200 protein-coding genes and 2 pseudogenes (2 of these 202 only partly in view) are annotated in these 229,920 nt (G+C 64.9%); 114 read left to right on the top strand and 88 right to left on the bottom strand.

Features of this window, described 5'->3' with window-relative positions:
• The 13 genes from QA639_RS14935 to QA639_RS14995 form a co-directional block, all read left to right on the top strand.
• A protein-coding gene (locus tag QA639_RS14935) for a DUF445 domain-containing protein (protein ID WP_028331815.1) crosses the window boundary here: on the top strand, positions 1-821 show its 3' portion. It extends 463 nt beyond the left edge of the window; the window shows 821 of its 1,284 coding nt (coding positions 464-1,284); the start codon falls outside the window, past its left edge; the stop codon is at positions 819-821.
• A gap of 190 nt (positions 822-1,011) precedes the next feature.
• Positions 1,012-1,782 carry an esterase/lipase family protein gene (locus tag QA639_RS14940; RefSeq protein ID WP_283090134.1) on the top strand — a complete coding sequence of 257 codons (771 nt, stop codon included), beginning with the start codon at positions 1,012-1,014 and terminating at the stop codon, positions 1,780-1,782.
• A gap of 211 nt (positions 1,783-1,993) precedes the next feature.
• On the top strand, positions 1,994-2,863 hold the full coding sequence (paaX, locus tag QA639_RS14945) for a phenylacetic acid degradation operon negative regulatory protein PaaX (RefSeq protein ID WP_283090135.1): 870 nt from the start codon (positions 1,994-1,996) through the stop codon (positions 2,861-2,863).
• Positions 2,864-2,939: 76 nt separating this feature from the next.
• Positions 2,940-3,932 (top strand): 1,2-phenylacetyl-CoA epoxidase subunit PaaA, encoded by a 993-nt coding sequence (paaA, locus tag QA639_RS14950; RefSeq protein WP_028331812.1) that lies wholly within the window; start codon positions 2,940-2,942, stop codon positions 3,930-3,932.
• Between the two features lie 12 nt (positions 3,933-3,944).
• The gene (paaB, locus tag QA639_RS14955) at positions 3,945-4,232 is read left to right on the top strand and encodes a 1,2-phenylacetyl-CoA epoxidase subunit PaaB (protein ID WP_024579339.1); all 288 of its coding nucleotides are present in this window, start codon (positions 3,945-3,947) and stop codon (positions 4,230-4,232) included.
• Between the two features lie 142 nt (positions 4,233-4,374).
• Complete coding sequence (paaC, locus tag QA639_RS14960) at positions 4,375-5,151, top strand: 1,2-phenylacetyl-CoA epoxidase subunit PaaC (protein WP_283090136.1); 777 nt, start codon at positions 4,375-4,377, stop codon at positions 5,149-5,151.
• Entirely contained in the window at positions 5,145-5,648 is a 504-nt protein-coding gene (gene paaD / locus QA639_RS14965) for a 1,2-phenylacetyl-CoA epoxidase subunit PaaD (protein ID WP_028331810.1), read from the top strand. Before paaC ends, paaD begins: the two co-directional genes overlap by 7 nt.
• A gap of 2 nt (positions 5,649-5,650) precedes the next feature.
• Positions 5,651-6,727 (top strand): 1,2-phenylacetyl-CoA epoxidase subunit PaaE, encoded by a 1,077-nt coding sequence (gene paaE, locus QA639_RS14970; protein ID WP_283090137.1) that lies wholly within the window; start codon positions 5,651-5,653, stop codon positions 6,725-6,727.
• A gap of 217 nt (positions 6,728-6,944) precedes the next feature.
• The gene (gene paaI / locus QA639_RS14975) at positions 6,945-7,415 is read left to right on the top strand and encodes a hydroxyphenylacetyl-CoA thioesterase PaaI (protein WP_028331808.1); all 471 of its coding nucleotides are present in this window, start codon (positions 6,945-6,947) and stop codon (positions 7,413-7,415) included.
• 21 nt (positions 7,416-7,436) lie between these two features.
• Positions 7,437-8,768: a phenylacetate--CoA ligase PaaK gene (gene paaK, locus QA639_RS14980; protein ID WP_028331807.1), complete on the top strand. Its 1,332-nt coding sequence runs from the start codon at positions 7,437-7,439 to the stop codon at positions 8,766-8,768.
• Positions 8,769-8,800: 32 nt separating this feature from the next.
• A complete protein-coding gene (iaaH, locus tag QA639_RS14985) occupies positions 8,801-10,231 on the top strand; it encodes an indoleacetamide hydrolase (protein ID WP_028331806.1) in 1,431 nt (476 codons plus the stop codon).
• A gap of 125 nt (positions 10,232-10,356) precedes the next feature.
• Complete coding sequence (locus QA639_RS14990) at positions 10,357-11,370, top strand: quinone oxidoreductase family protein (RefSeq protein ID WP_283090586.1); 1,014 nt, start codon at positions 10,357-10,359, stop codon at positions 11,368-11,370.
• Between the two features lie 25 nt (positions 11,371-11,395).
• Entirely contained in the window at positions 11,396-12,451 is a 1,056-nt protein-coding gene (locus tag QA639_RS14995) for a YeeE/YedE family protein (protein WP_283090138.1), read from the top strand.
• On the opposite strand, the gene QA639_RS15000 is transcribed toward QA639_RS14995, so the two are convergent.
• Positions 12,429-13,394 carry a DMT family transporter gene (locus QA639_RS15000; RefSeq protein WP_157348288.1) on the bottom strand — a complete coding sequence of 322 codons (966 nt, stop codon included), beginning with the start codon at positions 13,392-13,394 and terminating at the stop codon, positions 12,429-12,431. The genes QA639_RS14995 and QA639_RS15000 overlap by 23 nt on opposite strands.
• Before the next feature lie 26 nt (positions 13,395-13,420).
• On the opposite strand from QA639_RS15000, the gene pdxR reads away from it, so the two are divergent.
• Positions 13,421-14,899 carry a MocR-like pyridoxine biosynthesis transcription factor PdxR gene (pdxR, locus tag QA639_RS15005; protein WP_283090139.1) on the top strand — a complete coding sequence of 493 codons (1,479 nt, stop codon included), beginning with the start codon at positions 13,421-13,423 and terminating at the stop codon, positions 14,897-14,899.
• 210 nt (positions 14,900-15,109) lie between these two features.
• On the opposite strand, the gene QA639_RS15010 is transcribed toward pdxR, so the two are convergent.
• The 5 genes from QA639_RS15010 to QA639_RS15030 form a co-directional block, all read right to left on the bottom strand.
• Complete coding sequence (locus QA639_RS15010) at positions 15,110-16,330, bottom strand: bifunctional alpha/beta hydrolase/OsmC family protein (protein WP_050386028.1); 1,221 nt, start codon at positions 16,328-16,330, stop codon at positions 15,110-15,112.
• A gap of 28 nt (positions 16,331-16,358) precedes the next feature.
• Entirely contained in the window at positions 16,359-17,021 is a 663-nt protein-coding gene (locus tag QA639_RS15015; RefSeq protein WP_283090140.1) for a sulfite oxidase-like oxidoreductase, read from the bottom strand.
• A gap of 12 nt (positions 17,022-17,033) precedes the next feature.
• A complete protein-coding gene (locus QA639_RS15020) occupies positions 17,034-18,356 on the bottom strand; it encodes an MFS transporter (RefSeq protein WP_283090141.1) in 1,323 nt (440 codons plus the stop codon).
• Between the two features lie 81 nt (positions 18,357-18,437).
• Entirely contained in the window at positions 18,438-19,664 is a 1,227-nt protein-coding gene (locus QA639_RS15025) for a cytochrome P450 (RefSeq protein WP_157348290.1), read from the bottom strand.
• A gap of 74 nt (positions 19,665-19,738) precedes the next feature.
• Positions 19,739-19,945: a ferredoxin gene (locus QA639_RS15030; RefSeq protein WP_016842874.1), complete on the bottom strand. Its 207-nt coding sequence runs from the start codon at positions 19,943-19,945 to the stop codon at positions 19,739-19,741.
• A gap of 174 nt (positions 19,946-20,119) precedes the next feature.
• Here QA639_RS15030 and QA639_RS15035 point away from each other — a divergent pair, with 174 nt between their 5' ends.
• Complete coding sequence (locus tag QA639_RS15035) at positions 20,120-20,752, top strand: TetR/AcrR family transcriptional regulator (RefSeq protein ID WP_283090142.1); 633 nt, start codon at positions 20,120-20,122, stop codon at positions 20,750-20,752.
• 144 nt (positions 20,753-20,896) lie between these two features.
• Here the strand turns inward: QA639_RS15035 and QA639_RS15040 are convergent, their stop codons facing one another.
• A complete protein-coding gene (locus QA639_RS15040) occupies positions 20,897-22,318 on the bottom strand; it encodes an amidase (RefSeq protein WP_283090143.1) in 1,422 nt (473 codons plus the stop codon).
• An 88-nt stretch (positions 22,319-22,406) separates the two neighbouring features.
• Here QA639_RS15040 and QA639_RS15045 point away from each other — a divergent pair, with 88 nt between their 5' ends.
• A complete protein-coding gene (locus QA639_RS15045) occupies positions 22,407-23,258 on the top strand; it encodes an alpha/beta hydrolase (RefSeq protein WP_050386032.1) in 852 nt (283 codons plus the stop codon).
• 102 nt (positions 23,259-23,360) lie between these two features.
• On the opposite strand, the gene QA639_RS15050 is transcribed toward QA639_RS15045, so the two are convergent.
• The gene (locus tag QA639_RS15050; protein ID WP_050386033.1) at positions 23,361-24,137 is read right to left on the bottom strand and encodes an SDR family oxidoreductase; all 777 of its coding nucleotides are present in this window, start codon (positions 24,135-24,137) and stop codon (positions 23,361-23,363) included.
• A gap of 169 nt (positions 24,138-24,306) precedes the next feature.
• Between QA639_RS15050 and QA639_RS15055 the strand changes: the two genes are divergently transcribed.
• A complete protein-coding gene (locus tag QA639_RS15055; RefSeq protein WP_016842870.1) occupies positions 24,307-25,386 on the top strand; it encodes a tartrate dehydrogenase in 1,080 nt (359 codons plus the stop codon).
• A gap of 385 nt (positions 25,387-25,771) precedes the next feature.
• On the opposite strand, the gene QA639_RS15060 is transcribed toward QA639_RS15055, so the two are convergent.
• From QA639_RS15060 to QA639_RS15070, 3 genes are all read right to left on the bottom strand, one after another.
• Positions 25,772-26,683 (bottom strand): NAD(P)-dependent oxidoreductase, encoded by a 912-nt coding sequence (locus QA639_RS15060; protein WP_283090144.1) that lies wholly within the window; start codon positions 26,681-26,683, stop codon positions 25,772-25,774.
• 31 nt (positions 26,684-26,714) lie between these two features.
• Entirely contained in the window at positions 26,715-27,965 is a 1,251-nt protein-coding gene (locus tag QA639_RS15065) for a Zn-dependent hydrolase (protein ID WP_283090145.1), read from the bottom strand.
• Positions 27,966-28,090: 125 nt separating this feature from the next.
• Entirely contained in the window at positions 28,091-29,008 is a 918-nt protein-coding gene (locus QA639_RS15070) for a LysR family transcriptional regulator (RefSeq protein ID WP_028331790.1), read from the bottom strand.
• A 120-nt stretch (positions 29,009-29,128) separates the two neighbouring features.
• Here QA639_RS15070 and QA639_RS15075 point away from each other — a divergent pair, with 120 nt between their 5' ends.
• The 6 genes from QA639_RS15075 to QA639_RS15100 all read left to right on the top strand — a co-directional run bounded on the left by QA639_RS15075 (position 29,129) and on the right by QA639_RS15100 (position 34,770).
• Positions 29,129-29,947: a putative hydro-lyase gene (locus QA639_RS15075; protein ID WP_283090146.1), complete on the top strand. Its 819-nt coding sequence runs from the start codon at positions 29,129-29,131 to the stop codon at positions 29,945-29,947.
• A gap of 87 nt (positions 29,948-30,034) precedes the next feature.
• Positions 30,035-31,282 (top strand): ABC transporter substrate-binding protein, encoded by a 1,248-nt coding sequence (locus QA639_RS15080; RefSeq protein ID WP_157348294.1) that lies wholly within the window; start codon positions 30,035-30,037, stop codon positions 31,280-31,282.
• A 246-nt stretch (positions 31,283-31,528) separates the two neighbouring features.
• Positions 31,529-32,362: a branched-chain amino acid ABC transporter permease gene (locus tag QA639_RS15085; RefSeq protein WP_016842864.1), complete on the top strand. Its 834-nt coding sequence runs from the start codon at positions 31,529-31,531 to the stop codon at positions 32,360-32,362.
• Positions 32,362-33,339, top strand: a complete 978-nt coding sequence (locus QA639_RS15090) for a branched-chain amino acid ABC transporter permease (RefSeq protein WP_283090147.1) — start codon at positions 32,362-32,364, stop codon at positions 33,337-33,339. The genes QA639_RS15085 and QA639_RS15090 overlap by 1 nt, the downstream gene beginning before the upstream one ends.
• On the top strand, positions 33,336-34,082 hold the full coding sequence (locus QA639_RS15095; RefSeq protein ID WP_157348295.1) for an ABC transporter ATP-binding protein: 747 nt from the start codon (positions 33,336-33,338) through the stop codon (positions 34,080-34,082). Before QA639_RS15090 ends, QA639_RS15095 begins: the two co-directional genes overlap by 4 nt.
• The gene (locus tag QA639_RS15100) at positions 34,066-34,770 is read left to right on the top strand and encodes an ABC transporter ATP-binding protein (RefSeq protein WP_018270525.1); all 705 of its coding nucleotides are present in this window, start codon (positions 34,066-34,068) and stop codon (positions 34,768-34,770) included. The genes QA639_RS15095 and QA639_RS15100 overlap by 17 nt, the downstream gene beginning before the upstream one ends.
• 147 nt (positions 34,771-34,917) lie before the next feature.
• Here the strand turns inward: QA639_RS15100 and QA639_RS15105 are convergent, their stop codons facing one another.
• Both QA639_RS15105 and otnC read right to left on the bottom strand, forming a co-directional pair.
• Positions 34,918-35,202 carry a hypothetical protein gene (locus QA639_RS15105; protein ID WP_157348296.1) on the bottom strand — a complete coding sequence of 95 codons (285 nt, stop codon included), beginning with the start codon at positions 35,200-35,202 and terminating at the stop codon, positions 34,918-34,920.
• A 33-nt stretch (positions 35,203-35,235) separates the two neighbouring features.
• Positions 35,236-35,892, bottom strand: coding sequence for a 3-oxo-tetronate 4-phosphate decarboxylase (gene otnC / locus QA639_RS15110; RefSeq protein WP_157348297.1), 657 nt, complete (start codon positions 35,890-35,892; stop codon positions 35,236-35,238).
• A gap of 210 nt (positions 35,893-36,102) precedes the next feature.
• Here otnC and ltnD point away from each other — a divergent pair, with 210 nt between their 5' ends.
• The 6 genes from ltnD (at position 36,103) to QA639_RS15140 (ending at position 45,703) form a co-directional block, all read left to right on the top strand.
• Complete coding sequence (gene ltnD / locus QA639_RS15115) at positions 36,103-37,014, top strand: L-threonate dehydrogenase (protein ID WP_244978812.1); 912 nt, start codon at positions 36,103-36,105, stop codon at positions 37,012-37,014.
• Between the two features lie 9 nt (positions 37,015-37,023).
• Entirely contained in the window at positions 37,024-37,806 is a 783-nt protein-coding gene (gene otnI / locus QA639_RS15120; protein ID WP_157348298.1) for a 2-oxo-tetronate isomerase, read from the top strand.
• A complete protein-coding gene (otnK, locus tag QA639_RS15125; RefSeq protein WP_283090148.1) occupies positions 37,803-39,092 on the top strand; it encodes a 3-oxo-tetronate kinase in 1,290 nt (429 codons plus the stop codon). Before otnI ends, otnK begins: the two co-directional genes overlap by 4 nt.
• Before the next feature lie 169 nt (positions 39,093-39,261).
• Positions 39,262-40,953, top strand: a complete 1,692-nt coding sequence (locus QA639_RS15130) for a methyl-accepting chemotaxis protein (RefSeq protein WP_157348299.1) — start codon at positions 39,262-39,264, stop codon at positions 40,951-40,953.
• 381 nt (positions 40,954-41,334) lie between these two features.
• Entirely contained in the window at positions 41,335-44,514 is a 3,180-nt protein-coding gene (locus QA639_RS15135; RefSeq protein ID WP_028331779.1) for an efflux RND transporter permease subunit, read from the top strand.
• On the top strand, positions 44,501-45,703 hold the full coding sequence (locus tag QA639_RS15140) for an efflux RND transporter periplasmic adaptor subunit (RefSeq protein ID WP_028331778.1): 1,203 nt from the start codon (positions 44,501-44,503) through the stop codon (positions 45,701-45,703). The genes QA639_RS15135 and QA639_RS15140 overlap by 14 nt, the downstream gene beginning before the upstream one ends.
• A 162-nt stretch (positions 45,704-45,865) precedes the next feature.
• Here QA639_RS15140 and QA639_RS15145 read toward each other — a convergent pair whose 3' ends face one another.
• Together QA639_RS15145 and QA639_RS15150 are read right to left on the bottom strand one after the other, a co-directional pair.
• Entirely contained in the window at positions 45,866-47,377 is a 1,512-nt protein-coding gene (locus QA639_RS15145) for an acetyl-CoA acetyltransferase (protein WP_283090149.1), read from the bottom strand.
• Between the two features lie 140 nt (positions 47,378-47,517).
• Positions 47,518-48,651 carry a nitronate monooxygenase gene (locus QA639_RS15150; protein ID WP_283090150.1) on the bottom strand — a complete coding sequence of 378 codons (1,134 nt, stop codon included), beginning with the start codon at positions 48,649-48,651 and terminating at the stop codon, positions 47,518-47,520.
• 278 nt (positions 48,652-48,929) lie between these two features.
• Between QA639_RS15150 and yghU the strand changes: the two genes are divergently transcribed.
• Positions 48,930-49,808, top strand: a complete 879-nt coding sequence (gene yghU, locus QA639_RS15155) for a glutathione-dependent disulfide-bond oxidoreductase (RefSeq protein WP_283090151.1) — start codon at positions 48,930-48,932, stop codon at positions 49,806-49,808.
• Positions 49,809-49,959: 151 nt separating this feature from the next.
• On the opposite strand, the gene QA639_RS15160 is transcribed toward yghU, so the two are convergent.
• From QA639_RS15160 to QA639_RS15180, 5 genes are all read right to left on the bottom strand, one after another.
• On the bottom strand, positions 49,960-50,235 hold the full coding sequence (locus QA639_RS15160; RefSeq protein WP_157348302.1) for a GNAT family N-acetyltransferase: 276 nt from the start codon (positions 50,233-50,235) through the stop codon (positions 49,960-49,962).
• Positions 50,236-50,245: 10 nt separating this feature from the next.
• Positions 50,246-50,866 (bottom strand): flavin reductase family protein, encoded by a 621-nt coding sequence (locus tag QA639_RS15165; RefSeq protein ID WP_157348303.1) that lies wholly within the window; start codon positions 50,864-50,866, stop codon positions 50,246-50,248.
• Between the two features lie 288 nt (positions 50,867-51,154).
• A complete protein-coding gene (locus QA639_RS15170) occupies positions 51,155-52,429 on the bottom strand; it encodes an acyl-CoA dehydrogenase family protein (protein ID WP_018270539.1) in 1,275 nt (424 codons plus the stop codon).
• Positions 52,430-52,604: 175 nt separating this feature from the next.
• On the bottom strand, positions 52,605-52,982 hold the full coding sequence (locus QA639_RS15175) for a VOC family protein (protein ID WP_028331771.1): 378 nt from the start codon (positions 52,980-52,982) through the stop codon (positions 52,605-52,607).
• A 413-nt stretch (positions 52,983-53,395) separates the two neighbouring features.
• Positions 53,396-54,178: an SDR family NAD(P)-dependent oxidoreductase gene (locus QA639_RS15180; protein ID WP_038377103.1), complete on the bottom strand. Its 783-nt coding sequence runs from the start codon at positions 54,176-54,178 to the stop codon at positions 53,396-53,398.
• A 152-nt stretch (positions 54,179-54,330) separates the two neighbouring features.
• Here QA639_RS15180 and QA639_RS15185 point away from each other — a divergent pair, with 152 nt between their 5' ends.
• Genes QA639_RS15185 through QA639_RS15195 form a run of 3 tightly spaced genes read left to right on the top strand, consistent with a single transcriptional unit; the run spans position 54,331 to position 56,481 of the window.
• Positions 54,331-55,122, top strand: coding sequence for an enoyl-CoA hydratase/isomerase (locus QA639_RS15185; RefSeq protein WP_018270541.1), 792 nt, complete (start codon positions 54,331-54,333; stop codon positions 55,120-55,122).
• A complete protein-coding gene (locus QA639_RS15190; protein WP_028331768.1) occupies positions 55,119-56,105 on the top strand; it encodes a phosphotransferase family protein in 987 nt (328 codons plus the stop codon). The genes QA639_RS15185 and QA639_RS15190 overlap by 4 nt, the downstream gene beginning before the upstream one ends.
• 1 nt (position 56,106) lies before the next feature.
• Positions 56,107-56,481, top strand: coding sequence for a DUF6285 domain-containing protein (locus tag QA639_RS15195; protein WP_157348305.1), 375 nt, complete (start codon positions 56,107-56,109; stop codon positions 56,479-56,481).
• 216 nt (positions 56,482-56,697) lie between these two features.
• Here the strand turns inward: QA639_RS15195 and QA639_RS15200 are convergent, their stop codons facing one another.
• A complete protein-coding gene (locus tag QA639_RS15200) occupies positions 56,698-57,477 on the bottom strand; it encodes an enoyl-CoA hydratase-related protein (protein ID WP_283090152.1) in 780 nt (259 codons plus the stop codon).
• Positions 57,478-57,697: 220 nt separating this feature from the next.
• Here QA639_RS15200 and QA639_RS15205 point away from each other — a divergent pair, with 220 nt between their 5' ends.
• Positions 57,698-58,972: an acyl-CoA dehydrogenase family protein gene (locus QA639_RS15205; protein WP_050386051.1), complete on the top strand. Its 1,275-nt coding sequence runs from the start codon at positions 57,698-57,700 to the stop codon at positions 58,970-58,972.
• 15 nt (positions 58,973-58,987) lie between these two features.
• Complete coding sequence (locus QA639_RS15210) at positions 58,988-59,467, top strand: GFA family protein (RefSeq protein WP_157348307.1); 480 nt, start codon at positions 58,988-58,990, stop codon at positions 59,465-59,467.
• A gap of 48 nt (positions 59,468-59,515) precedes the next feature.
• Here the strand turns inward: QA639_RS15210 and QA639_RS15215 are convergent, their stop codons facing one another.
• The 3 genes from QA639_RS15215 to QA639_RS15225 form a co-directional block, all read right to left on the bottom strand.
• Positions 59,516-61,096: a fatty acid--CoA ligase gene (locus QA639_RS15215; RefSeq protein WP_283090153.1), complete on the bottom strand. Its 1,581-nt coding sequence runs from the start codon at positions 61,094-61,096 to the stop codon at positions 59,516-59,518.
• A 122-nt stretch (positions 61,097-61,218) separates the two neighbouring features.
• On the bottom strand, positions 61,219-62,160 hold the full coding sequence (locus tag QA639_RS15220; RefSeq protein WP_283089054.1) for an IS110 family RNA-guided transposase: 942 nt from the start codon (positions 62,158-62,160) through the stop codon (positions 61,219-61,221).
• Between the two features lie 375 nt (positions 62,161-62,535).
• Entirely contained in the window at positions 62,536-63,411 is an 876-nt protein-coding gene (locus tag QA639_RS15225; protein ID WP_157348147.1) for an SDR family oxidoreductase, read from the bottom strand.
• A 100-nt stretch (positions 63,412-63,511) separates the two neighbouring features.
• Between QA639_RS15225 and QA639_RS15230 the strand changes: the two genes are divergently transcribed.
• From QA639_RS15230 to ppc, 3 genes are all read left to right on the top strand, one after another.
• Positions 63,512-64,324, top strand: a complete 813-nt coding sequence (locus tag QA639_RS15230; RefSeq protein WP_028331761.1) for a crotonase/enoyl-CoA hydratase family protein — start codon at positions 63,512-63,514, stop codon at positions 64,322-64,324.
• A 138-nt stretch (positions 64,325-64,462) separates the two neighbouring features.
• A complete protein-coding gene (locus tag QA639_RS15235; protein ID WP_157348148.1) occupies positions 64,463-66,007 on the top strand; it encodes an acyl-CoA synthetase in 1,545 nt (514 codons plus the stop codon).
• Positions 66,008-66,161: 154 nt separating this feature from the next.
• Positions 66,162-68,969: a phosphoenolpyruvate carboxylase gene (gene ppc, locus QA639_RS15240; protein ID WP_283090587.1), complete on the top strand. Its 2,808-nt coding sequence runs from the start codon at positions 66,162-66,164 to the stop codon at positions 68,967-68,969.
• 133 nt (positions 68,970-69,102) lie between these two features.
• Here ppc and QA639_RS15245 read toward each other — a convergent pair whose 3' ends face one another.
• From QA639_RS15245 to QA639_RS15260, 4 genes are all read right to left on the bottom strand, one after another.
• The gene (locus QA639_RS15245) at positions 69,103-70,215 is read right to left on the bottom strand and encodes an SMP-30/gluconolactonase/LRE family protein (RefSeq protein ID WP_283090154.1); all 1,113 of its coding nucleotides are present in this window, start codon (positions 70,213-70,215) and stop codon (positions 69,103-69,105) included.
• Positions 70,216-70,385: 170 nt separating this feature from the next.
• Positions 70,386-71,300, bottom strand: coding sequence for an SDR family oxidoreductase (locus QA639_RS15250; RefSeq protein ID WP_018270553.1), 915 nt, complete (start codon positions 71,298-71,300; stop codon positions 70,386-70,388).
• Positions 71,301-71,408: 108 nt separating this feature from the next.
• Complete coding sequence (locus QA639_RS15255) at positions 71,409-72,548, bottom strand: thiolase C-terminal domain-containing protein (protein ID WP_157348149.1); 1,140 nt, start codon at positions 72,546-72,548, stop codon at positions 71,409-71,411.
• A 4-nt stretch (positions 72,549-72,552) separates the two neighbouring features.
• Positions 72,553-72,966 (bottom strand): Zn-ribbon domain-containing OB-fold protein, encoded by a 414-nt coding sequence (locus QA639_RS15260; protein ID WP_283090155.1) that lies wholly within the window; start codon positions 72,964-72,966, stop codon positions 72,553-72,555.
• Between the two features lie 231 nt (positions 72,967-73,197).
• On the opposite strand from QA639_RS15260, the gene QA639_RS15265 reads away from it, so the two are divergent.
• From QA639_RS15265 to QA639_RS15310, 10 genes are all read left to right on the top strand, one after another.
• Positions 73,198-74,445: an amino acid ABC transporter substrate-binding protein gene (locus tag QA639_RS15265; RefSeq protein WP_028331755.1), complete on the top strand. Its 1,248-nt coding sequence runs from the start codon at positions 73,198-73,200 to the stop codon at positions 74,443-74,445.
• A 45-nt stretch (positions 74,446-74,490) separates the two neighbouring features.
• Positions 74,491-75,414 (top strand): branched-chain amino acid ABC transporter permease, encoded by a 924-nt coding sequence (locus QA639_RS15270; RefSeq protein WP_050386056.1) that lies wholly within the window; start codon positions 74,491-74,493, stop codon positions 75,412-75,414.
• Positions 75,407-76,327 carry a branched-chain amino acid ABC transporter permease gene (locus tag QA639_RS15275; RefSeq protein ID WP_050386057.1) on the top strand — a complete coding sequence of 307 codons (921 nt, stop codon included), beginning with the start codon at positions 75,407-75,409 and terminating at the stop codon, positions 76,325-76,327. Before QA639_RS15270 ends, QA639_RS15275 begins: the two co-directional genes overlap by 8 nt.
• The gene (locus QA639_RS15280) at positions 76,317-77,045 is read left to right on the top strand and encodes an ABC transporter ATP-binding protein (RefSeq protein WP_283090156.1); all 729 of its coding nucleotides are present in this window, start codon (positions 76,317-76,319) and stop codon (positions 77,043-77,045) included. The genes QA639_RS15275 and QA639_RS15280 overlap by 11 nt, the downstream gene beginning before the upstream one ends.
• Positions 77,035-77,754 carry an ABC transporter ATP-binding protein gene (locus QA639_RS15285; RefSeq protein ID WP_283090157.1) on the top strand — a complete coding sequence of 240 codons (720 nt, stop codon included), beginning with the start codon at positions 77,035-77,037 and terminating at the stop codon, positions 77,752-77,754. The genes QA639_RS15280 and QA639_RS15285 overlap by 11 nt, the downstream gene beginning before the upstream one ends.
• Before the next feature lie 92 nt (positions 77,755-77,846).
• Positions 77,847-79,196 carry an amidase gene (locus tag QA639_RS15290; RefSeq protein WP_283090158.1) on the top strand — a complete coding sequence of 450 codons (1,350 nt, stop codon included), beginning with the start codon at positions 77,847-77,849 and terminating at the stop codon, positions 79,194-79,196.
• Positions 79,189-79,875: a DUF2848 domain-containing protein gene (locus QA639_RS15295; protein ID WP_283090159.1), complete on the top strand. Its 687-nt coding sequence runs from the start codon at positions 79,189-79,191 to the stop codon at positions 79,873-79,875. Before QA639_RS15290 ends, QA639_RS15295 begins: the two co-directional genes overlap by 8 nt.
• A 249-nt stretch (positions 79,876-80,124) precedes the next feature.
• The gene (locus QA639_RS15300; RefSeq protein ID WP_283090160.1) at positions 80,125-80,868 is read left to right on the top strand and encodes a 2OG-Fe(II) oxygenase; all 744 of its coding nucleotides are present in this window, start codon (positions 80,125-80,127) and stop codon (positions 80,866-80,868) included.
• A gap of 13 nt (positions 80,869-80,881) precedes the next feature.
• The gene (gene alkB / locus QA639_RS15305; RefSeq protein ID WP_283090161.1) at positions 80,882-81,535 is read left to right on the top strand and encodes a DNA oxidative demethylase AlkB; all 654 of its coding nucleotides are present in this window, start codon (positions 80,882-80,884) and stop codon (positions 81,533-81,535) included.
• A 26-nt stretch (positions 81,536-81,561) separates the two neighbouring features.
• Positions 81,562-82,776: an MFS transporter gene (locus QA639_RS15310; protein WP_028331746.1), complete on the top strand. Its 1,215-nt coding sequence runs from the start codon at positions 81,562-81,564 to the stop codon at positions 82,774-82,776.
• A 111-nt stretch (positions 82,777-82,887) separates the two neighbouring features.
• Here the strand turns inward: QA639_RS15310 and QA639_RS15315 are convergent, their stop codons facing one another.
• The 6 genes from QA639_RS15315 to hpaH all read right to left on the bottom strand — a co-directional run bounded on the left by QA639_RS15315 (position 82,888) and on the right by hpaH (position 89,434).
• Entirely contained in the window at positions 82,888-84,516 is a 1,629-nt protein-coding gene (locus QA639_RS15315; RefSeq protein ID WP_283090162.1) for a thiamine pyrophosphate-dependent enzyme, read from the bottom strand.
• 25 nt (positions 84,517-84,541) lie between these two features.
• Complete coding sequence (locus tag QA639_RS15320; RefSeq protein WP_283090163.1) at positions 84,542-85,411, bottom strand: fumarylacetoacetate hydrolase family protein; 870 nt, start codon at positions 85,409-85,411, stop codon at positions 84,542-84,544.
• Between the two features lie 166 nt (positions 85,412-85,577).
• On the bottom strand, positions 85,578-86,561 hold the full coding sequence (gene hpaD / locus QA639_RS15325) for a 3,4-dihydroxyphenylacetate 2,3-dioxygenase (protein WP_028331743.1): 984 nt from the start codon (positions 86,559-86,561) through the stop codon (positions 85,578-85,580).
• 109 nt (positions 86,562-86,670) lie between these two features.
• Positions 86,671-88,215: a 5-carboxymethyl-2-hydroxymuconate semialdehyde dehydrogenase gene (gene hpaE, locus QA639_RS15330; protein WP_283090164.1), complete on the bottom strand. Its 1,545-nt coding sequence runs from the start codon at positions 88,213-88,215 to the stop codon at positions 86,671-86,673.
• Positions 88,208-88,606, bottom strand: a complete 399-nt coding sequence (locus QA639_RS15335; RefSeq protein ID WP_050387151.1) for a 5-carboxymethyl-2-hydroxymuconate Delta-isomerase — start codon at positions 88,604-88,606, stop codon at positions 88,208-88,210. The genes hpaE and QA639_RS15335 overlap by 8 nt, the downstream gene beginning before the upstream one ends.
• A 21-nt stretch (positions 88,607-88,627) precedes the next feature.
• Positions 88,628-89,434 (bottom strand): 2-oxo-hept-4-ene-1,7-dioate hydratase, encoded by an 807-nt coding sequence (gene hpaH / locus QA639_RS15340; RefSeq protein ID WP_157348157.1) that lies wholly within the window; start codon positions 89,432-89,434, stop codon positions 88,628-88,630.
• Positions 89,435-89,544: 110 nt separating this feature from the next.
• Here hpaH and hpaR point away from each other — a divergent pair, with 110 nt between their 5' ends.
• A complete protein-coding gene (gene hpaR / locus QA639_RS15345) occupies positions 89,545-90,078 on the top strand; it encodes a homoprotocatechuate degradation operon regulator HpaR (RefSeq protein ID WP_157348158.1) in 534 nt (177 codons plus the stop codon).
• Positions 90,079-90,103: 25 nt separating this feature from the next.
• Here hpaR and QA639_RS15350 read toward each other — a convergent pair whose 3' ends face one another.
• A complete protein-coding gene (locus QA639_RS15350) occupies positions 90,104-90,820 on the bottom strand; it encodes a GntR family transcriptional regulator (RefSeq protein WP_283090588.1) in 717 nt (238 codons plus the stop codon).
• A 111-nt stretch (positions 90,821-90,931) separates the two neighbouring features.
• Positions 90,932-91,099: pseudogene (locus QA639_RS15355) on the bottom strand (GntR family transcriptional regulator); the annotation flags it as partial.
• Between the two features lie 289 nt (positions 91,100-91,388).
• On the opposite strand from QA639_RS15355, the gene QA639_RS15360 reads away from it, so the two are divergent.
• From QA639_RS15360 to QA639_RS15410, 11 genes are all read left to right on the top strand, one after another.
• Positions 91,389-92,534 (top strand): ABC transporter substrate-binding protein, encoded by a 1,146-nt coding sequence (locus QA639_RS15360; protein WP_028331737.1) that lies wholly within the window; start codon positions 91,389-91,391, stop codon positions 92,532-92,534.
• A 75-nt stretch (positions 92,535-92,609) separates the two neighbouring features.
• Positions 92,610-93,485, top strand: coding sequence for a branched-chain amino acid ABC transporter permease (locus QA639_RS15365; RefSeq protein ID WP_016841141.1), 876 nt, complete (start codon positions 92,610-92,612; stop codon positions 93,483-93,485).
• On the top strand, positions 93,482-95,254 hold the full coding sequence (locus tag QA639_RS15370; protein WP_050387148.1) for a branched-chain amino acid ABC transporter ATP-binding protein/permease: 1,773 nt from the start codon (positions 93,482-93,484) through the stop codon (positions 95,252-95,254). The genes QA639_RS15365 and QA639_RS15370 overlap by 4 nt, the downstream gene beginning before the upstream one ends.
• Entirely contained in the window at positions 95,254-95,982 is a 729-nt protein-coding gene (locus tag QA639_RS15375) for an ABC transporter ATP-binding protein (RefSeq protein ID WP_026192494.1), read from the top strand. The genes QA639_RS15370 and QA639_RS15375 overlap by 1 nt, the downstream gene beginning before the upstream one ends.
• Before the next feature lie 36 nt (positions 95,983-96,018).
• Positions 96,019-97,104, top strand: coding sequence for a malate/lactate/ureidoglycolate dehydrogenase (locus QA639_RS15380; RefSeq protein WP_157348161.1), 1,086 nt, complete (start codon positions 96,019-96,021; stop codon positions 97,102-97,104).
• A 40-nt stretch (positions 97,105-97,144) separates the two neighbouring features.
• Entirely contained in the window at positions 97,145-97,921 is a 777-nt protein-coding gene (locus QA639_RS15385) for an HpcH/HpaI aldolase family protein (protein ID WP_018270573.1), read from the top strand.
• Between the two features lie 230 nt (positions 97,922-98,151).
• Positions 98,152-99,675, top strand: a complete 1,524-nt coding sequence (locus QA639_RS15390) for a UxaA family hydrolase (RefSeq protein WP_157348162.1) — start codon at positions 98,152-98,154, stop codon at positions 99,673-99,675.
• A 245-nt stretch (positions 99,676-99,920) separates the two neighbouring features.
• Positions 99,921-100,424, top strand: coding sequence for a GDSL-type esterase/lipase family protein (locus tag QA639_RS15395; RefSeq protein ID WP_063779982.1), 504 nt, complete (start codon positions 99,921-99,923; stop codon positions 100,422-100,424).
• Positions 100,425-100,649: 225 nt separating this feature from the next.
• Entirely contained in the window at positions 100,650-103,907 is a 3,258-nt protein-coding gene (locus QA639_RS15400) for a transglutaminase family protein (protein WP_283090165.1), read from the top strand.
• Between the two features lie 20 nt (positions 103,908-103,927).
• Positions 103,928-106,471, top strand: a complete 2,544-nt coding sequence (locus QA639_RS15405) for a circularly permuted type 2 ATP-grasp protein (protein WP_283090166.1) — start codon at positions 103,928-103,930, stop codon at positions 106,469-106,471.
• Positions 106,468-107,346, top strand: coding sequence for a transglutaminase family protein (locus QA639_RS15410; RefSeq protein ID WP_283090167.1), 879 nt, complete (start codon positions 106,468-106,470; stop codon positions 107,344-107,346). The genes QA639_RS15405 and QA639_RS15410 overlap by 4 nt, the downstream gene beginning before the upstream one ends.
• 47 nt (positions 107,347-107,393) lie before the next feature.
• Here QA639_RS15410 and QA639_RS15415 read toward each other — a convergent pair whose 3' ends face one another.
• Together QA639_RS15415 and QA639_RS15420 are read right to left on the bottom strand one after the other, a co-directional pair.
• The gene (locus QA639_RS15415) at positions 107,394-108,896 is read right to left on the bottom strand and encodes a sensor domain-containing diguanylate cyclase (protein WP_283090168.1); all 1,503 of its coding nucleotides are present in this window, start codon (positions 108,894-108,896) and stop codon (positions 107,394-107,396) included.
• A 165-nt stretch (positions 108,897-109,061) separates the two neighbouring features.
• Complete coding sequence (locus QA639_RS15420; protein WP_028331728.1) at positions 109,062-110,768, bottom strand: methyl-accepting chemotaxis protein; 1,707 nt, start codon at positions 110,766-110,768, stop codon at positions 109,062-109,064.
• A 338-nt stretch (positions 110,769-111,106) separates the two neighbouring features.
• Here QA639_RS15420 and QA639_RS15425 point away from each other — a divergent pair, with 338 nt between their 5' ends.
• The 4 genes from QA639_RS15425 to QA639_RS15440 all read left to right on the top strand — a co-directional run bounded on the left by QA639_RS15425 (position 111,107) and on the right by QA639_RS15440 (position 117,586).
• Complete coding sequence (locus QA639_RS15425) at positions 111,107-112,489, top strand: ethanolamine ammonia-lyase subunit EutB (protein ID WP_028331727.1); 1,383 nt, start codon at positions 111,107-111,109, stop codon at positions 112,487-112,489.
• Positions 112,490-112,618: 129 nt separating this feature from the next.
• On the top strand, positions 112,619-114,205 hold the full coding sequence (locus tag QA639_RS15430; protein WP_028331726.1) for a B12-binding domain-containing radical SAM protein: 1,587 nt from the start codon (positions 112,619-112,621) through the stop codon (positions 114,203-114,205).
• Positions 114,206-114,209: 4 nt separating this feature from the next.
• Positions 114,210-115,004 carry an ethanolamine ammonia-lyase subunit EutC gene (gene eutC, locus QA639_RS15435; RefSeq protein WP_028331725.1) on the top strand — a complete coding sequence of 265 codons (795 nt, stop codon included), beginning with the start codon at positions 114,210-114,212 and terminating at the stop codon, positions 115,002-115,004.
• Positions 115,005-115,201: 197 nt separating this feature from the next.
• Positions 115,202-117,586 carry an efflux RND transporter permease subunit gene (locus QA639_RS15440; protein ID WP_283090169.1) on the top strand — a complete coding sequence of 795 codons (2,385 nt, stop codon included), beginning with the start codon at positions 115,202-115,204 and terminating at the stop codon, positions 117,584-117,586.
• Between the two features lie 96 nt (positions 117,587-117,682).
• On the opposite strand, the gene QA639_RS15445 is transcribed toward QA639_RS15440, so the two are convergent.
• The gene (locus tag QA639_RS15445; protein WP_028331723.1) at positions 117,683-118,186 is read right to left on the bottom strand and encodes a hypothetical protein; all 504 of its coding nucleotides are present in this window, start codon (positions 118,184-118,186) and stop codon (positions 117,683-117,685) included.
• A 404-nt stretch (positions 118,187-118,590) separates the two neighbouring features.
• Here QA639_RS15445 and QA639_RS15450 point away from each other — a divergent pair, with 404 nt between their 5' ends.
• From QA639_RS15450 to QA639_RS15495, 10 genes are all read left to right on the top strand, one after another.
• A complete protein-coding gene (locus QA639_RS15450) occupies positions 118,591-118,824 on the top strand; it encodes a hypothetical protein (RefSeq protein WP_028331722.1) in 234 nt (77 codons plus the stop codon).
• A 194-nt stretch (positions 118,825-119,018) separates the two neighbouring features.
• Positions 119,019-119,897 (top strand): squalene synthase HpnC, encoded by an 879-nt coding sequence (gene hpnC / locus QA639_RS15455; RefSeq protein ID WP_157348168.1) that lies wholly within the window; start codon positions 119,019-119,021, stop codon positions 119,895-119,897.
• The gene (hpnD, locus tag QA639_RS15460; protein ID WP_050387137.1) at positions 119,894-120,730 is read left to right on the top strand and encodes a presqualene diphosphate synthase HpnD; all 837 of its coding nucleotides are present in this window, start codon (positions 119,894-119,896) and stop codon (positions 120,728-120,730) included. Before hpnC ends, hpnD begins: the two co-directional genes overlap by 4 nt.
• Entirely contained in the window at positions 120,730-121,980 is a 1,251-nt protein-coding gene (gene hpnE / locus QA639_RS15465; protein ID WP_028331719.1) for a hydroxysqualene dehydroxylase HpnE, read from the top strand. The genes hpnD and hpnE overlap by 1 nt, the downstream gene beginning before the upstream one ends.
• Before the next feature lie 162 nt (positions 121,981-122,142).
• Positions 122,143-124,104, top strand: coding sequence for a squalene--hopene cyclase (gene shc, locus QA639_RS15470; protein WP_283090170.1), 1,962 nt, complete (start codon positions 122,143-122,145; stop codon positions 124,102-124,104).
• On the top strand, positions 124,101-124,859 hold the full coding sequence (locus QA639_RS15475) for a phosphorylase (protein WP_428841162.1): 759 nt from the start codon (positions 124,101-124,103) through the stop codon (positions 124,857-124,859). Before shc ends, QA639_RS15475 begins: the two co-directional genes overlap by 4 nt.
• Before the next feature lie 343 nt (positions 124,860-125,202).
• Positions 125,203-125,847: a TetR/AcrR family transcriptional regulator gene (locus tag QA639_RS15480; protein WP_283090172.1), complete on the top strand. Its 645-nt coding sequence runs from the start codon at positions 125,203-125,205 to the stop codon at positions 125,845-125,847.
• Complete coding sequence (locus QA639_RS15485) at positions 125,844-127,532, top strand: acyl-CoA dehydrogenase family protein (protein WP_283090173.1); 1,689 nt, start codon at positions 125,844-125,846, stop codon at positions 127,530-127,532. The genes QA639_RS15480 and QA639_RS15485 overlap by 4 nt, the downstream gene beginning before the upstream one ends.
• A gap of 11 nt (positions 127,533-127,543) precedes the next feature.
• Complete coding sequence (locus QA639_RS15490; RefSeq protein ID WP_050387132.1) at positions 127,544-128,386, top strand: class II aldolase/adducin family protein; 843 nt, start codon at positions 127,544-127,546, stop codon at positions 128,384-128,386.
• A complete protein-coding gene (locus tag QA639_RS15495; RefSeq protein ID WP_050387131.1) occupies positions 128,383-129,285 on the top strand; it encodes a Rossmann-like and DUF2520 domain-containing protein in 903 nt (300 codons plus the stop codon). Before QA639_RS15490 ends, QA639_RS15495 begins: the two co-directional genes overlap by 4 nt.
• Before the next feature lie 67 nt (positions 129,286-129,352).
• On the opposite strand, the gene hpnH is transcribed toward QA639_RS15495, so the two are convergent.
• Positions 129,353-130,513: an adenosyl-hopene transferase HpnH gene (gene hpnH / locus QA639_RS15500; protein ID WP_028331712.1), complete on the bottom strand. Its 1,161-nt coding sequence runs from the start codon at positions 130,511-130,513 to the stop codon at positions 129,353-129,355.
• 44 nt (positions 130,514-130,557) lie between these two features.
• Positions 130,558-131,484: a 4-hydroxy-3-methylbut-2-enyl diphosphate reductase gene (gene ispH, locus QA639_RS15505; RefSeq protein WP_028331711.1), complete on the bottom strand. Its 927-nt coding sequence runs from the start codon at positions 131,482-131,484 to the stop codon at positions 130,558-130,560.
• Between the two features lie 450 nt (positions 131,485-131,934).
• Here ispH and hpnN point away from each other — a divergent pair, with 450 nt between their 5' ends.
• On the top strand, positions 131,935-134,547 hold the full coding sequence (gene hpnN / locus QA639_RS15510; protein WP_028331710.1) for a hopanoid transporter HpnN: 2,613 nt from the start codon (positions 131,935-131,937) through the stop codon (positions 134,545-134,547).
• Between the two features lie 87 nt (positions 134,548-134,634).
• Here the strand turns inward: hpnN and QA639_RS15515 are convergent, their stop codons facing one another.
• The gene (locus QA639_RS15515) at positions 134,635-135,264 is read right to left on the bottom strand and encodes a DUF2147 domain-containing protein (protein WP_051375980.1); all 630 of its coding nucleotides are present in this window, start codon (positions 135,262-135,264) and stop codon (positions 134,635-134,637) included.
• 102 nt (positions 135,265-135,366) lie between these two features.
• On the opposite strand from QA639_RS15515, the gene hpnO reads away from it, so the two are divergent.
• Positions 135,367-136,758 carry an aminobacteriohopanetriol synthase HpnO gene (gene hpnO / locus QA639_RS15520; protein ID WP_050387129.1) on the top strand — a complete coding sequence of 464 codons (1,392 nt, stop codon included), beginning with the start codon at positions 135,367-135,369 and terminating at the stop codon, positions 136,756-136,758.
• Between the two features lie 101 nt (positions 136,759-136,859).
• On the opposite strand, the gene QA639_RS15525 is transcribed toward hpnO, so the two are convergent.
• The 4 genes from QA639_RS15525 to QA639_RS15540 all read right to left on the bottom strand — a co-directional run bounded on the left by QA639_RS15525 (position 136,860) and on the right by QA639_RS15540 (position 139,568).
• On the bottom strand, positions 136,860-137,630 hold the full coding sequence (locus QA639_RS15525; RefSeq protein WP_028331707.1) for an anti-sigma factor family protein: 771 nt from the start codon (positions 137,628-137,630) through the stop codon (positions 136,860-136,862).
• A complete protein-coding gene (locus QA639_RS15530) occupies positions 137,627-138,184 on the bottom strand; it encodes a sigma-70 family RNA polymerase sigma factor (protein ID WP_018270594.1) in 558 nt (185 codons plus the stop codon). Before QA639_RS15530 ends, QA639_RS15525 begins: the two co-directional genes overlap by 4 nt.
• A 94-nt stretch (positions 138,185-138,278) precedes the next feature.
• Positions 138,279-138,602, bottom strand: a complete 324-nt coding sequence (locus QA639_RS15535) for a cupredoxin domain-containing protein (protein ID WP_028331706.1) — start codon at positions 138,600-138,602, stop codon at positions 138,279-138,281.
• A 12-nt stretch (positions 138,603-138,614) separates the two neighbouring features.
• Positions 138,615-139,568, bottom strand: a complete 954-nt coding sequence (locus QA639_RS15540) for a metallophosphoesterase family protein (RefSeq protein WP_057015687.1) — start codon at positions 139,566-139,568, stop codon at positions 138,615-138,617.
• A 253-nt stretch (positions 139,569-139,821) separates the two neighbouring features.
• Between QA639_RS15540 and QA639_RS15545 the strand changes: the two genes are divergently transcribed.
• Complete coding sequence (locus QA639_RS15545) at positions 139,822-140,229, top strand: GFA family protein (protein ID WP_283090174.1); 408 nt, start codon at positions 139,822-139,824, stop codon at positions 140,227-140,229.
• A gap of 189 nt (positions 140,230-140,418) precedes the next feature.
• On the opposite strand, the gene QA639_RS15550 is transcribed toward QA639_RS15545, so the two are convergent.
• Entirely contained in the window at positions 140,419-140,793 is a 375-nt protein-coding gene (locus tag QA639_RS15550) for a Spy/CpxP family protein refolding chaperone (protein WP_283090175.1), read from the bottom strand.
• Positions 140,794-141,194: 401 nt separating this feature from the next.
• Between QA639_RS15550 and cax the strand changes: the two genes are divergently transcribed.
• Positions 141,195-142,298 carry a calcium/proton exchanger gene (cax, locus tag QA639_RS15555; RefSeq protein ID WP_157347923.1) on the top strand — a complete coding sequence of 368 codons (1,104 nt, stop codon included), beginning with the start codon at positions 141,195-141,197 and terminating at the stop codon, positions 142,296-142,298.
• Positions 142,299-142,376: 78 nt separating this feature from the next.
• Here the strand turns inward: cax and QA639_RS15560 are convergent, their stop codons facing one another.
• From QA639_RS15560 to QA639_RS15575, 4 genes are all read right to left on the bottom strand, one after another.
• On the bottom strand, positions 142,377-142,610 hold the full coding sequence (locus QA639_RS15560) for a hypothetical protein (protein WP_028331701.1): 234 nt from the start codon (positions 142,608-142,610) through the stop codon (positions 142,377-142,379).
• A 166-nt stretch (positions 142,611-142,776) separates the two neighbouring features.
• Positions 142,777-143,196, bottom strand: coding sequence for a hypothetical protein (locus QA639_RS15565; protein WP_080666919.1), 420 nt, complete (start codon positions 143,194-143,196; stop codon positions 142,777-142,779).
• 759 nt (positions 143,197-143,955) lie between these two features.
• On the bottom strand, positions 143,956-144,867 hold the full coding sequence (locus tag QA639_RS15570) for a hypothetical protein (RefSeq protein WP_157347924.1): 912 nt from the start codon (positions 144,865-144,867) through the stop codon (positions 143,956-143,958).
• A 13-nt stretch (positions 144,868-144,880) separates the two neighbouring features.
• Positions 144,881-145,930: a helix-turn-helix transcriptional regulator gene (locus QA639_RS15575; protein WP_283090176.1), complete on the bottom strand. Its 1,050-nt coding sequence runs from the start codon at positions 145,928-145,930 to the stop codon at positions 144,881-144,883.
• Between the two features lie 229 nt (positions 145,931-146,159).
• Between QA639_RS15575 and QA639_RS15580 the strand changes: the two genes are divergently transcribed.
• From QA639_RS15580 to QA639_RS15610, 7 genes are all read left to right on the top strand, one after another.
• Complete coding sequence (locus tag QA639_RS15580; RefSeq protein WP_283090177.1) at positions 146,160-146,531, top strand: helix-turn-helix domain-containing protein; 372 nt, start codon at positions 146,160-146,162, stop codon at positions 146,529-146,531.
• Positions 146,532-146,653: 122 nt separating this feature from the next.
• Positions 146,654-147,322: a hypothetical protein gene (locus QA639_RS15585; protein WP_198400294.1), complete on the top strand. Its 669-nt coding sequence runs from the start codon at positions 146,654-146,656 to the stop codon at positions 147,320-147,322.
• 106 nt (positions 147,323-147,428) lie between these two features.
• Positions 147,429-147,770, top strand: a complete 342-nt coding sequence (locus QA639_RS15590) for an HdeA/HdeB family chaperone (RefSeq protein ID WP_028331694.1) — start codon at positions 147,429-147,431, stop codon at positions 147,768-147,770.
• Positions 147,771-147,861: 91 nt separating this feature from the next.
• Entirely contained in the window at positions 147,862-149,295 is a 1,434-nt protein-coding gene (locus QA639_RS15595; RefSeq protein WP_283090178.1) for a DUF1254 domain-containing protein, read from the top strand.
• Between the two features lie 80 nt (positions 149,296-149,375).
• A complete protein-coding gene (locus tag QA639_RS15600) occupies positions 149,376-150,485 on the top strand; it encodes an HlyD family secretion protein (protein WP_157347928.1) in 1,110 nt (369 codons plus the stop codon).
• A gap of 142 nt (positions 150,486-150,627) precedes the next feature.
• Positions 150,628-151,701: a SphA family protein gene (locus QA639_RS15605; RefSeq protein ID WP_157347929.1), complete on the top strand. Its 1,074-nt coding sequence runs from the start codon at positions 150,628-150,630 to the stop codon at positions 151,699-151,701.
• Positions 151,702-151,838: 137 nt separating this feature from the next.
• On the top strand, positions 151,839-152,348 hold the full coding sequence (locus tag QA639_RS15610) for a DUF2721 domain-containing protein (RefSeq protein WP_283090179.1): 510 nt from the start codon (positions 151,839-151,841) through the stop codon (positions 152,346-152,348).
• A gap of 262 nt (positions 152,349-152,610) precedes the next feature.
• Here QA639_RS15610 and QA639_RS15615 read toward each other — a convergent pair whose 3' ends face one another.
• Both QA639_RS15615 and phnA read right to left on the bottom strand, forming a co-directional pair.
• Positions 152,611-153,912, bottom strand: coding sequence for an MFS transporter (locus QA639_RS15615; protein WP_080666918.1), 1,302 nt, complete (start codon positions 153,910-153,912; stop codon positions 152,611-152,613).
• A 29-nt stretch (positions 153,913-153,941) separates the two neighbouring features.
• Positions 153,942-155,174: a phosphonoacetate hydrolase gene (gene phnA, locus QA639_RS15620; RefSeq protein ID WP_157347930.1), complete on the bottom strand. Its 1,233-nt coding sequence runs from the start codon at positions 155,172-155,174 to the stop codon at positions 153,942-153,944.
• A gap of 109 nt (positions 155,175-155,283) precedes the next feature.
• On the opposite strand from phnA, the gene QA639_RS15625 reads away from it, so the two are divergent.
• Positions 155,284-156,252 (top strand): LysR substrate-binding domain-containing protein, encoded by a 969-nt coding sequence (locus QA639_RS15625; RefSeq protein WP_283090180.1) that lies wholly within the window; start codon positions 155,284-155,286, stop codon positions 156,250-156,252.
• 1 nt (position 156,253) lies between these two features.
• On the opposite strand, the gene QA639_RS15630 is transcribed toward QA639_RS15625, so the two are convergent.
• The 5 genes from QA639_RS15630 to QA639_RS15650 all read right to left on the bottom strand — a co-directional run bounded on the left by QA639_RS15630 (position 156,254) and on the right by QA639_RS15650 (position 161,476).
• A complete protein-coding gene (locus QA639_RS15630) occupies positions 156,254-157,156 on the bottom strand; it encodes an alpha/beta fold hydrolase (protein WP_028331688.1) in 903 nt (300 codons plus the stop codon).
• A 6-nt stretch (positions 157,157-157,162) separates the two neighbouring features.
• Entirely contained in the window at positions 157,163-158,782 is a 1,620-nt protein-coding gene (locus tag QA639_RS15635; RefSeq protein WP_283090181.1) for a GMC family oxidoreductase, read from the bottom strand.
• Between the two features lie 197 nt (positions 158,783-158,979).
• Positions 158,980-160,287, bottom strand: a complete 1,308-nt coding sequence (locus QA639_RS15640) for an MFS transporter (RefSeq protein WP_283090182.1) — start codon at positions 160,285-160,287, stop codon at positions 158,980-158,982.
• 233 nt (positions 160,288-160,520) lie between these two features.
• Complete coding sequence (locus QA639_RS15645) at positions 160,521-160,973, bottom strand: MaoC family dehydratase (protein ID WP_028331685.1); 453 nt, start codon at positions 160,971-160,973, stop codon at positions 160,521-160,523.
• A gap of 11 nt (positions 160,974-160,984) precedes the next feature.
• Positions 160,985-161,476: a MaoC family dehydratase gene (locus QA639_RS15650; RefSeq protein WP_028331684.1), complete on the bottom strand. Its 492-nt coding sequence runs from the start codon at positions 161,474-161,476 to the stop codon at positions 160,985-160,987.
• A gap of 170 nt (positions 161,477-161,646) precedes the next feature.
• On the opposite strand from QA639_RS15650, the gene QA639_RS15655 reads away from it, so the two are divergent.
• Both QA639_RS15655 and QA639_RS15660 read left to right on the top strand, forming a co-directional pair.
• On the top strand, positions 161,647-162,417 hold the full coding sequence (locus QA639_RS15655) for an IclR family transcriptional regulator domain-containing protein (RefSeq protein ID WP_028331683.1): 771 nt from the start codon (positions 161,647-161,649) through the stop codon (positions 162,415-162,417).
• A gap of 158 nt (positions 162,418-162,575) precedes the next feature.
• The gene (locus QA639_RS15660; RefSeq protein WP_157347933.1) at positions 162,576-163,202 is read left to right on the top strand and encodes a pyridoxamine 5'-phosphate oxidase family protein; all 627 of its coding nucleotides are present in this window, start codon (positions 162,576-162,578) and stop codon (positions 163,200-163,202) included.
• Positions 163,203-163,245: 43 nt separating this feature from the next.
• Here QA639_RS15660 and QA639_RS15665 read toward each other — a convergent pair whose 3' ends face one another.
• Positions 163,246-163,671 (bottom strand): hypothetical protein, encoded by a 426-nt coding sequence (locus QA639_RS15665; RefSeq protein WP_157347934.1) that lies wholly within the window; start codon positions 163,669-163,671, stop codon positions 163,246-163,248.
• Between the two features lie 551 nt (positions 163,672-164,222).
• On the opposite strand from QA639_RS15665, the gene QA639_RS15670 reads away from it, so the two are divergent.
• On the top strand, positions 164,223-165,395 hold the full coding sequence (locus QA639_RS15670; RefSeq protein ID WP_283090183.1) for a M20 aminoacylase family protein: 1,173 nt from the start codon (positions 164,223-164,225) through the stop codon (positions 165,393-165,395).
• Between the two features lie 3 nt (positions 165,396-165,398).
• Here the strand turns inward: QA639_RS15670 and QA639_RS15675 are convergent, their stop codons facing one another.
• On the bottom strand, positions 165,399-166,580 hold the full coding sequence (locus QA639_RS15675; protein WP_283090184.1) for a cytochrome P450: 1,182 nt from the start codon (positions 166,578-166,580) through the stop codon (positions 165,399-165,401).
• A 138-nt stretch (positions 166,581-166,718) separates the two neighbouring features.
• On the opposite strand from QA639_RS15675, the gene QA639_RS15680 reads away from it, so the two are divergent.
• On the top strand, positions 166,719-167,627 hold the full coding sequence (locus tag QA639_RS15680) for a LysR family transcriptional regulator (RefSeq protein WP_283090185.1): 909 nt from the start codon (positions 166,719-166,721) through the stop codon (positions 167,625-167,627).
• 91 nt (positions 167,628-167,718) lie between these two features.
• Here the strand turns inward: QA639_RS15680 and QA639_RS15685 are convergent, their stop codons facing one another.
• Positions 167,719-169,341 (bottom strand): inorganic phosphate transporter, encoded by a 1,623-nt coding sequence (locus QA639_RS15685; RefSeq protein WP_283090186.1) that lies wholly within the window; start codon positions 169,339-169,341, stop codon positions 167,719-167,721.
• Between the two features lie 539 nt (positions 169,342-169,880).
• Entirely contained in the window at positions 169,881-171,329 is a 1,449-nt protein-coding gene (locus QA639_RS15690; protein ID WP_283090187.1) for a UdgX family uracil-DNA binding protein, read from the bottom strand.
• 256 nt (positions 171,330-171,585) lie between these two features.
• Here QA639_RS15690 and QA639_RS15695 point away from each other — a divergent pair, with 256 nt between their 5' ends.
• The 4 genes and pseudogenes from QA639_RS15695 to QA639_RS15710 all read left to right on the top strand — a co-directional run.
• Positions 171,586-172,380, top strand: a complete 795-nt coding sequence (locus QA639_RS15695; protein WP_283090188.1) for an ImuA family protein — start codon at positions 171,586-171,588, stop codon at positions 172,378-172,380.
• Positions 172,271-173,920, top strand: a complete 1,650-nt coding sequence (locus QA639_RS15700) for a Y-family DNA polymerase (RefSeq protein WP_283090189.1) — start codon at positions 172,271-172,273, stop codon at positions 173,918-173,920. Before QA639_RS15695 ends, QA639_RS15700 begins: the two co-directional genes overlap by 110 nt.
• Complete coding sequence (locus tag QA639_RS15705; RefSeq protein WP_283090190.1) at positions 173,917-177,357, top strand: error-prone DNA polymerase; 3,441 nt, start codon at positions 173,917-173,919, stop codon at positions 177,355-177,357. Before QA639_RS15700 ends, QA639_RS15705 begins: the two co-directional genes overlap by 4 nt.
• Positions 177,358-177,552: 195 nt before the next feature.
• Positions 177,553-178,539: pseudogene (locus tag QA639_RS15710) on the top strand (IS30 family transposase); the annotation flags it as partial.
• 474 nt (positions 178,540-179,013) lie between these two features.
• Here the strand turns inward: QA639_RS15710 and QA639_RS15715 are convergent.
• Positions 179,014-179,301, bottom strand: coding sequence for a hypothetical protein (locus QA639_RS15715; protein WP_018270628.1), 288 nt, complete (start codon positions 179,299-179,301; stop codon positions 179,014-179,016).
• 122 nt (positions 179,302-179,423) lie between these two features.
• On the opposite strand from QA639_RS15715, the gene QA639_RS15720 reads away from it, so the two are divergent.
• The 3 genes from QA639_RS15720 (at position 179,424) to QA639_RS15730 (ending at position 185,479) form a co-directional block, all read left to right on the top strand.
• Complete coding sequence (locus QA639_RS15720) at positions 179,424-180,830, top strand: CoA transferase (protein WP_283090192.1); 1,407 nt, start codon at positions 179,424-179,426, stop codon at positions 180,828-180,830.
• A 151-nt stretch (positions 180,831-180,981) separates the two neighbouring features.
• Positions 180,982-182,229: an efflux RND transporter periplasmic adaptor subunit gene (locus QA639_RS15725; protein WP_028331670.1), complete on the top strand. Its 1,248-nt coding sequence runs from the start codon at positions 180,982-180,984 to the stop codon at positions 182,227-182,229.
• A 115-nt stretch (positions 182,230-182,344) separates the two neighbouring features.
• Entirely contained in the window at positions 182,345-185,479 is a 3,135-nt protein-coding gene (locus QA639_RS15730) for an efflux RND transporter permease subunit (RefSeq protein ID WP_028331669.1), read from the top strand.
• On the opposite strand, the gene QA639_RS15735 is transcribed toward QA639_RS15730, so the two are convergent.
• Positions 185,472-186,440 carry an amidohydrolase family protein gene (locus QA639_RS15735; RefSeq protein WP_157347942.1) on the bottom strand — a complete coding sequence of 323 codons (969 nt, stop codon included), beginning with the start codon at positions 186,438-186,440 and terminating at the stop codon, positions 185,472-185,474. The two genes, QA639_RS15730 and QA639_RS15735, sit on opposite strands and share 8 nt — an antisense overlap.
• A gap of 138 nt (positions 186,441-186,578) precedes the next feature.
• On the bottom strand, positions 186,579-187,997 hold the full coding sequence (locus QA639_RS15740; protein WP_283090193.1) for a TolC family outer membrane protein: 1,419 nt from the start codon (positions 187,995-187,997) through the stop codon (positions 186,579-186,581).
• Positions 187,998-188,238: 241 nt separating this feature from the next.
• Here QA639_RS15740 and QA639_RS15745 point away from each other — a divergent pair, with 241 nt between their 5' ends.
• Positions 188,239-190,101, top strand: coding sequence for an acetyl-CoA hydrolase/transferase C-terminal domain-containing protein (locus tag QA639_RS15745; RefSeq protein ID WP_028331666.1), 1,863 nt, complete (start codon positions 188,239-188,241; stop codon positions 190,099-190,101).
• Here the strand turns inward: QA639_RS15745 and QA639_RS15750 are convergent.
• Together QA639_RS15750 and QA639_RS15755 are read right to left on the bottom strand one after the other, a co-directional pair.
• Positions 190,098-190,877, bottom strand: a complete 780-nt coding sequence (locus QA639_RS15750; RefSeq protein ID WP_028331665.1) for an enoyl-CoA hydratase — start codon at positions 190,875-190,877, stop codon at positions 190,098-190,100. The genes QA639_RS15745 and QA639_RS15750 overlap by 4 nt on opposite strands.
• Positions 190,878-191,000: 123 nt before the next feature.
• Positions 191,001-191,672, bottom strand: coding sequence for a hypothetical protein (locus tag QA639_RS15755; RefSeq protein ID WP_038377096.1), 672 nt, complete (start codon positions 191,670-191,672; stop codon positions 191,001-191,003).
• Positions 191,673-191,997: 325 nt separating this feature from the next.
• Between QA639_RS15755 and QA639_RS15760 the strand changes: the two genes are divergently transcribed.
• Together QA639_RS15760 and QA639_RS15765 are read left to right on the top strand one after the other, a co-directional pair.
• The gene (locus tag QA639_RS15760; RefSeq protein WP_028331663.1) at positions 191,998-192,543 is read left to right on the top strand and encodes a sigma-70 family RNA polymerase sigma factor; all 546 of its coding nucleotides are present in this window, start codon (positions 191,998-192,000) and stop codon (positions 192,541-192,543) included.
• Between the two features lie 2 nt (positions 192,544-192,545).
• Entirely contained in the window at positions 192,546-193,184 is a 639-nt protein-coding gene (locus QA639_RS15765) for an NrsF family protein (protein WP_028331662.1), read from the top strand.
• Positions 193,185-193,496: 312 nt separating this feature from the next.
• Here QA639_RS15765 and QA639_RS15770 read toward each other — a convergent pair whose 3' ends face one another.
• The gene (locus QA639_RS15770; protein WP_028331661.1) at positions 193,497-194,603 is read right to left on the bottom strand and encodes a DUF2336 domain-containing protein; all 1,107 of its coding nucleotides are present in this window, start codon (positions 194,601-194,603) and stop codon (positions 193,497-193,499) included.
• Positions 194,604-194,662: 59 nt separating this feature from the next.
• Positions 194,663-195,811 (bottom strand): GGDEF domain-containing protein, encoded by a 1,149-nt coding sequence (locus QA639_RS15775; RefSeq protein ID WP_283090194.1) that lies wholly within the window; start codon positions 195,809-195,811, stop codon positions 194,663-194,665.
• Between the two features lie 417 nt (positions 195,812-196,228).
• Between QA639_RS15775 and QA639_RS15780 the strand changes: the two genes are divergently transcribed.
• The 4 genes from QA639_RS15780 to QA639_RS15795 all read left to right on the top strand — a co-directional run bounded on the left by QA639_RS15780 (position 196,229) and on the right by QA639_RS15795 (position 200,300).
• Positions 196,229-196,798 carry a sigma-70 family RNA polymerase sigma factor gene (locus QA639_RS15780; RefSeq protein ID WP_028331659.1) on the top strand — a complete coding sequence of 190 codons (570 nt, stop codon included), beginning with the start codon at positions 196,229-196,231 and terminating at the stop codon, positions 196,796-196,798.
• A complete protein-coding gene (locus tag QA639_RS15785) occupies positions 196,795-197,514 on the top strand; it encodes a hypothetical protein (RefSeq protein WP_028331658.1) in 720 nt (239 codons plus the stop codon). Before QA639_RS15780 ends, QA639_RS15785 begins: the two co-directional genes overlap by 4 nt.
• A gap of 37 nt (positions 197,515-197,551) precedes the next feature.
• Positions 197,552-199,240, top strand: a complete 1,689-nt coding sequence (locus QA639_RS15790; protein WP_028331657.1) for a S8 family serine peptidase — start codon at positions 197,552-197,554, stop codon at positions 199,238-199,240.
• Between the two features lie 565 nt (positions 199,241-199,805).
• Complete coding sequence (locus QA639_RS15795; protein WP_028331656.1) at positions 199,806-200,300, top strand: TIGR03809 family protein; 495 nt, start codon at positions 199,806-199,808, stop codon at positions 200,298-200,300.
• A gap of 76 nt (positions 200,301-200,376) precedes the next feature.
• Here the strand turns inward: QA639_RS15795 and QA639_RS15800 are convergent, their stop codons facing one another.
• Positions 200,377-201,750: a TIGR03808 family TAT-translocated repetitive protein gene (locus QA639_RS15800; protein ID WP_157347945.1), complete on the bottom strand. Its 1,374-nt coding sequence runs from the start codon at positions 201,748-201,750 to the stop codon at positions 200,377-200,379.
• A 440-nt stretch (positions 201,751-202,190) separates the two neighbouring features.
• On the opposite strand from QA639_RS15800, the gene QA639_RS15805 reads away from it, so the two are divergent.
• On the top strand, positions 202,191-202,481 hold the full coding sequence (locus QA639_RS15805; protein ID WP_028331654.1) for a hypothetical protein: 291 nt from the start codon (positions 202,191-202,193) through the stop codon (positions 202,479-202,481).
• A 32-nt stretch (positions 202,482-202,513) separates the two neighbouring features.
• Here QA639_RS15805 and QA639_RS15810 read toward each other — a convergent pair whose 3' ends face one another.
• The 11 genes from QA639_RS15810 to QA639_RS15860 form a co-directional block, all read right to left on the bottom strand.
• Positions 202,514-203,161 (bottom strand): pyroglutamyl-peptidase I, encoded by a 648-nt coding sequence (locus QA639_RS15810; protein WP_028331653.1) that lies wholly within the window; start codon positions 203,159-203,161, stop codon positions 202,514-202,516.
• Positions 203,158-204,150: a methylmalonyl Co-A mutase-associated GTPase MeaB gene (gene meaB, locus QA639_RS15815; protein ID WP_028331652.1), complete on the bottom strand. Its 993-nt coding sequence runs from the start codon at positions 204,148-204,150 to the stop codon at positions 203,158-203,160. Before meaB ends, QA639_RS15810 begins: the two co-directional genes overlap by 4 nt.
• A gap of 364 nt (positions 204,151-204,514) precedes the next feature.
• Positions 204,515-205,327, bottom strand: coding sequence for a DUF3298 and DUF4163 domain-containing protein (locus QA639_RS15820; protein WP_157347946.1), 813 nt, complete (start codon positions 205,325-205,327; stop codon positions 204,515-204,517).
• 35 nt (positions 205,328-205,362) lie between these two features.
• A complete protein-coding gene (gene scpA, locus QA639_RS15825; RefSeq protein ID WP_157347947.1) occupies positions 205,363-207,519 on the bottom strand; it encodes a methylmalonyl-CoA mutase in 2,157 nt (718 codons plus the stop codon).
• A 55-nt stretch (positions 207,520-207,574) separates the two neighbouring features.
• Entirely contained in the window at positions 207,575-208,045 is a 471-nt protein-coding gene (locus QA639_RS15830; protein ID WP_028331649.1) for a GFA family protein, read from the bottom strand.
• Positions 208,042-209,916, bottom strand: coding sequence for a methylmalonyl-CoA mutase family protein (locus QA639_RS15835; RefSeq protein ID WP_157347948.1), 1,875 nt, complete (start codon positions 209,914-209,916; stop codon positions 208,042-208,044). The genes QA639_RS15830 and QA639_RS15835 overlap by 4 nt, the downstream gene beginning before the upstream one ends.
• A gap of 104 nt (positions 209,917-210,020) precedes the next feature.
• Positions 210,021-210,512, bottom strand: coding sequence for a 2-amino-4-hydroxy-6-hydroxymethyldihydropteridine diphosphokinase (gene folK / locus QA639_RS15840; protein WP_028331647.1), 492 nt, complete (start codon positions 210,510-210,512; stop codon positions 210,021-210,023).
• 6 nt (positions 210,513-210,518) lie between these two features.
• The gene (gene folB, locus QA639_RS15845; RefSeq protein ID WP_016842351.1) at positions 210,519-210,899 is read right to left on the bottom strand and encodes a dihydroneopterin aldolase; all 381 of its coding nucleotides are present in this window, start codon (positions 210,897-210,899) and stop codon (positions 210,519-210,521) included.
• Positions 210,896-211,753 carry a dihydropteroate synthase gene (gene folP / locus QA639_RS15850; RefSeq protein ID WP_050387176.1) on the bottom strand — a complete coding sequence of 286 codons (858 nt, stop codon included), beginning with the start codon at positions 211,751-211,753 and terminating at the stop codon, positions 210,896-210,898. Before folP ends, folB begins: the two co-directional genes overlap by 4 nt.
• A gap of 87 nt (positions 211,754-211,840) precedes the next feature.
• Entirely contained in the window at positions 211,841-212,248 is a 408-nt protein-coding gene (locus QA639_RS15855) for a DUF4332 domain-containing protein (RefSeq protein WP_028331645.1), read from the bottom strand.
• 56 nt (positions 212,249-212,304) lie between these two features.
• Positions 212,305-212,670, bottom strand: a complete 366-nt coding sequence (locus tag QA639_RS15860; protein ID WP_016841849.1) for a hypothetical protein — start codon at positions 212,668-212,670, stop codon at positions 212,305-212,307.
• A gap of 339 nt (positions 212,671-213,009) precedes the next feature.
• Between QA639_RS15860 and QA639_RS15865 the strand changes: the two genes are divergently transcribed.
• Together QA639_RS15865 and QA639_RS15870 are read left to right on the top strand one after the other, a co-directional pair.
• Entirely contained in the window at positions 213,010-214,632 is a 1,623-nt protein-coding gene (locus QA639_RS15865) for a helicase HerA-like domain-containing protein (protein WP_028331644.1), read from the top strand.
• A gap of 95 nt (positions 214,633-214,727) precedes the next feature.
• Complete coding sequence (locus QA639_RS15870) at positions 214,728-216,128, top strand: M20/M25/M40 family metallo-hydrolase (RefSeq protein ID WP_028331643.1); 1,401 nt, start codon at positions 214,728-214,730, stop codon at positions 216,126-216,128.
• 104 nt (positions 216,129-216,232) lie between these two features.
• Here QA639_RS15870 and QA639_RS15875 read toward each other — a convergent pair whose 3' ends face one another.
• Both QA639_RS15875 and QA639_RS15880 read right to left on the bottom strand, forming a co-directional pair.
• Positions 216,233-217,012 (bottom strand): class II aldolase/adducin family protein, encoded by a 780-nt coding sequence (locus QA639_RS15875; protein WP_028331642.1) that lies wholly within the window; start codon positions 217,010-217,012, stop codon positions 216,233-216,235.
• A 146-nt stretch (positions 217,013-217,158) separates the two neighbouring features.
• On the bottom strand, positions 217,159-218,808 hold the full coding sequence (locus QA639_RS15880; RefSeq protein ID WP_283090195.1) for a glycosyltransferase family 39 protein: 1,650 nt from the start codon (positions 218,806-218,808) through the stop codon (positions 217,159-217,161).
• A gap of 339 nt (positions 218,809-219,147) precedes the next feature.
• Between QA639_RS15880 and QA639_RS15885 the strand changes: the two genes are divergently transcribed.
• Both QA639_RS15885 and QA639_RS15890 read left to right on the top strand, forming a co-directional pair.
• On the top strand, positions 219,148-220,041 hold the full coding sequence (locus QA639_RS15885; RefSeq protein ID WP_028331640.1) for a hypothetical protein: 894 nt from the start codon (positions 219,148-219,150) through the stop codon (positions 220,039-220,041).
• Positions 220,042-220,218: 177 nt separating this feature from the next.
• Positions 220,219-220,632: a Ros/MucR family transcriptional regulator gene (locus tag QA639_RS15890; protein WP_018270656.1), complete on the top strand. Its 414-nt coding sequence runs from the start codon at positions 220,219-220,221 to the stop codon at positions 220,630-220,632.
• 4 nt (positions 220,633-220,636) lie between these two features.
• On the opposite strand, the gene QA639_RS15895 is transcribed toward QA639_RS15890, so the two are convergent.
• Both QA639_RS15895 and QA639_RS15900 read right to left on the bottom strand, forming a co-directional pair.
• Positions 220,637-221,068: a SufE family protein gene (locus tag QA639_RS15895; RefSeq protein ID WP_028331639.1), complete on the bottom strand. Its 432-nt coding sequence runs from the start codon at positions 221,066-221,068 to the stop codon at positions 220,637-220,639.
• A 144-nt stretch (positions 221,069-221,212) separates the two neighbouring features.
• A complete protein-coding gene (locus tag QA639_RS15900) occupies positions 221,213-221,593 on the bottom strand; it encodes a DUF5330 domain-containing protein (RefSeq protein WP_028331638.1) in 381 nt (126 codons plus the stop codon).
• A 433-nt stretch (positions 221,594-222,026) separates the two neighbouring features.
• Between QA639_RS15900 and QA639_RS15905 the strand changes: the two genes are divergently transcribed.
• Positions 222,027-223,838 (top strand): PAS domain-containing sensor histidine kinase, encoded by a 1,812-nt coding sequence (locus QA639_RS15905; protein ID WP_038377095.1) that lies wholly within the window; start codon positions 222,027-222,029, stop codon positions 223,836-223,838.
• A complete protein-coding gene (locus QA639_RS15910) occupies positions 223,831-224,595 on the top strand; it encodes a peptidoglycan-binding domain-containing protein (RefSeq protein ID WP_028331636.1) in 765 nt (254 codons plus the stop codon). Before QA639_RS15905 ends, QA639_RS15910 begins: the two co-directional genes overlap by 8 nt.
• Before the next feature lie 114 nt (positions 224,596-224,709).
• Here QA639_RS15910 and QA639_RS15915 read toward each other — a convergent pair whose 3' ends face one another.
• Complete coding sequence (locus tag QA639_RS15915; protein ID WP_283090196.1) at positions 224,710-226,353, bottom strand: ankyrin repeat domain-containing protein; 1,644 nt, start codon at positions 226,351-226,353, stop codon at positions 224,710-224,712.
• A gap of 225 nt (positions 226,354-226,578) precedes the next feature.
• Between QA639_RS15915 and QA639_RS15920 the strand changes: the two genes are divergently transcribed.
• Positions 226,579-226,923 (top strand): DUF1491 family protein, encoded by a 345-nt coding sequence (locus tag QA639_RS15920; RefSeq protein WP_028331634.1) that lies wholly within the window; start codon positions 226,579-226,581, stop codon positions 226,921-226,923.
• Here QA639_RS15920 and QA639_RS15925 read toward each other — a convergent pair.
• Positions 226,920-227,852: a DUF2336 domain-containing protein gene (locus QA639_RS15925; RefSeq protein WP_283090197.1), complete on the bottom strand. Its 933-nt coding sequence runs from the start codon at positions 227,850-227,852 to the stop codon at positions 226,920-226,922. The two genes, QA639_RS15920 and QA639_RS15925, sit on opposite strands and share 4 nt — an antisense overlap.
• 295 nt (positions 227,853-228,147) lie before the next feature.
• On the opposite strand from QA639_RS15925, the gene QA639_RS15930 reads away from it, so the two are divergent.
• Both QA639_RS15930 and QA639_RS15935 read left to right on the top strand, forming a co-directional pair.
• Positions 228,148-228,342 (top strand): hypothetical protein, encoded by a 195-nt coding sequence (locus QA639_RS15930; RefSeq protein WP_028331632.1) that lies wholly within the window; start codon positions 228,148-228,150, stop codon positions 228,340-228,342.
• A gap of 16 nt (positions 228,343-228,358) precedes the next feature.
• Complete coding sequence (locus tag QA639_RS15935) at positions 228,359-229,126, top strand: hypothetical protein (RefSeq protein ID WP_283090198.1); 768 nt, start codon at positions 228,359-228,361, stop codon at positions 229,124-229,126.
• Positions 229,127-229,384: 258 nt separating this feature from the next.
• On the opposite strand, the gene QA639_RS15940 is transcribed toward QA639_RS15935, so the two are convergent.
• Positions 229,385-229,920 carry the 3' portion of a LysR family transcriptional regulator gene (locus QA639_RS15940; RefSeq protein ID WP_050387089.1) on the bottom strand. The gene runs 325 nt beyond the window's last position, so the window shows 536 of its 861 coding nt (coding positions 326-861); the start codon falls outside the window, past its right edge — the gene reads right to left on this strand; it ends in the stop codon at positions 229,385-229,387.

A 229,920-nucleotide genomic window follows, 5' to 3' on the forward strand; every position in this document is an offset into this window, starting at 1 on the left:
CGACCGAGAGCTCGGGGTTGATGCAGTTCATCAGCCGCCGCGTCACGACGCAGGTGCTCTCGATCGACCTCGCGCCGCTTGCGGCCGGCGCGCTGCGCGGCTTCGTGCAGGAGGGCAAGCATGGCGGCCTGCTCGACGACATCCTGCGCGTGCTGCACCAGACGCTGACGCAGCAGGAGACCATGGCCGTGATCCGCGACAAGGTCCGCGCCGAGATGCCGACGCTGCTCAGGCTCTATCGTGCCGACAAGTTCGTGGTGAACCGGATCATCGCGTCCGCCACGAAATTCTTCGAGGAAGTGCGCAACGACCCGCAGCATCCGTTCCGCGGCGAGTTCGACCGCATGCTGCTGTCCTTTGTTGACCGGCTCGGCAGCGACAAGGCGTTCGCCGATCGCATCGATGGTCTCAAGCGCGATTTGATGGCGCGGCCCGAGCTTGCCAATCTCGGGCGCACCATCTGGGCCAACGTCAAGGACTTCATCGAGCGCAGCGCCTCGGGCGAGTCGCAGGTGCTGCAGCATCAGCTGGCGCGAATGCTGGTCGAGGCCGGCGACGCGCTCGACGGCGACGCCGACCTGCGCGGCGAGATCAATCAGGGCCTGGTGGCGATCCTGCGCACCGTCGTCGCCGAGCAGAAGAGCGGCGTCTCGAGCTTCATCGCCGACCAGATGAAGAGCTGGGACATGGAGCAGCTGATCTCGCTGATCGAGGTCAATGTCGGCAAGGACCTGCAATACATCCGCTTCAACGGCGCGCTGATCGGCGGGCTCGCCGGCCTTGCGCTTTACACCCTTGAGTACACGCTGCGGCTGCTGTGACCGATTGGGCACGAACGTCACTTTAGTTGTGGCAAGTGTGACCTGGACCGCTTGCACGAAAGTGTCCGGTTCCCTAGCTTTTCAGGACAGATTGTTGCGTTGCGGAACGATTCCGCCGGGTTTGCGTCAATTCCGTTGACCCATTCCCGTTGGTCCCATTGCCGGCGGTCCTGCCGGAAGAGGAGCTGAAATGTCCGTTGCTGCGCAGACGCTACGCCCGCCGTCCAGGACGCTGATGTTTCTGGAAGGCCGCGCCATTCATGAGCTCGGCGCCTTTCTTGGTGCATTGCCGCTGCTCAGCCTCGCGCCGCGCGGCGATGGGCATCCGGTGCTGGTGCTGCCCGGACTGATCGCCTCCGACATGTCGACCCGGCCGCTGCGCGACTTTCTCAGGAGCAAGGGCTACGCCGTCAGCGGCTGGCGCCAGGGCCGCAATCTCGGGCTCCGCGCCGGCGTGCAGGACGGGATGGTCGACCTGCTGCAGGAGATGAATGAGACGACCGGCCGCAAGGTCTCGGTGGTTGGCTGGAGCCTCGGCGGCCTCTATGCGCGCCAGCTCGCCAAGATGATGCCGGAGCGCGTGCGCCAGGTGATGACGCTCGGCAGCCCGTTTGCCGCCGGCCCGAAGTCGACCAACGCCTGGCGCGTCTATGAGATGGCCAGCGGGCGCCGCGCCGATGAGGAGGATTCCCGTTTCGGCGGCTCGCTCGCCAGTGCGCCGCCGGTGCCGACCACCGCGATCTTCAGCCGCACCGACGGCGTCTGCGCCTGGCAGGGCTGTCGCGAGCAGGCCTCGTCGATGACCGACAGCATCGAGGTCGAGAGCAGCCATTGCGGCATGGGTCATCACCCGGCCGTGGTCTACGCGGTCGCCGATCGCCTCGCGCAAAAGGAAGGCGAGTGGGCGCCGTTCGATCGCAGCGGCTGGCGCAGCATCGTCTATCCGGATCCCAATCGCTAGGTCTTGCGAAGGTCTCTCTTCACCTCGCCCCGCTTGCGGGGAGAGGTCGGATTGCGAAGCAATCCGGGTGAGGGGACTCTCCACGTATCGTCTGTCACCGCATTTGCGGAAGCGGCTCCTCACCCCAACCCTCTCCCCGCAACAGCGGGGCGAGGGAGAAGCTAGAGCGGCTACATTGTCGTGAATCGACAAAACGCGCTATGCGTTGGGCATGCCACAGCCGCTTGCCCGCATCGTCGACCAGCTGAAGCGCGAGCCGTCACGCACCGGCTCGATCATCATCACCGTGTTCGGCGATTCCATCGTGCCGCGCGGCGGCTCGGTGTGGCTCGGCACGCTGCTCGAATTCTTCAAGTCGCTCGACATCGACGGCAATGTGGTGCGCACTGCGATGTCGCGGCTCGCCGCCGACGGCTGGCTCGAGCGCAACAAGGTCGGCCGCAACAGTTTTTATCGGCTGAACGCCAAGGGCCGGCAGACCTTCGACACCGCGACGCGGCACATCTACGATCCGCCGCCGTCGGACTGGACCGGCCGCTTCGAGCTGCTGCTGATCGGCAATGCCGAGGACCGCGATGTCGCGCGCGAGGCGTTGAAGAATGCCGGCTTCGGCAGCCCGCTGCCCGGCGTGTGGGTGGCGCCGTCGGGCGTGCCGATCCCCGATGAGGCGTCGCGTGCGATCCGGCTCGAAGTCTCCGCGGAAGATGACAGCGGACGCCGGCTGCTCAGCGAGAGCTGGCCGCTCGATCGCACCGCGGACGCCTATCTGAAGTTCATGAAGACGTTCGAGCCGCTGCATGGCTCAATCATCCGCGGCGAGCAGCTGAGCGATGCCGACGCCTTCACCGCGCGCATTCTCTTGATCCACCATTACCGCCGCGTCGTGCTGCGCGATCCGCTGCTGCCGTATCCGCTGCTGCCGAAGGATTGGCCGGGCAGGGCGGCGCGGAAACTCTGCGGCGAGGTCTATCGCGGGCTGCTTTCGCCGTCGGAACAATGGCTTGACGACCATGCAACCAACGAGGACGGGCCGCTGCCGAAGCCCAACGGGGCAGTGGCGCGCCGTTTCGAGGGCGTCTGAACATATTACAAAAACTTCTTGCATTTGAAAATTAGTGTTATATATTCCCTTCCAACAACACACCGGGAGGTCGGCCATGTACACGCAGGCGCTCAACTCATCCGACGGCGACGATCGCGGCGTCGAGGATGTGGCCCGTGCCAGTCAGTTCCAGGCCCGCATCGATGCCGACGAGCGCATCGAGCCGAACGACTGGATGCCCGCCGCCTATCGCAAGACGCTGACGCGGCAGATTTCCCAGCACGCGCATTCCGAAATCGTGGGCATGCTCCCCGAGGGCAACTGGATCACCCGCGCGCCGTCGCTGCGTCGCAAGGCTGCGCTGCTCGCCAAGGTGCAGGACGAATGCGGCCACGGCCTCTATCTCTACGCCGCCGCCGAGACGCTCGGCACCTCGCGCGAAGAGCTGGTCGACGCGATGCTCTCGGGCAAGGCGAAGTATTCCTCGATCTTCAACTATCCGACGCTGACCTGGGCCGACATCGGTACCATCGGCTGGCTGGTCGACGGCGCGGCGATCATGAACCAGATCCCGCTGTGCCGTTGCTCCTACGGCCCCTATGCGCGGGCGATGATCCGCGTCTGCAAGGAAGAGTCGTTTCACCAGCGCCAGGGCTTCGAGATCATGGTGACGCTGTGCCGCGGCACCGCGGAGCAGAAGGCGATGGCGCAGAACGCGCTCGATCGCTGGTGGTGGCCGGTGCTGATGATGTTCGGTCCGCCGGACCAGGCCAGCCAGCACAGCGACACCTCGACCAAATGGAAGATCAAGCGCTTCTCCAACGACGAGTTGCGCCAGAAATTCATCGACGCCACCGTGCCGCAGGCCGAATTCCTGGGCCTGACGATCCCCGATCCCGGCATGAAGCAGAACGCAAACGGCAATTGGGAGCACAGCCCGATCGACTGGGACGAATTCAAGCAGGTGCTATCAGGCAACGGCCCCTGCAACCGCGATCGTCTCGCCGCGCGCCGCAAGGCGCATGAGGAGGGCGCCTGGGTGCGCGAGGCCGCGATGGCCTATGCCGAGAAGCGCAGGAGCCGCCAGCTCGCGCAAGCCGCAGAATAAGGGAGCACCGCCATGGCCACGCCGAACGTTCCGCTCTGGGAAGTCTTCATCCGCAGCCGCAATGGCCTCGCGCACAAGCATGTCGGCTCGCTGCATGCGGCCGACTCGACGCTCGCCCTGCAGGCCGCGCGCGACATCTACACCCGCCGCGGCGAGGGGCTGTCGATCTGGGTGGTGCCCTCGAACGCGATCACCGCGTCCGATCCGTCCGAGAAGGGCATGATGTTCGAGCCGGCGGAATCCAAGATCTACCGCCACCCGACCTTCTACGACGTCCCCGACGAAGTCGGGCATATGTGAATTTCGCTCCCCCTCATGGTGAGGAGCGCGCAGCGCGTCTCGAACCATGAGGCCCGTGCAGTGACAGCGACCGATCCTTCGAGACGCGCCTTCGGCGCTCCTCAGGATGAGGCTCGAGTGTGTTGATGCAGGATATGAGAACATGGCGACCGCCAACATCGAAGTCTCCGAAACCCCGCTGGTGCTCTACGCGCTGCGCCGCGCCGACGATGCGCTGATCCTCGGCCATCGGCTGTCCGAATGGTGCGGCCATGCGCGCGCCATGGAAGAGGACATGGCGCTCGCCAATATGGGCCTCGACCTGCTCGGCCAGGCCCGTGAGCTCTACACCTACGCGGCCAAGGTCGAAGGCCGGGGCAACGACGAAGACAAGTTCGCTTACCTTCGTGACGTCAGGCAGTACCGCAATCTGCTGCTGCTCGAACAACCGAACGGCGACTTTGCGCGCACCATGGTGCGGCAGTTCTTCTACGCGGCATTCGCCGATCTCTACTGGCGCGCGATGATGGCCTCGTCCGATGCGACGCTCGCGGCGATCGCGGCGAAGTCGGAGAAGGAGAGCGCCTATCATGTCAGGCATTCGTCGGAATGGATCGTCCGGCTCGGCGACGGCACCGAGGAGAGCCACCGCCGCGCGCAGGGCGCGATCGACGACCTCTGGGCCTATACCGGCGAGATGTTCGCGGTCGACGACAGCGAGCGCGGCCTGATTGACGCCGGCATTGCGATCGATCCCGCGGCGCTGCAACCGCGCTGGCTGAAGACGGTCACCGGCATCGTCAACGAGGCGACGCTGTCGTTGCCGAAGAGCGACTGGATGCAGCAGGGCGGCCGCAGCGGCAGCCACAGCGAGCACCTCGGCCATCTCCTCAGCGAGCTGCAATCGATGCAGCGAACCTTTCCGGGGGCGACATGGTGACCGTTGCGCTCAGCGATGCCGATCTGCGCCGGCGCGCTTGGAGCGCGGCCGCGCAGGTGGTCGATCCCGAGATCCCGGTGCTGACCATCGCCGATCTCGGCGTATTGCGCGATGTCGCGGTCCACGACGGGCATGTCGAGGTCGCGATCACGCCGACCTACTCCGGCTGTCCCGCGATGAACATGATCGCGCTCGAGATCGAGCTCGCGCTGGAGCGTGAAGGCATTCATAAGCCGAAGGTCCGCACCGTGCTGTCGCCGGCCTGGACCACCGACTGGATGAGCGAGGACGGCCGCCGCAAGCTGAAGGAGTATGGTATCGCGCCGCCGCTGCCGGGCTCCTCGCGCCGCGCGCTGTTCGGCGAGCTGGCGGTCGCGTGCCCGCAATGCGGCTCCGTTGATACCGAGCTGCTCTCCGAGTTCGGCTCGACCTCCTGCAAGGCGCTGTGGCGTTGCAGGAGCTGCCGTGAACCCTTCGACTACTTCAAGTGTCATTGACCATGTCGACACCACGATTCCACCGCCTGTCCGTCAGCGACCTTCGCCGCGAGGCGTCGGACGCGATTTCGATGACCTTTGCGATCCCCGACGATCTGCAAGGCGACTACCGTTTCACGCCGGGCCAGTATCTGACGCTGCGCACCACGATGGACGGCGAGGAGGTTCGCCGTTCCTATTCGATCTGCTCCGGTCCCGACGACGGCGAATTGCGCATCGCGGTGAAGAAGGTCGACGGCGGCGCGTTCTCGAACTGGGCCGCCGACGAGCTGAAGACCGGCGACGAACTCGACGTGATGACGCCGACCGGGCGTTTCGGCGTCGCCCACGCGCCCGGCGAGGCGCGGACCTATGTCGGCTTTGCCGCCGGCAGCGGCATCACGCCGATCCTCTCGATCATCAAGGGCGTGCTGGCGCGCGAGCCGGACAGCCGCTTCTTCCTGTTCTACGGCAACCGCTCGACCGAAGGCGTCATGTTCCGCGAGGCGCTGGAGGAGCTGAAGGACCGCTTCATGCAGCGGCTCTCGGTGTTCCACGTCATCTCTGGCGAGGAGCAGGACATTCCGATCCTGCACGGCCGGCTCGACGGCGAGAAGGTGCGGGTGCTGCTGCGCTCGCTGGTGCCGGCCGAGACGGTCGATCACGTCTTCGTCTGCGGCCCGGTCGCGATGAGCGAGACCATCGAGGCGACCTGTCGCGAGATCGGCATCGCCGACGAGCGCATCCATGTCGAACGCTTCGTATCGGAATTCGGCGGCAAGCCGCGGCCGAAGGTCGTCGTTCCCGCCGGCGCGCCGCCGAAGGCGATTGCCGGGCTGATCATCGACGGCAAGCGCCGCGAGGTCCCGGTGGCCGACGGCGAGTCGATCCTCGACGCCGCGCTGCGCGCCGGCATGGACCTGCCGTTCGCCTGCAAGGGCGGCATGTGCTCGACCTGCCGCGCCAAGCTGGTCGAAGGCGAGGCGCCGATGGACTTGAACTATTCGCTGGAGCGGTGGGAGCTGAAGGCGGGGTTCATCCTCACCTGCCAGGCCAAGCCGTGCTCCGAGAAGGTCGTGGTCGACTACGACCACGTCTAGGATTGACGTCATTCCGGGGCGCGAAGCGAACCCCAATGTGCAATTGCGCATTGTGGAATCTCGAGATTCCCCGGTGCGCAATTGCGCACCTGAGGTCTGGTCCTTCGGACCATCCCGGAATGACGGAAGTAGCGTTGACGCCTCGTGCGTCGCGCCCAACACTGACGCTTGACACCAAGAGGCCCTCCGCAACGGGCCCACGCACAGGGAGTTCGATGTGAACGTGAAGGCCACGCTATCGCCCGAGGACTTGACGCCGGAAGATTTGGCCCGCGCTTGCGCCGACGCGATGTGGAAGGAGGACGACGCCAGCAAGGGCCTCGGCATGGAGCTTGTCGAGATCAAGCCGGGGCAGGCGGTGATGGCGATGACGGTGCAGCCGCACATGGTCAACGGCCAGCGCATCTGCCATGGCGGCTACATCTTCACGCTGGCCGATTCTGCCTTCGCCTTTGCCTGCAACAGCCGCAACGATCGCGCGGTGGCGGCGCAGGGCAACGTCACGTTCATCCGGCCCGGCAAGCTCGGCGACCGCCTGGTGGCGACCGCGCGCGAGATCTCGCGCAGCGGCCGCTCGGGAATCTACGACGTGAGCGTCACTGCCGGCGACAGCGTGATCGCCGAATTCCGCGGACATTCGCGCGTGATACCGGGCAGCTGGCTGCCCGACACGGACATCAAGGCATAAAGGCCTCAGGGGAAAACGTCGATGGCAACGGCAAAGCTCAAGGTCAAGGACAGTGGTTATCACGCCGAGCTCGATGCGGCCGAGCGCGCTTCGCGCGACGAGATCATGGCGCTGCAGACCAGGCGGCTGGCCTGGTCGCTCAAGCATGCCTATGACAACGTCGCGCACTACAGGAAGGCGTTCGATGCCGCGGGCGTGCATCCGTCCGATTTCAAGCAGCTGCCCGATCTCGCCAAATTTCCGTTCACGGTGAAGACCGATCTGCGCGACAATTATCCCTTCAACATGTTCGCGGTGCCGCGCGAGCAGCTGGTGCGGGTCCATGCCTCCTCAGGCACGACCGGCAAGCCGATCGTGGTCGGCTACACCAGGGCCGACATCGACACCTGGGCGGACGTGATGGCGCGCTCGATCCGCGCCGCCGGCGGCCGGACCGGCATGCTGATGCACAACGCCTATGGCTATGGCCTGTTCACCGGCGGCCTCGGCGCGCATTACGGCGCCGAGCGGCTGGGCTGCACGGTGATCCCGATCTCCGGCGGCATGACCGAGCGGCAGGTGCAGATCATCAACGACTTCCGGCCCGACATCATCACGGTGACGCCGAGCTACATGCTGGCGATCCTCGACGAATTCAAGCGGCAGGGCCTCGATCCGCGCAAATCGTCGCTGAAGTTCGGCATCTTCGGCGCCGAACCCTGGACCAACGCGATGCGCGTCGAGATCGAGCAGGCCTTCGACATGGACGCCACCGACATCTATGGCTTGTCGGAGGTAATCGGCCCCGGCGTCGCGCAGGAATGCGTGGAGACCAAAGACGGTCTGCATATCTGGGAGGACCACTTCTACCCCGAGGTGATCGATCCGCTGACCGGCGAGGTACTGCCCGACGGCGAGAAGGGCGAGCTGGTGTTCACCTCGCTCACCAAGGAAGCCTTCCCGATCATCCGCTACCGCACCCGTGACCTGACGCGGCTGTTGCCCGGCACGGCGCGGCCCGGCATGCGGCGAATGGAGAAGGTGACCGGCCGCTCCGACGACATGATTATCCTGCGCGGCGTCAACGTGTTCCCGACCCAGATCGAGGAAGCGCTGCTGGCGACCGACTGGTGCGGCGGTCACTTTGTCATTGAGCTGACCCGCGAAGGCCGCATGGACGAGATGACGGTGCTCGCCGAAGCCCGGCCCGAGAGCTGGGATGGCGAAGGGCTGGTTGTTCACGCCGAGAAGGTCTCCGCCTTCATCAAGAACACGATCGGCATCTCCACCCGCGTCCGCGTCGTTGCGCCCGAGACGCTGGAGCGTTCACTCGGCAAGGCGAAACGTGTTTACGACAAGCGGCCGAAAGAATAGCCTAATCCCTGCAATCCAACAGGGCGCAGGGTATGGCCGACACCAATGAAACGACCGCTGCGGAGATCTTGGCTGATATCCGCGCCGGCAAGGTAACGGCGGTCAGCGTCGTCGAGGCCGCACTCGATCGTGCGGAGCGGCTCAAGCACCTCAACACTTTCATCGTGCTGAACCGTGACGGCGCGCTTGCTGCGGCGCGCGAGGTCGATGCCGGGACGCGGACCGGCGCGCTGGCCGGTCTCCCCATCGTCGTGAAGGACAACATCAACACATCAGATCTGCCGACATCGGGCGGCACGCCGGCGCTGCAACACGCGCGGCCTGCGCGAAACGCGCCGTCGCTGCAAAAGCTGCTCGACGCAGGTGCTGTCGTGATCGGCAAGACCAATTTGCACGAGCTCGCCTTCGGCATCACCAGCACCAATCTCGCGCCGTTCGCGGGGCCGGTGCGGAATCCGTACGACACGGGCCGGATCCCGGGCGGGTCGTCCGGCGGAACGTCGGCCGCGATCGCCGCGCGCATCGCCACCTGCGGCCTCGGATCGGACACCGGCGGCTCGACCCGCGTGCCCGCGGCGCTGACCGGGACCGTCGGCCTTCGGCCTTCGGTCGGCAATAGCGGCGCCGAGCGGCGTTATCACGACGACAACCAGGTGGTTCCGATCAGCCATACCCGCGACACCGTCGGTCCGATGGGACGCACGGTCGCCGATGTCGCGCTGCTCGATGCCGTGATATCAGGCACGCCGCTCGCAGCGAGCATCCCGCTACGCGGCGTGCGCCTCGGCACTCCCGGCTGTTTCTGGAACGGCCTCGATCGCGATGTCGAGGCCGTCGCTCGCGCAGCCTGCGCCCGGCTCACGGCCGCCGGCGCGGTGCTGGTCGATGTCGATATGCCCGATCTGTTCGAGCAGAACGGCAAGGTGTCCTTCGTGGTCGCGCTGCATGAGCCGATCGCCGATATTCCGGCCTGGCTTGCCGCCTCCGGGATCGAGGGGATCACGCTGTCCGACATCGCGGCCGGCGTCGCCAGTCCCGACGTCGTCGGCGCTTTCGGCGCCATCACGGCGGACGCCTTCGGTGCCGCCTATGATGATGCGATCAAGGTGCAGCGGCCGGCGCTGCAGGCGATCTATGCCGCGTACATCGCGGACAACAGGTTGGACGCCATCCTGTTTCCGACCACGATCGCGCCTGCACCGGTCATCGACGAAAAGAGCGGGTCCGGAGAAATGTCGGTCAATGGCAGCGCGCCGGTGCCGACCTTCGGCACCATGATCCGCAACACCGATCCCGGCAGCAATGCCGGCCTTCCGGGGCTGTCGCTCTATGCCGGCATGACGCCCGATGGCCTGCCGGTTGGGGTCGAACTCGACGGTCCGGTCGGTAGCGATACCAGGCTGCTTGGGCTCGGCCTGTCGATTGAGGCGATCCTGGGCACGGCCCCGCCGCCGAAGCTCTGACACCGCCGGCCGCAAACAAGCCCCTTGAATTGATTGGTCAGTCGATTAGTCATGGCCCGAGGCCGCCTGGCCGCCATGATCCGCGCGCTTCTACGGCGCGCCTCTTGACCGAGACTGGAACGCTGATGCCGCCGGCCCCGCAAGCAAATCGTCTTCCTGTCGACGCCCGCTGCGTGCGCCTGCTGACGAAGGCGGAGAACGCGCCGGCGGTGGCGCCGGTGGTCGAGACCCATGCACTTTCGCGCGGCGACAACGACGTCTTGATCGAGGTGATGGCGGCGGCGGTCAATCCGTCCGACGTGAAAGCCGCGACCGGGCTGATGCCCTATGCCGTCTTCCCGCGCACCAGTGGTCGCGACTACGCCGGCGTCGTGATCGATGGTCCCGCTGAATTTATCAAGCGCGAGGTGTTCGGCTCGTCCGGCGACCTCGGCATCCGCCGCGACGGCACCCATGCCACGCATCTAGCGGTCGAGCGCGATGCCGTGGTGGAAAAGCCCGCCGGCATTTCCTGGGACGAAGCCGCCGGGATCGGCGTGCCCTTCGTTACCGCGATGGAGGGCCTGCGCCGCGCCGGCCTGCCGACAGCGGGCGAGAACGTGCTGGTGATGGGCGTCAACGGCAAGGTCGGGCAAGCCGCGGTGCAGATCGCGAGCTGGCGCGGCGCGCGCGTGATCGGCGTGGTGCGCAAGAGCGAGCCTTATGAAGGGCACAGCAATTCGCCGGTCGAGGTGATCGACGCCTCCACCACCGATGTCGCCGCTCGCGTGCGCGAGCTGACCGGCGGCAAGGGCGCCGACATCGTCTACAACACGGTCGGCGATCCCTATTTCCAGGCCGCGCACAAGTCGCTGGCGCTGCGCGGCCGCCAGATCCTGATCGCGGCGGTCGACCGCATCGTGCAGTTCAACATCCTCGAATTCTACCGCGGCCAGCACACCTATGTCGGCATCGACACGCTTGCGCTGTCGTCGGTTGCGTCCGGCGAGGTGTTGCGCGAGCTCGCGCCGGGCTTTGCCGGCGGACATCTGAAGCCATTCCCGATCAAGCCGAGCGCGATCTATCCGCTGGAACAGGCCAAGGCGGCGTTTGTTGCCGTGGCAGGCTCGTCGCGCGATCGCGTGATTTTGCGACCGTGATGACGGGATAGCCGAGAGAACCCGCATGGACCCAGGCACGATCGTTATCCTCGCCGCCCTGATCATCGGCCTGATCTATGGCTCGGTCGGGCTGCTCAGCGGCTTCTGCATGATGAGCGGCCTGCGCGGCTGGTGGGCGGAGGGCGACGGCCGCTTGGCGCGCACCTATGCGCTTGCGATGGGCGTCGCGATCGCGGCCTCGCAGCTTTTGGCGGCGGCAGGCGTTGTCGATCTCGGCAAGTCGATCTATCTGCAGCCGTCCTTCTCGGCGCCGGTGATGTTCCTCGGCGGGCTGCTGTTCGGTTACGGCATGGTGCTCTCGAACGGCTGCGGCTCGCGGGCGCTGGTGCTGCTCGGACGCGGCAATCTGCGCTCCTTCGTGGTCGTGATCGTGCTCGGCATTTTCGCCGAGATAACGCTGAAGGGCCTGATTGCGCCGGCGCGCATCGCAATGGTGCAGGCCTCGCAGGCAACAGTCGCCGCCAATTCGGTGCCGTCACTGCTGGTGGGTGCCGGTCTCGGCGCGGTGCAGGCGCGAATGCTCGCCGCCTCGGTGCTGTCAGCTGTCTTGATCATCTTCGCCTTCGCCCATGCGCCGTTCCGAAAATCATTCGGGCAGATCGCGGCCGGCCTGATCGTGGGCCTGTTGGTGGCGGGGGGCTGGTACGCGACCGGCTATCTCGGCGCCGACGATTTCAATCCGGTGCCGTTGACGTCGCTGACCTTTATCGCGCCGATCGCCGACGCCCTGCAATATGTGATGCTGTCGACCGGCTCGACGCTGAATTTCGGCATCGTCACCGTGTTCGGCGTGTTCGCCGGCAGCCTGATCACGGCCATCGTCACCGGGCGCTTCCAGCTCGAGGGCTACCGGTCGCCGCAGCATATGCTGCGCTCGGCGAGCGGCGCCGCGCTGATGGGCGCCGGCGGCGTGATGGCGTTCGGCTGCTCGGTCGGGCAGGGGCTGACGGGACTGTCGACGCTGTCACTGTCGTCCCTCGTCGCGATCGCCGGCATCATGCTCGGCACCGGCGCCGGCCTACGCGGCGCGCTGCGGGTCAGGCCGCTTGCGACGGCCTGACTGAATTGCGCGACGGTGCGTCCGCGAGCGAGCTCAGCGCGATCCCGCCGACGATCAGCGCCGCGGCGATCGCCAGCGAGAGATCGATCGGTTCGCCGAGCAAGAGTGCCGCGGTCACGATGCCGACGATCGGCGTCGCCGTGGTTCCGAGCGAGGTCGTCAGCGCCGGCAGGCTCTTGTTGACAACAGACATCGCCCAATAGGCCAGCGCGGTGCCGATGAAGCCGGAATAGAGAAACAGCAGCAGGAGGTGTGGCGACCAATTTACCTCGGGCACGCCTTCGGTGACCAGCGCCGACGTCGTCAGCACCAAAGTCGCGACCAGCACCTGCCACAGCAGGAGCTGCAGCGGCGTCGCGATCCAGCGGTGCGAGCGGATATAGATGATGTTCGCGGCCCAGCAGATCGCGGCGATGATGATCATGCCGGCGCCGGCGAGGACATGCAGATTGCTCCAGTCCAGCGACGCAGGGTTGAGGATCACGCAGAGCCCGGCGAGTCCGAGCGCGACGCCGACAAGCTTGAGCATCCCGAGCCGTTCGGTGCGCGCGGCGGCCGCGGCAAGGGCGACCCAGAGCGGCGTGGTGTAGCCGAGCACGACGCCCTTGCTGGCCGGGAGATAACGCAGGCCGGCGGCGACCAGCGTCGAGAAGAACGTCATGTGCAGCAGCGCCACGCTGAGCACGACCGGGACATCGGCGATCCGCGGAATGATCAAATTGCCGCTGGCGCGCAGGATCACCAGCAGGGCGATCAGGGCGACCCAGCTGCGGATCGAGGCGGTCCACAGCGGGGGCACCGCCTCGACCAGCGATTTCGTGACCGACCAGTTGATGCCCCAGGCCAGCACCACGACGATGAACAGGGCGGCGGCCCTGGCGGGGGAGAGTGACTGGTTCACGGCAGAATCCTTGCAGGCGATACCGCTTGTGAATAGGATCATACTGGCTCTCTCAAAAGAGCCAGATATTGGAGAACAATGGAGCCAGATTGATCCTCGCCGAATTGCTCGCGCTGAAGCGATCGGACGACGCCGGGCTGGCCGCGCAGTTGACCCAGCAGCTGCGCGTGCTGATGGCGAGCGGCCGGATCCGGAGCGGCGCCATGCTGCCGTCGAGCCGCAGCCTTGCGGCCGAGCTCGAGGTGGCGCGCAACACCGTAACGCATGCCTATGAGCAGCTCGCCGCCGAAGGGTATCTGCGGGTCGCGGCGCGGCGGCGGCCGGTTGTGACCGACGATATCGAGGCGCGCTTCGCCAAGGCTCTGCCTGCGCCACGCCGTGATGCCGCCCGCAAGCCGCTGCTGTCGCCTTGGGCCTTGCAGCTCTCCGATACGGATTGGCCGCTGTCCTACCAGGCCGATTTCCGGCCGCTGCGGCCCGGGCTTGCGGATGCGCGCGAGTTTCCGCACGAGATCTGGGCGCGCTGCCTGCGCCGCAGCGCATTGCGCCGCCGCTTCAACGAGCAGACCGTGGTCAACCGGCCGAGCCTGCGCGAAGCCCTATGCGACTACCTTGAAGTCAGCCGCGGCGTGCGCGCCGAGGCCGATCAGATCCTGGTGCTGCCGACGGCGCAGGCGGCGCTGACGCTGATCGCCGCGACCACCATCGCCGCCGGCGATGCGGTGTGGACCGAGGATCCCGGCTACCCCGGCGCCGCGGCGGCGTTTCGTGCGGCCGGTGCAAACGTCGTCGGTGTCAGGCTCGATCAATGGGGCATGATGCGGACGCGCTCGGCGGGCGCGCCGAAGCTGATCTTCACCACGCCGTCACATCAGCACCCGACAGGGCGCGTGATGCCGGTCGCGCGCCGCACCGAGCTGTTGGCCTCAGCCGAGCCCGGCAAGACCTGGATCGTCGAGGACGATTACGACGGCGAGTTTCACTATGACAGCCGCCCGATGCCGGCGCTGCAGGGGCTCGATCGCGAGGGACGCGTGCTCTATCTCGGCACCTTCGCCAAGGCGATGACAGCCGATATCCGCATCGGCTATCTGGTGGTGCCGCCACAGCTGGCACGGACGATGGAGATCGCGCAGCGCCATCTCGGGCTGATCGCCTCCGTGCATGTCCAGGAGGCGCTGGCCGGCTTCATGGCCGACGGGCATTTCCTGGCCCATGTCAGGCGGATGCGGCGCATCTACCGGTCACGCCGGGACCATCTTGCGACAGCGCTGACGCGGCATCTCGATGCGGTACTCACGGCCGAGGTGCCGCCGGGCGGCATGCAGCTGATTGCCCGCTTCAAGGATGGCCCTGCGGACCGGGATGCCGTGACGCGCCTGGTCGCCGCCGGCGTCGAGGTGCGCGCACTGTCGAGCCTCGCGCTGGAACGGCCGCGCGACCATGGCCTGTTGCTCGGCTTCGCCGCTTGGCGCGAGAACGAGATCGGCGCCGCGGTGCGGATCATGGCGAGTTGCCTGGACGGCAAGCGCGCGGCGCGCGGGTAGGGTGGCGCTCGCACGATTTCGGAATAGTAGAAGAATATCCCTGAGTTGCCCGACGTGTCAAGTTGCCTTGGCGAACGCCGGCGGCCGCCGGCACCTTTGCATGGGGTTGTTTTCGATATTTTTCAGCGCGCCCCTGCGACGGCCCGCGGGCGCGAGGGCCGATGCCGCTGACATGCTGTTACGGCTCGGACCGTCTCGCTGCGTTGCGGCTTATTCCGCGGCCTTGGTGACGATCCGCACCTCCGACGTCAGCGTCTTGTGCACCGGGCACTTGTCGGCGATCTCCATCAGCCGCTTGCGCTGGTCGGCATCGAGTTCGCCCTCGATCCTGATGACGCGGTCGATCTGGTCGAGCATGCCCTCGCGGGTCTCGCACTCCTCGCAATCCTTGGCGTAGATCTTGCTGTGCGTCAGCGTCACGGTGACGCGATCGAGCGGCAGCGACTTGCGGTCGGCATACATCCGCATCGTCATCGAGGTGCAGGCACCTAACCCGGCCAGTACGAAGTCGTACGGCCCGGGGCCGGAATCCTGGCCGCCGACGGCGATCGGTTCGTCGGCCAGCATGCGATGCGGACCTGCCGTGACGATCTGCTGAAACTTGCCGGCGCGGGTCTCCTGCACGACGACGTTGCGTGGCGCAGTGCCGGTATCTGCCGCCGGCTGCGGCGCGATATCGATGTAGCGTTCGGCCCAGGCGCCGATCACGTCGGCGACGTAGGCGGCATCCTGCTTGCCGCTCAAGAGATGATCGGCGCCGGCCAGCGAGACGAAGCTCTTGGGGTGCCTGGCGGCGCTGAAGATATGCGTGGCGTTGTCGATGCCGACGGTGTCGTCGGTCGGCGAATGCATGATCAGCAGCGCCTTGTGCAACTGCTTCACCTGCGCCATCAAGTTCTGCTCGGCGACGTCGTCGAGGAATTCCCGCTTGATGCGGAAGGGGCGGCCGGCGAGCGAGACTTCGCCTTCGCCCAGGGTGCGGATGTCCTCGATCCGGTCCCTGAAGAAATGCGTGACATGGACGGGATCGGACGGCGCGGCGATGGTCACGACCGCCTTGGCCTCGGGGATTTGACCCGCGGCGGCGAGGATCGCGGCGCCGCCCAGGCTGTGGCCGATCAGGATCGCGGGCGCCTTGTGCGTCTCGCGCAGATGGTCGGCGGCGCGAACGAGATCGGCGACGTTCGACGAGAAGGTCGAGTTGGCGAACTCGCCCTCGCTGGAGCCGAGGCCGGTGAAGTCGAAGCGCAGCGTGGCGATGCCCTTGGCCGCGAGCGCGACCGCGATGCGCTTTGCGGCCAGCACGTCCTTGCCGCAGGTGAAGCAGTGCGCGAACAGCGCATAGGCCTTGATCGGCCCCTCGGGCGTGTCAAGTGCGGCAGCAAGCTGATGGCCGCCAACACCGGTGAATTGAAAGCGTTCGTGCGGCACGGGAAGGCTCCATCATCTTGTTGGTGTGTCAGTCGCCAGAATAGCGCTGTTCGGCCCAGGGATCACCGTGATTGTGATAGCCGCGGACCTCCCAGAAGCCGGGCGCATCCTCGGTGAGGAATTCGATGCGCTGCAGCCACTTCGCGCTCTTCCAGAAATAGAGATGCGGCACCACGAGCCGCACCGGGCCGCCATGCTCCTGCTCCAGCGGCTTGCCCGACCAGCTATGGGCGAGCAGCGCGTCCTCGGCGGCGAAGTCCTCGAGCGGCAGGTTCGTCGTATAGCCGTCATAAGAATGCAGCGCGACGAAGCGCGCGTCCTCGCGCGGCTGGCAGGCGGTGAGCAGGTCGCTCGTGGCGAGCCCCTCCCACTGGTTGTCGTAGCGCGACCAGGTCGTGACGCAGTGGATGTCGGAAACGAATTGCGTCTGCGGCTGCGCCATGAACTGCTGCCAGGTCCAGTAGATGGTCTGCTCGACCGCGCCGTAGACGTCGAGCCGCCAGCGCTCCTGGGAGATGTTCGGCATCAGCCCGAGATCGAGCACCGGCCAGTCCGCCGTCAGATGCTGGCCCGGCGGCAAACGCTGCTCCTCCGGGCGCGTGACCTTGCCGGTGAGAAATTTGCCCTCGCGCGCCCAGCGCTGCTTGCTGCGCGTCAGCTTGCTGTCGGGCGGTCCGTTATCGTCGGTCATCGGGTTGCGCCGTCATTCGTGGCGATGCATCGCGGAGTCGCGCTTGGTATCGCGCATCGTGGAGTAGATCAGCAGCGACAGGAAAATCATGCCGCTGAGATAGTAGTAGAACCAATCCTCATGCCCGATGCTCTTGAAATACAGCGCGACCGCCGGCGCGGTGCCGCCGAAGATCGACACCGTGATGGCATAGGGCAGGCCGACGCCGAGCGCGCGGACATTGGTCGGAAACAGCTCGGCTTTCACGATCGCGTTGATCGAGGTGTAGCCGGCGACGAAGATCCAGGCGCCGCAGATCAGAAGGAAGGCCATGAACGGCGACTTGGTGTCCTTCAGCGCGGTCAGGATCGGGATCGTGCCGAGCGTGCCGGCGATGCCGAAGAAGATCAGCAGCGGCTTGCGGCCGATTTTATCGGAGAGCCCGCCATAGATCGGTTGCAGGATGGTCGCGAAGATCAGCGAGCCGAAGATCACGAAGGTGGTCTGGTCCTCGGTGAGGCCGACCGACAGCTTCACGAAAGTCTGCATGTAGGTGGTGAAGGTGTAGAACGCCGCGGTGCCGCCGGCGGTGAGGCCGACCACCAGCAGCAATTCGCGCGGATAGTTCAACAGGCCGACGATCGAGCCGGTTGGCTTGGAAACCTTCTTGGCCTCCTCGAAGGCCTCGGTCTCATGCAGGCCGCGCCGCATCACCGCTGCGACGATCGCGAGCATGGCGCCGATCACGAACGGAATCCGCCAGCCCCAGGCCTTCAACTCGTCCGGCGTCAGGAACACCTTTTGCAGCAACAGCAGCACGATGATCGCGGTGAGCTGGCCGCCGATCAGCGTGACGTACTGAAAGCTGGAGTAGAAGCCGCGGTGCTTGGGATCGGCGACCTCGCTGAGATAGGTGGCGCTGGCGCCATATTCGCCGCCGAGGCTCAGGCCCTCGATCACGCGGGCCAGCGCCAGGATCGCCGGGGCCGCGATGCCGATCGAGGCATAGGTCGGCGTCACCGCGATGATCAGCGAGCCGAAGCACATGCAGACCACCGAGAGCGTCAACGACAGCCGCCGGCCATAGCGGTCGGCGATGAAGCCGAACAGCCAGCCGCCGAGCGGACGCATCAGGAAGGTCGCGGCAAACAGCACGGCGGCATTGAGCTGCTGCACCACCGGGTCGCTGTGCGGGAAGAACGCCGGCGCGAAATACAGCGCAAACGCCGTGTAGGCGTAGAAATCGTACCACTCGACGAGATTGCCGACCGAGCCGATGAAAATCGCTTTCACCCGCCGCTCGACGTCGTCGATGTCGAGATGATCGCTCGCGGGCTGAGCGGTTTGTTCGGACATGGCATTGCTCCCGGACTCGTCGGTTCGATTCCGGGGCAAGCTACCTCATTGGGTGACGTGATGTAACCGCTGTCCGGTTCCTCAGGCGTTGTTGCCGAACAGGACAGGGAGTTGACGCGGACCGCGCACCGTGCCTTCCGACCAGGTGACCTTGCCGGCCGGATCGAGCTGGAAATCCGGGATTCGCTTCAGCCATTCCTCGATCGCGACCTGCATCTCCATGCGCGCGAGGTTGGAACCGACGCAGCGGTGGATGCCGAGGCCGAATGCGGCGTGGCGGTTCTCCTTGCGGTCGATCACCACCTTGTCCGCATCGGGGAACATGGCGGGATCGCGATTGGCGGCGGGGAAGGACAACAGCACCATGTTGCCCGCCTTCACCGGGCAGCCGGAGATCGTGGTCTCCTTCATCACCTCGCGCGCCATCGTCACCGGCGAATAGGCGCGCAGGAATTCCTCGATCGCGGTCGGGATCAGTGCCGGCTCCGCGATCAGGCGCTCGCGATCGGCCGGCGTCTTGGCGAGGTGCCAGAGCGAGGAGCCGATCGCGCTCCAGGTGGTGTCGATGCCGGCGATCAGAAGCAGCCGCAGCGAGCCGAGCACGTGCTCGTCGGTGAGCGGCTGGCCGCCGGGGCCCTTGGCCCGCAGCAGCTGCGAGATCAGATCGTCGCCCGGCTCAAGCTTGCGCTGCTCGAGATGGGCCACGAAGTAGCCGGTCATCTCGCGTACGCCGTTCATGAGCTCGTCTTCGTTCTTGATGCCGAGCTCGAGGATCTGGTGGATCCATTTGATGAAGAGATCGCCGTCCTTCTCGGGAATCCCCAGCATGTGGGCGATGGCGCGCACCGGGATATGCTTGGTGTAGCGCGCGGCGGCGTCGCAATGGCCATCGGCGATGAATTCGTCGATCAGCTCGTTGCAGATCGCGCGCACCCGCGGCTCCAGCCGCTTCATCGCGTCCGGCGTGAACGGCGGCAGCAGCACCTGCTTGGCGGGCTTGTGCTCCGGCGGATCGGAGGTGATCGGCGGTGCGCGGGCGGTGATCTCGGGGCGGATGTCGCGCACGATGACGCGGCGCGAGGAGAAGTGCTCGGTGTCGTAGGCGATCTCCTTCACCGCCTGATAGGTGGTCGGCATGTAGCAGCCGAGGAAGCGCTCGGTGTGCACGACGGGCGAAGCCGCGCGCAGCGTCTCCCAGATCGGGAACGGGTCGTCGGTCCAGACCGGATCGGTATGGTCGAAATCATGGACCCAGTCGGAGACCGGGGGATGTTCGGGCAGATAACTTGCGGACGGGGAATCGGACATCAGCTCGTTTCCTTCTCGTTCGATCAAACGCTGGTCGGCTCAACGGGCGGCGCGCAGCCATCCCTTGGCCGGAGCTATTCCTCGGTGACTTCGATCGCGATTTCCGGGCAATTGGTCTGCGCGAGCCAGGCCTTGTCCTCGAGCCCGGCCGGGACGGTGCCATCGCCGACCTCATGGGCGTTGCCGTATTCGTCGAGCTCGAACAGTTCGGGGGCCAGTGATTTGCAGCGGGCGTGACCCTGGCACTTGTCCTGGTCGACGCGGATTCTGAGCTTGGACATGCAAGCACCTCCCTCGGCTCTGGCGCATTGTGGGTTGCGCCGGGTTCCTCATTCCAGTTTATGCAGGTTCTAGCCTGCTTGGGCGCCGGCCTCTTAACCGGATCACCAAGTTATAGTATATTACATTATCGTCGTGCTTGCGCGTCAAGCGAAAATTCAGCGATCATTGCCGCAATGGGACAAATCGTTCGTAAGCCGTTCAAAACCTACCACCACGGCGACCTCCGCGAAGCCCTGATCCAGGCCGCGTTACGCGAGGTCGAGCTCGGTGGTCCCGAGGCGATCAGCATCAAGGCGCTGGCCAAGCAGCTCGGCGTCTCGCAGCCGGCGCCGTACCGGCATTTCGCCGACCGCGAGGCGCTGCTGGAGGCGGTGACCGCGGAAGCATTCCGGCAGTTCAACGTGATCATGCGCGAGGCGATCGAGCAGTCGAGCAAGGGCTCGAAGCTGTCGCGCTTTGCCCAGGCCGCGCTCGCCTTCGGGCTCGAGCGCCACGGCATCTACCGGTTGATGTTCGCGTCGCGCACCATGGCCTGCGCGCCGAAGGGCAGCGAGCTGCACACCGCGGCGATGGAAACGCTGGCACTGCTGATCGAGTCATTCGAGGCGCCGGCGGTCGGGCTATTGCGCGAGCGGCAGGCGCTGAAGATCTGGGCCGGACTGCACGGCATCGTGATGCTCGCCGAGCAGGGCCTGCTGACCGGCGAGTCCGCGCAGATCAGCCGCGAGGAGTTGCTGGACGAAATCGTCGAGCAGACCAAGGCGGCACTCACCGTGGCGCTCAAGGCGACGGAGGAGAAGGCGTAGGCTTCGCGTCTTAGGGCCGCATCAACAGCTTCATCACCTCATCCTGAGGAGCTTGCGGAGCAAGCGTCTCGAAGGCTGAGGCCACAGACCGGGCCTCATGGTTCGAGACGGCGCTGCGCGCCTCCTCACCATGAGGAAAAAGCCTTACTTCGGCGGCCGCGGATCGATCGGCGTGGTGCCGCGCACGCCCAGAATGTCCTCCAGCACTTTCGCGCCGGCCAGAAGCTGCGCCTCGGCACGCGGCTTTGCGACCATCTGCAGACCGACCGGCAGGCCCGAGGCGGTGAAGCCGCAGGGCAGCGACAGCGCCGGGCAGCAGGCCAGCGTGATCGCGTAGACGATGCCGAGCCATTCGACGTAATTGTCGAACTTCTTGCCGTCGCACTCGGCGACATAGCGGTTCTCGACCGGGAATGGCGCCACGATGGTCGCGGGCGCCAGCAGCAGGTCGTACTTGTCGAAGAATTCGAGCGCACGCGCCGTCATCGCGACGCGGTGCGCCTCGGCGCGCTCGAGCTTTTCGACCGTGAGCTTCAACCCCTCCTCGATGTTCCAGATCACCTCGGGCTTCAGCAGATCGCGCTTGGTGCGCAGCAATTCGGCCTTGCTGATCGCGAAATCGAACGCGCGCAACACGTGGAAGCATTCATGGGCTTCGCGCAAATCGGGATGCGCTTCCTCGACGATCGCACCGGCCTCCGCAAACCGTTCCGCCGCCTTGCGCGTCACAGCCCTGACCTCGGGATCGACCGGCGTGATGCCAAGATCGGGCGAATAGGCGATGCGCTTCGGCTTGCTGCCTGACCGCGCCGCCGACAGGAACGACGTCGATAGCGCGGGCAGCGACAGCGGATCGGCGGCATGCTCGCCGCTCATCGCGTCGAGCAGCAGCGCGAGGTCCTCGACATTGCGCGCCATCGGTCCCTGCACGCCGAGGGTACGGTCGACGCCGAACTTCGGCGTGTGCGCGACGCGGCCGATCGACGGCCGGAGGCCGACGATGCCGCAGAAGCTCGCCGGGTTGCGCAGGCTGCCGCCCATGTCGGAGCCGTGCGCGAGCCACGCGGTGCCGCTCGCCAGTGCCGCCGCGGCGCCGCCGGAGGAGCCGGCGGCCGAGCGCGATGTGTCCCAGGGATTGCGGGTCGGGCCGAACACCTCGTTGAAGGTGTTGGCGCCGGCACCGAATTCCGGCGTGTTCGACTTGGCATAGATCACGCCGCCATTCTCTTCGAGGCGCTCGACCAGGATGTCCGACTTCGCCGGGACATTGTCCTTGAAGATCGGCGAGCCCTGCGTGGTCAGCACGCCGGCGACGGCGGTGAGGTCCTTGATCGGAACGGGAAGGCCTGCGAGCAGGCCGCGCTCGCTGACCGGTTTCTGCATCAGGGCCTTGGCGTGGGTGCGGGCGCGGTCGAAGCAGAGCGTCGGCAGCGCGTTGACCTTGCCGTCCACCTCGGCGATGCGCGTCTCCAGCACGTCGAGCAGATCGAGCGGCGTGACGTCGCCGGCCTTCAGCTTCTCGACGACGGCACACGCCGTTTCCTTCACCAAGCCCTGATCAGCCATGCGCCGTTGCTCCTATGCCTTCTGTTTGCTTGTGCTGTAGAACATTTCCTGCCGTCGTGGCAATGCGACGAGAACCGAAGGGGCAGGGATGGCAGCGTTGTTTTCCGCGCTGGACTGGCGCGCGATGAGCCAGCAGGAGCGTGACCTCGGCTTGAACAATGGCGTTGCCGTCAAGGGCAGCGCCGAGATCGCTGCGGGCTGGGAGCAACGCTCGGCGGCGCTGCGGCAAAAGCACGCCGGCCATCTCGACCTCAGATACGGCCCGCGCGAGCGCAACCGGATCGACTTCCTGAAAGTCCGCGACGGCGCGCCGACGCTGCTGTTCATCCACGGCGGCTATTGGCAGACCCGTGCCAAGGAAGTGTTCACGATCTTCGCCGAGGGGCCGATGGCCCACGGCATCAATGTCGCGCTGATCGGCTATACGCTGGCGCCGGATGCGACGCTCGATGACATCGTCGCCGAGATCCATGCCGGCATCGACTTTCTGGCCGGGCGGTTGCCCGCGCTCGGGGCCGCTGCCGAGAGCATCGTGGTGTCGGGCTGGTCGGCCGGCGGACATTTGACATCGATGGCGCTGTCGAACGGCCATGTCCGGGCCGGCATGGCGATCTCGGGAATCTACGACCTCGAGCCGATCAGGCATTCCTATCTCAACGAAAAGCTCAAGCTCGACGAAGCGGCGTCGCGGCGCAACTCGCCGATGATGGCGGAAGGCGGCACGGCAAAGCCGCTGTCGCTGGTGGTCGGCAGCGCCGAATTGCCGCTGCTGCGCAAGCAGACCGCCGATTTCGCCGGCCATCGCGCCCGTTATGGCTTGCCGGTGACCTATGAGGAGATCGCCGGCGCCGATCATTTCTCCATCATGAACCAGATGCTGGCGCCACAGGGCCGCATCACGACGCTGATCCGGCAGCTGTTCGAGCGGACGGCGAGTTGACGTCATTGCGAGCGAAGCGAAGTAATCCATCGGTCCGCATATATGCAGAGCAATGGATTGCTTCGTCGCTGTCGCTCTTCGCAATGACGTGGAGAGCTGCCGTCAGCCCCACCCCGACGTGAGCCCGCCGTCGACCGTGTAGATCACGCCCGACGTATAGCCGGCGCGATCGGACGCCAGGAACGCCATCAGGTCGCCGATCTCGCGTGCATGCGCGGGCCGGCCGAGCGGCAGACCCTTCTGGAATTCCTTGTAACGGCTCTCGTCGCCGAACTGGTTCTTGGCGCGGGTCTTGAGCAGCGTGACGTGGCGGTCGGTGCCGACCGGGCCGGGATTGATGCCGACGACGCGGATATTGTCGGCGAGGCTCTTGCCGCCGAGCGCGCGGGTGAACGCCATCAGCGCGGCATTGCCGGCGCTGCCGCAGATGTAATTGGCGTCGAACTTCTCGCCGGCCGCGCCGATGTCGTTGACGATCACGCCGCCGCCGCGCGCCTTCATCTGCGCGTAGACCGCGCGCGTCAGGTTGACATAGCCGAACACCTTGAGCTCCCAGGCATGCCGCCAGGTCGCCTCGTCGATCTTGTCGATCGAGCCGCCCGGGATATCGCCGGCATTGTTGACGAGGATGTCGATGTCGGCGGCCTCTTTTGCCAATCGCGCCAGATCTTCCGATTTGCGCAAGTCGACGACGCTGACCGCCGCATCAATCTGATGCGCCGAACGGAGCCGTTCGGCCAGCGCCTTCAATTGCTCGCCGTTGCGGGCGGCGAGCAGGAGGTTGGCGCCTTCCTCGGCAAAGGCTTCGGCGGCGGCCGCGCCAATGCCCTTGGAGGCGCCGGTGATCAGGACACGCTTGCCGCGCAGATGCAGATCCATGGGATGTCTCGCTTGGTATGAGGAGTGGGGTGTCGGCGAATTTGGTGGGGCAGGGTCGCGCCGCGGTCAACACTGCACTGCAGCGTTGCGCTCGCGCGAAGTTTGGTCCATTGCAGGGCCATCAGAATAGGCGGCATTGCCGGCCGGGCAAATCACAAGGGTGTTCTCGATGAGCAGCGCAAAGAAGCAGTATCGGATCGCGGTCATTCCCGGCGACGGCATCGGCAAGGAAGTGATGCCGGAGGGCCTGCGCGTCATCGAGGCGGCGGCCAAGAAGCATGGCGTCGACGTGAAATTCGACCATTTCGACTTCGCCTCCTACGACTATTACGAGAAGCACGGCGAGATGATGCCGGCGGACTGGAAGAACCAGATCGGCAAGCATGATGCGATCTATTTCGGCGCGGTCGGCTGGCCGGCGAAAATACCCGACCATATCTCGTTGTGGGGATCGCTCATAAAATTCCGCCGCGAGTTCGACCAGTACGTCAATCTGCGCCCGGTGCGGCTGATGCCCGGCGTGCCGTCGCCGCTGGCGAACCGCAAGCCCGGCGACATCGATTTCTGGGTGGTGCGCGAGAACACCGAGGGCGAATACTCTTCCGTCGGCGGCCGCATGTTCCCGGACACCGACCGCGAATTCGTCACCCAGCAGACCGTGATGACCCGCACCGGCGTCGACCGCATCCTGAAATTCGCGTTCGATCTGGCGCAGTCGCGGCCGAAGAAGCATCTGACCTCGGCGACCAAGTCGAACGGCATCTCCATCACCATGCCCTACTGGGACGAGCGCGTGGAGGCGATGGCCAAGAAATATCCCGGCGTGAAGTGGGACAAGTACCACATCGACATCCTGACCGCGAACTTCGTGCTGCATCCGGACTGGTTCGACGTCGTGGTCGGCTCCAACCTGTTCGGGGATATCCTCTCCGACCTCGGCCCGGCCTGCACCGGCACCATCGGCATCGCGCCGTCGGGCAACATCAATCCGGAAGGCGATTTCCCCTCGGTGTTCGAGCCGGTGCACGGCTCGGCGCCCGACATTGCGGGCCAGGGCATCGCCAACCCGATCGGCATGATCTGGTCAGGTGCGATGATGCTGGAGCATCTGGGCGAGAAGCAGGCAGCCAGCGCCATCGTCGGCGCGATCGAGCGTACGCTCGGCGAACGCACGCTGCGCACGCGCGATCTCGGCGGCAATGCCGACACCACGGCGTGCGGCAAGGCGGTCGCAGAGATGGTGGATTAGGCTGCGCAGTCAATCACGGGGTCGTCCTGGCGAAAGCCAGGACCCATTACCCCGAGTGCTTGTTGTGTTGCTGGTTCTGACCACCGCCCTGCGCGATGACGCAGGCCGGTGGCAATGGGTCCTGGATCGCGCTCGCTACGCTCGCTTGTCCAGGACGACGTCGTCATTGATTGCTTCGCAATCTGCGTAGGGCGAGTTAGCCACCCTACGGCCACTGTCGTCCCTAAGCAGGGACCCATAACCACAGGGACTTGTGTTAGGGCTCGCTGTGGACCCAGCGTTTGCGACAATGTGGAGCAGTAGTTATGGGTCTCGGCTCGCGCGGAGCCTGTCATCGGGCGGCGCTTCGCGCCGACCCGTTGGCTTGGCCGGGACGACGGTGAAATTACTCCTTCACGATCCTGCGGCAATGCTCCCACGCCGCGTGGATCAAATTCTCGCTCGCCTCGGGCGTGCGGAAGGCGGAGTGCGCCGACAGCGTCACGTTCGGGATCTTCGTCAACGGGTGATCCTTCGGCAGCGGCTCGATGTTGTAGACATCGAGGCCGGCGTGGCGGATGTGGCCCGAATTGAGCGCATCGATCATCGCCTGCTCGTCGACGATCGCGCCGCGCGCGGTGTTGATCAGCACCACGCCCTTTTTCATCTTCGCGATCTTGTCGCGCGTGATCAGGCCGCGGGTCTCGTCGTTCAGCAGCAGATGGATCGAGACCACGTCGCTGCTCGCCAGCACGGTGTCGAGATCGACGAACTCGACGCCCGGATGGCTCTTGGGCGACCGGTTCCAGGCGATCACCTTCATGCCGCTGCCGAGCGCGATGCGGGCGACCTCGGCGGCGATGCCGCCGAAGCCGACCAGGCCGAGCGTCTTGCCGGTGAGTTGCATGCCGTCCTCGCGCAGCCAGTTGCCGGCGCGCATCTCGCGGTCCATCTGCGCGATCACGCGCGCCGACGACCACATCAGCGCGATCGCCGATTCCGCGACCGCGGTGTCGCCATAGCCCTTGATCAGGTGCACGGAGATGCCGAGCTCGGCAAGCTCTTCCGGGTTCATGTAGCTGCGCGCGCCGGTGCCGAGGAACACGACGTGCTTCAGGCCGGCGCACTTCCTCGCAACATCGGTCGGCAGCGCGGTGTGGTCGACCACCGCGATCTCGGCGCCGTCGAGCACCGCCGGATAGTCCTCGGACTTGATGTCCGGGTTGCGGTTGATCCGCATCCGGGGATCGCCGGGCTTTTCCAGGCGCTCCGTGATGACAGCAAGCGATTCATTGGCGTCGACAAACACTGCGCGCACGAAAGCCTCCATCGATGAGGAGAAACGAAGATCAGGACGCGACGCCGGCGAGCGCCAGCACCGTATGCATCAGGACGTTGGCGCCGGCGGCGCAATCGGTCTGCGTCGCGTCTTCCAGCTCGTTATGGCTGATGCCATCCTTGCAGGGCACGAACACCATTGCTGCCGGCATCACCGTGTTGAGGTTGCAGGCGTCGTGGCCGGCGCCCGAGGTGATGCGGCGGTGCGAATAGCCGAGCTGCTTGGCCGCGTTCTCGACGGCGTCGACCAGCTTGGGATCGAAATGCGTCGGTGCCTTGCGCCAAACGAGATCGAGTTGAACCTCGACCTTGCGCCGCGTTGCGATCTCGGCAACGGCCGCACGCAGGTCGCGGTCCAGCGCATCCATGATCCCAGCGTCGGCGCTGCGGCAATCCACGGTGAAGGCGATCTCGCCGGGGATGACGTTGCGCGAGGGCGTGGCGATCACCGCCTCGCCGATGGTACCGACTGCCTTCGGGCCGTGCTTCTTCGCGATGCTTTCCATCGCCAGCACGATCTCGGACAGCGTCGCCAGCGCATCGCGGCGCAGCGGCATCGGGGTCGAGCCGGCGTGGCTCTCGAAGCCGGTGATCTTGCCGTCGTACCACAACACGCCCTGGCCGGAATCGACCACGCCGATGGTCTTGCTCTCGGCCTCCAGGATCGGGCCCTGCTCGATATGCAGCTCGACGAAGCTGGTGAACTTCTGGCGGCCGACCGGGGCGTCGCCGCGATAACCAATCGTGTCCAGCGCCTGCGCCACCGTGACGCCCTCGGCGTCCTTGCGCGACAGGATGTCGTCGGTGGTGAAGTCGCCGACATAGGCGGCCGAGGCCATCATCGCCGGCGCAAAGCGCGAGCCTTCCTCATTGGTCCAGTTGCAGATGCAGATCGGCAGCTCGGTCTCGATCCCGGCATCGTTGAGCGTGCGCACCATTTCGAGCGCCGCCAGCGTGCCGAGCACGCCGTCATATTTGCCGCCGGTCGGCTGGGTGTCGAGATGCGAGCCGACGCCGATCGGCGGCTTCGACATGTCCCGTCCTTTCCTCAACCCGAACATCGAGCCGAGTGCGTCGACCTGCACCTCGAGGCCGGCCTCCTCGCACGCCTTGCGGAACCAGTCGCGCACCTGCTTGTCTTCGGCGCTCAGCGTCAGCCGCCGCACACCGCCCTTGGGCGTTGCACCGAACTGCGCGGTTTCGTGGATGGTGCCCCAGAGGCGGGCGGAATCGATCTGCAGGTTGGTGGCGGCTCGGCTCATGTCGTCAGTCCATTTTTATTTTCGTCATTCCGGGGCGATGCGTCAGCATCGAACCCGGAATCTCGAGATTCCGGGTCTGGTCCTTCGGACCATCCCGGAATGACGTTCGATTATCCGGCAATCGTTCAATGACGCGCCACTCCCGCGCCGTCAACCGCCACGCTCGCCTGTGCGATCTGCCGGGCGAGATTGGCGACACGCTCGATGGCGACCGCATCGGGCGAGGCGAGCCAGCTCGCGGTGAAGGTGAGGGGCGGCAGCTTGAGGTCGGTGTCGAGCAGCAGCAAGCGCCCGTCGGCAAGCTCGTTCTCGACGATCGCTGCCGGGATCACCGCGATGCCAAGCCCTTCATTGGCCATGTGGATCACGGTCGCGAGCGAGGTCGAGGCGTGCAGCCGGATCGGGGGCAGGTCGGGGGCGTTGAACAGCGCGCGCACGGTCTCGTAGGGCTGGGTCTTGCGCGGAAAGGTGATGATCGGAAACCGCGCCAGGTCCTGCCGCGCCACCGGGCCGTCGCCGAGGCCGAGGGCCGGGCTCGCCAGGAAACCGATCGGGTAGTCGCACAGCACATGGTTGTGCGCGCCGGACGCCGAGACCGGTCCGAGCACGAAGGCAAGCTCGATCTCCTGCGCCAGCAGCCGCGCGGTCAAATTGGGTGTGATGTCGACCTCGATCTCCAGCGACAGGTTCGGGTAGACCTCATTGACGCTCTTGACGAGGCGCGGCAGCCAGGTGTGCACGATGGTCTCCGCGACACCGAGCCGCAGCGCGCCGCGCATCGCCGAGCGGTCGCCGACCTCGGCCATCATCTCCGATCGCAGGCCGATCAGCTTCTCGGCATAGATCATCATCAGCCGTCCACTCGGAGTCGGTGAGGCCACCCGGTGGTCGCGGTTGAGCAGCTTGACGCCCATTTCGCGCTCGAGTTGGGCAATGCGCTGCGAGATCGCCGGCTGGGTGGTGTTGAGCCGCTGGGCGGCGCCGCGGAAGCTGCCGAGCTTGACGACCCAAAGGAATGTCTCGATCGAGCGGAAGTCCGTCATTGGAAGCATTTTCCCGATCGATAAATCTGATTTATCGATTTTGATTAGAAAGGACGATTAGACATTATATCACGCTTGGTGTTGGTTTGTCCTTGTCGAGATTATGGGCAGGAGAATCCCATGACTGTTTTTGCGGCAGTGCAGCGATCTCAGGGGGAGCCAGTGGTGGCGAGCGTCGAAGCGCGCCGCGCTTGCCGTGACGGCGTGGCCTCGGCCACCACAGCCGGTCTCGCCAACGGTTTCGTCCAGGGCAATCTCGCGATCCTGCCGGAAAAACTCGCCGGCGCCTTCCACCGCTTCTGCCAGCTCAATCCGAAGCCATGCCCGATCATCGGCATGTCCGACGTCGGCGATCCTCGCATTCCCTCGCTTGGCCTCGACCTCGACATCCGCACCGACGTGCCGCGCTACCGGGTCTGGCGCGACGGCGAGGTGGCGGACGAGCCGACCGACATCACCAAATACTGGCGCGACGATCTCGTCACCTTCGTGCTCGGCTGCTCCTACTCGTTCGAGGAGGCGTTGCTGGATGAGGGCCTGCCGATCCGTCACATCGAACGCAATCTGCGTGTGCCAATGTACCGCACCAGTATCGCGTGCAGCCCGTCGGGGCCGTTCGCGGGACCCATGGTGGTGTCGATGCGCCCGTTCAAGCCGGCGGATGCGATCCGCGCGGTGCAGATCACCTCGCGCTTCCCGTCCGTGCATGGCGCGCCGGTCCACCTCGGCCATCCGCATGCAATCGGCATCAAGGATATCGCCAAGCCGGATTACGGCGATGCGGTACCGGTGGCCGATGACGAGATCCCGGTGTTCTGGGCCTGTGGCGTGACGCCGCAATCGGTGATCGCAAGTGCGAAGCTGCCGTTCGCGATCACGCATTCGCCGGGCCTGATGCTGGTGACCGATCTCAGGAACAAGCAGCTCGCTGTGCTCTGAATAGGCAATTCGTGCAATTCATTGAGGCTTTACTGCGCGCTACAAGCGTCACATCGATAATAACAAGCTGACCAAGGGGAAATTTCGATGACGATCTCTCGGCGTAACGTGTTGCTGGGTGCCACTGCCGCCGCGGCGCTCGGTCCGATGGCCGCGCGCGCACAGACCAGTGAAGTGGCAATCGGCGTGATCTATCCGCTGTCGGGCGCCAGCGCGCAGATCGGCGTCGACGCGCAGCGCGCGTTCGAAACCGCGGCCGACATCATCAACAAGAACTATGACTTCGCGCTGCCGCTCGCCAAGGGCGAGGGCCTGTCCGGCCTCGGCGGCTCCAAGGTCAAGCTCGTGTTCGCCGACCACCAGGCCGATCCGCAGAAGGGCCGCGCCGAAGCCGAGCGCCTGATCACGCAGGAGAAGGTCTGCGCCGTGATCGGCACCTATCAGAGCGCGGTCGCCGTCACCGTCAGCCAGATCTGCGAGCGTTACGGCGTTCCGTTCCTCTCGGCCGACAATTCCTCGCCGAGCCTGCATCGCCGCGGCCTGAAATACTATTTCCGCGCCTCGCCGCATGACGAGATGTTCTCGACCGCGATGTTCGACTTCTTCGATGCGATGAAGAAGAAGGGCCAGAAGATCGAAACGCTGGCGCTGTTCCACGAGGACACCATCTTCGGCACCGATTCGGCGAACGCGCAGACCAAGCTCGCCGGCGAGCGCGGCTACAAGATCGTGGCCGACATCAAGTACCGCGCCAACTCGCCGTCGCTGACCGCCGAGGTGCAGCAGCTCAAGGCGGCGAATGCCGACGTGCTGATGCCGTCGAGCTACACCACCGACGCGATCCTCCTCGTCAAGACCATGGCCGAACTCGGCTACAAGCCGAAGAACATCATGGCGCAGGACGCCGGCTTCTCCGAGAAGGCGACCTATGACGCGGTCGGCGACAAGCTCGAGGGCGTGATCTCGCGCGGCAGCTTCTCGCTCGACCTGGCGCAGAAGCGTCCGATGGTCGGTCTGATCAACGAGATGTACCGCGCCAAGTCCGGCAAGGACTTCAACGACTATTCGTCGCGCCAGTTCATGGGCCTGATCGTGATGGCGGACGCCATCAACCGCGCCAAGTCGACCGACGGCGAGAAGATCCGCGAGGCGCTGGTCGCCACCGACATGCCGGGCGATCAGACCATCATGCCGTGGCGGCGCGTCAAGTTCGACGAGATGGGTCAGAACAATTTCGCCGACCCGGTGCTGTTGCAGTACTCCGCGAAGAACTTCGTGACGATCTTCCCGGAACAGGCCGCCGTCTCCGAGGCGATCTGGCCGATGAACAGCTGATCGGTCTCTCAGTTTCCCTACGTCGTCCCGGGCAGCGAAGCGCGACCCGGGACCCCCGCGCGAGTGCTTGCACTCGTCGCGTAACCCAGGCAGGCGTTTTGCGATGATTGGTTGTTATCTCTCCTTCCGATGCATTTGTGGTTATGGGTCCTGGCCTTCGCCAGGACGACGCTTGAATGATGCGTTGACCGGGGCGCAGCGGTGACAGCCGAGACCATTATCCAGAGTTTGGCGAGCGGCCTGTTGATGGGGCTGCTCTACGGACTGATCGCCGCAGGCCTCGCATTGATCTTCGGATTGATGGACGTCGTGAATTTCGCGCACGGCGAGTTCCTGATGATCGCGATGTACGCGACCTTCTTCCTGTTCGCGTTCTTCGCGATCGATCCCTTGCTGTCGGCGCCGCTGGTCGCCGCGGCGCTGTTCGTGTTCGGCGCGGTGGTCTATCTGTTGATCGTTCGCTTCGCGATGCGCGCCAAAGCCAATGCCGGCATGGTGCAGATCTTCTCGACCTTCGGCCTGGCGATCGTGATGCGGGGGCTTGCCCAGTTCTTCTTCACGCCCGACTACCGCAGCGTCACCAACTCCTGGGTCGGCGGCAAGACGGTGTCGATCGCCGGCATCTATCTGCCGGAGCCGCAGCTGATCGGCGCGATGCTGTCGATCGCGGCCTTCGTCGCGCTCTACTTCTTCATCAATCGCACCGATTTCGGCCGCGCGCTCGAGGCGACGCGCGAGGACGCCGGCGCGGTGGCGCTGGTCGGCATCGACAAGAACCGGGTGTTCGCGCTCGGCTGGGGCCTTGGTGCTGCGCTGGTTGGCCTCGCCGGCGCCATCATGGCGATCTTTTTCTACGTCTATCCCGACGTCGGCGCGTCGTTCGCCCTGATCGCCTACGTCACCGTGGCGCTCGGCGGCTTCGGCAGCGTGTTCGGCGCCTTTGCCGGCGGCATCATCGTCGGCCTGGTGGAGGCGACCACCGCGCTGATCCTGCCGCCGTCCCTGAAATCGGTCGGCATCTATGCCGTCTACCTGCTGGTCGTCTTCATCCGCCCGCGTGGCCTGTTCGGATCGATGTGATGGACACCCAGTTCGCCCAACGCCGCAGGCGTGACCTGATCGTGGCGGCCTGCCTCGCGGTGATCGCCGCGCTGGTGCCGCTGTTCGTCAAGGACGTCTACGTCCAGAACATCATGGTGCTGACGCTGATGTATGCGGCGCTGTCGCAGAGCTGGAACATCCTGTCCGGCTATTGCGGACAGATCTCGCTCGGCCATGCGCTGTACTTCGGGCTCGGCGCCTATACCACCGCGCTCTTGTTCACCAAGTTCGGCGTGCTGCCGTGGTTCGGCATGCTGGCGGGCGGGGCGATCTCCGCACTGATCGCGATGGCGCTCGGCTATCCCTGCTTCCGCCTGCGCGGGCATTACTTCGTGATCGCGACCATCGTGATCGCCGAGATCGCGCTGCTGTTGATCCAGAACTGGGATTGGGCCGGCGCCGCGCTCGGCATCGACATCCCGGTGCGCGGCGACAGCTGGCTGAAATTCCAGTTCACCCGCTCGAAGCTGCCTTACTTCTATTTCGCGCTGGCGCTGGCCTGTATCGCCTGGTTCGTCACCTGGTGGCTGGAGGATTCCAAATGGGGCTATTGGTGGCGCGCGGTGAAGGACAATCCCGATGCGGCCGAAAGCCTCGGCGTGGTCGTGTTCAATTCCAAGATGGGCGCGGCGGCGGTCTCGGCCTTCCTCGTTGCGGTCGGCGGCAGCTTCTACGCCCAGTTCGTCTCCTATATCGATCCTGAGAGCGTGATGGGCTTCCAGTTCTCGCTGCTGATGGCGCTGCCTGCGGTGCTTGGCGGCATCGGCACCTTGTGGGGCCCGGTACTGGGCGCTGTCATCCTGATCCCGCTCACCGAGCTGACGCGCTCGTTCATCGGCGGCTCCGGGCGCGGCGTCGACCTCATCGTCTACGGCGCGCTGATCGTCGTGATCTCGCTGGCGCTGCCGCGCGGCCTGGTCAGCGTGTTCTCCCTGCGCAAGGGAGCTGCACGATGACGGCGCTTCCGGAAACCCCGCTCTTGGAAACTCGCGGTGTCTGGCAGCGCTTCGGCGGCCTGGTCGCCAACAGCGACGTCTCGATTTCGGTCGGGCGCGGCGAGATCGTCGGCCTGATCGGTCCCAACGGCGCCGGCAAGTCGACGCTGTTCAACCTGATCGCGGGCGTGCTGCCGCCGACCCAGGGCTCGATCATCTTCGACGGCGAGGACGTGACAAGGCTGCCGGCCGCGGAACGCTGCCAGCGCGGCGTCGGGCGCACCTTCCAGGTCGTCAAGAGTTTTGAGACCATGACCGTGATCGACAACGTCATCGTCGGCGCACTGATCCGCAACACCAAGATGCGCATTGCGCGGCAGAAGGCCTATGAGGTGCTGGAGTTCTGCGGCCTTGCCGCGCGCGCCGACAAGCTTGCAGCCGACCTCGTCCCGTCAGAGAAGCGCCGGCTCGAGGTGGCCCGCGCGCTCGCCACCGAGCCGAAGCTGCTGCTGCTTGACGAAGTCCTTACCGGACTGACGCCGGTCGAGGCGCAGACCGGCGTCGAACTGGTGCGCAAGGTCCGCGCCGCCGGCATCACCGTGCTGATGGTCGAGCACGTGATGGAGATCGTGATGCCGCTGGTCGACCGCGCCATCGTGCTCAATCTCGGCAAGGTGCTGGTCGAGGGCAAGCCGACCGAGGTCGTCCGCAATCCGGAAGTCATTTCTGCCTATCTCGGGGATCGTCATGCTGTCGGTGCGTGAAGTCACCACCGCCTATCAGGGCCTGGTCGCGATCTCCTCGGTGTCGATCGACGTCACCAAGGGCGAGATCGTCTGCGTCGCCGGCGCCAACGGTGCGGGCAAGTCGACGCTGTTGAAATCGATCGCCGGCGCCGAGCGGCCGCGCGCTGGGACCGTCACCTTCGACGGCAAGCGGATCGACGGCCAGCCGCAGCACGTCATCACGTCAAGCGGCATCGCTTACGTGCCGGAGAACCGCCGGCTGTTTCCGCGGCTCTCGGTGCGCGACAATCTGCGGCTCGGTAGCTATCTCTACCGCAGCCAGTCCGACCGCGACGCGCCGCTCGATCTGGTGTTCAAGTTGTTCCCGCGACTTGGCGAACGGCTCGACCAGCGTGCCGAGACCTTGTCCGGCGGCGAGCAGCAGATGCTCGCGATCGGCCGCGCGCTGATGACGCGGCCGCGGCTTCTGATGCTCGACGAACCGTCGCAGGGCATCATGCCGAAACTGGTCGACGAGATCTTCCAGGCCGTGAAGCGCATCCGCGACGCCGGCATGACGGTCCTGATCGTCGAGCAGCGCATGGCCGAATGCCTTGAGATCGCCGACCGCGCCTACATCCTGCAGACCGGCCGCGTGCTGATGCAGGGCACCGCCGCCGAGATCAGCGGCAATCCGGATGTGCGCAAGGCGTATCTGGGGCTTTAGTTTCTGCGACGCTTCCGCGCACGCAGACGTCATCCTGAGGTGCGCGCCTCGAAGGATGGGCCGCGGGTGCTTGTGGCCCATCCTTCGAGGCTCGCTCCGCTCGCACCTCAGGATGACGCTGAGTTAGTGGCGAAATGCCGATGCGGTTTACTTGTTCTCTTTGCCCTCTTCGACCTTTTCGACTTTCGCGGCGAGGTCGGGTACGCGGCTGACGCGGTAGGTCGCGTTGCTGCATGTCAGCGTCCAGGCCTCGTTGTCGGGCTTCGAGAGCTTGTCGTCCCGCTCGGCCTTGAGCGGCTTGTCGCAGGCATAGCCTTGCGCGCGCAGCTGGGTTGCCAGCATGCCTTGCAAGGTCTCTTCGGTCCGTCCGTCCGATGCCGCAAGGCCGACGGCGAACGGTGCCGCTAACGCCAAGCCCGTGAACCTCATCATGACTGTCCTTCGCATATCGATCCTCCGCTTGATCTAGTGAGGGTGATCCGGCAGCACGAGCCCGAACGTCCTGGTCAAATCAGCCACCTGGTCGGGCGACAAATAGCGCGGGTTCAGCCCGCGCAGCAGCAGATAGAGCTTTGCGGTTTCTTCCAGCTCCTCGGTCGCGAACACCGCCGCTTCCAGCGTATCGCCCGACACGACGGGCCCATGATTGGCGAGCAGCACCGATGAATATTTCCCGGCCAGCCCCCGGATCGCGTCGGCAACGGCCGGATCGCCGGGACGATAATAGGGCACCAGCGCGGTCTGGCCGCACTTCATGACGTAATAGGCGGTCATCGGCGGCAGCGCGGCGCGCGGGTCGATCTCGGGCAGCATCGACAGCGCGACCGAATGGGTCGAGTGCAGGTGCACCACGGCGCCGGCGGAGGCGCGCGTCTGGTAGAGCGCTGTGTGCAGCGGCACTTCCTTGGTCGGGGCATCGCCGGAGACCAGCCGGCCGTTGCCGTCGAGCCGTGACATTTTCGCCGGATCGAGGAAGCCGAGCGAGGCGTTGGTCGGCGTCACCAGCCAGCCGCCGTCCGCGAGCCGGACGCTGATATTGCCCGAGGAGCCCGGCGTCAGGCCGCGCTCGAACAGCGAGCGGCCGAAGCGGCAGATGTCCTCACGAAGCTTTGTTTCGCTCATCCGGTTTCGCTCTTCCGGTTTAGCTCTTGGCGCCATCTTTGGCGCTATCCATTTTCCGCTTTGTCTCATGCTTTGGCAGCGCGGCCAAGCCGTGATAGGCAAGCAGCAACGAGCATGAACGGGGCCCGGAAGGCCGCGCTGGCGCAAAGTGACAGCCGGTTTTCCGAAAAGGTCATGCTCAAACAACTAAAAATGTTCAGGGATCGCCAAATGTCCAGTTCCGCAACATCACGTGTCGCCGTCATCGGGCTGGGCTCGATGGGATACGGCATGGCGACCTCGCTCAGGCGGGCCGGTTTCGAGGTGACCGGCTGCGACGTCACGGCCGATGCGGTGGCGCGCTTCGTCGCCGACGGCGGCAAGGGCGCCAAGTCGCCGGCCGAGGCGGCCCGGGATGCCGACATCGTCGTCAGCGTCGTCGTCAATGCGGCGCAGACTGAAGCGATCCTGTTCGGCAAGGACGGCGTCGCCGAGACCCTGGCCAAGGACGCGGTCTTCATCTCCTCGGCGACCATGGACCCCGATATCGCGCGGCGCCTCGCAAAACAGCTCGAGGCGACCGGCCGGCATTATCTCGACGCCCCGATCTCCGGCGGGGCGCAGCGCGCGGCGCAGGGCGAATTGACCATTCTCGCCTCCGGCGGCGCGGCGGCGTTTGCGAAGGCGCGGCCGGCGCTGGATGCGATGGCGGCAAAACTCTACGAGCTTGGCGATGCCGCGGGGCAGGGCGCCGCGTTCAAGATGATCAACCAGCTGCTGGCCGGCGTGCATATCGCGGCCGCCTCCGAGGCGATCGCCTTTGCCGCCAAGCAGGGCCTCGACATCCGCAAGGTCTATGAGGTGATCACCGCCTCCGCCGGCAATTCCTGGATGTTCGAGAACCGCATGCCGCATGTCCTCGACGGTGACTATGCGCCGCGCAGCGCGGTGGAGATCTTCGTCAAGGACCTCGGCATCATCCAGGACATGGCGCGCAATGCGCGCTTCCCGGTGCCGGTCTCGGCCGCGGCCTTGCAGATGTTCCTGATGACCGCGGCCGCCGGCATGGGCCGCGACGACGATGCGTCGGTGGCGCGGATGTATGCGCAGGTTACCGGCACCAAGCTCCCCGGCGATAAATAAGAGGATCACATGCCCCGTTTTGCCGCCAACCTCACCATGATGTTCAACGAGGTCCCCTTCCTCGACCGCTTCGAGGCGGCGGCGAAGTCGGGCTTCACCTCGGTCGAGTTCCTGTTTCCCTACGACCATCCGGCCGAGGAGGTGGGCAAGCGGCTGAAAGGCAATGGGCTGACGCAGGCGCTGTTCAACCTGCCGCCGGGCGACTGGAACGCCGGCGAGAAGGGGTTTGCCGCGCTGCCGGACCGTTTCGCCGACCTGCAGCAGAGCCTGAAGACCGCGCTGCCCTATACGCAGGCGACCGGCGTCAAGCGGGTGCATCTGATGGCGGGCATCGGCGAGCGCAGCGATGCCGGGGCCGTCGCCGCGTTTCGCAAATCGGTCGCCCATGCCGCGGAGTTCTTCGCGCCGCACGGCCTCGACGTCGTGATCGAGCCGATCAATCCGCGCAACGTGCCCGGCTACTTCCTCAACGACTTCATCTTCGCGCGCGATCTGATCAACGAGCTTGGTATCGCGAACCTGAAGCTGCAGTTCGACATCTACCACTGCCAGATCATCCATGGCGACGTCACCATGCGGCTGCGTGAAATGATGCCGATCATCGGCCACGTCCAGATCGCGTCGATCCCCTCGCGCAACGAGCCCGACGGCGAGGAGCTGAACTATCCGTTCCTGTTCGGCGAGCTCGACCGGCTCGGCTATGGCGGCTTCGTCGGCTGCGAATACAATCCGCGCGGCAAGACCACCGACGGTCTCGCCTGGTTCAAGCCCTATGCCGGAGTGAAGCCGTGACGCTCGCGGGACATCTGTCTCTTGGTTGCATCGCCGACGACTATACCGGCGCCTCCGATCTCGCCAACACGCTGACCCGCGCCGGCCTGCGCACGGTGCAGACCATCGGCGTGCCCGCGGACGATCTCGCGCTGCCCGAGGTCGACGCCGTCGTGGTGTCGCTGAAGAGCCGTTCGATCGAGGCCGGCCTCGCCGTGACGCGTTCGCGCGCAGCAGAGGCCTGGCTGCGCGGCCGCGGCGCCAAACATATCCTGTTCAAGATCTGCTCGACCTTCGATTCAACCGATGCCGGCAATATCGGCCCCGTGATGGACGCGCTGCGCGCCGATTCCAGGGATGCCATCGTGCTGGTGACGCCGGCATTCCCGGAGACCGGCCGCACCGTCTACCAGGGCAATCTGTTCGTCGGCTCGGTGCCGCTGAATGAGAGTCCGCTGAAGGACCACCCGCTCAACCCGATGCATGATTCCAATCTGGTTCGCGTGCTGGCGCGGCAAAGCACGACCAAGGTCGGCCTGGTCGATCTTGCAACGCTGAGCCGTGGCGCGGACGCCGTCCGGGCAAAGCTCGCCGAGCTCACGCAAGGCGGGATCGGCGCCGCCATCGTCGATGCGGTGTTCGACCGCGACCTCGAGACCATCGGGCAGGTCGCGCTGGATCACCGTCTTTCGGTCGGCGCTTCCGGGATCGGGCTTGGCCTGGCGCGGGCGCTGGTCGCCGCGAGCAAAGCCAAACCGGACACCGCGGATGCGATGCTGGCGACGCCGGTCGGCGGCCCGGCGGCGTGCCTTGCCGGCAGTTGCTCGCAGGCGACCCTGCGCCAGATCGCCAACGCCGAGAAGGTGATGCCGGTCCTGCACCTCGATCCCGAGCGGGTGGTCGCCGGCAAGGACGAAACGCAGCGTGCGCTCGCCTGGGCCAGAGACCGGCTCGGGGCGGGGCCAATCCTGATTGCGAGTAGCTCGACCCCGGATCAGGTGGCAGCTGTGCAATCCCGTCATGGTCGTGACGCAGCCGGGCATGCCATCGAGCAGGCGATGGCCGACATCGCGGATGGTCTGGTGCAGTCGGGCGTGCACAGGCTGGTGGTCGCCGGTGGTGAAACTTCGGGCGCCGTGGTCGACCGCCTGCGCATTCCCGGATTCCTGGTCGGTGCGGAAATCGCCGCCGGCGTGCCGGTTCTGCGAGCGGTCGGCGCCGGGAGAGGCGAGATGGTGCTTGCACTGAAATCAGGCAATTTCGGCGGGCCGGAGTTTTTCTCGGATGCGCTGGCATTGATGCCTTGATGCGGCTGGCGCGCATCATGCCACGCCGTAGATGAGCGCCTCCGTAGTTCAACGGGGAACCAAATTAACCCTACTTAAGGAGGGGGGCTGGCTTTGATGTCTGCGGCGTCCCGCCACGCCCCCAGCCATTCGATCGGGCTTCGCGAGCCCGATATCAAGAGACCCCACGATGTTCGCCAAATTCTCGATCCGCGCCAAGATTATTGCCGTGGTTGCGTTCCTGCTTGTCGCGATGACAGGCATGGGCATGCTGGCGGTCGTGAATTTACGGTCGATCAACGCCAACACCGTCGACATCACGACGAGCTGGCTGCCGAGCGTGCGTGCGCTCGGCGATCTGCGCGCCGGCGTCATCACCTATCGCAACGTGGTCCGCGAGCACATGCTGTCCGAGACGCTGGAGGACAAGCTCGCGCAGGAAAAGACCCTGACCTCGGTGGTCGACGCTAACCTCAAGGTCCGCGCGATCTACGAGCCGCTGATCGCGACCCCCGCGGAGCGCGCGCTCTACGGTCAATGGGTCGATGCCTGGACCCGTTACAAGAAGGGCACCGAGGAGGTGATGGCGCTGTCGCGTCGGGATGTCGGCAAGACCCCGCATGATGCGCATGAGCTGAACGCCAAGACCGTCAACAAGATCGGCCTCGAGGCCGACGAGATCCTGCGCAAGGACATCGAGCTCAACAATGCCGGCGCCGACAAGGCGGCGCAGGAGGCGGCAAACAGCTACGCGTCGGCCGTCATGCTGCTTGCGATGATCCTTGGCGCCGCCATCATCGTCGGCGTCGGCGTCAGCTTCCTGATGATCCGCGACGTCTCGGCCGGCATCGCCTCGATCGTGAGCCCGATGCAGGCGCTGGGCCGCGGCGACCTGACCGCAAACGTCCCGCATCAGGGCGAGAAGACCGAGATCGGCGCGATGGCCGATACGCTGCAGGTGTTCAAGGAAGCCCTGGTCGCCAAGAAGGCGGCCGATGAAGCCGCCGCTGCGGACGCCGAAGCCAAGATCGAGCGCGGCCGCCGGGTCGACGCCATCACCCGCAATTTCGAACAGATGATCGGCGAGATCGTGCAGACCGTGTCATCCGCCTCGACCCAGCTCGAAGCCTCCGCCGGCACGCTGTCGTCGACCGCCCGGCGTTCGCAGGAACTGACCACGTCGGTTGCCGCGGCGTCCGAGGAAGCCTCGACCAATGTCCAGTCGGTGGCGTCGGCGACCGAGGAGCTGTCGTCGTCGGTGACCGAGATCAGCCGCCAAGTGCAGGAGTCGGCACGGATGGCCGGCGATGCCGTCGGCCAGGCGCGCACCACCAACGATCGCGTCAGCGAGCTGTCGAAGGCCGCCGCGCGGATCGGCGATGTCGTCGAGCTGATCAACACCATTGCCGGCCAGACCAATCTGCTGGCGCTGAACGCCACCATCGAGGCGGCGCGCGCCGGCGAGGCCGGCCGCGGCTTCGCCGTCGTGGCGTCCGAGGTGAAGGCGCTGGCCGAGCAGACCGCCAAGGCGACCGGCGAGATCGGCCAGCAGATCGCCGGCATCCAGACCGCGACCCAGGAGTCGGTCGGCGCGATCAAGGAAATCTCCTCGACCATCGAACGGCTGTCGGAAATCTCGTCCACCATTGCCGCCGCGGTCGAAGAGCAGGGCGCGGCGACGCAGGAAATCTCGCGCAACGTGCAGCAGGCGGCGCAGGGCACCCAGCAGGTCTCGGCCAACATCACCGACGTCCAGCATGGCGCCAACGAGACCGGCTCAGCGTCGAGCCAGGTGCTGTCGGCGGCCCAATCGCTCTCGGGCGACAGCAGCCGCCTCAAGCTCGAGGTGAGCAAGTTCCTCGACGCCGTCCGCGCCGCCTGATCCGGCGCCGCCGCTCGGGCGGCCGCCATCCTTCGCCTAATCGATGCCGACGTGGTGGGCTGACCCGGCCCACCACGTTTTACATTTTCGCAGGGCAGCGATGCGTTAACCTCGCGTCGGCCGAAATAGCATCCTCGGCCGGCTCGCATTCGCAGCAGAGCCGTCTCTTTTTGACGACGATCCGCGCGCGATCGGCGGCCCTGCGCCCGGCATGGTGGCTCGGAGCGCGCAGCGTCACGCACTATGCCGAGGAAGTGAAAGCCGCCGCGGCTCCGCGGGTTGGCGTTTTGCCCGGCATCGGGTAAATCGGCCGCTGCGGAACGGCTTTTGCAATGTCGATTCCTCTGCCTGGGCGGGCTTCATTTCGGGAACGCTTCTTTTATGATCGCACTGGTCCGTATCGCGCTGAGCCGGCCATATACTTTCGTCGTGCTCGCGATCCTGCTGTTGATTATCGGACCGCTGGCGGCGTTGCGCACGCCGACCGACATCTTCCCGGACATCCGCATCCCCGTGATCGGCGTGGTCTGGCAGTACACCGGCCTGCCGCCGGACCAGATGTCCGGCCGCATCACCACGCCGTTCCAGCGTGCGCTGACCACGACCGTCAACGACATCGAGCATATCGTCGCCAATTCCTATAATGGCGTCGGCATCATCAAGATCTTCTTCCAGCCCAACGTCGACATCCGCACCGCCAATGCGCAGGTCACCGCGATCTCGCAGACCCTGCTCAAGCAGATGCCGCCGGGCGCGACGCCGCCGCTGATCCTGAACTACAGCGCCTCGACGGTTCCGATCATCCAGGTCGCGCTGTCGGGCGAGGGACTGACCGAGCAGAACCTCGCCGATATCGGCATCAACCAGCTGCGCACGCCGCTGGTCACGGTGCCTGGCGCAGCGATCCCGTATCCGTTCGGCGGCAAGCAGCGTCAGGTCCAGATCGATCTCAATTCGACCGCGTTGCAGGCGCGCGGCCTGTCGGGCCAGGACGTCGCCAATGCGCTCGCCGCACAGAACCTGATTACGCCGGTCGGCACGCAGAAGATCGGCAATTTCGAATACACCATCAACCTCAACAACTCGCCGCTGCGGCTCGAGGAGCTCGGCGACCTGCCGATCAAGCAGGTCAACGGCGCGATGGTCTATGTGCGTGACGTCGCTTCGGTCCGCGACGGCAACCCGCCGCAGACCAACATCGTCCATGTCGACGGCAACCGCTCGGTCTTGATGATGGTGCTGAAAGCCGGCGCCACCTCGACGCTCGATATCATCTCCGGCATCAAGCAGAAGGTGATCGAGGTCAAGGACCAGATGCCGGACGCGCTGAAGATCGGCTTCATCGGCGACCAGTCGGTGTTCGTCCGCGGCGCGATCACCGGCGTCGCCTTCGAGGGCGTGATCGCCGCGCTGCTCACCAGCATCATGATCCTCTTGTTCCTCGGCAGCTGGCGCTCGACCGTCATCATCGCGGTGTCGATCCCGCTGTCGGTGCTGGGCGCGATCATCATGCTGTCCCTGATCGGCGAGACGCTGAACATCATGACGCTCGGCGGCCTCGCGCTCGCGGTCGGCATCCTCGTCGACGACGCCACGGTGACGATCGAGAATATCAATTATCACCTCGAGCAGGGCAAGCCGGTCGAGCAGTCGATCCTCGACGGCGCCAACCAGATCGTGACGCCGGCCTTCGTCTCGCTGCTCTGTATCTGCATCGTGTTCGTGCCGATGTTCTTCCTCACCGGCGTGGCGCGCTTCCTGTTCGTGCCGATGGCCGAAGCGGTGATGTTCGCGATGATCTGGTCGTTCATCCTGTCGCGCACCCTGGTGCCGACCATGGCAAACTATTTGCTGCAGGCGCATGTGCATCATGAGGGCGCGCCGCCGAAGTCGCGCAATCCCCTGGTCTGGTTCCAGCGCGGCTTCGAGGCGCGGTTCGAGCGCATCCGCGGCGGCTATCGTGGCCTGCTCGCGATGGCGCTCGGTCATCGCACGGTGTTCGTGAGCTGCTTCCTCGCGGTCGTCGCCGCGTCGTTCCTGCTGGTGCCGTTTCTGGGCCGTAACTTCTTCCCGTCGGTCGATGCCGGCAACATCCTGATGCATGTCCGCACCCAGGTCGGCACCCGCGTCGAGGAGACCGCCAACCAGCTCGCCGACATCCAGAAGGCGATCCGCAAGCTGGTGCCCGGCGAGATCGAAACCATGACCGACAACATCGGCATGCCGATCTCCGGTATCAACATGACCTACAACAACACCGGCGTGATCGGTCCGCAGGACGGCGACATCCAGATCCGCCTGAAGGAAGGCCACAAGCCGACCGAGCAGCATGTCCGCACGTTGCGTGAGCAATTGCCGCGGCTGTTCCCGGGCACCAGCTTCGCGTTCCTGCCGGCCGACATCGTCAGCCAGATCCTGAATTTCGGCGCGCCGGCGCCGATCGACCTGCAGATCCGCGGCGCCAATCTCGAGGCCAACTTCGCCTATGCCAACAAGCTGCTGGCCGGGATCAAGCGCATCCCCGGCATTGCCGATGCACGGATCCAGCAGTCGCCCAACAACCCGACCTTCAACATCGATGTCGACCGCACCCGCGCGCAATATGTCGGCCTGACCGAGCGCGACGTCACCAACTCGCTGGTGGTCAACCTCGCCGGCTCCTCGCAGGTGGCGCCGACCTATTATCTCAATCCCGATAACGGCGTGTCGTATTCGATCGTGATGCAGACGCCGCAGTATCAGATCGACTCGCTGAGCGCGCTGCAGACCCTGCCGATCACCGCGACCGGCAACACCCAGGCGCCGATCCTCGGCGGCATCGCCGACATTAAGCGTGCGACCTCGAGCGCGGTGGTGTCGCAATATGACATCCAGTCGCTGGTGCAGATCTACGCCACGACGCAAGGCCGCGATCTCGGCGGCGTCGCGACCGACGTGCGCAAGCTGATCGCCGACACCGCCAAGGAGGTGCCGAAGGGCTCGTCCGTGGTGCTGCTCGGCCAGGTGCAGACCATGAACTCGGCCTTCACCGGCCTCTTGTTCGGCCTGCTCGGCGCGGTCGTGCTGATCTACTTCCTGATCGTCGTGAACTTCCAGTCCTGGTCGGACCCGTTCGTGATCATCACGGCGCTGCCCGCCGCGCTCGCCGGCATCGTCTGGATGTTGTTCACGACGGAGACCACGCTGTCGGTTCCGGCGCTCACCGGCGCCATCATGTGCATGGGTGTGGCGACCGCCAACAGCGTGCTCGTGATCAGCTTCGCCCGTGAGCGCTATGAGGAACTCGGCGATCCCGTCGCGGCGGCCCTGGAAGCCGGCTTCGTCCGGTTCCGCCCGGTGCTGATGACCGCGCTCGCCATGATCATCGGCATGGCGCCGATGGCGCTGGGGCTCGGCGAGGGCGGCGAGCAGAACGCGCCCTTGGGCCGGGCCGTGATCGGCGGCCTGATCTTCGCCACCTTCGCGACCCTGATGTTTGTTCCCGTGGTATTCAGTATGGTACACAAGAAGCAAGGCGCCAAAGCCGCCGCCTCATCGGAGATTCCGCATGCCGCCCACTGAACAGCGCCACCCGGTTTCTCGCCGGAGATTGGGCATCTTCGGCGTGGTGGCCCTGGTCGGGGCGGGCCTGATCGTCGGCACCGGGATCCGCGCCCGTGAGGAACAGGACACACGGCTGAAGGAATGGACCGACGACCAGGCCATTCCGACCGTCGCGGTGGCGCTGCCCAATGCCAAGGCGCTGAGCCCCACGATCGACCTGCCGGGCCGGCTCGAGGCCTATTCCCGCGCGCCGATCTATGCCCGGGTGTCCGGCTACCTGAAGAACTGGGACGCCGACATCGGCGCCCGCGTCAAGGCCGGCCAGGTGATCGCCGAGATCGAGGCGCCCGACCTCGACCAGCAATTGCTGCAGGCGCGCGCCGATCTCGCCAGCGCCCAGGCCTCGGCCAAGCTTTCCGAAGCCACGCTGAACCGGCGCAAGACGCTGGTGGCCTCGAACTTCGTCTCAGCCCAGGAGATCGATGAGCGTACCGCAGACCTTTCCAACAAGAACGGTGCGGTCAAGGCCGGCCAGGCCAATGTCGAGCGGCTGGAAGCGCTCGCCGGATACAAGAAGATCACGGCGCCGTTCGACGGCGTGGTGACCTCGCGCGACACCGACGTCGGCGCGCTGATCAACGCCGGCGGCAACTCGGGCCCGGCGATGTTCACGATCTCGGACATCACCAAGCTGCGCGTCTATGTCAACGTGCCGCAGAACTACGTCCCGGCGATCAAGATCGGCGCCAAGGCCACGCTGGCACTGCCGGATTACCCGAACCGCACCTTCCAGGCGACGGTCGAAGCCTCCTCGCAGGCGGTCGATGTCGCCTCCGGCACGACGCGGATGCAACTCGGGCTCGACAATTCCTCCGGCGAATTGATGCCGGGCAGCTATGCCAGCGTGAAGCTCAATCTGCAGCGTGAATCCACGCCGCTCAGCATTCCCGCCAGCGCGCTGATCTTCAACAGCAACGGCCTGCGGGTCGCAACCGTCGGTCCTGACGACAAGGTGCTGTTCAAGACCGTGAAGATCGGCCGCGACCTCGGTAAGGAGATCGAGATCGCCACCGGCCTCGCACCCGACGACCGCATCATCACAGCCCCGCCGGACGGACTCGCCGACGGCGATCATGTCCGCGTCACCGGTGCCGGCGCCAAGGGCAAGCCGACCACGGCGTCCGAAAAGCAGGACGTGAAGGGGTAAATCCCTGCGGTCTTTCGTAGCCCGGAGGAAGTCAACGGGTCGCGCGAACGCGCGCCCGATGACAGGCTCCGCGCAATCCGGGGCAGGTCTATCCGCGGACAGAGCCACCCCGGATTGCGCTGCGCTCCATCCGGGCTACGCGCTAAGAGCGAGCTTTGAGACCTACCCGACCCGCCATTCCAGCATGCCATCGCCGGCGGTGACGATGTTGCCCGTGGTGCCGACCGGCGTGCGGTCCATGTCCTGCAGATAGGCCAGCGTCGCCGTGTCGCTTGCCGGGATGCGGCCGAGCGTGCGGCGGCCGTCCTCGGTGCGCAGCATGGTGACGCCGTGCTCGACCTCGCCATTGCCGCGATAGATCACGGTGAAAGCCTCGACCTTGCCTTTGCCCGCTGCCTCTGCGGTGAAGTCGGGCACGTTGCGCCTGTTGCGGTCGGCCTCCGCCTGAACGCTGGTGTCCTGCTTGAGCGCGACGTTCGGCGCCGCGCGCGACAGCACGAGGCCATGATGCTTGGTGACGAAGCCGCCCTGGCCGTAGAGCAGGCCGAGCGTGCCGCCGCTTCTCAATTTGCGCACCATCGCGCAGGCCGAGTGCGTCATGTAGGTGTTGAGCGGCGCGCCGAAGAACGTCAGACCACCCGTCACGGTCGGCTGCACGTCGGGCCCGAGGCCGAGCGTCCGGCGCGCCATCTTCGGCACGCAGGGGAAGCAGCTATAGAGCTCGATCGCGTCGAACTTCTTGCCGTCGCCGCCGACGAGATCCATCACCGCCTTCAGCACCGCGGTCTGCGCGTGGCTTTCGACGAACTGGTCGCGGATCAGGTAGTCGCGCGGCTCTTCCGCCGAGGCGCCGCCGAGCGGATAGATCAGCTTGTCCTCCGGCACGCCGGCCGCGCGCGCTTTTGCGAGGCTGGTCAGGATCAGCGCGCCGCCCATGTTCACCATCGGGTTCGCCACCATCAGCTTTGTATACGGCCAGGCAATCATCCGGTTGTCGGGCGTGGCCGTGGTGATCTCGTCGCCGGTGAACGTCTTCTTCAGCCACGAGTTCGGATTTTCGGCGGCGACGCGGGCGTAGGTCGACCACAGCTCGCCGGACTCCTTCAGCGCGTCGCGCGGCGTCTGGCCCCAATGCGCCGATGTTGCGGACTCATAGAGCGGATAGACCGTGATCGGCCTGAACACGCCGAGGCTCACGGCCATAGGCTTCTGGAACGCGGCGCCGCGCTTCGGCTCCTCGACGTCGTGCGCGAACGGCGTCCACGGCAACTCGACGCCGGCGCGCTGCGCCTTGGTCGCGGTCGACTGCGCCTCCGCGCCGCAGACCGCGGCAACGCTGCATTCGCCGCGCGCGATGCGTTGCGCGGCCTCATGCAGATAGCGGATCGGGCTCTCGCCGCCGACCGGACCGTAATAGAGATGCGCCGGCGCAATGCCGAGCCGCTGCGCCAGCTGCTTCTCGGGATCGCGATAGCGCCAGCTCAGGAAGTTGACGACGTCGAGCGACTGCACGTCGGACAGTAGCCTGGCGCCGCTGTCGGCTTCGGCGCGCTTCAGCGCCTCTTCCAGCAGCGTGAGCGGCTCGAGGCCGGCGGTGATGTCCTTCCGACGATCGACGATTTCGCCGACGCCGACGATGACGGGAATGCAGTCTTCGGGGATGCTGTTCGACATTCTTGTTGTTTCACTCTGCGGTCTTGGACTCGATGGTTGTTATTGGCGTCATTGCGAGGAGCAAAGCGACAAAGCAATCCATACTTCCGCTGGGGTGAGACGGATTGCTTCGCTTCGCTCGCAATGACGGGGAGGGATCGTCACTCCGCCACCAGCGCATTCATGTGCTCGACGGCCTCGACGAATTCTTCCTTGAACTCCTGCACCACGGCGCCGGCCGACTTGACGCTGTCGACCAGGCCGACGCCCTGGCCGACGAAATAACTGACGAGATCGCGGGCCTTCTCGTTACCGCCGGCCGCGGCGCGGTCGATGGCGTTGAAGGCGTCGCGGCTGATGATGCTTTGCAGCGGCATCGGCAGCGCGCCGGGGCTTTCCGGCGAGCGGTCCCAGGCGTCGGTCCATACCGAGCGGAGCTGCCGCGCCGGCTTGCCGGTGCGGCCCTTGGAGCGGATCGCGTCGCGCGAGGAGGCCGCGATCATCTTCTCGCGGAAGATCTCCGAGGTCTCCGATTCCACCGTGGCCAGCCACACCGAACCGGTCCAGGCGCCGGCCGCACCCATCGCCATGCAGGCCGCCATCTGGCTGCCGGTCATGATGCCGCCGGCGGCGAGCACCGGGACGTCGCGGATTCTTTTGACCGCCTTGATCACCTCCGGCACCAGCACCATGGTCGAGACCTCGCCGCAATGGCCGCCGGCCTCGGTGCCCTGCGCGACGAGGATATCGACGCCCGCTGCGACCTGGCGCAGCGCGTGCTCCTTGGAGCCGACCAATGCCGCCACCGGCACACCATGCTTGCGGCCCATCTCGATCATCGCCTTCGGCGGCACGCCGAGCGCATTCGCGATCAGCCGGATCGGATGCCGGAACGAGACCTCGAGCAGTTGCAGCGCGGTCTCGGCATCGAACGGCTGCGGCTGGTTGTCGGCGACGTTGCGGCTGGTCAGCTCGATGTCGTATTTCTTCAAGAGATTGCGGGTGAAGTCGCGATGCTCCTGCGAGACGCGCGCCTCGAGGCTCTTCCAGGTGACGTTCTTCTCGCCCGCGGTCGAGATGTTTTCCGGGATCAGCACGTCGATGCCATAGGGCTTGCCGTCGACATGCGCGTCGATCCACTTCAACTCCTGCTCCAGCGTCTCCGGCGAATGCGCGGTCGCGCCGAGCACGCCGAAGCCGCCGGCGCGGCTAACCGCCGCCACCACGTCGCGGCAATGGCTAAAGGCGAGCAGGGGGAAGTCTATCCCCAGCATGTCGCAGATCGGTGATTTCATGGACTGGTTCTCTCCCGGCGGCTGCTTCTTGTGCTTGTTGGCGTCAGCCCCTGCAACGCTAGCGCATCACGGTCGGCGAAGCCAAGCGGGTTTCGGCACCGGCGATCTTGCGTGCACGCGCGGCTTGGCTGCATCGCTCGCAGCGCATTCCGCAAGGTAGAAAATGCGATGGCGTGGGCTGGGCAAAGCCGAGCGAGCCCACCATCTAGTGCGGACATGGGGATGGGCACGGCGGCCGCCGCGCCACCTGGCAAGAACATGAATCGGGAGCCAACGACGTGAATGACATTCCTGCCTACGAGCCGCCCAAAGTCTGGACCTGGAACAAGGAGAGCGGCGGGCGCTTTGCCAGCATCAACCGGCCGGTCGCCGGTCCCACCCACGACAAGGAACTGCCGGTCGGCCGCCATCCGCTGCAACTCTACTCGCTGGCGACGCCGAACGGCGTGAAGGTCACCGTAATGCTGGAAGAGCTGCTGGCGGCGGGGCACACGGGCGCGGAATACGACGCCTGGTTGATCAAGATCGACGGCAATCAGTTCGGCAGCGGCTTCGTCGCGGTCAATCCGAACTCGAAGATCCCGGCGCTGATGGACCGCAGCGGAAAGGAGCCGATCAGGGTATTCGAGTCGGGCTCGATCCTGGTTTATCTGGCTGAAAAATTCGGCGCGTTCCTGCCGACCGACGTCAAGTCCCGTGCCGAAACCTTCTCCTGGCTGTTCTGGCAGATGGGCGCGGCGCCCTATCTCGGCGGCGGCTTCGGGCATTTCTACGCCTATGCGCCGACCAAGATCGAATACGCCATCGACCGCTTTGCGATGGAGGTGAAGCGCCAGCTCGACGTGCTCGACCGCCGGCTCGCCGACAACGAATATCTCGCGGGCGATGTCTACACCATCGCCGACATGGCGGTGTGGCCGTGGTACGGCAGCCTCGCCAAGGGCCTACTTTATGGCGGCGGCGAATTCCTCTCGGTGCAGGACTACAAGAACGTGCAGCGCTGGACCGACGCGATTGCAGCACGGCCGGCGGTGAAGCGCGGCCGCATGGTCAACCGCACCTGGGGCGAGCCGTCAAGCCAGCTCCATGAGCGCCACGACGCCAGCGATTTCGAAACGAAGACGCAGGACAAGATCGGCGAGCCGGTGGCGTCTTAGCATCGCCGACTACCGTCGGCCCGCCCGTGAAACTCGTCATGCCCGGCCTTGTGCCGGGCATCCACGTCTTGCCCACTGGGTCGAAGACGTCGATGGCCGGGACAAGCCCGGCCATGACGAGATGACACGCTTTGCTAACCTGCCCTACGCCTTAGCCCAGCAAATCGTCATACTCCGGATGCTTCTTCATGAAGCCCTGGATGAATTCGCATTTCACGACGAGCTTGATGCCCTGCGCACGCACGGCGTCGAGTGTCGCGCGGGCGAGCTTGGAGCCGATGCCGCGGCCGCCGAGCTCCGGCGGGACCTCGGTATGAACCAGCGTGATCGTGTCCGGCGTCTTGCGGTACGCCACGAAGGCGGTTGAGCCGTCGACGGCGAGCTCGAACCGGCTCTGCGCCGCGTTGTCGCTGAAGATTTCGCTCATTGTCTTGTCCTCATGATTTCTTCTGCGCGCCCTCGGCCGCGGGAAACACCACGCGGTCGTCGGTGCGGCAGTAGCGGTCGGCGAACATGCGGCCGATCGGGTGGTAGCGATCCATGTGGACGCGCATCGCCTCGCGGTCCCACAATTCGTCGCGGATGTGGAAGTGAATGCCTTCGCCCATGATCAGCTCGCGGTCGCCATTGACGTCGATCAGCTTCCAGGTCTTGCATTCCATCGCGAACGGTGCGTCGGCGAGCCGCGGCACCGCAATCTTGGTCGATGGCGCGAGCTTGAGGCCGAGATAGTCGGGCTCGCCGATCTCGGGCGGGAAGTCGCCCGAGGTCTCATGCATCGCGCGCGCCAGCGGCTCGTCGGTCAGGTTGACCACGAATTCGCCGAGACGCTGGATGTTGACCAGGGTGTCCTTCTCGCGGCCGTCGGGCCTGCGGTTGACCGCGAACATGCAGAGCGGCGGATCCTCGCAGAACACGTTGAAGAACGAGAACGGTGCGGCATTGACCACGCCGTCCGCGCTCGTGCTCGTCACCCAGGCGATGGGCCGCGGCAGCACGAAGGAGGTCAGCACCTTGTAGCGTTCGCGCTGGGTGAGGTCGCTTGGGGCGTATTCCATGGGATGTCCGAAAACGGAGGGCGGGTTAGGGGAGCGTAACCCGCCGCGACCGGACAGCAAAGTAAAAGGCGGGACACGCTCGCGCGAACCCGCCTTGCAGACTTGCTTGTTTATTCCTTGGAGCGCTCTTCCCTTACCTCGCCGCGCCTGCGGGGAGAGGTCGGATCGCATCGTTAGATGCGATTCGGGTGAAGGGTTCTCCGCGAGTTCAGCATTCACCGCCCCGTGCAGGGGAGCCCCTCATCCCGACCTTCTCCCCGCAAGAGCGGGGAGAAGGAGAAGAAGCGACTACGGCATGCTTAGCTCGTGGCGGCCGACCACCATCCAGTGCACCTCGTCCGGACCGTCGGCGAAGCGGAGATGGCGGACGTCCTGGTACATTTCGCCGAGCGGCGACCACTGCGAGATGCCGGTGGCGCCATGCATCTGGATCGCCTGGTCGATCACCTTGCAGGCGCGTTCGGGCACCATGGCCTTGACCATCGAGACCCAGACGCGAGCTTCCTTGTTGCCGAGCACGTCCATCGCCTTGGCCGCCTTCAGCACCATCAGCCGCATCGCCTCGATCTCGCAACGCGCCTGGGCGATGATCTGCATGTTGCCGCCGAGATGGGCGATCTTCTTGCCGAACGCTTCGCGGGTGAGGCCACGCTGCACCATCATGTCGAGCGCCTTCTCGGCCTTGCCGATGGTGCGCATGCAGTGATGGATGCGGCCCGGTCCGAGGCGGACCTGCGAGATCTCGAAGCCGCGGCCTTCGCCGAGCAGCATGTTCTCCTTCGGCACCTTGCAATTGTTGAAGCGCAGATGCATGTGGCCGCGCGGCGCATGGTCATGGCCGAACACGTGCATGGGCCCGAGGATCTCGACGCCGGGGGTGTCGATCGGTACCAGGATCTGCGATTGCTGCTTGCTCGGCGCTGCGTCGGGATTGGTCTTCACCATCACGATCATGATCTTGCAACGCGGATCGCCGGCGCCGGAAATGTAATACTTCTCGCCGTTGATCACCCACTCGTCGCCGACGAGCTTCGCGGTGGTCGAGATGTTCTTGGCGTCGGAGGAGGCGACGTTCGGCTCGGTCATCGCATAGGCCGAGCGGATCTCGCCGTTGAGCAGCGGCTTCAGCCACTTCTCCTTCTGCGCCTTGGTGCCGACGCGCTCCAGCACCTCCATGTTGCCGGTGTCGGGGGCCGAGCAGTTCATCGTCTCGGAGGCCAGCGGGCTCTTGCCGAGCTCGGCGGCGATATAGGCGTAGTCGAGGTTGTTGAGGCCTTCGCCGGTTTCGGCGTCGGGCAGGAAGAAGTTCCAGAGGCCGACTTCCTTGGCCTTGTCCTTGGCCTTCTGCAGGATCGCGAGCTGCTCGTCCGTGAAGCTCCAGCGGTTGGTCTTCTTCTCGCCGGCGCGATAGAACTCGACCGACATCGGGTCGACCGTGTCGCGGATGAACTGCTTCACATGGTCATAGAGCGGGCGGACCTTGTCCGACATGCGCAGGTCATTGAGCTCGTCGCCCGGATTGAGCGTGTAGTTCGTGGTGCGCGGCACATAGGCATGCTTCATTGTCTTTTCTCCCTCGCGAAGGCGCGTTTCGCGGCGGACAATAGACGCGTGCGACGCGAAGCGCGAGTACCGATTTTCCGATCACCTCTACCGCATCATGGAATTTCGCGACGGCGTTTCAAACGTTGTTTGAACGCCGCCGCGTACAGCGTGAAAAGATTCCGGCGGGCGCCGGTCAGCTCATCCGGTGCATCGCGCAGATCTTGTTGCCGTCGAGGTCGCGCAGATAGGCGAGATAGAGCTTCACGCCAGACCCTTCCCGTACGCCCGGCGGGTCCTCGCAAGGCTTGCCGCCATTGGCGATGCCGGCGGCGTGCCAGGCATGGACCTGCTCCGGCGAAGAGCAGGCAAAGCCGATCGTGCCGCCGTTGGCGTGCGTCGCCGGTTCGCCGTTGATCGGCTTGGACACCATGAAAATGCCGGCCTTGGTGAGGTACATGATGCGGTGACCGTCAACCCGGGCCGGCCGGACATCGAGCGTGCCGAGCAGCGCATCATAGAACGCCTTGGCCTTGTCCAGATCGTTGGTGCCAACCATCACGTGTGAAAACATCTGAAATATCCTCCCTGCTTGTGAGAAGCCGCCTCATTGCGTCCCTTGCGGCTCAAACGCTAGCAGCAGTTTTGCCACGACGGAAGCGACGCCGCGTCGCGCGGTTACACTCTCCACTCGTCGTTCCGGGCTCGCGCCAAGATGCGCGCCCCCAGGTGCGCTTTCCTGCGCCCTGTGTGAGAGGAGGGCAAGTAAACGCAAGACTCGGACTCAGCGGCGCCGCGAGGATACGGATGTATGATTCAGAACTGGCGCAAAAAACTCGATGTCGTCCCGGCGCAAGCTGGGACCCATAACCACCGACGTCATTTGTGGTGCGATGCTGGTACGACGAATCCCGTTCACAACACCCGCCGCGGCGTATGGGTCCCGGCCTTCGCCGGGACGACACCGGTGATGCGGAAACGGTTGGGCTAGAACGCCGTGTACCCGCCGTCGATCACAAAACAATCCGCCGTATGATAGGACGACGCCTTGCTCATGATGTAGACGGCGATGCCGCCGAAATCGCTCGGCTCGCCGAAGCGGCGCAGGGGGATGCGCGGCATCACATTGGCGACGAACTTGTCGTTGGCCATGATGCCGGCGGTCATGTCGCTCTTGATCCAGCCGGGCAGGATCGCGTTCGCGGTGACGCCGTGGCGCGCGAGCTCGACGCCGAGCGCGCGGCACAGCGCGTTCAGCGCCGCTTTGGTGCCGGCATAGTGCTCGTTGCGCGCGGTGCCGAACAGCGAGGCGAGGCTCGAGGTCGCGACCAGCCGGCCGAACTTGTCACCGGCCTCGGCGCGGTCGGTCATGTGGCGTGCCGCAGCCTGGAATACGTGAAACACGCCGTCGAGATTGGTCGCGAACATCTTGCGCCATTCCTCCTCGGTGCGGTCGATGAAGGCTCTACGTCCGCCGCCGCCGATGCCGGCGTTGGCGAAGCAGCCATCGACGCGGCCGAAGGTGTCCAGCGTTGCCTTCATCGCGGTCTTGACCGAGCCGGAATCGCTGACGTCGCAGAATTGCGTCGCGACCTTGCCGGGGCCGGCCTTCATCGAGGCCGCGGCGTTGGCGTTTTTTTCCGCGTTGCGGCCCCAGATCGAGACGTTGCAACCAGCGGCGTTCAGCGCCTGCGCGATGCCGAGGCCGATGCCGCCATTGCCGCCGGTGATGACAGCGACGCGGCCGGTGAGATCGAAGATGCCACTCATTGGGGTTTCCATTTGGTTTGGTGCGCGCTAATCACGCGTTCACGGATGGGCTTGCCGCCGACCATGGACAAGCCCGGCACAAAAATCAAATATGGGTCGAAGGATCGACCTACCGCGGTACCAAACCGGCGAAACAACGTGAAGAGGAAACCATGCAGTTCAAACACGTCACGCTCGACTTCGATGGATCGGTCGCGATCCTCAGGCTCGACCACCAGGAAGTCATGAACGCGGTCTCGATCGACATGCTGGGCGGGCTTGCCGAGGCGCTCGATGCGATCGACGACAAGCGCGACGAGGTGCGCTGCCTGGTGATCACGGGCGCAGGTCGCGCCTTCTGCACCGGTGCCAATTTGCAGGGCCGCAACCAGCAGAAGCCCGGCAAGAGCAATGCCGGCGCGGCGCTGGAGACCGCGTTCCATCCGTTCCTGCGCCGATTGCGTAAGCTGCACTGTCCGATCGTGACGGCGGTGAACGGGCCGGCCGCCGGCGCCGGCATGAGCTTCGCCCTGATGGGCGACCTCATCCTGTGCGCACGCTCGTCCTATTTCCTGCAGGCGTTCCGCCGCATCGGCCTGGTGCCGGATTGCGGCTCAACCTGGCTGTTGCCGCGGCTGATCGGCAAGGCGCGCTCGGTCGAGCTGTCACTGCTCGGCGAGCGGCTGCCGGCCGAGAAGGCGCTGGAGTGGGGTCTCGTCAACCGCGTCTATGACGACGCCGCGCTGATGGAAGAAACCATGAAGCTCGCGCACGATCTCGCCAACGGCCCGACGGTGGCGTTGTCGCTGATCCGAAAGCTCTATTGGGACAGCCCGGAAAATACCCTCGAGGATCAGCTCAATCTGGAATTCGAGTCGCAGCGCCTTGCCGGTAGCGCCGAGGATTTCAAGGAAGGTGTCACCGCATTCCTCGAGAAGCGGCCGGCGAAGTTCAAGGGCAAATGATCGAGACCGAACTCACCCGCTGCGTCGCCTCGTTTCATCCGGGCGCAACCGGCGTCACCGGTGCCGCAAAGCTCTCCGGCGGCGCCAGCCAGGAGACCTGGACGTTCGATATCGTGCACCCGAACGGCACTATCGGCGCGATCCTGCGCCGTGCGCCGCCGGGCTACGGTGCCGCGCCGGGCCGCGCCGCCGGCCTCGATGCCGAGGCGACGCTGATGCAGCTCGCGCATGACGCGGGCCTGCCATCGCCGAAGGTGATGCATGTCTTGAGGCCGGAGGACGGCCTTGGCCGCGGCTTCATCATGGCGCGGGTCGAGGGCGAGACCATCGCGCGGAAAATTTTGCGCGACGAGGAATTTGCCGGTGCACGGCCGATCCTCGCCCGCCAGCTCGGCCGCGTCATCGCCGGCATCCATGGCCTGCCGCAGGCCAAACTGCCGAAGCTGCGCAGCTTGACCGCAACCAGGGAGATCGAGGATCTCGCCCGCGAGTATCACAGCTTCAACTGGCCGCGGCCGGTGTTCGAGTTGGCGCTGCGCTGGCTGCGCGATCACGATCCCGGTCCGTCGTCCGAGACGACGCTGGTGCATGGCGATTTCCGCCACGGCAATCTGATCATCGGTCCCGACGGGGTGCGCGCGGTGCTCGACTGGGAACTCGCGCATACCGGCGACCCGATGGAGGACCTGGGGTGGATCTGCGTCAACTCGTGGCGCTTCGGCGAGATCGACAAGCCGGTCGGCGGTTTCGGCACACGCGAAGATTTGTTCGCAGGCTATGAGGAAGCCGGCCGCAAGGCCGACCCCGACCGCGTGATGTTCTGGGAAGTGATGGGCACGCTGCGCTGGGGTGTGATGTGCTGCGGCATGATGCAGCGCTTCCGAAGCGGCCCCGATCACTCGATGGAGCGCGCGATGATCGGGCGGCGCGCGTCGGAAACCGAGATCGATCTGCTTAGGCTACTCGCACCGAGAGGTCGTTGAGATGCAGGACGAACCGACACCCACCGAACTGATCAAGGCCGTCGCCGATTTCCTGCGCAGCGAGATCGCGCCCGCGATCAAGGGGCACAACGGCTTCAAGCTTCGCGTCGGGATCAACGCGCTCGATTTGGTGACGCGGCAGCTCGCGCTCGCCGAGGCCGGCGATGCGACCGAGGCCGCGCGGCTGAAGCAATTGCTGGGCACGGGCGGCACGCTGATGGAGCTGAACCGCGTGCTGTCGGAGAAGATCGCAGGTGGCGAGGTCGATCTGAAAACGCCGGGGCTATCGGAGCATCTCTGGCAGACCACGCTGGATAAGCTCGCCGTCGACCAGCCGAACTACGCGTCCTACAAGCGGGAACTGGAGACCAAGTAGGATGGGTAGAGCGCAGCGAAACCCATCAGAAGCGCGGATGACGCTGATGGGTATCGCGGCGCTCAACAGGTCGCGATACATCCGACGTCGTCCCGGCGAAGGCCGGGACTCACAAATATCGGGTGTTGCGCACGGCCGGAACGACGATCCCGTTCACAACACTGGCCGCGGAGTATGGGTCCCGGCCTGCGCCGGGACGACGACTGGACAGAGCGATTACCGCCCGAGCCACTTCGGCGGCCGCTTCTCCGAAAACGCCTTCGGGCCCTCGATGTAATCCTGTGAGGCGGCCATTGCCTTCACCGCCGGATAGTCGCGCTGCTCGGCCAGTGCCTGCTCCAGCGAGACTTCGAGGCCCTTCTGGATCGCCTGCTTGGAGGCGCGGATCGACATCGGCGAGTTCTTGGTGATGGTCTCGGCCCAGCGCTCGGCGGCTGCCAGCGCCTCGCCCTGCGGCACCACCTCGTTGACGAAGCCGAGCTCGAGGCCTTCCTTGGCGCTGACGTGGCGCGCGGTCAGGATCATGCCCATGGCGCGCTTCAGCCCGATCTGGCGCGGCAGCCGGTGCAGGCCGCCGGCCAGCGCAGCGAGGCCGACGCGCGGCTCGGGCAGGGCGAAGGTCGCATTCTGGGAAGCTATGATCAGGTCGCAGGCCAATGCGATCTCGAACCCGCCGCCCATCGCGACGCCGTTGACGGCGGCGATGATCGGCTTGTCGCAGTCGAAGCGGGTGGTGAGGCGGGCGAAGCCGCCCTTGTCCCAGCCGCGCTTGCCGCCGGCGGCCTGCCATTTCAGGTCGTTGCCGGCGCAGAACGCCTTGTCGCCGGCGCCGGTGACGATCGCGACCCACTGCTCGGGATCGGCGGAGAAGTCGTCGAACACCTTGTTGAGCTCGAAATGCGCGTCGATATGCAGCGCGTTGTAGACCTCGGGCCGCGACAGCGTCACGATGGTGATGGGACCCTTGCGCGTCACCTTGGAGAATTTCAGATCCATGTTTGCTCCCGTCGATTTTCTGCGGCGAAGAATATTGCTGATATCCTAGCGCCTGCGCGTCGTTCCGTGCCATCCAATTACGCAAGGCGACCGCGCGTGCAAGCCTCGCTCGCCTGCTTGACTTGGCGACAGGCTTCTCACCTTAATCGACCCGAACGCGGATGCGCGACAGCGTCTAGACGCAAAATCAGATTCAACAATATTTCCGGGAGAGACCGCCTTGGATTTCAATCTGCCGGCTGACCTGACAGCCTATCTCGCCGAGCTCGATCGCTTCATCGAACGCGAGATCAAGCCGCTGGAAGAGGCTGACGACAACATCCGCTTCTTCGACCATCGCCGTGAATGGGCGCGCACCGATTTCGACAAGGGCGGCCTGCCGCGCCATGAATGGGAGCTGTTGCTGCGCAAGGCCAAGAACCTGGCTGACGCCGCCGGCCATCTGCGTTTCGCGATCCCGAAGCGTTATGGCGGCAAGGACGGCTCCAACCTCTGGATGGCCGTCATCCGTGAACATTTTGCCTCAAAGGGTCTCGGCTTGCACAACGATTTGCAGAACGAGCACTCGATCGTCGGCAATCTGCCGATCGTGACCATGCTCGACCGCTACGGAACCGACGAGCAGAAGGCGATGATCGACGGCTCGATCACCGGCAAGTACCGCATCACGTTCGGTCTGACGGAGCCCGAGCACGGCTCGGACGCCACCCATATGGAAACCAAAGCGGTTCAGGCCACGCGCGACAACGTCAAGGGCTGGATCATCAACGGCGAAAAGATGTGGACGACAGGCATGCATGTCGCCACCCATTGCGCGCTGTTTGCCCGCACCTCGGGCAATGACGGCGACGCGCGCGGCATCACCTGCTTCCTGGTGCCGGCGAAATCGGCAGGCGTGAAGGTCGAGGAGTATATGTGGACCTTCAACATGCCGACCGACCATCCGCGGGTCAGCTTCACCGATGTGTTCGTGCCTGAGGATGCGCAGTTCGGCGAGGTCGGCCGCGGCCTGTCGCTGGCGCAATGCTTCGTGCATGAGAACCGCATCCGCCAGGCGGCGAGCTCGCTCGGCGCTGCGGTCTACTGCATCAATGAGAGCGTGAAATATGCCCGCGAGCGCAAGCCGTTCGGCAAGGCGCTGGCCGAGAACCAGGCGATCCAGTGGCCGCTGGTCGAGCTTGCGACCCAGGCCGAGATGTTGCGGCTATTAATCCGCAAGACCGCCTGGGAGATGGATCAACTGACCCAGGCACAGGTCGAGCACACGCTGTCCGACCGGGTCTCGATGTGCAATTTCTGGGCAAACCGTCTGTGTTGCGAAGCCGCCGACCGCGCGATGCAGGTGCATGGCGGCATGGGCTATTCGCGCCACAAGCCGTTCGAGCACATCTACCGCCATCACCGTCGCTATCGCATCACGGAAGGCAGCGAGGAAATCCAGAAGCGCAAGGTAGCGGGCTTCCTGTTCGGCTACATGGGAGCCGGCAAGCACTAACGCAGAGGAGGCGGCATGAGCATCGAAGGTGGATGCACCTGCAGAAACGTCCGCTACCGCCTGACCGGCAGGCCGCTGATCGTGCACGCCTGCCACTGCACCTGGTGCCAGCGCGATACCGGCACGGTGCACGCGCTGAATGCGATGTACGAGGCCGAGCGGGTCGAGCACATCGCGGCCGAGCCCGAGATCGTTGACACGCCGTCGGCGAGCGGCAAGGGGCAGAAGATCGCGCGCTGCCCCATCTGCAAGGTCGCGGTGTGGAGCAATTATCCGGGCGCGGGACCGGCGGTGCGCTTCGTCCGCGTCGGCACACTGGACGATCCGAGCCAGTGCCCGCCGGATGCGCACATCTTCACATCTTCGAAGCAGCCTTGGGTGACCTTCCCGCCGGGCGTGAAAGTGTTCCCCGAGTATTACGATCGGAAAGAGGTCTGGCCAAAAGAGGCGCAGGAGCGGTGGCGCACGATGCGGGAGAAGATGAAGAAGACGTGATGACTCTCTCCATCGTCGTCCCGGCGAAGGCCGGGACGACAGAGGAGGCTAATTCACCTGCCGGTCCTTGCCCGCCCAATACGGTTCACGCAGGCTCCGCCGCAGGATCTTGCCCGACGGGTTGCGCGGCAGCGCCGGGATGAAGTCGACCGATTTCGGCGTCTTGTAGCCGGCGATCCGCTCGCGCGTGAAGTTGATGATGTCGGCCGCGGTCGCGGCTTTTCCCGGCTTCATCACCACCACCGCCTTCACCGCCTCGCCCCATTTGTCGTCGGGAATGCCGATCACAGCGGCCTCCGCCACGTCGGGGTGGTCGCACAGCGCGCTCTCGACCTCGGCTGGATAGATGTTTTCGCCGCCGGAGATGATCATGTCCTTGATGCGGTCATGGATGTAGAGGTAGCCGTCCTTGTCCATGTAGCCGGCATCCCCGGTGCGCAGCCAGCCGTCGCTGTCGATGGTGCGCGCGGTGGCTTCGGGCAGATTCCAGTAGCCGGCCATGTTGGAGCCGGAGCGGGTGGCGATCTCGCCGACTTCGCCCGGCGGCAGCGGCTTGCCGTCAGGATCGAGGATCGCAAGCTCGATGCCGGGCAACGCCTTGCCGGCCGAGCGCATGCGGTCGAGCCCCTCGATGTGATCCTCCGGCGGCAGCGCGACGATGGTGCCGGTGGTCTCGGTCATGCCGTACATCTGCACGAAGCCGCATTTGAAGACCTCGATGCATTCCTTCAGCAACGCCGCCGGAATCGGGGAGGCGCCATAGAGCATGTATTTCAGGCGGGAGAAGTCGACCTGCCGCGCGCGCGGCTGCCGCACCACGAACTGCATCGCCGCCGGCACCATGAACAGCTTTGTGATGCCGGACTGCTCGAAGAAGTCGAGCACCTTGGTCGGGTCGAACTCGCGCGCGATCACGCCGCGGGCGCCGTGATAGAGCCCCATCACGCCCCAGCCGGAGCCGCCGATGTGGAAGATCGGCATCGCGACCAGCGAGACGTCGTCGGTGGTCCAGCGGTTCCATTCCGGCTTCTCGGCCTCGTTGCCGCTCTGCACCAGATTGAGAAAATTGGCGTGCGACAGCATCGCGCCTTTCGGCTTGCCGGTCGTGCCGGAGGTGTAGAGCTGGATCGCGATGTCCTTCGGCTCGATCGCAACCTGCGGGTCGTCGCCGCCCTGCGCATCGCGCCACGCGACGAAGTCGGGCCATTCCGGCGCGCCGCCCTCGGTCGTGATGATGGTGCGGACGCTCGGCAGCTTGTCGCGGATGGTGCGCGCCTGCGTGATGAATTCGGGGCCGACGAACAGCACGGGGGCCCTGCAGTCATCGACGATGAAGGCGACCTCGGGGCCCGCGAGGCGCCAGTTCACCGGCGCCATCACCACACCGGCCTTCATCGCGCCCATCAACAGCTCGAAATAGAAGTCGCTGTTCTTGCCGAGATAGGCGATGCGCTCGCCCTTCTTGACGCCCATCGCGATCAGCGCGTTGGCGACGCGGTTGGTCTTGATGTCGAACCCGGCGAAGGAGGTTTGCCGTCCCTCGAATTCATAGGCCAGCGCAGCGCCGCGGCTTTTGGCGCGCTCGCGCACCATGTCGGCAAGGTTGGTCAGTTTCGGCGCGTCGGACATGTTTTCCCCCGTGACGTCTTGTTTTGGTTGCGCCGAGTGTGGCGGCATCGCGCGGGAAAAACAATATGGGGTGTATGGGCGCGATCTTTCAACACGGTCGTCCCGGCGCAGGCCGGCAACTGTTATGTCGGCTTGGTCTGCAGGTAGGGCTTTCTGTCGCGCATCATGGCGTTGAGGACCGTTAGGAGCTTCCTGGCAACGGCAATGAGAGCGAGCTTGGCTGGTTTGCCGACCTGTCGCAGCCGCGCGTAGAAGGCCTTGAATGGATCGGCCCGACGAACCGCGTTCAGAGCCGCCATATAGAGGGCGTCACGAACGCGCTTTCGGCCGCCGGCGATCTTGCGTTTTCCACGGAAGGCGCCGCTGTCGACGTTGAAGGGGGCAAGGCCCGCGAGCGCGGCGATCTGCTTCGCTCCAACATGTCCAAGTTCCGGCATCTTCGCGATCAGCTGCATGCAAGCCACGGGACCCACGCCCGGCAGTGAGCGCATCAACCGCGCATCGTCCGCGATCTCCGGCTCGGCCTTGGTCAATGCGTTGATATCGGCCTCGATCTCGGCGATCTCGCCGTCGAGAACCTCAACGAGCCGACTGATCCGTTCGGCCATGGCGCAGTCGTCGGCCTCGCTGCGCCGGTTCTTCTCCTGCGCGCGCATGAGAACCAGTTGGTCCCGCCGTTTTGCAAGCCCTGCCAAAGCGTTGCGGGCGGGATTGGCGGCCCGCTCGGTTGCCGGCTGCATGACCCGGCCAAAGGCCGCCAGCATCCGTGCATCGATCGGATCGGTTTTGGCAAGTTGGCCGCTGGCCCGCGCAAAATCGCGAGCTCGAGCCGGATTGATCCGAGCGAAGCGGACACCGGCCTGGCTTAGGGCCTCGCGAAGCGCGAGATCATAGGCGCCCGTGGCCTCGAAGACGACCAGCGCATCGCATCGCCAACGCGCCACCTGCTGTGTGATGGCCTGTGCCGCGTTGGCGATGCGCCTGGACACGCCGTCAGCTTCATCAAAGATATCGAGATGCTTCTTGGAGACGTCGATTCCGACATAACGAGGGGGTATGATCACGGTGCCTGTCCCTGTGATGCGAGGTCTGTTGGCGCAGCCTCGTGCAACTGTTCAGGTTGGTAATGGAACGGGCGGGAGGCCGAGCCGGCTCACGGCGTCAAGCGCCAAGGACCCAACGGCTTCCCGCCCAACCCATCCTGACAGACTTCCAAGACACAGGGACCCATAACCACGAATGCTCATGTGGCACGACGCTGAGGCCACAGCGTACGCAAATGCGCACATCTGTGGTTATGGATCCCTGCTTTCGCAGGGACGACAGTTGAGGTTGGGGCACGACGTTGGGGCCGCAGCGTGCGCAATCGCGCACAGCGGTGGTTATGGGTCCTCGCTTTCGCCAGGAGGACGACAGTGGTTGAAGCGCGAGCTGTTGCTTCAGCCCCGCGCCGCGCGATCCTTCTCGTTCTGCGCCTTGATCGACTCGCGCGCCTTGGTCCAGTCGTCGTCGCTCCAGTCGCGGAGCTGATAGAAGTTGCCGCCCATCGCGAGCGCCTGCGCGCCGTCCATGGCGATGGTCTCGCCGTTGATCCAGTCGCAGCCGCCGGAGATCAGGAACACCGCGAGGTTCTGCAACTCCTCCATGGTGCCGACGCGGCCCATCGGGTTCATCGCCTTGGTCCGTGCACCGGCCTCGTCGCCTGGCTTGATGCGCTTGCTCATGCCTTCCGTCGGAATCTCGCCGGGCGCGATGGTGTTGAGGCGGATGCCGTGACGGCCCCATTCGATCGCAAGCGACATGGTCATGGCGTGGATTGCCGACTTGCTCATCGCCGATGGCACCACGTAGGGCGAGCCATTGCGCACCCAGGTCACGGTGATCGACACCACGTTGCCACGGTGGCTGCCGGCGATCCAGCGCCGGCCCACCGCGTGCGTCACGTAGAAGGTGCCGTGCATCACGATGTTGGCGACCGCATCGAAGCCGCGCGGCGACAATTCTTCCGAACGCGAGATGAAATTGCCGGCGGCGTTGTTGATGAGATCGGTGAGCGGACCGCTGGTGGTCCAGATCGCCTCGATCATCTCGTCGACTGCCATCGCGTTGCGGATATCGACGCCGTGGCTGACCACGCGCCCGCCATGCTCGGCCATCAGCTCGGTGGCGGTTTCGTCGCAGACGCTCTTGCGGCGGCCGCAGATATGCACCTCCGCCCCGAGCTGCAGGAACCGTGAGGCCATGGCCTTGCCCAGACCGGTGCCACCACCGGTTACCAGTATGCGCCGCCCGGCAAGAAGCTGATCAGAGAACATCGTTTCCTCCACGGGGGTTGTCAGTTAATTGGTCGATTGACTAAAAGCGGACAACGGCCTTTCTGTAAAGCGCCAACAAGGAACAGCGGAGGAGATTTCAATGGAAGATCGCGTTTCGATATCGATTTCGGACGGTATCGCCGATGTCCGCCTAGTGCGGGCGGACAAGATGAACGCGCTCGACGCTGCGATGTTCGAGGCATTGGTGGCCGCAACCGACCGACTTTCCAGGGAAAAAGCCGTTCGGGTGGTGGTGCTGTCCGGCGAGGGCCGGGCATTCTGCGCCGGGCTCGACATGGGCCGGTTCGCCGCCATGAAGGACGGCGGTAACGGGGTGCCGGGCGGCGAGAAGCGCGATCTCACCATTCGCACCCACGGCAAGGCCAATTTCCCGCAGCAGGCGGTCTGGGGCTGGCGCCAGCTTCCGGTGCCGGTGATTGCCGCGGTTCACGGCGTCGCGTTCGGCGGTGGCTTGCAGCTCGCGCTCGGCGCCGACATGCGCTTCCTCTCGACCGATGCGCGGATGTCGATCATGGAAATCAAATGGGGCCTTGTGCCCGACATGGCGGGCACGCCGATCCTCGCGAGCCTCGTGCGCGACGACATCCTGCGCGAGCTCACCTATACCGGCCGTATCTTCTCGGCGCAGGAGGCTCAAGGTTACGGCCTTGCCACCCGCGTCTGCGACGACCCGCGTGCTGCGGCGCTCGAGGTCGCGCGCGAGATCGCCGGCAAGAGCCCCGATGCGATCCGTGCCGCCAAGCGCATGCTGAACAATCTGTCGGTCGACCCGGCGGCCGCACTGCTCGCGGAATCGGTCGAGCAGCAGAAATTGCTCGGCAGCCCGAACCAGACCGAATCCGTGCGCGCCAATCTGGAGAAGCGCGCGCCAAGGTTTGCGGATGCGGGGTAACGACCGCAGTCATTCCGGCGCGATGCGCAGCATCGAACTATGGTGCGCAATTGCGGACCGGAGAATCTCGAGATTCCGGGTTCGCGCTCTGCGCGCCCCGGAATGACATTTAACCCGACGAAAGATCGGACAACGACAATGGAAACGTCCCAGCCCTTCCTCGGCATCGTCAGCGGCGGTCGCCGGCGCGATCACGCTGCGGTGGCCGAGCGCGCCGAGCGTATTGCCAGCGGCCTCAACGAGCTCGGCGTCAAGCCGGGCGACAGCGTCTGCATGCTGATGCGCAACGACATCGCCTTCATCGAGGCTGCCTATGCCGCGATGCGGCTCGGCGCCTATGGCGTGCCGATCAACTGGCACTTCAAGCCGGAGGAGATCAACTACGTGCTGACGGATTCCGGCACGCGCGTCCTGATCGGTCATGCCGACATGCTGCATCCGCTGCGCGGCGCGATCCCGCCCGGCGTCATCGTGCTCAGCGTGCCGACGCCGCCGGAAATCCTCGCCAACTACAAGATCAATCCCGACCATCTGGCGACACCGGATTTCGCGATCGATTTCGAAGCCTGGCTCGCGCAATTCCCGCGCTATGACGGCCCGGTGGTGCCGCAGCCGCAGAACATGATCTACACCTCGGGCACGACGGGCCATCCGAAGGGCGTGCGCCGCTTCGCGCCGACGCCGGAGCAGACCGCCAATGCGGAAGCAATGCGCGCGATGATCTACGGCCTGAAGCCCGGTGCACGTGCGATCCTGCCGGGACCGCTCTACCATTCCGCGCCGAATTCGTTCGGGCTGCGTTCGGGCAAGCTCGGCGGCGCGCTGGTGCTGATGTCGCGCTTCGATGCGGAGGAGTTTCTGCAGCTGATCGCGCGCGAGCGGATCGACACCATCTTCATGGTGCCGACGATGTTCATCCGCCTGATGAAGCTGCCCGAGGAGGTGCGCCGGAAGTACGACATGTCGTCGTTGCGCCACATCATCCATGCCGCCGCGCCGTGTCCGCCCGACGTCAAGCGCGCCATGATCGAATGGTGGGGGCCGGTGATCTACGAGTTCTACGGCTCGACCGAGTCAGGTGCGGTGACTTTCGCCAATTCCGAGGACGCGCTGAGGAAGCCCGGCACGGTCGGAAAGATCTCGCCCGGCGCCGAGCTGCGCTTCATCGGCGACGACGGCAAGGAGGTGCCGCAGGGACAGATCGGCGAGATCTATTCTCGGATCAAGGGCAATCCCGATTTCACCTATCACAACAAGTCGGAGAAGCGCGCCGAGATCGACCGGCAGGGATTCATCACCTCGGGTGATGTCGGCTATATCGATGCCGACGGCTACGTCTTCATCTGCGATCGCAAGCGCGACATGGTGATCTCGGGTGGCGTCAACATCTATCCGGCCGAAATCGAAGCGGTGCTGCATGCCGTCCCCGGCGTGCACGACTGCGCGGTGTTCGGCATTCCCGATGCCGAGTTCGGCGAGGCGCTGATGGCGGTGGTCGAGCCGCAGCCAGGCGTCGTGCTCGACATCGCTTCCGTCCGCGCCCAGCTCAAGACCGCGCTCGCCGATTACAAGGTGCCCAAGCACATCGAGATCCAGACCAACCTGCCGCGCGAGGATTCCGGAAAGATCTTCAAGCGCCGGCTGCGCGATCCCTATTGGGAGCGGGCGGGGCGGAGAATCTAGGCCGCAAAACTCGACGTCGTCCCGGCCTACGCCGGGACGACGTCGGTGGATGTGTGCACCGCCACCAAGTTCATCTTGCGCTGCGGCAAAAAAAGCGCACACTCGGGAGGAGCCGGGCAGCCTCTGGAGTAGCCAAGCCATGTCTCCCCAGGTAATGCCTCCCCAGACCATGCCGTCCGAGGCGGAAATCCGCGCAAAGCGTGCCGCAGAGGCCAGCCTTCTGGAAGCGACCGCGCAGGAGGAGGATGCGCGGCTCCGGAACGACATCCGCCTCCTGGGGCGCGTTCTCGGCGACACCGTGCGCGACCAGGAAGGGGCCGATGTGTTCGATCTGGTCGAGCGCATCCGCCAGACCTCGGTTCGGTTCCATCGCGACGAGGACAAGCTGGCGCGGCGGGAGCTGGAGGGCATCCTCGACGGCATGTCGATTGCCGAGACGCTGCAGATCGTCCGCGCCTTCAGCTATTTCTCCCACCTCGCCAACATCGCCGAGGACCAGAACAACATCCGCCAGATGCGCAGCCACGGGCCGAGCGGGGCACCGCGGCCGAGCACGCTGGAACAGACGCTGGTGCATGCCCGTCAGGCCGGCATCAGCCCGGCCGATCTGCGCAGCTTCTTCAAGAGTGCACTGGTCAGCCCGGTATTGACCGCGCATCCGACCGAGGTCCGCCGCAAGAGCACGATGGACCGCGAGATGGAGATCGCCGATCTGCTCGACCGCCGCGAGCGGTTGCAGATGACGCCGGACGAGAGCGAGGCCAGCGACGAGCAGCTTCGCCGTGCCGTGGTGACGCTGTGGCAGACCAATCTGCTGCGCCGGACCAAATTGACCGTCCTCGACGAGGTCGCCAACGGCCTGTCGTTCTACGACTACACCTTTCTGCAGGAGGTGCCGCGGCTGCATTGCGCGCTGGAGGACCGCTTGAACAAGGAGGGCGGCGAGGCCGGAGAACTCGCATCCTTCCTCAGGATGGGAAGCTGGATCGGCGGCGATCGCGACGGCAATCCCTTCGTCACCGCGGAGGTGATGCGCGGCACGCTGCGCCTGCAGTCGAGCCAGGCGCTCAACTTCTACCTCGAGGAGCTGCATGCGCTTGGCGCCGAATTGTCGCTGGCGGCGCATCTCGCTGACGTCTCGGACGAGTTGCGGAGCCTCGCCGAGCGTTCGCCCGACACCTCACCGCATCGCAGCGGCGAACCGTATCGTCTAGCCGTTTCGGGCATCTATGCGAGGCTTGCGGCGACGGCCTCTCGGCTCGAGGTCGAGACCACGCGGCCGCCGGTCGGCAAGGCCGAGCCGTACGCGACCGTGAAGGAGTTCCAGGCCGATCTCGACGTGCTCAACCGCTCGCTGATCGCGAACAATTCCAGCGTGATCGCGCGCGGCCGGCTGCGGCTGTTGCGGCGGGCGGTGGATTGCTTCGGCTTCCATCTGGCGCGGCTCGACATCCGCCAGAACTCGGCGGTGCACGAGCGCACCATCGCCGAACTGTTCGACACCGTCAATCCGGGGATGTCCTATCTGGCGCTCGGCGAGGACGCCCGCGTCAGCCTGCTGCTCGGCGAGCTGCGCAATGCGCGGCCGCTGGCCTCGCCCTTCGTGAAATATTCCGAGGAGACCCAGAGCGAGCTCGCCGTGTTCCGGGCCGCGGCCGAGGCGCATGCCAAATTCGGCCCCGAGGTGATCTCCCAGTACATCATCTCGATGTGCCAGGGCATGTCCGACATGCTCGAGGTCGCGGTGCTGCTGAAAGAGGTCGGGCTCGTCAATCCGTCCGGCCGCAGCGCCATCAACATCGTGCCGCTGTTCGAAACCATCGAGGATCTGCAGGCCTCCAGCGGCATCATGGATCGCATGCTGGTGCTGCACGACTATCGTAAGTTGGTCGACAGTCTCGGCAGCGCGCAGGAGGTGATGCTCGGCTATTCCGACAGTAACAAGGATGGCGGCTTCGTCACCTCGGGTTGGGAACTCTACAAGGCAGAGATCGGCCTGGTCGAGGTGTTCGAGCGTCACGGCGTGCGCTTGCGCTTGTTCCACGGCCGCGGCGGTTCGGTCGGCCGCGGCGGCGGCCCTAGCTATGACGCGATCATCGCGCAGCCCGGCGGCGCCGTGAACGGCCAGATCCGCATCACCGAGCAGGGCGAGATCATCTCGTCGAAATATTCCAATGCCGAGGTCGGCCGCAGCAATCTGGAGATACTCGCGGCTGCAACGCTGGAAACCAGCCTGCTGCAGCCGCGGCAGAGCGCGCCGCGCCCCGAATATCTCAAGGCGATGGAGGAGATTTCCGCGCTCGCCTTCAAGGCCTATCGCGGCCTCGTCTATGAGACCGAAGGCTTCGCCGATTATTTCTGGGGCTCGACCGTCATCAACGAGATCGCGACGCTGAACATCGGCAGCCGCCCGGCCTCGCGCAAGAAGACCCGCGAGATCGAGGACCTGCGCGCCATTCCGTGGGTGTTCTCCTGGGCGCAATGCCGGCTGATGCTGCCGGGATGGTATGGTTTCGGCAGCGCGGTCGAGAGCTGGATATCAGAGCATCCGGAGCAGGGCATGGCGTTCCTGCAGGAACTCTATCGGGAATGGCCGTTCTTCCGCACGCTGCTCTCCAACATGGATATGGTGCTGGCGAAGAGCTCGATCGCGATCGCCTCGCGCTATGCTGAACTGGTGCCTGACGTCGCGTTGCGCGAGAAGATTTTCGGCCAGATCCGCCGCGAATGGCACCTGTCGATCGAGACGCTGCTCGACATCATGGGGCATGACCGGCTGCTGCAGGGCAACCCGCTGCTGGAGCGCGGCATCCGCAACCGCTTCCCTTACATGGATCCGCTCAATCACGTGCAGGTCGAGCTGTTGAAGGAGTATCGCGCGCAGAATCCGGACGAGCAGGTGCTGCGCGGGATTCAGATTACGATCAACGGGATTTCGGCGGGGCTGAGGAATAGCGGCTAGCTACGCTGTCGTCCCGGCGAAGGCCGGGACCCATAACCACGACCGGGAGTGTCGTGAACGATGTGGGCCCCAGCTTTCTTACAACCAACTGTAGTGGTAATGGGTCCCGGCCTTCGCCGGGACGACGGTTAGATCAGCAGTTATGTGCGCCCTTCGTCTCCACATAAACCGCGTAGAGCGACTGGCTTGCCGTCATGAACAGGCGGTTGCGCTTCTTGCCGCCGAAGGTGAGGTTGGCGCAAGTCTCCGGCAGCAGGATCTGGCCGATCCGCTGGCCGTCGGGCGCGAACACCTGCACGCCGTCATAGCCCGGTCCGACCCAGCCGGCGCCGACCCAGATATTGCCGTCGACGTCGACACGCAGGCCGTCCGGGAAGCCTGACTTGCCGTCCAGCGTCATGTCGATCAGCGTGCGCGGGTTGGAGAGCTTGTCGCCGTTGAGGTCGTACTGCCAGACGATGTTCTTAGCATTCGGATAGTGCGTAGTGCCGGTGTCGCAGACATAAACCTTCTTGTAGTCGTGGCTGAAGGCGATGCCGTTCGGCTTGAACGGCTCGTCGGCGACCTTGGTGATCTGGCCGGTCGCAGCGTCGATGCGATAGACGGCTTCCTTCTGGTAAGGCTGCTTCGATCCGGTGTTGGCCAGCTGGCCCTCATAGATCGAGATCGCGCCATAGCCGGGATCGGTGAACCAGATCGACTTGTCGTTGGGATGCACGACCATGTCGTTCGGCCCGTTGAGCTGCTTGCCATTGGCCTGCTCCGCCAAGGGCGTGACGGTTCCGTCGTGCTCGTAGCGCACCAGGCGTGTGCGCTCGGCGGTGATCTGGCGGCCCTCGAAATCGAAGGTCGAGCCGTTGGCCTCGTTCGACGGCTTGTGGAATTGCTCGGAGATGTGGCCGTCATCATCGAGATAGCGCAACTGCCGGTTGGCCGGGATATCGCTCCAGACCAGATACTGGCCCTGCGCGTTCCAGGCCGGACCCTCCGCCCACAGGCAGCCGGTGTAGAGCCGCTTGATCGCGGTGTTGCCGACCTTGGCCTTGAAGCGCTTGTCGTCGATCACGACGATGTCCGGATCGGGATAGCGCTGCGGCTCAGCGTTGGAACCGAAGTCGCGCGCTGCGGCATCGGATGTCGCCATCGCGGTGGCAGCAAGCACGGTTGCGCCGCGCAAGATTGTCCGACGGTCGAATGCCTTCGCACCGTCGCCCTCATGTTTCTGAATGTTGCTTGGATTTGTCACGAAAGTCCTCCCAGGCTTTTTTGTTATCGGGAGGACGATCATACCCCCGCAATTCTGGCACAATGCGGGCACGCCATGATGAAACAACCAAAGAGTGTGTCGCCCCCGCTGTTTCGCGGAGGCGACGATTTCATAAAACTGTCAGATCGGATCGGAAGATCAGATCAAATTCAGATCGGATCCCAGGTGAAGACGTCGGCCGAGCGGTCGAGCTTGGCGAACGATCCCTTCAGCGCCGGCATGCCGTGTTCGGCAATGGTCTCGGGCGTCCAGCCTTCGCCACGATGAACCGAGCGCACCGGACGATGCTGGCCGAACAGGAAGATCTCGTTCATGCGCACGCCGAAGATCTGTCCGGTGACGTCCTTGGCCGCGTCCGAGAGCAGATAGGCGCAGACCGGAGCGATCTTCTCCGGCCCCATCTGCTTGATCTTCTCGACGCGCGCCTTCTCGGCATCGGTCTCGGTCGGGATGGTGCCGATCATGCGGGTCCAGGCGAACGGCGACACGCAGTTCGAGCGCACGTTGAAGCGGCCCATGTCGAGCGCAATCGATTTCGACAGGCCGACAATGCCGAGCTTGGCGGCGGCGTAGTTGGCCTGGCCGTAATTGCCGATCAGGCCGGAGGTCGAGGTGAAGTGCACGAACGAACCGGATTCCTGCTCGCGGTAGATGCGCGCCGCGGCGTGGCTGACATAGAACGAGCCCATCAGGTGCACCTTGATGACGGCCTCGAACGCCTCCACGCTCATCTTGTGGAAGATCATGTCGCGCAGGATGCCGGCATTGTTGACGACGCCGTCGAGCCGGCCGAAATGGTCGGTCGCGGTCTTCACGATCTTGCTGGCGGGGATGGCTTCCGCGACCGACTCGAAATTTGCAACCGCAGTGCCGCCGCGCTTCTTGATCTCCTCGACCACCTCCTCGGCGGGCGCGGCACTCGTGCCGGCGCCATCGGCGGCGCCGCCGGGATCGTTGACCACGACCTTGGCGCCTTCCGCCGCGCAGAGCAGTGCGATCTCGCGGCCGATGCCGCGGCCCGCGCCGGTGACGATGATGACTTTGTCCTGCAGTGATTTTGCCATGTCGGTTCTCCTGGTTGGGACCGTCATTCCGGGGCGCACGAAGTGCGAACCCGGAATCTCGAGATTCCGGGTCTGGTCCTTCGGACCATCCCGGAATGACGGAGGTTGTTACTTCTCGTTCGTAAAGATGATCGTGCCACTTGCGGCGAACATGCCGCCGACGCCGTGGCAGACCGAGATCTTCGCGTTCGGCACCTGCGCCGGCGCGATGCCGCGCATCTGCCGTACGCTCTCCTGCAGCGCGTACATGCCGTACATGCCGGAGTGCATGTAGCTGAGGCCGCCGCCATTGGTGTTGAGCGGCAGCTTGCCGCCGGGGCGGGTGTTGCCGTCGGCGATGAACTTGCCGGTCTCCTCGTACGGCATGAAGCCGAGGTCGCCGAGGCCGTAGAGCGGCAAATGCGCGAAGGCGTCGTAGATCATCAGATGATCGACGTCCTTGTGTGTGATGCCGGCCTCCTTGAAGGCCAGGGGACCCGCCACCTTGAAGGCGCGCGACGAGTCGAACGTCTTCATCTGGCTGACCATCGGCGTCTCCACGCTCTCGCCGGTGCCTGATATGTAGACCGGCTTGTTCGGGAAATCCTTGGCGCGGTCGGCCGAGGTGAGGATCAGCGCGCCGCCGCCGTCGGTGACGAGGCAGCATTGCAGCAGCCGGAACGGATAGGCGATCATCCGCGAGTTCAGGACGTCGGCGACGGTGATCGGATCCTTCATGGTCGCGCGCGGATTCTTCGCCGCCCATTCGCGCTGCACGACGGCGACCATTGCAAGCTGCTCATGCGTGATGCCGTGCGTCTTCATGAAGCGCAGCACGGGAATCGGGAACATGCTCGGTGGCCCGTAGACGCCGAACGGTGCCTCGAACTGCCCGTTGAGGCTGTCGGCCGGCGTGAAGCGCGGCTGCTTGCCGATCATCGACTTGCCGCTCTCGGCATGGGTGATCAGCACGGTCTTGCAGAGGCCGGCCTCGATCGCGGCGGCGGCGTGGCGGACATGCAGCATGAAGGAGCAGCCGCCGACCGAGGTGCCGTCGACCCAGGTCGGCGTGATGCCGAGATAGTGCGCCATCTGCTGCGGGGTCTCGACCGCGGTGGCGAACCCGTCGATGTCCGACAGCTTCAGGCCGGCGTCCGCGATCGCATTCAGCGCCGCGTCCGCGTGCAGCTGGATCTGCGACATGTTCGGGATGACGCCGAGTTCGGTTGTTTCGGCCGCGCCGACGACGGCAACCTGGTTCCTGCGCATCACATTACCCCTTTGCCGGACGGAACAAAGGAAGGGTGATCTTGTCGTCGAGCGCCTCGAAGGCGACCTCGAGCGGCATGTCGAGTTCGAGCGCTTCCGGCGTCTGCGGACAATCGATGACGTTGCTCATCATGCGCGGGCCCTCGTCGAGCTCGACCACGGCGATCGCGTAAGGCGGCGTGAAGCCGGGCGCGGCCGGACGGTGGTTGATGACGTAGCTGTAGAGCTTGCCCTTGCCGCTGGCCTTGAAGATCGAGACCTTGCGCGAGGCGCAGGAGGGGCAGAACGGACGCGGCGGAAAGTAGACATTGGCGCAGGCATCGCAGCGCTGCAGGCGCAGCTCGCCGGCCTTGGTGCCATCCCAGAAATGCTGGGTCTCCGGTGTCGGCTTTGGTTTCGCGCGCGCGGGCTCGGCCATGTCTGATGTCTCCTCCCGAAATCGTTACAGTCTTGATGCGACATTGAACCAAGGCCCGTCAACGGTCCATCCATGCTCCGCGCAGCGGCCTGTGTCCCGCGCATGCCGCATATTCCGCCCCTCGCACAATTGCTAAGGCCGCGATGCTTGTGTCGCTCCGATCCGGCGCGTAGAAGGGCCGCGTCCAAGATGCGTCCAAGACACGTTCAAGATAGCCGGGAGGAACATATCATGCTGAGGATCATCGGCGCGGCACTCGCTGCCAGCCTCGCATTTGCCACGCAGGCGATGGCCGCCGACGCACCGTCGGAGATCAAGATCGGCACGCTCTATGCGTCGTCGGGGCGCTACGCCTCGATTTCGATGCCGGTCTACAGCTCGCTAAAATTGTGGGTCGAACAGAAGAACGCCGAGGGCGGCGTGTTCGTGAAGGCGTTCGACAAGAAGATCCCGATCAAGCTCGTCTCCTATGACGACCAGAGCAACACCGCGACCGCCTCGACGCTTTATAATCAGCTCGTCACCCAGGATAAGGTCGATCTCCTGGTCGCCGATTCCGGATCGGTGCTGACGGCGCCCGCGGTTGCGATCGCGCGCGATCACAAGATGTTCCTGTTCGACCAGACCGGCACCGGCGCGAGCTTCTTCTCCAAGGACAATCCCTACATCGCGCTGATGGCCGATCCGGTGTCGACGGTGTGGCCGAAGCCGGTCGCCGACTTCATCAGCCATGACGGCCCTGGCCTCGGCATCAAGAAGGTCGCGATCCTCTATTCGACCAACGAGTTCACCGGCACCCAGGCCAACGCGTTCCGCAAGTTCGTCAAGGAGTCCGGCGCGCCGATCGAGATCGTCTATGACCAGGGCGTTCCGACCGAGACCACCAACTACAACGTCATCATCAACAACATCAGCAACGCCAATCCGGACGCGGTGATCCATTTTGGCTATGCGCCGAACGACATCGCCTTCCTGCGTAACGTCCAGGACGTCGGCACCAAGTTCAAGATGCTGTTCGCGATCTATGCCGGCCTCGAGACCGAGTTGCTCGAGAAGAATGTCGGCGCCAAGGGCCTCGAACACATCTGGACCTATGTGCCGCCGTCCGAATTGGACTATCCCGTCAATTTCGGGATGAACATGAAGGATTTCCGCGCCGCCTGGACCAAGAAGTACAACGACGGCAAGATGGAGTTCGGCTTCAACGCGGTGGCCGGCTACACCACGGCGCTGGTGATCGAGAAGACGCTGTCGGTTGCGACCAGCCTCGACCAGATGGAGCTGCGCCGCGCGGTGTTCTCGCTCAGCGGCCAGCTCAAGACGCTGGACGGCACCTTCGCGCTGGATGAGACCGGTGGTCAGATCGGCGAACTGACGCCGCTCGGCCAGCTCACGGTCGACGAGCACGACCACATCAAGTTCGTCTCGATCTATCCGCACGAGACCGCCACCGGCAAGCCGATCTATCCGGCGCCGTGATGCAGGTGAGTGCGGCAGGCGTAACCTTCGGCGGCGAGCGGTAGCATGACCTATGCGCTCGTTGCCGGCGTGCTGTTCGGGCTGTACTTCAGCCTGGTCGGTATCGGTCTCAATCTCGTGTTCGGCGTCATGCGCATCGTCAACCTTGCGCATGGCGACATCCTGATGCTCGGCGCTTTCATTGCGCTCGGCGTGGTCGGCCTCGCCGGCATCGACCCGCTGTTCGCGGTGCCGCTCGCCTTCGTGGTGTTCGTGCTGGTGGGCGTGCTGCTGTACTGGGTGCTGGTGCCGCGGCTGCAGGGCTCGGCCAATCCGGAAATGCTGTCGATCATCCTGTTCTTCGGCCTGTCGCAGGTGATCGAAGCCGTCACCACGATCTTCGCCGGCACCAGCGAGCGTTCGATCCAGAGCCGGCTGCTCGGCACCGTGTTCACGACCATCAAGGTGAAGTGGTTCGGCGGCAAGGCGGGCGGCGCAGGGCCGATCCAGATCTTCGGCCAGGGCTTTCCCGCACCCTGGGTGATCGCGGCCATCACCAGCCTGATCGCGATCGCGCTGGTCTACCTCTACCTCTACCACACCCGGCTCGGCACCCTGACCCGCGCGGTGATGTCACGGCGCGACGAGGCATTGGCGACCGGCATCGATGTCGATCGCGTCTCGGCGGCGGCGTTCGGTATCGGGCTCGGCATCGCGGCGGTCGCCGGCGTGTTCGCGCCCTTCATGTTCGGCTCGGTGACGCCGGCGTTCGGCGCCGACGCGACCGTGACGTCGTTTGCGATCGTCGTGCTGGGTTCGCTCGGCAATCCACTCGGCACCGCGCTCGGCGGTGTCGTCTACGGCCTGTGCTACATGCTGGTGCAGACCTATCTCAGTTCCTGGGCCGACTTGCTGCCCTATGTGTTGTTGATCGTGATCCTGTTGTTGCGTCCGAGCGGTCTGCTCGGAAGGCGGGTGCGCGTTGCATAACGCCTCGAAACACCTGCTGTTCATCCTTGCGCCGCTGGTGGTGGTGTTCGCACTGCTGCCCGGCGTCTATCAAAACCATCTGCTGCTGTTCAACTTCGTGATCTTCCTGATCCTCGCGCAAGGCGTGAACATCATCTATGGCTTCACCGGCTATCTGCCGTTCGGCTATGTCGGCTTCTTCGGCGCCGGCGCCTATGGCTTCGCCATCATGGTGATGCATCTGCATACACCGGCGCCGCTCGCCGTGCTGGTCGGCGGCGTCGTGGCGGTTGCGCTCGGCCTGCTATTGACGCCGCTGCTGCGGCTGTCGGGTGCGTATTTCGCGATCGCCAATCTCGCGGCCTCGCTCGCGGTGCTGCACTTCGTCGCCAATCCGGCGCTGGAGGGCATCACCAAGGGGCCCTACGGCGTGTCGCTCACCGGCACGTTCAACCCGAGCCATGCGTATTATGCCGCGGTCGTCGTGATGGCGCTGACCGTCGGCGCAGTGGTCTATCTGAAGAACTCGCCGTTCGGGCTGGCGCTGCAGGCTGTGCGCGAGGACGCGGTGTCGGCCTCGATGGCCGGCGTCAATATCGTGAAGATGCGGGTGATTGCCTGGCTCGCCTCGGCGCTGGTGGCCGGCCTCGCCGGCGGCATCTACGCCTGGTACGTCTCGGTGTTCTATCCGGACAACGTGTTCTCCGGCGAATTCTCGATCTTCGCGATCGTGTTCGCGCTGTTCGGCGGCGTCGCCACCATCACCGGACCGATCGTCGGCGTGCTGATCCTCTACGGCATCTACAATCTGATCGGCTTCACCACGCCGCAATATTTCCAACTGATCTATGGCCTTCTGATCATGGGCCTGGTGCTGTTCCTGCCCGCAGGACTGGTGTCGCTGGCAACCCGCAGGGGGTGGCATGTCCCCTGAGAAAACCCCGATCCTTGAGGTCTCGAAGCTGGTCAAGCGCTTCGGCGGCTTCCACGCACTCGATGGCCTCAGCTTTCACGTCGTGCCGGGCGAGATCCTGGGCCTCGTCGGCCCGAACGGCTCCGGCAAGACCACGGCGATCAATGTGATCTCCGGTCTCTATGCGCCTGATGGCGGCGAGGTCGTGTTCGACGGCGCGTCCGCCGGCGGCGTCGCCTCGCACAAGCTCGTTCATCGCGGCATCAACCGCACCTTCCAGGTGCCGAAGCCGTTCCTGTCGCTCACGGTGCGCGAGAACATCCAGGTGGCGCTGGCCTATGGCGGCGCGACCGGTGCGCCGTCGATCGCCGAACTGCTCGAGGATTTCAGGCTGAAGGAGGTCGCCGACCGTCCGGCCGCCGATCTCAACAGCGCACAGCAGAAGATGCTCGATCTGACCCGTGCGCTCGCCACGCGGCCGCGGCTGCTGCTGCTCGACGAACTCGCGGCCGGCCTCAACCCGGCAGAGCTCGACTGGATCGCTGGCCGCATCAAGGCCTTGGCCGCGACCGGCATGGCGATCATCGTGGTCGAGCATCTGATGGGCTTCATCGAGCAGATCACCGACCGCGTCATCGTGCTCAATGCGGGCAGGGAGCTCTTCGAGGGCACGCTGGCGACCGCGGTACGCGAGCCGCAGGTGATCGAGGTATTTTTGGGAGGCGAGCATGCCCACTGATGCGGTGCCGCTTCTGGACACGAGGGGCGTCGATGCCGGCTACGGCACCATGCAGGTGCTGTGGGGCGTCGATCTCGACGTCCGCCCCGGCGAGACCGTGCTGCTGCTCGGCGCCAACGGCGCGGGCAAGACCACGTTCCTGAAGTCGCTGGTCGGCCTGATCGAAGCCCGCAGCGGCCACATCAAGCTCGGCAGTGAGGACATCACCAGGATGCGCTCGTCGGACCGCATGAAGCGCGGCATGACCTACATGTCGGAGCTTGCGGTGTTTCCCGACCTGTCGATCGAGGAGAACATCCGCGTCGGCGCGCAGGCGCTGGGCCATGCCGATCCGGGGGCGCGGGTCGACGAACTGTACGGCCTGTTCCCGGTGCTGCGCGACAAGCGCCGCGACCCCGCATCCAGCCTGTCCGGCGGCCAGCGCAAGATGCTCGGCATCGCCAAGGCGCTGTCGGCCGAGCCGAAGCTGCTGGTGATGGACGAGCCTTCGGCCGGGCTGTCGCCGCTGTTCGTCAAGGAGGTGCTGCGCGCCTTGTCGAGCCTGCAGGGCCGCGGACTGGCACTCTTGATCGCTGAGCAAAATATCGGTTTTCTTGAGATTGCCACCCGCGTATTCGTGCTGGAAGGCGGGCGGATCCGCTTCTCCGGCACGGTTGCCGAGATGAGCGGCAATGAAGAGCTGCACCGCGCCTATTTCGGGCTGAAGTGATGCGAGGTGAGGGGCCGGCGGGCTGGAAATCGGCCCCGGTTCGCGCGACAATTAACTGCAAGCCATGAAGTGCAAGCCGTGAAGTGAAAGCCATGCCCAAGAATCCGACACTCGCCTCCCTTGCCGCCGATCTCGCCAGCGGCGCGACCTCTGCCCGCAAGCTCGTCGAGCAGTGCATCGCCAGGATCGCTGATCCCTCAGGCGAGGGCCAGCGCACCTTCATCCATGTCGACCGCGACGCTGCGCTGGAGGCCGCCGACGCCATGGACCGGCTGCGCAAGGCCAATGCGGCGCCGTCGCCGTTTGCCGGCATTCCGGTCTCGATCAAGGACCTGTTCGACATCAAGGGGCAGGTGACCCGCGCCGGCTCGCGGGCGCTGGACGATTCGGCGCCGGCGGATGCCGATGCGCCGGTGGTAGCGCGGCTCAAGCGCGCCGGCTTCGTCGCGATCGGCCGCACCAACATGACCGAGTTCGCCTATTCCGGCATCGGCATCAATCCGCATTACGGCACGCCGAAGAGCGCCTGGACCCGGAGCGTCGGTCACGTGCCGGGCGGCTCGTCCTCGGGGGCGGCGGTCTCGATCGCCGACGGCATGGCGTTCGGCGCGCTCGGCACCGACACCGGCGGCTCCTGCCGGATTCCCGCGGCCTTCAACGGCATCGTCGGCTACAAGCCGACGCAACGCCGGATTCCGCTCGATGGCGGCGTGCCGCTATCGTTCACGCTGGACAGCTACGGCCCGCTGGCCAATTCGGTGGCCTGCTGCGCCGCGCTCGACGCGGTGCTGGCGGATCAGCCGGTGACGCCGGTCACGCCGCGCCCGGTCAAGGGCATGCGGCTCGCGGTGCCGACCACGGTTGCGCTCGACGACCTCGACGATGCCGTCGCAAAAACCTTCGAGCGCGCGCTCGCTTCGCTGTCGCGCGCCGGCGCCTTGATCGAGCGGATCGAGGTGCCCGAATTGCTCGATGTCGGCGTCATGAACGCCAAGGGCGGCTTTGCCGCCGCCGAAAGCTATGCCTGGCATCGCTTCCTGCTGGCCAGCAAGGGCGACGTCTACGATCCGCGCGTCGCCGTGCGCATCCAGCGCGGCGAGGGCTTTCCTGCCGCCGACTATATCGATCTGCTCAACGCGCGCCGCTCCTTCATCGCCCGCACCGAGAAGCGGATCGCGCCCTATGATGCGATGGTGCTGCCGACCACGGCGAACCTGCCGCCGACGATCGCCAGCCTCTCCGACGACAAGGCGTTCGCCACCGAGAATTTGCGCGCGCTGCGCAATTGCACGCTGATCAATGTGCTCGACGGCTGCGCGATCTCGCTGCCCGCGCATCGCGAGGGCGAGGCGCCGGTCGGCCTGATGCTCGCCGCGTCGGGCGGTTCGGATCGGCGCATTTTCGAGCTCGCTGCCGGAATGGAGACCGTGATCCGTGTTTGATCTCACCTTCAATGTCGACGACAAGGGCGTCGCCACTCCGCTGACGCTGGAAATCAGGCAGGCCGTGATCGCCGGCTGGACAGGCCGCGATCCGGTGGCGCGCGACAAGCATATCGCCGAGCTCGAGGCGCTCGGCATCGCGCGGCCCGCGACCACGCCGATCTACTACCGCTGCTCGGCGCGCCGGCTTACCTTCGCCGATGCCATCGAGGTCTGCGGCGAGGATTCCAGTGGCGAGGTCGAGTTCGTGCTGATCGGCTGGCAGGGCCGCATCTTCGTCGGCTGCGGTTCCGACCATACCGACCGCAAGGTCGAGAGCTACAGCGTCACGGTGTCGAAGCAGATGTGCGACAAGCCGATGGCATCGGAGCTCTGGGAGCTCGAGGACGTGATCGGCCACTGGGACCAGCTGGTTCTGCGCTCCTGGGCGGTGATCGGCGGCCAGCGCGTGCTCTACCAGGAAGGCACGCTCGATCACATGCTGCCGGTGAAGGACTTGGTCGCGCGCGGCTTCGATCAGGGCGCGCTGCCGGACGGCTGCGCCATGTTCGGCGGCACCTTCGCCGCCAAGGGCGGCATCCGCCCGGCCAGCCGGTTCGAGTTCGAGTTGGAAGACCCGGTGCTGAAGCGGAAGATCAGCCACGGCTACGATGTGGTGACGCTGCCGGTGAGGGGTTGATTTCGTCGCAAGTCGCGCCCGAAAAAGTCAGCTAACACTCGCTCCACGCGTCGTCCCGGCGAAAGCCGGGACCCATAGCCACGGGGCGTTGTGGTTGGCACGCTGTGGCCCCAGCGATTTCAACAACTAGCGACGGTGGTTATGGGTCCCGGCTTTCGCCGGGACGACACCGTAATTGCGGTGACGTTCTCCAACTTTCGATCAGAAATCGGGTGGCGACTCCCGCAATCAGGGGCCAGATTCCGTCCCATGACAGCAACAGCCAAAACCATCACCCGCCTACCCACCGGCATCCCGGCCCGCGTCGACGGGCTCGATTGGGACCGGATCACGACCGACCTCGACGGGCAGGGATGCGCCGTCCTCAACAGTCTGCTGACGCCTGAGGAATGTGATGCCATCGCCGCGCTGTATCCCGACGACAGCCAGTTCCGTGGCCGGATCGTGATGAGCCGTCACGGCTTCGGCCGCGGCGAGTACAAGTATTTCTCCTATCCGCTGCCGGATTTAATCGCGGAGCTGCGGCCGGCGCTCTATGCGCGGCTGACCGCGACAGCCAATTGCTGGAACGAGACGATGGGGATCGATATCCGATATCCTCCGTCGCATGCGGCGTTCCTGAAGCGCTGCCATGACGCCGGACAGACGCGGCCGACGCCGCTGCTGCTGCAATATGGCGAGGGCGACTACAACTGCCTGCACCAGGATCTCTATGGCGAGCACGTGTTCCCGATCCAGGTTGCGATCCTGCTGTCGCAGCCCGGGCGCGATTTCACCGGCGGCGAGTTCGTGCTGACCGAGCAGCGGCCGCGGATGCAGTCTCGGCCCGAGGTGGTGCCGCTCACCAAGGGCGATGCGGTGGCCTTTGCCGTCCATTATCGACCGGTGCAGGGGACGCGCGGACCGTATCGTGTCAATCTGCGCCACGGCGTCAGCCGGATTCGCTCCGGCCATCGCCACACCGTTGGTGTGATCTTCCACGACGCGAAGTGAGCGCGAGAGAGGCGTGGCCGCTGATCTGTTCGAGACAATTGGCGATGCAAGGCCGTCGCGCGAGACGATCGCGGATGGCGCGGTGCTGTTGCGCGGCTTTGTCCGGCCGTTCGAGGCCGAGCTGATCCCGGCCTTGCGCGCCATTGTCAAGCAGGCGCCGTTCCGGCATCTGATCACGCCGGGCGGCCACCGCATGTCGGTCGCGATGACGAATTGCGGCAGCGTCGGCTGGGTCTCCGATCCCAGCGGCTATCGCTATGATGCGATCGATCCCGACTCGGGACAACCCTGGCCTGAAATGCCGGAGGTGTTGCGCAGGCTCGCCGCCGGCGCCGCTGACGAAGCCGGCTTCAACGGCTTCGCGCCTGAGGCCTGCCTGATCAATCGCTACGTCCCCGGCGCAAAACTGTCGCTGCACCAGGACAAGGACGAGCTCGACTACCGCCCACCGATCGTGTCGATCTCGCTCGGGCTGCCGGCGATCTTCCTGTTCGGCGGCCTGCAGCGCAGCGACACGCCGCGCCGCTATCGACTCGAACATGGCGACGTTGCGGTGTGGGGCGGCCCGTCACGGCTATTTTATCACGGCGTCGCACCGCTCGCCGATGGCGAGCACAGCGTGCTCGGCCGCCAGCGCATCAATTTGACCTTCCGCAAGGTGCGCTGAAGCGCCGGGTGGTCTAGACTTGGCGGATGACCACCAAGGCCGACCGCGCCGTCAACCGCACCGGCGTCTATCTCGCCGTGCTGCAGCTCGTGTTCACGCTGGGCTGGACCACCTATCTGATCTATCTGCCGAAGCTGTGCGCCGATGTCGGCATCGCACCGTCGACCGTGATCCTGATCCTGATGATGGATCAGGGCATCTTTACCGTCACCGACACGGCGATGGGCATGGCTGCCGACAGGATCTCGAGCCTGGTCGGCCGCCTCGGCTTGTTTGTCGGTATCCTTGCCGCAATCTCCTGCGCCGCCTTCATCGCGTTGCCTTACGTCGCCGGCACCGGGCCGGGTGCAAAGGTCTGGCTGATCGTGCTGATCGTGATCTGGGCCGTGACGTCGTCGGCCTTGCGGGCGCCGCCGCTGACGCTGCTCGGCAAGTATCGCGCGCAACCCTCGGTCCCGTTCCTCGCGGCGCTGGCGATGCTGGGTTATGGCATCGCGGGCGCGGTCTCGCCCTATCTTGGCGTCGTGCTGCGCAACCAGGATGCACGGCTGCCGTTCGTGCTGTCAGGCGCCGTGCTGCTGCTGACGGCGCTCGCCTTCTCCGGCGTCGAGCGCCGCATCGCGGCGGAGGCGCAGCCGGCGCGGCTGGCGCCCCCGGCGAAGCGGCTCGGCGCGGTGCCGATGTTCCTGATCGGATCGATGGTGCTGCTGTCGCTCGGCTACCAGCTGCACTTCAACATCAACAGCGCGCCGTTCTATTTGCGCTTTGCCAAGGCGGACGAGCTGCAATGGCTGATGCCGGTATTCTGGATCGGTTTCAACATCGCGATGTTTCCGGCAAGCATCGTCGTCAAGCATCGCGGCGGCCTGATCGCGATGGGCATGGCGGGGCTGCTTGGCGCCTTTGCGCTCATCGCCGCCGAGATCGCCGGCAGTCTCAACGTCCTGATCGTGGCGCAATTCATGGCGGGGGCCGCCTGGGGCTGCATGCTGATGAGCGCGGTGTCCGCGGCGCTTGCGATCGGGGAGACCGGCGCGGAAGGCAAGGTCACCGGCCTCGTCTTCTCGGCGCTCGCGCTTGCGACCTTTGCGCGGATGGCGGCGGTCGCGGGCGGCCTGCAGAAGATGCCGGACTATGCGCCGTTGGTGCACTGGGCGCCGGTCGCCTGCTGGTCGGTCGCCGGCGCCGGCCTGCTCGTGATCGCCGCGTCACGGCTGCAACGCGGCATGAAGAGCGCTTAGCGTCGTCATTCCGGGGCGCGAAGCGAACCCGGAATCTCGAGATTCCCCGATGCGCAATTGCGCATCTGAGGTTCGATGCTGCGCATCGCCCCGGAATGACGAGCGTTTGGCTTAGTTATTCCGCGCCGGATGGATGAACGCCCAGGGGCTAACTTCCGAATCCGTCGGCACTTCCACCGAGATCACGTAAGGGCCGCCGTCGGCCAGCGCCTTCTCCAGCACGGGGCGGAAGTGATCGGGCGAGGTGACGCGCGCGGCGCCGACGCCGAAGGATTCTGCAAGCTTCACGAAATCCGGATTTACCAGGTCGGAGGCGACGACGCGGCCGTCGAAGCGTTCGCGTTGGTCGCGGCGGACATTGCCATATGCGTTGTTGTTGAACACCAGCGTCACCACGCCGATCTTGAACTGCACGGCGGTGGCAAGCTCCTGCACGCCGAACATGAAGCCGCCGTCGCCAGTGATCGCGACCACCGGCTTGTCCGGATTGGCGACCTTGGCGCCGAGCGCGGTCGGGAAACCCGAGCCGAGCGCGCCCTGATAGCCCGAGGTGACGAAGGTCCGCGGCTCGTAGATTGGAAAACCGTACCAGGAGGCGAAACCGACCTGCGACAGCTCGTCGGTGACGATGGCGCTCGCCGGCAGCACCTCGCGCAGGATCTTCAGATAGGCCATCTGCGGCTGGATGCGCTGGATCTCCTGCTCGGTCGCGGCCGTCGCCTCGCGGATCGCGGCGCGGCGGCCGGAGGCCTTGCGGTAGCCCACCTTGCGCACAGCGGCGGCGAGATCGGCGGTGCCGGCCTTGGCGTCCGCGATCACGCCAGCATCGGCCGGCCAGCGCCGCAGCTCGACCGGATCGATATCGATGCGCACGCATTTCAGTCCGGCGGGCTGGTAGGGCCAGCGCGACATCGTCGGCAGCTCGAGGCGCGTGCCGATGCCGATCATCAGATCGGTCTTCGGCCAGAGCTTGTAGGCCGAAGCCATGGTGAGCCCGAGCTCATGCGCGTTGGAGACGATGCCGCGGCCGCTGCGGAATGCGACGACCGGTGCGTCGATCATCTCGGCCAATTCGAGGATCTCCTCGCGCGCCTCGATGGCGCCGCTGCCGACGAAGATCATCGGCGCCTTGCTGCCGGCGATCAGGTCGGCAGCGGCCTTGATACGGTCCGGATCGGGATGCGGCGCCGGCAACGGATCGAACGGCTTGACGGGGGCGACCTGGGTGCGCTGGGTGAACACGTCCCACGGCATCTCCAGCGAAGCCGGGCCGCGCCGGCCCGACAGCATCTCCTGGAATGCGCGTGACACCAGTGCGGGCGCGTTGTCGGGATATTCGATCCGGTCGGCCCATTTCACGAAGGTGCGCAGCGTCGCGAGCTGGTCCGGCATCTCGTGCAGATGGCCGCGGCCCTTGCCCAGAAACTGCGTCGGCACCTGACCGGTCAGGCACAGCACCGGCTCGTTGCAGCCGAATGCGGTGAGCAGCGCCGCCGAGGCGTTGAGCACGCCAGGGCCGGGCACCACGCTGAACACGCCGGGCTTGCCGCTGGAGCGTGCATAGCCGAACGCCATGTAGCCGCAGGCCTGCTCATGTCGGGCGCCGATCACCTTGAGCTGGGCCTGGTGGAAGGCATCGAACAGGCCATAGATCTGCGCGCCGGGCAGGCCGAACACGGTGTCGACGCCGTGGGCGACGAGGCCGTTGACGATCGCTTCGCCGCCGGATGTTGAGGTCATGGCACTGTCCACTTTGCTTGTGAGGTTAGGTGGCTTCGTCGACGACGCCATTGCGCAGGATGCCGACGCCTTCGGCCTCGATCTCGACGACATCGCCGGGCTTCAGATAGCGCGGTGGATCGAACCGCGCACCTGCGCCGGTCGGCGTCCCCGTGACGATGATGTCGCCGGGAACCAGCGTCGTGAAGGTCGAGATATAGTTGATGAGGTAGCGGAAGCCGAAGATCAAGCGCGAGGTGCGGTCGTCCTGGCGGGTCTCACCGTTCACCCGCGTGGTCAGACGGATATCGGCGATCTGCGCTTCACCGCTGTAGGGCACGATCCACGGGCCGAGGCTGCCGGTGGAATCGAAGTTCTTGCCCTGGGTGACGTTGAACTTGGCGTGGCGCACCCAGTCGCGGATGGTGCCTTCGTTGCAGAGCGTGATCGCGGCGATGTGATCGAGCGCGACGCTCTCCGCAATGTGCCGGCCAGCCTTGCCGATCACCAGCACGAGCTCCCCCTCATAGTCGAGCTGCGGCGAGACGCGCGGCCGCACCACCGGCGTGTTGTGGCCGACGAAGGAACGTGGCACCCGCAGGAACATGCTCGGGTATTTCGGCGCGTCCGAGCCGTCTCTGTATTCGGCATTGCGGTCCGGGTAGTTGACGCCGATGCAGATGATTTTTTCCGGCGTGGGAATCGGCGGCTTCCACGCGACTGCGTCGAGCGCGTGGTCGGGCGCGCGCCTGGCGGCGTCCTCCACGAGCCTGCTCAGCGCGCCGGCGGCGATCGCATCGCGCAAGGTCGGATAGTCCTTGAAGCGCGACGAGAGGTCGACGATGCCGGTGTCGGTGACCGCGCCATAGCTGGTGGCGCCGTTGACGGAATAGGTGGCGAGGCGAGGGGCAGTCATCGGCAATCCAATCATTGGTGTCGTCCCGGCCAAGCGAAGCGCGAGCCGGGACCCATAACCACAGGCTTCACATTATGGCACGCGGGGCGACGATCTTCGCAACAACGTGGGTCGGTGGTTATGGGTCCCTGCTTTCGCAGGGACGACGGGTGAGCAGTATCTCGTATCAGTCCGCGACCAGCACGTCGGCGACGAAGCGCGGCTCGCGCACCGCCTGGCCGGCGAAGGTCGAGCCTTCCTCGAACCAGGAGCGCGGCGCCGGCGCGCCCCACAGCGTCTGGCGGCGCGGATCGCGCAGCGACCAGCGCAGCGGCTCATGGTCGTGATCGCCCGTGAAATAGTCGCTGGTGTAGAGCTCGATGCGGTGGCCGTCGGGATCGCGGATGTACAGGAAGAAGGCGTTGGAGATGCCGTGCCGGCCAGGGCCCCGCTCGATGTTCTTGAGGTAGCCGGAGGAGGCCATCACGTCGCAGAGATGCACGATGTTCATCGCGGTCGGTACCCAATAGGCGATGTGGTGCAGGCGCGGGCCGCGGCCGTTGGTGATCGCGAAGTCGTGGACGTTGCCCTTGCGGTGCATCCAGGCGGCTGCGATGCGGCCGTTGTCGCCGTCCTCCTCGGCATATTCGGTGAGGCGGAAGCCGAGCCGGGCGTAGAAATCGACGGTGTCCTGCACCTCGGCGGCGAACACGTTGAAATGGTCGAGTCGCTGCGGATGGCAGCCCTTGTAGAGATCGTAGCGCCGCAGCAGATGCGGGCGCTTCTCCATCGTAGCGTAAAGCTCGATCTGGAAGCCGAACGGATCGGTGAATTGCAGGGTGCGGCCCTGAAACGGCTGGTCGACGAAAGCGTAGGCGATGCCGTTCTCGGAGAAGAAGGCAGCGGCCTTGTCGAGGTCGCCGTCATTGCCGACCTTGAAGCCAAGCCGGTTGCAGGCCGCCTTCGCTGCCTTGCGCAGCACCACCGAGTGATGCTGGTGCTCCTCGCTGGCGCGCAGATACACCGACTTGTCGTCGCGGTCCTCGATGTGGAGGCCGACTGTCTTTTCGTAGAAGGCGGCGCTCTTGTCGAGATCCGTGACGTCGAGCACGGCATGGCTGCTGCGGATGATGTTGAACGGCGGATCGAAAACGTGTGTCGGAACGGGCATCGGTGTTTCCTCAATTTGTGTCCGTCATTCCGGGATGGTCCGAAGGACCAGACCTGGAATCTCGAGGTTCCGGGTTCGCCGCTACGCGCCACCCCGGAACGACGTGCAATCAAATTCCCAGTTTCTGAATCTTGTGCGTCCCGCGCGCGAGCGAGACGTGCTTGGTTTCCATGTAGAAGTCGAACGAGTAGTCGCCGCCGTCGCGGCCGATGCCTGACGACTTCATGCCGCCGAACGGAGCCGGCAGATGGCGGACGTTTTCCGAGTTGAGCCAGATCATGCCGGCTTCCAGCGCATCCGCCACGCGCAGCGCGCGGCCCATGTCGCCGGTCCAGACATAGCCGGTCAGGCCGTATTGCACGCCATTGGCGATCTCGATCGCCTCTCGCTCGTCCTTGAACGGGATCACGGTCAGGAACGGGCCGAACACCTCCTCCTGCGCGACGCGCATTGCCGAGTTCGCGCCGGTGACCAGCGTCGGCTGCACATAGTGGCCGCCGCCGGGGCCGTCATGCGGCTGGCCGCCGACCGCGATCGTCGCGCCGTCCTTCTTTGCGACGTCGAAATAGCTGCACACCTTGGCGAGATGCCGCTCATGGATCAGCGGCCCGATCTCGGTGACGGGATCGAGGGGGTGGCCGACCTTGAGCGCCTTGACGCGCGCGGTCAGCTTCTCGATGAACTTGCCGGCGACGCTCTCCTGAACCAGCAGCCGACTCGACGACGTGCAGCGCTCGCCATTGAGCGAGTAGATCATGAACACGACGGCATCGAGCGCGCGGTCGAGGTCGGCATCGTCGAATACGATCACCGGGTTCTTGCCGCCGAGCTCGAAATGCACCCGCTTCAGGGTCGGCGCGCCCTGCGCCATGATCGCCGAGCCCGTCGCGCTTTCGCCGACGAAGCCGATCGCCTTGATGGCGGGGTGCTCGGTCAGCGCCTTGCCGGCCTCCTCGCCGAAACCATGCACGGTGTTGAGCACGCCGTCGGGGATGCCGGCCTGTTTTGCGAGTTTGACCAGCAGATCGGCGGTGACCGGCGACCATTCCGCCGGTTTATGCACCACGGTGCAGCCGGCGGCGAGCGCCGGCGCGATCTTCCAGGTCGAGAGCATGAACGGCGTATTCCACGGCGTGATCACGCCGACCGGGCCGATCGGCACGCGGGTCGAGATGTTCCAGTGCTCGTCCGAAGGCGTGTTGAGGCCGTCGCGGGCCTCGCCGCATTTGTCGGCGAAGAAGCGGAAATTCTCCGCGGCGCGGATCGCGGCCTTGGCCATGAAGCGGTGCGCCTGGCCGGTGTCGATGCATTCGAGCACGGCGATGTCGTCGGCGCGCGCCTCGATCGCATTGGCGACGCGATGCAGCAGCTTGCGGCGCTGCGCCGCCGGCATGTCGCGCCAGGCCTTGAAGGCCTTGGACGCGGCAGTCGCGGCACGGTCGATATCCTCGGCATTGCCGCGCGCGACGGTCGCCAGCACCGTGCCGTCGATCGGCGATTTCGTCTCGAAGGTCTGCCCGGAGGCCGCCGGCACGATCTTGCCGTCGATCATATGGCCGATGCCTTCGGCTTTCAAGCTTGCAAGCAGCGGGCCGGCGCGATCGCGGTTGGCTTGGAATACGTCGGCTGACGATTTCGCGGCGGCTTTATCCATTGACCGTCTCCACCTTCAGTGCATCGTGGATGTTGTTGCGCTTCCAGCTGGTGTCCTTGTCGTTGATCTGCATGTCGAACGACAACGCGAATTTGCTGTTGGCGAAGACCGGATCGAGATGGGCCGACAGCGCCTTGAAGATGTGCTCGCCGGCCTTCTTGCGGGTGGCGAGATCGCGGCCTTCGCCGAGCCGGAGCACCATGTCGAGGAAGCCGTAATTCTTGCGGCCGTCGGCGATCGCATAGTGCTCGCATCTGACGGCACGGACGCGGATGCCGCCGAGCGGGAAGATGCCGGTCTCGACCGCGGCCTTGCGGACCAGTTCGACCGTCGCGCCCATGTCGACGACATCGTCGAGATTGGCGGAGTATTCAAGCGTGAAATGCGGCATGCAGCGCTCCTGCTGAAGGCGTCAGGCGAAGTAGCAGCTCACGGAACCGTACGGTCCGTAGTCGGCTTGGATGGTGTCGCCCTTGCGGGTCTCGATCGGACGGATGAAGGAGCCCGCCAGCACGACCTGGCCGGCTTCCAGCGCCAGCCCGTTCGGCGCGATCTTGTTGGCGAGCCACGCCACCGCGGTCGCCGGATGATTCAACACGCCGGCGGCCAGACCGGTTTCCTCGAGCTGGCCATTTCGGAAGCACAACGCGCCGATCCAGCGCAGGTCGGCGTCCAGCGGGCGGATCGGCCGGCCGCCGAGCACGATACCGGCATTGGCGGCGTTGTCGGCGATGGTGTCGAAGATCTTGCGCGTCGCCTTGGTCTCGGGATCGACGCGCTCGACCCTGGTATCCAGGATCTCCAGCGCCGGTACCACGAAATCGGTGGCGTTGAGCACATCGAACAGCGTGCAGTTCGGCCCAGCCAGACGATGCTTCATCACGAAGGCGAGCTCGGCCTCGACGCGGGTGGCGATGAAGCGGTCGGTCGGCACCAGGCCGCCATCGGCGAAGAACATGTCGTCGAGCAGGATTCCGGAATCGGGCTCGTCGATATTGAGCGCGCTCTGCATCGCCTTTGAGGTCAGGCCGATCTTGTGGCCCTTGACGACGCGGCCCTGCGCCACCTTCATCTCGACCCAGGCCTTCTGAATCGCGTAGGCGTCTTCGAGGGTGATGCGGGGGTATTCCAGCGAGAGCTGGCGGATTTGCTTGCGGGTCTTTTCCGCGCCGTCGAGCCGTTCGGCGGCACCGCGGATATCGTCCTTGGAGAGGGCCATGCGTGCTACACAAAAGTGGATGTCGGGAGATGATTAACATGTTAAATGAATTTCCGCAAACTGAATCAGGGCATGCTGCGACGCAAAAATTTGTTGCGCAGGATTAGGTAATGGCGCGCAAAAATTCGAACGACATTCAGCCCGGGCAGGGCGACGACGCGGCGGCGCGACGGACCCCGATGCGCGAGTTTTCGCGCTCGCTGCCGATGTCGCTGCTTCGCGCCCGCGAGGCGGTGATGCGGCAATTCCGTCCGTCGCTGCGCAATCACGGGCTGACCGAGCAGCAATGGCGGATCCTGCGCGCGCTCACCGCGGTCGACGAGATCGAGGTCACCGAACTGGCGCGCATGGCGTTTCTGCTCGGCCCGAGCCTATCGCGAATCCTTCGCGATCTCGAGGGCCGCGCGTTGATCGAGCGCAAGGCGGCGGAGAACGACGCGCGGCGCGCGGTGGTCTCGATCTCCGCCAAAGGGTTGAAGCTGATCGAGGCGGTGGCGCCGACGTCGGAGGTGATCTATGCCGAGATCACCCGGCGCTTCGGGGCGCGCAAGCTTGCCGAATTGCAGGAGATGCTGGGCGCGCTCGAAGCGAGCCTGGCCGGAATGGGCTCGTCCGATGACGCCGAAGTCGAGGCTGACGAGTAGCTGCGATCATGCGCGGCATTCGCCCTCAGGCCATGTAGGGCACGCGCGAAATCACGTTGATGGCGCGGAATTCGGCAATCCAGCCCGCAACCTTCGAGTGGGACCATTCGATATGGCGGCGCAAGATGGCTGCCGCCGCGTCGCCGTCCCGCGCGCGCAAAGCCTCGATGATCACCAGATGCTCGTCCATGAAGGAATCGATCTGCGGCGCGGTCAGGGCGACCTGGATGTGCTTGCCGATCACGAACGCACAATGGGTGCGCTTGAGCGCTTCGATCATCTCGCGATTGGCGCCGTAGCCCAGGCAGCGGATATGGAGGTCGCCTTCGATCTCATCGAGTTCGCCGACGCCGACGCGGTCGCGATGCTGGATCCCCTCGCGCAGCCGCTCCGCCATCCGGTCGAGCAGGGCGGCAGGAATCGTCGCCGTCGCGGATTTGAGGAGCAGCGGCTCGAGCGTTGCGCGCACCTCGAAGATGTCGCGGAGGCGGTCCTCGTCCAACGGCACCACGTACCAGTGCGCCTTGGCGCCCTTCTCGAGGATGCCGATCGCCTGCGCACGCAGCAGCAGGTTGCGCGCCACCGTGCGCCCCACCCGGAAATGCCGCGCCAATGCGAGCTCGCTGACGCGGAAGCGTCCGAACAGCGACCGGTAAATGATCTCACGTTCGAGCTTGTAGTAGAGGGTATCCCAGGCGTCGCTGCGCACGGCGTCGACGGGGCCGTCGGTCAGCCCGAACATCTCCGGTGTGATCGGGACGCGCCGAGGGTCGGCCTTGCGCTTGCCGGCGATGACGCCGCGACCATCGAACCGGCGCACCAGGCCGATATGCTCGAGCTGTTCGAAAGCCTGCCGCACCGGAGAGCGGCTGGAGCCGAACAAGGTCGCGATCGCCGATTCGGAGAGAACCGTTCCGGGTGGAACGTCGCCGGCCCGGATGTGCTTTGCCAATGCGCTCTTGATCAGCGCGTAAGCCGGCTGTTTTCGTCTGGTTTGCGATTTCGCTCGTGGAATCGACATGGAATGGCTGCCCGCTGGCCACACTATCACGTGATCGCGTCATGGTCGCTCGTAGCAGGCATTTACGCACCTCTGCCAGCGAACTTTTGACTATTGCGTGCAATGTGCAATCATGTTTAGCTGGATCAAACGCCAGATTGATGGTCGCCGTTGTACGTCTTGTGCACTGCAGCGGCGCTCACGTTTGCTCGTCGCGCCGTTTGATGGCTGCGGATGGGCCGACAGATCGACGCGTCCGCTCGTCTCAACGCAGCCGACAGCAAGCTCGGCGCATCACAGGGAGGATGGAATGAAACTGACGAGACGTGAGTTTTCCGCCGGTTTGGCGGCAGGTCTCGCTGCACCGGCGCTGATGCGCAGCGCTTGGGCGCAGGGTGCGACGATCAAGATCGGCATGTGCGTGCCGGTAACCGGACCCGCCGCGGAGCAGGGGCTGTGGGCCCAGAACGGCGCCAAGCTGGCGCTGGCCGCGGTCAACAAGGCCGGCGGCGTGCTCGGCAAGCAGGTCGAGCTCGTCATCGAGGACGATCAGACCACCAATCCCGGCATCGTGCTGGCATTCTCCAAGCTCGCCGCGCAATCCGACATCGTTGCATTCCTCGGCTCGATCCGTTCGACCCAGGTGCAGGCGATGGCGCCCGACGTGATCAAGGTCGGCAAGCCCGTGATGATCGGCGGCACCAATCCCGATCTCACCCATTCCGGCAATCCCTGGCTGTTCCGCTTCCGTCCGAACGACAATTATTCCGGCCGCGTGATCGCCGACTTCGGCGTCAACACGCTCGGCAAGAAGAAATGGGCGATCGTGCATTCCACCGACGCCTTCGGCACCGCGGGCGGCAAGGCACTCTCGGAAGCGCTGACCAAGCTCGGCGCGCCGCCGGTGCTCGACCAGGGCTATGCCAACCAGAGTCAGGACTTCACCCCGGTCGTGCTGGCCGTGAAGCAGTCCGGCGCTGACGTGCTCGGCACCTACTTCACCTTCGAGAACGATCTCGGCATCTTCGCCCGCCAGCTGCGCCAGCTCGGCGTCAATATCCCCTGGGTCGGCTCGCCCTCGGTGGTGGCGGTCTCCTCGACCAAGCTCGCCGGCCCCGCGCTGTTCAACACCTACGGTGTCGCCGACTTCGCCGAGGATTCGAGCGATGCCGCGAAGGCGTTCGGCAAGGCCTATCGCGATGCCTACAAGACCGCGCCCGACAACCAGAGCGCCTGGCCGTACGATGCGATCACCATCCTGTCGGCGGCGATCAACAAGGCCGGCTCGACCGATCCGAACAAGATCCGCGACGCCATCCTTGCGACGCAGAAGTTCGCCGGCGCCGAGGGCGAGTACAATTTCGACAAGAACGGCGACGGTCTGCACGGCTACAATGTCGTGAAGAACGACAAGGGCAAGATCGTCTACGACAAGCATATCGACTTCAACGATTGATAGCGGTTCGGCCTCTCCGGGTCGCCTCGGAGAGGCCGTTCGTTCGCGACACAATTCTCAGATCGAGCGCTCGTCATGGATCTCGTCCTCCAACTGCTCTTTACCGGAATCGGCATTGGCGCGGTCTACGCGCTGGTCGCGCTCGGTTTCGTGCTGATCTTCCGTGCCACCAACGTAGTGAACTTCGCGCAAGGCGAGTTCTCGATGGTGGCCGCCTATCTGATGGTGGTGTTCTCGGTCGATCTCGGCTGGCCTTACTGGCTGTCGTTCCTGATCGCGCTCGCCGGCATGGCGTTGTTCGGCGTCATCTTCAATCTCGGCGTCTACTATCCACTGCGCAATCGCACCTATCTGCCCGTGATCATCGCCACCATTGGTGCCTCGATCCTGCTGTCGAATTCGGTGCTTGCGATCTATGGCCCGCAGCCGCAGGTGCTGCAGGGCTGGTTCGATACGCCCGGCATTCAGCTCGGCCCGGTCTATCTCGACAGCCAGTATCTTCTGATCATCGGCGTCACGATCCTCTTGGTGCTGTTCAATTTCTGGTTCTTCGAGAAGACGCTGCTCGGCAAGAAGCTGCAGGCGACCTCGCAGGACAAGGAAATGGCCTCGCTGCTCGGCATTTCCGTTTCCACCATGATCATGATCACCTTCATCTATTCGGCCGTGCTCGGCGGTCTCGCCGGCATCCTGGTCGCGCCGGTGCTGTTCGTCTCGATCCAGATGGGCTCGACGATTGCGCTGAAGGCGTTTGCCGCGACCATCATCGGCGGCTTCGGTGACGTCGCCGGCGCCATCGTCGGCGGCCTCGCGCTCGGCGTCATCGAGACGTTCGGTGCAGCCTACATTTCGGTGCCATACAAGGACGGCTTTGCCTTCCTGGTGCTGATCGCTTTCCTGGTGTTCCGGCCGCAGGGCATCTTCGGCGAACGTGTCGCGGAGAAAGCATGAGCGCCACCGACAACATGATCCCCGCGCCGGCCGTGCGCTCGAAGCCGTTGATCATCCGCCATCTGCCGTACTTCATCGGCGCCGCGGTGCTGGTGGCGCTCGCCGCCGGCATGCAGTTCGACGGTTACATCCTCAACATCCTGCTGCAGGCCACGACCTTCTCGATCGCGGTGTTCGGGCTGTCGGTCGTGCTCGGCCTGTGCGGCCAGATCAACCTCGCGCAGGCCGCGTTCTTCGGCTTCGGCGCCTATGCGGTCGGGCTCGGGACCGCGGATCTGCATCTGAACTTCTGGCTCTGCCTGGTTGGCGCCTGCGCGATCACGCTGATCGCCGGCGCGTTCCTCGGCATGTCGACGCTCAGATTGGGCGGGCACTACCTTGCGATGGTGACGATCTCGTTCCAGCAGATCGTGACGCTGGTGATGATCAACGCCATCGGCGTGACCCACGGGCCGGACGGCGTTGCCAATATTCGCCGGCCGGAGCTGTTCCAGTCCTCGCAGAGCTATCTGGCCTTCTGCGTCGCGATGCTCGCGATCGTCGGCTATCTGGTCTGGCATCTGCCGGACACCAAGCTCGGCCGCGCCATGCGCGCGGTGCGCGACAACGAGCTTGCGGCGGGCGTCAACGGCATCGACGTGTTCCGCACCAAGATCTACGCCTTCGGGCTCTGCGCGTTGCTCGGCGGTCTGGCCGGCGGTCTGTTCGCCGGCGGCTTCGCCTATGTCAGCCCGGATCAGTTCTCGTTCGCGGAATCGATCGTGTTCCTGACCATGTCGCTGCTCGGCGGCGTGGCCTCGCCGATCGGCTCGGTGATCGGTACGGGCCTCTTGATCCTGATCCCGGAATGGCTGCGCTTCCTCAAGAGCGTGCCCGGACTTTATCTGGCGATCTATGGCCTGTTCGTGATCCTGATCATCCGCTTCATGCCCGACGGTATCTGGGGTTTTGTGTCGGACGCATTCACGCGCTGGCGTGCGCACACCAAGGCGCCGCCGGCCGCGGCGGCCTTGCAGCTCAAGCCGGCGACGTCAGGCGGCGACATCGTGCTCGAAGTGACCGGGCTCTCGAAGCATTTCGGCGGCCTCAAGGCGGTGGACGGCGTCGATATCGCGGTGAAGCGCGGCGGCGTGCACGCGCTGATCGGGCCCAACGGCTCCGGCAAGACCACGACGCTGAACGTGCTGTCCGGTCTCTACAAGGCGACCGCGGGCAGGATCGTGCTCGACGGCACCGACATCACCAATATGGCGCCGCATCAGCGCACGGCGGCGGGCCTCGGACGCACCTTCCAGAACATCCGCCTGTTCCGTTCGATGACCGCGCTGGAGAATGTCGAGATCGGCGCCGAACGGCCCGGCAACACCATGATCGGGAAGGGCGAGGACGCGCTGACCGAGCGCGCGATGGAGGCGCTGACCTTCGTCGGGCTCGGCAACCGCGCCAACGAATTGATCTCGAGCTTCTCTTACGGCCACCAGCGCCTGATCGAGATCGCGCGGGCGCTGGCGTCGAACCCGACGCTGCTGCTGCTCGACGAGCCGGCGGCCGGCCTCAACTCGACCGAGAAGCTCGAGCTGCATGAGCTGCTCAAGCGCATCGCAGCCCAGGGCCTCACGATCCTGATCATCGATCACGACATGACGCTGGTCTCGGAAGCCGCCCAGCACATCACGGTGCTGAACTTCGGACGCCGCATCGCGGATGGCGAGTCCATGGCGGTGCTGCGCCATCCCGACGTCGTCTCCGCCTATCTCGGGAGCGAATGATGCCGCTGCTCGAAATCCGCAATCTCGTGGTCCGCTACGGCGAGATCGAGGCGCTGCGCGGCGTCACCATCGCCGTGGAGCAGGGCCAGGTGGTCACGCTGCTCGGCGCCAACGGCGCCGGCAAGTCGACCACGTTGCGCGCGATCTCAGGCCTCGCCAAGCCCGCCTCCGGCGACATTATGTTCGACGGCCACTCGATCGCGGGCCTCGGGCCGGAAGCGATCGTCCGGCTCGGCATTTCGCATGTGCCGGAAGGCCGCCGCGTGTTTCCGGGCCTCACCGTGAAAGAGAACATCATGCTCGGCGCGTCGAACCGGAAGGTGTCGGCGTCGCAGATCTCGCGCGAGGCCGACGCGATGTTCGACCTGTTTCCGGACATCCGCGCCTTTTCCAACGCGCTCGGTTGGACGCTGTCGGGCGGCCAGCTGCAGATGGTCGCGGTGGCGCGCGGCCTGATGGCCAAGCCGCGGCTGTTGCTGCTCGACGAACCGTCGCTCGGGCTGGCGCCTGTCATCGTGCAGGCGGTGTTCCGCATCATTTCGCAGATCAGGAAGGACACCACGGTCTTGCTCGTCGAGCAAAATGCGCGCATGGGACTGTCGGTCGCCGATCACGGCTTCGTCCTGGAAACGGGGCGGATCGTGTTGGGCGGCAAGCCCGACGAATTGTGGGGCAATGAAGCCATCGCCGCGGCCTATCTCGGCGGCCACGCCAAGACCCACGCCTGACAACGTCCTGTGCTTTACTGAGCGAGCTGGTTTTTCATGGTCACCATCAAGGTCGATAACCTCATCAACTTCGTGTCCGAGGTGTTTTCCCATTCGGAGTCCTCTCCGGAAGAGGCGAAGCGCATCGCGACCTATCTGACGACAGCGAACCTCACCGGGCATGACAGCCACGGCGTGATCCGCGTGCCCGTCTATGTCAGGTGGAAGAAGATGGGCTCGATCGTGCCGAACCAGACTGCGGAGGTGGTGGTCGACACGCCGTCGCTCGCGGTGGTCGACGGCAAGTTCGGCTATGGCCAGACCGTCACGCCGGTTGCGGTCAAGCTCGGCATCGAGAAGTGCAAGAAGGCGGGGCTCGCCGCGGTCGCGCTGCGCAACTCCGGTCATCTCGGCCGCGTCGGCGACTGGGCCGAGATGGCCGCCGCCGAAGGCCTTGTTTCAATTCATTTCGTGACCGCGGCCGGCTCGCTGCTGGTTGCGCCTTACGGCGGCGTCGAGAAGCGCCTGTCCACTGCGCCGTATTGCGTCGGCATTCCACGTCAGGGCCAGGATCCGATTGTGCTCGATTTTGCGACCTCGGTTGTCGCCGAGGGCAAGTGCCTGGTCGCAAGCCGCGGCGGCAAGAAGCTGCCGACCGGCGCGCTCGTCGATGCCGACGGCACGCTGAGCGAGGATCCGCACGTGCTGTATGGTCCGTACACGCCGGACGGACCGCGCGACCACACCAAGGGAACCGGCGCGATCCGCGCCTTCGGCGATCACAAGGGCTCGGGTCTCGCGTTCATCTGCGAACTGCTCGGTGGCGCGTTGACCGGCACCGGCGCGACGTCGTCGGACCGGCGCTTCGCCAACGGCATGATGGCGTTCTACATCGACCCGAAGGTGATCGACACCAGCAATTTCTTCGACGACGAAATCACCCGCTATACCGATTTCATCCGCGCCACCAAGCCGATCGCAGGCACGGATTCCGTATTGGTTCCGGGCGATCCGGAGCGGAAAACCCGTGCCGATCGCACCAGGAACGGCATCCCCTTGCCTGACGACACCTGGGCGGCGATAGTGAATACCGCGCGCGAAGTCGGCGTCAGCGAAGTTTCTATCCAGCGGGCGACCAGCTGAAAGCTCGTCCCCCAATAAACCGCAAAGGGAAACGCGATCAATGGCAAACAAGGTCAAGCAAGTCTGGGCATCGGGCAAGGCGGTGGTGAACGCGTGGCTCGCGATCCCCTCGGGATTCTCCGCCGAAGTGATCGCGCAATGCGGCTTCGACAGCGTCACCGTCGACATGCAGCACGGTGTGCAGGATTATCAATCGATGGTGCAGTGCTTCCAGTCGATGCACGCCCATCCGGTGACGCCGATGGTCCGCGTGCCCTGGAACGAGCCCGGCATCATCGGCAAGGTGCTCGACGGCGGCGCCTATGGAGTGATCTGCCCGATGGTCAACACGCCGCAGGAAGCCAAGAACCTCGTCTCCTACGCAAAATATCCGCCGAAGGGCGTGCGCTCCAACGGCCCGATCCGCGCCGGTATGTACGGCTCGGCCGGCACCTATCAGCAGACCGCCAACGACGAGATCGTGCTGCTGCCGATGATGGAGACCAAGACCGCGGTCGAGAACATGGAAGCGATCCTCGATGTCGAAGGCATCGACGGCGTGTATATCGGCCCGTCCGATCTCGGCTTCTCCTACGGCCTGGTGCCGAAGCTCGATCGCGACGAGCCGGAGATCCTCAAGATCTACGAGAAGATCATCAAGGAGTGCGGCAAGCGCGGCCTCAATCCAGGCATCCACTGCTCGGGCGCCGAGGGCGCGGTGCGCGCAATCAACATGGGCTTCAAGCTCGTGACGCTGTCGAACGAAGTCGGCCTGATGCAGGTCTACGCCAAGATGCAGGTCAACGCGACCCGCGAGAAGTCCGGCGGCAAGGCGTAAGCTCCGTCCGCGATGTTAGCTCTGTTCCCTCGCCCCGCTCTCTTGTCGCCGAAGCCCGCCTTCGGGCGAAGGCGGATGCGGGGAGAGGGTTGGGGTGAGGGGCCTCTATCCGGCGAGCACCATCGTTGTAAGTGACATCGTGCCTCGCCCCTCACCCGGATCGCTGACGTGATCCGACCTCTCCCCGTAAAGGACGGGGAGGAGTGAAGAAGACACCAAGGAGAACTCCCATGGCCACGGCACAAGTGATCCGCCTGCACGCCGACGACAGCGTCCTGATCGCGCGCGCGAGCCTGCCGCCGGGGCTGGAGGTCGCCGATGGCGTCACCACCGTCGATCGGATCCCCGCGGGCCACAAGGTCGCGATCAAGCCGATCGCGCAAGGCGAGCCGATCCGGCGCTACGGCCAGATCATCGGCTTCGCGACCCAGGCGATCGCGCCCGGCCAGCACGTGCATACCCAGAACTGCGGCATGGGCGATTTCGCCAAGGATTATGCCTACGGCGTCGACGTCAAGCCGGTGCCGAACTTCGATCTGCCGGCGACCTTCGAAGGCATCCGCCGCGCCGACGGCCGCGTCGCGACCCGCAACTATATCGGCATCCTCACCTCGGTGAATTGCAGCGCCCATGTCGCCGGCATCGTGGCCGACATGTTCAAGAAGAATCCGTTCACCGGCGACAATCCGCTCGCCGATTACCCGAATGTCGACGGCGTCGTCGCGCTGACCCACAAGACCGGCTGCGGCATGACCCAGGACGAGCCCTTGGCGCTGCTCCGCCGCACGCTCGGCGGCTATGCGCGGCACGTCAATTTCTCCAACGTCATCGTGCTCGGCCTCGGCTGCGAGGTGAACCAGATCGGCGGCCTGATGCAGGAGCAGAAGCTCGCCGGCCGCCTGCGCGCGATGGACATCCAGGAGGTCGGCGGCACCCGCAAGACGGTGGAAGCCGGCGTTGCCTTCGTGAAGGAGGCGCTCGCCGATGCCAACAAGGTCAAGCGCGAGGCGGTGCCGGCGAGCGAGCTCACCGTGGCGCTGCAATGCGGCGGCTCGGATGGTTACTCCGGCGTATCTGCCAATCCGGCGCTCGGCGCGGCGAGCGATTTGCTGGTCCGTCACGGCGGCACCGTGATCCTCTCGGAGACGCCCGAGACCTATGGCGCCGAGCATCTGTTGACTCGCCGCGCCGTCAGCCGCGAGGTCGGTGAGAAGCTGGTCGGCCTGATGCGCTGGTGGGAGGAGTACACCCAGCGTGAGGGCGCTGAGATGAACGCCAATCCGAGTCCCGGCAACAAGGCCGGCGGTCTCACCACCATCCTGGAGAAGTCGCTCGGCGCGATGGCCAAGGCCGGCAGCACCAACCTCGTCGACGTCCTCAACTATGCCGAACCCGTCACCAAGAAGGGCTTTGTGTTCATGGACACGCCCGGCTACGACCCGGTCGCGGCGACCGGGCAGGTCGCGGGCGGCGCCAACCTCGTCTGCTTCACCACCGGCCGCGGCAGCGTGTTCGGCTGCAAGCCCGCGCCGTCGATCAAGCTCGCCACCAACACGCCGATGTACAAGCGGATGGAAGACGACATGGACGTCAATTGCGGCACCATCCTCGACGGCGAAGAGAGCGTGCAGGAATGCGGCCAGCGCATCTTCGACCTCATCCTCAAGACCGCCTCGGGCCAGCCGACCAAGAGCGAGAGCTTTGACTTCGGCGGCGCCGAATTCGCGCCGTGGGTGCTCGGCGCGACGATGTAGTTTAGAGCCACGATCTAGCCCTTCACTCCGCCGTCGTCCCTGCCGAGTGCGCTATTGCGCACGGAGCAGGGACCCATAACCACCGGCCGTAGTGTGTGCAAGGCATCCGCCACCTTCTTTCATCAATAGGATCACGCGGTATGGGTCCCTGCTTTCGCAGGGACGACGAGGAAGTACGTTGGCGAATGCAGCTTCCCGGACTACGCTGCCCCTCCATCCGGAGCTACGGATGGGGCGGAGGAAGCATGCGTGCGCGTCGGTTGGGAATTGTCGGATGCATCGCATTTCTCGCCGCTTTGAGCCTCGGCGTCGGTTCGGCTGACGCCGCAACCATAGTCGCGCTTGGCGCGAGCAATACCTACGGCAAGGGCGTGGCGCGCAATCAGGCCTATCCCGCGCAGCTCGAAGCGATCTTGCGGGCGAAGGGATTGAACGTCCGTGTCGTGAACGCCGGCATCAACGGCGATACCACGGAAGGGATGCTGCAACGCCTGGACCGCGCCGTCCCGAACGGGACCCGTGCGGTTATTTTGCAGCCAGGCGGCAATGATCGACGCAAGGGCAGCCCAGACCGGACAGCGGATATTCAAAGTCGCCTCAGCGCCCGCGGCATCGCGGTGATCATGCTCCCTAACGGGATGCTGGGTGGACTCCCCCATCAGCCCGATGGTGTGCATTTGACCCCCGAGGGCTATCACATGCTCGCCGAGCAACTCGCGTCGCAGGTATCCGGCGCGATCGGCCGCTAGCTATCGCGTAGCCCGGATGAAGCCAACGGGTCGCGCGAATGCGCGCCCGATGACGAGCTCCGCGCAATCCGGGACTCTTCCTGCGGATGAAGACCCCGGATTTCGCTTCGCTCCATCCGGGCTACGGATCACGCCCTTACCTTGGGCACCCCATGCCCGTTGTTAGTGCTTGATGTCGACCGGCAGCAGTGTTCTGCTCAAAAAAGCTGCTGGAGCCCTCGGTCCGTGTCGATATCAGTCGCACTGCATCACGTCACGCACTACAAATACGACCGGCCGATCGATCTCGGGCCTCAGACCATTCGGCTTCGGCCCGCGCCGCATACGCGCACGCCGATCACAAGCTACTCGCTCAAGGTCTTGCCCGCCAATCACTTCGTGAACTGGCAGCAGGACCCGCAGGGCAACTGGCTGGCGCGCTACGTCTTTCCGGAGAAGACCACCGAGCTCAAGGTCGAGGTCGATTTCACCGCTGACATGACGGTGGTCAATCCGTTCGACTTCTTCGTCGAGCCCTTTGCCAACAGCTTTCCGTTCGAGTATCCCGGCGATCTCAAGACCGAACTCGCGCCCTATCTCGAGACCGATGAGCCCGAGCCGTTGCTCGCGGCTTACCTGAAGGAGATTCCGCGCCAGGCTGACAGCACCGTCAACTTCCTGGTCGAGCTGAACGCGCAGCTGCAAAAGAAGATCAGCTACGTGATCCGCATGGAGGCCGGCATCCAGACGCCGGAGGAGACGCTTGCCGCGGGCTCCGGCTCCTGCCGCGACTCGGCGTGGCTCTTGATCCAGACGCTGCGCCACCTCGGGCTCGCCGCGCGTTTCGTCTCCGGATATCTCATTCAGCTGCGGCCGGACATCGATCCGCTCGAGGGGCCGCGCGAGGTCGAGAGCGATTTCACCGACCTGCACGCCTGGGCCGAGGTCTATCTGCCGGGCGCGGGCTGGATCGGTTTCGACGTCACCTCCGGCATGCTGACGGGCGAGGGCCACATCCCGGTCTGTGCCACGCCGCACTATCGCTCGGCCGCGCCGGTGACCGGCACCGCGGGCGTTGCCAATGTCGAGTTCGGCTTCGAGATGAGCGTCAAGCGCATCGGCGAGGCGCCGCGCATCACCAAACCATTCTCCGATGAATCCTGGGCGCGGCTCGACCGGCTCGGCGAGCAGGTCGATGCCGACCTGGGGAAAGACGATGTGCGCCTGACCATGGGCGGCGAGCCGACCTTCGTTTCGGTCGACGATCTGGAATCGCCGGAGTGGAATGTCGCCGCGGTCGGCCCGACCAAGCGCGCGCTCGCCGACGAATTGATCCGCAAGCTGCGCACGCGGTTCGCGCCGGGCGGCCTGCTGCATTACGGCCAGGGCAAATGGTATCCCGGCGAGAGCCTGCCGCGCTGGGCGTTCGGTCTCTACTGGCGCAAGGACGGCAAGCCGATCTGGAAGAATGCCGAGCTGATCGCCGGCATCGAGAACTCGCGGAAGGCCGAGATCGCGGAGGCCCAGCGTTTCGTCGAAGTAACAGCAACCAAGCTTGGTCTCGGCGCCGACTATGCCATGCCGGCTTATGAAGACCCCGCCTTCTGGCTGCAGCGTGAGGCCGGCCTGCCGGCCAATGTCAGCCCGGCGAATTCCAAGCTGACCGATCCGGAAGAGCGCGCCCGGATGGCGCGGGTGTTCGATGAGGGGCTGACCACGCCGAAAGGTTACGTGCTGCCGATCCAGCGCTGGAGCCCGCTCGGCGATCGTGTGCCGGCACGCTGGCGCAGCGAGCGCTGGAAGATCCGGCGTAGCCATCTATTCCTGTCGCCCGGCGACTCGCCGCTGGGCTTGCGGCTTCCGATCGCCTCGCTCGAATATGTGCCACCGGACGATTATCCCTACGTCGTCGAACGCGATCCGATGGCGCCGCGCGATGCGCTTTCTGACGAGCTGCAGCAGGCCTTGAAGGAGATTCCCGAACCGCTGCCGGTGCGCACCGCGATGTCGATCGAGGTTCGCGACGGCGTGCTGTGCGCCTTCATGCCGCCGGTCGAGAAGGTCGAGGATTATCTCGATCTGATCGCAGCGATCGAAGCCGCCGCCGAGGAGCTGCAGCTGCAGGTGCACGTCGAGGGTTACGGACCGCCTTTCGATCCGCGCATCGAGGTGATCAAGGTGACGCCGGATCCCGGCGTGATCGAGATCAATGTGCAGCCCGCGCAAAGCTGGCGCGAGGCCGTCGACATCACGCTCGGCCTCTATGAGGACTCCGCCAAGACGCGGTTAGGGGCCAACCGTTTCCTGATCGACGGCCGCCACACCGGCACCGGCGGCGGCAACCACATCGTGGTCGGCGGCAGCAGGCCGGAGGATTCACCGTTCCTGCGCCGGCCCGATCTGTTGAAGAGCCTCGTGCTGTACTGGCAGCGTCATCCGTCGCTGTCCTATCTGTTTTCCGGCATGTTCATCGGCCCGACCAGCCAGGCGCCGCGCATCGACGAGGCGCGGCATGACGGGCTCTATGAGCTGGAGATTGCGCTCTCGCACGTGCCGCCGCCGGGCATGGATGCGCCGCTGTGGCTGGTCGATCGCCTGTTCCGGCATATCCTGGTCGACATCACCGGCAACACCCACCGCGCCGAGATCTGCATCGACAAGCTCTATTCGCCCGACGGCCCGACCGGCCGGCTCGGCCTGGTCGAATTCCGCGCGCTCGAAATGCCGCCCGACCCGCGGATGTCGCTGGCGCAGCAATTGTTGATCCGCGCGCTGATCGCAAAGCTGTGGCGTGAGCCGCAGCAGGGCCGGTTCGTGCGCTGGGGCACCGCGCTGCATGACCGCTTCATGCTGCCGCATTTCCTCTGGGAGGATTTCTTGGGCGTGCTCGCCGAGCTGAAGCAATCCGGCTACGATGTCGAGCCGGAATGGTACCAGGCACAGCTCGAATTCCGCTTCCCCGCCTTCGGCCGCGTTCATCACGGCGGCGTCGGTCTCGAACTGCGGCAGGCGCTCGAGCCCTGGCATGTGCTGGGCGAGGAGGGCACCTCGGGCGGCACCGTGCGCTACGTCGATTCGTCGGTCGAGCGTCTGCAGGTGAAGGCGACCGGATTCGTCGAGGGGCGCCATGTCATCACCTGCAACGGCAGACGGATGCCGATGACCGAGACCGGCCGTGCCGGCGAGGCGGTCGCCGGTGTTCGTTTCAAGGCCTGGCAGCCGGCCTCCGGCCTGCATCCGACCATTCCCGTGCATGCGCCGCTGACGTTTGACCTGATCGATACCTGGAACGGCCGCTCGCTCGGCGGCTGCGTCTATCATGTCGCCCATCCCGGCGGCCGCAACTACGAGACCAAGCCGGTCAATTCCTACGAGGCCGAGGCGCGGCGGCTGGCGCGCTTCCAGGAGCACGGCCATACCCCCGGCAAGATCGAGACGCCGCCGGAGGAACGCACAATTGAGTTTCCCTTGACCCTCGACTTGCGGACGCCGCTCCTGCACTAATTGTGTCAAGGGGAAGTGGAATGACCGCATCGGGTGGCCAAGGCAATAGTCAAGGCAGCAGTCAGGAGAGCAGGGCCCGTCCCGGTCAGCGCCGGATGGCGCAGTGGACCCGCGACTATGTCCGGCTGCCCGGCATTCCCGACGAGTATATTGCAGACAACGGCGCGCCGCGGCCGGTCTGGGCCCGCTTCTTCGACGCCTTTGCCGCGCTGTCGCCGGCCGATATCGAGCGCCGCTTCGCCTCCGCCGATCGCCATCTGCATGAGGCTGGCGTCACCTATCGCGCGCCGGGCGACACTTCCGACCGGATCTGGCCGCTCAGCCATCTGCCGCTGATCATCGACGCGGCGGACTGGCGCCAGCTCGCCGCCGGTGTCGCGCAGCGCGCGCAGCTTCTGGAGATGGTGCTGGCCGATCTCTACGGCGAAGGCCGCCTCGTTGCCGACGGAGCCATCCCTGCCGCTGCGATCGCCGGCAGCAGCGAGTATCTGCGCGCGGTCAGCGGCATCAAGCCGCCGGGGGGCCGCTATCTGCATCTCTATGCCGCCGACATCGGCCGCGGGCCCGACGGCCGCTGGTGGGTGCTCGGCGATCGCACGCAGGCACCGTCGGGCGCGGGCTATGCGCTGGAAAACCGCCTGGTGCTGTCACGCGCCTTTTCCAATCTCTACAAGTCGATGAATGTCGAGCGCGTCGCGCCGTTCTTCGAGGGGTTCCGCGATTCGCTGCGCGCCAGCGCCGATCGCGACGAGCCGCGGATCGGCCTGCTGACGCCCGGCGCGTTCAGCGAGACCTACTTCGAGCACGCCACGCTGGCGCGCTATCTCGGTTTCCTGCTGGTCGAGGGCGACGATCTTGCGGTCTCCGGCGACCGCGTCCACATCCGCACCGTCGCCGGGCTGAAGCGGCTCGACGTGCTGCTGCGCCGGGTCGATTCCAACATGCTCGATCCGCTCGAGCTTGACGCGTCCTCCTATCTCGGCGTGCCCGGGCTTGTCGAGGTTCTGCGCAAGGGCGGCGTCGTGGTCGCCAACATGCCTGGCTCCGGCGTGATGGAGGCGAGGGCGCTGCTCGGCTTCCTGCCCAATCTGTGTCGGCGCCTGCTCTCTGAAGACCTGATGATGCCGCACATCGCGACCTGGTGGTGCGGCCAGAAATCCGCCCGCGAAGAAGTGCTATCGCGGCTCGACGAGTTCGCGATCGAAGGCGCCTATGGCCGCGGCGTTGCGGATTTTCCCGGCAACGGACCGGTGCTCCCGGGCGAATTGTCGGCCGCGGACCGCGACCGCCTGAAGGATGCCATCAGTCATCGCGGCATCGATTATGTCGGTCAGGAGCTCGTGCGGCTGTCGACCACGCCGGTATGGGAGAACGGCCGCATCGCGCCGCGTCCGTTCGTGTTGCGGGTGTTCGCGGCGGCGACGCCGAGCGGCTGGACTGTGCTGCCCGGCGGCTTCTGCCGGATTGCCGATCGGGCCGATGCGCGCGCGGTGTCGATGGGCGATGGCGCGGTGTCCGCCGACGTCTGGGTGGTCTCCGACAAGGCGGTTGAGACCTCGACCCTGCTGCCGGCGGTCGACACCGTCCGCATCCGCCGCATCGCCGGCGTGCTGCCGAGCCGCGCCGCCGACAATCTGTTCTGGCTCGGCCGCTATCTGGAGCGCGCCGAGGCTACCATCCGGCTGATCCGCGCGCTGTGCACGCCGCTGCGCGATCCTGCGCGCGCGAATTCGAACGGCTCGGCGCCGGCGATGCATTCGGCCGAGCGCATCCAGCGCATGCTGGTCGCCTGGGGCGCGGCCTCGCAGACCGCGCGCGCCAATCTCGCCAAGGTCGCGCTCGAAGCGCTGCAGAGCGAGGAGAAATTCGGCTCGGCGCTGTCGCTGGTGCGATCCGCGCAGCGCACCGCGATCTCGCTCCGCGAGCGGCTGTCGCCGGACGCCTGGCAGGTCATCACCGAGATGGCTGATCGGCTCGCCATCGAGGTTCATGACGATGACGGCGTTGTCAGCGCCGCCGAACTGACCTTGCAGGAGCTCGCAAGCTTCGCCGGCCTCGCGCAGGAAAACATGAACCGCGCCGCCGGCTGGCGTTTCCTCGAGATGGGCCGCCGCGCCGAGCGCGCCGTCAACACCACGCGCTTTGCCCGTCAATTCGCCTACGACGAAGCCGGTGATGAGGATCTCGACGTTCTGCTCACGCTGGTGGACTGCCAGATCACTTATCGCTCGCGCTATCTGGTGCAGCCGCTGCTCGCACCGGTGCGCGATCTGGCGGTGCTCGACCCCTACAATCCGCGCTCGGTCGCATTCCAGGTCGCGGCGCTGAACGAGCATATTGCCGCGCTGCCGAGCCTGAAGGAGCACGGCCTGATCGAGCGGCCGCAGCGTCTTGCCGTCGCGGTGGAGGCAATGCTCACAACGGCTGAAGCCTCGAGCCTCGACGTCAAGACGCTGTTCGCGCTGGAGCAGGATCTGCTTAACCTCGCCGACGCGATCGGGCTGCATTATTTCCCGCACGGACCGAATGCCAGCCGGCCGGAGAAGCTCACGGGGCTGGCGTGATCTACGACATCCGTCACGTCACGACCTACAGCTACGAGACCCAGGTCAGCTTCGCGCGCTGCTCGCTGCGGCTGGAGCCGGTCAATGGGGACGGGCAGCAGCTGATCTCGCATTCGGTCGATATCCGTCCGAGGCCCGCGGAACGCACCGCAAGGCGCGACTTCTTCGGCACGCTCACTGAAAGCGTCCTGATCGAGACCGCGCATCGCAGTCTGCGCATCGATGCCCGCTCGCGGGTCTCTGTGGCGCGGCAGCCGCCGGCGCGCGCCGCCGCCAGTCCGCCCTGGGAAGACGTGCGTGACAATGCGTTCGAAGCGTTGAGCCTTGATGCGGCCTCGCCGGTCGGCTACGTCTTTGCCAGCGCACTGGTGCCGTTGCTACGGCCCGTGACAGCCTACGCTTCCGCGAGCTTTTTGCCCGGTGGCCGCCTCCTCACCGGGGCGGCCGACCTGATGCGCCGCATCCGCAACGACTTCAAATACGATCCCAAGGCGACCGTGATCTCGACGCCGCTTCGCGACGTGTTCGAGAAGCGCCATGGCGTGTGCCAGGACTTTGCCCATGTGATGATCGCAGGGCTGCGCGGCCTCGGCCTGCCCGCGGCCTATGTCAGCGGCTATTTGCGCACCATTCCGCCGCCGGGCCAGCCGCGGCTGCAGGGCGCGGACGCCACCCATGCCTGGGTCTCGGTCTGGTGCGGGAGCGCGCTCGGCTGGGTCGGGTTCGACCCGACCAACGATCTGATGGTCGGAAGCGACCACATCATTCTCGCCATCGGCCGCGACTTTGCCGACGTCTCGCCGGTCGATGGCGTCATCGTCGGCGCGCGCAAGCAAAAGCTCGCCGTTGCGGTCGACGTGTTGCCGGTGGAGTGAGACGGGATGGGCGCGCGGCGCGCTCGACCGCGCCAATGCAATCGCGATCAGGCGACGTGCCGCTTGCCCGATTTGTCCCACCCGATCGGGCTGACGATGACGCGGTCGCGGCCTTCACGCTTGGCTTGATAGAGTGCAAGGTCCGCGGCCTTGAGCAGATCGCGCGATGTGCGCTCGTGGTCCGGGACGAGGCAGGACAATCCGATGCTGACGGTCGGCAACTCAGGCTCGGATTCCCGCGCAGCCGTCAGCTTGGCGCGAATCCGTTCGGCAATTTCCAGGGCGCCCGCCTTGCCGATGCCCGGCAGCAACACCGAAAACTCCTCGCCGCCATAGCGGGCGCCGAGATCAGTTGCACGCTTGGCGCTGCCTGCGATGCACCGTCCCACGGTGGTGAGCACGGCGTCGCCGGCCTGATGCCCGTACGTGTCGTTGTAGATCTTGAAATGATCGACGTCGATCATCAAAAGCGAGACCGGCGCCTTTGCGCGCATGCCACGGCGCCATTCGACGTCAAGGGTATCGTCGAGGCGGCGACGGTTGGCGAGGCCAGTCAGTGCATCCGTGCTCGCGAGGTGCGCGAGCCGATCTTCCGCGGCGGCCCGCCGTTTGAGAGCGGCCACCAGGTAGAACATCAGGACGATCGAGAAGCCGCAGAGCGCTGCCACCACGCTGCCGATCAGCCAGAGCTGCTGCCACCAGTCGGCATAGATGCCGTCGAGCGCAAGACCCTCGGCGATGAGCAGGCGATTATGTCCGACCGCCTGGAAAACATAGAGCCGGCTGACATGATCGACGATCGATTTCGTGATGTAGGAGCCGGATTGCCGTGCCGGAAACTGCTTGAAGACCAGAGAGTCCTTGATGCTTTGGCCGATCTTGCTGATGTCGAACGGGGCGCGCATCAGTATGACGCCATCGCTGTTGAACAGCGCCATGCTGTCGCCGAAGCCGAAGTTCAGCTTGCGAAACAGATTGTGGAAATAGCTGAGCCGCATGCTGCCCGCGACCACGCCGGCAAAGGAGCGGTCGTCATTGTTGATGCGGCGGCTGAGGCTGATCAGATATTCGCCATCAGGAGTAATCCACGGAGCACTGATGAACAGGCCGCTGTCCGCTCGCGTCTGATGTGCCCGGAAGAAGTCTCGATCGGCGAAATTTGCGACCCGTGGCGTCAACGTCCTGGAATCGAGCGTGACGTCCCCCGCCGCATTCAGCACGAGGATCGAGCCGAGATCCTTGGCTGTGGCGGCGCGGTCGAACAGCACGACCTGGCGAAGCTCCGGGCTGATCTTGCCGAGCTCCTGCAGCTTGACGCCGTCGGCGACCGCCTGGAGCGAGAGGTCGTAGAGGTCGATGTTGCGGTCGATCTCGCTGGCGATTGAGGCGACGAGGTTGGTCGCGCCTTCCTTCGCATGCCGATAGTCCTTGCCCGCCATCTCCCAGAGAATGGATGCGCAGATCGCCGAAAAGCAGAGAACGAGGCCGATCCCGAGTGTAAGGAGCCGTTTGGTCGGCACTGCCTTCGGCTTTGGCAAAAGCCCGTTCATTGCTCGCTTCCACTTCCCCGCGCCCTCGCGCAGCGACGCTTTTCTATGGAGGCATCAAATTGAGAAATGCGACCCGAAGCGGAGGCAATTTGTGTCCGTGCGTTGAGAGAGTCTTAACCATCCGGATTGCCGGGGCCCTGTCGCAGGGTCCCGCCACATCGCCGCTCAGGTTCCGGTCCGCTGCAGGCCGTCGGCCGCGTCGCTGCGCAGGTTGCGGAAGAACTGCTCGACCTCGCGCGACAGCGTCTCGGCGGTTGTGGTCAGATCGTTCGAGGCCGCGAGCACCGATTCCGCCGCCTTGCTGGTCTGGTCCATGTCATCGCGGAGCGAGCCGACATTGGTGACCAGGGTCTCGTTGCCCTGGGCGGCCATCTGGGCATTGGCGGAGATTTCGCGCGTCGCCGCATCCTGCTGGCCGATCGCGCTCGCGATGTTCGCGGTGACGTTGCTGATCTCGCGCACCGCCTGACCGATCTCGCGCACAGCGGCTACCGAGTTGCGGGTCGAGGCCTGGATCAGGCCCACATTCTCGCTGATCTCGGCGGTTGCCTTCGCGGTCTGGCCGGCCAGCGCCTTGACCTCGTGCGCGACGACGGCGAAGCCACGGCCGGCATCGCCGGCGCGGGCGGCTTCGATGGTGGCGTTGAGGGCGAGCAGGTTGGTCTGCTCGGCGATCGCCTGGATCAGGCTCAGCACCCCGTCGATGCGCTGGGTGGTGGCGGCAAGGCCCTCGATCTCGTTGATCGAGCGATCGGTGCGCGCACCGGCCTGATCGACTGCGCCGGACGACTGCTTGACCTGGCGGCCGATCTCCTCGACCGAGGCGGAGAGTTCTTCGGCCGCGCCCGCCACCGCGGAGACGTTGCTCGAGGCCTGTTCGGTGGCGCCTGCCGCCGCCACCGCGCGGCCGCTGGCGTCCGACGCGACGGTTGCGATGGTCTGCGCGGTTTGACGCATCGTCGCGGCGTTGTCGTGCACCGCGCGGAGCACCTCGCCGATCGTGCCACGGAACGCTTCGACGAAGGTCTCGATATGCCGGCCGCGCGCGTCGCGCGCCGCGGACTCCTGTACGACCTGCGCGTTGAGGCTGCGATTGCGGTCCATCGCCTCCTGGAAGACCTTTATGGCGCGTGCCAGTGCACCGATCTCGTCGCCGCGCCCGACATGCGGTACTTCGACATGGTCGGTGCCCTCGGCGACGCGCTTGATCGTCGTGGTGATCTGCGACAGTGGCCGGGCCACCGAGCGGGCGATGATCAGCACGCCGAGTACCACCACAATCAAGGCCGCGGCGCCGAGGCCGGTCAGCACCAGCGCCATCGTGCGGTTGGTGTCGGTCTCCCGCGCCAGTTTCTTGCTGCGCTCGGCATAGACCTTGGAGAGCGCCTCGAGATCCTTGTTCAGCGCGGTGCGCACGTCGCGATTGGCGTCGTTGTCGCCCCACTCCCGCCCGGCTGCGGCGCCGATCTCGATGCCGCGGCGTACCAGCTCCTTGCGGAAATCGATGAACTGCTCGATGCGCTTCTTGAACACCGCGAACTGGGCGGCGTCGTCGGCCTGCACCAGGGTTTCCCAGTTTTTTACCACGCCGAGAATGCGTTCGTTGAACGCCAGCAGGCCGTCGCCGTATTTCTTAACGGCCGCCGGATCGGTCGACATGTAGATGCCGCGGGATTCCATCACCACGGCATAGACCAGTGAATTGACCCGCTCGACATTGAGCGCGGCACGGCTTGCGAGGTCGACGGCCTCGGTCAGCTCGGCATTGCGCCGCGCATTGTATTCGGACAGGAAGGTGATGGCCGCGGTCAGCGCCGCAATCAGCGCAAACGTCGAGTACAGCCTGGCAGCAAGCGAGAATCGGGATGCCATTGGAGGCCGGGACATGGAGATGGGGTATGTGACGGGGGCGGGCATTGCGGGGCACTCCAAGAGGCCGGGGAGTACCTTCGGCCGATTAAAGCTTATGCAAAATTTTCATGGACAATTTCTTAACGCGCGAGTTTTGTGCAGCCGCAACCGTTAAAATCTGTAAATAATCCCAATGCCTTATCGGCAGCTTTGAGTCTGCCGGGTGCCCGCGGCTTGCGGCGGCGCCGATGATGCGCCGCCGTCATCGCCAACGGCGCCGGCACGCGGGGCGAAACCGCTGGCACGCCTTTCGCAAAGAGGTGCTACGTTGTGCTGCCCCAGCCCGCGACGAACCTCCCATGCTCTATCGTCACACCATCGACGCCACCAATTATGCATTCGACGATCTGCGCATCCTGCTTGCCAAGGCCTCGCCGCCGCGTTCAGGCGACCGCCTGGCCGGCATCGCGGCCGACAGCGCGGAGGAGATGATCGCCGCACGGCTTGCGCTGGCCAACGTTCCGCTCAAGCAATTCCTCGATGAGCCTGTCATCCCCTATGAGGATGACGAAGTCACCCGCCTGATCCTCGACAGCCACGACGTTGCCGGCTTTCTGCCGGTGTCGTCGCTCACCGTCGGCGGATTCCGCGACTGGCTGCTGTCGGATGCCGCTAGCGGGGAAGCGATCAAGAAGATCTCGCGCGGCATCACGCCAGAGATGGTTGCGGCGGTGTCGAAGCTGATGCGCAACCAGGATCTGATCCTGGTCGCGAAGAAATGCGAGGTGACGACCCGCTTCCGCAACACCATCGGTTTGCGCGGGCGAATGAGTACGCGGCTGCAGCCGAACCATCCTTTCGACGATCCCAAGGGCATCACCGCCTCGATTCTCGACGGGCTGCTGCTGGGAGCGGGCGATGCCTGCATCGGCATCAATCCGGCGAGCGACGATCCGAAGGTCATCGGCACCCTGCTGCGGCTGTTGGACGACATCATCACGCGGCTCGAGCTTCCGACGCAGGGATGCGTGCTGACCCATGTCACGACCACGCTCGGACTGATCGGGCAGGGGCTGCCGGTCGATCTCGTGTTCCAGTCGATCGCCGGCACCGAGGCGGCCAATCGCAGTTTCGGCGTCGACCTCTCGCTGCTGCGGGAGGCCCGGGAAGCGGGGCTGTCGCTGCGCCGCGGCACGGTCGGTGACAGTGTGATGTATTTCGAGACCGGGCAGGGTTCGGCGCTGTCGGCCAATGCCCATCACCAGGTCGATCAGCAGACGTGCGAGGCGCGGGCCTATGCGGTGGCGCGCGCGTTCGATCCGCTGCTCGTCAACAGCGTGGTCGGCTTCATCGGTCCTGAGTACCTCTATGACGGCAAGGAAATCATCCGCGCCGGGCTCGAGGACCACTTCTGCGGCAAGCTGCTCGGCCTGCCGCTCGGGATCGACGTCTGCTATACCAACCACGCCGAGGCGGACCAGGACGATATGGACAATCTCCTGACGCTGCTTGCGGCGGCCGGCGTGAACTTCATCATGGGCGTGCCGGGCGCGGATGACGTCATGCTGAACTATCAGTCGACATCGTTTCACGATGCGCTCTATGTCCGCGACCTGTTCGGCCTGAAGCGGGCCCCCGAATTCGACGACTGGCTCGCGCGCGTCGGCCTTGCCGGGCAGGACTTCCGCCTCCTTGCCGATGCGGGGCGGTTGCCCGATCTCGCTGTCAGGCTGCTGACCTGAGGGGGATAGCGAAATTCTGCAGAGCAACTATCTCGCCGATGTGACGTTAGTAAGTGCCACAATGTTGAAGAATTTCTGGCCCAGCGTTCCACGCCATGGTTAGATTTGCGGGTGCTTCGGGGTCGATTGATGAGAGCTGAGGGCATAAAGACAATTCGGCGTATCCTCTGCGTCTTTCCGCGCTATACGTCGTCCTTTGGGACCTTCGAGCACGCCTACCCCCTCACTGACGGCGTCAAGGCGTTCATGCCGCCGCAGGGCCTGCTGCTGATCGCCGCATACCTTCCCGAGAACTGGCTGGTGCGTTTCATCGACGAGAACCTGCGTCCGGCGACGGCGGAGGATTTCGAGTGGGCGGATGCCGTGTTCGTCAGCGGTATGCATATCCAGCGCCAGCAGATGAACGACATCTGCCATCGCGCGCATGACCATGACCTGGTGGTCGCGATCGGCGGCCCGTCGGTCAGTGCTTGCCCGGACTACTATCCCTCATTCGACTACCTCCACGTCGGCGAGCTCGGCGATGCGACCAATGAGCTGATCAAGCGTCTGGCTGATGATACCAGCCGTCCCGACAAGCAGGTGGTGCTGACGACCGTCGACCGGCTGCCGATGACGGATTTCCCGCTGCCGGCCTATGAGCTCGCCGAAACCAAGAAGTACTTTCTCGGCAGCATCCAGTTCTCCTCGGGCTGCCCCTATCAGTGCGAGTTCTGCGACATCCCCGGGCTCTATGGCCGCAATCCGCGGCTGAAGTCGCCGCAGCAGATCATCGCCGAGCTCGACAAGCTGCGCGCGTGCGGTGCCACCGACACCGTGTATTTCGTCGACGACAATTTCATCGGTAACCGCAAGGCGGCGAGCGAGCTGTTGCCGCACCTGATCGAGTGGCAGAAGCGGACCGGATATGTCACGCGCCTCGCTTGCGAGGCGACGCTCAACATCGCCAAGCGCCCCGAGATCCTGGAGAAGATGCGCGAGGCCTTCTTCGTGACGATCTTCGTCGGCATCGAGACGCCCGATCCCGACGCGCTGAAGGCCATGCACAAGGATCAGAACATGATGGTTCCGATCCTCGAGGGCGTGCGCACCATCAATTCGTTCGGCATGGAGGTCGTCTCCGGCATCATCATGGGGCTCGATACCGACAAGCCCCAGACCGGCGACGCGTTGCTCTCCTTCGTCGAGGAGTCGCGGATTCCGCTGCTCACCATCAACCTGCTGCAGGCGCTGCCGAAGACGCCATTGTGGGATCGGCTCGAAAAAGCCGGGCGGCTGATCGATGACGAGGGCCGCGACTCCAATGTCGAGTTCCTGCTGCCCTATGAGGACGTGGTCAGTTCGTGGCGCAAATGCATGGAAGTTGCCTACGAGCCGAAGAGGCTGTTCGCGCGCTATTTGCATCAATGCAACTACACCTATGCCAATCGCATCAAGGTGCCGGTCAGCCCGGAGATGAAGAGCTGGGCCAACATCCGGCGCGGACTGATCATGCTCCGCAACATCTTTTGGAAGGTCGGCGTGCTCGGCGACTACAAGCGCGTGTTCTGGAAGTTTGCGCTCGGCCGGCTCAAGCGCGGCGACATCGAGGGGTTGATCTCGGCGACGCTGGTTGCGCATCATTTGATCACCTTTGCGCGTGCAGCCTCCAGCGGCCGGCAGAACGCCTCGAACTACTCGATCCGGCTGCGCGAGGCTTCTGTCCCCGCCGAATAGCAGCATGACGACACCGCCGGCGCCCTTGTCCCCTTCGCTTGCCGATCTGCGCGAGCTCACGCCGGCGCGCGTCGGCCTTGGCCGGTCCGGGGCCAGCCTGCCGACCGATGCGCTGCTGTCGTTCACGCTCGACCATGCCCGCGCCCGCGACGCTGTCCACGCCGCCTTCGATGTCAGAGGGATCGCGGCCGGTCTTGCCGGCCTCGGCATCACGCCGCTTGAGGTGTCGAGCCAGGCGCACAGCCGGCGCGACTATCTGCGGCGGCCCGATCTCGGGCGCATGCTGGATTCTGCGTCGCGGCGGTCGCTCGAGACCTGCGCCATCACCGCATGCCCCTGCGCCATCGTGATCGGAGACGGCCTGTCGCCGACGGCGGTCAATGTGCATGCCGTCGAATTGATCCGGCATCTCGTGCCGCGCTTGGCGGCCGACAAGATCGACGCCGGCGCGGTGATCGCAGCGTCCGGGGCGCGGGTAGCGCTCGGTGACGAGATCGGCGCCATCATCGGCGCGCGCATGCTGGTGATGCTGATCGGCGAACGGCCGGGCCTGTCCGCACCCGACAGCCTCGGCGCCTATCTCACCTTCGCCCCGCGGATCGGCCTCACCGATGCCGACCGCAACTGCATCTCCAACATCCACCGTGCCGGGCTGAGCTATGCGGAGGCCGCATTCAGGATTTCGTGGCTTGTGCGCGAGGGCCTGGCACGCCAGATCACAGGGGTCGCGTTGAAAGATGAAAGCGGCGGTGGATCGTCGAGGAATGCGCTACCAGGGTGTGACAAATCAGATACTTAATGGCGGGGATCGGCGGTTCCCTGTCGATTTGCCTCGCCCCTCGCGCTTGCGAGCAAAGGGTCGGGCAGGTAAAACCGGCGCCGGTCAATATTCGCGTGTTTTCAAGGACTAGCGCCGATCAGTTGCGCTCACCCGCCTCATTCGCGCCCCTAGACCCAAGCTAGACAGATTGAGCCGTTTTCAGAACTGGACAGGGCATGCTCGAAAAGAATTCCGAAAGTCAGGTCCACGTCGAGAAGATCGAAGAGCCGCGGTCGGGCCTCAGCATCGCGTTCGGGATCGAGCGTCTCGGCCTGATCCCGATGCGGGCGCCGATCCTGTCCTGCATTGTCCTCGTTCTGTTGCTGATCGGCGCGGTGTTCGGGGTGCACCGGATCAAGATCGACGACTCGCTTTCGCAGCTGTTCCGCTCCGACTCCAAGGACTACAAGCAATATGAGGCGGTGACCAAGCGCTTCCCGGCGACCGAGTTCGACGTCCTCGTCGTGGTCGAAGGCAAGACGCTGCTCGCCCGCGACAATCTCGAAAAGCTGCGCGACATGGTCACCGACCTGCAACTCGTCGAGGGCGTGCGCGGCCTGGTGTCGCTGTTCTCGGCGCGGCAGGCGCCGGAGCCCGGCAAGCTGCCGGCGGCGCTGTTCCCGAATGAACTTCCCGAGGGCGCGGCCTACGACAAGTTCGTCGAGACCGTGAAAAGCAACGAGATCATCCGCGGCAAGCTGCTGTCGGAGGACGGCACGCTCGCGCTGATCGTGCTGTCGCTCGAGCCCGAAGTGGTCGGCAGCAACAAGCTCAGCAAGGTGGTCGGCGACATCAGGAAGATCATGGCCGACGATCTCGGCGGCAGCGGGCTCAATGCGCAATTGTCCGGCGTGCCGGTCATGCAGCTCGAGATCCGCAATGCGGTCGAGCGCGACGGCCTGACCTACAACATCCTTGGCATCCTCGCCGGCTGCATCATCGCCATCATCTTCTTCCGCAAGATATCCTTCATGGTGGCGGCGGCGTTCCCGCCGATGATCGCGATCCTGCTCGCGCTCGGCGGCCTCGGCTGGGCCAATTTCAATCTCAACATGTTCCTCAACGTGATGACGCCGCTCATCATGGTGATCAGCTTCTCCGACTCGATGCAGCTGACATTCGCAGCGCGCGACCGGCTGATCGCCGGGCAGGACAAGTTCACCGCGTTCAAGAATGCGGTGCTGGTGGTCGGTCCCGCCTGCGTGCTGACGCACGGCACGGCCGGAATTTCCTTCATCGCGCTGCAGTTTTCGGATTCCGATCTGATCCGCAAGTTCGGCGAGGCCGGGCTAGCCGCGACCATCATCGCGCTGATCGCGGTGCTGTCGCTGGTGCCGGTGTTCGGCGTGCTGTTCGTGCGCAACGAAAAGATCTTTGCGGTCAAGTTCCAGAGCGCGGATGCCGGCGTGCAGGCGCTGCGCAATTTCTGCTACTGGATCGCGGTGCGCATGGTCGGCCGTCCCGGGCTGTTCAGCCTGCTGGCGCTGATCGTGGTCGGCGGCCTCGGCATCATCTACGCCAATCTCGAGCCGCGCTACCGGCTCGCCGATCAGGTGCCGGACAAGCGGCAGGCGGTCGCGGCGTCGAGCCGGCTCGACGCCAAGCTGACCGGCGCCAATCCGATCGACGTGCTGATCGAATTCCCCAAGGGCGCCTCGCTCTACGCACCCGATACGCTGAAGACGATCGCCGACGTCCACGCGATGGTCGAGAAGACCGCGGGCGTCGGCAACGTCTGGTCGCTGGAAACCCTGCGGCGCTGGCTTGCGGAGAAGGCCGGCTCGTCCGACGTCGCGACGTTGAAGGAATATGTCGACCTGATCCCCGAGCATCTGGTGCGGCGTTTCATCTCCAAGGATCAGGATGCGGTGGTGGTCTCGGGCCGCGTGCCGGACCTCGATTCCAGCCAGATCCTGCCGGTGGTCGACAAGCTCGACAAGGAGCTCGACAAGGTGCGGGCCGAGCATCCCGGCTATGAGATCGCGGTCACCGGTCTGTCGGCGATCGCGGCGCGCAACAGTGCCAGCATGATCGAGAAGCTGAACCGCGGCCTCACCGTCGAGTTCGCGCTGGTCGCGATCTTCATCGGCCTCGCGTTCCGCTCGATCGTGGTGATGTTCTCCTGCATCCTGCCGGGCATCTTCCCGGTGGTGCTGTCGGGCACCGTGCTGTGGCTGCTCGGGGAGGGGCTGCAATTCGCCAGCGTGGTGGCTTTGACGGTATCGTTCGGCCTCGGCCTCAGCGCCACCATCCACTTCCTCAATCGCCTGCGGCTCGAGACCAAGCCGGGTGTCACGCCGGAACTTGCGGTGGAGCGCGCCACCGTCCTGGTCGGCCCTGCGCTGATCCTGACCACGGTGGTGCTGGCCTGCGGCCTCGTCGTCACCGTGTTCTCCGACCTGCCGTCGCTGCGCCTGTTCGGCTGGCTCAGCGCGTTCTCGATGGTGGCGGCCCTGGTCGCGGACCTTTTCATCCTGCGGCCGACCTCGATGTTCCTGATCAACCTGTCGCAAAAGCTCCGCGGCAGGGGCGGCCAGCCCGCGCCGATCGAAAAGGCCTGATCGGCGAACAAGCAAAAAGCTGCAGCAAAAAGGGCCCGGTTCCGAAGCGTTCGGAACCGGGCCCTTGTGTCTTGCGGGCGCAAACGGCCGGGAGCGTCAGCTCTTCGTCATCGTGATCGAGACGCCGCGGATCTCACCCTTGGAGTCGATCTGAACGACCTGCTTGGAGCCGTTGGTCTGCAGGTTCAGGTTCGCGGCAAAGCCGGACGCCTCGACGAACACGTCGATCCGCCCGCCGCCCGCGGTGCCCTGCAGATTGCCGAAGATGTTGCGGCTCGCCTCGCTCCAGTTGCCGGAGATCCGGTCGCCTTGGCTGGTGACGTCGCTGGAGAGGTCGAACTTGTAGCTGTCGCTGGCGCAATGCAGGGACTGCTTCAGGCTCATGCCCGACGGTGCGACCTTGTAATCCGCCTTGCAACGAATCCGTTCAGTCGTGCCGTTGGACAGCGCCACCGTGCCCGTTCCGGTCCACGAGCCGGCAAAACCGGCAAACGGCCCGCTGGCCTGGGCGTGGACGGCGGAGGCAGAGAGCATCAGTGCGGCGCCGACGCCCACAGCCCTGAGAGCCTGACCATAAAGGCTGGAACCAAACCGTTTCATTGTGAATTTTCCCATCAAAATCAACGCTTCCTACGCAAGAAAGCGTCTCGCCGCATCGAAGGTTTAGTGTCACCGAAGAATGTTAGGTTCAAACGACAGAAACGGCGCGCGGCGCCCGTTTTGTCATCGAACAGAATCAGAAACCGTCGCTTCGTGACGGCATGTAGCTTTGCGCAAGTACTATCCGCAATAGCCGAACGCGACAAAGTGATGGCACGAATCGCCATTGCGAATCAATTACTTATGTAGGGGTTTACAGCGCCGCAAATTTAGCCGCATTTAGCGGTGCTTGTCGTCAATCCATTGCCGCGTTACGTGGCGTCTGCAATCCCCAAAATCCGTCCCGGCCGTGCCGAAGCGCTTTTCGGGAACAGATTTTCTGCTGTCGGAAATGAAGGAATACGATGCGTAAATTTCTCTTGGCTCTTGCCCTGTTGTCGATCCCGCTCTCGTCCAGCGCCTTCGCCCAGCAGACGCGCGGGACACCCGATGAGCAGAAGGCCTGCACGCGCGACGTGCAGCGTCACTGCCGCGCCGTGATCGATCAGGGCGATTTCACCATTCTCGCCTGCCTGCAGCAGAACCGCAGCAAGATCAGCGCCGCCTGCGACCAGGTGCTGAAGACCCACGGCCAGTAAGGCCGGTTCGGGCCCCATGGATCGCCGCAAGGCCCGTGCTCGGCAGGTGTGCCGGCCACGGGCTTCGTATGCTGGCGGTCACGGACAGCATTGGTTTTGGTGGCGTATTCCCCTATATGGGGCTCGCAAATCCCCCGCATGCGCTGACCTTTCGCGCCTGCGTCGTGCCATGACCAGTGTAGCCCAAATTTCCCATGACCACCGCGAGCGACCTGCGATCCGGAAAGACCCACCGCGACGAGAATTTCCCGGTCGCGTCGTGGATCATTCATCCGCGGCATCGTGCCCTGATCCTGGCCTTCTATAATTTCGTCCGCACCGCCGACGATATCGCCGATCACGCCACGCTGCAGCCTGCGGAGAAGCTGCGCTACCTCGACCTCATGGAGGCCGAACTGCTTGGCAATGGCGACACCCAGAAGGAAGCGGTCAATCTGCGCCGCGCCTTCGCCGAGCGCGGCATGCCGCCGCGGCACGCGCTCGACGTGCTGGTGGCGTTCCGCCTCGACGTCACCAAGCTGCGTTACGAGAACTGGGACGACGTGATCGATTATTGCCGGTACTCGGCGATGCCGGTCGGGCGGTTCATGCTCGACGTGCACGGCGAGGATACCTCTACCTGGGCGGCATCGGACGCGCTCTGCGCCGGGCTGCAGATCAACAACCATCTGCAGGACTGCGGCAAGGACTACCGCAACCTGAATCGTGTCTATTTGCCGCGCGATGCCCTGGCCGCCGCGGGCGCGACCGTCGAGATGCTCGGCGAGACGAAGTCGCAGCCGGCCCTGCTCAAATGCCTGCAGGCGCTCGCCGTGCGCACCGAGGCGCTGCTCGACCAGAGCAAGTCGCTCGCCGCCGAGGTGAAGGATTTCAGGCTGGGGCTCGAAATCTCCGTGATCCAGGCATTCGCCGACAAGATCGTCAACATGCTGAAGGTGCGCGATCCGCTCAGCGAGCGCGTGCATCTGAGCCCGCTCGAACTGCTGCTGCAGAGCCTTGGCGGCGTCGCCGGCGAGACGGCGCGGCGTGCGACCGGACGGCGTGCGGTCTCCAAATCGGCGGCTGGCGCATGAGCGTTGAGGCGGCGGCCAACGCAAATTACGGAAGCACCGCGTCGGGCAGCTCGTTCTACGCCGCGATGCGCATTCTGCCGCGCGCGCAGCGCGAGGCGATGTTCCAGATCTACAGCTTCTGCCGGCAGGTCGACGACATTGCCGATTCCGACGGCCCGCGGCCGCAGCGGCTGGCCGCGCTGCAGCAGTGGCGCGACGATATCGACGCGCTCTATGCGGGGCATCCGCCGGAGCGGCTGAAGGACTATGTCGCCTCGGTGAAGACCTTCGGCCTGAAGCGCGAGGATTTTGTCGCGATCGTCGACGGCATGGAGATGGACGTGCCGCAGGACATCCGCGCGCCGGATCTCGCGACGCTCGATTTGTATTGCGATCGCGTCGCGAGCGCGGTCGGTCGGCTGTCGGTGCGCGTGTTCGGCCTGCCCGAGGACGACGGCATCCAGCTCGCCTATCACCTCGGCCGCGCGCTGCAGCTCACCAACATCCTGCGCGACATCGACGAGGATGCCGGCCTCGGCCGGCTCTATCTGCCGCGCGAATGGCTCTGGCACGCCGGCATCACCAATAACGATCCGGCCCGCGTCACCGCCGACCGCGCGCTGCCGAAAGTGTGCGCGCCGCTGGCCGAGCGAGCCAAGATGCATTTCCAGAAATCCGACGAGATCATGAAGCGCAATTCGCGCCGCGCCGTGCGCGCGCCGCGGATCATGTCGAAATACTACCGCGCGATTCTTGATCTCCTGATCGCGCGCGGCTTCACCGCCCCGCGCGCGCCGGTACGTGTGTCCAAGGCCGCCAAGATCGGCATCCTTCTTCGTTACGCGATCATCTGATGCAAAAGACCGTTCATATCATCGGTGCCGGCATTTCCGGCCTCTCCGCGGCCGTGCGCCTCGCCAATGGCGGCTATAGGGTGTTTGTCCATGAGGCGACGCAGCAGGCCGGAGGCCGCTGCCGCTCCTATTTCGACGCGGCCACCAATCTCACCATCGACAATGGCAACCATCTGTTGCTGTCGGGCAACCGCCATGCGCTGAGCTATGCGCGCGCGATCGGCACCGAGGCCGGCCTCGTCGGGCCCGCGCGCGCGCAGTTTCCGTTCGTCGATCTTGCCAGCGGCCGGCGCTGGCAGCTCGACCTCGGCGATTCCCGCCTGCCGCTGTGGGTGTTCGACGAGACGCGCCGCGTCCCGGACACCAGCCTGCGCGACTATCTTGCCTTAGCGCCGCTGGCCTGGGCCGGCACCGGCGCGCTGGTCGGCAACACCATTCCCTGCAAGGGCACGCTGTATGACCGCCTGGTGCAGCCGCTGCTGCTCGCTGCGCTGAATGTCGATCCCCCGGAGGGCTCGGCCGGGCTCGCCGGCGCCATCGTGCGCGAGACGCTGCTTGCGGGCGGGCAGGCCTGCCGTCCGTTGATCGCGCGCGACGGCTTGAGCTCGGTTCTGATCGAGCCGGCCGTGAAGCTGCTGCAGGAGGGCGGCCACAGCGTCCGGTTCAGTCACGAATTGCGTGCGCTCGGCATGTCGGGTGGCCGCATCACTGAGCTTGATTTTGGTAATGGCGACAAGGTCGCGCTGGGAGCCGACGACGCCGTCGTGCTTGCGGTGCCGCCGCGCGCTGCGGCCGCGCTGCTGCCCGGCCTGAAAACTCCGACCAAATTCCGCGCCATCGTGAACGCGCATTTCCGCGTTGATCCGCCGCGCGACGCCGCGCCCATTCTCGGCGTGGTCGGCGGCCTCGTGGAGTGGCTGTTCGCGTTCCCGCAACGGCTGTCGGTGACGATCAGCAACGGCGACCGCCTGGTCGACATGCCGCGCGAGGAGCTCGCGCTGGCGATCTGGCAGGACATCTGCGAGGCCTTGGGGGTTTCCGGCGACCTGCCGCCCTGGCAGATCGTGCGCGAGCGCCGTGCCACATTTGAGGCGACGCCGGAACAGAATGCCCTGCGTCCGGGGCCCGCGACGGCGCAAAAAAACCTGTTCCTTGCCGGAGACTGGACTGCTACCGGGTTGCCGGCAACCATCGAGGGATCGGTGCGATCCGGTGATCGCGCCGCAGATCTGGTTCTGGCCAGACGTTAGATTCGACCTGTTGGCGCGTTTTCGAGCGAAGTGGCTACCGGTTCGCGTGAAGCAAACGCGACTGAACAAAAGGACAAGAGCTGATCCGGTGCAATCGGATCAGCTCTGGAGCGGCCGCGGCTTTCGATCAGCCTGCCCGCGATGAAGAGGATATCGAGCGAAATGCTTGCGAGAGATCACAGCGTTGCAGTCGACCCGGTCGCGCTGGAGATGAGCATCTCCAAGGCAACCGAAGCGCTGCTCGGCTATCGCCAGTCCGACGGACATTGGGTGTTCGAGCTCGAGGCCGACAGCACCATTCCGGCCGAGTACATCCTGCTGCGCCACTATCTGGCCGAGCCGATCGATGCCGGGCTGGAGGCCAAGCTCGGTAACTATCTGCGTCGCGTCCAGGGCGCGCATGGCGGCTGGCCGCTGGTGCATGACGGCCCGTTCGATATGAGCGCCAGCGTGAAGTCCTACTTCGCGCTGAAGATGATCGGCGATTCCGTCGACGCGCCGCACATGGTGCGGGCGCGCGAGGCGATCCGTTCGCGCGGCGGTGCTTCGGGCAGCAACGTGTTCACGCGCTTCCTGCTTGCGCTCTATGGCGTCGTGACCTGGCGCGCGACGCCGGTGCTGCCGATCGAGATCATGCTGCTGCCGATGTGGTCGCCGTTCCACATCAACAAGATCTCCTACTGGGCACGCACCACCATGGTGCCGCTGATGGTGCTTGCCGCGCTGAAGCCGCGTGCGAAGAATCCGAAGGGCGTCGGCATCGACGAGCTGTTCCTGGAGGATCCGAAATCAGTCCGCATGGCGCCGAAGGCGCCGCATCAGAGCGCGAGCTGGTTCTATCTGTTCCGCTCGCTCGACGCCGTGCTGCGGGTGATCGAGCCGATGTTTCCGAAGAGCCTGCGCCAACGCGCGATCGATGCCGCGCTCGCCTTCACCGAAGAGCGGCTGAACGGCGAAGACGGCATGGGCGCGATTTATCCGCCGATGGCCAACATCGTCATGATGTACGAGGCGCTCGGCAAGGACGAGAATTTCCCGCCGCGCGCCATCACCCGCCGCGGCATCGACAAGCTGCTCGTGATCGGTGAACACGAGGCTTATTGCCAGCCCTGCGTCTCGCCGGTGTGGGACACCGCGCTGGCCTGTCATGCGCTGCAGGAAGCGGGCGGCGACGCTACCCTTGCCAAGGCCAGGCAGGGCCTCGACTGGCTGAAGCCGCGCCAGGTGCTGGAGCTCAAGGGGGATTGGGCGGTCAAGGCGCCGAACGTCCGCCCGGGCGGCTGGGCGTTCCAGTACAACAACGACCACTATCCCGATCTCGACGACACCGCGGTGGTCGTGATGGCGATGGATCGCGTGCGGCGTCATACCGGAACCAGGGAATATGACGAGGCCATCGCGCGCGGCCGCGAGTGGATCGAGGGGTTGCAGAGCCGCGACGGTGGCTGGGCCGCGTTCGACGTCAACAACCTCGAATATTACCTCAACAACATCCCGTTCTCCGATCACGGCGCATTGCTGGATCCGCCGACCGAGGATGTCACCGCGCGCTGCATCTCGATGCTGGGCCAGCTCGGTGAGACCGTCGAAAGCAGCAAGACGATGGCCGACGGCGTCGCCTATCTGCGCCGTACCCAGCTTGCCGAGGGCCCCTGGTACGGCCGCTGGGGTCTGAACTACATCTACGGCACCTGGTCGGTGCTCTCGGCGCTAAATGTCGCAGGGGTCGATCGCAACGACCCGATGATTCGGAAGGCGGTCGACTGGCTGGCGTCAGTCCAGAATCAGGACGGCGGCTGGGGCGAGGACGCCGTCAGTTACCGGCTGGATTACAAGGGTTATGAAGTTGCGCCGTCGACCTCTTCGCAAACGGCATGGGCTTTGCTTGGATTGATGGCGGCCGGAGAGGTCGAAAATCCCGCTGTTGCGCGGGGGGTGGAGTACCTAAAGGCAACACAGACGGAAAAAGGGCTGTGGGACGAGCAGCGATACACAGCTACGGGGTTTCCGCGGGTATTTTACTTGCGATATCATGGCTACTCGAAGTTCTTTCCGCTCTGGGCGCTGGCGCGGTATCGAAATTTGAGAAGCACCAATAGCAGGGTGGTAGGGGTCGGGATGTGATTGTTGAGGCGGGGGCCGCCGAGACCGTGGGCAGTAGAATTGATCCTCGGCCGGTATTGATTGTGACTGGATTGATGCAGGAGGCCCGCATCGCGGCAGGCCCCGGCATGATCGTAATCTGCAGTTCGAGCGATCCGCAGCAGCTGCGTGAATTGCTGGCGACGCTGGATCCGACCACCTTCCGTGGCGTGATTTCGTTCGGCGTGGCCGGTGGACTCGATCCGTCGCTCAAGTCGGGCGACGTCGTGGTCGCGACTGAGGTGATGTCGGGCGATACCCGCTTCCTGGCCGCATCCGCGCTGAACGAAGAGATGATCGCCAGCGCCGCGCTGAAGCGCCGCAGGATCGTCCGCGGCAGTCTAGCCGGCGTGGAAGAGGTGATCGCGGCGAAGGCCTGCAAGGCCGCTCTGCGCTCGATGACGGGCGCAGCCGCAGTCGACATGGAGAGCCATATCGCGGCGGCCTATGCTGCCAAGGCCGGCATTCCGTTTGCCGCGCTACGCGTAATCAGCGATCCCGCGCACCGGGCGCTACCGGAACTTGCGAAATCCGCGGTGAAGCCGAACGGCGACATCGACCTGCGCAAGGTGCTGCGCGGCATCGCGCGCAATCCACGGACGCTGCGCGCGCTGGTGTCGACCGGAATCGACTTCAACCGCGCGCTGCGCTCGCTGCGCAGCTGCCGCGGCTTCCTGCTCGGCAACGACGTGCTGATGCCGGTGGAAGACGTTCTGATCACGGCGAAGGCGGCCTGATCCTCCGCCGGCCCGGGAATGGGTTTCTCGGCGTATCAAGCTCAAAACAAAGGCCCGGTCGCATCGCGATCGGGCCTTTTGCTTTGGTGCCTGAAGGTTTCGTCTGATGCCACGCTGTTCCGGTTCCGCGCGGTCAGCGGGGACTTGCGCGTCGGCTGTGCGGTGAGACCCCCGTATCGCTGTTCCTCGCGTCCGTGGGTCGCGCCTCCAGCCTCTACGCCAGCAGCGCGCCGGCGCCCCGGGAACGGCCCTACGGCCGCAGGGCGCCTGGTCGATACTTGACAGCTACGCCTATTCGTCCGAAGATGAATCATGATCCTATATTCATGAATTAAGGTTCACTATGGCAATCGCGACGGTTCGCCTTAATCAGCTCGTCGAGACCAAGGCGCGCATTCTCGATGCCGCCAGGGAGGCCGTGGCGCTGAGTGGCTGGAAGGACGCCCAGATCGCCCTGATCGCCTCACGGGCCGGTGTGGCCACCGGCAGCGTGTATCGCTACTTCGACTCCAAGGCGGACCTGTATGCGGAGGTGCTCGCCCTGGTGTCCGAGCGCGAGGTGGCCGTGGTCGCCGCGATCGTCGAGGCGGAAGGCTCGGCGTCCCAATGTCTGGTGGATGCGATCTACACCTTCTCGGTCCGGGCGATGCGCGGCCGCCGCCTGGCCTACGCGTTGATCGCCGAGCCCTGTGAACCCGAGATCGACGCGGCGCGCCTGAAATACCGGGCGGCCCTTGCCGATCAGATCGCAAGGCTGGTCCGGCGCGGCATCGCCGGCGGCGAGTTCGTCGAGATCGACGCGAACGTCGCGGCATCCTGCGTGACCGGCGCCTTCATGGAGGCGCTGGTTGGTCCCCTTGCGCCCGAAGCGGCTCCTGATTCCGACGCGGCGAAGGCGATCGCACAATCGATCGCGGGCCTTTCCGCGCGCATGCTGTTTCGCCACGCGACGCCTGAACTCACCCCTGTATCGCGAGTCTCCGCATGAACGCGCGCGTCCAGCCGGTTGCCGTCGCCGAAGCGAAAGCCGCTCGGTTTGCGACCCATGACGTGCGCAATCAGGCGCGGCCGGCGCTCGGCTTCAATGCGTTCGATGACGACCGCGCGTTGAGTGGCCTGATCGCAACGATCGCGCCGTGGGCAAAAGACAAGCTCTCAGCGCTCGGCGCCCATGCCGGCAGCGAATCCGTGCAGGAGGCGGCACGGCTGGCCAACGAGCACGAACCGAAGCTCCTGACCCATGACCGGTATGGCAACCGCAATGATTGGGTCGAATTTCATCCGGCCTGGCATCAATTGATGGCGCTGGCGTTCCGGAGCGAGGTGCACAGCCTCGCCTGGTCGACGCGCGAACCACACGGCCATCTGGCGCGTGCGGCTCTGAGCTATCTCTGGAATCAGATCGAGAACGGCGTCGGCTGCCCCACCGGGATGGCGTACGCCGCGATCGCCGGGTTCTCAGGCAAGCCGCAATTCAACCTGTGGCGGGAGCGAACGCTGGCGGCGGACTACGATCCGCGGCGGCTTCCGATCGAGGCCAAGCGCGCCGCGGTCATCGGTTACGCCATGACCGAAAAGCAGGGCGGCTCCGATCTGCGTGAGACCCAGACCACCGCACGCTTCGTCGAGCGCGGCGCGCATGGCGAGATCTATGCGATCACCGGCCACAAATGGTTCTTCTCGGTGCCGGTGGCCGACGGATTCTACACGCTGGCGCGCACCCAGTCCGGCGTCAGTTGCCTGTTCGTGCCGCGCCTGCTGCCGGACGGCAGCGCCAACCGTATCTACATACAGCGCCTGAAGGACAAGTGCGGCAACCGCTCAAACGCATCGAGCGAGATCGAGTACCACGATACGTGGTCGATCCTGGTTGGCGAAGAGGGCCGTGGCATCTCGGAAATCCTTTCGCATGCCCATCTGACGCGGCTCGATTTCGCGGTCGGCTCCGCCGGGTTGATGCGCCAGGCGCTGAGCCTCGCCCTCAACCACGCGCAAACCCGAACCGCGTTCGGCAAGCCGATGTCCGAGCTTCCGATGCAGCGCAACGTGCTCGCCGAGCTCGCGCTCGAGAGCGAGGCGGCGATGCTCGGCGCGTTTCGGGTCGCGCGTGCAACCGACGGCCTGCAGACAAGCGAACACGAGCGATTGCTGGCGCGGGTCGCGACACCTGTGATGAAGTTCTGGAACTGCCAGCGCGCGCCGGCCTTCACCTATGAATGCCTGCAGGTGCATGGCGGCAACGGCTTCATCATGGAGAATCCGATGGCCCGGCTCTATCGCGAGGCGCCATTGAACTCGATCTGGGAAGGCACCTCGAACATGATGTGCATGGACGTTTTGCGCGCCATGCAACGCGATGCGAATTGCCGGGACGCATTCGTTGACGAGTTGCGTGCGAGCAGGGGCCTCAATCCGGTCTATGACCGAAGCACGGACGATCTCGCCGATCGCTTGCGTGCACGATATCCGGACGACGGGCACGCGAGAGCGCTCGTCACCCGCATGGCACATGCGCTGCAGGCCGCCGAGATGCTGAGGCATGGCGACGCCGCTGCCGCCGATCTGTTCGTGAGATCCAGGCTTGGCGCGGACGGGATACAGGTATTCGGCGGGCTTCCATCGTCGGAAGACCTCAGCCGTATCGTCGAGCGCGCCTCCGTCATCCGTCACTGAGGGGCCAAGTTATGCGTCAGATCGAAGTTTGTGCCGTCAACGATATCCGGGCCGTCGTGGGAGAACAGGAGTGGGCAACCCGCGTCGATCTTGCGGCGTGCTACCGCTTGGTGGCGCTCTACGGAATGACCGACCTGATCTACAACCACATCAGTGCACAGGTCCCGGGCCATCACGATCAGTATCTGATCAATCCCTATGGCATGCTGTACGAGGAAATCACCGCGTCGAGCCTTGTCAAGATCGACATCGAGGGCCGCGCCCTGCTGCAGCCCGACCATGGCTACAACGTCAACGTGGCCGGCTTCTATCTGCACGCCCCGATCCATCGCGCGCGACCTGACGTGAAGTGCGTCCTGCATACCCACACCAGGGCAGGCACCGCCGTCAGCACGCTTGCCGAGGGGCTGCTGCCGCTGTCGCAGACGGCGATGCGGTTTCACGGTCGGATCGGCTATCACGATTTCGAGGGGCCGGCGATCGATCGGGACGAATGCGACCGGGTCGTCGCGGATCTCGGCCGCAACAACGTGCTGGTGTTGCGCAATCATGGCCTGCTGGTTTGCGGCAACACAATTCCGCAGGCGTTCAATGCGATCTACTGGCTGGAGCAGGCCTGCCGGATCCAGGTCGACGCGCTCGGCTGCGGCCAGCCGCTGCATGTGCCGACCGAGATGGCGATCGGCAACACGGTGACCTGCTTTGCCGGCACCGAGATCACACTGGACAATGAGCGCGACACCAATCCGGTGCTGAATGAAGCGGCGCAAAATCTGCAGGCCGGGTACGGTCTGCTGGAATGGCCGGCGCTGCGGCGCAGGCTCGACCGCATCGACGGAAGCTACGCGCAATGAGCACGGCGTTCGCGGCGTTGCGGATCGGCTTCATCGGCGCCGGCCGCGTGGCGCAAACGCTCGCGCCGGCGTTCGCCCGCGCGGGGCTGAATGTCGCGGCGTTCTACAACCGCGGTGCCGATGCCGCGCAGCGGCTCGGATCCCGCATCCCGTCGGCAAGGCCGATGACGGACGCGCAGCAGGTCGTCGACAGCTGCGACATGGTTTTCCTCACCGTGAGCGATGACGCGATCCTGCCGGTCTGCCACGACTTGTGCTGGGAGCCGCGTCACCGCGTGGTTCATTGCAGCGGCGCGACTGAACTGGCCGCGCTCGCTCAGGCCAAATCCGCAGGCGCCGCGACCGGCGGATTTCATCCAATGCAGATGTTCGCCAATCCCGACGTCGCGCTCGAGGGGTTGCGCGGATGCACCGTCGGCATCGAGGCAGAGGGCGACTTCAGGCGCGACCTGGAATTGCTTGCGACCCGCATCGGGTGTGAACCGCTGGCGCTGCCGGCCGGTGCGCGGGCGCTCTATCATGCGTCGGCATATTACGTCGGTCCGTTCCTGATCGCGCTGCTCAAGGAAGGCGTCGAGCTCTGGAAGAGCTTCGGCGCCAGCGAGGCCGACGCGTTGCGCGCGATGATGCCGCTGCTGCGCGGGACTGTCGCGGCTGTTCTCGACGGTGGCCTCGCCAACGGCATGGGCGGCTGCGTGGCGCGCGGCGACGTCGGAACGATCCTCAAGCACCTCCGGGCGCTGGATGAGCGCTTTCCTCCCTCCGGCGCGCTGTATCGCGAGCTCGCCCTGCGCAATGTCCCGCTCGGGATCGAGCGTGGCACACTCAGCGCACCGCGCGCCGCCGAGATCGAGAAATTGCTTCTGCGCACGAGATTGGAAAAGCAGGCGGCATCCTGATCCAGGAAAAAAGCCCCGGTTCGCTGAACCGGGGCTTTCATGTTTCTGCTTTCGCTCACATCGAGCTTCAGGCGGCGGTCGAGGCCTTCGCTTGCTGCTTGGCGGCGGCGGCCGCTGCCTCGTCGCGGCGGATCTCCGAGAGCTTCTTCTGCACCTGCTCGGCGAAGATGTACTGCGCCGGACGCTGCTTCGACATGTCGATCTCGGGCGCCATCGGGCCTGATGTCCTGATGCCACGCAGCGCGACCCACATCGCCTTGAGCGGATTGTTGATCGCAGCGGTCGCCGCGGTCGGCTCGTAGCCGCAATGGGCCATACAGTCGGCGCACTTCTCGTACTTGCCGGTGCCGTAGGTGTCCCAGTCGGTGGTGTCCATCAGCTCCTTGAAGGTCTTGGCGTAGCCTTCACCGAGCAGATAGCAGGGCTTCTGCCAGCCGAAGATGTTGCGCGCCGGCATGCCCCAGGGCGTGCACTCGTATTCCTGGTTGCCGGCGAGGAAGTCGAGGAATAGGCCGGAATGCATGAAATTCCACTTCTTGCCCTTGCCGAGCGCAAAGACGTCGCGGAACAGCTTCTTGGTCTTGGTGCGGTTGAGGAAGTGCTCCTGGTCGGGCGCACGCTCATAGGCGTAGCCCGGCGACATCGAGACGCCGACGCCGAGCTCGGTGGTGAAATCGAGGAACTTGGCGATCTCCTCGGCCGGGTGACCGTCGAAGATGGTGGCATTGACGTTGACCGTGAAGCCGCGCGCCTTCGCCGCCTTGATCGCCGAGACGGCGCGATCGAACACGCCCTTCTGCGACACCGCCTTGTCGTGATGATCCTTCAGGCCGTCGAGATGCACCGAGAAGAACAAATAGGGCGACGGCTCGAACAGGTCGAGCTTCTTCTCGAGCAGCAGCGCATTGGTGCACAGCGAGACGAACTTCTTACGCGCCACGAGGCCGCGCACGATCTCGCCGATCTCCTTGTGGATCAGCGGCTCGCCGCCGGGGATCGCCACCATCGGCGCGCCGCACTCATCGGCGGCATCCCAGCATTCCTGCGCCGTCATGCGGCGATTGAGGATCGCATCGGGATAGTCGATCTTGCCGCAGCCGACGCAGGCGAGGTTGCAACGAAACAAGGGTTCCAGCATCAGCACGAGCGGATAGCGTTTGCGGCCAAGCAGTTTCTGCTTGATCAGATAACCGCCGATACGCATTTCCTTGAAGAACGGTATAGCCATTAGACGATTTCTTTCTGCACTTATCAAAGGGATGTGGGTTCAGATCAGCCCGCGGTCAGTTCGGCTGGCAGCCGGAATTCGATATTCTCTTCTCGGCCCGGAACGACCGAGACCGATACCGGTCCGATCCGCCGCAGAGCCTCGATCACATCGTCGACCAAAACTTCGGGCGCAGAAGCGCCCGCGGTAATGCCGACGGCCTTCGCATCCTTGAGCCAATCCGGATTGAGTTCGCTCCCATCGGCAATGAGGTAACTCGCGACGCCGACCTCGGTGCCGATTTCACGAAGTCTGTTCGAGTTGGAACTGTTGGCGGCCCCCACCACCAAAATGACGTCAACCAGTTTGCTCAGGTCCCTTACCGCAGATTGGCGGTTCTGTGTCGCATAGCAGATATCCCTGATATCCGGGCCTTGAATATCTGTAAATTTTGACTGAAGAGCCGCGATAATGTCCCTGGTGTCGTCCACGGACAGGGTGGTCTGGGTGATGTAGGCGACCGGCGCATCGCTCGGCAGCCTCAGTTCCGCCACATCCTGGACGCTCTGGACCAGCAGAACCGGCCCCGGAACCTGGCCCATGGTTCCCTCGACCTCGGGATGGCCGGCGTGCCCGATCAGGATCAGGGTGCGGCCCTTCGAGATATAGCGCTTGCCTTGGTTGTGGACCTTGGTGACGAGCGGGCAGGTGGCATTGAGCACCGGCAGGTCGCGGGCTTCCGCCTCCTCCTCGACGCTCCTGGCAACGCCATGGGCACTGAAGACGGTCACCGCCTTGGCCGGCACTTCCGAGAGGTCTTCGACGAAGATCGCGCCCTTCTTCTTCAGGCTCTCGACGACGTGTTTGTTATGCACGATCTCGTGGCGGACATAGACCGGGGGCCCATACTTCTCGAGCGCGCGTTCGACGATCTCGATCGCGCGCACAACGCCCGCGCAAAAGCCGCGCGGCTGAGCAAGAAACACTTCCATCGGACGTCCGTTACGCAAATTACACCAATCTCGTTCAATGCCCTGCGGCCTTTTCGGCAACGCACTCCACAGGTCGGACGTCGCAACGTCAGTTGCAATGTCCGAGCCATCACAGTTCCTGGACGGGATCTGCGCCCCAAGCGCATGGAAATACAGCGATTTGTGGCAAAAAGGTAGCGGTTCGATGGGGGCGTGGTCACGGACGAGGGGCAGTAGAGGTAATATGGTGTGGGTTTCGACGCCTGCGACCGTCCGTCTCCCTCACTTGTTCGTCACTTTATCGCCCACTGATGCGGTTTATACCGGCCATTCGTGGCCGTTCCTGTGGTTTGGAACCTCCTCGCCGTCCCGTCGAGGAAGACAACCAAAACAACATTAGATCGGTCCCGGGAACTCCGCTACAGAGCGGGCGTTTTCGGCCATGCTTCCCCGAGATTAGAAAGAAACGAAGTGCTGACAAATATTGTCGTCTCCGTTGTTAGAACCTGTACGCGTTTTGCCCTTCCGGTCGTGATCATCTCTGTCCTGTTGTCGATCGGCGCCGGCTTCTACACGGCCCGCAACTTCTCGATCAACACCGACATCAACAAGCTGATCTCGCCGGATCTCGATTGGCGCAAGCGCGACAACCAGTTCGAGGAAGCGTTTGATCGCGAGCGGTTGATCCTGGCGGTGGTCGAGGCTGCGACGCCGGAGCTGACCAGCTCGGCCGCGAAGGCACTCACCGCGAAGCTGCAGGCCGACAAGAAGAACTTCGAGGCGATCACCGCGCTCGGCTCCGGCGAATTCTTCGAGAAGAACGGCCTCTTGTTCCTGCCGACCGAAGAAGTCGGCAAGGTCGCGGGCCAGCTCGAATCGGCCGCACCGTTGATCGAGATCATGGCCGGCGATCCCTCGATACGCGGCCTGACCGGCGCGCTCGAGACAGGCCTTGCCGGCGTCAAGCGCGGGCAGGTCAAGCTCGACAATGCCGCGCCGCCCTTCAACCTGATCTCCGAGACGGTCGAGACCGTCCTCGCCAAGGGCAACGCGACCTTCTCGTGGCGCGAGCTCACCAGCGACAAGCCGCTGACCGATTCGGACAAGCGTGCCTTCATCGAGATCAAGCCGATCATCGACTATTCGGCGCTGGAGCCGGGCAAGGCCGCGACCGATGCGATCCGCCAGGCCGCGGCCGATCTGAAATTCCCGACCGAATATCACGCGCGCGTTCGCCTGACCGGACCGGTGCCGATCGCCAACGAGGAATACGCCACCGTGCAGGACGGCGCGATCACCAACGGCATCGGCACCGTTGTGATCGTGCTGGTCATCCTCTGGATGGCGCTGCATTCCGGCAAGATCATCTTCGCCGTGTTCGTGAACCTGTTCATCGGGCTTGCCATCACCACGGCGGTCGGCCTGATGATGGTCGGCTCGCTGAACCTGCTCTCGATCGCCTTCGCCGTGCTGTTCATCGGCCTCGGGGTCGACTTCGGTATCCAGTTCAGCGTTCGCTACCGCTCCGAGCGGTTCAAGAACGACAATCTGACGCTGGCGCTGGAAAACGCGGCGCGCCGCTCCGCGGTGCCGCTGTCGCTCGCCGCGATGGCGACCGCCGCCGGGTTCCTCTGCTTCCTGCCGACCGACTACAAGGGCATCTCGGAGCTCGGCAAAATCGCCGGCGCCGGCATGCTGGTGGCGTTCGTCACCAGCATCACGGTGCTGCCGGCGCTGCTCGATCTGCTCAACCCGCCCGGCGAGAAGGAGCCGGTCGGCTACGCCTTCCTGGCGCCGCTCGATCTGTTCCTGGAGAAGCATCGCGTTCCGATCATCGTCGGCACGCTGCTGGTCACGGTCGCGGGCCTGCCGCTGCTCCATTACATGAAGTTCGACTTCAACCCGATCAATCTGCGCAATTCCAAAGTGGAATCGATCGCGACCTTCCTCGACCTGAGGAAGGATCCGAACACCGGCGCCAACGCCATCAACGTGATGACGCGCTCGGAAGCCGACGCCAAGAAGATCGAGGCCAAGCTCGAGAAGCTGCCGGAAGTGTCGCGCGTGATGTCGCTCGACAGCTTCGTGCCCGACGACCAGCCGGCCAAGCTGAAGCTGATCGCGCAGGCGGCCAAGACGCTCGGCCCCGCGCTCAACCCGGATTCGGTCGATCCGGCCCCGTCGGATCAGGAGAATGTCGAGTCGCTGAAGAGTTCGGTCGACAGCCTGCGCAAAACCGCGGGCGACGGCAAGGGGCCGGGCGCGGTGGCCGCGCGCCGGCTCGCCGACGCCCTGCAGAAGCTTGCCGATTCGAACCAGGCGACCCGCGACAAGGCGCAGGACGTCTTCGTCGCGCCGATGAAGATCGTGTTCGATCAGCTCCGCAATACGCTGCAGGCCCAGACCGTCACGCTGCAGAATCTGCCGCCGGAACTCGTCAACAGCTGGAAGACCAAGGACGGCCTGATGCGTGTCGAGGTGGAGCCGAAGGGCGATCCGAACGACAACGACAATCTGCGCCGCTTTGCCGACGCCGTGCTCGCCGCCGAGCCGACCGCGATCGGCGGGCCGGTCTCGATCCTGAAGTCGGGCGACGTCATCGTGAAGGCGTTCATCCACGCCGGCATCCTGGCGCTGGTCACGATCGGCCTGCTGCTGTGGCTCACGCTGCGCCGCGTCGTCGACGTGCTGATGACGCTGGTGCCGCTGCTGGTCGCTGGCATCGTCACGCTGGAGATCTGCGTCTTGATCGGGCTGCCGCTCAACTTCGCCAATATCGTCGCGCTGCCGCTGCTGCTCGGCGTCGGCGTGGCGTTTAAGATCTACTATGTCACGGCGTGGCGGCAGGGCAGGACGAATCTGTTGCAGTCGAGCCTGACACGCGCGATCTTTTTCAGCGCGCTGACCACGGCGACCGCGTTCGGCAGCCTGTGGCTGTCGAGCCATCCCGGCACCGCCAGCATGGGCAAGCTGCTGGCGCTCTCGCTCGTCACCACGCTCGCGGCGGTGTTGCTGTTCCAGCCGGCGCTGATGGGCAAGCCGCGCGAGGTCAAGGAGGAGGATATCGCCAACGACGTCACCTGACGCGCTGGCGATTCGCTTTCGAACCGGCTTGGCGGCATGCGCCGCCGAGCCGCGATGTCAGCGGACGGTGTTCCCCGCCGACTTCCGCTAATGCGTCGGTCGCGCGATGTCCGGGAGCAGGCAGATATCGCCCACGGCGTCGGCCTGCGCATTGGCGTTGCCCGGAACCTGCTTTTGAGCCGGCTTGGTGGCCGGCGCCACGGCACCGGTGGTTTTCTGCGGTGCTGTCGACTTGGGCTGGGTGCCCTTCGTCGCCGGATTGCCGGCGGCGCTCACCGGGATCGGCGGACCGACGCGGGTCCAGGTCTCGCCGCCGCACAGGAAGCCGAGCACGCAGCCCTGGATCTCGAGCTGATCGGTGCCGACGGGCTTGATGGTCGAGCTGTAGAGCTGGCCGTCCTTGGCGTTGTAGACCTGACCTTCCCACGCATCGGCGCCGGCCTTCTTCTTCATGTCGATCAGGATCGGCATGCCGAGCGTCGGCCTGCTCTGCTTCGCAGGATCAGGATTGTTCTTATCCTTGCCGCCCGGGGTTTTTTCCCAAGACACCGCACCCCACATGTTGCCATTACACTGGGCGACGCGGATGGTGGCGACACCGTCAGCGACCTTCCAGTCGCCGGTCGGGTCCGCTGCAAGTGCCGGTGATAATACGGTGGCCAAAAATAAACCTGAAAAGGCTATTGTACGCGCGAAAGTTCTTGGGCAGTGCAACATGGTCCAAACCTGTGCTTAACTGGACGATCCGAGCGGGGGGCAAAACGCCGCTAGCGAGCGTTTTAAGTTGACGAGATGGCCATCAACCGACGTATGTGACGAATGGTAAGTTCCAATTTAGACGTTTCCGAGATTTTTGTGGAGCGCGAGGGGCAGCGCGGTGCCATGCACACGCGTCACCTCAACGAGCAGCTCGTTCGCGTTCTCAAGACCATCGGCTACGACGTCGGCTTCCAGAAGGGGCAAGGCCAATACCTCTTCGATCGTCAGGGGGCTCGTTACCTTGATCTATTGAGCGGATTTGGCGTTTTTGCGATTGGCCGCAATCATCCGGCCCTGCGCCAGGCGCTGAAGAGCGTGCTCGACGCCGATCTGCCCAATCTCGTGCAGCTCGATGTCTCGACGCTCGCCGGCGTGCTCGCGGAACGGCTTCTGGAACATGTTCCATATCTGGACAAGGTGTTTTTCGCCAATTCCGGCGCCGAAACCGTCGAAGCCGCGATCAAGTTCGCGCGCGGCGCGACCGGCCGCCCCGGTATCGTCTATTGCGGGCATTCGTTCCACGGCCTGTCCTACGGTGCGCTGTCGCTGACGGACGATTCGAATTTCCGCGGCGGATTCGAGCCGCTGCTGCCGGGCTGCACCCCGATTCCGTTCAACGATCTCGAGGCGCTGGAGAAGGCGCTGTCGTCGCGCCAGGTCGGCGCGTTCATCGTCGAGCCGATCCAGGGCAAGGGCGTCAACATGCCCACCGACGAGTTCCTGCCCGGCGCGCTGGCGCTGTGCCGTAAATACGGCACGCTGTTCATCGCCGACGAGATCCAGACCGGCATCGGCCGCACCGGGAAATTCCTCGCGATCGAGCATTGGGGCATCGAGCCCGACATGGTGCTGCTGGCGAAGGCGCTGTCCGGCGGTCACGTGCCGATCGGCGCGCTGCTGACGCGCAAGAACATCTTCGACAAGATCTTCAACCAGATGGACCGCGCGGTCGTGCACGGCTCGACCTTCGCCAAGAATGATCTGGCGATGGCCGCCGGTATCGCCACGCTCGACGTCATCAAGGCCGAGAAGCTCGTCGAGAACGCCGCCAAGCGCGGCGCCGAGCTCCGTCTCGCACTGACGCGGATGGTGCCCGGCTATGAACTGATGAAGGAAGTGCGCGGCAAGGGCCTGATGATCGGCGTCGAGTTCGGTCCGCCGAAATCGCTGCGGCTCAAGGCGTCGTGGAATCTGCTGGAGACCGCCAACAAGGGCCTGTTCTGCCAGCTGATCACGGTGCCGCTGTTCAAGGATCACAAGATCCTGACCCAGGTCGCCGGCCACGGCCTCCACACCATCAAGCTACTGCCGCCGCTCATGATCACCGAAGCGGACTGCACCTGGATCGAGAAGTCGTTCGACGACGTGATCGCCGGCAGCCACAAGGTGCCCGGCGCGATCTGGTCGCTCGGCAAGACGCTGGTCGACAACGCGGTGCGCAAGTCGGCGTAGGCCTCACGATGTAGCCCGGATGGAGCGCAGCGAAATCCGGGGTTCTCAAAGCGGGTAAGACCGTCCCCGGATTACGCTGCGCTCCATCCGGGCTACAAGACTCACCCCTCCTTGTTCGCGCGCATCGCGCCCTCGAACTTGTCGCCGAACTCGCTCAGTTCGTCGGCGCCGAGATCGCTGACTGCCCAGTAATTCAGGCCGCGGTCGCTCCAGCGGCGGATATTGAAGCCCTGCAGTGTCGAGATCTTCGCCGTCTTGCGTTCGGTGTTCGCGGTCTGCGCCACGAACAGGTTGATGACGTGCTGGCGCCGCTTGTAGACCACGGCGCCGATCTCGCGGGCGTTGACGTAGTCGAGCCGGCCACCGATCAGCGTGAAGCCCTGCGCGGTGAGATCGATCACCGGCGGCGAGACGTCGAGCTTGCCGTTGAACCAGGGCTTGACCGTGTGCTGATCCGTCGAGATCACGTCGGTGAGGTGGCCGGCCTGCAGCGAACGGAGATGCGCCGACACCACCTCGTTCTCGATGCGCTGCTCGTCATCGTTGCGCAGCACGATCGCGACAAGGCCGGTCGCTGCCATCGCCGACACCGCGGAGCCCAGCGCAAAGCCGCGCAGCACCGAGCGCCGGGTCGGCGCCGCCTGCGCTTGTGGTTGCGGCAGTGACTTCTCGATCTTGCGGCGCAGCTCGAGCGGCGCCTTGTAGCGCAAATCGCTCTCGGCGATCGCCTGGCGGATCTCCTGATACTCCTTCATGAGCGCGGCGCAATGTGCGCACCCCTCGACATGGGCCTCAACTTCGCGCGCATGGCCGGCGTCGAGTTCGCCGTCGATCAGCGCGTGGATCAGCACTTCGGCTTCCTCGCAGGTCATTTCGCTTGCTCCTGTTCCGCAAGCCAGGCCGATCGCAGCATGGCGCGGGCGCGCGCGAGGCGGGACATTACGGTGCCGACTGGCACGGCGGCGACATCGGCGATCTCGCGGTATGAAAGATTCTGGATTTCCCTGAGCACGAAGGTCTCGCGGAACGGCTCGGCAAGCGCCGCGACCAGCTTGCGCACGGTCTCGCCGTCGAAGCGGCGCAGCAGCTGCTTTTCCGGGGTCTCCGGGGCTTCATTCCACAGCGGGGTCTGCTCGCCGCCTTCGGGCAACTCCTCGACCGCGGTCGGGGCGGTCTTGCGCCTTGCATATTCGGCCCGGCAGACATTGCGCAGGATCGCGAACAGCCACGGCTTCATCGCAGGTCCGCGGTAGCTGTCGAAATGCTTGTAGGCGCGCAGATAGCATTCCTGCACCGCATCCTCGGCGTCGGCGGCATCGCGCAGCAGATAGCGGGCCAGCGTATAGGCATCGTCAAGATACGGCAGCGCGGCCTCGCGGAAGCGTCGCGCCTTTTCGGGATCGTCTTGCGACGCGTTGACAACCATCGTGTCCTGCCCGGCATGTCGAGAGACGGCTCGTGCCCGGCCGGGAGCGGAGGGCCACCGGCCGGGCATGGTTGTGATTGTATGGGTTGTCACGTTACCCAACCTTGACACTGCCTGTCATGTGCGGATGCAGCGAGCAGAAATACTTGTACTCGCCGGGCTCCGTGAAGGTGAACGAGAAGGTGCCGTCGGTATCCATGGTCTTGGAGCGGAATTTGCCCGCACACACCACGGTGTGCGGGATGTCGTCGCGGTTGGTCCAGGTCACTGTGGTGCCGACCTTCACCTCAAGCTGGGGCGGGGTGAACGAGAAGTTGTCGATGTGAACCGCGGTATCCTCGGCGCGGGCCGCCGTGACCGGCAGCAGCATGGTCGCGACCACGGCGATCCCGAAGTCGCGTCGATTGATCGAACTCATCGGTCTTGTCCCTCAGCCTTGCAGCGGCGTGTCGATGATCGCCAGCGGCTGGCTGTTCTGCTTGAAGTTGATGCTGGCGACGCCGAGCATGCTGCGCAGCTTGGCATCCTCCACCTTCATCGGGCCGGGCGAGGGGGCGGAGCCCGGCGCCGGCTGCGGGAAGGCGGTCGAACGCGCGGTGTGGAAGGTGACGTTGCCCTCGACCTTCTGCATCACCTGGTGGATGTGGCCGTTGAGCACGGTGACCGAGCCGAAGCCCTTGACGTATTCCAGCGCACGGGCGCCGTCCTCGGTGCCCCAGCCCCATTGCGGATAGACTGTCCACAGCGGGATGTGGGCGAACAGCACGATCGGCGTCGACTTCGAGCGGCCCTTGAGGTCGTTCTCCAGCCATTCGAGCTGCTCGTTGCCGAGATTGCCGAGGCCGCCGCCCTTGAGGTCGACGACGTTGACGAGGCCGATGAAATGCACGCCGCCGGCATCGAAGGAATAGTAGCCCGGACCCTTGGTGCCGCGGCCGTAGCGCTCCTTGTAGAGCTTGACCTCCTCGTCTATGAAATCGTGCTCGCCCGGCACGTAGTGCACGTCGAGCTTGGCCTGCGAGATGATGCGATCGGCGTCATCGAATTCGGACGCCTTCGACAGATGGGTGATGTCGCCGGTGTGGATCATGAAGGATGGCTTGACCTGCATCGCCCGGACCTTGTTGATGGCCTCTTCCAGCGTGCCGATGGCGTTCGGGTTCGCCGGCTTGTCGAAGCCGACATGGCTGTCGCTGATCTGCATGAAGGTCATGCCGGGTGCAGCTTCCGCAGCCGCGGCCGAGCCGACGATGCCGAGCGAATGCGGCACGCCGCCGGTGACGGTCCACAGCACGCCGGTGCCGGCCCAGGTCATGCATTCGAGCACCTTGCGTCGGCTGACGCCTTTTTCCTCATCGCGATGGTCGTGATCGTGTCCGCTCATGGCAGTCTCCCGTGGGCCCAGGGATTGGGTTTCCGGGGAGGTGATCGGCGGGGGTGGGGCTTTATTCCCGAGGCCTGGGCGGGGCCGATGGCAGGGATGACGATTTCGTGAGGTGCGACGCCGGCCCGCCATGATCGGCGGGCGCAGGGGACCGCGCGACAGCTCGACGCAAGGGCAAGATGCGCAATTGAAGCGTTGGTGCTTGCGACGTTATCGACCCGCCCGACAACCCACTGATCGAGCGGAGGAAAACATGGCTGACATCACCGGCGGCTGTCACTGCGGCGAGATCCGTTACGAGGTGACCGGCGAACCGGTCGTGCATGCCTTGTGTCACTGCACCGATTGCCGGCGCCACGCCGGCGCGCCGATGGTCGGCTGGGTCATGGTTGCCGAGGACATGGTCAAGGTGACCAAGGGGCAGCCCAGGATCTACCGATCCTCGGAGCACGGCCGGCGGCACTTCTGCGCGAAATGCGGCAGCGGACTTTTCTATACCAATAGCAACATGCTGCCCGGGTTCATCGACATCCAGAGCGGCACCTATGACGATCCCGATGCGGTGCCGGCCACGATGCATATCCAGGTCGCGGAGCGGCTGCGCTGGATGGTGGATGCGCATGAGCTGCCGACCTTCGACCGCTTTCCGCCGCCGGAATGACCGGGTTGATGAACGCGGTGCTTTCCGGCGAAGCGACTATGCGCGCCACGACATGGAATCGCCCGCAACATAGATGGACGGTTGCAATACGGCGTTTTCTTTTTGGCAGGTGCGCGTGACGCTCGCGTTGGTCGGGCGTCCATTTCACGCACAAACCAGCGCGGGCTGTTCGCTTGCGTCGGGTTGGCCTTATTCGTCCTCGTCGTCCGGACCGCCACGCTGCTCGATCGCGTTTCGTACGCCGCGCATGATGGCGAACGACACGAATGCCATCCTTCGCTTCTGATCATCGCTCAATGTCTTGTAGAGCGGCTCCCAGGCATCGGAGAGCTTCTTGAGATCGGTCCCGCGCTGAATCAGCCGGTCGGCTCTGCGTTGCATCATCTCGATCGGATTGCTTCCGCCAAGGGCCTCCATCGGTCCGTTGTCCTGGAGTTCGGCAATTCGCTCCAACCGAGCCTGCCGGTTTTTCGCTCGCGCACGGATGGCATCCTCGATGGCCGGCCAGTATTTCTCCTGATCGGGTGTCAGCTGCAGGGCAGCCTTGACGATGCCGACACGCATGTCCGTCAGGCTCTTCAGATCGGCTGCACTGGGTTGCGCGGCTCCGACTGTCGTGGATGTCTCTGCTGCAAAAGCGAGAGACGAGGTCGTCACCAAGAATGCAATCGCTGCGACAGCTGCGTTCCTCGTCATTGTGAGCTCCTGAGCTGGTCATCAAGGATGTCCGCGAGAGCAACCACAATCATGTCGGCCACGGGTTGATCTAGGTCAAACGGGAGAGGGAGCCGGAAAATATGGACGCGCTTCTGACCGTTCGGGAAATTCCGTGAGGCTCCGGATCGGCTTGTCGGCTCAACCCGTGACCGGCGCGACGGTGGCGCCGGATTGAGCTAGATCAAGGTTCAGCGGACCGCGGTGTTCAGAAACTGCCGTCGACCTCGTTTCGACCGGGCGGTAGTACCATGCACCATCTGCTCAAGGAAATTCGACATAACCCACTGCTCTGGATGCTGGTCTTCGTGCCGATCGTGCTGGCGGTCGAGGCGGCAGCTCCGTCCGCCCACACCGCCCTGTTTGTGCTCGCTGTCCTTGCCATCGTGCCGTTGGCCGCCCTTCTCAGCCACGCGACGGAAAGCGTCGCAGAGAAGACCGGCGACGCAGTCGGAGGCCTGCTCAACGCAACCCTGGGCAATCTGACCGAGCTGATCATCGCGATCGCCGCGCTGCATGCCGGAGAGTACATGCTGGTCAAGGCATCGATCGCCGGTGCCATCGTCACCAATTCACTCTTTATGCTCGGCGCATCATTCCTGCTCGGCGGGCTCCGCCATCACGTTCAGGAGTATAATCGGGCCGGCGGGAGGATGTACGCAGCGCTGCTGCTGATGGCCACGATTGCGCTGCTTGCGCCCTCGGCTGTTGCCGACCTCGATCCGGCGCGCGGCGAGGCCATGGCGCTGGCTCTCAGTACGGGCCTCGCTGTGCTGCTGATATGCGCCTATGGGCTCGGCTTGCTGTTCTCGCTCAAGACACACAAGGAGCTGTTCGCAAGCGAGGAGCATGGCGAAACCGGCGGCGCCGGCTGGCCGATCGGACTTGCGTTAGGTACCCTTCTCGTCGTCACGGTGCTGGTTGCACTGGTCAGCGAAATATTCGTGAGCTCGGTGCAGAAAGCGGGCGAGACGCTCGGATTGAGCCCGGCGTTCGTCGGTTTCATCATCGTCGCGCTGGTCGGCGCCGCGGCAGAAATGGCGGTCGCGTTTTCTGCGGCGCGCAAGAACCGTCTCGATATGAGCGTCAGCATCGCGCTCGGCAGCGCGTCTCAAATCGCCTTGTTCGTCGCGCCGGCGCTGGTGCTTCTGAGCTACGTCGTCGGTCCGAAGCCGATGGATTTGCAGTTTTGGCCGGGGGCCGTGACGATGGTCATGATCGCCTCCGTGACTTCCTGCTTCATCACCAACAGCGGACGGTCGGCATGGTTTATCGGTGCCTTGCTCGTGCTCATCTATGCGATTTTCGCCATGACCCTGTACATGGTGCCACCGGGATCGCACGGCCCGGTTTGACCAGCGGCGAGCGTTGCCGGCACCGATCCGGACGAGGGCGCGTGTTCCTCGTCGCGTTCACGCGGACCCCTGATGGCTTTACAGCGGTAGCTCGCTCTGACCGCGCGTCCAGTCGATAATGTCGATCTGGAGCCCCCGTTTCAGAATCTCGGCCTCAAGATTGCTGGCATGCCGCTTCCATTCGGCCGTCGACCGGACCCGGAATTTTGGATCTTCACCGTTTGCCTCGAACTCATCGTCGGCTTCGAGCGCGCCGCGAACAGCCTCGTACATCATCTTAAGGCTCGCGTCGGTGAAGGCGTCGTACTCCATCGAGCCATCTCCCTGGAAAAGCGAAATTCAAGGGACCGCCACGATGGCGATCGTGGCGTCCCTTTGCGGTCGATCCATTCAACATGGACATGCCGATGCCTGACCGGAACTCGACAGCGAGCCGGTGCGGTGCAACCGCATGTCCATCCATTGCGGCTCAGCCGGATCAATACTGCGGGCAGACCATTTGCCCGTATTCATTGTAGTAGCAGCCTTGGTTGCCGTAGTAGCCATAGGCGCCATACGCGCCGGCTGCGGCTGCAGCGCCGACGGCAGCAGCACCATAACCCCAGCCCGGCCGATAGTAGCCTCTGCCGTAGCCGGGATAGCCGGCGACCGGGCGGCCAGGGCGCCCTGCAATCGGTCGACCGGGATAGCCCGGACGCCCTGCAACGCGATATCCTCCACCGTGAACTCGTCCGCCGCCTACATGCATGCCACCGCCACGCATCCCGCCGCCGTGAAAGCCGCCTCCGCCGCCGCGGAAGCCGCCGCCTCCTCCGCGACGGGCATAGGCGTCATCAGGAATCAGGCAGACAGCGACGAGAACCAGAGCCGCCAGAGCGGCGAGGATACAACGAAGCATGGCGTGTCCTCCCTATCGGACAATATTGCGAACGGCGACACTGCGACAATTTCGTCTCGCGAGATTGACGTAGATCAACGGAATGCAGCAGGGCGCGCGTTCGAAAAGGGTCAGGCAGCTGTCATCAACCCCAGGCACAATCTGTACTGCTGCCGAAGCATCTTGCCTGGAATGCGAACGTGAGTTCCATGGCATTTGCTTTCGCCTCAGTCAGGCGACAGCCATCGTTTCCTTGCCGAGTTCACCTGGTGTTTTTACGTCCTGCAGAACGCAGCCAAGAGGATCAACGTGCGGAAAGCGGATGTAACGTGCGCGTGCTGTGGCGCAGGTTTCCGGCGGTTGGAGCTATGGTCAGAACCTGGCGCCAAAGGTGAGTATCACTGTCCCGTTTGCGACTACTTGCTCGAGGCATTCGATGGCACCAACCTGATCGCCTATCGGCTGACGATCCAGCCGGAACGCGCGCCGGTCTCCTCGGCGAAGCTGTTCGACGATCAATGATAGCCTGACGATCGGTTGCCATCGGCGCGCTTCGGCTTTCGAGGTGACGGCTGACGCCATGACCGTTTGGCCGTGTCACTGCACCGATTGGTGCCGCATCCCGACGGGCCGATGGCCGACCCGGTGATGGCCGCAGAGGACACAGCCAAGGCGACACGGGGCAGATATACCCGTCGTCGGAGCGCGGCCGGGGGGCGGGTCGTTTGCACCCTCGTCGGATGGTCTCGGTGCTTGCTTGCTCGTGCGCCGGGACGCCGGCTAGTTCTTGACGGCATACAGAGGCGTTCTGAACGTCAGTTGATAGGCGGGTTTCGGCACCCACATGATTTCGGCTGTGAGGCCAAACAATCGGTTGTCATTATCGTCCATGCGGTCGAGATCGAACCGCACGATCGGTTGCGCGAAAGGCTGAATCGAGGCGACGTTCATAAGTTGCGCGCCCTCGAAGGATTGCACGCCCACGCGGCCGGTAAATTTCCAATCGTTCGGCCATTGATAGTAGCCGCCGACATAAGCAATCGTGTTCGGATTGATCCTCCCCAGCGCACTGCCGGCGTCGGTTCGGGTGTATTGGACACCGCCGAGGAAGCCTCGGGTTTCATCGGAATCGAGCGCATAGTCGAATTCGAGAATGTTGTTGAAGGAGGTTGTGCCCAGCGGGCCATTGGGAATCGACTGTGTGATGGTTGATTGCAGCGTCACGGTAGGAAAGGTCCCGCCGTTCTGCTGATAAAGGTCCGCCTGGAAGCCGATATTCCAGCTTGTGACCTGAAAGGACGAAAAGCCGGTACTCCCGAAGTTCGTCGAACTGCCGGAGACGCCGGCATAGAGCGACACGCTATCGGTGACATCGACCGTTAGCGGAAAATCCATGTTGAGAGATTTCGCGGCTGGCAGGCCGGCCGGAAAGACCGCGCTCCCCGATGCCGCAAGCGTTTGAGTATTGAACAGCGTCGGATGTCCAAAGCCGAACGCGAGCGACCCCGCCGGTACCTGTGCGTAGATCGTTCTGAGGTCGAGGTAGATGTTCGGCACCGAAGCATTGGCAACGCCGTCATCATTTGCGGCAAGGGCCTTGGCAACCGGGACGATAAGGACCGCGCATGACGCCGCCCTCAGGATCAATCTGAAGGCCGAGCGCCCTGCGCTGTTACGTAGCGGCGCGTTCAAGGCGAAAACCTTCCTAGGCGCGATTGTCATTGGGCAGGGAGGCGCGCTGATCGATCGCAGCTTGTCCGTTCCTCGATCTCACCCGAAACTCCCGCGGGGTGCAGCCGGAGATCCGGCGGAAGGCACGCGTAAAATGAGCCGGGTCGGCATAGCCCGATGAGAGTGCCACGTCGATGATCTTGATTTCAGTGGCGCCCAAAAGCTTGGCCGCATTGTTGAAGCGAGCCTGCTCAACCAGACCCGAATATGTCAGCCCGGCGAGCGAAAGCCTCCGTTGCAAACTCCTGGTGCTCACTCCCATCATCTCGGCCGCCTGCGTTATCGTGAGACCTCCTTGGTCAAGGTAGGAGGGCAAGCTCAGCCTCAATGCGCTGACGACGTCCTTGCCGAATGACTGCGGCTCGTGATCGGACGGCGCCGGCCGAAAGTCATTTGAGGGATTTGCAAGACTGAGGAGTTTTACCGGCACCTCGATCCATGAGGCCTTCTGACCCGACAGGAACCGCGTGTTCGGCCAATGCGACTGGACCTCAGGGCTCGGCGTATAGGACGCTTCAAATGCAATCACTCTCGGAGACCAGCTTGCCCCGGCGAACTGACGGACGATGTGCAGCACGAATATGTTCTGAAGCCACTGGGATATCTCAAGATGGGAAATTCCCTCCGTTCCAATGAGCTTACTGCAAATCTTCAAGTTCTCGCCGCTTGGCTCGAGCCATAGTTGGAGGATCGTATCCTCGCACGGTGCCCACCGGCAGGTTTGCTGCAAGGCAACCAACAGGGTCGGCGCATGGCGCACGCGCGCGCGCATGGCTTCGCTCAAATGTTCAAACGAGGTTCGCTGGGCTGCGCGAAAGGCGATTTCCGACAGGCCCTGCTTTTGCTGAGCGGCCGTCGCGAACCGAACAGCAGGCAGCAAAGGTACATAATGGTCCGCTTTCTCTTCAAAAGACGTCGGAAGTTGAAATTTGGCGAGGAGTGCCGCCGTAGGCCCGCCAGTTTCGGAATGAAGCTCAGCGAATGGGATCAAGAATTGACAACGGATCAATGGAATGACGGTCATTACTACCTGCCCAAGAAGTTTTGCCGCGATTGCAGCTTAGCAGACCGGAACTCCTCTTGCGTTGTCTTTATCGAGCAGCCGACGCGACACGCATTCGCGAATTTCGCTTGACGATAATTTTGGCGGCTGATGGCCAGATTGATCCCCGAAGCTGCTCTATCCTGATGCGTCGTTTCTCTTGCAGGAGCACGGGCCTCACGCCTCAAACCAACCGATGAGAGCTGTCCGATTGCCTTCAGCCCAGGCGGTCCGCGCGGCCATTGTCGCGTCGCTGCGACACGGTGACGCAACTCTGGATAGCACCGCTCAGGCCCTCAAGATCAGCTCGCGCACGTTGCAGCGGCACCTTGGTCGCCTGGGCACCAGCCACAGCGAAATGCTCGCCGAAGTTCGCCTGGACATCGCCTGCCGCCTGCTCGGGGACTCAAGCAAGCGCCTGTCGGAAATCGCAAAATTCGTGGGATACAGTAATGCCAGCAGCTTCAGCCGCACTTTCGTGCGTTTGATGAAAATCCAACCCATCACCTACAGGCAGCAGCAACTTGCCGATCGGCCGAGCGGGGCGAACCATCGCAAGAGATCTCACGCCGCCGGGCGATGAGAAGTTGTATCATTGGCGCGAAATGGCAAGACGCGCGATCTGAATTGGCGCGAAATGCGTAGCGAAGCTGATTGCCGAAATAGTTGCGGCGCTCCCCAAGGGCGCCAAAGGAGATAACAACCATGACCCTTCGCTCAGCTCTGCTGGTATTCTGCGTCGCCGGATTGATTGCCGCTCCCCATAAGGTGCTTTCCCAATCTGCACCCGAGACCAAACCACATGTACCGCTTGAGAAGTCGATAGGTCAGGCAAAGCCGGAGGTCGTGCCATCGCTGTTCGTCCTCAATTCGCGCGGTGCGAGCTTGAAGGACGGCAAGCTCGTGCTGACGGGGGTTTCACCGAATGCGATCGTGTTCGCCGATCGGCCCGTGAGGGCAGCCGGTCACGATCTCACATCGCGAATTGTCGAGGATTGGGGTAATGGCACCGACAATTTCGCGAAAGATCCTCCAAACGCCACCGTGTCCGGGTTCAGGAAAGACGGATCGTCGGTAGCCGACGCCGTCGTCGTCCTGAAATCGCCCAAGCTCGACGGCGACAAGCTGACTTTCGATGTCGATCTGCTCGAAGGTGACCTTGCGGGAGCTGATGGACCGGCGTCGATCTTCATCGACATCATCGGTCGCCCATTCACGCCGCTGTCCTTTGCCGGCGTTGCCCGTCGAACCGCGTGGCGAGGGGCTTATTATCGCGGCGCTGCAGTCGCAGGTGCAGCCGCCCTTGGCGCCGCGGCTGCTTATCCCTATTACGCCCCGCGGTGCGGGTTCTATCCGTATCCGCCTTGCTACTGAGCAACGCGACCGGCCACGTCGCAGCCTCCGGGCCGACCATGCAAGGTCGGCCCGATTTAAAGCCGAACATACGAGCTCACAGGAGAGGATCGTGGGACGAACCGCTATGATTGCAGCATCGCTGATCATCGCCGGCATTCAATCAGCACATGCGCAGACCGACCTCAGCGCTTACGCCAATGCCGAAGGCTATCTGGATGTTCAGAAGCTGACATGCGCACAGCTCGCCGGAACGTGGCAAGGAGACGCCGATCTTCTCACTGCCTGGTACAGCGGCTGGTACAACGGCCTCGCGCGCAAGCATTACCTCGATATCAAAAAGTCCCGTGAGGCCGAGCACGAGGTGATCCAGCACTGCAAGGCTCATCCCGACCAGCTCATCATCGAGGCGATCGCAGTAGTCTTCAAGGATATGAGAGCGGCGCTAGGGATCAGGATGCAGCCGTAATTGTGAGCTCGGACACCTTTACGGCAGGCCGACCTCGGGGCGGCCCGACGATCGTTTGAAGACCATTCGATTTTGACACAAGGAGAGAACCATGGACATCACTCGTCGCAATCTTGCGCTTGGCGGAATGGGTCTGCTCACCGGAGCGGCGATCGGTCGACCGGCCGTTGCCGAGGAGGGGGCTTTCCTGGGTGTCGGCCAGGGCCTTGAAGACTTCTGGCTCGCGAGCGACGCCTACATATTCGGCTATCCGTTGGTGACGATGGAGATGACGCGGAGGATCATCACCAACGTCGCGGAGCCCGTGGGCACGCGAGGGCCGATGGGCCATATCATCAAGCTGCGCCAGTATCCGGACGCGTCGTTCCGCGATGTCACCGCACCCAATGCGGACACGCTCTACACGACGTCGTTCTTCGACGTCGGGAAGGAACCGTGGGTCCTCAGCATCCCGGACATGAAAGGGCGCTATTTCCTGATGCCCATGCTGGATGGCTGGACGACGGTGTTCCAGGTGCCGGGCAAGCGCACCACCGGCACCGGCGCACAAACCTATGCCATCACCGGGCCCGGCTGGAAGGGCACGCTGCCGGACGGCGTGAAGGAGTACAAATCGCCCACCAACATCGTGTGGCTGCTCGGCCGCATCTATTGCACCGGAACGCCGGAGGACTACGCCGCCGTCCACAAGCTGCAGGACGAGTGCAAGCTCGTTCCGCTCAGTGCTTACGGCAAGCCGTACACGCCGCCTCCGGGAAAGGTCGATCCGTCGATCGACATGAAGACGGCCGTCCGCGAACAGGTCAATCGCATGGACGCGGCGTCGTATTTCAAGCTGCTGTGCGAGCTGATGAAAACCAACCCGCCATCCGCGGCGGACGCGCCCCAGCTCGCCAAATTTGCCCGCATCGGCATCGTTCCCGGACAGGACTTCGACGAGAGCAAGCTGAAGGCGGATTTCCTGAAGCGCGTCCCGGAGGTGTCGTTCGACAGGATCATGCTTCAGTTCAAGGTCAACAAGGCCGTCAGGGACGAGAACGGCTTTGCGTTCACGACGAAAACCGGCATCTACGGCACCGACTACCTGATGCGGGCCCTGGTGACCGCGATCGGGCTTGGCGCCAATCGTCCGCAGGATGCGGTCTACCCGACCTCGCAAAAGGATGCGGACGACCGCAAGTACAATGGCGCGAACAAGTACGTCATGCGGTTTCCCAAAGGCCACCTGCCTCCGGCCGAGGGATTCTGGTCGCTCACGATGTACGACAGCAGCTACTTCTTCGTGAACAATCCGCTCAACCGATATTCGATCAGTGCGCGGGAAAACCTGAAGGAGAATCCGGACGGCTCGACCGATCTCTACATTCAGAAGGACTCGCCCGGCAAAGACAAGGAATCCAACTGGCTCCCTGCGCCGGAGGGGGATTTCATCCTCATGCTGCGCATGTACTGGCCGCAGGAAACCGACCCGTCGATCATCAACGGCACCTGGACGGTTCCTGCCGTCAAGAAGGTCGGGGCTTGAGAATATCGGCCCGGGCCGGCGGTCTGTTCCCGGATCGGGCAGACCGCCGGCAAGAACTTTAGGGTTCTGACGGTTCTTTCATGCTTATCATCCTGACCCTTTACCTCGTCCTGGTGTGGCTCATCTTCTCCAGGCTGAAGCTGGTCAAATGGGGCTGGGCTTCCGGCACCGCCGCCGTGCTCGTCGGCGCATTCATCCTCGCGACATTCCTGGCCATGTTCAACTATTTGACCCCGTCGGGAAGCTTCGTCGTGATCTCGCGGGTCGTCGAAGTCGCGCCCAACGTCTCCGGTCAGGTCATTGCGATCCCGGTTAAGCCCAACGTACCAGTGAAGGTCGGGACCACGTTGTTCCGCATCGATCCGGCGCCGTTCCGGTTCAAGGTCGACCAACTCGAGGCGTCGCTGGCCGGGGCCAGGCAGCAGGTGCTGGAGCTCAAGGCCGGTTACGAGCAGGCGAGCGCCAACGTCGACGGGCTGACCAAGCAACTCGCCTATCACAACAAGCGGCTCACCGATTACACGCAGATGACCGGAGAAGGCGCGCAAAGCGAGTTTCGGCTGCAGGACACCCAGGTCCAGCAGGAAACCGTGAGCGCGCAACTTTTAGCGGCAAAGGCGGCGCAGCAAAGCGCTAGGCTCGCCATGGATGCCGAGATCGGCGGCGTCAACACCACCGTCGCACAAATCCAGGCTCAACTCGACCATGCCAAATGGGAGCTCGAGCAGACGACCATCCGCGCGCCCGGCGATGGCTACGTCACGGTCATGGCGCTGTCGGTCGGCGACCGAGCAGGTCAACACAAGGCGGTGATGTCGTTCATCATCAGCGATGACATCACCATCGTCGGCATGTTCTCCCCGAACGGATTCCAGACCATCAAGCCCGGCGCGACGGTCAAGCTTGTGTTCGACAACGATCCCGGCCGCATCCACCAGGCGACGATCTTGGGCATCCCGCAGGGCGTCGGACAAGGCGAGATAGCAGTTTCCGGAACGCTGGCGAAGGTCGGCTCGATCAGCGGCGCCAAGGCCTATCCGGCCGTCATTTCCGTGCCGAAAGACATCGACCTAAGTCAGCTCAGGCTCGGAATGCCCGGAACGGCAACCGTATTTGCAGAGAACGCCGGCGTCATCGGCCTGATCATGTCGATCCTGGTTTGGGTCAGCTCGTACACGGCATATCTATGAGACGGTACGATAGATGTATAGCGGCTCGCATATTGCGGAGCGTGGTCCCAAAGCCACACAATGGGACGATCTGGCCGGTTGCCCATAGAGCGAGATATCCAGTCAGGGCTGTTGCTGTGGGTGTGAAATGGAGGGCGAACAGATGAAGGACCGCATATGCGAAGCGAAGTTAGATCGTCGCCGCATCGGCCCGGCCATCGGCGTGGCTTTGGCGGTTTCCGGATTCCTGTCCGGCGCCGCGCGTGCCGACGAGGCCGGCGTCTCATATTGGCTTCCCGGCCGCTTCGGCAGCCTCGCTGCGACCCCGCAGGTCCCCGGCTGGTCGATGGCGGAGGTCTACTATCACACCAGCGTAAGTGCATTCGGCAATGCCGCGGCCGCCAGGGAAATCCAGGTCGGCAGAATCCCCGCCGCGGCAAACGTCGATCTAAATCTGCATCTCAACGCGCAGGCGGATCTCATCCTTCTCAATCCCACTTATACGTTCGCAACGCCGGTGCTGGGTGGCCAACTTGCCATCGGCGTGACCGGGCTGTTCGGACGGTCGAGCGCGGATCTTGCGGGGACGCTGACGGCGGCCGTCGGTCCGCTGGCGACAACCCGCACCGGCAGCTTCGGCGATTCGATCACATCAGTTGGCGACCTCTACCCGCAGGCGACGCTGAAGTGGAACGCCGGGGTGCACAATTTCATGAGCTATGTAACAGGAGACATCCCGGTCGGAGCATACAGCCCGAGCAGCCTTGCCAATCTCGGCATCGGTCACGCGGCCATCGATGCCGGCGGCGGCTACACCTACTTCAACCAGCAGGCGGGCCACGAATTTTCCGCGGTCGCGGGCTTCACCTACAATTTCAAGAATCCGGATACCCAGTACCAGAACGGGGTCGACTTCCATCTGGATTGGGGCGCCTCCCAGTTCCTGTCGAAGCAGGTTTTCGTTGGCCTGGTTGGATATGCCTATCAGCAGATCACCGACGATTTCGGCCAGCACCCTGTCCTGGGAGGCTTCCGGTCCCGAGTGCTTGGCGTTGGTCCGCAGATCGGCTTCCTGTTTCCCGTAGGTGACATGCAGGGTTATCTGAATCTCAAAGGGTATGGAGAATTTGCAGCAGAGAATCGCCCGGCCGGCTGGAACACCTGGTTGACGTTCTCGATCTCTCCGATGGCGCCGACCAGCACCGTGACGCCGACCCGACGGGTCGCGACAAAATAGCAGCGCTGCTGGCGCCTTCGATTGTGCCGAGATCACGCCACTATGGGCCGCAACCGTGCCGGTGGCTGCCGATGCCCGCCGTTCGGACGCCGCCCGGCAATTTTCGCCGACGCCGGTTCGATACGCGGGCGTCGTGATTGTCAGGCCGCAGGGCCCAGGTTGCCAATGCTCGGCCGATTGATTTCAGCCGCGCTAACCCGAAAGTGGAGTCGATGTTACCGGATACGCCGTCGGTCGGTCAGCTCTCTCAGGTGATTTCTCAAGCGGCGGCGCCCGCATTTCTGCTCGGCGCATTGGCGGCCTTTATCGCGGTGCTGATTTCCCGCCTGAACCGGATCATCGACAGATCGATTTACCTGAACCAAATTTCGGATCAGGATCAGGAGAGATGCCGGCTCAAGGCAGACCTGCCGCGTCTTGCTCGGCGTGCCACCATGATCAATCGTGCGATCTTCTGGTCTATCATGGGAAGCATCTCGATCAGCATTGTCATCGTCGTCGGCTTTGTGAGTGCGTTCCTTCACATCCAACACGAGCGGGGCGTCGCCATCCTCTTCATTGTCTCCGTTGTGGCTTTCATCGTGTCGTTGGTCGATTTCGCGCGAGAGGTCCGAATTGCCCTGAGCGAGCTCGATCACTACGGCTAGATGCAATTGATACATTCACGCCTTAACGCGCGCGCGGAAGCCGATGAGGGCGTTGCCGCTTCCGACGGATGCGACTATGCGTGCCGCAACATGGAATCGACCCGCGACATAGATGAACGGCCCCATGCCCAGTACCACCACACCGAGGCGAGCCGGCATCACGCCGAGAACTACGGCAGCACTAGCCGTTTTGGCACTGCGTGAGCAGCCTGCGCCGTCCCCGCAATGGGACGGCGATTTTCTTTTGGCGGGCGTTCAGCCCCTATCGCCTGATGAGCAGCGCCGAGACGGCGCTCGCTGCGCACAGGCATGCGACGGTCGGAAAGATGATCGCCGTATTGCCGGTGTGATCCATGAATCGCCCGATCAACGGCTCGCCAATCCCGGCGCAGGCGTACGAAATGAAATTGAGGACGCCGGTTGCGGTTCCGGCCAGGCGACGGCCGAAGATGTCGGGACATAGCGCCCAGAACGACGACGCCGGGCCGAACACGAAGAAGCCGCACAGGAACAGGCCCGCGATCCCGACCAGGCTGCCGTGTGGCACGAGCTCCATCGCGAGCGCGATGATCGCGGCCATCACCATGTAGGAGATGATCGCGAGATAACGCCGTGATCTAAACAGAACATCCGAAATCCAGCTGTTGGTCGACGCGCCAAGCGCCATCCCGACCGGCAGTGCGACGGTAATCCAGACCGGATCGATGACCGTCGCAGCCGATTTCCAGTTTGGCCCGAGGAAGTGGACGGGGACCCAGACCAGCAGGGCGTATCGCGCGGCGTTCTGAAATCCGATCGACAGGCCCGTTGCATAGAGCCGCCAGTTCGAGAGCACCGCGCGATAGCGCGCGCCGCTGGTCTTGGTGTCGACCTCGCTGTCGCCGTCCGCCTCATCGGGCGACTTCTCGTCGGCGGGCCCTTTGAGGCCGAGATCCTCGGGCCGCTCGCGCACCACGAGGAACATGACGACGGCGCCGAACAACATCAGGAACACCGACAGCCGGAAGATCCACCGCCAGTCGAGCCCGAGCGTGCCGAGAATGATGATCGGCACGAAATAGGCGAGGACCGACGAAAATCCGGACATGCCGACATAGAATGAATAGACGAAGCCGCGATGCCGGTGTCCCCACCAGTTCGAGAGCAGCCGGCTGCCCGGCGCGAATCCCATCGCCTGGAAATATCCGTTGAGGCCCCACGCCAGCAGCAGGGCGACGAAGCCGCCTGACAGGCTCGTCGCCCAATTCGCCGCGAACGAGAGGACCGCGCCGGCGAGCATCATGACGCGGCCACCCCATTTGTCGCCGAGATTGCCGTTGATCGACTGGCCGAGCGCGTAGGCCCACAGCATCGATGCGCTGACCCACCCGAGCATCTCCTTGGATAGTCCGAGCTCCCTCTGAATGCCAGGGATGGCAAAGCCAAAGGTTTGGCGTCCGAGGTAGTAGAAGAGGTAGCAAAAGGAGACGCCGAGCAGCGCCGTCCATTTGTAGCGCCGATACATCTGCGCCGCAGCCGTTTCGGTTGCGAGCGCCCGTGCAAAGGCCTGCCCAGTATCGAGCATGGCGTGTCCTCCTGTGCTTTTGTTTTGATTTATTGCGCGCCGTTCAGCGCAAACTCGAAGATGTCGAAGTTGCGCATGCGCCTGGTCTTCGCGAGCTTGCGATAGGCATCGTTCAGCTGGTGCGACAGGATGAACGGCACGATCTGCTCGCTCAGTCCGCCATGCGACCGGAGGCGGTGGCCGTCGAGTCCGCTGAGATCGTGCTCCGCCCGCGTCGAGCCGATTGTCGTGTGGGTGTCGCCGATCGTGACGAAATCCCCTTCGCGGTCGAGCGGCATTTGGTAGCGGCTCGCGGCGCTCGGCCCGTCGAGCACGAGCGCAATTCCCGGAATGGCCGCCGACGCCTCCATGACCTCGGCGAGGTCGAGCCCCTTACGCAGGTAGACGCGAACGAAGGAGCCAAGCGCGCCATGATGCTTCACGAACGGATCGGTGATCGGACAGATCACCCGCGCCGCACGTGGGCCGAAGCGCCGGTTCAGCTCGTCCTCGAGGAAGATCACGCGCGGGGTTCCGTCCGTGTTCGCCTTGTCGTTCATCCCGTGATCGGCAATCAGCCCGACCACGGCGCCAAGCTCGGCGATGCGGCCCACCTTCTGGTCGACGGCGCGGTGAAAGAAATCCGCTGCCGCCTCGCCCGGACCGTGCGCGTGCTGAACCAGATCGGACAGCGAGAGATAGAGCAGCTCGGCGCGATCTTGCTCAAGAAGCTTGATGCCGGCGTCAAGGACGAACAGCGACAGGTCGGGGCTGTACATGTCGGGCGTCGGCCGCCCGACCAGGGCTTCGACATCCGCAATGCCGTTCTCCGCCATGGTCGCGCTTCCGGCTTTCTCCGACGAGAAGCAAATTCCGCCTTCCATCCGGTGGCCGAGCATCTTGCGCAGCTTGTCCTTGGCGGTCACCGCAGCGACGCGAACGCCGGCGCGCGACATCTCGGCGAGGATGGTCGTCGCCCGCATCGGCGTTGCATCGACGATCATGATTTCCTTGCCGGTCTCGCGATCGAGATAATAGTTTCCGGAGATGCCATGAACCGCCGGCGGCGCGCCGGTCACGATCGAGACGTTGTTCGGATTGGTGAAGGTCGGCATCGCGGCGTCGGCGAGGGCCGCGAACCCGCTTCGCATCATCCGCGAAATATTGGGGAACACCTCCCTCGCGTTGGGGAAATTGAGATAGCGCGGGTCGCATCCGTCGAGGCAGATAACGACGGTGGGGCGTGTGGGCTTGCTGTAGGTCCGCCCGTTGACTTCGATCATGATGGCTCCTTGTCCGGCCAGGGCCGATAAGCGGCTTCGGAGCGATCCTAGGAAGCGGCGGTCGGAATAAAAATTGAATAATTTACCGGTTCGTGTAACTTCCATTCCCATGAAGCTGCGCGATCTTCCACTGGTGTCGCTCCGGACGTTCGCCGTCGTCGCGGAGACCGGCGGGGTCGGCGCCGCTGCGGACGCGCTCGGCGTCACCCACAGCGCGGTCAGCAAGCAGGTCAAGTTGCTCGAACGCTGGCTGGGACAGGCACTGTTCACGCTGGAGGGCCGACGGCTGGTTCTCACACCCTTCGGCCTTGTGCTGTCGCGCGAGGTGGGGCGTGCGCTGGAGGATATTGCCGGTGCCTGCGCCTATGTGCAGCGCCAGCGCGAGCGCCGCACGGTCACGATCGAGGCGCCGGCGACCTTTGCGATGTACTGGCTACTGCCGCGCGTCAATCGCTATCGCGCCCAAAACCCCCGCACAGATGTGTGGGTATCAACCAGGATGACGGGGCAGCCGCCGAATTTCTCGGCCCATGACCTTGTCGTGACGCGCGGGGAGGCGGCGGTGACTTCCTCGCGTCTCAGCGAGCGCGCCCTGCTGTTTCGCGAGGACCTGGCGGTATTGACGTCGCCGAAACTGCTGGCGCGGAAGCCGCTCGCAAAGGCCGCCGACGTCAAAAGCCATCATCTGATCGAGTCGATGACCCGGCCCCAGGAATGGGCGGCATGGTTGAAGCACGTGGGCATCACCGATGCGTTCGTGGCCGGCGGTCACCGCTTCGATCACCTGTTTGTGGCAATACAGGCAGTCAAGGATGGACTTGGATCGGTGGTAGCGCCGCAGAACGTCCTGCGAGAGGCGATCGCGAGCCATGATCTGGCAAGTCCGTTCCCGGAGCTGAACTTTCCGGGTGAATGCTATTTCTGCTATGGCGCGGCCACCAGCGTCGATCCCGCGACACAGAAGTTCAGGGACTGGCTGGTTCAGGAAGCGCGATCGCAAGCCAAGGCGCCGCGCGCAACACAGCGGACCGGAGAATGTCCACGTCCGGTGAAATCGAGCTCCAGGCGCAGCCGTTGATCTAGCCGGTTCGTGTTGCAAAAGCCCTGAGCGCTGCCACCATCAGCTCCGGCGCTTCCTGCGCGACGCAATGTCCGACGCCGTCGAACGTCCAGCGGCTCGCATGCGGGATCAGCGCCGCGGCGCGGCCTGCCATCTCCTTGTAGATCGGCCATGACTGTTCGGCGGTCGCGATGCAGACCGGGCAGGCGATGTCGGAGAACCACGGGAACGGATTGCCGCGGCCATCGCCGGTATAGATCTGCTCCATGGCCTGGAAGATCGGCAGCAGCATCGCGGATTCGATTTCGGGCGTGCAGTGCAAGCGCACGCGGCCGTCGTCGAGCTTTGCGAAGCCATGATGGACATAGGCCCGCAACGATGGTTCGGTCCATGTTGCGAAGGTCGGCGCGGCGCGCAGCCGCCGGAACAGGTCGTCGGCGTTGTCGAACTCGGCCCGGCGGCGCAGCGCGCCCTGCACCGAGCCGTTCGCGATCTCGCTGAGACCGCCGGCGCGCGGCGCGCGCGGATCCATCGCGGTCGGCTCCGTGACATGCAGGCGCGCGAAGCGACCGGGCATCAGTCTGGCTGCGAGCAGCAGGTCGGTTGCGCCGGCACTGTGACCGATACCGTAGATGTCATGGAGGTCGAGGCGCTCCACCACCATGCGGACGTCTTCGGCAAAATCCCGGAAGTGATAGCGATCGGCCGGCGGCTTGTGGCTCAGGCCGTGGCCGCGGCGGTCGAGCGCATAGACGGTGTAATCGGCCGCTAGCGCCTCTGCGACCTCGGTCCACACCTCCGCGACAAAGCCTGTGCCGTGCTGCAGCAGTGCCGGCGGCTTGTCCGACGCAGGCTCGCCCCATCGCGACACTGCGATGTTCGCGCCGTCATCGCCAACAAAGAGACGCTGCGGCTCGGTCATGTTCTGCTATCGCGCATCCTGCAGGATCATCGCCGCGGCCTTTTCGGCGATCATCGCCGTCGGCGTGTTAGTATTGCCCGATGTGATGGTCGGCATCACGGAGGCATCCGCGATGCGCAGGCCGTGCAGGCCGTAGAAGCGGAGCCGCTCATCGACCACGGCCATCGGATCGTTGGCCGTTCCCATCTTCGCGGTGCCGACGGGATGGAAGATCGTGGTGCCGATGTCGCCGGCAGCCTTGGCGAGCGAGGCATCGTCGTCGCCGACCGAGGGGCCGGGCAGGAATTCCTCGGGATGATATTTCTCCAGCGCCTTCTGCTTCATCAGTCTGCGCGTGGTGCGGATGGCGTCGGCCGCGACCTGGCGGTCGTCGTCGGTCGACAGATAATTCGGCGCGATCGACGGCTTGTCGTCGGGTGCGGACGATTTGATGCGCACGGTGCCGCGCGAGCTCGGCTGCAGATTGCAGGCGCTCACCGTGATCGCGGGGAAGCGGTGCAGCGGATCACCGAACTTGTCGAGTGACAGCGGCTGCACGTGGAACTGGATGTTGGCGCGCGAGCGCGTCGCGTCCGAGCGCGTGAAGATGCCGAGCTGCGACGGCGCCATGGTCAGCGGCCCGCGGCGGCGAAATGCGTAGTCGAGGCCCATCAGGCCGCGGCGAACCAGATTGTAATAGGTTTCGTTCAGCGTACGCACGCCGGAGACCTTGTAGATCGCGCGCTGCTGCAGATGATCCTGCAGGTTATGGCCGATGCCCTGCACGTCGAGCACGATGTCGATGCCGAGCGGCGACAGCCATTCGGACGGACCGATGCCGGAGCGCTGCAGCACCTGCGTGGTTCCGATCGAACCGGCGCAGAGGATCACCTCACCCCTGGCGTGCGCCTCCACGGTCTCATTGCCCTGGCGGAACAGCACGCCGGCGGCGCGGCCGCTCTCGATGACCAGGCGGTCGACCAGCACGTCGGTTTCGAGCCTGAGATTGCTGCGGTTCAGCACCGGTTTGAGGAAGCCGCGCGCCGACGACCAGCGCCGGCCGCGCTTCTGGTTGACGTGGAAGTAGCTGGTGCCCTCGTTGTCGCCGGTGTTGAAATCCGGGATGCGCTTGATGCCCATCTCCTCGGCGGCATCGCCGACCGCATCGAGGATCTGCCACGACAGCCGCGGCGCCTCGATGCGCCAGCCGCCGCCGACACCATGATGCTCGCTTTCACCGAGGAAATGATCCTCCAGCCGCTTGAACGCCGGCAGCACGTCGCTGTAGCTCCAGCCGGTGAGGCCGAGCTGCCGCCAGTGGTCGTAATCAGCGGCCTGGCCGCGCATCGAGATCATGGCGTTGATGGCGGAGGAGCCGCCGATCACCTTGCCGCGCGGGTAGGCGAGCGCGCGGCCGTTGAGGCCGGGCTCGGCCTCGGTCTTGAACATCCAGTCCGAGCGCGGATTGCCGATCGCGAAGAGATAGCCGACCGGGATATGAAACCAGATCCAGTTGTCCTTGCCGCCGGCTTCCAGCAGCAGCACGCGCTTCTTCGGATCGGCCGACAGGCGGTTGGCCATGATGCAGCCCGCCGTGCCTGCGCCGACGATAATGTAGTCGAAATCACCCTCGAGCCTTCGCGGCATGTCCTCGTTCCCGGCAAGCGTCTTTTGTTGGGCCCCTTCTATAGCGTTTTCGAGCGAAGTGGAGCCCGGTTCGCGTGAAGAAAACGCGTCAATACAAGAAAATAGACCTCGGTTCTGACAGGGTCAGGACCGGGTTCTTTCCAGACGCAGCGGGCCGACACAAGCCCGGCGGAGCGCGCCGGGCGTGCGCTGGATGCTCAGGGGCGGCTCGGTTCGGCCAGTGTGACCTCATGTCTCGCGCGGGGAACGCAGACGATCAGCGTCAGCATGCCGATGCCGAGCAGGGCGCCGCCGAGGGCGAGCGGTGCGTAGATGCTCCCGGTCGCGACATTCATCCAGCCGATCAGGGCAGGGCAGACCGCGCCGCCGAACGAGCCGATCGCTGAGATCAGCGCGATGCCGCCGGCCGCGGCGCTGCCCTCCAGCATCGCGTTCGGAATCGTCCAGAACAGCGACAGGATCGCGAAGATGCCGATCGAGGCGACGGCAAGCAGCGTCACGGTCAGGAGCACGCTGTCTTGCGCGGCCTGCAAGGCGATGAAGCAGGTCGCCGCAACGAGGCCGCAGCAGACCACGTGCCAGCGCCGTTCCTGTGTGCGGTCGGAACTGTAGCCGATCGCCACCATGCCGATCGCGGACGCAACCGAGATCGCGCCGCTCAGCCAGCCGATCTCGGTGGTGGTCGCCACGCCGACGCGTTTCAGCAGCGTCGGGGTCCACAACAGGATGGTGTTGAGCGAGCAGAAGAACGCGAAGTAGATGAAGGAGAGCAGATAGACGCGCGGCTCGCGCAGCGCCGCCGCGAAGCTCCGCGTGGTGCCGGGAACGGCGGCGCGGTCGCGGGCGAGGTCGCTTGCGACCTGCCGTCGCTCGTCGGCGTTCAGCCAGCTCGCGACCTGCGGTCCGTCGGCGAGGTAGAAATAGGCGGCGATGCCGAGCAGCACGGCCGGCCCGCCTTCGAGGATGAACAGCCACTGCCAGCCATGCAGGCCATGGACGCCCTGCATGTGGTCCATGATCAGGCCCGACAACGGTCCTGCAATGACGCCGCCGAGCGGCACCGCCATCACGAACAGGCTCGTCATGCGGCCGCGCACGCGATCCGGGAACCACAGCGTCAGATAATACAGGATGCCGGGGAAGAACCCGCCCTCGGCGGCGCCGAGCAGGAAGCGCAGCAGATAGAGGTGATACTGGTTCTGCACCAGCGCGAGCAGCACGGTGACTGCGCCCCACAGCACCATGATCCGCAGCAGCGTCTTGCGGACGCCGACCTTGACCAGCAGGAGATTGCTCGGCACTTCGAGCGCGACATAGCCGACCGAGAAGATGCCGGCGGCAAGCCCGAACACGGCGTCGTCGATCTGCAGGTCGTGCAGGAATTGCAGCTTGGCAAAGCCGATGTTGAAGCGATCGATGATCGCAACCGTGTAGCACGCCAGCAGGAACGGGATCAGGCGCCAGGCGATCCGTCCATAGAGCCGCGAATGGGCCGCATCCTGCATCGAAACCTCCGAATAATTCTTTTGATTGTTGAGTGGGGTCGCGCCGCGACGGCGCTACGCTCCCTCGCCCCGTCCTTACGGGGAGAGGGCTGGGGTGAGGGGCTGCCTCCGCATAATGCGGCGATAGCTGTGTCCGCGGAGGCTCCCCCTCACCCGGAGCGCATCTGACGGTGCGTTCCGGCCTCTCCCCGCACGGAGGAGAGGCGAAGTGGGAGCCCCCGAGTTGCGTCCCGCTAGCCCGCCTTCGCGTTCGGCGGAAACTCCAGCATCGCTTCGCCGGCTGCGACCGTCTCGCCGCGCTGGTTCTGTACGGCGACGTCGACCAATACCCAGCGCGATTTGGCCGATATCTGCTTGGCTTTGACGGTGCCGGCCGGGCGGATGGTGTCGCCGGGCTTCACCGGCTTCAGCCAGCGCGTCTCGAGCCTGCGATGGATCGCGCCGGCCGGAAGCGCCCAGTCGGTCAGCATGCGCGAGATCAGGCCGAAATTGTTCATGCCGTGCATGATGATGCCGCCGAAATTGGTCTTGCCGAAATCGCCCTTCATGTAGTTGTCGTCGAGATGCAGCGGGTTGTAGTCGAGCGATGCATCGCAGAACAGGCGGATCGATTCGCGCGAAACCGCGAATGCCGGGCCGTCGATGGTGTCGCCGGCCTTGAGAGATTCGAAATTCGCCGTGGTCATGGTGATCCTCCTTACATCGGACGGATGGTCTGGCCGCGACCCGAGCAGATCACGTCGCCATGCTGGTTGAAGAAGACGTTGTCGTGCACCACGAACAGCCGCTCGCGCTTAATGAACTTGTCGAGCGCGCGAGCCTGCAGGGTGATGGTGTCGCCGGGGCGGGCCGGGATGTTGTAGCTCCACGACTGTCCGGCATTGACGGTGCCCGGCGAGCGCATCCAGTCGTCGGCCGGCGTGCAGGCGAACATCAAGAGGATATGGATCGCGGGCGGCGCGATCAGCCCGCCATAGGGCCCGGCCTTCGCGGCTGCTTCGTCCAGATAGAGCGGATTGGTCTCGCCGACCGCGCGGCAGTACAGCGCGATCGCTTCCTGCGTGAGCTTGTAGGGCAGCGTCTTGCGCGGCTCGCCAGGCACGATGTCGTCCCACACCTTGCGCAGCTTCGCGTCTTTCCAGAAATCGGTTTCGAACGGGGTGGCCGCAGAACTTTCCGCTTGCGCCATCGTGCATCCTCCTGCTATTTGGTTCGCCAGGCGAACAATTCATTCGCTGTATGAATTAACGCTAGCGCGGTCGGGAGCCCCTGACAAGCGCGCAGGGTCGCGTCATGTGCAGGCAGCCATGCGGGCTGCGATGTCGTGAGCGCGATGACGGAACCAGCTAGGCGCCCGCCATGAGCAAAGAGAGTGACGGCTTCGTGCGCGCGATTGCGCGCGGCTTCTCGATCATCGAGGCACTCGGCAAGCCGCCGGGGCGGCACACGCTGGCGGAGGCTGCCGATACTGCCGGCCTCAACCGCGCCACCGCGCGGCGTATCCTCGCGACCCTGATCGCGCTGAAATATTGCGCCTCCGACGGACGCTATTTCAGCCTGCGGCCGCGCGCGCTCGGGCTCGGGCTGTCTTATCTCAACGCGCTGCCATACTGGGGTCATGCGCAGCGTGCGCTGGAAAACCTGCGCAACGAGATCGGCGAGTCCTGTGCGATGGCGGTGCTCGACGAGGATGAGATCGTCTATGCGCTGCGCCTGCCGGCGCGGCGGATTCTTTCCGCCAATCTCGGCGTCGGCAGCCGGCTGCCCGCGCATCTGGTTTCGCTCGGCCGCGTCATGCTCGCGGCGCTGCCGCCTGGCACCCGCGAGGCTTATCTCGCGACCGGGGGCTTCAGGCAGGTCACGCCGCGCACGGTCACCGATCCGGAGCGTCTTGGCGAGTTGCTCGCGCGGGTGGAGAGCGACGGCTATGCCTGGATCGATGGTGAGCTCGATCCGGCGATCTGCGGCATCGCGGTGCCTTTGCGCGATCCCGCGGGCGCGGTGGTCGCCGCGCTCAGCGTCAACACGATCTCGGGGACGGTGAGCGAAGCCGGCGCGCGCAAGAAATTCCTGCTGCCGCTGCGCCGCACCGCGCAGGAGATCCGCAGCCAGATGCTGACATCAGGGTAGGGAACGGCCGTCATCGACGCCTTTTCACCCGCTCCGGACCTGGATGGCTTTCCACGCCCATGCCGAATGAATAGTCTTTCGCCTTGCTGGCCGGGTGAACTGCCAAGGAAAATCCCGGCTACGTCAACGTCGATTGCTCAACTTGCCGGAGGATTCCTGTGGCCGACCCAGTCCGCGCCCCTTTCTATCACGACGGAATGCGTGAGTTGCAGGACCGCTTCGACGGTCGTCGTGTCGCCGACGGCCTCGAGAAGCATCGCCTGCATTTCGAATTCTGGGAACAGGACCGCAAGCTCATCGAGGAGACACGATTCTTTTTCATCGCGACCAGCTATCAGGACAACGTCGATTGCTCGATGCGGTCCGGCGATCCCGGCTTCGTGAAGATCACCGGGCCCGATACGCTTGAATTCCCTGAATACGACGGCAACAACATGTATCGCACGCTCGGCAATATTCACCGCAACCCGAACATCGGGTTGCTGTTTGTACGGCTCGACGGCAAGACGTTTCGCACGCGCATCCGAGGCAAGGCAACGATCCACGATAGCGCGGAGGCGCTTGCCGGGCATCATGGCGCGAAGGTCGTCGTGCGCGTCAAATGCGAGATCTTTCCAAATTGCCCGCGCTACGTTCCGGACCTGATGGGCGCCTCAGCGGACGTACCGGCGAATCTGTATGTGCCTCGGCCCGGGTACGAGCCGCCCGCACCGGAATGGAAAAGCCGGGACTACCTCAAGGACGTCCTGTCGAAGTACGATCCGCATCGGAAACGTGACGCATAGCGGACAGCCGGGAACCGCAGCCGGACGAGCGAGCAAACCGCGATCAGGGCAGCGGCGCCATGTAGGGGATGCTGCCGACCAGAGCGAACACCTGCACCGCGTTGCACAGCATGCCGCCCCAATGCAGCTGGCGCAGCCGCCGCACCGCGGTCGGATCGCCGGCGTCTCGCGCGTCTGCCTCGGCATCGAGCCGCCGCAGAAACCATTGCCGCGCCAGCACCGCGAACCCCGCGATCAAGGCGATGCCGAGCGCAACGGCGTACCGGCCGGCCGTGGCAAAGGCCAGTATCCCGATCACGCCCGAGACAGTGAGCACCAGGAAATAGGCGTTGAACATGCCGCGCAGCAGCCGGGTGACGGGTGGGACGTCGAGCTTTACAAGCAGGAACGCCGGCGCCGCCAGCAGGAAGTATCCCATCGGCACCAGCAGGATGATGGTGGAAAACAACACCGCCTGATCCGGCGTCATGCAGCCGCTCCCTTTTGGAAGGCGAGAGGATTTCGGTGCGGAAAACCTGGGGTAGTATCCGCGCCGGATATTTCTCGCACTATTAGGCTTTGGTCGGATGCGTTCGTTTGCGTCGGGTCAGTCGGTGACAACGATTCTGACGGTAGACCCGTCCGGCAAGTCTTTGGTCTCCGAGTAGATCTTTGCTGCAAGGGCGAGCGAGTCTCGACAGGAGCACATCCATATATTGTCGACCGTGTATTCGCCGCCGAACAGGGGGAGTGTCGTGAAGGCGTAGCACTGGGAAGGGTCAAGAATCAGTCCTGCCGAGCGGCTGTGCGGTCCTGTTCCATCGCAAGATCATGAATGCCCGGCTGCGCCGCGGCAAGCCGGAAGCTTTATGCGGGCAAGCCCAGGCACACGGCTCGGCGCGCCTTCGACGATTTCCGGTCGGCCGGCTCTGCATTTGCCGTGCCGCCGGACCCAATCCGGAGCATGCCACATCCGTTTGGGTGGACCGGCTCTTGCATGCTAGAGATGACTTACGTCCAACCTCTGAGGCCAGAATTCTCATGCCCATCGTGAACCGCGTCGCCGATCTGCAACCCGATATCCAGGCCTGGCGCCGCGACATCCATGAAAACCCCGAGTTGCTCTACGATGTGCACCGCACTGCATCATTCGTCGCCGACCGGTTGCGCGAGTTCGGTTGCGACGAGGTCGCGACCGGGCTCGGCAAGACCGGCGTGGTCGGGGTCATCAAGGGCAAGAAGGGGCCGGCCAAGGGCGACGTCAAGGTGATCGGCCTGCGTGCCGACATGGATGCGTTGCCGATTCACGAACAGACCAATTTGCCCTACGCCTCGAAGACGCCGGGCAAGATGCACGCCTGCGGCCATGACGGCCACACCGCGATGCTGCTGGGGGCGGCGCGCTATCTCGCCGAGACGCGCAATTTCGCCGGCGACGCGGTCGTGATCTTCCAGCCGGCCGAGGAGGGCGGGGCCGGCGCGGCCGCGATGATCAAGGACGGCCTGATGGATCGCTTCGGCATCGAGCAGGTCTACGGCATGCACAACGGTCCGGGGATTCCGATCGGCTCGTTTGCGATCCGCACCGGCCCGATCATGGCCGCGACCGATGCGATCGATATCAAGATCGAAGGGCTCGGCGGTCACGCGGCGCGGCCGCACAAATGCATCGATTCCGTGCTGGTTGGCGCGCAGCTCGTCACCGCCTTGCAGCAGATCGTCGCGCGTACCGTCGATCCGCTCGACTCCGCCGTGATCTCGATGTGCGAATTCCACGCCGGCAACGCCCGCAACGTGATCCCGCAGACCGCGGAGCTGCGCGGCACTGTGCGCACGCTGACCCGCGAGGTGCGCGACCTCATCGAGAAGCGCGTGCGCGAGGTGGTCGACGGCGTTGCGAAGATGACCGGCGCCAAGATCGATCTGACCTATGAACGCGGCTACCCCGTCACCGTCAACCATGAGGCGCAGACCGAATTTGCGAGCCGCATCGCGCGTGAGGTCGCGGGCGCGTCCAACGTGCACGAGATGCCGCCGCTGATGGGCGCCGAGGATTTTTCCTACATGCTGGAAGCGCGACCCGGCGCCTTCATCTTCTGCGGCAATGGCGACAGCGCCGGCCTGCATCACCCCGCCTACAATTTCAACGACGAGGCGATCGTCTACGGCACCTCGTATTTCGTGAAGATCGTGGAGAACGCGCTGGCGGCGTGAGGTTCACGCATCCCATCTGACCGGCAGCGTCACCGGACCGCGGAACACCCAGCCGCGCACGACCGGTGGCGCCTCCGCGCGGAGGCGCAGATTGCGCAGGCGCGCGAACAGCATCGGCGCCACGATCCTGCCGACGGTGAGCCGCGACACCCAGGTGCCGGCGCAGAAATGCGGTCCGGCGCCGAATGCCAGATGCGATTGCTTGGGCCGCGTCACGTCGAAGCGATCGGGTTCGGCGAAGCGGCTGCCGTCGCGGTTCGCGGCGCCTACGCAGAGGCCGATCTGAAGGTCTTGCGGCAGCGTGGTGCCGGAGAGATCGACGTCGCGGGTGACGCGGCGCGGATACATGCCGATCGGCGAGATCCAGCGCACCGCTTCCTCGAGCGCGGCCGGCCACAGCTCGGGCTGCGCCAGCACGCCGTCCTTCTGCGCCGGGTTTTCCAGGAGGCCGAGCACAAGCGTCAGGATCGCGTCGCGCGGCTCGTTCAGGCCGCCGCCGATGATCACCTTGATGTTGGCGCGGATGCCCTCGATCGGCATCGGCGGATCGGCATTGACCATCGAGGACAGGATCGAAGGATTCGGCTGGCTGCGGTGATCGTCGAGCACCGCGTCGATCGCGGCATCGACCTCGGCGCTCGCCTGCATCGCCTTACGCTCGATCTCGGCATCGGCGGTATAGTTTCCGGCGCCGTCGATCAGCGCCTGCGACCACTCGGCGAGGGTCTGCCACGGCATCTTGCGAAAGCCGATCATCGCCATCAGGCTGAACGAGGCCATCGGCGCGGCAAGGGCAGAGAACAGATCGGCCTCATCGTTCGCCGAGAGGTCGTCGATCAGCGTCGCCGCGATCGTGGTGAACTGCGGCGCCCAGTGCTCCTTGATCGTGGCAGGGCGGAACGAGGGCTCGATCGCCCTGCGGCCGATCGCATGCTCGGCGCCGTCCTTGCGCATGAAGGTCGGCCCCATCACCTTGTTGACCAGCGAGGCCGGATTGTCGGCCGAGTAGGTCACAGGATCGCGCTCGATCCGCATGATATCGTCGAAGCGCGTCACCAGTGTCAGCTTCGCAGGCGCGACGAAGACCGCCGGCGCGATCTCGCGCAGGCGGCGGAAGATCGGATACGGGTCGTCGAGCAGATCCTGATACGCGATATCGGTGACGACAGGCACGGCGCTGGTCATTGGTCCTCCCGGGAGCGCTTTTTCGCCAAGGCTAGTCCCGGGTGCACGATCGCTCAATTCGATGGAATTGATTTACTCCATCGAAATATTCCATGACCTTGTGCTAGGCTGGGCCGCCAGCAATGCGGGAGGTACAGCGTGGCGGCCAATTCCTCGATCGATCCGATCGACATCGGGACTCTGCGGACCCTTGTGCTGGTCTATGACCTGCAGTCGTTCTCCGCCGCGGCCAAGCGGCTCGACGTCAACCAGTCCACCATCAGCTATGCGGTCGAGCGGCTGCGCGGCGCGCTGCATGACCCGCTGTTCGTTCGCAGCGGCAATGGCGTGACGGCGACCGAGCGCTGCGCGGCGCTGGTTGCCTGGGCGCGGGACATGATCGGCGAGATCGACGGGCTTGCCTCACCGGCGGAGTTCGATCCGGCGACGGCGCAGGGCAGCGTGACGATCTCCTGCAACTATCACGAACGCCAGACCCTGATCCCGCAGTTCGGCACGCGGCTGCGCGCCGGCGCGCCGCAGGTCCGTCTCGTCCTGCTCGATGCCGCGGGCCATGGCGACGTCCATCTCAAGCAGAACCAGTGCGACATCGTGCTCGGTCCGGTCGGGATCGTCGGCGAAGGCTTCTTCCGGCGCCATATCCTCACCGACCACTATGTCTGCGTGATGGATCCGGCCAATCCGCTCGCGCGGGGCAGGATCGCGCTATCGGCCTATGCCAGGGCCGAGCATGTCTTCATCACCCACAGCGGTGAGTGGCAGCCGCTTTATCTCGCGGCGCTGAGGGCGAGGAAGATCGAGATCGAGGCGGTGGTCAGCCTTCCCAACCACGACAGTCTGGAGCGCATCATCACAGGCACCAGGCTCGTTGCGACCATCCCGCATCATCTGGCGCGGGCGATGCGCGGCGGCCTCCATGTCGCTGCGCTGCCGTTCCGCGTGCCGATCTCGATCGACATGTACTGGGGCGCCAAGACGGCCAAATCCGGCTTGCACAAATGGGCGCGCGGCCTGCTGGCCGAGGTTGCGAAGGCTTGCGCCGCCTGAGCGACGAGCCGGGCTGCAGGTCCAAAGCAAAAGGCCCGCACCGGAGTGCGGACCTTTGTCCGGCGCGTTGCTACGCCGAAAGCGTGGGGCGTCAGAACAGGTGGTAGAACACGTAGTAGAGAACGCCCGAGATGATCATCGCGGCCGGCAGCGTCAGCACCCAGGCCATCGCGATGTTGCGGATCGTGGCCCATTGCAGGCCGGAGCCGTTGGCGGCCATGGTGCCGGCGATGCCTGACGACAGCACATGCGTGGTCGAGACCGGCAGGCCGTAGCCGTCGGCCGCCGCGATCGTCGCGGCCGCCGTGATCTCGGCGCAGGCGCCCTGCGCGTAGGTCAGGTGGGTCTTGCCGATCTTCTCGCCGACGGTGACGACGATACGCTTCCAGCCGACCATGGTGCCGAGGCCGAGCGCGATGGCGACGGCGAACTTCACCCAACTCGGGATGAACTTCGTCGCGGCATCGAGCGAGCCCTTGTACTGGTTCAGTGTGGCGATGTCGGCAGCGGTCAGCTCGGCTTCCTTGTCCTTCATCAGGAAGCGGATCGCCTCGGACGCCAGGTACATGTCGTTGCGGGTATTGCCGACCGCGTCAGCCGGGAACTTGGCCAGCGATCCATACTGGGCAACCTGCTGGCCGATGTCGCGCACCAGCACCGCAAGCGACGGAAAGGTGCCTTCGTTGATCTGGTGCTGCGCGACATAGTTGGTCACAGCCGGGCGCGGGTTGCCGATCACGTTGTAACCGGCGGCCTTGCCTTCGATGACCTTGCTGGCCGCGGTCGAGTGCGCCGTGAACAGCTCGATCTGGCTCGAGGGCATTGCGCGGTTCAGCGCATAGGCGGTCGGCACGGTGCCGATCAGGATCAGCATGATCAGGCCCATGCCCTTCTGACCGTCGTTGGAGCCGTGGAAGAAGCTGACCAGCGTGCAGGTCAGGATCAGGATGCCGCGGATCCACCACGGCGGCGGCTGGTCGCCGACCGGTTCGCCGAACAGCGCCGGCGTCGCGCGCTGCAGCGCGATCTTGAGGAGATAGAGCAGGCCGGCGGCGAGCGCGAAGCCGAACAGCGGCGACAGCAGCAATGCCTTCGCGATGTTGGTCGCCTGCGACCAGTCGACGCCCGAGGTGCCGTCACGGCCGCGCAGCAGCGCGTTGGTGATGCCGACGCCCATGATCGAACCGATCAGGGTGTGCGAGCTCGAGGCCGGCAGGCCGAGCCACCAGGTGCCGAGATTCCAGATGATGGCGGCGATCAAGAGCGCGAACACCATGGCAAAGCCGGCACTGCTGCCGACCTGCAAGATCAGCTCGACCGGAAGCAGCGAGACGATGCCGAACGCGACGGCGCCGCTGGAGAGCAGCACGCCGATCAGGTTGAACATGCCCGACCACACCACGGCGACATGCGCCGGCAGCGAGCGGGTGTAGATCACGGTGGCGACCGCGTTCGCGGTGTCATGGAAGCCGTTGACGAATTCGAAGCCGAGCGCGATCAGCAGCGCGACGAACAGCAGGATATACGGCAGGAACGAGGTGATGCGCGTGCCGGTGGCGTCGACATCGGCATAGATGCTGTAGGCAACGAACAGCAGCGCGGCCGCAACCACGCCCAAATAGATAATCCCGGTGAGAGGATGAAAGCCCTTGTCGAGGTCCGGACCCTTCTTCAGGGCGGGCTCGATCGAGCCGGGTAACGCCATATCGCTCATGGTAAACTCCTGTCCCAATGCCCCCGATTTTGATCGATGCATATGACAAGCAATTGAAATCCGCCCCGCGAGACGCGCCGGTCTCCCGTGGCGGTGGACATCGAGCCGAAGTTTTGTGCAACGCATTGAGCGCGCACGTGGCTTGGCGGCCTCGTGGCAATCTTCAGCAACAAGGGACCGCCGATCGCGACGGAAAGCTGTGGCCTGCGTTTCGCAGGACGAGACATTGTGCGGACGACAATCACACCGGCATCCGATCGGGCCGGCGTGGCCGCCGGAGAATTCGGCAGGCGCCTGCGAGCGGGAAGGTTGCGAATGAGGGAGGGGGATTGAGAGATGAGGTGGCGCGCCGCACGATCGGGGCTAGCAAACCGTGCAGCGCGCCCGCCTCAGGGTACGTCATGGCGTGAACATGACGCCCGATACCTGCGGAACACGCTACCTTACCACGGATCAATTCAAGGTTGTAGGTATTTGTCCGCGTTTAGAACAATTTCTCGTTGCGATGTGGTTCCTCGGTTCCGTTGGTTTTGCGGAACTCAGGCCGCATCGGCCGATCTGCGCAACTGGTGTGCGGCGATTTTCAGATCGTCGACAAAGCGCTGATATTCCAGCGCCTTGGCTTTTTCATCCGGCAGCCGCAACAGATAGGACGGGTGCACGGTGATGAGCACCTTGGTTCCGTCGTGGTCGATCAGATGGCCGCGGTTCTTGTTGATCGGCGTGATCTTGCCGAGCACGCTCTGCGCCGCGGTGGCACCGAGCGCCATCACGAGGTCCGGCTTGATGGTGGCGAGCTCGCGCTCGTACCACTGGCGGCAGGCGCGGATCTCCGGTGTGCTCGGCTTCTGGTGCAGCCGGATCTTGCCGCGCGGCACGAATTTGAAGTGCTTCACCGCGTTGGTGACATAGACCTTGCGGCGATCGATGCCGGCCTCCTGCAGCGCGTGATCGAGCATCTGGCCGGCCGGTCCCACGAAGGGGTGGCCTGCGAGATCTTCCTTGTCGCCCGGCTGCTCGCCGACCAGCATCAGCGTTGCGCTCTGCGGTCCCTCGCCGAACACGGTCTGGGTTGCGTCTTTCCACAGCGGGCAGGCGCGGCAATCGGCGGCCTCCTCGCGCAAGGCCGCGATCGTGTCGTGAGCTTGCCTGTCTTGAACTTGCTTGCCTTGAACTTGCTTGCGGGGCATCGGCGTATCCTGCCGCTTCTGCGGCTCGGCCGCCTTGCGTGCGATGAAGGGGCCGCTGGTCATGCGCATTGCGTCTTCGATCAGAGGCTTAATGATCGAGTCCTCGGGCAGGTTCCTCCAATAGGCCTGCGGCATCTCCATCACTTTCAGCCGTGCGGGATTGAAGCGGCCGTTGTCGTGACGCCGCCACGCCTCCTCGAGCCGGTCCTCGGTCGGCACTTCGGATTTGGCGACGCCCGGCGTGATCGAGATCGCGTGGCCGTCCCAATGTGCGCAGACGTCGGGGGTCAGGATCGACCACGGCATGTCGGCGAAGCGGCCGGCGAAGAACGGCGCGGCAAGCTCGACGATGCGATGCTCCGGCTCGAACCAGGCGACGTAATGCGCCGTCCGCTCGCGGCCGATCTCGCGGAAGCGCAGATGCGCATGCATCCTGTCGATATCGACATAGACCGCGCGCGCCATCGCGTGGACCTCGGCGACATCGGGATCATCGGTCGCACTGAGCAGATCGTGATGGCTGCGCAGCCGCCACAGCAGGCGATAGAGCAGGGCAAAGCGTTCGTCACTGCGATGCAGGATCGCGGCCTTTGCGAGCTCGACGAATTTGGCCGACACATTGAACCGCGCCTGCGGCGTATCCGGCAATTCATTCATGCAGGATGCCGACGACAATTCGTCGTCGCTACGTACGGTCCATGTGATCTCCGCGGGCTTCACATCGTTCAGCGCCAATCGCCGCGCGGCCTTGCGCCAGCCCTCGAAATCGGTGTCGTTGTCGAGCACGATGATGCGCATGCGATTGCTCCGTTTCCGTCACGCCGCCATTTTCGGGGCCTGCGTGCCTGACACTTCGGAAGATCAGGGCCCGTCCGGTTCGGCGGCTGCTGAATCCCATTGATTCCACTCATGAATCGATGAGCTCACCAATCCGATTGACTCCGCGGGCCCTGTTAGCTTTATATTAGAACATACCATGAACAATTGAGCCAGTCCCTGGTTCTCTGTTCAGGCAGTGACGACCTCAAATTTTCAAGTTGAAGGAGCGGCGCATATGAACGGCGCACGCATGGGTACGCTTGCGTCTCTGCGCGGCAGCATCGCGCGCATCGAGGCGCCATCGGATGCGGCGATGCCGAACCGCGTCGCGCTCGGCCATACGAGCGCGGATGCGATGCTGCGCGGCGGGCTTGCGCCGGCCGCATTGCACGAGGTGTTCGCGGCCGGCCATCAAGGCGGCGCGGCGACCGGCTTCATCGCGGGGCTCGCCGGACGGCTGTCGGCACGCAAGCCGCTGGTCTGGGTGCGGCAGGATTTTTCCGATCGCGAAAACGGCGCGCTGTCGATGCGCGGGCTTGCCGAGCTCGGCCTCGATCCGCGCCTCTTGGTCACGGTGCGCGCCGCCGATGTCGACAGCGGTTTGCGCACCGCGGCTGACGCGCTCGCCTGCGATGCGCTCGGCGCGGTCGTGCTCGAGGTCTGGGGCCAGGCGCGCCAGCTCGATCTCGTCGCCAGCCGCAAATTGACCCTGGCCGCGCAAGCCTCCGGCGTCACCGCGCTGGTGTTGCGGATCGCGGCAACCCCGATCCCCTCGACCGCGGAGACGCGCTGGATCGTGCGCGCGGCGCATTCGCCGCCGGGCAATGCCGCGAGCGTGTGGGGCACACCGCGCTTCGAGGCCGAACTCGTGCGCAATCGTCATGGCCCGGTCGGGCGATGGATCATGGAATGGAAATGTGATGAGTGCCAATTCAGTGAACCGTCGGCGTATCCTCAGCCTGTGGCTGCCACGCCTCCCCATCGACCGCATCAAGCGCAAGCTCGCGCAGGACATCGCCTCGCAAGCTGATGCACAGGAGGTGGCAGGGCTCCCTCTCCCGCAAGCGGGAGAGGCGAAGAAAGCAGAACTCCCCAGCGTCGTCGTCGCAAAAGACCACAATGCGATCCTGCTGCATGCCGTCGACGAGGCCGCGGTGCGCGCCGGGCTGTCGATCGGGCTGCCGCTCGCCAATGCGCGGGCGATCTGTCCGGAGCTCACGGTCTATGATGCCGATCCCGCCGCCGATCTGAAGACGCTGAACGACATCGCCGACTGGTGCGACCGCTTCACGCCGCTGGTGGCGCTCGACGCGCCCTACGGTCTGTTTCTCGACATCACCGGCTGCGCGCATCTGTTCGGCGGTGAGCGCGCGCTGCTGCAGATCGTGACGGGGGCGCTGAGTCGGCGCGGCTTTGCCGTCAGCGCGGCGATTGCCGGCACCTCGATCGCGGCGCGTACGCTGACGCGCACCGCCTCGGGCAAGATCGTCGCCGATCGCGAGGAAGCAGCGGCGGTCGGTCCGCTGCCGGTGTCGGCGCTCGGTGCCGATGCCGCTGTCACCACCGGCCTGCGCCGCGCCGGCTTGAAGACCATCGGCGATGTCGCCTCGCGCGCGCCGCATGAAATCTCGGCGCGGTTCGGTGCGGCTTTCACCACCCTGCTTGGCCACGCGCTCGGGCAGGGCGATGCTCCGATCAGCCCGCGCAAGCCGCTGCCCGATTACATCGTCGAGAAGCGTTTCCCCGAGCCGGTCGCGACCGACACCGTGATTGCGCTGACGCTCTCAAGCCTCGCCAAGATGCTGGTTGCGGCGATGGACAAGCAGGGCAAGGGTGCGCGGCAGCTGGAAGCGAGCTTCTTCCGCACCGACGGCGCGGTGCGCGCGATCATGGTCGAGACCGGGCGTCCGGTGACGCGGCCCGAGATGATCGATCGCCTGTTCCGCGAGCGGCTCGATGCGCTGAACGATCCGCTCGATCCCGGCTTCGGCTTCGATCTCATTCGCCTCGCCGCAGGACGTACCGAGATCGTGGTACAGCAGCAGCGCGATCTCGACGCCACCATACACGACAATGACGAGCTCTCGGCGCTGATCGACCGCATCGCCGCCCGCATCGGGGGAAAACGCGTCGTCGTGCATCTGCCGCTCGAAAGCCACGTCCCCGAGCGATCGGCGCTGGCGCTGCCGGCGCAGCATCATCTGGCCGCGGCGGGCGCCGCCGCCTGGCCGGAGCGCGTCGCCGGCGAACCGCCGCTGCGTCCGCTCAGGCTGTTCGAGCGGCCCGAACCGATCAAGGTGCCGTTCGCGACCGTGCCCGACGGTCCGCCGCATCAATTCACCTGGCGGCGCGCGCAGCATGACGTGGTGCGGGTCGAGGGCCCCGAGCGCATCGCGATGGAATGGTGGAAGCAGGACGGCGCGTCGCTGACGCGCGATTATTTCCGCGTCGAGGACGCCGAAGGCCAGCGCTTCTGGATCTTTCGCGACGGCCTCTACGAGAGCGAGCTGCGGGACGAGGATGGCAAGCCCGTTCCGGCCAACTGGTATGTGCACGGGCTGTTCGCATGAGCACACCTCCACCCGAGTATGCCGAGATCGGCATCACCAGCAATTTCTCCTTCCTGCGCGGCGGTTCCGATCCGCGCGCCTATGTGCATCAGGCGAGCGAACTCGGGATTCCCGTGATCGGGCTCGCCGATCACAACACGCTGGCCGGCGTGGTGCGCGCCTGGAAGGAACTCGACAGCGAGAAGGTCGCCCATCCGCCAAAGCTCTTGATCGGCGCCCGCATCGTCTTCATCGACGGCACGCCCGACATCCTGGTCTATCCGCACGATCGCGCCGCCTATGGCCGGCTGTGTCAATTGCTGACCCGTGGCAAGCGCGGCGACGACATCAAGCGCATCGAGAAGGGCGACTGCCGGCTGATCCTGTCCGATCTCATCGACTTCGCCGAAGGTCAGCTTTTGGTGCTGGCGCTGCCGCATCGGTTCGAGGCTGCCGATGCGCTCGATATCCTTGCGCAACTGAAGGCAAGCGCCGCCGACGGCGTCTGGCTTGCCGCAAGTCTGCTCTATCGCGGTGACGACAGGCGCCGCCTCGCGCGGCTGCATGGCCTCTCCACTGACGCCGGCGTGCCGCTGCTCGCCACCAATGAGGTGCTCTATCACCATCCGGCGCGCCGCCCGCTGCAGGACGTGCTGACCTGCATCCGCGAAAAGACCACGATCGAGGCGGTCGGCCGCAGGCTCGAGGCCAATGCCGAGCGGCATCTCAAGCCGGCGCATGAAATGATCAGGCTGTTCCGCGATCTGCCGGACGCGATCGCGGAAACCATGCGTTTTGCTGCGCGCATCTCTTTCTCGCTCGACCAGCTCAAATATCAGTATCCCGACGAGCCGGTACCGCCGGGCAAGACCGCGCAGCAGCATCTGGAAGATCTGACCTGGGCCGGTGTCGACAAATATTTCGGCGGCGAGATCGACGAAAAGCTTCGTACCACCCTGAACAAGGAGCTCGCGCTGATCGCCGAGCTGAAATACGCGCATTACTTCCTCACCGTGCACGACATCGTGCACTATGCACGCAGCCAGAACATCCTGTGCCAGGGACGCGGCTCGGCAGCCAATTCCGCGGTCTGCTTCGTGCTCGGCGTCACCTCGGTCGATCCGACCAAGGTCGATCTGTTGTTCGAGCGCTTCATCTCCAAGGAGCGGCTGGAGCCGCCCGACATCGACGTCGATTTCGAGCATTCGCGGCGCGAGGAGGTGATGCAATATGTCTACCGCCGCTACGGCCGCCACCGCGCCGCGATCATCGCCACCGTGATCCATTATCGCCCGCGCAGCGCGATCCGCGATGTCGGCAAGGCGCTCGGGCTGACCGAGGACGTCACCGCGGCGCTCGCCGACACCGTGTGGGGCAGCTGGGGCAAGGGCCTCAACGACATGCAGGTGCGCCAGGCCGGGCTCGATCCCAAAAATGCGATGATCAACCTCGCGGTCGAGCTCGCCACCGAGCTGATCGAGTTTCCGCGCCATCTCTCGCAGCATGTCGGCGGCTATGTGCTGACCCAGGACCGGCTCGACACCTATGTGCCGATCGGCAACGCCGCGATGGACGACCGCACCTTCATCGAATGGGACAAGGACGACGTCGACGCGCTCCATATGATGAAGGTCGATGTGCTGGCGCTCGGCATGCTGACCTGCATCCGCAAATGCTTCGACCTGATCGCCGACCACAAGGACGAGCACTGGGAGCTCGCCTCGGTCCCGCAGGACGAAGAAGAAGTCTACGACATGCTGTGCCGCGGCGAATCGCTCGGCGTGTTCCAGGTCGAGAGCCGGGCGCAAATGAACATGCTGCCGCGCCTAAAGCCGCGCACCTTCTACGATCTCGTCATCGAGGTCGCGATCGTGCGCCCGGGGCCGATCCAGGGCGACATGGTGCATCCTTATCTGCGCCGGCGGAACGGCCAGGAAAAGGTCAGCTATCCATCGCCGGCGCCCGACCAGGGCGACAAGGACGAGCTCTACAACGTGCTGCACAAGACGCTCGGCGTGCCGCTGTTCCAGGAGCAGGCGATGCGGATCGCGATCGAGGCGGCCCATTTCACGTCGGAGGAAGCCAACGGCCTGCGCCGCTCGATGGCGACCTTCCGCAACCTCGGCACCATCGGCAGCTACGAGGAGAAGCTGGTCGGCAACATGGTGACGCGCGGCTATTCGCCCGACTTCGCCCGCAGCTGCTTCGACCAGATCAAGGGTTTCGGCTCCTACGGCTTCCCGGAAAGCCACGCCGCGAGTTTTGCGCAGCTCGTCTACATTTCCTCATGGCTGAAGCACCATCATCCCGATGCATTCTGCTGCGGCCTGCTCAACTCGCAGCCGATGGGCTTCTATGCCCCGGCGCAGATCGTCGGCGACGCCCGCAAGAACGGCGTCACGGTGCGCGAGGTCGATGTCTCCCATAGCTTTGCGCAGAACACACTGGAGGAGCGCGATGGGAAATACTGCGCGGTGCGGCTCGGCTTCCGCCAGATCGATGGATTTCACTGGCTGGATGAGGACGAGGAGCGGTTGAGGAAGCTTCAACTGTCATTCCGGGGCACGCGAAGCGTGAACCCGGAATCTCGAGATTCCGGGTTCGATGCTATCGCATCGCCCCGGAATGGCAGCGTTGGAAAAGAAGACTGGGCCGACCGCATCGTTGCCGCGCGCAACCGCCGGCCGTTCACCTCGCTGGAAGACTTCGCCCGCGATACCGGCCTGCCCAAGCGCGCGTTGATCCTGCTCGCCGACGCCGATGCGTTCCGCTCGCTCGGGCTCGACCGCCGCGAGGCGCTGTGGGTGGTGCGGCGGCTGCCCGACGACGTGCCGCTGCCGCTGTTCGAGGCCGCCACCGCGCGCGAGCAGCCGGATGAGGGCGCCAAGCCACTGCCGGAGATGCCGCGTCCGGAGCAGGTGGTTGCGGACTATCAGACCATCCGCCTGTCGCTGAAGGGCCATCCGATGGAGTTTTTGCGCGACATCTTCACGAAGGAGCGCGTCGTCGCCTGCCATACCATCAACCAGAGCAACGACCGCCGCCGCGTCCGCTGTGCCGGCGTCGTGCTGGTGCGGCAGCGGCCGGGCAGCGCCAAGGGCGTCGTGTTCATGACGCTGGAGGACGAAACCGGCATCGCCAACATCGTGGTGTGGCCGAAGGTGATGGAGCAGTACCGGAAAGAGGTGATGGGCGCGCGCCTGATCCTGGTCGAGGGCTATATCCAGAGCAGCCCGGAGGGCGTGACGCATCTGGTGGCGCAGCGCATGACCGATCGCTCCCACGATCTGATCGGCCTCGCCAACGAATCCTTGAGCCGCAAGCATCCGGTACCGGCGGGCCCCGCGCTGATCGAGCCGCTCAACGACGACCGCCGCGATCACGGCGACAACTCGCCGCAAAAGATCCGCCACCCGCGCAACGTCCGCATCCTGCCACCGTCCCGGGATTTTCATTAGCTGTCGTGCAATGACGGCAGCTGTTGAACCAGCTCCATCCCCAACGTCGTCCTGGCGAAAGCCAGGACCCATAGCCACCGCTGCAAATGGTTACGCGGTGCTGCAAGGACGAGTGCCATCCACAACATCCTCCGCGGCGTATGGGTCCCCTGAGTTCACAAACGAAGTGCAACACTTCCTTGAGGAGGTGTTGCCATGGGGCGGAGTTACAAGCAGCTCTCTCTGGACGACCGATGCGAGATTGCCTGCCTATCGGCCAATGGCAGCTCGGTCCGGCAAATCGCGGCAGCTCTGGATCGCTCGCCATCAACGGTCTCTCGGGAATTAAGGCGCAATCGGGGGAGCCAGGTCGGCTACAAGCCAAACTATGCCCAGCACCAGATGCGAGCGCGGCGCTGGACGGGCGGACGCCTCGAACGGGAGCCCGGCCTGCGCCGCGCGGTGTTGCAACGCCTTCGCCGGGGCTGGTCGCCCGAGCAGGTCGCCGGCCGGCTGGCCCGCGAGTCCGGGCGCAAGGTGATCTCGCACGAGACCATCTACCGCTTCATCTATGCCCAACTCAGGCGCACCACGGATTTCAACTGGCGGCGCTATCTGCCGCGCGCCAAGAGCAAGCGCGGCCGCCGCGGCAAGAGGGGCGGCAGCCCCGCAAGCTTCATCGAAGGCCGTGTTTCCTTGGCAAATCGGCCGATCGAAGTGGCCGACCGCAGCGTGCCCGGACACTGGGAGGCCGACCTGATGATGTTCTCGAAATACGGTCAGGCCGTGCTGACCGTGCACGAGCGCACCTCGCGTCTGCTGCTCGGCATCCGCCTTGCCAGCAAGGTCGCGCGCGGTGTCGCCCGCCATCTCGTGGGCTTCTTCGCGACCCTGCCACAAGAGCTGCGCCAGACCGTGACCTTCGACAACGGCACCGAGTTCGCCGGTCACCTGGCGCTGCACCGCCTCTCGATCGAGACCTTCTTCTGCGATCCCCACGCCCCCTGGCAGAAGGGCGGCATCGAGAACGCCATCGGCAGGATGCGCCGCTTTATTCCCCGCAAGACCGATCTCGTAACCCTCTCGACCGCCAGATTCCGCCAGTTCATCGCCGCCTACAACAACACCCCGCGCAAATGCCTTGACTACCGCACGCCTGCCGAGGCTTTTGCTCAAGTGTTGCACTTCGAATGTGAATCCACCTCCCGGCTTTCACCGGGACGACGCTGGGGAAGCAACCGTGGACTCTCATTCTCCCCGGGGGGGCGCATGCGAGCGATCCAGTACGCCGCGGCCTCTTGGCTCAATAACGGCCGTCTCTGGAATACTGGTTCACCCGCATGCGCGGGTGATGACGCCGCGTGGTGTGGCAACTTGAATCGCGAACCATCCTCATCGTCGTCCCTGCGAAAGCAGGGACCCATAACCACCGAAGCAAATTGTTATGCACTCTTGCGACGGCGAGTCCCGCCTACAACATTCGCTGCGGCGTATGGGCCACCCTGAGTCCCTGCGGCGCGAACGCGCCAGTGTCCATCCAATCGGTTCATCGACTTATGTCGCGCGAATGCGAGCGTGTAAGCCTACACGCCAATGCTGACACGTAGCTTACAACCGGTCCCTGTCGGACAGGCCCATGTCGCATCGACGACGGATGACTTCCTCAGCCGCTGCATGCTACTCCACCGCGGCGCCGACCGGCGGTCCGCCCGGCGGGCGGTGCAGGAAGGTGATCGATGCGTAGGCGCCGACCCACGAGCCGAGGGCGGCGAAGGCGACGTAGAGCCAGTTTTCGGTGTAGCTGATCACCGCATAGGAGGACAGCACATACCAGACGCTGCTCCAGGTCGCCGCCGGCACGCGCTTACGCGCCACGACCGCCGAGGTGAACATGACATAGACTGCGTCAGTCGCTGCGGTCGCGAGGAAGACAGCGCCGGCGGTGAGAGGATCGATGGCAGCCATTGCAACTCCTGTGTGGGTCAGGCAGAGCTGGATAGAAGCAGGACCGGAAATGACGGTTGGGATCGGGCACCGCCTTTTTGTCATCATGCTCGGGCATAGAATAATCGCAAACGGATATGCGCATGCAGGACATTCGTGAAATCCTTTCCGATGTCTGGACCGGCGCCGGCGGCGCGCCGGCCGCGCTCGATGCGGTCACATTGACCGGCAGCGAGCCGCAGCTGCCGTCGTCGTTTCGGGTCGCGGCGGCAGCGCAGGCACCGATCGCAGCAGCCGGCCTTGCCGCGGCCGAGATCTGGAAGGCCCGCAGCGGCGAGCAGCAGGACGTCGCGGTCGACATCCGCCATGCCGTCGTTGAATGCCGCAGCGAGCGCTATCTGCGCGTCGACGACAAGCCGCCGCCGCCGGCCTGGGACAAGATCGCCGGCGTCTATCGTGTCAGAGACAACCGCTTCGTCCGCCTGCACACCAATTTCCCGCATCACCGCGACGCCGTCTGCAAGGTGCTCGGCTGCAACGCCGAGCGTGACGAGGTCCAGGCCGCGCTGCTGCAATGGGACGGCGAGGCGTTCGAGACCGCGGCCTACGCCGCCGGCGGCGTCGTCGCCTTGATGCGCTCGCACGACGAGTGGTCGGCGACGCCGCATGCCAAAGAACTGGCAAAGCTGCCGCTGATCTCGATCGAGAAGATCGGCGAGGCCGCGCCGAAGCCGTGGCCCGCGGGCAACCGGCCGCTGGCCGGAGTCCGTGTGCTCGACCTGTCGCGCGTGATCGCCGGTCCCGTCGCCGGCCGCACGCTCGCGGCGCATGGCGCCGACGTACTCCTGATCTCCGGTCCCGATCTGCCGACGATCCCCTGGCTCACCATCGACACCGGCCGCGGCAAGCTCACGAGCTTCCTCGAGCTGCGGAGCGAAGAGGGGCGGGGCGTGATGCAGGGTCTGGTGGCGCAGGCCGATATTCTCTCGCAGGGTTATCGTCCGCAGGCGATCGCGCGGCTCGGCTTCTCGCCGGAGGAAGCGGCGCGGATCAATCCCGGGATCGTCTATGTGACGCTGTCGGCCTATGGCCATGCCGGACCGTGGGCCGGGGGCCGCGGCTTCGACTCGCTGGTGCAGACCACGACCGGCTTCAATCACGCCGAAGGACAGGCGGTCGGCACGGATGGGCCGAAGGAATTGCCGGCCCAGATGCTCGACCACGCCACCGGATATTTCATGGCGTTCGGTGCCATGATGGCGAAGGCCCGCCAGGCCCGCGAAGGCGGCAGCTGGCACGTCCGGGTATCGCTGGCACAGACCGGGCGCTGGCTGTGGAATCTCGGCCGCCTCGAAGGAGGCCTTGCGACCGAGGACCTGGAGGCGGATGCGGTGCAGCCCTTCATCGAACGGCTGCCGTCCGGCTTTGGCACGCTCAGCTCGGTCCGGCATGCCGCCGTGCTGTCCAGGACCCCGGCCCATTGGTCCCGTCCGGCCATGCCGCTCGGCAGCCACCCTCCGGAGTTTCCTGCCCCGGAGTTTCCCGGATGAGACATTCAGCTGCCGTTCAGGCTATGCAAACTTTAACGACAGGCGTCGCCGAAGGGCGATTTTTAGGTTGTTTGAGACGCCAATTCAGCACTATTAGCGCACCGCTGGGGCCGTCCCGCCGGATGCTGCAACGATCGACCCCGCGGACCGCATGGTGAAAGAGTTTACCAAGAGAATGCAGAGCTTTAGCCGCCCGCGCCTGGTCGTGGCCGCGGCGCTGCTGGCGGTTGCCTGCGCGGGTGCCTATGGCTACACGCGTTTCGGCTCGGAAAAGCAGACATCTTCGGAAGTCTCCAGCCAGTCCCGCAAGGGCGGCGCGCGCTATGCGCCGTCGGCGGCCGAGTGGGCCAGCCTGACCTTCCAGACCGTGAGCGAGCACACCTTCCGCTCCGAGCTGGTGACCGAGGGCAAGATCGGCATCGATGAGGACCGCTCCACCCCGGTCTACTCGCCCTATACCGGACGCGTCACGCGCCTCATGGTGCGGCCGGGCGATGCCGTGGTGAAGGGCCAGCCGCTGTTCGTGATCGAGGCGGCCGACACCGTGCAGGCGCAGAACGATTACATCGCGGCGATGACCGGCCTCAACAAGGCGCAGTCGGCGCTCGACCTGGCGCAGATCCAGGAGAAGCGCGCCAAGGATCTGTCCGAGGGCAAGGCGATCCCGCTGAAGGATTATCAGCAGGCGCAGGCGGCGCTGGTGCAAGCGCAGAACGATGCGCGCTCGGCGCAGACGCTTTTGGAAGCGGCGCAGAACAAGCTGCACATTCTCGGCTTCGGCGACGACGACATCACGACGCTGCGGCAGAAGGGCCGCCTCAATCCGGAGACGACGGTGTTCGCGCCGATCGGCGGCACCGTGGTGCAGCGCAAGGCCGGTCCCGGCCAGTATGTCTCGACCGGCGCCAGCGACCCGGTCTACGTGATCGGCGATCTGTCGACGGTCTGGCTGATCGCCTTCGTCCGCGAATCCGACGCAGACAATGTCGCGGTCGGCCAGGACCTCACCTTCAGCGTGATGGCGCTGCCGGGGAAGACGCTGAACGCCCGGGTCAACTATGTCGCCGCGGCGATCGACGCGACCTCGCGCCGGCTCCTGGTTCGCGCCACCATCGACAACGCCGACAAGCGGCTGAAGCCCGAGATGTTCGCCAATGTGACGCTGTATTCGAAGGGCGATCACCCGGCGGTCGGCGTGCCGAAGCAGGCGCTGATCTACGAGGGCGACCAGGTTCGGCTCTGGGTCGCGAGGGCCGACGACAAGACCATCGAGCTGCGTCAGATCAAGCCCGGCCTCATCAATGGCGACCTCGTCGAGGTGGCCGGCAACCTCAAGCCGGGCGAGCAGATCGTGACGAAGGGAAGCCTCTTCATCGACCGCGCCGCATCAGGCACCTAAGCGCATGATCCGGAAAAGCGGGAAGCGGTTTTCCCTCGCGACAAACGCGCAACGCGTTTGCGCGGAGATCACGCTCAATAAGAAAACTCCCTTCCAGTTGAAAGCGCCGATCTGAATGGATCGCCTCGTCGCCCTTGCCGTCAATCGCCGCTACTTGATGGTGGCCATGTTCGTGGCCGTCTTGATCGGCGGCCTGCTCGCGTTCAGGCAGCTCAACATCGAGGCCTATCCCGATCCGACCCCGCCGATGGTCGATATCGTGACGCAGAGCCCGGGCCTCTCGGCCGAGGAGATCGAACGCTACATCACGATCCCGATCGAGACCCAGGTCGCCGGCATCAAGAACCTCAAGACCATCCGTACCATCTCGCTGTACGGCCTTTCCGACGTCAAGCTGCAGTTCTCCTTCGACTACACCTATGACGAGGCGCTGCAACAGGTGCTCAACCGCCTGTCGCAGCTCGCGCCGCTGCCGGGCAACGTGCTGCCCGGCATCTCGCCGCTGAGTCCGATCGGCGAAATCTTCCGCTACCGCCTGAAGGGACCGCCGAACTACAGCGTGCTCGACCTCAAGACGCTGCAGGACTGGGTGCTGCAGCGCCGCTTTCGCGCCGTGCCCGGCGTGATCGACGTTACCGGCTGGGGCGGCAAGACCAAGACCTATGAGATTCAGGTCGACTTCAACAAGCTGGTCGCCAACGGCCTGACGCTGCCGCAGGTGCTGCAGGCGGTTTCCAACGCCAACATCAATGTCGGCGGCAACACCGTGAACATCGGCTCGCAATCGGCGGTGGTGCGCGGCGTCGGCCTGATCCGCTCGATCGACGACCTCGCCAACACCATGGTCTCGCAGTCCGGCGGCAATCCGGTGCTGGTGCGCGACATCGCCCATGTCACGATCGGCGAGAAGCCGCGGCTCGGCATCGCCGGCCTCGACAATGACGACGACATCGTGCAGGGCATCGTCCTGATGCGCCGCGGCGAGCAGAGCTCGCCGACGATTTCCCGCGTCGAGCAGCTGGTCCACGACATCAACCATTCCTCGATCCTGCCGCCCGGCGTGAAGATCGAGCGGATCTACGACCGCAAGGACCTGATCGAGCTCACCACCCACACCGTGCTGCACAACATGGTGGTCGGCATCCTCCTGATCGTGCTGTTGCAGTGGATCTTCCTCGGCGACCTCCGCAGCGCGCTGATCGTCGGCGCGACGATCCCGTTCGCGCTGTTCTTTGCCGTGATCATTCTGGTGCTGCGCGGCGAATCCGCCAATCTGCTGTCGGTCGGTGCGATCGATTTCGGCCTGATCGTCGATGCCACCGTGATCATGGTGGAGGCGATCTTCCGCCGGCTGTCGCAAACCACCGCGCTGTCGGAAGACGAGCGAAGCCACATCTCCGAGGACACGGTGATGGGGATGAAGAGCCACGCGATCCTGTCGGCAGCCGCCGACGTGTCGCGCTCGATCTTCTTTGCCGCGGCGATCATCATCGCGGCGTTCCTGCCGCTGTTCACGCTGTCCGGCGTCGAGGGCAACATCTTCGGTCCGATGGCGCGCACCTATGCTTACGCGCTGGCCGGCGGGCTGCTGGCGACGTTCACGGTCACTCCGGCGTTCAGCGCGATCATCCTGCCGGCGCATATCCACGAGACCGAGACCTGGATCGTCAAGAAGCTCGACGCGATCTATCTGCCGGTGCTGAACTGGGCGATCGCCAACCGCAAGCTGGTGATGGCCGGCGCGGCCGGCCTCGTGGTCATGACCATCATCTTCGCGCGCTTCCTCGGCCTCGAATTCCTGCCCAAGCTGGAAGAGGGCAATCTGTGGATCCGCGCCACGCTGCCGCCGACGATCTCGCTGCAGGAGGGCAATGCCTATGTCAACGAGATGCGGAAGCTGATCCGCAGCCGCCCCGAGGTGGTGTCGGTGGTGTCGCAGCACGGCCGTCCCGACGACGGCACCGATGCGGCCGGCCTGTTCAACGCCGAATTCTTCGCGCCGCTGAAGCCGGCCAGCGAATGGCCAAATACTCACGACAAGGACGTGCTGACCGCGCAATTGCTGGCGCAGTTGCAGGAGAAATTCCCGGGCGTCGAATTCAATTTCTCGCAATATCTGCAGGACAACGTGTCGGAAGCGGTGTCCGGCGTGAAGGGCGAGAACTCGATCAAGCTCTACGGCAATGATCTGCAGGCGCTGACCGACACCGCCAACAAGATCAAGTCGGTGCTGTCGACGGTGCAGGGCGTCACCGACCTTGCGGTGTTCACCTCGCTCGGCCAGCCGACCATCCAGATCGACGTCGATCGCGCGCGTGCCGCGCGCTATGGCCTGTCACCGGGCGATATCAACGCCACGATCCGCGTTGCCGTCGGCGGCGACAGCGCCGGCGACCTCTATGAGCCGGGCAGCGACCGGCACTTCCCGATTATCGTCCGCCTTGCGCCGGAATATCGCAAGAGCGCGGAAGCGATCCAGAACTTGCGGATCGGGGTGGCGAACGCCAACGGCGGTATCACGCAGATCCCGCTCTCCGAAGTGGCCTCGATCAACCTGATCTCCGGCGCGGCCTATATCTACCGCGAGCAGCAGGAGCGCTATTTGCCGATCAAGTTCTCGGTGCGCGAGCGCGACCTCGGCAGCGCGATCCGGGAGGCGCAGCAGAAGATCGACGAGCAGGTGCAGCTACCGCCTGGATCGCGTGTCGAGTGGGTCGGCGAGTTCGGCAATCTGCAGGATGCGATCAGGCGGCTCTCGATCGTGGTGCCGATCAGCCTCGCGCTGATCGCGGTGCTGCTGTTCTTCAATTTCGGCTCGATGGTCGACACCATGCTCGCGATGAGTGTGATCCCGATGGCGATCTTCGGCGGCGTGCTCGGGCTTCTGATCTCGGGGATTCCGTTCAGCGTGTCGGCGGCTATCGGTTTCATCGCGCTGTTCGGCATCGCGGTGATGGACGGCATCATCATCCTGTCGCAGTTCAACCAGCTGATCGATGAAGGCTACGACCGGATGCGCGCGGTGATCCGCACCGGCGAGTTGCAGCTGCGTCCGGTGCTGATGACCTGCGTGGTGGCGGGCGTCGGCCTGTTGCCGGCGGCGGTGTCGGAGGGCATCGGCTCGCAGGTGCAGAAGCCGCTCGCCATCGTCGTCGTCACCGGCATGATGCTGGCGCCGCTGGTGATCCTGATCACGCTGCCGGTCTTGATCTCCTACTTCTCGCGCCGGCCGAAGGACAGCCTCAGGTGAAGCCGTAGAGCCGCGCCGGGTTGTCGACCAGGATCGCCTTGCGGACCGCGGCGTCCGGCGCCCAGACCGGAAGCTGGTTGAGGAGGCGGCCGTCGTCGATCTGAAACAGCGGCGTCACGTCGGTGACCTTCCTGCCTTGCGGCGTCACCGAATCCGGATGCGGCCAGTCGGTGCCCCAGACAATGCGCTCGGCATTGGCTGCGATCAGCGCCTGCGCCAGCGGCGTGGCGTCGGCATAATCGGGCGCAAGCTTGGAGGCGCGGTAGGCGCCGGAAATCTTGACATAGGCCTTGCCGGACTTGACGAGCGCGAGCAGGTCGGCAAATCCCGGCTGGCCGGTGCCGAGCGCGGCTTCGGCGCCGCCGAAATGGTCGAACACGACCGGCACCGGCGCTGTGGCGACGAGGTCCTTGATCGCGGAGATCATCGCGAGGCTGGTGAACAGCTGCACATGCCAGCCGCGCGCCTTCATCCGCTCGATCGCGGCCGAGAAGCGCTGCCGGCCGACATTGGGATCGTTGACACCGCCGGTCGCGAGGTTGAGGCGGATACCGCGGAAGCCGGCCTTGTTCATGGCATCGAGATCGCTCTCGCTGGTCTTGTCGTCGATCACGGCGACGCCGCGCGCGGTCGGCCCGCGGGCCGTGATGCCGAACAGGGTCGACGAATTGTCGGTGCCATAGACGCTCGGCGTCACGATCACCACGCGCTCGACATGGAGCGCCTTGTGCAGCGCGCTCATCTCCTCCGGCGAGGCCGGTTCGGGCGTGTAGACGCGGCCGGCGAAGAACGGGAATTTCTCGGGGTCGCCATGGATGTGGGTGTGGCAGTCGCACGCCCCTGCAGGCACGTCGAAATTCACCGCGGTTGATGGTTGCGCTGCCTTGGAAAATGCGTTGCCGCTGGTCATGGTCACTCCCGCTGCGATGGAAGCCAGCATCATATCGCGTCGCGTCAGCATTGGACGTCTCCCTGTGTGCTCGGCTGTTATGCGCGTCATACGCGCGTCGGCATTATGGGTTGCCGGCGGGGGCGGAGGTTATCGGCGGAGAGAGCGGGCGGGAAGGGCCCGTTCGCGGTGCGAACGGTTCCGCAATGCCTATTGTCCCGACGGCGTGCGCAGGCCGTGCCAGGCGTCGCGCACCTGATGGTAGTGCACCTCGGGCAGGTAGTCCGGCGTCTTCAGGTTCAGCGTCTTGACGTCGAGGCGCCCGGTCGCGCTGAGCAGCGTGTAGGAGGCGATCACGCGGTCGCGCTGCGCACCGATCAGCCGTGCTCGTGCGGTGATCAGATCCTGCTGCGCGTTGAGCACGTCTACCGTGGTGCGCTGGCCGCCCGCGGCTTCTTTCTGCACGCCGGCCAGCGCAACCTCCGCAGCCTTCATCTCGGACTCGGAGGCCGACACCGCGATCTTGGCGCCCTCATTGGCGACCCACGCGCTGACCACGGCGGTCTTGGCCTGATTGCGGACCTGATCCAGCACCAGCCGGCTCTGCGCCGCGACCTCCTTGGCCTGCCGGGTCTGCGATGCGGCGGTGCCGCCGTCATAGATCGGCTGCGTCACCTGACCGATCACCGAGGCCTGATCGGTGCCGAAGCTGCCGAGCGTGGTGTCGGTGTCGCGGCTGCGGCTGACGCTGCCCTGCACGGAGACGTTCGGCATCAGGCTGCTCTCGGCGACGCGAATCGAGGTCGAGGCGACGTCGACGTCGAAGCCTGCCGCGGTGACGGCGGGATGCTCGCGGAGCGAGAGCGCGATCGCATCCTCGCGGCTGCGCGGCAACAGTCGGTCGATGGTCTCGGCCGGGCGCAACTGGGATGGCGCGTTGCCGACCACCTGCGCATAGGTGGCCTGGCTGATCGCGTAATTGACCTCGGCGGCGTTGAGGTCGGCAAGGCCGCGGTTGAGCCGCGCCTCGGCCTGGGCGGTATCGGTCGGCGTCACGTCGCCGGCATTGAGGCGCCGTTCGGTGATTGCCCGGGTCTCCTTCAGGAAGGCGACGTTGGCGCGCTGCGCCTCGACCAGGGTCTGGTTGGCCAGCACATTGGTGTAGGCGGTGACGGCGTCGAGCAGCACACCCTGGCCGACATTGCGCAACGCCTCGCGGCCGGACTGCACCTGCAACTCGGCGACGCGGACGCTGTTGGCGGTCTTGAAGCCGTTGAACAGGGTCTGCGTCACCGTGACGCCGATCTGCCACGGCTTCAGCGTTGCGGTCTGGATCACATTGCCGGGCAGCAGATCGCGCACCGCCTGCAGGCCGACCGACAGGCCGGCAATGATCTGGGGACGGTAGCCGGCCAGCGCCTGCGGCACGTTCTCGTCGGTCGCACGCTGGCGCGCCCGCTCGGCGTTGAGTTGCGGATTGGTCTGATACGCCTTGACCAAGGCTTCCGGCAGGCTCTCGGCGCGGGCCGCGGTCTCCGTCAGCAGCGCACATGCCAGCACGCCAAGGCCGATGCCCGACAAAAGCACGCGCCTCGCTACGTCGCCGACCCTCGCGGCACGCTCAACCATGTGATCCCGCAAACCAAAACTCCGGCAGTGCGCCCCCGCCGACGCCGCCGACACATCTACCTGTTTACGGGGCGGTGCCGCCACAGACAAACCGCCGCGCGACATCTGCACATCATTTCAGTTCTGTCTGTTGCCGGTTCGTCACAGGCGCACGTATCGGTCATATGAAGTATAAGTTTGAACCGCCGGCCGTCGATTCAACGATGCCGGTTATCCACCGTCTCGTCCGGGTCCATTGCTGATGCCGATATTCTTCTCCGACCCCGAGGCGATCGCGGAGCACATCATTCGTGACGTCGGAACCGAACTGGTGGTCGGGCTGCCGCTCGGCCTCGGCAAGGCCAACCACATCGTCAACGCGCTGTATGCGCGGGCGGTGGCCGACCGCTCCATCAACCTGACGCTGTTCTCCGCGTTGACGCTGGAAAAGCCGAAGCCGAAGAGCCTGCTCGAACGGCGTTTCATCGGACCTGTGATCGACCGCCTGTTCGGCGGCTATCCGGATCTAGCCTACGCGGATGCGCTGCATCATGGCGCACTTCCGCCCAACATCAAGGTGATCGAGTTCTTCTTCCTCGCGGGGCAGTGGTTGCACCAGCCATTCGCGCAACAGCACTACATTTCCGCCAACTACACCCATGCGGCGTCATATTTGTTGGCGCGCGGACTGAATGTCGTGCCTCAGCTCGTTGCCAAGCGCATGGTTGACGGCGTGCCGCGCTACAGCCTGAGCTGCAACACCGACACCACGCTCGACGTGCTGCGCGCCCGTGCGCAGGGGCGGGCGTCGTTCAAGCTGATCGGCCAGGTCAATTCCGAGCTGCCGTTCATGCCTGGCGCCGGCGACCTGCCGGCGGATCAATTCGCCGCGGTGCTCGACAGTCCCGAGACCGATTTCTCGCTGTTCGCGCCGCCGTCCGAGCCGATCAGCGACACCAAATATGCGATCGGCTTGCACGCCGCTGGTCTGGTCCGCGACGGCGGCACGTTGCAGATCGGCATCGGGCAGGTCGGCGACGCGCTGGCGCAGGGGCTCGTGGTCCGCCATCGCGACAACGCCCAATTCCACGGCATCATGCGGCGCCTTGCGCCCGGTACCGGGCAACTCGCCGCGGCCGAGACCGGGTCGTTCGAAAAGGGTCTCTACGGCGTCAGCGAGATGCTGTTCGAGGCGTTCCTCGGGTTGATCGACGCCGGCATCCTCAAGCGCGAGGTCGGCGGCGTGATCCTGCACGGCGCATTCTTCCTGGGCCCGCCATCATTCTACCGGGCGCTGCGTGAGATGGCACCGGAGCGGCTGGTGCGAATCCAGATGATGCCGGTTTCCTTCACCAACGAGATCTTCGGCGACGAGGACGGCAAGCGTCGCGCCCGGGTCGATGCGCGCTTCGTCAACAATGCGATGATGGCGACGCTGCTCGGCGCTGCGATCTCGGACGGTCTCGAGAACGGCCAGGTCGTGAGCGGGGTCGGCGGCCAGTATAATTTTGTGGCGCAGGCATTCGCGCTCGAGGGCGCACGTTCTGTGCTGGCGCTGGAGGCGACCCGTCAGTCCGGCAAGCAAGCGCAGTCGAACATCCGCTGGTCCTATGGACATGAGACCATCCCGCGGCATTTGCGCGATGTCTTTGTCACTGAATATGGCGTCGCCGACGTCAGGGGGAAATCCGATGCCGACGTGATCGCCGCGATGCTGCAGGTCTCGGACTCCCGCTTCCAGGGTGAATTGATGCGGCAGGCCAAGGATGCCGGCAAGCTGCCGCGCAGCTACGAGATTCCTGCGGCGCATCGCGAAAATTATCCCGAGCGCATCAGTGCTGCGCTGAGGCCCGCGCGCGACGCCGGGCTGCTGCCGTCATTCCCGTTCGGCAGCGACTTCACCGATGTCGAGCAGCGGCTGATTCCGGCTTTGCAGATCTTGCGGCAGGCGCAGCACACGCCGCTGCAACTCGCCGGCCTGCTGTGGCAGGGCATGCGGCATCCGCCCGATGCCGCCGACCGCGAATGCCTGGCGCGGCTCGGTCTCGACAAGCCGGCGCATTTCGCCGAGCGCGCCTATCGCGCGCTCGTCACCGCGGCCTTGCAACGGAGCCGAAAGGGTTAGCGATTCTTGTTGACCGGCTTGCGCTTCTCGATGAACGCCGCCATGCCCTCGGAGCGATCCTCGAGCGCGAAGGTCGAGTGGAACAGGTTGCGCTCGACATTCATGCCTTCCGCGAGCGGCGTCTCGAATGCGCGGTTGATGGCTTCCTTGGCCATCGCGGCGGCCGGGCGCGACATCGAGGCGATCTTCTCGGCTGCCGCGAGCGCCTCCTCGAGCAGCTTGTCGGCCGGCACGATCCGCGACACGAGGCCCGAGCGCTCGGCTTCCGCCGCATCCATCATCCGCCCGGTCAGGCAGAGGTCCATCGCCTTCGACTTGCCGATCGCGCGGGTCAGGCGCTGCGTGCCACCGATGCCGGGAATGGTGCCGAGGGTGATTTCCGGCTGGCCGAACTTGGCGGTGTCGGCGGCGATGATGATGTCGCACATCATCGCGAGCTCGCAGCCGCCGCCGAGCGCATAGCCCGCGACCGCGGCAATGGTCGGCTTGCGGCAACGGGCGACGCGGTCGCCGCCGATGGCGGTGAAGTCGCTGTTGAACATGTCGATGAAGCCCTTCGGCTGCATCTCCTTGATGTCGGCGCCGGCCGCGAACGCCTTCTCGCTGCCGGTGATCAGGATACAGCCGATCTTGTCGTCGGCCTCGAGATCGTCGACCGCCGCTGCGATCTCGCGGAATACGCCGAACGAGAGCGCATTCAGCATTTTCGGCCGGTTCAGCGTGATGACGCCGACCGGTCCCTTGCTTTCAACAATGATGAATTCGAACATAGCCATGGACGCAAACCCCGTGCCTGATTTGCCGGGCAATGTGCCCGCTGACGGGATGCGCTTCAAGTGGCTGAAGCGAGGCTTTGGGCTGCGGTGCGGCGCCCCCGCGCCGCACCGCAGGCGCCTCCGCTAGGCCATGAACATGCGCGCGGCGGAGGCCACCGTGAGCAGGGCACCGAAGCCGATGAAGATCTTCCCGATCAGCGAGGTCTGGTCCCAGCTCGCGCTGTCGCTGCTCGCCAGAACCGGGGCCGGCTTGGGTGCAGCCACGGCAACCGTCGGCGGCGGCCCGGGCGGTGTCTCCTGTTGAGCGGTCTGCGGCTGGGCCGGCTGCGGCTGTTCCGCCGGCTGCTCCTGCTGCAGGGCGCGGTCGACCTCGTTGAGCTGGTCGGATGCGACCACATTACCGTCGGACTGGTCTGCCGGCTTGTCGGCCGCGGCAATCAACACATTGGCTTTCACCGGCGTCGCCGCCGCATTGTCGTCGCCGGAGGTCAGCTCCGCATTGGCGTTGGCGACGGTGGCGGGAATGCCTGCCGAGGTGACCCTGCCGGCGTCGTTATTGGTGGCCTTCTTGCTCTCGGACTTGTCGGCCGTCTTGGAGGACTGGCGACGCGCATGGCGCCGGCCATGCCGGGAGCTCTGTTGCGCGGACTTCTCGGTCGTTGCGCTGTCGGATTTCGATGCCGATGCGTCCGAACCGGCCGCATGCGCCGCCAGCGGACCGGCGAGACCTACGAAAAGGCCTGTCAGTCCTGTCGCAACCATCAATGCCAAGCGCCCGCCGGCTTTGATCTTCATTTTGATGATCTCCCCATGTCGCCCGCCCAAGGGCGAAAAGAGACCCCGCTGCGTGTCCACACCGGGGCAGAAAAAGGGAATCTTCGGGCATCCGGGGGCAAAAGCTGGGCAATTTCTTCCCAGCGGCCCATCGACGGCAGCAGCACCGATGCTTGTCGGACCGATCGGTGTTATGAGCCGTGACGTCTGGAAACCCGCCGGAGCGATTCTTTGAGGCCGATCCTCGGCGCGGTCTTGCCGGAGGATAGAGATCACGAATTCGTGATCGTTTGGCGTGCCGCGTAACGAACTGAAAGATCGGCCGAATTGCAATTCAGGAGCCTGCGTGCGCGAACGTGAGGATGAATGGACCGGCCTGATGCGGTCGGCCATTTCAGGCGATGATGCTGCGTATCATCGCCTGCTCAAGGCCATCACGCCGGTACTCCGTGCCGCAGCGCGCCGCGGCCTGGCGCGCGCGGGACAACCGGTCGATCAGTCCGAGGACATCGTGCAGGACATCTTGTTGGCGGTACATTTGAAGCGACAGACCTGGGACACCAGCGCGGCGTTCGCGCCCTGGCTGTTCGCGATCGCGCGCAACAAGCTGATCGACGCGCTGCGCCGCCGCGGCAAGCGGATCTTCGTCAACATCGATGATTTCGCCGAGACGCTGCCCGGGGAAACGCCGGAACCGACGGCCTCGCCGAGCGAGGTGAGCGCCCAATTGCAGGCTTTGCCCGCGCGGCAGCGCGAGGTGCTGCAATCGATCGCGGTCGACAGCGCCTCGATCAAGGACACCGCGGCGAAATTCTCGATGACCGAGGGCGCGGTGCGGGTCGCGCTGCATCGCGGGCTTGCGAGCCTCACTGCGAAATTACGGGATCGATGAGCATGGATACCGATCAACTCATTCGAACCCTTGCCGCCGACAATGCCTATCGCGCGCGTCCGATCGGTCTTGCGCTGATGCTGGCACTGCTGGCGGCGGCGCCGGTCTCGCTCCTGATCTTCTTCGCCGAACTCGGCGTGCGGCCCGACGTGATGAGCGCGATGCACAATCCGTTCTTCGACCTGAAATTCGCCGTGACGCTGGCGCTCGCCGCCTCGGCGATCGCGGTCAGCCTGCATCTGTCGCGCCCGGAGGCCTCGCTGCGCGGCTTCGGCTGGTGGCTGCTGATTCCTGCCGGCATCCTCGTCGCCGCCATCAGCGGCGAGATGATGATGCCGCAGCGTACGCCGATGATGACGCGGCTGATCGGCAAAAATTCGATGGCCTGCATGACCGCGATCCCCGCGATGTCGCTGCCGCTGCTGGTCGGCGCGCTGTACGGGCTGCGGCAGGGCGCGCCGGCGCGGCCGGCTGTCGCCGGCGCGATAGCCGGCCTGCTCTCGGCGGGGCTGGCGGCGACCGTCTACGCGTCGCACTGCACGGATGACTCGCCGCTGTTCGTCGCCACCTGGTACACGCTGGCGACCGCGATCGTCGCGAGCGTCGGCGCGCTGATGGGAAACCGGGCGCTACGATATTGAGCAATCGTAGTCGGGCTGGAGCCAACGGGTCGCGCGAACGCGCGCCCGATAACAGCTCCGCGAAATCCGGCTGCGACCCAACCTCCCCTTGAAAAGGGGCGGTTGCTTTGCTCATCAGAGCAAAGCGGGGTGGGGATCGGCTCTCTCCAAGAGTAGCGTCGCCTGCGGCTGACCCCCATCCCGACCTTCCCCCTTTCAGGGGGAAGGGGAAGAGAGCTTCGTAGCCCGGATGCTGCGGAGCGAAATCCGGACAGCTCCATCCGCGGATACAGGTCCCCGGATTGCGCTTCGTTGCATCCGGGCTGCGGGAAATCAGGCCGCGGGCGCGGACTGCTGCATGCGATGGAAGCGCAGCACCTGCTGCGCGGTGGACGGCCGCAGCCGCTCATAGGTGTCCTTGCAGGCCTGCAAATCGGTCGGCTCGCCGCCCGAGATGTCGTCGCGCAGGTTGATAATCGCCCGCACTGTCGACCATGACAGTCCCGAGACCTTGGCCAGGATCATGACGCCTTCGGCGCGGGTTTCGATCATCATGTTCTCGGCGACGCTGACCGAGACGTTGGCGAGCGCGGCGAGCGAGGCGTTGGTCTCGTCGAACTTGCCGGCCTCGGCGAAGGCTGCGAGCTGGAATTCGTCGAGCCGGCCGTCCTGGTAGAGCGACTTGACCAAGGCATGTGCGATCGTGGTGTCCGGCGTCACGGCGGCTGGCGCCGAGCGCGCGCGTCGCGTCGCTTCCTTCACCGCGATCGGAATCTCCTTGGCCTGCTGCGGATTGGCAGCCTCGAGCCGCTGCCTGACCGCGTCCGAGGCCTTGGCGACCAGCTTGAGATAGAGATGCCGCGGAATGTTCGGGCGCAGGCCGACGCAGGTCGACAGGTTGTCATCGCCCTCGGCGCGGCTGACCAGGCGGGTGAAGCCGCGCTCGGTGAACTCCGCGCCGGGATTGTTGACCGCGCTCTGGATCACCTCGTCATTGCCGCGCAGCACCAGCACGTCGGTGACGGCGCCGCTCAGCGTCTTGCGGTTCGAGATCGCGAGCAGATGCGCCTGGCTCTTGCTGCGCGCCGTTTCGATCAGGGTGTCGTCGTCGAGCCGCGGCGACAGAGTCAGCACGGGGCCCGCGACCTCGATCAGGTCGTCGAAGGCAAGGGTGCGGATGGTCTGCGGCGGTGCAGTGTCGATCGGAGCGAGGCGGTCGGCGAGCAACGCCTTGGCCGAGTTTTCGATGTGCTCGAGCAGGCATTGGAAAACGTCGTCGAACAGCACGATCTGCTCGTTGGAATAGTTCACCGAGCCGTTGATGAAGAGGTCGGTCACGCGGCGCAGCGTCTCGACGCGGCGTGCGACGGTGCCGTGCGCGAGCGTCGTCTGCAGCTCGTCGAGCAGACTTTCGGGGGCGGTCTCGGGCTTCAAGCTCATGACTCTGTCCTGGAGCAGTGGCGACGGCTTCTCCGGCGCCGAAGAGGAAATGGAGGATCTCAGGCGCTGGCGATGCGGTTGCGTCCCCTGGCCTTGGCTGCGTAAAGCGCGCCATCGGCGCGGGCGAGCAACGTATCGGAGTTTTCGCGCGGCTTGAGCGTCGTGACGCCTGCGGAGATCGTCACCCGCATGCCGGGCGAGAATGCGCTCCAGTCGAGATCGGCGATGATCGCGCGCAACCGCTCGAGCGCGCGCATCGCCTGATCCTGCGACAGGTCGGGCAGCACCAGCAAGAATTCCTCGCCGCCGTAGCGGCCGAAGCGATCGACGCTGCGGAGGTTGGCGAACATGCCGATGGCGAAGGTGCGCAGCGCCTCGTCGCCGATCGGATGGCCGTAGACGTCGTTGATGCGCTTGAAATGGTCGAGGTCGATCAGCGCAACCGCGCAGGAGCTGCCGTTGCGCGCGCAGCGCGCGATCTCCTCTTCGAGCGTGCGCATGATGCTGCGGCGATTGGAGGTGCCGGTCAGTTCATCGAGCTCCGCGAGCTCCTCGATGCGCCGATAGGCCTCCTTCAGCTTCAGTCCGCTCTGATACAGCGATTGCTGCATCGAACTGGAGAAGATGCCGAGGCACATGCAGCGCCCGATCGTCAGCGCGAACACCAGCATGGTGGCGAGGCGATCGATCCGGGTCGCGGTCGGCATCCCGATCGCCTTGTCGGTGGCGAGGAACAGCGCGGCGAGGCCCAGCACCATGACGGTCCAGACGATCGCGGTTTGCCGCGCCGAGGTGCGCAGCGCGCCGAAGCCGAACACCACGAACAGGTTGCAGAGGAACAGCACGCCGACTTCCGGCGCGATGTAGGTGAACACCAGCAGGTTCACCATGTTGATCGCCGATTGCGGCGCGACCAGATAGTGGTCGCGGAAGCGCTCGTGAAAGCCGCGCTCGGAGAGCACCACATAGACGGCGACCAAAGACAGGCCCGTCAGCGCGTAGCCCGCCGCCACCCAAACGGACGTGGTGCCGCCATGCGCGTAGATCAGCAGCACGACGGCGTCGAGCACGAAGCAGGCCGCAATCATCGACTGGATCTGGCGGCGCTGCTTGGCCCGGCGCGCCAGGCGCTCGGCCGTCAGCCTGGGACGGCCGCTTTCCGATGCGCCCGCGATCGGGCTGGGAAGTGACGACGCAGCGCTGCCCATGGTCCCGCCATTGGTGAAATCCGGCGAAAATCTACGTGGGAAAGCCTTTAGGTTTGGTATCTTTTGGAACCGAATCTACCCCGGTGTAACCCGGTCATCGCCCTTGTTTCGTAAGGGGAATCCGTTCGCGGAGGCGAGGCGGGAGCGATGTGCGGCAAGCGTGCGCTGTGGCGGACTTCGTGACGGTGCTGGCTTGCCGATAAAGCCTTGGTATGGTCGCGCCGGATGGTACCTGTCCGCGAGAGTTCTCACTATTATGATACCGTTTATCGAGTCTCGGTTGATTTTTCCTCATTGGAAGCGCCGACTGTGGCATAGATCACACATGCAGTACGGACATTGCCGTAATGTAAAGAATCTTGGCTCTCGCGTCGAACCACGCACCGCCCCCTTCAGACCAACTTTGCGAGACGGCCATTGAGCGCGACACAGGCGGCTTCAGACGACGTTCTGATCGCTCGGATCGCTCAAGGCGACCGGATTGCCATGCAGGTGCTGTACGGGCGGCACCATGTCAGGGTGTACCGCTTCGGGCTTCGGCTCGTGCGGGACGAACAGGTGGCGGAAGACCTCATCAGCGAGGTCTTCCTGGACGTGTGGCGTCAGGCGGGCAAGTTTGAGGGACGATCCGCCGTTTCGACCTGGCTTCTGGCAATTACCCGGTTCAAGGCGTTGTCTTCGCTGCGGCGAAGGAAGGACGCCGAACTGGACGATGAGGCCGCGAACGCGATCGAGGACACGTCCGACGATCCGGAAACGGTAGTGCAGAAGAAGGACACCGGTGACACGCTGCGTAGGTGCTTGACGGGACTATCGGCGGAACATCGGGAAATTGTCGATCTTGTCTACTATCACGAGAAATCCGTGGAAGATGTCGCTGAGATCGTGGGGATTCCGGAGAATACCGTGAAGACGCGCCTGTTCTATGCGCGCAAGAAACTTGCCGAGTTGCTGAAGGCAGCCGGTGTCGAGCGAGGTTGGCCATGATGGCTGCGAGAACAAAGGTGCAAGAGCCTGACGATATCGAGATGCTGCTGCCCTGGCACGCGGCCGGCACGCTGAACGCGCGTGACACGCGCCGCGTCGAGGACGCGCTCGCGAGCGATCCGGAGCTCGCCCGGCAATATGCCGTCATTCGCGAGGAATATACCGAGACCATCGGCCTCAACGAGAGCCTCGGTGCGCCCTCGGCGCGCGCGATGCAGAAGCTGTTCGCCGCGATCGATGCCGAGCCGGAGCACAAGCCGTCGATGGGCTCGCGCATGTCGGCCTCCGTCTCGGAGTTCTTTTCGAAATTGTCGCCGCGGACGCTGGCGTGGTCGTCCGGCCTCGGTGCGGTCGTGGTGTTGTTGCAGGCGGGCGTGATCGGCGCGGTGCTGATGCGCAGCCAGCCGGCCTTGTTCCAGACGGCGTCGCTCGATGTCGCCGAGCGCAGTGCGCCGGTCGCGCCCAGTGCGCCGATCACCCGCGACCTCGGCGCCAGCGTGGCGGCGACGCCGACCCGGCTGCTGGTGCGCTTCACACCCGATGCCAGGGTCGCCGACATCACGTCGCTGCTCGAGAATTACCAGGCCTCGATCCTCGACGGGAAGGGCGGGATGTTCCGGCTGCAGTTCCGCGCAATGGACAAGAGCAGCGTCGCTGCGCTGATTGCGCGTTTGCAGAAGGAGAAGATCGTCAGCCTCGCGGTGGAAACGCCGTAATCGGTGGCTGACGATTCTACGCCGAGTTGAGGTCACCATGGCCGCCAATGGCCGGACCAGATCGACGAACCACGCGATCGCCGCAGCCGCAGCATTGTTGCTGGTCTGTGTTGCCGGCTCCGCCTCCGCCCAGAATTTCATGCGATCGCCGACCGGTGGCGCGCCACAGGTCTCGCCCGGGTTGCGGGCCAATCCCGGCATCGGAAGGCTTGGTGGCAATCCCGCCGGCGGGTTCGGCAACCCAGTTGGCCGCATGCCGCCGCTATCGGTGGACCGCGGCCCGGCCACGTCGTGGACCGACGATGGGCCGCGACCGCGCATGCCGCCCCCAGTGCGCCCCGCGCCCCGTCTCTCCGCCAATTGCGATGACGGCGATCGCGGCCAATGTACCGACCGGCCGGTTGCCGGCAACGGCGGCGGGAAGGCCGCAGCGCGGAAGGGCAGGGCCGGCGGCGGCGGCAGTTTGCGTGCGCAGGACGCGTCGAGCTTGCGAACCGTGCCGAATGAGCTCGTGGCCGAAATCGACGGTGCATTGACGGCGGCGGAGGCAGATGCACTCGCGCGCCGTCATGGGTTGAGGCGGATCGCCTCGCAGAATGTCGCGCTGCTGGGTGCGACGATCGGCCGGTTCCGCATCCCGGGCAATCGTTCGGCCGAAATGGCGAGCCGCGAACTCGCAAGCGATGCCGGCGTCCGCTCCGTACAGCCCAACTACCGTTACGCGTTGCAGGACCAGGAGGCGGCGTCGGGCGGCAGCGATCCGGCGCAATATGCCCCGACACAGCTGCATCTGCCCGCGGCCCACAAGCTGGCGCGCGGGATGAATGTCACCATTGCCGTGATCGATTCCGGCGTCGATGTCGCTCATCCGGAGCTGGCGAACACGGTCGCCGATGCCTTCGATGCGCTCGGCAGCAAGGATGCTCCAAACGCCCACGGCACCGCCATTGCCGGCGCGATTGCGGCGCGTGTCAGGCTCACGGGGAGCGCGCCGGAAGTGCGGATCCTGGCGATCCGCGCCTTCGGTGCGGTCGCGGGCGGCGCCGGGAGCACGTCCTATGTGATCCTCAGGAGTCTCGACTACGCGGTGGCGCATGGCGCGCAGATCGTGAACATGAGCTTCGCCGGACCGAAGGACGCACTTGTCGAGCGTGCGGTGGCCGCCGCTGTGGCACGGGACGTCGTGCTGGTCGCCGCGGCCGGTAATGCCGGCGCGACATCGCCGCCGTTGTATCCGGCCGCCCATCCCGACGTGATCGCGGTCAGTGGCACCGATGCCGGCGAACGGCTGATGGCGGCCTCGAACCGCGGCAGCCATATCGCGTTGGCGGCCCCGGGCGCCGACCTTCTCGTGCCGGTGCCTGGCGGCAAGTACCAGCTGATGTCGGGCACCTCGTTTTCGGCTGCGTTCGTCAGCGGCATCGCGGCCTTGGTGCTGGAACGCAATCCGGCATTGAAGCCCGCCGAGGTGCGACGAGTCCTGACCAGCACGGCGCGCGATCTCGGGACACCTGGACGTGACGATCTGTTCGGTGCAGGGGAAGCGGATGCGCTTGCCGCGGTGATGGCGGCGACCAGTGCTCCCGTTGGCTCTGCCGCGGACAAACCGTCGCAGCCTGCACGGCAGGCCGACGGCAATAACACTTCCGTGAGCCGCACGTCGACTGAACCCGCGCCATCGATCGCATCGGAGGATTCCACTGCAAATCGCCGTGCTGCGCAGTGATTTTCGACGCCGAACGCCTGCAACGGTGCGATGGAACCGCGACGCGAGAAGGTTAAAAAAATCGCCGGCGATTTGAACGTCCGCCTTCCTCTCACGACTTATGTGTGTGGGAGCGGTTTAACCCTCCCCGGCTATATCAGGCGCGAGCGCCCATCCACCCCAAGCGCCCATATGGCTTTGACCCGTCCGGTTGTCCCCCCGGACGGGTCTTTCATTTTGGGGGCACCCTTGCATGACGGACTCGACGGTGCGCGGCACGATGGCGCCGACCGATCGCGGAGGGATGGGATGGGCATGCGCGCAACGGCGGCGGCGGTTTGCTGTGGATCATTCCGCCCCAGGAGCGGTGCGCATCGCCACCACGGCAAGTCGATGACTTGAGGCAGTTCGAGCGAGAAACTCCGTAGTAGAGCGGACTTCTTCGATCGCCCGTTCGCGATTAAGAATTTAGTTAGACTTTATTTACCTTTTCCACAGAATATCGGCGTCACGTCCAGTTGATTCGGTTCGGTTCGGTTCGGTTCGGTTGCGTCTGCGTCCGTTTCTTTTCCTGCGGGCAACTTGAATGACACATCGGACCGACGTGGCCAGAGGCCAGGAGATCGTTGCACGCTGGTGCAACCTCGCCGAGCAAAGGCTGGAGCACCTTACCGAACTGTTCGATACCGGGCGCTGGCGGCGCTATCACAGCGAGCAGGCCTTTCTCGAGAACATCAGGGAAGCCCGCGCCGCGGTCGACATCTGGCGCGAATTGCTGACCCGCGAAGCCTCGCTCGACAATTCGCCGATCGACCTGTCCTGGCTCGGCCGCGGCAGTTCGAAACTGCCGCCGCCTGACATCTCGCCGATGTCGGAGCGCCGGTCTGAGGCGGCAGTCCTGGCGGAGGCTGCGATGACCGCGGTCGCTGCCGCGCTGGAGACCGTCGCCGAGGTCCTCGAGGAGCCGCCCACCGTTGCCGACGCGCCGCCGCTGGAGATGCCCCCTCCGGCGATGCCCCCGCCGGTGCTCGATCTCGACACCATCCAGCGACGCTACCCGCTGCTGCGCAACGCGCTGTAGGCGGTCGCTTTAGCGCTTTTTTTGAGCATGATCTCCGCGCTTGTCGCGAGGAAAAGCCGCTTCGCATTTTCCGGATCTAGCGCCGCACCGCGTTCGCGCCGACCACGAGCTGCGCATATTGCTGGGCGCCGCCTGCCGACAGATCCGGCGTGATCGGGCGGGCATGGTCGAGCCCAACCACCGCGCCGCGCGGGGTTTCCGAGATCATGTTGTTGTTGATCAGCGCGGAGCCTGCGCCCGGCACCACCGAGACGCCGATGCCGATGGGGGCGTTGCGGACGACGTTGCCCGTGATGGCGACGTCGCGCAGATATTTGCCCCAGCCGGCGACGATGCCGAAGGTCGGCGCATTCTCAATCACATTGCCGGTCACGGAGCTGTCGGCCTCGACATAGATGCCGATGCCGGCGCCGTCGTTCGGGTCGGTGCCTGCAGGGCGCTTCGGCAGCAGGTTGCGGATGATGTTGCCCTGGACCACCGCGATGCGGCCGCCCTCGTTGAAATTGCACACGGAGACGCCGATCGCGGCGCCGTCGACGGTGTTGTTGGCGATGACCGCGGCCTCGAAGGAGAACTCCGAATATAGCGCGACCTCGCGGACATTGCTGACGCTGTTGTCGGTGATGTGGATGTTGGAAGCCGAATTGCCGCGCACCGCCGAGAAGTCGCAGTTCTTGATGCGGTTGCCGCGCACGATCACGTTGCCGGCGCGGAAGGCGTTGATGGCGTTGCCGTACTGCCCGGAGCCGCCGGGGCCGGCCTTGATGTCCTCGATGCGGTTGTCGGCGACGATCGAGCCGTCGTCGCCGATCGCGGTGCGCAGGATCTCGATGCCGTTGTCGTTGGTGCCCTGGATGGTGTTGCGCGACACCATCAGGCCGAGCGCGTCGAACGACACCAGCGCCGTGGTCGCGATCTCGGTGAAGACGTTGTTGCTGACGTCGCCCGACATCTGCTCGAACCAGATGCCGTTGCCGCCGCTGCCGGTGAACCGGCAATCGGTGATGCGGATGTCGCGGCCGGACAGGCAGTGCACGAGGCCGCGCCGGTTCGGCAGCGGCACGTTGCCGCCGTCGAAGGTCAGGCCCATCAGGACGATGCCGCCGGCGCCTTCGCCTTCCAGCAGCGAGGCGCCGCCGTCGAACACCAGCCGGCTGGCGCCGCGCACGCCGATCAGCTGGCTGCCGGGCGCAAGCCGCAACAGGCCGGTGCGGTAGACGCCGGGCGGGAACGCGAGCGGCACCTGCGCCCGCGCGGCGTCGTCGATCGCACGCTGCAGATTGCGGGTCTGGTCGTCGGGGCTGCCGGGGCGCACGCCATATTGCGTGACGTCGCGGCCGAGCGAGCCGGTCGATGGCGCGGCGGCGCGCGCAGCGTCAGGCGACATCGCAAGCGCGCCGGCCGCGCCGGCGGCGGTTGCTCCGATCAGATGGCGGCGGTTGACGTCCATGGGCAAGGCCCTCGCAACATTCGCGAGCGGTGACGTTCGCGGGTCGAGTGGTAGCGCGAAAGGCGGCGCGGCATGGTGAACACGCCGACGCAGCGGGCCGATTGTTGGCGGTAGGGTTAATCGCGGGTGCAACCGATTCACGCCGTCAAACAGGCGTTCCCCGGTGTCATCACGCGCGCATGCGGGTGATCCAGCATTCCAGAGACGCCGGTGTTTGGGCCGAGAAGCCGCGGCGTACTGGATGCCCCGCATTCGCTGGCCTGAAACCGGGGAGAATGCGGGCCCACGGTTCCTTCCCAGGCGTCGTCCGGGCGATGGCCGGGACGACACTGAATGGCCGCTGCAGACCTCGTCATTCGATCCAATTTTAGTATTTGCTGGGGGTCTACGGTTGACGCGTCTGGACTATTGCTCGCCCGCTGGCTTGAGAGGAGAGACCGGTGTTTGACGTGGGAGACCTGGTTGTCTGCATCGACAATGGCCCGAAGAAAGGAGCCATTGGGCCGGTAGTGGCGATCCATCATTTGCTGCACAAGGGGCGCATCTACCGCGTCAATTTCATCGGGACGACCTGGACGGGGAGTCTGACTGTCGGGCTGGCAGGCGTCGCGCTACCTCCTCCGATGATTGGGTTCGAACCCTACAGATTCCGCAAGATCGATCCTGCGGAGCCTGAATTCATTGAAATGATGCGCAGCTTGCGTACGCGTGAGTTGGAGGATGCCAACTAGGGGCGTGCACTTGCACCGCCCGATCCGCACGCTCACGCGCGCGAGGCCTGCCGGGTCAGTTTCACCAGCTCCATCAGCATGGCCTCGCCGGCATCGACGAGCGCTTCCAGCGTGATCGATGATTTGCCGGGTGCAGCCGTGCCGTCATGGGCGAGCGGCGGAACGTGGACGAATTGCGCGAGGCACAAGTCATTGTCGCCGTTCACGGCCTCGATCGCGCGCCAGCTCAGATAGTTGCAGAGATAGCTGCCGGCATCGCGCGAGGCTCGCGCGTCGATCCCGGTCGCCAGCGCGGCGCGCAGTAATTTGTCAGTATGCGGCCCGAACATGCGTGCATCGGCGTCGCCCTCGATCGATCCCTTGCGTGCATGCTGGCGGCCGGCGTCGGGGAAGCGCGTGGTCACCGCGTTGCGGGCGCGGCTTTCGATCCGCAGATAGCCGGTGCGGCCGGCGAGCCCGAACATCAAGAGCGCCTGCGGGCGGTGTTTTGCGATCAGCTCCGGCAATTCGCGGTCGACGGCCGCGTAGGTGACGTCGAAGATGTGGCTCGACAGCGCGACGTCGTCGAAGGCCGGGCGGCGCAGGGCGGTCAGCCGCTTCACCAACGGCATGGTCGGGTTGAACGGCGCACCCGGAAACGGCCCGAAGCCGGTGACGAGGATGCGCAGCCTGCCGCTCAACGCAGCATCTCCGCGATCTGTTCGGCCGCGACCGCGGGCGAGATGCGGCCGCCGGCGACCTCGGCCTCCATCTTCTTCACCTTGGCGCGGATCGCGGCATCAGAGCGCAGTCGCGCCATCATCCGGCTCTCCAGCATCGACCACATCCACTTCACCTGCTGCTCCCGGCGGCGGCCGGCGAACTCGCCCGAGGCGTTCATCGCGGTACGGTGGTCGAGGATCTTCTGCCAGAGCCGGTCGAGTCCGGCGCCGGTCAGGGCGGAATAGGTCTCCACCGGCGGATGCCAGTGCTCGGAGCGCGGCGCGAGGATGTGCAGCGCGCTGCGATAGTCGGCGGCGGCGAGGTTGGCGCGCTTGAGGTTGTCGCCGTCGGCCTTGTTGATCGCGATCATGTCGGCGAGTTCGACAAGGCCTTTCTTGATGCCCTGCAGCTCGTCACCGGCGCCCGGCAGCATCAAGGCCAGGAAGAAGTCGGTCATGTCGCAGACCGCGGTCTCGGACTGGCCGATGCCGACGGTCTCGACCAGCACGACGTCGAAGCCGGCGGCCTCGCACAACAGCATCGCCTCGCGGGTCTTCGCCGCGACGCCGCCGAGCGTGCCCGAGGAGGGCGAGGGACGGATGAAGGCCTGGTCGGAGACGGCGAGCCGCGCCATCCGGGTCTTGTCGCCGAGGATCGAGCCGCCGGTGCGCGCCGAGGACGGATCGACCGCCAGCACCGCGACCTTGTGGCCGCGCTCGATCAGGAACATGCCGAGCGCATCGATGGTGGTCGACTTGCCGACGCCGGGCGAACCGGTGATGCCGACCCGTACCGCCTTCCCGGTGTCGGGCAAGAGCGCCTGCACCAACTCGCGCGCCGCCGCCTGGTGATCGCTGCGCCGGCTCTCGACCAGCGTGATCGCCCGTGCCAGCGCGGCGCGGTGGCCGTCACGGAGGTCCTTGGCGAGGGCGCTGATGTCGGGAGCGGCAGGCTTCGGTGAGGTCATGGTGTTGGTTTACAACGGCTGGCCATGGCAGGCGAGGGGAACGCGGATCGGCACCGGCGCGGCTTGTTGATGACGCCTCGGACATGAGGTGATGAGGTTGAATGGCCGCAAAGGCGGTGGTGCACTCTCTCTCGCGCTTGCGGGTCACTTGCGGGAGGGGGGAGGCGCGTTGCCAAAATATCGAAAACAACCCCATGCAAAGTAGCCGGCGGTGGCCGGCGTTCGACCCGGCTACTTGACACGTCGGGCAACTCACGGATATTTTTCCAATATTCCGAAATCGCGCAGACGCACGCTCGCCCTGGGGCATATGGCAGGTGCCGCGCCTTGCCTCGAGACCGGTTCAACCTGACTTCATCATGTTCTAGTCTCGATCGTCTGCGTCGCCCTCCGGCCGCGCGCCGGCGAAGATTTTCGTGCCTTCCGCCGTCAGATACGGCTTCAGCGTCTCCCACGGCACGAAGATGACGTATTGGCCTTCGGCATAGGGGCCGACGGTGTAGGGCGGGTAGTGGAAGGTGAGGCCGGAGCTCTTGCCTGATACGGTCGACGGCGCCAGCGTCACGGCGCCGATCTTGAGCAGGGTGGGCTTCAGCTCCTTGTACCACTCGGCGGTCGCGGTCTCGCCGGCGCCGCGCCGCTTCTTCTCGGCGTTCAGCGCGCTGACGACGGCCTTGCGCATCGCCGTCAGGGTCGGGCCGTTGTCTGCGGTCTCGGTGAAGAAGGGGCGGATGCTGATGCGCTTCTTCGCCGTCGTATTCCACAGGATGGTGTTGACGTCGGAGTTCGGATGCGCGCCGTGGGTGTCCATGTAGTCATCGCGCAGCACGCTCACATAGCGGCCGTCGACGACGGAGCGCTCGGAGTATTTGCGTTCGAACGAGTAGCCGCCGCGATCCTTGAAGAGCTTGGGCTCATCCTTCCGCGCGGAAGCCGCCTCCGCCGCATTCTTCTCGATCCACTTCCGGCCTTCGGCGAGACAATCGGCCGCCAGCGCACTATCTCCCTTGATCTTGTCGTCGAGATAGACGCTGGCCTCGATGCTTGCGTTCTTGATCGCGGCGTCGGGCTTCGGATCGGCCTTGGGATCGGCGGCGCGCGCGGGAAGGCAGAGGCAAGCGAGCACGCCGGCAAGACCCACGATGCGGACAGGCGTCATCGAGCGAGCGGCGCGCATGGAAAGCTCCTGAAAGGAGAGGGGATACGGCAGCGCTACTCCGCTGCAGCGCTATGGCCGAGCCGGGCGTTGAGCTTGTGGATCAGCTCCTCGGCGGCATCCGAGATCACAGTGCCCGGCGGGAAGATCGCCTCGGCGCCGGCCGCATACAGCGCGTCGTAATCCTGCGGCGGCACCACGCCGCCGATGATGATCATGATGTCGTCGCGGCCGTGCTTCTTCAGCGCGGCCTTCAATTCCGGCACCGCGGTGAGATGCGCCGCGGCAAGCGAGGAGACGCCGAGAATGTGGACGTCGTTCTCGACTGCCTGACGGGCGGCTTCGTCGGCGGTCGCGAACAACGGCCCGATATCGACGTCGAAGCCGACATCGGCGAACGCCGATGCGATCACCTTCTGGCCGCGGTCATGGCCGTCCTGGCCGATTTTCGCCACCAGGATGCGCGGGCGGCGGCCTTCGGCCTCCTCGAACGCATCGATCAGGGCCTGCACTTTTTCGACCTTGTTGGACATCGCCGCTGCCTCTCGCTTGTAGACGCCGGTGATGGACTTGATCTCGGCGCGGTGGCGGCCGAACACCTTTTCCATGGCGTCCGAAATCTCGCCGACGGTGGCTTTGGCGCGAGCGGCGTCGATCGCCAGCGCCAGCAAATTGCCGTTGCCTTCGCCCGCCGAGCGGGTGAGCGCGGCGAGCGCCGCATCGACGTCCTTCTGGTTGCGCTCCTTCTTGAGCCGCGCCAGCTTGTCGATCTGCAGCCGCCGCACGGTGGAGTTCTCCACCTTGAGCACGTCGATCGGCTTCTCGCTCTCGGGCTTGAACTTGTTGACGCCGATCACCGCCTGCCGGCCGGCATCGATCCGCGCCTGCGTCTTGGCGGAAGCTTCCTCGATCCTGAGCTTCGGCACGCCGGCCTCGATCGCCTTGGCCATGCCGCCGAGCGCCTCGACCTCCTGGATGTGCCCCCAGGCCTTCTGTGCGAGATCGCGGGTCAGCCGCTCGACATAATAGGAGCCGCCCCAGGGATCGATGATGCGGTTGGTGCCGCTCTCCTGCTGCAGGAACAGCTGGGTGTTGCGGGCGATGCGCGCGGAGAAGTCGGTCGGCAGCGCCAGGGCCTCGTCGAGCGCGTTGGTGTGCAGCGACTGGGTGTGGCCTTGGGTTGCCGCCATCGCCTCGATCGTGGTGCGCATCACGTTGTTGAAGACGTCCTGCGCGGTCAGCGACCAGCCCGAGGTCTGGCAATGGGTGCGCAGCGACAGCGAGCGCGGATCCTTCGGATTGAACTGCTTGAGCAGCTTGGCCCACAACAGCCGCGCGGCGCGCATCTTGGCGACTTCCATGAAGAAGTTCATGCCGATTGCCCAGAAGAACGACAGCCGCGGCGCAAAGCGGTCGACGTCGAGGCCCGCGGCCAGCCCGGCGCGCAGATATTCGACGCCGTCGGCCAAGGTATAGGCGAGCTCGAGGTCCTGCGTCGCGCCGGCTTCCTGCATGTGGTAGCCGGAAATGGAAATGGAATTGTATTTCGGCATCCGCTGCGAGGTGTAGGCGAAGATGTCCGAGATGATCCGCATCGAGGGGCCAGGCGGATAGATGTAGGTGTTGCGCACCATGAACTCTTTCAGAATGTCGTTCTGAATGGTGCCCGACAGTTTCTCCGGCGGCACGCCCTGTTCCTCGGCAGCCGCGACGAACAGCGCGAGGATCGGCAGCACCGCGCCGTTCATGGTCATCGACACGCTCATCTGGTCGAGCGGGATGCCGGCGAACAGCGTGCGCATGTCGTAGATGGAATCGATCGCGACGCCGGCCATGCCGACGTCGCCGGAGACGCGCGGATGATCCGAGTCATAGCCGCGGTGGGTGGCGAGGTCGAAGGCGACCGACAGGCCCTTCTGTCCGGCCGCGAGGTTGCGGCGATAGAACGCGTTGGAATCCTCCGCCGTGGAGAAGCCAGCATATTGCCGGATGGTCCAGGGCTGGTTGACATACATGGTCGGGTAGGGGCCGCGCAGATAGGGCGCGATCCCCGGCCAGGTCTCGAGGAAGTCGATGCCTTCGAGATCGGCTTCACCGTAGACGGATTTCACCGGGATGCCCTCGGGCGTCAGCCACGGCTCGGCGCTCGCAACCGGGGCCGTACTGGCCACGGGCTGGAAGGCGACATCGGCGAAATTGGGAATGCGGGTCATTCCTGGGCTTCCTCAAACTGGCGATTGCGTTCGATCAATCGCTGTAGCTTCTAACTCAATCATGGTCCGGATGCTGATGGCTGACGATCGTCGCCATCTTGTCCGGTCCGTAATTCTGCATCGTGGTCTGGCTCGGCAGGTTGGCAATGCCGACCACCCAGCCGTGGCGGGACTCGGTTCCGAATTGTTGCGTCGGTATCACCCGGTCGGGCCGGTCGAAGGCGCCGGTCATGATCTCGATCCGCGGCCCGTCGATGCGGCGGAAGCTCAGGGGCGTTCCGCAGGCGGCGCAGAAGTCGCGCTCGGCGATCGAGGAGGACCTGAACGCGGCGGGCTTGCCGCGGGTCCATTTGAAGTCGTTGCGATCGATGTCGGCGAAAGAGGCAAATGGCGCCCCGGACGCTTTCTGGCACATCCGGCAGTGGCAGATGCTGATCCGGGTCGGTGCCGCCGAGACGGCAAATCGGACGGCGCCGCACTGGCAGCCGCCGGTCAGAACGGGTGTCGATGGTGCCTCTGCGCTCATGTCTGCTCCATCTGCCGATAGGCGTCGCGCAATGTCGCCAGCGCATCACCGCCGGCGAAGACGGACTCGCCGATGCCGGCCGCCCGCAGCGCCGCTTCCTGGTCGGCGGGCCGCCCTGCCAGATAGATATGCCTTGCACCGGCGCCTTGAAGGGCCCTGGCGGCCTCAACGGCGCTGGCGGCATAGACCTTATCCGAGGAACAAATGCATGCCATCGTTGCGCCCGAGGCCTTGTAGGCCGCGGCCAGCGCCGCGGCGTCGGCAAAACCCTCGCTGTCGATAGCCTCGATCCCGCCGGTTTCGAAGAAACTCTTGGCGAAGGTCGCGCGGGCCGTGAAGTCCGCGGGGGTGCCGAGATTGGCCAGGAATATCTTCGGCCGTGCGCCATGCGCCTTCAGCGCGGCATCCGACTTGTCGCGCAGCGCCTCGAACGGTTCGGCAAGCCGCATCGGCGCGAGGGCGTCGAACTTCACCTTGGTGCCGGCGAGGGACGCCGGCGCTGATGGTTTCACATCCAGCACCGCGGGGGCGGCCTCGCGCAGATCCGGAAATTCGCTGGCGCCGGTCAGCACGTCGCGGCGCTTCGCCACATTGGTCTCGCGCAGCAATCGCGTCGCGGCGACCTTGTTTTGCAGCAGCCCCTGCTCGAGCGCGGCGAAGATGCCGCCGGCCTTCTCGATCTCCTGGAACAGCGTCCACGCCGCCTCGCAGAGTTGCGAGGTCAGAGTCTCGATGCCGCCGGCGCCGGCCGCGGGATCGGACACCTTTGCCAGGTTGGATTCATCGAGCAGCACGAGTTGCGTGTTGCGCGCCACGCGCCGGGCGAAGTCGTCGGGCAGGCCGAGCGCCAGCGTGTGCGGCAGCACCGTGATCGCATTGGCGCCGCCGAGCCCGGCCGCAAAGGTCGCGATCGTCGCGCGCAGCATGTTCACATTGGGATCGCGCTGGGTCAGCATCCGCCAGGCGGTTTGCGCGTTGACGAAGATCGGCTTCGGCGCAAGCCCACAGGCCTGCTCGACCCGTGCCCAGAGCAGCCGCAGCGCGCGGAATTTCGCCATGGTCAGGAACTGGTCGGCATCGGCGCTGAGGCGGAACGAGATGCCCGCGCGCGCCGCATCGAGATCGATGCCGGCGCCTTCCAGCATGCGCAGATAGGCGAGGCCCAGCGCGAGCGTGAACGCGAGTTCCTGCACCTCGGAACCGCCGGCGTCATGGACCGGCCGGCCGTCGGCCAGCACGAACGGCCCCTTGAAGCCGCGCCTGATCAGGCCATTGACGACCTGGCCGAACGACTTTTCGTAGTTGGGCCAGGCGATGGCCGCGGCGCCGCGCACGGCCATGGTGCTGAGCGCCTGGTAATTGAAATGCAGATCGAGCTTGGCCGGGTCGAGCTTGCGGGCCTCGACCATGTCGGCAAAGGTCTCGCCGGCGTTCTCGCGGCCGATCACCGGATTGAGCGCGATCATGATGCCGGCATCGAGATGGATGCCGCCGCAGGCGCGCGCCAGCGTCTTCTTGCTGGCGTCGGCAAGACCGAAGCCGCGCGCACCGGGACCGCCGGCGAACTCGAATTCGAGGCCGGTCGCGCCGTTCTCGAGATCCTGCAGCGCTTGCGCATTAGCCTGTGCGGCATCGGGATGATCGACCCGCTGCAGGATCTGCCAGGGCGCAGCGGCGGCGCGGCCGGCAAGCGGGTTTGTGTTGGTGGCGCGGCGGTAGATCGGATCGATCTTCAGGCCGTCATAGGTCTTGCCGACCAGCTTCTCGAACGGGGCGCCCTTCAGCACGCCGTCGACCAGCTTGCGCCAGTCGTCATAGGTCGCAGGTCGAAAATCCGAAGCCAGAGCCAAATCGTCAGTCGAGGTCGTCATCCGCCCAAATCGTCCTTCACCGGCCCGCGCGGGGCCCCTTGATTTGGCCGGAAATTGCCACGGGCGGGCGGCCAAGCCAAACGGTTGTTTGCGATGGTTTGGCTTTAATCGAGGTCCGCTAGACGGAAAATACCGTCGGTAGAGACCTTGGCGAGCGCATCGGCGACGCGGCGCCCGGCGATGACGCGGTCGGGAACGATCTCGGCGAGCGGCACCAGCACGAAAGCGCGTTCGAACAGGCGCGGATGCGGCAGCGTCAGTTCCGGCTTGTTCAGTGTGACGTCGTCATAGGCGATCAGGTCGAGATCGAGGGTGCGCGGCCCCCAGCGCTGCTCATTGGCGCGGTCGCGGCCGAATTTGGCTTCGATCTTGTGCAGCGTGAACAGCAGCGCGTGCGGATCGAGACTGGTCTCGATCTCGATGCAGGCGTTGATGAAGCTGTCCTGCTGCTGCTCGCCCCAGGGCGGCGTCGAATAATCCGACGAGCGCGCGATAAGCGCGGCCTGGGTCATGCCGCAGATATTGGCGATCGCCTTGCGAAACGTCGTGCGGACGTCGCCGACATTGCCGCCGAGGGCGATCAGGACGTCAGCCATCTGCGTTCAACCCTGGGGCGGTTGATGGCGCGAGCGGGTCAGCACCACGCCGACATCGTCGAAGATCGCGGCGATCGGCGCGTGCGGCTTGTGCACCGTGACCTTGACCGCCCGGATCCGCGGGAAGCTCGCCAGGATGTCCTCGGCCACCGCGCCGGCGGCGCGCTCCAGCAGCTTGTAGTTGGTGTTCTTGAATGCCGATGTGGCGGTCGCCACCACGTTGGAATAGGAGACCGTATCGGAGAGGCGGTCGGTGCGCGAGGATTCCGAGAGGTCGGTATAGAGCTCGAGATCGATGACGAAACGCTGCCCGACTTCGGTCTCATGTTCCATCACGCCATGACGGGCATGGATGACGATCCCGGTGATGAAGATCGTATCGGTCATTGCTGTCCCTCGATTGTTGCGGCCACGCGCAGCGCCTGAACGGTTTCGGCGACGTCATGCGCGCGGATGATGCGGGCGCCATTCTGCGCGGCGATCAGATGCGCCGCGATCGAGCCGCCGATCCGCTGTTGCGGCTCCGACGGCACGACCGTGCTGATGAAGCGCTTGCGCGAGGCGCCGACCAGCAGCGGCAGTCGGAACGCGTCGAGCTCGGAGAGCCGCGCCAGCGCGGTCATGCTCTGCTCCGGGGTCTTGCCGAAGCCGATGCCGGGATCGAGCACGATCCGGTCGGGCGAAATGCCGACGCTCGCGGCGATCGCGAGCGAGCGGGTGAAGAACGCGGCGATGTCCTGCATGATGTCGATCGCCGGATCGGCCTGCTCGCGATTGTGCATGATGATCACGGGCACGCCGCGTGCGGCGACGAGCGGCGCCATGCCGGCATCGCGCTGCAGGCCCCAGACGTCATTGGCGATCGCCGCGCCGTGGTCGAGCGCCCAGGCCACGACCTCCGATTTCATGCTGTCGATCGAGACCGGCACGCCAAGCGCGATCACGTCGGCCAGCACCGGCTTCAGCCGCGCCATCTCGGCCTCGGCGGTGACCGGCTGCGAGCCGTAGGGACGGGTGGATTCCGCGCCGATGTCGATGATATCGGCGCCTTCGGCGACCAGCTTGCGGGCCTGCGCCAGCGCCTCTTCGGGTGCGGCGAACTGGCCGCCGTCGGAGAACGAGTCCGGCGTCACGTTCAGGATGCCCATCACGGCCGGATAAGGCCGCGACAACAGCGCCGGCAGCACCGCCGATACGGCCGGGCCGGTCACCGTCGATGCTATCGGCTTGCTCGCCATCATGCGGTGGCTTTGCGCTGACCGCAGCGGCAAGTCAAGGTGTGGCGATGACGTGTGACGCGGCCGGCGGCCGAATGCCGTTAAGACAGGCTAATAGGTGATCTTGGGAGGCAGCTTGCGTGCCTCTTCGATCAGCAGCTCGACCGACTTCTCCGACGGCATCACGCGGACGAGCTTACGACGCACATTGGCGTCCTTCATGCTCTGCGCGAGCCGCGACGGGTTGCGGTGCGCGAGCTCGCGCACGGTGGTGACGCCGGCGGCGCGGACCAGGCCGACCTTCGCCTTGCCCATGCCGGGAATCCGCATGTAGTCGGAGATGTTGGCCCATTCGAGCAATTGTTGTTCGCTGATCCCGGTCTTGGTGGCGAGCGCCTTGCGTCCCTTGACGGTGCGGGCGGCTTCAAGCAGTGCGTCGGTCGTGCGGATACCCTGCGATTTCAGTTTGGTGGCGCAATAGGCGGACAGGCCTTCGATCTCGGAGAGGGGGTATGTCATGATACTCGTATGCAGGTAGAAGGGAGCGCACGTGCAATGGCGTTTGGGAGAATGCTTCAGGCAAACTGGCTGAGGCCCGGCGTCCCCGAGATGATCTCGCCCATTTGATCCGCTCCGATTTTGTCGCGGCCGAACCTGAAAAGTTCACGCGCGACGTTCTGAATCTCACTCATGCTCAATCCAAGCGCCATCAGCCGGGTGCCGACAGCCATCAGACCGCCACCCATCAACCGCGATAGACCACCGCTGTTGTTGGAGGCGGCGATTGCCGCTTCGGCGCCGGGGATTTGGTCGATCAGAGCCTGAACTTTGTCGGAAGGTCCCTCGTTACGGAGGAAACCCAGAACGATGCCGATGGTTTTTTCAGCGACAGCACCGTCGATGCCGGCCTTCGCGGCCAGCTGCCCAACCAATTCGTCCATATTGCCCCGCCTCAACCGGTTTTTGCCGGATCATTCTTGAAGATTTATCTTGAGCGCCTGTGTCACGAAATACAAGCGATCCGCGCATTTCAGTTCGTTTTCTTTTTCAATCGCGTCGGGAGTGTTGCACCTCTGCAAGAGTGAGCGGCGGATTCACACCATCTTGTCGCAATGCGCAATGCCTTTCGTCACTTGGCCGGGAATAAAGTATGAGGAACTGGTGCAGCGACAATATACATCAGTGCGCGCCGATGGTTTCAATCGACCTGCAAGATGCAATATGATGTCATCGGTTCGAATGGATCGAGCTGATTTAAAATCGCGTTAAGAGGCGAAGCGATGGCGACGTCCGACAACAAGTTGGCCGACACCGATGAGAAAATCTTTATCGGCAAGGGCGAGGAAACGGCCTGGCTGACGCTTGCGCTGGCCAACCGCCACGGCCTTGTGACCGGTGCGACCGGAACCGGCAAGACCGTCACGCTACAGGTCATGGCTGAAGGATTTGCGCGCGCCGGCGTTCCGGTTTTCGCAGCCGACATCAAGGGCGATCTTTCCGGTATCTCCGAAGTCGGCGAGGCCAAGGACTTTATCCTGAAGCGTGCCAAGGAGATGGGTCTGACCTTTCAGCCGGATCAGTTCTCGACCGTATTCTGGGACGTGTTCGGCGAGCAGGGCCAGCCGGTGCGCGCCACCGTCACCGAGATGGGACCGCTGCTGCTCTCGCGGATGCTCGATCTGAACGACGTGCAGGAAGGCGTGCTCAATGTTGCCTTCCGCGTCGCCGACGAGAACGGTCTCACGCTGATCGACATGAAGGACCTGCGGGCGCTGCTGGATGCGATCGCCCCGGACGGCAGCAAGAAGGCCGCCGACGACGAGGAGGATCCGCTGGCGCCGATCCGTAAGGCCGCGCAAGGCTACGGCAATGTGTCCAAGGCGACCGTCGGAACGATCCAGCGTCAGCTCCTGGTGCTCGAGAATCAGGGCGGCGCCAAGTTCTTCGGCGAGCCGGCGCTGACGCTGAAGGATTTCATGCGCACCGACCGCGACGGCCGCGGCATGGTCAATATCCTGGTCGCCGACAAGCTGATGCAGAGCCCGCGGCTTTACGCCACCTTCCTGCTCTGGATGCTTTCGGAATTGTTCGAGGAATTGCCGGAGGCCGGCGACCTGCCGAAGCCGAAGCTGGTGTTCTTCTTCGACGAGGCGCATCTCTTGTTCACCGACGCGCCGAAGGCGCTGATGGACAAGATCGAGCAGGTGGTGCGGCTGATCCGCTCCAAGGGCGTCGGCGTCTATTTCGTCACGCAGAATCCGATCGACGTGCCGGACAAGGTGCTGGCGCAGCTCGGCAACCGCGTGCAGCACGCGCTGCGCGCCTTCACGCCGCGCGACCAGAAGGCGGTTGCCGCGGCCGCACAGACCTTCCGGCCCAATCCGAAGCTCGACACCGCGCGGGTGATCATGGAGCTCGGCAAGGGCGAGGCGCTGGTGTCGTTCCTCGAGGGCGGCGGCACGCCGTCGATGGTCGAGCGCGTCATGGTGCGCCCGCCGTCGGCGCGGATCGGGCCGATCACGCCGGAGGAGCGCAAGGCGATCATGGATGCGAGCCCGGTGAAGGGCAAATACGACACCGCGGTCGATGCCGAATCCGCCTACGAGATCATCCAGAAGCGGCTCGCCGGAACGGCGGCGCCGGCCGGCGGCAGCGCTGGCGGCGAGGGGGGCGGCATCTTCGGCCAGATCGGTTCGATCGCGTCCACGATCTTCGGCACCAACGTCAAGCGCGGCCGCATGTCGACCGGGCAGGTGATCGCGCGCAGTGTCACGCGCTCGGTGACCGACAAGGTGATCGGCGGCGTGGCCGCCGATCTCGGCAAATCGCTCGGTGGTTCGGTTGGCGGTTCGATCGGCCGGGCGCTGGTGCGCGGCGCACTCGGTGGATTGCTGCGCCGATAGCATCGCGCCGGTCGACCGAAACCGGAGACCGGCTTTGCCTCCCGCGGCCGGCGCGCTACAACCTGGCGCAACGTCCAACAAAAAGGATATCCGCGATGTCCAACGCCAAGCTGCAGCCCGTCCTCGATCGCATCGACGCCGATTTCGACAACAGCCTCGAGCGGCTGTTCACGCTGCTGCGGATCAAATCGATCTCGGCCGATCCGGCCTTCGCTGATGACTGCAAGGCGGCTGCCGATCATATCGCCAAGGACATCGCAACCCTCGGCTTCAAGACCGAAGTGCGGCCGACTGCCGGCCATCCGGCCGTGGTCGGCAAGCTGAACGGCTCGAGCGACGGACGCCCGCACGTGCTGTTCTACGGCCACTACGACGTGCAGCCGGTCGATCCCTTGAATCTCTGGCACCGTCCGCCGTTCGAACCTGTCGTGACCGACCATGCCGACGGGCGCAAGATCATCGTCGCGCGCGGCGCCGAGGACGACAAGGGACAGTTGATGACCTTCGTCGAGGCGTGCCGTGCCTGGAAGACGGTGACGGGATCGCTGCCGGTCGACATCACCATCGTCATCGAGGGTGAAGAGGAGATCGGTTCGAAGAATTTCGTGCCGTTCCTCGAGGCGAACAAGGACGATCTCAAGGCCGACTTCGCGCTGGTCTGCGACACCGGCATGTGGGACCCGAATACGCCGGCGATCACCACCTCCTTGCGCGGCCTGGTCTATGACGAGGTCAAGATCAAGGCCGCCAATCGCGACCTGCATTCCGGCGTGTTCGGCGGCGGCGCGCAGAACCCGATCCGTGTGCTGACGCGGATTCTCGGCGGCCTGCATGACGAGAACGGTCACATCACCATCCCGGGTTTCTATGACGGCGTGATGGATTTGCCGCCGGACATTCTGGCCCAGTGGAAGCAGCTCAATCTGACGCCGGAGAGCTTCCTCAAGCCGATCGGCCTCTCGGTGCCCGCCGGCGAAAAGGACCGGCTCCTGATCGAGCAGGTCTCCTCGCGCCCGACCTGCGACATCAACGGCATCGTCGGCGGCTATACCGGCGAGGGCTCCAAGACGGTGATCGCGGCCGAGGCGTCGGCGAAGGTCTCGTTCCGCCTGGTCGAGGGACAGGATCCCGAGAAGATCCGAAAGGCGTTCCGCGACTATGTGAAGGCGCGCCTGCCGGCCGACTGCAAGGCCGAGTTCACCGACCATTCCAGCGCCCCGGCGATCGCGCTCGACTGGAACATGAAGCCGCTGGCAGCCGCGCGCCGCGCGCTGACCGACGAATGGGGCAAGGAGGCGCTGCTGATCGGCTCCGGCGCCTCGATCCCGATTGTCGCCGATTTCAAGCACACGCTCGGCCTCGACAGCGTGCTGATCGGCTTCGGGCTCGACGACGACAACATCCATTCGCCGAACGAGAAGTACGACCTCAAGAGTTACCACAAGGGCATCCGCTCCTGGGCACGGATCCTGGCGGCGTTCGCCGACGCCAAATAGCGCAAGGGCAATTCACGTAAAAACGCCGCCCGGAATTGGGCGGCGTTTTGATTCCGATCGTGCAGAGGGTGTTGGCCGTTAGCCTACCCGAAGATTATGAAATTTCAATCACGGTAGCCGGGATTGACCCGGTCGAGCTTGCGCAGCAGCGGCGGCCAGACCAGCTGGGTCGAGCGCAGCTCGGCGCGATCCGGGTTGGAGAGCAGCTCGGTGTTCTTGTCGATCGCATGCTGGTCGACCGGATAGGCGATCGGTCCGAGCGCGCGGGTTGCCACCTGCATCGAGCAGGCGCGCTCCAGATGGTACATCCGCTCGAACGCGGAGGCGACCGAGCGGCCGACCGTCAGGGTGCCGTGATTGCGCAGCAGCATGTGGTTCTTGCTGCCGAGATCGCGCTGCAGGCGCGGGCGCTCGTCATGATCGAGCGCGATGCCTTCATAGTCGTGGTAGGCGAGGTCGTGGGTGACGAGCTGTGCGGTCTGGTTCAGCGGCAGCAGCCCGTCGGGGCCGCTCGACACCGCGGTGCCGTCGACGGTGTGCAGATGGAGCACGCAGCCGGCGTCCTCGCGCACCTCGTGGATCGCCGAATGGATGGTGAAGCCGGCCGGGTTGATGCTGTAGTCGCTCTTCGAGAGCTGGTTGCCGTCGAGGTCGACCTTGACGAGGCTCGACGCGGTGATCTCGTCGAACATCAGCCCGTAGGGGTTGATCAGGAAGTGATGCTCGGGCCCGGGCACGCGGGCGGAGATGTGGGTATCGACCAGATCGTCCCAGCCATAGAGCGCGACCAGCCGGTAGCAGGCAGCAAGATTGATCCGCTGCTCCCATTCCGCCGCACTCATATCCGACGGCACTTCCTTCAGGCGCGCTTCCGCTGGCGACATGGCCGATTGCTCCATTGATGGCGTTATTGCTTGGTCCAAGCGTAGCGCCGCCGCCGGACCGCAGCAAGACAGGGTAACGGCGTGACAGTCATGTCGGCATGCGGCCCACGATCGGAACGGCAATCGTCAGTGGGCAGCGTGATGCGTTACGGCGCCGGGATCGCCAGCAGGCTCGAGATGCTGCGGCCGCGGATGTCGTAGACGCGGGCGAACACGACGTCGTCGCGCTTGATCTCGACCATGACCGGCGCGGCCAGGCCCTTGCAGTAGAATTCGCCGAGCGTCATCGCGAAGTCGGCGGCATTGCTGTCCCAGCCGATCGTGAAATCGGGGCCGAGCGCGACCTGCGCGGGGCGCTGCGGTCCGCACACCGCGACCTTCCACTTGCGGTTCTGCGGCGGCACTTCCTGCCGCTCCGCCAGCTGCTCGCGCAGCCCGTCGGATGCCTGCTTCAGTGCCAGCCCCCAATAGTCCAGCATGAAGAAGTTGTCCGCGGTGCGCACCGTGCCGGCGATGTGGTTGAAGTGCGTGTACTGATACGGATGCAGGCGGATCATTTCGCTGAGCGGCAGCAAGAGGCCGAACGCGAACATGGCGAGCGCCGCGGGCTGCCAGGCGCGGCGGTTCTCGCCGAGCCAGTCCATGCCGCGCGCGAATGCGACGCCAGCCAGCACCGTCATCGGCGGAATCACGAAGATGAAGTGACGGATGCCGTTATAGAGCGCCGGCCGCTTCACCATCGCGATCACCAGCGGCAGCGTCGCCGCCAGCGTCAGCATCAGCATGATCGACTTGCGCTTTGCGGTGACGTCGTAGCGCGACAGCGACATCAAGGTGATGACGACGGCGGCGGCCAGCAGCACCAGCAGCACTTCGGGAAGCTGCAGCGCGAACAAGGTGGGCAGATAGGACCACGGCATGTCCGGCACCGACACCAGCGCGCCGTCGAACATCTCCTTCCACGGTTTCTCGAAGAAGTGCGAGAAATAGGTCACCGCTTCGAGCGGGTGTCCGGGCTCCATGATCGACCACGGCCAGATCAGGCCCATCACGAGATAGCCCAGCACAAGTCCCGGCAGCAGCACATAGACGACATGGGCAAAGCGATGGGTCGCCTCGCGCGGGCCCTGCTTGCGGAATTCCTCGATCAGGAGCGGGACGAAGCCGACCACGGCGTAGATCAATGCGAGCCCGCCAAGCACGCGGCAGCCGATCGACAGGCCGGCCCCCAGGCCGACGATCAGGATGGTGCGCGGCGAGGGCGCCGGATATTCCTCGATCAGGCGGACCAGGCCCATGATCAGGACCACCATCGCCACGGCGAACGGCGCATCCTTCGGATTCATGAACATGTGGCCGTAGAAGGTCGGGCACAGCGCCAGCAGCAGCAGCGTCGCCAATCCCGCCAGCGGGCCGCCGACACGGCGCGCCAGGCGCCAGGTTACGGCAAGGCCGATAACGCCGACGATCGCGCCGAGCAGGCGGCGCGTCTCGAACAGTTCGAGCGGAATGATCTTGTGCAGCAGGGCCGCGGCCATGTCGAAGCCGCCGCCGTACATATACAGATTGGCAAACGACAGCGCGCCGGTGTCCTTGAACCCGGACTCGTACATGCGCAGCAGGAGGTCGGCATATTCAGCGTGGGTGTAATCGTCCCAGCCCAGACCGTAGTCGCGGAACGTCAAGCCGGCGACCACGGCGACCACGCCGAGGACGAGGACAGCGAGATCGTCGCAGGTCTTCTCCACCGAGCGCCGCGCAGGCGCCTCGAGGGCAGACGTCGTAATCGATGACATAGCTAGTGATACCGGCGTGCCTGTGGCCCAGATTGGCGCTTTAGGGCCTCATTCCCCGGCATCCATAGCGCAGTTCCGTTTCCGAGTAATTGGTAATTGTGGCGTAATTTCCCAGATGCGTTGCAATAAATTGGCAGCAATTCGTAGCCAGTAAATCTACGGGAGCTGGCTGGCTGACGGCCGCTGCGACCGCGGTGAAGCAACGCATCGCGGCTTGGCTAAGCCGGATTTTAGGGAACTCTGTCTACAATTGGCGGTTGGCGGTGTGGGCAATATGACGGTATCGTGGCGTTGGTGGCCCGCGCCGATTTTCGGTCGGGTCTCCCGGGGGTTAGTTCGATGAAGGTTGGTCTGTTGGTCGTCGGCGCGGGCCTGGTCGTGGCGGGCTTGGCGGCGGTCGGCCTCGGAATTCCCTACAAGGAATTCAGCGTCGGCGGCACGTTGATCGCAACAGGCGTGACCGGCGCATGTACCGGCGTGATTGTTCTGGCCCTTGCCGCCATCCTTCGCGAACTCCAGGCCATGGGCGACCGGCTTGATGCCGTCGTTGCCGTGGGTCTGCGGTCCGGCTCGCCATCTGCAACTTCCCCGCGCGGCACTCCCGACGATCCGGTGTTCCCGCCGCCTGAGCCGAAGGTCTCGGCGCCTCCGCCGCTGGCTCCAGCGTTCCCGCCATCCGCTCCCGCGGCGCCGCCGCCCTGGCACGACGAGATCGCCTCGCGCGGCGCATCAGGCGAGGTGCCGCCGCCTGCACCGGCCGCCGCGCCCGCAGATAGTGCTGCGCCGCCCAAGCGGCGCAATCTGCTGTTCTCCTCCTCGCGCAAGGAGCGTGAGCGGAACCAGGGGCGTGCCGCCGAGCCGCTCACGCCGGATCTGTTGTCGCCGGAACTACGCCCGAATCCGGGCGGTTCGGGCGAACCGGCGCCGGCAACCTTCGACGATGCCTGGCCGAAGGCCGACCGGCCGCGGTCGGTCGACGTCGCTCCGCGGCGCGGCCCCCGGACGCCATCGACTGTCGGCGAGGCCCAGTCGGCCGCCGCCGCCTCGCCGTCATCGGGCCATCCGCCGCCGCCCCAGGAGCAGCCGCCGGTAACCGTGCTCAAATCCGGCGTCGTCGACGGCATGGCCTATTCGCTCTATTCGGATGGATCGATCGAGGCGCAGATGCCCGAGGGCATGATGCGATTTGCCTCGATCGACGAGCTCAGGTCGCATCTGGAGCAGCGGCCGTAAGATCCGCGCCAATACTTGCGACCGGCCGGCCCGAAGCCGGAAACGCGGCCGCTGTTGTCAGATTTGCTGCAATTCGTGCATATTCGCAAAGTAGTACGCGATTCCATTAATGTATTGCTGCGCATGGATACTGTCCGGTGGGCACCGGGCTGTCGATAGCACGGGGAAGATTGAGCCATGTCCGATACGTCAGGCAAAACGCCGGTCGAGCTGACCGCCAACATCGTTTCGGCCTATCTCAGCAACAATCCGACGCCGGCCTCGGACATTCCGAACCTGATCAGCCAGGTCCACTCCGCCTTGCTGCGGGTGTCGAGCGGACGCAGCGACACGCCGAGCGAGCCGGCCAAGCCCGCGGTGTCGATGAAGAAGTCGATCACGCCCGAATATCTGGTGTGCCTCGAGGACGGCAAGCGCTTCAAGTCGCTGAAGCGCCATCTGCGCACCCAGTACAACATGACCCCGGAGCAGTATCGCGACAAATGGGGCCTGCCGGCCGACTATCCGATGGTGGCGCCGAACTATGCGGTGGCGCGCTCGCAGCTCGCCAAGAAGATGGGCCTCGGTCAGCAGGCGCGGAAGCGGAAGTAAAGATCTACACGGCGGACGCCAGCGCCTCGCGCGCATCGTTGCGGATGCGATCGACCATCGAGCGCAGGCCGTTGGAGCGCTGCGGCGTCAGATGGTCGCGGAAGCCGAATTCGTCGAACAGCGCGAGCGCGTCGGTGCCGAGGATTTCCTTGGGCGTTTGCCCTGAAAACAGCGTCAGCACGATCGCGACCAGGCCGCGCACGATGTGGGCGTCGCTATCGCCGATGTAGATCAGGCGCGGTTCGCCGTTAGCATCGCGCTCGATCCGCTTCGACAGCCAGACCTGGCTGACGCAGCCCTGCACCTTGTTCTCGGCCGAGTGCTCCGCCTCCGACAATGGCTCGAGCGTGCGGCCGAGCTCGATGACATAGCGGTAACGGTCGTCCCACTCGTCCAGCAGCGAAAAATTGTCCCTGATTTCGTCGATCGTCGTCATCGTGGCCCGCGTCCTGTCCTTGACGGCTTATATAGGAAGGCGGGCCGCGAAAGCGATGAAAATGGAACCGGTTCCCGGCTGTTTTGACGCGTTTTCTTCACGCGAACCGGTGCCTGCCTCGCTCGACAGCGCTTTGGTTTCCGCTCACGGCGTCGGCGGCAGGCGGAATTCGATCGACTGATCCTCTGCGGTCAGCGTGTCGCGGGTCGCGGTGGCTGAATCGGTATCGTCCTTGCCGATCGAGCCGGTGTGGTCGGGTGGCTTCTTGTCGGTGATGATCTGGTAGAGCTTGCGCGCCCCGTCGGTCGCGCGCTGGCCGATCGCGGTCGCGGCCTGGCCGCCGACCTCGCAGGCGGACGGCTGGCGCTTGCAGAACTGACCCATGTCGTTGATCGTCGCGGTCGCGGCCGACACCGCATCCGACGCGCTGATCTGCGGCGTCTTGTCCGCCTCGGGTGTTTTGTCTCTCGGCAGCAGCACGAGCACAAGCCCGAGCCAGAATGCCAAACGCAGCAGGAAGAACATGGCGCGATCCCGGTCGTCTGTCTTGTCTTGCTTCTTGCGCGGTCGATGCCGCTATTGGCCTTGAGGGTTAGCATCGGTCGATAAATCGGAAGTATCTGCATTGAAGTAAATTCGCCGGAAAATCGCGGAAAATTCGCCTGAATTGATTCGCCGTAAATTTTCGATTGATGGCGGCCGACGCGCGCCGGATGCGCGAGATCCGCCGCGTCCACCATTTCGAAACCATAGATCGCCGCATCCGGAAACCAGCCGTTCACCATCCCCGACAAATGGCCGGTGAATAGCGGGTCAAACCCACTCCAATGCACGGTGTTTGGCGGCAGGCCGCCCAGCCTTAGCGTTCGCTTAAGTTCGCTCTGACACGTTGACCTGCAATCACGAAGGAGGCGTTCCGGCGCGTCTGTGTTGACGATTGAGCCGAAGCGCGAGTGCTGTGAGTAGTTTGAGTCTGATCCGCGATTGCCTGGATGCGCTGCTGCATCCGTCGGCGCAATATGATGCGCTTACGCGTGCGCGCCATCGTGCCTTCATGGCGCCGCGGCTGCTCGGCAGCCTGGCGGCGCTTGCCTCGTTCCCTGCCTTTCTTGCGATGCGCGGTGCGCCGACGGCGATCGAGGTCGCGGCATTCGCCTGGCTGATCGCGCCGATCCTGCTGTCGTGGTTCCTGTCGCGCACCGGCCGCTATGAAGGCGCGCACGTGCTGTCGTCGCTGGCGCTCGCCGGTCTCGTGATGATGATCGCGGCGACGACCGGCGGCATCGCCTCGTTCGCCGCCGTGTGGCTCGTCGTCGTTCCGATCGAGGCGGCGCTGTCGGCCTCGCGGCGCGTGGTGGCGTTTGCGTTCGCGCTGGCGATGATCTGCGCGGCGCTGCTGAGCGCGCTCGGCCATTATCATGTGCTGCCGGTCGTCGATCCCGCGGTTGCCTCGAACAGCACGCTGGTCGGTTTCGGCGTCGTGTCGGCGATCTTCTACGCGGCCGGGCTCGCCTTCGGCGCGGAGTCGCTGGCGCGCACCAGCGTGGCGCTGCTTTATGTCGAGGAGGAGCGCTACCGCCTGCTCGCGCATAACATGAGCGACGTGCTGTCGCGGCACAGCCGCAACGGCGCCGTGCGCTTCATTTCGCCCGCGGCCGAGAACATGCTCGGCGTGCCGGCATCGCGGCTGCTTGGCCACGGCCTGTTCGATCGCGTTCATGTCGCCGATCGCCCGGCCTATCTCACGGCGCTGTCGGACGCCGCGCGCGGTGACTCGCGCAGCGTCGAGTTCCGCGTGCGCCGTGACGGTGCGCGGGGCGATGTCGTCGCCGAATTCATCTGGGCCGAGATGCGCTGCCGCCCGCTCGATCAGGCCGCCGCCGATGCCGAGGTCGTCGCCGTGATCCGCGACGTGACCGATCGCAAGGTGCAGGAGCACGCGCTCGAACAGGCGCGCAACGTGGCCGAGCAGGCCGATGCGTCGAAGACGCGCTTCCTGGCCACCATGAGCCACGAACTGCGCACCCCGCTCAACGCCATCATCGGCTTTTCCGAGATGATCGCGCAGGAAGACGTGCTCGGCCTCGACGTGGCCCGCCGCAAGGAATACGCGCAGCTGATCAACGATTCCGGCCAGCATCTGTTGTCGGTCGTCAACGGCATCCTCGACATGTCGAAGATGGAGTCCGGCAATTTCGAGATTTCGCCGGAGCCGTTTGCGCCGCGGCCGGCGCTGCTCAATTGCTGCAATCTGGTGGCGTTGAAGGCGCGCGAGAGCGGCGTCGACCTCGTCACCCGCGTGCCGGACGATCTGCCGATCGTGAACGGCGATCCGCGTGCGTTCAAGCAGATCGTGCTCAATCTGGTCTCCAACGCCATCAAGTTCACCGAGCGCGGCGGCAAGGTCACCGTGTCGGCCGGCGTCGAGGGATCGCGGCTGGTGCTGCGTGTCTCGGACACCGGCGTCGGCATCGCCGCCGATGATCTCAAGCGGATCGGCGATCCGTTCTTCCAGGCCGGCAAGACCTATCAGCGCCGCCACGAAGGCACCGGCCTTGGTCTGTCCATCGTGAAGGGGCTGGTTGGCCTGCACCACGGCGAGATGAATGTGGAGAGCAAGGTGGGCGAGGGCACCACGGTGTCGGTGGCGCTGCCGCTGGCGTTCACCCCGCCCGCCGCCGTCGAGCCGTCCAGCAATGTCTCGACCCTGAAGCCCGCGCTGCGTTCCGGACTACAAGAGCAAACCCATCAGGTGAAGAAGAGTGCCTAGACAGACTTTGGATGACGATGAAACGCCGCGCCGTCGCCGCGGCGCCAAGGCAGTGGCCATCGCGGCCGAGGAGGAACGTGGCCTCGTCCTGCGCCTGCTGCTGCACAGTCCGAAGGATCTGGTTGCCGGCGTGCTGGCGACGTCTGCCATCGTTGCGATCCTGATCAATGCGCTGTTCCTGCAGGCCGGCCGTCATCCGTCGCCGATGTTCGGCGGTTCGGTGGTGACGCTGCCGCCGCCGGCCCCGGTTGCCGCGGCCACCAGCCCGATGCCGCGCCCGCGTCCGGCCGAGGCCGCTGCCCGATCGGCCGAGCCGGCCGCCATGGAGCCGAGCAAGCCCGTCGACGTGAAGCCGGTGGAGACCAAGCCGGTCGAGACGAGGTCCGTCGAAGCCAAGCCGGCAGAACCCAAGGCCGAGGCCAAGCCGGTCGATCCGATGGCCAATCTGGTGCTGAAATCGACCGCCGCGCCGTCGGCCGCCGCACCGTCCCCGGCCGCCGCACCGTCCAGCGTCGTTCGTCCGCCGGCACCGATCCCGACCGCGCATTTGAGCCCGGCCGGCAAACGTATCGCCGCGGTCCAGCGTACGCTGACCGAGTATGGCTACGGCCAGCTCAAGCCGACCGGCACGATCGGCGCCGACACCCAGCACGCGATCGCGAAGTTCGAGCGCGCCCGCAAGCTGCCGGTGACCGGACAGATGTCCGATCGCCTGGTGCGCGAGCTCAGCACGATGATCGGCCATTCGATCGAGTAGCCTCTCTGCGAAGGCATTGAATGCGTAGTCGTCATGCCCGGGCTTGTCCCGGGCATCCACGTCTTCGAGGCTTGTTGAAGCCAGGATGGCCGGGACAAGCTCGGCCCTGACGGGTCAGGACGCGTCGCCCAGCAGAACGTCCCTGACCTCGTCGGAGAACAGCTTCCTGCGGCCGGCCACCAGCACCCATTCCGGATCGTCGCGATCCGGAATAGCGCGCGGCATGCCGTGATCGAGCAGGGCCTGCGCGCAGCCCATCCAGTCGCCGTCGTTGACCGGCTCGTTGCAGGAGGCCCACGACAGGCTTCCGGCCGCGTTATCGCCGAAGCCGTGCTGCTCGGTCCATTCTGCGCCGTGCTCGAGCAGGAAGCGGGTCAGCGAGGCGTTGCCGCGGAACACCGCATGATTGAGCGCCGACGCATCCCAATCGCCGCCGCGCACCGTGATCGGCCAGCCGAGCTCGACCATCAGCCGCACCGCATCATCGCCGCCTGCCGCGGCGAGCTCCGGGAGCAACCGCAATTGCTGCGGTGAAAGTGAACCTGGAAGATCGGGCCGACCGGCCTGGATTCGCCGCGCCTCGCTCTCGTCCCCGCTGCTGCATGCCGCGACGAACCGCTCATCATCGGCAAGCGTCTCATCGCCGGTCCGCTCGCGCAGCAGCTCGGCGACCTCGGTCAGTCCGAATTGCAGTGCGTATCTGTAAGCGCTGAGCCCGCCTGGTGTCGCGATGTGCGGGTCTGCGCCGGCGTCGAGCAGTGTCGCGACGCACGTCCGCGACCGCCGGCGGCGGATCGCCCACATCAGCGGCGAGCCGCAATCGGTCAGCGGCGCGTTGCGGGCGGGTTCGTTCGGATCGCCGCCGTGCCGCAGCAGCAGTTCGAGCGCCGCCACGTTCTCGTCATCGAGCACCTTGTACATGGCGTTGGTGCCGGCGATCCGCGCGCCATGCTCGAGCAGCAGCCCTGTCGTTACCGAGCCTTCGAGCGAGTGGTAGAGCGATTCATTGTCGTTCGGATTGGCGCCCGCCTCGAGCAACAGTCTTGTCAGCTCGAGATCGTGGTTGCGGCCGGCGGCGCCATACAATGCCGACAGCGGATTGCTGTCATCGGGCGCGTCGAGCGTTCCGGGCGGCCAGCGGCTGCTGATGCGCTGGTCGGGATCGGCGCCGGCCTGCAGCAGCAGCCGCGTGCAACGATGCAGCCGCGCCTGAAATTCCGCGATCTGCAACAGGCTGGAATGCGTCACTGCGACCAGCGGCGGCAGTTTGAGGGGACCGCCGGGACGGTTGACCCATGTCGGATCACTCATTGCGGTACGCCGAACGATTTTTGCGTCGCCGATGGCGCAGGCGAGATAGGGATCGTCGGCGACAAGACTGGAATCCTCGGTGAGCATCCGCGCCGCAACGCGCGGATTGGCGCGGTCAGTGGTGCCGGCGACGTCCGCGGCATAGACCAGCTGCAGCCATCGCCGCACGCGATCGGCCTTGCTTTTACCGGGCGGCAATTGTGCGTCGACATAGCGCCGCAGGTCCGGCCAGGAGGCGAAGCCGAGATCGCGCGCCACGCAGGACTGCGCATCGTGCAGCCGCAGATCAAGCGCGGCGATTTGAGCGTCGCTGCGTCCGGCCGCCGCCGGAAGCGCATGCCGGAAACGCGCGTAGGCCTCCGGCGCCTGCCGCCGATAAAGGCGGATGAGCTCCTTGGCCTGCTTCTTCAGATGTTCGAGATTCAATCGCGCGGGCGATCGGTCCATGGAAACCTCCGTGCATCATCGCCGATGGTCCACAAAACCGGCTGCACAAAGGCTTGGTTGGCCGCTCAATTGGTGCAAGTGGGTTCAACCCTTCCCGTGGACCCGGGCGCGGCTTGCACCGCGGATGCAAGGATATGGGTGACGATTGGTTCGGTCAACCCGCCGCGGCGTGACGACATCTGTGACAATTGGACGTGATCGCGCCGCTGGCCTATAGGTCGGCGCATGCGATTGAAAACCAGCATTTGGGTCGCGGCGTATCTGCGCCGCTGCCAGACCGAGGGCGTGTTCGGCGCAGTCCGCAAGAAGGGCGCCGAGGAAGCCGGTGCCGTATTCGTCAAGGTGGCGCTGATGGACGGCAACGCGATGCTCTATGCGCCCGCGCCGCAGACGGTCTATGACGACAGCCGTCCGGTCGAGCGGCTGTTCGTGCCGACCGCACCACAGGCGGTATCCGAGCCGTCTGTCGAGGAGCGCTTGACCAAGGAGCTCCGCTTCGATCCCGACGCCTGGATCGTCGAAACGGAAGACCGCGCCGGGCGGCACTTCCTCGATCTGGCGAAAAACTAGCTTCCGGACTTCTGATTGCGAATGGCGGGCGCGCTGCCGGGCTGCAACGCGGGGCGCGTCTGCGAGGATGCCGCGCGCACGCGATGGCGCTCATCGTCATAGAGCGACGAGCGATACTTGGCGCGGGCCACCGCCATGGTCGAGCCGCGCCACGCCGCCAGCATCACCAGCGCCGAGCGCTCGCTCAGGCGATCGTAGAGCCGCGACAGCCGATAGACATAGTTGACCGAGGAGCCGGCTTCCGGATTGAGGAACATCAGGATCCGCTGGAACGCGGCGCTCGACACGTCGAGCGCCCGCATCGCGCAGGCGAGCGGCTCGCCGCCGGGATCGTTGACGACGTCCGCGGCGATCCGCGACGGCAGGATCAGCGCCTCGCCGAGTTCGAGCGTGAAGTTATCGAGGTCCTCGGCAAACGCTGCCATCTCCAGGATATGGATCGCGCGCGCGGCGCGCGCCGCCGGAATTCGCGCCGCGGCCTTCAGCGGCGTCTCCTGCAGATTGTGCAGGATCTGCGCGCGCTCCTTCGTGCTCGCGGCAAAGAACATGTCGGAGATTTCGGCGGCATCGTTCGGCCGCATGGCAAGGCTCGCTGCCATCCGCAGCTCGGCTTCGGTCGGGATCTTGGCCGGCAGCGCGGACGGTGCCGGCGCGGGAATTGCCGCGGCCGCCGGCATCGGCTGGTCGGGACCGACGCGGCGCAGCCCGAGCTTGTCCATGATCCGTGCGGGCGTGGCCGGATAGATCGCAAGCCGCGCGCGGACGGCGGCACGCGTCGCGTCGTCGACTTCGTCGATCAGGCGCGTCGTCAGCTCGACGAACTGGCGCTCTTCATCGGCGGAGTGGGCGCTCGCCTGCACATAGAGGTCGGTCAGGACGCGCAGCAGCGTCGGGCGGATGTCGACGCCCTCGCGACGGGAGAGCGTCATCAGCCCATCGAAACCAGGAAATAGCGGAGCTGCGCTCATCTCGGGCGTACGCGACTTGCCAGTGAACTTCGGTTTGAAAACCTTGTGGCAGCGAGCCTACGCAGGCTGTTTTAAGAGGCAGTTAAGGAAAACAAGCCGTGAAGGTGAATGCTCGAATTTGCGCGTGTCTATTAAGGCACAGCGCCATATCCGTAACCGTCCGTGCCGGCGGCTTAAGATGTCATTAACCATGCGCGTTCTTAACTCGGCGTGCGCGGGGCAAATCATGTCCGTGCGGGGCCAGAGAGAACGGAACATGGGCACCATCGTTGAGTTTCCGGCGGATGCGGCTGCACGGCGGCCGAGCATGGCCGGTGCTGCCGGCGAAGGCACGGGGACCGTACTGATCCTTCCCGTCGTCCGGATCGAGCGAACGACGGAGGAGACCGGCGGTGGTCGCGGACCGGAGCAGGGCACTGCGCAGGGCCGCCGTCGCCGACGCCGCTCCTGATCGCGGACATCGGGCAATGCCGGAGCTTGTGCAGCGGACCGTCGCGCGGCGGTCACTCCCGGCGCTGATCCTGCTGCTGGCGGGCTCGGCGCTCGCCGGCTGCAGCGGCGGCGATTTCGGCCGCACCCGCGCCGATTTCCGCAATGACGACATGCATCGCTGGATCGGTGCCGAGGCGACCGGCAGCATCGGCAAGAGCGCCTCGCAATTCCAGCTCACCGAACACGAACGTCAGCTGCGCGACCTCGCCTATCAGTTCATCGAGCCGCCGCTGTCGCGTCCGGCGTGGAAAAGCGTATTCGGCGACTACCAGCCGCTGCCTTCGCCGTGGCGGCAGAGGGTCGTGTTCGATCGCACCGCCTATGGCCGCAATCTGATCGACGAGCCGCATCGCTCGTTCGCCTCGCGCTATTCGCTGCTGATCGACGAGGTGCGCGACGACATCACCCGCTTCGAGCCGTTCTTCGCCACCGCGATCCAGGTGATCGAGCTCGATCGCAAGCGCAATGCCAGCCTCCACATGATCGCCGACGTGTCGCCGCGCGAGCGGGCTGACGCGGTGGCGCGGATGGAAGAGAACACGCTGATCGTGCAATGGGTCCAGCAAGCGCTGGAGCGGCGGATCTCGTCCTATCGCTGGGCGCTGGAGCGGCTGGTGATCCAGGCGCCCGACGGCATGGCTGCCGATGCCGAACGCCAGATCAACGAACTCGCCCGGCTCACGGCCAATGCGCCGCTCATCTCCGCGCCGGTCACGGGCCAGGCCGTGGTGACGAAGGGCTAGTGTGCTGAATGCGAAGTTCCTGCGATTTCGCGGCAGCCACTTTCACGAACTTCGCATTCATAAAGCACACTAGAATCATAAGTTTGCTAAAGCATGATCCGGAAAAGTGCGAAGCGGTTTTCCGAAAAGATCATGCTCAAACAAAGAGCTAAGGCGCGATGACGATTCAACCTAATCTCATCGCGCTTTAGTGTCCTTATCGAATCCGAAGTTCGCTCCGAAGGTGCGGCAAATGATGCGAACTTCGGATTCGGGACGCTAGGCGCGCTTCGCCTTCTTCGCTGTCGATTTGGCCCGGCGACTGTTGGCTTGCCGCGGCAGGCTCGCAATGAATTCCTTCAGCGCATCGGAAGGCGGGTGGGCCGAGGGGTAGGCGAGGCCGACCTGGCGCGTCACGTCGATATCGATCGCGCGCATCGCGACATCAGGATTGCCGCGTGCCACGCCCTCGGGGACGATCGCGACGCCGACCCCGGCTGCGACCAGCGCCATCGCCCATTCCTCGGATTCCGCGATCGCCACCGGCTTGCGCGGCGGAGAGGCTCGCTTGAAGAATTCCTGCTGCTCGCAATGGCAGCGATCAATCATCGGAACGCCTGCGAAGTCGGTGGTCCGTAGCGTCTCCTTCAGCGTCAGGGGATGCGAGGGCGGCAGTGCCGCGACATAGCGCTCGCTCCACAGCGGGATGAAGTGCTCGCCGGCGCCGACCATGGTCTTGGCGACGATCCGCGCGTCGGCCTTCTCGCTGGCGCCGACCAGCCGGAGCGCAAGATCGGTGTTAGCGGTCAGCGGCT

It is taken from the genome of Bradyrhizobium pachyrhizi, from assembly GCF_029714545.1.
GTDB lineage: Bacteria > Pseudomonadota > Alphaproteobacteria > Rhizobiales > Xanthobacteraceae > Bradyrhizobium > Bradyrhizobium pachyrhizi.

What these genes read in the sequence shown, in the direction of transcription:
- QA639_RS15015 (WP_283090140.1), bottom strand. Translation starts at nt 17,021, where the DNA reads ATGACCGACGATAACGGACCGCCCGACAGCAAGCTGACGCGCAGCAAG.
- QA639_RS15160 (WP_157348302.1), bottom strand. Translation starts at nt 50,235, where the DNA reads ATGAGCGAAATCTTCAGCGACAACGCGGCGCAGAGCCGGTTCGAGCTC.
- QA639_RS15765 (WP_028331662.1), top strand. Translation starts at nt 192,546, where the DNA reads ATGGATACCGATCAACTCATTCGAACCCTTGCCGCCGACAATGCCTAT.
- QA639_RS15715 (WP_018270628.1), bottom strand. Translation starts at nt 179,301, where the DNA reads ATGGCTGCCATCGATCCTCTCACCGCCGGCGCTGTCTTCCTCGCGACC.
- QA639_RS15565 (WP_080666919.1), bottom strand. Translation starts at nt 143,196, where the DNA reads ATGCTTCGTTGTATCCTCGCCGCTCTGGCGGCTCTGGTTCTCGTCGCT.
- QA639_RS15310 (WP_028331746.1), top strand. Translation starts at nt 81,562, where the DNA reads ATGACCACCAAGGCCGACCGCGCCGTCAACCGCACCGGCGTCTATCTC.
- QA639_RS15150 (WP_283090150.1), bottom strand. Translation starts at nt 48,651, where the DNA reads ATGAAATCACCGATCTGCGACATGCTGGGGATAGACTTCCCCCTGCTC.
- QA639_RS15635 (WP_283090181.1), bottom strand. Translation starts at nt 158,782, where the DNA reads ATGCCGCGAAGGCTCGAGGGTGATTTCGACTACATTATCGTCGGCGCA.
- QA639_RS15630 (WP_028331688.1), bottom strand. Translation starts at nt 157,156, where the DNA reads ATGACCGAGCCGCAGCGTCTCTTTGTTGGCGATGACGGCGCGAACATC.
- QA639_RS15605 (WP_157347929.1), top strand. Translation starts at nt 150,628, where the DNA reads ATGAAGGACCGCATATGCGAAGCGAAGTTAGATCGTCGCCGCATCGGC.
- shc (WP_283090170.1), top strand. Translation starts at nt 122,143, where the DNA reads ATGCTTGCGAGAGATCACAGCGTTGCAGTCGACCCGGTCGCGCTGGAG.
- QA639_RS15885 (WP_028331640.1), top strand. Translation starts at nt 219,148, where the DNA reads ATGAAGGTTGGTCTGTTGGTCGTCGGCGCGGGCCTGGTCGTGGCGGGC.
- QA639_RS14995 (WP_283090138.1), top strand. Translation starts at nt 11,396, where the DNA reads ATGGACCCAGGCACGATCGTTATCCTCGCCGCCCTGATCATCGGCCTG.
- QA639_RS15320 (WP_283090163.1), bottom strand. Translation starts at nt 85,411, where the DNA reads ATGACTGCCCCTCGCCTCGCCACCTATTCCGTCAACGGCGCCACCAGC.
- QA639_RS15420 (WP_028331728.1), bottom strand. Translation starts at nt 110,768, where the DNA reads ATGGCATCCCGATTCTCGCTTGCTGCCAGGCTGTACTCGACGTTTGCG.
- QA639_RS15350 (WP_283090588.1), bottom strand. Translation starts at nt 90,820, where the DNA reads ATGTTCGGGCTGACCGACGGCCCCGTCGACGCCGTGCGCAGCGACGCC.
- QA639_RS15915 (WP_283090196.1), bottom strand. Translation starts at nt 226,353, where the DNA reads ATGGACCGATCGCCCGCGCGATTGAATCTCGAACATCTGAAGAAGCAG.
- QA639_RS15395 (WP_063779982.1), top strand. Translation starts at nt 99,921, where the DNA reads ATGCGTGCGCGTCGGTTGGGAATTGTCGGATGCATCGCATTTCTCGCC.
- QA639_RS15640 (WP_283090182.1), bottom strand. Translation starts at nt 160,287, where the DNA reads ATGCAGGATGCGGCCCATTCGCGGCTCTATGGACGGATCGCCTGGCGC.
- QA639_RS15100 (WP_018270525.1), top strand. Translation starts at nt 34,066, where the DNA reads ATGCTGTCGGTGCGTGAAGTCACCACCGCCTATCAGGGCCTGGTCGCG.
- QA639_RS15045 (WP_050386032.1), top strand. Translation starts at nt 22,407, where the DNA reads ATGGCAGCGTTGTTTTCCGCGCTGGACTGGCGCGCGATGAGCCAGCAG.
- paaE (WP_283090137.1), top strand. Translation starts at nt 5,651, where the DNA reads ATGTCGACACCACGATTCCACCGCCTGTCCGTCAGCGACCTTCGCCGC.
- QA639_RS15390 (WP_157348162.1), top strand. Translation starts at nt 98,152, where the DNA reads ATGGCCACGGCACAAGTGATCCGCCTGCACGCCGACGACAGCGTCCTG.
- cax (WP_157347923.1), top strand. Translation starts at nt 141,195, where the DNA reads ATGCACCATCTGCTCAAGGAAATTCGACATAACCCACTGCTCTGGATG.
- hpaH (WP_157348157.1), bottom strand. Translation starts at nt 89,434, where the DNA reads ATGGCCCTCTCCAAGGACGATATCCGCGGTGCCGCCGAACGGCTCGAC.
- QA639_RS15495 (WP_050387131.1), top strand. Translation starts at nt 128,383, where the DNA reads ATGAGCACGGCGTTCGCGGCGTTGCGGATCGGCTTCATCGGCGCCGGC.
- QA639_RS15265 (WP_028331755.1), top strand. Translation starts at nt 73,198, where the DNA reads ATGCTGAGGATCATCGGCGCGGCACTCGCTGCCAGCCTCGCATTTGCC.
- iaaH (WP_028331806.1), top strand. Translation starts at nt 8,801, where the DNA reads ATGGCCGACACCAATGAAACGACCGCTGCGGAGATCTTGGCTGATATC.
- QA639_RS15020 (WP_283090141.1), bottom strand. Translation starts at nt 18,356, where the DNA reads ATGTCCGAACAAACCGCTCAGCCCGCGAGCGATCATCTCGACATCGAC.
- QA639_RS15795 (WP_028331656.1), top strand. Translation starts at nt 199,806, where the DNA reads ATGACACATCGGACCGACGTGGCCAGAGGCCAGGAGATCGTTGCACGC.
- QA639_RS15175 (WP_028331771.1), bottom strand. Translation starts at nt 52,982, where the DNA reads ATGTTTTCACACGTGATGGTTGGCACCAACGATCTGGACAAGGCCAAG.
- QA639_RS15235 (WP_157348148.1), top strand. Translation starts at nt 64,463, where the DNA reads ATGGAAACGTCCCAGCCCTTCCTCGGCATCGTCAGCGGCGGTCGCCGG.
- QA639_RS15430 (WP_028331726.1), top strand. Translation starts at nt 112,619, where the DNA reads ATGAGAGCTGAGGGCATAAAGACAATTCGGCGTATCCTCTGCGTCTTT.
- ppc (WP_283090587.1), top strand. Translation starts at nt 66,162, where the DNA reads ATGCCTCCCCAGACCATGCCGTCCGAGGCGGAAATCCGCGCAAAGCGT.
- paaA (WP_028331812.1), top strand. Translation starts at nt 2,940, where the DNA reads ATGTACACGCAGGCGCTCAACTCATCCGACGGCGACGATCGCGGCGTC.
- QA639_RS15280 (WP_283090156.1), top strand. Translation starts at nt 76,317, where the DNA reads ATGTCCCCTGAGAAAACCCCGATCCTTGAGGTCTCGAAGCTGGTCAAG.
- hpaE (WP_283090164.1), bottom strand. Translation starts at nt 88,215, where the DNA reads ATGGATAAAGCCGCCGCGAAATCGTCAGCCGACGTATTCCAAGCCAAC.
- QA639_RS15095 (WP_157348295.1), top strand. Translation starts at nt 33,336, where the DNA reads ATGACGGCGCTTCCGGAAACCCCGCTCTTGGAAACTCGCGGTGTCTGG.
- QA639_RS15645 (WP_028331685.1), bottom strand. Translation starts at nt 160,973, where the DNA reads ATGACCACGGCGAATTTCGAATCTCTCAAGGCCGGCGACACCATCGAC.
- QA639_RS15270 (WP_050386056.1), top strand. Translation starts at nt 74,491, where the DNA reads ATGACCTATGCGCTCGTTGCCGGCGTGCTGTTCGGGCTGTACTTCAGC.
- paaX (WP_283090135.1), top strand. Translation starts at nt 1,994, where the DNA reads ATGCCACAGCCGCTTGCCCGCATCGTCGACCAGCTGAAGCGCGAGCCG.
- hpnC (WP_157348168.1), top strand. Translation starts at nt 119,019, where the DNA reads ATGACCACCGCGAGCGACCTGCGATCCGGAAAGACCCACCGCGACGAG.
- paaD (WP_028331810.1), top strand. Translation starts at nt 5,145, where the DNA reads ATGGTGACCGTTGCGCTCAGCGATGCCGATCTGCGCCGGCGCGCTTGG.
- QA639_RS15000 (WP_157348288.1), bottom strand. Translation starts at nt 13,394, where the DNA reads ATGATCCTATTCACAAGCGGTATCGCCTGCAAGGATTCTGCCGTGAAC.
- QA639_RS15720 (WP_283090192.1), top strand. Translation starts at nt 179,424, where the DNA reads ATGCAGGACATTCGTGAAATCCTTTCCGATGTCTGGACCGGCGCCGGC.
- QA639_RS15870 (WP_028331643.1), top strand. Translation starts at nt 214,728, where the DNA reads ATGTCCAACGCCAAGCTGCAGCCCGTCCTCGATCGCATCGACGCCGAT.
- hpnD (WP_050387137.1), top strand. Translation starts at nt 119,894, where the DNA reads ATGAGCGTTGAGGCGGCGGCCAACGCAAATTACGGAAGCACCGCGTCG.
- QA639_RS15025 (WP_157348290.1), bottom strand. Translation starts at nt 19,664, where the DNA reads ATGTCCGATTCCCCGTCCGCAAGTTATCTGCCCGAACATCCCCCGGTC.
- hpnH (WP_028331712.1), bottom strand. Translation starts at nt 130,513, where the DNA reads ATGGCTATACCGTTCTTCAAGGAAATGCGTATCGGCGGTTATCTGATC.
- QA639_RS15890 (WP_018270656.1), top strand. Translation starts at nt 220,219, where the DNA reads ATGTCCGATACGTCAGGCAAAACGCCGGTCGAGCTGACCGCCAACATC.
- QA639_RS15920 (WP_028331634.1), top strand. Translation starts at nt 226,579, where the DNA reads ATGCGATTGAAAACCAGCATTTGGGTCGCGGCGTATCTGCGCCGCTGC.
- QA639_RS15135 (WP_028331779.1), top strand. Translation starts at nt 41,335, where the DNA reads ATGATCGCACTGGTCCGTATCGCGCTGAGCCGGCCATATACTTTCGTC.
- QA639_RS15725 (WP_028331670.1), top strand. Translation starts at nt 180,982, where the DNA reads ATGGTGAAAGAGTTTACCAAGAGAATGCAGAGCTTTAGCCGCCCGCGC.
- QA639_RS15450 (WP_028331722.1), top strand. Translation starts at nt 118,591, where the DNA reads ATGCGTAAATTTCTCTTGGCTCTTGCCCTGTTGTCGATCCCGCTCTCG.
- QA639_RS15385 (WP_018270573.1), top strand. Translation starts at nt 97,145, where the DNA reads ATGGCAAACAAGGTCAAGCAAGTCTGGGCATCGGGCAAGGCGGTGGTG.
- paaC (WP_283090136.1), top strand. Translation starts at nt 4,375, where the DNA reads ATGGCGACCGCCAACATCGAAGTCTCCGAAACCCCGCTGGTGCTCTAC.
- QA639_RS15200 (WP_283090152.1), bottom strand. Translation starts at nt 57,477, where the DNA reads ATGGATCTGAAATTCTCCAAGGTGACGCGCAAGGGTCCCATCACCATC.
- QA639_RS15360 (WP_028331737.1), top strand. Translation starts at nt 91,389, where the DNA reads ATGAAACTGACGAGACGTGAGTTTTCCGCCGGTTTGGCGGCAGGTCTC.
- QA639_RS15075 (WP_283090146.1), top strand. Translation starts at nt 29,129, where the DNA reads ATGACTGTTTTTGCGGCAGTGCAGCGATCTCAGGGGGAGCCAGTGGTG.
- folB (WP_016842351.1), bottom strand. Translation starts at nt 210,899, where the DNA reads ATGACCGATACGATCTTCATCACCGGGATCGTCATCCATGCCCGTCAT.
- QA639_RS15895 (WP_028331639.1), bottom strand. Translation starts at nt 221,068, where the DNA reads ATGACGACGATCGACGAAATCAGGGACAATTTTTCGCTGCTGGACGAG.
- QA639_RS15535 (WP_028331706.1), bottom strand. Translation starts at nt 138,602, where the DNA reads ATGAGTTCGATCAATCGACGCGACTTCGGGATCGCCGTGGTCGCGACC.
- QA639_RS15665 (WP_157347934.1), bottom strand. Translation starts at nt 163,671, where the DNA reads ATGACGCCGGATCAGGCGGTGTTGTTTTCCACCATCATCCTGCTGGTG.
- QA639_RS15730 (WP_028331669.1), top strand. Translation starts at nt 182,345, where the DNA reads ATGGATCGCCTCGTCGCCCTTGCCGTCAATCGCCGCTACTTGATGGTG.
- otnI (WP_157348298.1), top strand. Translation starts at nt 37,024, where the DNA reads ATGCCCCGTTTTGCCGCCAACCTCACCATGATGTTCAACGAGGTCCCC.
- QA639_RS15750 (WP_028331665.1), bottom strand. Translation starts at nt 190,877, where the DNA reads ATGGCTATGTTCGAATTCATCATTGTTGAAAGCAAGGGACCGGTCGGC.
- QA639_RS15365 (WP_016841141.1), top strand. Translation starts at nt 92,610, where the DNA reads ATGGATCTCGTCCTCCAACTGCTCTTTACCGGAATCGGCATTGGCGCG.
- QA639_RS15055 (WP_016842870.1), top strand. Translation starts at nt 24,307, where the DNA reads ATGAGCAGCGCAAAGAAGCAGTATCGGATCGCGGTCATTCCCGGCGAC.
- eutC (WP_028331725.1), top strand. Translation starts at nt 114,210, where the DNA reads ATGACGACACCGCCGGCGCCCTTGTCCCCTTCGCTTGCCGATCTGCGC.
- QA639_RS15375 (WP_026192494.1), top strand. Translation starts at nt 95,254, where the DNA reads ATGCCGCTGCTCGAAATCCGCAATCTCGTGGTCCGCTACGGCGAGATC.
- QA639_RS15370 (WP_050387148.1), top strand. Translation starts at nt 93,482, where the DNA reads ATGAGCGCCACCGACAACATGATCCCCGCGCCGGCCGTGCGCTCGAAG.
- QA639_RS15675 (WP_283090184.1), bottom strand. Translation starts at nt 166,580, where the DNA reads ATGACCAGCGCCGTGCCTGTCGTCACCGATATCGCGTATCAGGATCTG.
- ltnD (WP_244978812.1), top strand. Translation starts at nt 36,103, where the DNA reads ATGTCCAGTTCCGCAACATCACGTGTCGCCGTCATCGGGCTGGGCTCG.
- QA639_RS15550 (WP_283090175.1), bottom strand. Translation starts at nt 140,793, where the DNA reads ATGCGTGTCGGCATCGTCAAGGCTGCCCTGCAGCTGACACCCGATCAG.
- QA639_RS15650 (WP_028331684.1), bottom strand. Translation starts at nt 161,476, where the DNA reads ATGGCGCAAGCGGAAAGTTCTGCGGCCACCCCGTTCGAAACCGATTTC.
- QA639_RS15700 (WP_283090189.1), top strand. Translation starts at nt 172,271, where the DNA reads ATGAGTGCCAATTCAGTGAACCGTCGGCGTATCCTCAGCCTGTGGCTG.
- QA639_RS15445 (WP_028331723.1), bottom strand. Translation starts at nt 118,186, where the DNA reads ATGAAACGGTTTGGTTCCAGCCTTTATGGTCAGGCTCTCAGGGCTGTG.
- QA639_RS15790 (WP_028331657.1), top strand. Translation starts at nt 197,552, where the DNA reads ATGGCCGCCAATGGCCGGACCAGATCGACGAACCACGCGATCGCCGCA.
- QA639_RS15860 (WP_016841849.1), bottom strand. Translation starts at nt 212,670, where the DNA reads ATGGACGAATTGGTTGGGCAGCTGGCCGCGAAGGCCGGCATCGACGGT.
- QA639_RS15625 (WP_283090180.1), top strand. Translation starts at nt 155,284, where the DNA reads ATGAAGCTGCGCGATCTTCCACTGGTGTCGCTCCGGACGTTCGCCGTC.
- QA639_RS15070 (WP_028331790.1), bottom strand. Translation starts at nt 29,008, where the DNA reads ATGACGGACTTCCGCTCGATCGAGACATTCCTTTGGGTCGTCAAGCTC.
- QA639_RS15575 (WP_283090176.1), bottom strand. Translation starts at nt 145,930, where the DNA reads ATGACCGTCATTCCATTGATCCGTTGTCAATTCTTGATCCCATTCGCT.
- QA639_RS15210 (WP_157348307.1), top strand. Translation starts at nt 58,988, where the DNA reads ATGAGCATCGAAGGTGGATGCACCTGCAGAAACGTCCGCTACCGCCTG.
- QA639_RS15820 (WP_157347946.1), bottom strand. Translation starts at nt 205,327, where the DNA reads ATGCGCGCCGCTCGCTCGATGACGCCTGTCCGCATCGTGGGTCTTGCC.
- QA639_RS15285 (WP_283090157.1), top strand. Translation starts at nt 77,035, where the DNA reads ATGCCCACTGATGCGGTGCCGCTTCTGGACACGAGGGGCGTCGATGCC.
- folP (WP_050387176.1), bottom strand. Translation starts at nt 211,753, where the DNA reads ATGATGGCGAGCAAGCCGATAGCATCGACGGTGACCGGCCCGGCCGTA.
- QA639_RS15595 (WP_283090178.1), top strand. Translation starts at nt 147,862, where the DNA reads ATGGACATCACTCGTCGCAATCTTGCGCTTGGCGGAATGGGTCTGCTC.
- QA639_RS15485 (WP_283090173.1), top strand. Translation starts at nt 125,844, where the DNA reads ATGAACGCGCGCGTCCAGCCGGTTGCCGTCGCCGAAGCGAAAGCCGCT.
- QA639_RS15215 (WP_283090153.1), bottom strand. Translation starts at nt 61,096, where the DNA reads ATGTCCGACGCGCCGAAACTGACCAACCTTGCCGACATGGTGCGCGAG.
- QA639_RS15145 (WP_283090149.1), bottom strand. Translation starts at nt 47,377, where the DNA reads ATGTCGAACAGCATCCCCGAAGACTGCATTCCCGTCATCGTCGGCGTC.
- QA639_RS15255 (WP_157348149.1), bottom strand. Translation starts at nt 72,548, where the DNA reads ATGCGCAGGAACCAGGTTGCCGTCGTCGGCGCGGCCGAAACAACCGAA.
- QA639_RS15745 (WP_028331666.1), top strand. Translation starts at nt 188,239, where the DNA reads ATGCCGATATTCTTCTCCGACCCCGAGGCGATCGCGGAGCACATCATT.
- QA639_RS15190 (WP_028331768.1), top strand. Translation starts at nt 55,119, where the DNA reads ATGATCGAGACCGAACTCACCCGCTGCGTCGCCTCGTTTCATCCGGGC.
- QA639_RS15545 (WP_283090174.1), top strand. Translation starts at nt 139,822, where the DNA reads ATGGCTGACATCACCGGCGGCTGTCACTGCGGCGAGATCCGTTACGAG.
- QA639_RS15770 (WP_028331661.1), bottom strand. Translation starts at nt 194,603, where the DNA reads ATGAGCTTGAAGCCCGAGACCGCCCCCGAAAGTCTGCTCGACGAGCTG.
- QA639_RS15540 (WP_057015687.1), bottom strand. Translation starts at nt 139,568, where the DNA reads ATGAGCGGACACGATCACGACCATCGCGATGAGGAAAAAGGCGTCAGC.
- QA639_RS15655 (WP_028331683.1), top strand. Translation starts at nt 161,647, where the DNA reads ATGAGCAAAGAGAGTGACGGCTTCGTGCGCGCGATTGCGCGCGGCTTC.
- QA639_RS15090 (WP_283090147.1), top strand. Translation starts at nt 32,362, where the DNA reads ATGGACACCCAGTTCGCCCAACGCCGCAGGCGTGACCTGATCGTGGCG.
- QA639_RS15300 (WP_283090160.1), top strand. Translation starts at nt 80,125, where the DNA reads ATGACAGCAACAGCCAAAACCATCACCCGCCTACCCACCGGCATCCCG.
- phnA (WP_157347930.1), bottom strand. Translation starts at nt 155,174, where the DNA reads ATGATCGAAGTCAACGGGCGGACCTACAGCAAGCCCACACGCCCCACC.
- QA639_RS15440 (WP_283090169.1), top strand. Translation starts at nt 115,202, where the DNA reads ATGCTCGAAAAGAATTCCGAAAGTCAGGTCCACGTCGAGAAGATCGAA.
- folK (WP_028331647.1), bottom strand. Translation starts at nt 210,512, where the DNA reads ATGGCTGACGTCCTGATCGCCCTCGGCGGCAATGTCGGCGACGTCCGC.
- QA639_RS15030 (WP_016842874.1), bottom strand. Translation starts at nt 19,945, where the DNA reads ATGTCCAAGCTCAGAATCCGCGTCGACCAGGACAAGTGCCAGGGTCAC.
- paaK (WP_028331807.1), top strand. Translation starts at nt 7,437, where the DNA reads ATGGCAACGGCAAAGCTCAAGGTCAAGGACAGTGGTTATCACGCCGAG.
- QA639_RS15880 (WP_283090195.1), bottom strand. Translation starts at nt 218,808, where the DNA reads ATGTCATCGATTACGACGTCTGCCCTCGAGGCGCCTGCGCGGCGCTCG.
- ispH (WP_028331711.1), bottom strand. Translation starts at nt 131,484, where the DNA reads ATGGAAGTGTTTCTTGCTCAGCCGCGCGGCTTTTGCGCGGGCGTTGTG.
- QA639_RS15690 (WP_283090187.1), bottom strand. Translation starts at nt 171,329, where the DNA reads ATGCGCATCATCGTGCTCGACAACGACACCGATTTCGAGGGCTGGCGC.
- meaB (WP_028331652.1), bottom strand. Translation starts at nt 204,150, where the DNA reads ATGACCTCACCGAAGCCTGCCGCTCCCGACATCAGCGCCCTCGCCAAG.
- QA639_RS14940 (WP_283090134.1), top strand. Translation starts at nt 1,012, where the DNA reads ATGTCCGTTGCTGCGCAGACGCTACGCCCGCCGTCCAGGACGCTGATG.
- QA639_RS15925 (WP_283090197.1), bottom strand. Translation starts at nt 227,852, where the DNA reads ATGACGCTCTCCCGTCGCGAGGGCGTCGACATCCGCCCGACGCTGCTG.
- QA639_RS15290 (WP_283090158.1), top strand. Translation starts at nt 77,847, where the DNA reads ATGCCCAAGAATCCGACACTCGCCTCCCTTGCCGCCGATCTCGCCAGC.
- QA639_RS15065 (WP_283090145.1), bottom strand. Translation starts at nt 27,965, where the DNA reads ATGAGCCGAGCCGCCACCAACCTGCAGATCGATTCCGCCCGCCTCTGG.
- QA639_RS15930 (WP_028331632.1), top strand. Translation starts at nt 228,148, where the DNA reads ATGGGCACCATCGTTGAGTTTCCGGCGGATGCGGCTGCACGGCGGCCG.
- QA639_RS15670 (WP_283090183.1), top strand. Translation starts at nt 164,223, where the DNA reads ATGCCCATCGTGAACCGCGTCGCCGATCTGCAACCCGATATCCAGGCC.
- hpaD (WP_028331743.1), bottom strand. Translation starts at nt 86,561, where the DNA reads ATGCCCGTTCCGACACACGTTTTCGATCCGCCGTTCAACATCATCCGC.
- QA639_RS15590 (WP_028331694.1), top strand. Translation starts at nt 147,429, where the DNA reads ATGATTGCAGCATCGCTGATCATCGCCGGCATTCAATCAGCACATGCG.
- QA639_RS15380 (WP_157348161.1), top strand. Translation starts at nt 96,019, where the DNA reads ATGGTCACCATCAAGGTCGATAACCTCATCAACTTCGTGTCCGAGGTG.
- QA639_RS15785 (WP_028331658.1), top strand. Translation starts at nt 196,795, where the DNA reads ATGATGGCTGCGAGAACAAAGGTGCAAGAGCCTGACGATATCGAGATG.
- paaB (WP_024579339.1), top strand. Translation starts at nt 3,945, where the DNA reads ATGGCCACGCCGAACGTTCCGCTCTGGGAAGTCTTCATCCGCAGCCGC.
- hpnO (WP_050387129.1), top strand. Translation starts at nt 135,367, where the DNA reads ATGGTAAGTTCCAATTTAGACGTTTCCGAGATTTTTGTGGAGCGCGAG.
- QA639_RS15735 (WP_157347942.1), bottom strand. Translation starts at nt 186,440, where the DNA reads ATGCTGACGCGACGCGATATGATGCTGGCTTCCATCGCAGCGGGAGTG.
- QA639_RS15685 (WP_283090186.1), bottom strand. Translation starts at nt 169,341, where the DNA reads ATGAGCGATATGGCGTTACCCGGCTCGATCGAGCCCGCCCTGAAGAAG.
- QA639_RS15035 (WP_283090142.1), top strand. Translation starts at nt 20,120, where the DNA reads ATGGGACAAATCGTTCGTAAGCCGTTCAAAACCTACCACCACGGCGAC.
- QA639_RS15900 (WP_028331638.1), bottom strand. Translation starts at nt 221,593, where the DNA reads ATGTTCTTCCTGCTGCGTTTGGCATTCTGGCTCGGGCTTGTGCTCGTG.
- QA639_RS15515 (WP_051375980.1), bottom strand. Translation starts at nt 135,264, where the DNA reads ATGTTGCACTGCCCAAGAACTTTCGCGCGTACAATAGCCTTTTCAGGT.
- QA639_RS15525 (WP_028331707.1), bottom strand. Translation starts at nt 137,630, where the DNA reads ATGACCTGCGAGGAAGCCGAAGTGCTGATCCACGCGCTGATCGACGGC.
- QA639_RS15935 (WP_283090198.1), top strand. Translation starts at nt 228,359, where the DNA reads ATGCCGGAGCTTGTGCAGCGGACCGTCGCGCGGCGGTCACTCCCGGCG.
- QA639_RS15585 (WP_198400294.1), top strand. Translation starts at nt 146,654, where the DNA reads ATGACCCTTCGCTCAGCTCTGCTGGTATTCTGCGTCGCCGGATTGATT.
- QA639_RS15050 (WP_050386033.1), bottom strand. Translation starts at nt 24,137, where the DNA reads ATGGATCTGCATCTGCGCGGCAAGCGTGTCCTGATCACCGGCGCCTCC.
- otnC (WP_157348297.1), bottom strand. Translation starts at nt 35,892, where the DNA reads ATGAGCGAAACAAAGCTTCGTGAGGACATCTGCCGCTTCGGCCGCTCG.
- QA639_RS15865 (WP_028331644.1), top strand. Translation starts at nt 213,010, where the DNA reads ATGGCGACGTCCGACAACAAGTTGGCCGACACCGATGAGAAAATCTTT.
- QA639_RS15040 (WP_283090143.1), bottom strand. Translation starts at nt 22,318, where the DNA reads ATGGCTGATCAGGGCTTGGTGAAGGAAACGGCGTGTGCCGTCGTCGAG.
- QA639_RS15695 (WP_283090188.1), top strand. Translation starts at nt 171,586, where the DNA reads ATGAACGGCGCACGCATGGGTACGCTTGCGTCTCTGCGCGGCAGCATC.
- QA639_RS15835 (WP_157347948.1), bottom strand. Translation starts at nt 209,916, where the DNA reads ATGACGACCTCGACTGACGATTTGGCTCTGGCTTCGGATTTTCGACCT.
- QA639_RS15335 (WP_050387151.1), bottom strand. Translation starts at nt 88,606, where the DNA reads ATGCCGCATTTCACGCTTGAATACTCCGCCAATCTCGACGATGTCGTC.
- QA639_RS15415 (WP_283090168.1), bottom strand. Translation starts at nt 108,896, where the DNA reads ATGAACGGGCTTTTGCCAAAGCCGAAGGCAGTGCCGACCAAACGGCTC.
- hpnE (WP_028331719.1), top strand. Translation starts at nt 120,730, where the DNA reads ATGCAAAAGACCGTTCATATCATCGGTGCCGGCATTTCCGGCCTCTCC.
- QA639_RS15480 (WP_283090172.1), top strand. Translation starts at nt 125,203, where the DNA reads ATGGCAATCGCGACGGTTCGCCTTAATCAGCTCGTCGAGACCAAGGCG.
- QA639_RS15775 (WP_283090194.1), bottom strand. Translation starts at nt 195,811, where the DNA reads ATGGGCAGCGCTGCGTCGTCACTTCCCAGCCCGATCGCGGGCGCATCG.
- QA639_RS15225 (WP_157348147.1), bottom strand. Translation starts at nt 63,411, where the DNA reads ATGTTCTCTGATCAGCTTCTTGCCGGGCGGCGCATACTGGTAACCGGT.
- QA639_RS15560 (WP_028331701.1), bottom strand. Translation starts at nt 142,610, where the DNA reads ATGGAGTACGACGCCTTCACCGACGCGAGCCTTAAGATGATGTACGAG.
- QA639_RS15230 (WP_028331761.1), top strand. Translation starts at nt 63,512, where the DNA reads ATGGAAGATCGCGTTTCGATATCGATTTCGGACGGTATCGCCGATGTC.
- QA639_RS15130 (WP_157348299.1), top strand. Translation starts at nt 39,262, where the DNA reads ATGTTCGCCAAATTCTCGATCCGCGCCAAGATTATTGCCGTGGTTGCG.
- QA639_RS15260 (WP_283090155.1), bottom strand. Translation starts at nt 72,966, where the DNA reads ATGGCCGAGCCCGCGCGCGCGAAACCAAAGCCGACACCGGAGACCCAG.
- hpaR (WP_157348158.1), top strand. Translation starts at nt 89,545, where the DNA reads ATGGCGCGCAAAAATTCGAACGACATTCAGCCCGGGCAGGGCGACGAC.
- QA639_RS15705 (WP_283090190.1), top strand. Translation starts at nt 173,917, where the DNA reads ATGAGCACACCTCCACCCGAGTATGCCGAGATCGGCATCACCAGCAAT.
- QA639_RS15195 (WP_157348305.1), top strand. Translation starts at nt 56,107, where the DNA reads ATGCAGGACGAACCGACACCCACCGAACTGATCAAGGCCGTCGCCGAT.
- QA639_RS15740 (WP_283090193.1), bottom strand. Translation starts at nt 187,997, where the DNA reads ATGGTTGAGCGTGCCGCGAGGGTCGGCGACGTAGCGAGGCGCGTGCTT.
- QA639_RS15875 (WP_028331642.1), bottom strand. Translation starts at nt 217,012, where the DNA reads ATGTCGCCAGCGGAAGCGCGCCTGAAGGAAGTGCCGTCGGATATGAGT.
- QA639_RS15800 (WP_157347945.1), bottom strand. Translation starts at nt 201,750, where the DNA reads ATGGACGTCAACCGCCGCCATCTGATCGGAGCAACCGCCGCCGGCGCG.
- QA639_RS15755 (WP_038377096.1), bottom strand. Translation starts at nt 191,672, where the DNA reads ATGAAGATCAAAGCCGGCGGGCGCTTGGCATTGATGGTTGCGACAGGA.
- QA639_RS15080 (WP_157348294.1), top strand. Translation starts at nt 30,035, where the DNA reads ATGACGATCTCTCGGCGTAACGTGTTGCTGGGTGCCACTGCCGCCGCG.
- QA639_RS15170 (WP_018270539.1), bottom strand. Translation starts at nt 52,429, where the DNA reads ATGAAGCATGCCTATGTGCCGCGCACCACGAACTACACGCTCAATCCG.
- QA639_RS15615 (WP_080666918.1), bottom strand. Translation starts at nt 153,912, where the DNA reads ATGCTCGATACTGGGCAGGCCTTTGCACGGGCGCTCGCAACCGAAACG.
- QA639_RS15405 (WP_283090166.1), top strand. Translation starts at nt 103,928, where the DNA reads ATGACCGCATCGGGTGGCCAAGGCAATAGTCAAGGCAGCAGTCAGGAG.
- QA639_RS15140 (WP_028331778.1), top strand. Translation starts at nt 44,501, where the DNA reads ATGCCGCCCACTGAACAGCGCCACCCGGTTTCTCGCCGGAGATTGGGC.
- QA639_RS15250 (WP_018270553.1), bottom strand. Translation starts at nt 71,300, where the DNA reads ATGGCAAAATCACTGCAGGACAAAGTCATCATCGTCACCGGCGCGGGC.
- QA639_RS15600 (WP_157347928.1), top strand. Translation starts at nt 149,376, where the DNA reads ATGCTTATCATCCTGACCCTTTACCTCGTCCTGGTGTGGCTCATCTTC.
- QA639_RS15315 (WP_283090162.1), bottom strand. Translation starts at nt 84,516, where the DNA reads ATGACCTCAACATCCGGCGGCGAAGCGATCGTCAACGGCCTCGTCGCC.
- QA639_RS15490 (WP_050387132.1), top strand. Translation starts at nt 127,544, where the DNA reads ATGCGTCAGATCGAAGTTTGTGCCGTCAACGATATCCGGGCCGTCGTG.
- QA639_RS15180 (WP_038377103.1), bottom strand. Translation starts at nt 54,178, where the DNA reads ATGAGTGGCATCTTCGATCTCACCGGCCGCGTCGCTGTCATCACCGGC.
- QA639_RS15530 (WP_018270594.1), bottom strand. Translation starts at nt 138,184, where the DNA reads ATGGTTGTCAACGCGTCGCAAGACGATCCCGAAAAGGCGCGACGCTTC.
- QA639_RS15085 (WP_016842864.1), top strand. Translation starts at nt 31,529, where the DNA reads ATGGGGCTGCTCTACGGACTGATCGCCGCAGGCCTCGCATTGATCTTC.
- QA639_RS15105 (WP_157348296.1), bottom strand. Translation starts at nt 35,202, where the DNA reads ATGATGAGGTTCACGGGCTTGGCGTTAGCGGCACCGTTCGCCGTCGGC.
- QA639_RS15165 (WP_157348303.1), bottom strand. Translation starts at nt 50,866, where the DNA reads ATGGAATACGCCCCAAGCGACCTCACCCAGCGCGAACGCTACAAGGTG.
- QA639_RS15855 (WP_028331645.1), bottom strand. Translation starts at nt 212,248, where the DNA reads ATGACATACCCCCTCTCCGAGATCGAAGGCCTGTCCGCCTATTGCGCC.
- QA639_RS14990 (WP_283090586.1), top strand. Translation starts at nt 10,357, where the DNA reads ATGCCGCCGGCCCCGCAAGCAAATCGTCTTCCTGTCGACGCCCGCTGC.
- QA639_RS15185 (WP_018270541.1), top strand. Translation starts at nt 54,331, where the DNA reads ATGCAGTTCAAACACGTCACGCTCGACTTCGATGGATCGGTCGCGATC.
- scpA (WP_157347947.1), bottom strand. Translation starts at nt 207,519, where the DNA reads ATGACCCGCATTCCCAATTTCGCCGATGTCGCCTTCCAGCCCGTGGCC.
- QA639_RS15830 (WP_028331649.1), bottom strand. Translation starts at nt 208,045, where the DNA reads ATGAGCGCAGAGGCACCATCGACACCCGTTCTGACCGGCGGCTGCCAG.
- QA639_RS15425 (WP_028331727.1), top strand. Translation starts at nt 111,107, where the DNA reads ATGCTCTATCGTCACACCATCGACGCCACCAATTATGCATTCGACGAT.